The sequence below is a fragment of the Pseudomonas sp. NPDC078416 genome (assembly GCF_050268485.1).
GTDB lineage: Bacteria > Pseudomonadota > Gammaproteobacteria > Pseudomonadales > Pseudomonadaceae > Aquipseudomonas.
Map to the genome: position 1 here is coordinate 568820 of NZ_JBNNGV010000001.1, position 228290 is coordinate 797109.

Genomic DNA, 228290 nt, shown 5'->3' on the forward strand with positions numbered 1-228290 from the left:
GTTTTGAAAGGCAGCGGCAGCCTGATTGCCAACCCGGCGGGTGACCTCGCACTGGCCGACCATGGTCACCCGGCGATGGCGACCGGTGGACTGGGCGATGTGTTGTCCGGTGTCATCGGCGCGCTGATGGCGCAAAACATGAGCGCCTACGACGCCGCTTGTCTGGGCGTCTGGCTGCACGCCTTGGCCGGTGAACAATGCGGCGCCAGTGGACGAGGGCTGGCTGCCGCTGATCTGATTCCTGTTATTCGCCAGCTTCTGGAGGAGCACCAACCGTGTCTGAGCTAACCCTGGACCTCATGGGTGAAGAGGCCATGACCCACTTCGGCGCACGTATTGCCCAAGTGACTGAAAGCAATGGGATTATTTTTCTGGAGGGCGACCTGGGAGCGGGCAAGACCACGCTCTCCCGAGGGATCATTCGCGGCCTTGGCCATACGGGCGCGGTAAAAAGTCCGACGTTTACGCTGGTAGAACCTTACGAAATTGGGAGAAACCGCGCGTATCACTTTGATCTCTACCGACTTGTTGATCCAGAAGAGCTAGAATTCCTCGGCATCCGGGACTATTTCGAAGGTGATGCCCTTTGCCTCATCGAATGGCCCAATCTGGGTGCAGGCTTTTTGCCAAAGCCTGACCTGATCATTACCATAAGGCCGCTCGATGAAGGTCGAGCGTTGACGCTGAGCCCAAAAAGCTCGCGTGGCGAGATGTGGTGTGCAGCTTTGGCGCCTTCGTTTAAATAGACATTTAATAGATATGGGGTTTGGTATGCGCATGCGCGCGCTGGTTACTGTGATTGGACTGCTGCTGGCGACACTGGCTGTCGACGCGTTGGCCGCTTCACAGGTACGAAGTGTCCGCTTATGGCGTGCTCCGGATAACACTCGACTGGTTTTCGACCTGTCTGGCCCGGTCCAGCACAGCGTCTTCACGCTACAGTCCCCTGATCGTCTGGTCATCGACATCAATGGCGCCACCCTGGGCGGCGCGCTGAATGTGCCGACGGCCAATACACCGATCACCAGCATGCGCTCGGCGCAGCGCACGCCTGACGACCTGCGTGTGGTCATCGACCTGAAAAAAGCGGTGACGCCCAAGAGCTTCACCCTCGCGCCGAACCAGCAATACGGCAACCGTCTGGTGGTCGACCTGTACGACAACGCTGCCGATGCCAACCCGCCGCCGTCTGTTGCCGATACCCCGGCCACCGCCGCGCCTGCGACGCCCGCGGTGGTGCCGATCAGCCCGTCCAAGCCTGAGATCAAACTCACCCCTGTGCCCAACGGCAAGCGTGACATCGTCGTCGTTATTGATGCCGGTCACGGCGGCGAAGACCCGGGCGCATCTGGCGGCCGTGGTGAGAAAGAAAAGAACGTCGTCCTCGCGATTGCCAAGGAGCTTCAGCGCCAGATCAACGGCGAAAAGGGCTATCGCGCAGAGCTGACCCGCACCGGCGACTACTTCATCCCGCTGCGCAAGCGCACGGAAATCGCCCGCGCCAAAGGTGCTGATCTGTTCGTGTCCATTCACGCCGACGCAGCGCCTTCATCGGCGGCGTTCGGGGCTTCGGTATTTGCCTTGTCCGAGCGCGGTGCAACCTCGGAGACGGCACGCTGGCTGGCGGACAGTGAAAACCGTTCCGACTTGATCGGTGGCGCCGGGGCCGTGAGCCTCGATGACAAAGACCGCATGCTCGCTGGCGTACTGCTCGATTTGTCGATGACCGCATCGCTGACCTCAAGCCTGAACGTCGGCCAGAAGGTTCTGAGCAACATCGGCCGTGTGACCTCGCTGCACAAGTCTCGCGTTGAACAGGCCGGCTTTATGGTGCTGAAATCGCCGGACATTCCGTCGATTCTGGTCGAGACCGGCTTTATCTCCAACGCCGCGGAAGCGAACAAGTTGCAGGGCGCAAGTCACCAGCAGGCCCTGGCTCGCTCCATCACAGCGGGCGTGAAGCAGTTCTTCCAGCAGAATCCACCCCAAGGCACCTATATCGCGTGGCTGCGTGACAGCGGCAAGCTGGCCATGGGCGCCCGCGAGCATACGGTCCGCCCAGGCGAATCATTGAGCATGATCGCGGCGCGCTACGACATGACCATGCCGATGCTTCGCACTGCCAACCATCTGAGTTCTGACGAGCTGAAAGTCGGCCAGGAGCTGAGAATCCCCAGCGCAGAACTGGCAGGTGAGCCGTGACTGACCTGTTGCTCGGTGACCAGGAACTGGATGTCAGCGTAAGTCCCGATTTACCTGCGGCAGAAGCTGCGCGTATTCAGTTGCTCAGCCCACGGCTTGCCAACCAGATTGCTGCGGGCGAAGTGGTAGAACGACCGGCTTCGGTGATCAAGGAGCTGCTCGAAAACAGCCTCGATTCCGGCGCGCGCCGTATCGATGTCGACGTTGAACAGGCCGGCATCAAGCTGCTCCGTGTTCGCGATGACGGCGGCGGCATTTCTTCGGATGACCTGCCCCTGGCGCTGGCCCGACATGCCACCAGCAAGATTCGCGATCTGGAAGACCTTGAACGAGTCATGAGCCTTGGTTTCCGGGGCGAGGCGCTGGCGTCGATCAGCTCGGTTGCCCGTCTGACGTTGACGTCGCGCACCCGCGATGCCGATCAGGCCTGGCAGGTCGAGACCGAAGGCCGCGACATGGCTTCGCGCGTTCAGCCCGCTGCGCACCCTGTAGGCACTTCCGTGGAAGTTCGCGACCTGTTTTTCAATACCCCGGCGCGGCGCAAGTTTCTCAAAGCCGAAAAAACCGAATTCGATCATCTCCAGGAAGTGATCAAGCGCATGGCGCTGGCGCGGTTCGACGTGGCCTTTCATTTGCGCCACAACGGCAAGACCGTCCTGAGCCTGCACGAAGCGCGGGACGACGTAGCGCGCGCGCGGCGGGTTTCGGCCATTTGCGGCCCCGGGTTTCTGGAGCAGGCGCTGCCGATCGAGGTCGAGCGCAATGGGTTGAGGTTGTGGGGCTGGGTCGGGCTGCCGACGTTCTCGCGCAGTCAGGCCGATCTGCAATACTTTTTCGTCAATGGCCGTGCGGTGCGCGACAAGCTGGTTGCCCACGCGGTGCGTCAGGCTTATCGCGACGTGCTGTTCAACGGCCGGCATCCGACCTTCGTGCTGTTTTTCGAAGTGGATCCGGCGGTCGTCGACGTCAACGTCCATCCAACCAAGCACGAAGTGCGGTTCCGCGACGGACGCATGGTTCACGATTTCCTGTACGGCACGCTGCATCGGGCGCTCGGCGACGTGCGGCCTGAGGATCAGCTGGCTGGCACCACCTCGGTCACCGCGCTGGTGCGACCCACTGGGCCGGATGCCGGCGAGTTCGGGCCTCAGGGCGAAATGCGTCTGGCCAATAACGTGCTCGAGACGCAACAGGGTCAGGCCTGGAATACACCGGCCGGATCCGCGCCCGGCTCTGGCAGTGGCGCGGGTTATCAGTATCAGTACACACCGCGTCCTTCATCGGTGCTTCCCGCCGAAGAGGCGCGTGCCGCCTACAGCGAATTCTTTGCCCCGCTGCCCGGCGCGCAGGCTCCGGCGAGCGCAGGCAGTGTCTCGTTGCCCGAGTCCCAGGGCGATGTTCCGCCGCTGGGTTATGCCCTCGCTCAGCTCAAAGGCATCTATATCCTCGCGGAAAACGCCCACGGCCTGGTGCTGGTGGACATGCACGCGGCCCATGAGCGAATCATGTACGAGCGCTTGAAGATCGCCATGGCCAGCGAAGGCCTGAGCGGTCAGCCGTTGCTGGTGCCGGAGTCCATTGCGGTCAGCCAGCGCGAGGCCGACTGCGCCGAGGAACACATGGCGACTTTCCAGCAGCTGGGCTTCGAATTACAGCGCCTCGGCCCCGAGACTCTCGCGATCCGGCAGATCCCCGCGCTGCTCAAACAGGCTGAGGCGAATCGACTGGTCCACGACGTGCTGGGCGATCTGATGGAGTACGGCACCAGCGATCGCGTTCAAGCGCACATGAATGAACTGCTCGGCACGATGGCGTGCCACGGCGCGATTCGCGCCAATCGCCGGCTGGCCATTCCGGAAATGAACGGCCTGCTGCGTGACATGGAAAACACCGAGCGCAGCGGTCAATGCAACCATGGACGTCCCACCTGGACCCAGCTGGGTCTGGATGATCTGGACAAACTATTCCTGCGCGGTCGCTGATGAGTGCTCTTCCTCCGGCCATCTTTCTGATGGGGCCGACCGCCGCCGGCAAAACCGACCTGGCCATCGAACTGACCAAAGTGCTGCCCTGTGAGCTGATCAGCGTGGATTCCGCGCTGGTTTATCGTGGCATGGACATCGGCACTGCCAAGCCATCAAAAGCGCTGCTGAACGCGTATCCGCACCGACTCATCGATATTCTCGACCCCAGCCAGAGCTACTCTGCAGCGGATTTTCGAACCGATGCCTTGCAGGCCATGGCGGAAATTACTGCCCGGGGAAAAATTCCCCTGCTGGTGGGCGGCACGATGTTGTATTTCAAAGCTCTACTGGAAGGCTTGGCCGATATGCCTGCGGCGGATGCCGAGGTTCGTGCGCAAATTGAGGCGCAAGCGGCCAGTCAAGGTTGGCAGGCGTTGCATGATGAGCTGGCGAGCATCGATCCGGTGTCGGCAGCGAGAATTCACCCCAACGATCCCCAGCGGCTGGTTCGCGCGCTGGAAGTCTTTCGGGTCAGCGGTATGAGCATGACCGCACACCGTGAACAACAAAGTGCGCAAAGTGCTCAAGCGAGCGCTTCGGGGCGTCATCAATTGCCCTATACTGTCGCAAATCTCGCGATCGCACCAACGGATCGCAAGGTGCTCCACGACCGAATTGCTGTGCGTTTCAGGCAAATGCTTGAGGAAGGATTCGTTGAAGAAGTCGTAGCGCTACGTTCGAGGGGTGATCTGCACTCGAATTTACCGTCTATAAGAGCTGTAGGGTATCGCCAGGTCTGGGATCATCTGGACGGCAAGCTGACTCGGGACGACATGCAGGAGCGCGGCATCATTGCCACACGCCAGTTGGCCAAGAGGCAGTTCACCTGGTTACGCAGCTGGCAGGATTTGCACTGGTTGGACAGCCTGGCTTGCGACAATCTGCCACGCGCCTTGAAATACCTGGGGTCGGTCTCCATATTGAGCTGAGTCCTTGCAATAGCCGTCTATCCTTGGGGGATAGCCTTCGGGAGGTAGCGGCCCAAGCCAATGTTTTCGAATTTATTCTATTGATCCTTAAAGGAGTGCGGCACATGTCAAAAGGGCATTCGCTACAAGACCCTTACCTGAACACTTTGCGTAAAGAAAAGGTTGGGGTTTCGATCTACCTGGTAAACGGTATCAAGCTGCAAGGCACTATCGAATCTTTTGACCAGTTCGTTATTTTGCTGAAGAACACTGTCAGCCAAATGGTCTACAAACACGCCATCTCGACTGTCGTTCCCGTCCGCCCGATTCGTCTGCCTAGCGCTACCGAATCCGAGCAGGCTGACGCCGAGCCAGGTAACGCCTGATAGGAGTCTGCTTTGTTCTTTGAGCGCCACAGTGGTGGTGAGCGGGCGATCCTCGTTCACTTGGATGGTCAGGACCCTGAGGCGCGCGAAGATCCGCAGGAGTTCAGGGAACTGGCGCTGTCGGCCGGCGCCGATATTGTCTCGTTCGTCAACGTGCCAAGGCATCGGCCAACGGCCAAGTATCTGGTAGGCAGCGGCAAGGTCGAGGAATTACGCGACCTGGTCAAAACCGAAAAGTCAGATATTGTCATCTTCAATCATGTCCTCACACCCAGTCAGGAACGTAACCTCGAACGTGTTTTCGAGTGTCGCGTGCTTGACCGTACGGGCCTGATTCTCGACATCTTCGCCCAACGGGCGCGTACCCATGAAGGCAAGCTGCAGGTCGAACTGGCCCAGCTTGAGCACATGAGTACGCGGCTGGTCCGTGGCTGGACTCACCTCGAGCGTCAGGGCGGCGGTATCGGTCTGCGCGGTCCGGGTGAAACCCAGCTCGAAACGGACCGACGTCTGTTGCGTGTGCGCTTGCGTCAGATCAAGGGCCGGCTTGAAAAAGTCCGCAGTCAGCGTGATCAGGCCCGTCGTGGCCGCACCCGCGCCGACATCCCCACGGTTTCGATCGTCGGCTACACCAACGCCGGCAAGTCAACGCTGTTCAACGCGGTGACCGACTCCGATGTCTACGCGGCCGATCAACTGTTCGCGACCCTCGACCCGACCCTGCGCCGCCTTGAAGTCAAAGACCTGGGGCCGATTGTGCTGGCCGATACGGTGGGTTTCATCCGCCATTTGCCGCACAAGCTGGTCGAGGCCTTTCGGGCTACGCTCGAAGAGTCGAGCAACTCCGATCTGCTATTACATGTGATCGACGCTCACGAGCCCGACCGCCTGGAGCAGATCGAGCAGGTCATGGTGGTGCTGGGCGAGATTGGCGCCCAGGACTTGCCGATGCTCGAGGTCTATAACAAACTCGATCTGCTCGAAGGGGTTGAGCCGCAGATTCAACGCGATGCCGATGGCAAGCCGCAGCGGGTCTGGGTTTCTGCCCGTGACGGACGCGGCCTGGATTTGCTCAAGCAAGCCATCGCCGAAGTGTTGGGCAATGATCTCTTTGTGGGGACGCTGCGCCTGACGCAAGAGTTCGCCCGGTTGCGTGCGCAGTTTTTCAACCTGGGTGCGGTGCAGAGCGAAGAACACGACGAAGAAGGCCAGAGTCTTTTGGCTGTTCGGTTACCCCGAGTTGAATTCAATCGCCTGGTGAGTCGCGAAGGACTGCAGCCGCTGGAATTCATCGAGCAACACACTTTGCAATAAAAGCCTGACAAAGCGGTTGTACCGCTTTGACGGGCATTCTGTAGCATTGGTCGGCGCGCCGCGGGCGCGTCTTTGCTTTATCAGATGGAGAGCGCTATGGCTTGGAATGAGCCGGGTGGCAACTCGAATAATCAGGATCCTTGGGGTGGTAAGCGCAAGGGCGGCGACCGCAAGGGGCCACCGGATCTCGACGAGGCCTTCCGTAAGCTGCAGGAAAGCCTGAATGGGTTGTTCGGTGGTGGCAAGAAACGCAGTGGCGATGGCGGCGGCAGCGGCGGTGGATCGAGCAAGGGCGGTGGCCTCGGCCTGCTCGGCATCGGTCTGGTCGTGCTGCTCGCCATCTGGCTGTACAACGCAATCTATGTCGTCGACGAGCAGGAGCAGGCCGTTGTGCTTCGCTTCGGCAAGTACTACGAAACCGTTGGGCCGGGTCTGAATATCTATTTCCCGCCGTTCGATCGCAAGTACCTCGAAAACGTGACCCGTGAACGTGCGTACAGCAAGCAGGGCCAGATGCTCACCGAAGACGAAAACATCGTCGAGGTGCCGCTGACCGTGCAGTACAAGATCACTAACCTGCAGGATTTCGTGCTGAACGTTGATCAGCCTGAAGTCAGCCTGCAGCATGCGACTGAAAGTGCCTTGCGTCATGTGGTCGGTTCGACCGCCATGGATCAGGTGCTGACTGAAGGTCGTGAGTTGATGGCCAGCGAAATCAAGGAGCGGTTGCAGCGCTTCCTCGATACCTATCGCACCGGTATCACCGTGACTCAGGTCAACGTGCAGAGCGCTGCGGCGCCGCGCGAAGTCCAGGAAGCGTTCGATGACGTGATCCGTGCCCGTGAAGACGAGCAGCGCTCACGTAACCAGGCCGAAACTTACGCCAACGGTGTGATCCCGGAAGCGCGTGGTCAGGCTCAGCGTATCGTCGAAGACGCCAACGGCTATCGCGATGAAGTGGTGTCTCGGGCCAAGGGTGAGGCGGATCGCTTTACCAAGCTGGTGGCCGAGTACCGCAAAGCGCCGGAAGTCACGCGTGAGCGTCTGTATCTGGACACCATGCAGGAAGTCTTCAGCAACACCAGCAAGGTACTCGTGACCGGTGACAAAGGTCAGAACAACCTGCTTTACCTGCCGTTGGACAAAATGATCGATAGCAGCCGTAACGGTTCCAACCCGTCTACCGCCAGCGGCGCAGCTGCTGCACCGGCAGATCCGGGCTCACGGGCAGCGGACATGCAACAGCCACGCGACACGCGCACTAGGGAGACTCGCTGATGAGCAATAAATCTCTGGTTGCCCTGATTGTCTGCGTCGTGTTGGCCGTGGTCGCATGGAACAGCTTCTATATCGTCGCTCAGACCGAGCGCGCGGTGCTGCTGCAATTCGGTCGCGTGGTTCAAGCTGATGTTCAGCCGGGCCTGCACGTGAAGATTCCTTACGTGAACCAGGTGCGCAAGTTCGACGGCCGCCTTATGACACTCGATGCACCGACTCAGCGTTTTCTGACGCTGGAAAAGAAAGCCGTAATGGTTGATGCCTATGCCAAATGGCGCGTGAAGGACGCTGAGCGTTTCTACACTGCGACATCCGGCCTGAAGCAAATCGCCGATGAGCGTCTCTCTCGTCGTCTCGAGTCTGGTCTGCGTGACCAGTTCGGTAAGCGCACCCTGCACGAGGTGGTTTCGGGTGAGCGTGATGCGTTGATGGCTGACATCACTGCGTCGCTCAACACCATGGCTGGCAAAGAGCTGGGCATTGAAGTTGTCGATGTTCGGGTCAAGGCCATCGACCTGCCGAAGGAAGTGAACCGCAGCGTGTTTGAACGTATGAGCACCGAGCGTGAGCGTGAAGCCCGCGAGCATCGCGCCAAGGGTAACGAGCTGGCTGAAGGCATCCGTGCCGACGCCGATCGTCAGCGCCGCGTTCTGCTGGCTGAAGCGTATCGCGAGTCTGAAGAAGCGCGCGGTGACGGTGATGCCCAAGCATCAGCGATCTACTCCAAGGCCTACGGTCAGGATCAGGAGTTCTACGCGTTCTACCGTAGCCTTCGCGCCTACCGTGAAAGCTTCGCCAACAAAAGCGACGTGATGGTGCTGGACCCAGGCAGCGAGTTTTTTCGCTACCTGCAAAAATCCAAGCCGTAATCGCATCAGCACCTGATCACTCCGCCGGGCGGCAAAACTGCCCGTCGGGGTGATCGCACGACAAAACGTGTGTATGATGCGGCAGCCGGGAAATTCCCGGCTTTTTTGCGTCTGCACGATTGATTGGCCGTGGCGTGTTCCGTGCGCGGCAGTTTTTTCGAGGACGGTGTTCACGAAAGTGCGGCGCATCAGGCGGGGACATTTCCCGGCCCTGCGTCCGCAGAATGCTGTCTGCTTCACTCAAGGCTTGCCCAAGGGCCGGCCGCCCGGATCATAGGGGAAAGGCGTAATGGCAACGGTTGACCGCTGGCTGCTGCCGGATGGCATCGAAGAAGTACTGCCGCCGGAAGCTGCGCGCATTGAAGTCGCGCGTCGTCAGGTGCTGGATCTGTTTCAGAGCTGGGGCTACGAGTTTGTCGTGACCCCACACATCGAATACCTCGAATCGCTGCTCACCGGTGCGGGCCAGGATCTGGATCTGCGCACCTTCAAAGTAGTCGACCCGCAATCGGGTCGGCAGATGGGTTTCCGCGCGGACATCACGCCGCAGGTTGCCCGGATCGACGCGCATACCTTGCGTCGCGAAGGCCCAAGCCGCCTCTGCTACGCTGGCAGTGTGCTGCATGCCCAGCCGCGTGCGTTGTCTTCCTCGCGCAGCCCGATCCAGCTGGGCGCCGAGCTGTACGGCGACGCGAGCCCGAGCAGTGATGTCGAAGTCATCAGCCTGATGCTGGCGATGCTGCAACTGGCTGATGTGCCGGACGTCCATATGGACCTGGGCCACGTCGGGATTTACCGCGGTCTTGCCCGCGCTGCCGGGTTGTCCGGCGAAGTCGAACAACAGCTGTTTGATGCGCTTCAGCGCAAGGCCATCGACGAGGTCATCGCGCTGACTGAAGGTCTGCCGGCCGATCTGGCCAGCATGCTGCGCGCGCTGGTGGATCTGTGTGGCGACCGTACGGTGTTGGCGCAGGCACGGGACCGTCTGGCAAATGCGCCGGCGCCGGTCATTGAAGCGCTGGATGATCTGCAGGAAATCGCCGAACGACTGTCGGCCCGGTTTCCTGAGCTACCGTTGTATTTCGACCTCGGCGAATTGCGCGGCTACCACTACCACACCGGCGTGGTGTTTGCTGTGTTCGTCCCGGGTGTCGGTCAGTCGATCGCCCAGGGCGGTCGGTACGATGACATTGGCGCCGACTTCGGTCGTGCGCGCCCGGCAACGGGTTTTTCCACCGATTTGAAAACCCTGGTGACACGCGGCCAGGCGCAGATCGAGCTACCGTCTGGCGGTATCTGGATGCCTGACAGCACTGACTCGGCGCTGTGGCACAAGGTCTGTCAGCTGCGCGCTGAAGGTCAGCGTGTGGTTCAAGCGTTGCCAGGCCAACCGGTTTCGGCGGCGCAAGACGCCGACTGTGATCGGCAATTGATTCAGCAGGGCGAGCGTTGGCAGGTAATGCCGCTGGCCTCTTGAGTTTCCCCGCCGGCCGCTGCCGGCACCAAGTTTGCGCGAATGAGGACAAGTGTTATGGGTAAGAATGTCGTAGTCCTGGGCACCCAATGGGGTGATGAGGGCAAAGGCAAGATCGTTGATCTGCTGACCGAACATGCAACCGCGGTAGTGCGCTATCAAGGCGGCCACAACGCTGGCCACACGCTGGTGATCGACGGCGAAAAAACCGTCCTGCACCTGATTCCGTCCGGCGTCCTGCGCGAAGGCGTGCAGTGCCTGATAGGCAACGGCGTAGTTGTTGCGCCAGATGCACTCATGCGCGAAATCACCAAGCTGGAAGAGAAAGGCATTCCAGTTCGCGAGCGTCTGCGCATCAGCCCGTCCTGCCCGCTGATCCTGTCCTATCACGTGGCCCTTGATCAGGCCCGTGAAAAAGCCCGTGGCGAGCACAAGATCGGTACGACCGGTCGCGGCATCGGCCCGGCCTACGAAGACAAGGTTGCGCGTCGTGGTCTGCGCATCGGTGATCTGTTCCACCGCGAACGCTTCGCCGCCAAGCTGGGCGAGCTGCTGGATTACCACAACTTCGTTCTGGTCAATTACTACAAAGAGCCGGCGATCGACTTCCAGAAGACACTCGACGAGTGCATGGAATACGCCGAGCTGCTCAAACCGATGATGCTCGACGTGACCGCAACGCTGCACGAAATGCGTCGCGCCGGCAAAGACATCATGTTCGAAGGTGCCCAGGGTTCATTGCTGGACATCGACCACGGTACCTACCCGTACGTCACCAGCTCGAACACCACCGCGGGCGGCATTGCCACGGGTTCGGGCATGGGGCCGATGTACCTGGACTACATCCTGGGCATTACCAAGGCCTACACCACTCGCGTGGGTTCGGGGCCGTTCCCGACTGAGCTGTTTGACGACGTCGGCGCGTTCCTGGCCAAGCGTGGGCACGAGTTCGGTGCAACCACCGGTCGTGCCCGCCGCTGTGGCTGGTTCGACGCCGTTATTCTGCGTCGCGCCATCGACGTCAACAGCATCTCGGGCATCTGCCTGACCAAGCTGGACGTGCTTGACGGTCTCGAAACCATCAACATCTGCGTGGGCTACAAGAACGAGAACGGCGCAGTGATCGACGCTCCGACCGACGCCGACAGCTACATCGGCCTGGAGCCGGTGTACGAAGAAGTGCCGGGCTGGTCGGAATCGACTCTGGGTGCCAAGACCCTGGAAGAGCTTCCTGCCAACGCGCGCGCTTACATCAAGCGCCTCGAAGAGTTGGTCGGCGCGCCGATCGACATTATTTCGACGGGCCCTGACCGCAACGAAACGATCGTTCTGCGTCATCCGTTCGATTGATAAGTCGTTGAAATAAAAACAAAGGGTCGCCTCGGCGGCCCTTTGTTTTGCCCGTTCAAACCTACCTGCCACTGCGGCACGACCCTTGCTGTGATTCCACTTATAAAACGATGCCATCATTTTAATGGCGTGTGTTGTGGGGGATCTCCTGTGTCAGCTGTTACTTCTCTTCTGCGCAGCCGCCTGCTGCGGCCCGTATTCATTGCTCTCGGTATCGCCCTTCTGGTGCAGGTGCTGGTTGCCGTCGCCCTCACTCGGAGCACCGTCACTGCGCTTGAAGCTGAGCTGGCAGCGCGGCTGAGTGTAGATTCGCAACACTTGACCGGCGAACTGGAGCAGGCGAGCCGCGACGTAACGTCCAGCCTGGACAGTCTTTCGCAAAACACACGTCAGCGTCTGAGCGCCGGCCTGTCGACGCGTCTGAAAGATGAACAGAAGCAACTGCGTGCGACGCTGGAGAAAGACCTTCAGGATTCAGCGACGGACATGGCCGAGCTATTGGCGGCTGTCGCGCCACGGGCGATGTGGGATGGGGATACTCCGACGCTGTCGGAGTTCGCGCGCCGTGCGCAACGCAATCCGAACGTGCTGTTCGTGGTCTACGACGATGCTCAGGGCGAACACCTGACGCGCTACCTGAACCGTGAGAACGAATCGGTCAAGGCGCTGCTGGCGAAAGGCGAAGGCGAGCGCGCCATGGATAAGGTCCTGAACGCGGCGCGCAAAGACCCTTCGGTGTACTACGTCGAAGCGTCGATCAGCCCTAACGGTGTCGAAATCGGCAAAGTCCGCATGGGCGTATCTACCGCGTCGGTGGAAGAGAATCTGGCGGCGCTGGACAAGCGCTTCGTTGCGTTGATCGGCAGCGGTGATCAACTGGTCTCTGAAAGCCTGGGCGGCGCTGCGGCGGAGAGCTCTGCCGCGTTGCGCTCGCGTCTGCAGACGGCGCAATCGTCGGCCACCGCGATGGCAACCAATACCAGCTCCGCCGTGCAGGAGGCCGCGACCACGCTGCGCTGGAGAATCGGCGTCGGGCTGTCTCTTGTGGGGCTCGGTGTGCTGGTGGTGTTGGCCATCGTGCTGGGACGCCGCGTCGTGCTGCGCTTGCAGTTGCTCAACCGTGCGCTGGATGATCTGGCGGCAGGCGAAGGCGATCTGACCAAGCGCGTCAAACTCAATAGCAACGATGAAATAGGTGACATGGCTGCAGCCGTGAACCGCTTTGTCGACAAGCTGCAGCCGATCGTTCGAGAGGCGGGAGATGTGGCGCAGCAGACGGGCGTCGAGATTGGCGCCATGAGCAAGCGCAATGCGGGTGCTGGCGCTGCGGCCGAGTTGCAGCGCGATGAGGTGGCTGCCAGTCTTCAAGCGCTGGCGCAGATGGCTGACGAGGCGCAGGCCGAGAGCCAGGCGATGCAGGCAGCATTGCGGCAGGTGGTGGACATTCGACAGGCGACCGATGAAAACACCCGCACCTCCAATCAGGTGGGCAGCCTGATTGAGGCGCTGGCCGGGCAGGTGGAGACCGGTTCTCAGGTCATTGAGCGGCTGGCGCAGCAAAGCCAGCAGATTGAAGTGGTGCTGGAAGTGATCCATGGCATCGCCGAGCAAACCAACCTGCTTGCCCTCAACGCGGCCATTGAGGCAGCGCGTGCGGGCGAGACCGGTCGAGGTTTCGCCGTCGTCGCCGATGAAGTGCGCGCGTTGGCGAGCAAGACGCAAAGCTCAACGGGCGATATCCAGGAACACATCGCGAAGCTGCAATCCGGGGCGCGCGAAGCGGTGGCAACGATTGGTCTGGCCGGGCGTCAGGCGAAGGAAGGGCTCGCGGTATTGAAGGACAGCGCGCGGTTGCAGCAGTCAGTACAGGTGTCTGTTGAGCAGGTTCATGCGGCGATCGGCCTGGCGACTCGTGCGGCAGAGCATCAGGCTCAAGGCGCGCAGGCGGTGCGGGGGCGTGTAGAGGTTATTCATGCCCAAGCCGAGAAAGCTGCGCAAGCCGTGGTGGAAACGACCGCCAGCGGCAAAACACTGGACAGGCTCGCTGCCCAGCTTAAGGCGAGTCTTGGGCAGTTCCGGGCGTAGTTTCGCGGACGGCTGGGGGGGGGGGGGTGGCAGACCCCCAGAAAGCACAAAACCGAGCACTTGGCTCGGTTTTGTTTGTTTGGTGCCCAGAAGAAGACTCGAACTTCCACGACCTTGCGGTCACCAGCACCTGAAGCTGGCGTGTCTACCAATTTCACCATCTGGGCATGGCGCTGATTTAATTAGATTTTTCGCGGGAGTGCAACTGAATTTTTGAATTTGTTGGAGAGGCGGCGGGATGACTCATTTGCAGCGAGGGACAGGGCAGGGGAAGTGATCTACGCTGAGGGCTGTTTTGCCAGGCTTGACTTTTCAAACCGCAAAATGCACGAAACCGAGCCTAAGCTCGGTTTCGTTGAATTGGTGCCCAGAAGAAGACTCGAACTTCCACGACCTTGCGGTCACCAGCACCTGAAGCTGGCGTGTCTACCAATTTCACCATCTGGGCAGTTCGTTGATTTCATTCGATATTTCGTTTGATTTCAACTACAACTTGGCAGTGCCGTCGTTGTGGGGCGCATCTTACGGATGAGATTGAAGGCTGTAAAGGCCCCGTGCAAAAATAATTTGAAATAGCGAAAAGTCCCAGCAAACGCTGTCTTCGCGTTTCAATCTGGTATATGCCAAACTAATTACATACAGATAAGGTGAACTCATTCTAATGGCCGATTGGCAGTCCCTCGATCCCGAGGCCGCTCGTGAAGCGGAAAAATACGAAAACCCCATCCCTAGCCGTGAGCTGATTCTGGCGCACCTCTCCGAGCGCGGATCGCCCGCCGCCCGTGAGCAGTTGGTGGAAGAGTTTGGCCTGACGACTGAAGATCAGATCGAGGCCTTGCGACGTCGGCTCCGAGCCATGGAGCGCGACGCGCAACTGATTTACACCCGCCGCGGCACGTACGCGCCAGTCGACAAGCTGGACCTCATTCTGGGCCGCATAAGCGGTCACCGTGACGGCTTCGGCTTCCTGGTGCCGGATGACGGTTCCGACGACCTGTTCATGAGCCCTGCGCAAATGCGTCTGGTGTTCGACGGTGACCGTGCACTGGCGCGCGTCTCGGGTCTGGACCGTCGCGGTCGCCGCGAAGGTGTGATCGTCGAAGTCATCTCCCGCGCGCACGAAACCGTGGTGGGTCGCTACTTCGAAGAAAGCGGCATCGGTTTCGTCCAGCCGGACAACCCAAAAATCCAGCAAGAAGTGTTGATCACCCCGGGCCGTAACAACGGCGCCAAGGTCGGTCAGTTCGTCGAGGTGAAAATCACCCACTGGCCGACTCCGCGTTTCCAGCCCCAAGGCGACGTGGTTGAAGTGGTGGGTAATTACATGGCGCCCGGCATGGAGATCGATGTCGCGCTGCGTACTTACGACATCCCTCACGTCTGGCCCGAGGCGGTGCTCAAAGAAGCCGCCAAACTGAAGCCGGAAGTGGAAGAGAAGGACAAGGAAAACCGCGTCGATCTGCGTCATCTGCCATTCGTCACCATCGACGGTGAAGATGCCCGCGACTTCGACGACGCCGTTTTCTGCGAAGCCAAACCCGGCAAGCTGCGCCTGTTCTCCGGCGGCTGGAAGCTTTACGTGGCGATCGCCGACGTATCGAGCTATGTGAAGCTAGGTTCGGCGCTCGACGCTGAATCGCAGGTGCGCGGCAACTCGGTGTATTTCCCCGAGCGCGTAATCCCGATGCTGCCCGAGCAGCTGTCCAACGGCCTGTGCTCGCTGAATCCGCTGGTTGATCGTCTGGCGATGGTTTGCGAGATGACGATCTCCAAAACCGGCGAGATGACCGACTACGTTTTCTACGAAGCCGTGATCCACTCCCATGCGCGCCTGACCTACAACAAGGTCAGCTCGATGCTGGAGCATCCGAAAGCCGCCGAAGCCAAGCAGCTGCGCGAGCAATATGGCGACGTCGTGCCGCACCTGAAGCAGCTTTATGCGCTGTACAAAGTGCTGCTGGGCGCCCGGCATGTTCGCGGTGCCATCGATTTTGAAACCCAGGAAACCCGGATCATTTTCGGTACCGAGCGCAAGATCGCCGAGATCCGTCCGACCACTCGCAACGATGCGCACAAGCTGATTGAAGAATGCATGCTTGCGGCGAACGTGGCGACTGCAGCGTTTCTCAAGAAGCACGAGATCCCTGCGCTGTACCGCGTCCACGACGGTCCGCCGCCTGAGCGTCTGGAAAAGCTGCGTGCCTTCTTGGGCGAATTGGGTCTTTCCCTGCACAAGGGCAAAGACGGGCCGACGCCGAAGGATTATCAGGCGCTGCTCGAAACCATCAAGGACCGTCCGGATTACCACCTTATCCAGACCGTCATGCTGCGTTCGTTGAGTCAGGCGGTGTACAGCTCCGATAACCACGGCCACTTCGGCTTGAATTACGAGGCGTATACCCACTTTACCTCCCCGATTCGTCGCTACCCGGATTTGCTGACTCACCGCGCGATCCGCAGTGTGATCCGCTCCAAACAGGAAACCCCGCACGTTCGCCGTGCTGGTGCTCCCGTCATTCCGAAGGCGCGCATTTACCCGTACGACGAAGCGATGCTCGAGCAGTTGGGCGAGCAGTGCTCCATGAGCGAGCGCCGTGCTGACGAGGCGACCCGTGACGTCACGAACTGGCTGAAATGCGAGTTCATGAAAGACCGTGTAGGTGAGTCGTTCCCGGGCGTGATCACAGCCGTTACCGGCTTTGGTCTGTTCGTCGAGCTGACCGATATCTACGTCGAAGGCCTGGTTCACGTCACCGCATTGCCGGGTGACTACTACCACTTCGATCCGGTCCACCATCGTCTGGCCGGCGAGCGTACAGGTCGTAGCTTCCGCCTGGGCGACACCGTTGAAGTGCGCGTCATGCGCGTTGATCTTGACGAGCGCAAGATCGATTTCGAAATGTCCGAGAAGACCACCAGCGCGCCGATAGGCCGCAAGCGTCGAACGTCCGAACCTGCCGCAGCAGAGAAGGGCAAGGATTCCAAAGAGTCTTCGTCTGCTTCCAGGTCGGGTCGCCGGACCGCGAAAGAGCCTGTTGCCGAGGCCTACCGGCCAAGTGATGCGGCTGCCAAGAATGCGGAAGTACGTAAAAGCCGTGAGATGAAAAAAGCGCTGCTGACTGAAGCCAAGGGTGGTAGCAAGGCATCGTCGGGAAAGTCGACGAGTGATTCCGCTGGCGCTTCCGGTAAGTCGAGCAAACACCGCAAGGGTTCGTCGAAATCGGGCTCGGCCCCTGCTGCAAGCAGTGGTAGCGTGCGCAAACCTAAGGCGAAGTCATGAGTCAGCTTGAAAAAATCTACGGTGTTCATGCCGTAGAGGCGCTGTTGCGTCATCACCCGAAGCGGGTCAAGCAGATCTGGCTGGCTGAAGGGCGCAGTGATCCTCGGGTTCAGGTGCTGATCGAGCTTGCCGCGCAGAATCGCGTGTCGGTGGGGCAGGCCGAGCGCCGCGAGATGGATGCCTGGGTAGAAGGTGTTCATCAGGGCGTGGTGGCGGACGTCAGTCCGAGCCAGGTCTGGGGCGAAGCGATGCTTGACGAGCTGCTGGACCGTACCGAAGGTCCGCCGCTGATTCTGGTTCTGGATGGCGTCACCGATCCCCACAATCTCGGCGCTTGCTTGCGGACCGCCGACGCAGCCGGTGCTCTGGCGGTGATCGTGCCCAAGGACAAGTCCGCGACACTGACGCCGACCGTTCGCAAAGTGGCATGCGGTGCGGCGGAGGTCATTCCTCTCGTGGCCGTGACCAACCTGGCGCGCACGCTGGAAAAACTCCAGCAGCGCGGCCTGTGGGTTGTCGGTACCGCAGGTGAGGCCGAGCAAGAGTTGTATCAGCAGGATCTGACCGGCCCGACCATTCTGATCATGGGTGCTGAAGGCAAAGGCATGCGCCGCCTGACCCGCGAGCATTGCGACTATCTGGTACGCCTGCCGATGGCGGGCAGCGTCAGCAGCCTCAACGTTTCGGTCGCCACAGGCGTCTGCCTGTTCGAAGCCCTGCGCCAGCGCGCCGCTGTCAAGAAGTAGCCAGTTGAGAGCGGTAAGCCTCAAGCCTCAAGCTGCAAGCCGGTCACGCTCCGGCTTGTAGCTTGTAGCTTGTAGCTTGTAGCTTGTAGCTTGTAGCTTGTAGCTTGTAGCTTGTAGCGCATCACCATTGTTCAAATATTCACCAATCTCCTTGCGCCCCTCCCACCCCTTCTCTACAATTGCGCCCCTTGCTGTCATGGCAGGCGCTCATGTGCCTGTCCCTGTGCAAGATAAACCAGTGTTATTCACTCCTTGTCTGACCGCTTTGGCGGCAGGCTACAACCCGTAAGGAGCATTCATGCGTCATTACGAAATCATCTTTCTGGTTCACCCGGACCAGAGCGAGCAAGTCGGCGGCATGGTAGAGCGTTACACCAAGCTGATCGAAGAAGACGGCGGCAAGATCCACCGTCTGGAAGATTGGGGCCGTCGTCAACTGGCCTACGCAATCAACAATGTTCACAAGGCTCACTACGTGATGCTGAACGTTGAGTGCACCGGCAAGGCTCTGGCCGAGCTGGAAGACAACTTCCGTTACAACGATGCCGTGATCCGTAACCTTGTCATCCGTCGCGACGAAGCTGTTACTGGCCAGTCCGAAATGCTCAAGGCTGAAGAAAACCGCAGTGAGCGCCGTGAGCGTCGCGACCGTCCTGAGCACTCCGACGCCGATGGCGCCGATGGTGATGACAGCGACAACAGCGATAACGCTGACGAGTAATCCACGGACCTTTTGAGGAGCCCATTACATGGCACGTTTCTTCCGTCGTCGTAAATTCTGCCGCTTCACAGCTGAAAATGTGAAGGAGATCGATTACAAAGATCTCAACACCCTGAAAGCCTACGTATCTGAAACCGGCAAGATCGTTCCTAGCCGCATTACTGGTACCAAAGCTCGTTATCAGCGTCAGCTGGCTACCGCTATCAAGCGCGCCCGCTTCCTGGCCCTGTTGGCCTACACCGACAGCCACGGCCGCTGAGACCAGGTAGTCGACAAACGCAGTAAGGGATAGATCGCATGCGCGCCATGGCTGAATTCATCATGCGCGGCCGCATGCAGGCCACTCTCGTGGTGGTTGGATGTGCGGCATTGCCGCTGTTGTTCTGGTTGAGTGCTGCCGCAGGTTGCCTTGTGCTCCTGCGACGCGGGTTGAGTGACGCTTCAGGCGTCCTTGCCTGGGCTCTGCTGCCGGCTTTGGTCTGGTGGTATTTCGGTGAACCCCGCACCCTGATGGTGTTGCTGGGTTCCTGGGGATTGGCCGCCGTGTTGCGTGCCAGCGAGTCCTGGGTCCGCGTGCTGCTGGTCAGCGTGGCGGTTGGATTGTTGTATGCAGTGGTTCTGGGCGCGGTTTTTCGCGAGCCCATCGAAGCCATGGCGGGGGAGCTGCAAAAGCTCCTGCCCCACGTCTTCGGTGATGTCTACCAGCAGATGTCGGTAGAAGAGCGAGCGCGTCTGGGGGCACTGATTACTCCGGTCCTCAATGGCCTGATTGCAGCGTTGTTGCAGATCGTCAGCGTGGTATGCCTGCTCCTTGGGCGTTACTGGCAGGCGTTGTTGTATAACCCGGGCGGTTTCGGACGCGAATTTCGCAGCCTGAAACTCCCGCGGGCACCGATGCTGGTGCTGCTGGTGTGCATGTTGGTGGGGCCTAACTTCGGTCCTCAACTGGCGATGTTGACACCGTTGTGCAGCGTGCCGCTCATGTTCGCGGGCCTGGCCCTGATTCACGGTCTGGTGGCTGCAAAGCGCCTGACACGGTTCTGGCTGGTGGGGTTGTACGTCACGCTGTTGCTGTTCATGCAGCTGATCTATCCGTTGCTGGTGGTATTTGCCATTGTCGACAGCCTGATTGATTTTCGCGGCCGTCTGGCGTCGAAAGATGCCGATAACGGTTCTGCGAACGGTGAAGGTTAAAGTTAAGAGGTTTTACCAAATGGAACTCATCCTGCTGGAAAAAGTCGCCAACCTGGGCAACCTGGGCGATAAAGTAAACGTTAAGGCTGGCTACGGTCGTAACTTCCTGCTGCCTTTCGGCAAAGCAACCGCTGCAACCGCTGCCAACGTGGCCGCGTTTGAAGAGCGTCGTGCAGAGCTGGAAAAAGCCGCCGCCGAGAAGAAAGCTTCTGCTGAAACTCGTGCTGCTCAACTGGCTGAGCTGGAAGTGACCATCACTGCCACCGCTGGTGACGAAGGCAAGCTGTTCGGTTCGATCGGTACTCACGATATCGCTGACGCACTGACCGCTTCTGGCGTTGAAGTGGCCAAGTCTGAAGTTCGTCTGCCGAACGGCACCATCCGTAACGTTGGCGAATACGACGTAGCCGTGCACCTGCACAGCGATGTTGAAGCCACCGTTCGCGTTGTTGTTGTAGCTGCTTAAGCAGTATGGTTTCTGCGCTTCGGTGCAGAAGTCTGACCGGCTGATGACTCGCTCCTCTGTCGGTTAGCATTGGGCACGTTCCTGTTCGCAGGTCGTGCCCTTTGTCATTTCTGAGTATCCTGATTCAACCCCCTGATTTCCGTGTGGCCATGAACGACATCTCCGCTCCCGAGCAATATGACCTGCAAACCGCTGCCCTGAAGGTGCCGCCGCATTCCATCGAGGCCGAACAGGCCGTGCTCGGTGGTTTGATGCTGGACAACAACGCCTGGGAGCGCGTGCTTGATCAGGTGTCGGATGGCGACTTCTATCGTCATGACCACCGTCTGATATTCCGCGCCATCGCCAAGCTGGCCGATCAAAACCAGCCGATCGACGTCGTGACCCTCGCCGAGCAGCTCGACAAGGAAGGGCAGACCTCGCAAGTCGGTGGTCTGGGCTACCTGTCGGAGCTGGCGAAGAACATTCCGTCTGTTGCGAACATCAAGGCCTATGCCCAGATCGTTCGCCAGCGCGCGACGCTGCGCCAATTGATCGGCATCAGTACCGAAATCGCTGACAGTGCGTTCAACCCGGAAGGGCGTACCGCTGAAGAGATTCTCGACGAGGCCGAACGGCAGATCTTTCAGATTGCCGAGGCGCGGCCCAAGACGGGCGGTCCAGTCAGCGTCAACGACCTGCTGACCCGGGCGATTGACCGCATCGATACACTGTTCAATATCGGCGACGGCATCACTGGCCTTTCCACTGGTTACGCCGACCTTGATGAAAAGACCAGCGGTCTGCAGCAGTCTGACTTGATCATCGTCGCAGGCCGTCCGTCGATGGGTAAGACCACTTTCGCGATGAACCTCGTGGAAAACGCCGTGCTACGCAGCGATAAGGTGGTGCTGGTCTACTCGCTTGAGATGCCAGGCGAATCGCTGATCATGCGTATGCTCTCGTCGCTGGGTCGTATCGACCAGACCAAGGTGCGTTCCGGTCAGCTGGATGACGATGACTGGCCGCGCCTGACGTCGGCGGTCAACCTGCTCAACGACCGGAAGCTGTTCATCGACGACACGGCCGGCATCAGCCCGTCGGAGATGCGAGCGCGTACGCGGCGTCTGGTCCGTGAGCACGGTGATATCGGTCTGATCATGATCGACTACCTGCAGCTGATGCAGATTCCTGGCTCGAGCGGCGATAACCGGACGAACGAGATTTCCGAGATATCCCGTTCCCTGAAAGCGCTCGCCAAGGAATTCAATTGCCCGGTCGTCGCGCTGTCCCAGCTCAACCGCTCCCTCGAACAGCGTCCCAACAAGCGCCCGGTGAACTCCGACTTGCGGGAATCCGGAGCGATCGAGCAGGACGCCGACGTCATCATGTTCGTGTACCGGGATGAGGTGTATCACCCCGAGACCGAACACAAAGGCATCGCTGAAATCATCATCGGCAAGCAGCGGAACGGCCCGATCGGGTTTATCCGGCTGGCGTTCATCGGCAAGTACACCCGCTTCGAGAACCTCGCGCCCGGCAGTTACAACTTTGATGATGATGAATAAGTAGGGCTCTGGATCGCGACTTTGATGCCGGAAGGGTGCCAGAGTCGCGAGTCAAGCCGATCACTTATCCGACTACCGTCGTCGGATTTGATCAAAATTTGTGCTATTCTCCGCGCCCGCGAATTTCCAAGCGAAAATCGCCCCCAGACACGAACACTGGTCATCGATATGCAAGCAGCCAAGCCGTTATTTGACTATCCGAAGTACTGGGCCGAATGTTTCGGACCAGCGCCTTTCCTGCCCATGAGCCGGGAAGAAATGGATCAGCTTGGCTGGGATTCCTGCGACATCATCATTGTCACGGGTGACGCCTATGTCGATCACCCCTCGTTTGGCATGGCAATCATTGGCCGGCTGCTGGAGTCCCAGGGCTTCCGCGTCGGGATCATTGCGCAGCCTGACTGGAAGTCAAAAGACGACTTCATGAAGCTCGGCGAGCCGAACCTGTTCTTCGGCGTCGCGGCGGGCAACATGGATTCGATGATCAACCGTTACACCGCCGACAAAAAGATTCGCTCCGACGATGCTTACACGCCTGGCGGCATGGCGGGCAAGCGTCCGGACCGTGCGAGTCTGGTCTACAGCCAGCGTTGCAAGGAAGCCTACAAGAACGTGCCTATCGTTTTGGGTGGCATCGAAGCATCGCTGCGCCGCATCGCTCACTATGACTACTGGCAGGACAAGGTTCGCAACTCGATCCTGATCGACGCCTGCGCTGACATCCTGCTGTACGGCAACGCCGAGCGGGCCATCGTCGAAGTGGCCACTCGCTTGTCCTATGGCGAGACGATCGAAAGCATCACTGACGTGCGCGGCACGGCATTCATTCGCCGTGATACACCGGAAGGCTGGTACGAAGTCGACTCCACCCGTATCGACCGTCCAGGCAAGATCGACAAGATCATCAACCCGTACGTGAACACTCAAGACACTCAGGCCTGTGCCATCGAGCAGGAAAAGGGTGACGTCGAGGATCCGAACGAAGCGAAGGTTGTGCAGATTCTGGCGAGCCCGCGCATGACCCGCGACAAGACGGTCATCCGTCTGCCGTCGATGGAAAAGGTGCGCGGCGACGCGGTTCTTTATGCCCACGCCAATCGCGTCCTGCACCTGGAAACCAACCCGGGCAACGCCCGCGCGCTGGTTCAGAAGCACGGCGAAGTTGACGTCTGGTTCAATCCGCCACCCATTCCGATGACCACTGAAGAAATGGACTACGTGTTCGGCATGCCGTACGCGCGCGTTCCGCACCCGGTGTACGGGAAGGAGAAGATCCCGGCCTACGACATGATCCGTTTCTCGGTGAACATCATGCGCGGCTGCTTTGGCGGCTGTACGTTCTGCTCGATCACCGAGCACGAAGGCCGGATCATCCAGAACCGTTCCCACGATTCGATCATTCGCGAGATCGAAGAGATCCGTGACAAGGTCCCCGGCTTCACCGGCGTGATTTCCGACCTCGGCGGGCCGACGGCGAACATGTATCGCATTGCCTGCAAGAGCCCTGAAATCGAATCGGCGTGCCGCAAGCCGTCGTGCGTGTTCCCGGGTATCTGCCCGAACCTGAACACCGACCACTCGGCATTGATTCAGCTGTACCGCAGCGCCCGCGAACTGCCCGGCGTCAAGAAGATTCTGATCGCCTCCGGTCTGCGTTACGACCTGGCTGTTGAATCGCCTGAGTACGTCAAGGAACTGGTGACGCACCACGTCGGCGGTTACCTGAAGATTGCGCCTGAGCACACCGAAGAAGGTCCGCTCAACCAGATGATGAAGCCGGGCATTGGCAGCTATGACAAGTTCAAGCGCATGTTCGAGAAGTACTCCAAGGAAGCGGGCAAAGAGCAGTACCTGATTCCTTACTTCATCGCGGCCCACCCCGGCACGACCGACGAGGACATGATGAACCTCGCGTTGTGGCTCAAGGGCAACGGCTTCCGTGCGGATCAGGTGCAGGCGTTCTATCCGTCGCCGATGGCCAGTGCGACGGCCATGTACCACTCCGGCAAGAATCCGCTGCGCAAGGTCACGTACAAGAGCGACTCGGTCACCATCGTCAAGAGCGAAGAGCAGCGTCGTCTGCACAAGGCCTTCTTGCGCTACCACGATCCGAAGGGCTGGCCGATGCTGCGTGAAGCGCTGGAGCGAATGGGCCGTGCCGATCTGATCGGGCCGGGCAAGCACCAGCTGATTCCGCTGCATCAGCCGGAAACCGACACCTATCAGAGCGCGCGCCGCAAGAACTCGACGCCGGCCGGTAGCCACAAGGTCGCGAAAACCACCAAGATACTGACGCAGCACACCGGCTTGCCTCAACGTGCAAGCGATGGCAGCAAGCCCTGGGACAAGCGCGAAGAGGCCAAGGCCGCTGCGGCTGCTCGTAACAAGCAAGCAGCCAAGGATCGCTCGGATGCGGCCAAACCCGGCAAAGGCAAGAAGCCAACACGTCAGCCGGTCTTTCCACGCTAAGGCCCTCGCGCCAAAGCTTCTTCGCTCCAACAAAACGCCAGCTTTCGAGCTGGCGTTTTGCATTCCAGTGCAAATAACCCCACCCGCCTCATTTCCGTGCGACCCTTGCACCATTCGTTGAAGTGGGCGCGATTTTGGTGCCGTGCCTGGCCGAACAAGCATCCTCCACGCCGGAGGCGCCTGATTTGCCAGGGTGGCATAAGTCTTGCGCAGCTCCGTTACCGTCCAGGCTCGCAGGAGGCACGCCGTGTCGATTCACATTGCCTTGCACCACGTTACGCATTACCGCTACGAACGCGCGGTAGAGCTGGGTCCGCAGATCGTCCGCTTGCGCCCGGCGGCTCACAGCCGTACGCGGGTATTGTCGTATTCGCTGAAAGTCCTCCCCGAAAACCACTTCATTAACTGGCAGCAGGACCCGCAGGGTAATTACCTGGCGCGGTTGGTGTTCCCGGAAAAGACCAACGAGCTGCGCATCGAAGTGGACCTGGTCGCCGAAATGGCGGTGTTCAACCCCTTCGACTTCTTCCTTGAGCCGTATGCCGAGAAGATCCCGTTCACCTATGCCCGCGAAGAGCATCACGAGCTGCAGCCCTATCTTGAGAAGCTGCCGCTGACCCCAAGATTCCAGGCGTATCTGGACAGCATCGACCGCACGCCGATTCCGGCGATCGACTTTCTGGTGGGTCTCAACCAGCGTCTGGCCAATGACATCGGTTACCTGATTCGCATGGAGCCGGGCATTCAGACGCCGGAATACACCCTCGAAAACGCTTCCGGTTCCTGCCGTGATTCGGCCTGGCTGCTGGTGCAGCTGCTGCGTCACCTGGGCCTGGCTGCGCGGTTTGTGTCCGGGTATTTGATTCAGCTCAAAGCCGATGTCAAAGCGCTGGATGGACCGTCCGGTACCGACGTTGATTTCACCGACCTGCACGCCTGGTGCGAGGTGTATCTGCCGGGCGCTGGCTGGGTGGGCCTTGACGCGACGTCCGGCTTGTTTGCCGGTGAGGGGCACATTCCGCTGGCGTGCAGCCCCGAGCCGTCTTCGGCGGCGCCGATCAGTGGCATGGTCGAGCCCTGCAACACCGAGTTCACCCACGAGATGTCGGTGGAGCGTATCTGGGAGGCGCCGCGCGTCACCAAGCCCTACACCGAAGAGCAGTGGCAGGACATCCAGGCACTGGGACGCCAGATCGACAGCGACCTGATCGCCCACGACGTGCGACTGACCATGGGCGGTGAGCCGACCTTTGTGTCCATCGACGACCGTGACGGCGATGAATGGAACACCGCCGCCCTGGGTCCGAAGAAGCGCCTGCTCTCGGCCGAGTTGTACCAGCGTATGCGAGACCATTACGCGCCCCAGGGCATCGTTCATTTTGGTCAGGGCAAGTGGTACCCCGGCGAGCAACTGCCGCGCTGGTCGCTGAACTGCTTCTGGCGCAAGGACGGGCAACCGGTGTGGCGCAACAATGCGCTGGTCGCTGACGAAACCCGCGACTACGGCGCCGACAGCGAAATGGCGGGCAATTTTCTGCGCAGCGTGGCCGAGCGACTGAAGCTGCCGGCGCGCTACGTTTTCCCGGCCTACGAAGACCGTTTCTATTACCTGTGGCGTGAGGGCGCGCTGCCCAAAAACGTCAGCGCCGAAGCCTCGCGTCTTGAAGACCCGCTCGAACGCGCGCGCCTGCGCAAAGTGTTTTCCCAAGGGCTGGACACGATCATCGGCCACGTGCTGCCGCTGGCGCGAACTGCCGCCGACGATCACTGGCAGAGTGGTCGCTGGTACCTGCGCGACGAGCATTGCCGTCTGGTGCCGGGGGACTCCGCGCTGGGCTATCGCCTGCCACTGGCTTCCCAGCCTTGGGTCAAGGCGGCCGAGTATCCCTATATCCACCCGACCGACCACAATCAGGCATTTGCCGAGTTGCCCGACCGCGACGAGGTTCAGTCGCGACTGAACAGCCTGGCAGAGCAGGGTGATCCGAGCGTCGACCACGAACCCGAGATCGACGAGTCAGCCGATTGGTTGACCCGCACTGCGCTCAGCGCCGAGGCGCGGGGCGGGCGGTTGTACCTGTTCATGCCGCCGCTGCAATCCCTTGAGGCCTATCTGGAATTGGTCGCCGCCATCGAAGCAACGGCTGAGGACATGCGCTGCCCGGTGTTGCTGGAAGGTTACGAGCCGCCGAGTGATCCGCGTCTGGCGAACTTCCGCATCACCCCGGATCCAGGCGTGATCGAAGTGAACGTGCAGCCGTCTTCGACGTGGGACGAGTTGGTCGAACGCACCGAATTTCTCTACGAACAGGCGCGCCTGACCCGGCTGACCACCGAGAAATTCATGATCGACGGGCGCCACACTGGCACTGGCGGCGGTAACCATTTTGTCCTTGGCGGTGCGACGCCGGGCGACTCGCCCTTCTTGCGCCGGCCGGATCTGCTGCGCAGCCTGTTGAGCTACTGGCATAACCACCCGTCGCTGTCCTACTTGTTCTCCGGATTGTTCATCGGCCCGACCTCGCAGGCTCCCCGGGTCGACGAAGCGCGCAACGACTCGTTGTACGAACTGGAAATCGCCTTTTCGCAGATGCCCGCGCCGGGCGAGGAATGTGCGCCGTGGCTGGTAGATCGGCTGCTGCGCAACTTGCTGATCGACGTGACCGGCAACACCCACCGCGCGGAGTTCTGCATCGACAAGCTGTACTCGCCGGACGGGGCCACCGGGCGCCTGGGCCTGCTGGAACTGCGCGCGTTCGAGATGCCGCCGCACGCACGCATGAGCCTGGCGCAGCAGCTATTGCTGCGGGCACTGGTCGCGCGTTTCTGGCGCGAACCCTATGCACCGGCGAAACTGGCGCGCTGGGGCACCGAGCTGCATGACCGCTTCATGCTGCCGCACTTCATCGAGCAGGATTTCGCTGACGTTATCGCCGAACTCAACAGCGCCGGTTATCCCGTGCGCGCCGAGTGGTTCGCGGCGCATCTGGAGTTTCGTTTTCCGAAGGTCGGCGATTACACCGTCAGCGGCATCGAGCTGGAGCTGCGTCAGGCGCTGGAGCCGTGGCACGTGCTGGGCGAGGAGGGTGCAGCGGGTGGCGCGGTTCGTTATGTGGACTCATCACTTGAGCGCTTGCAGCTGAAGGTCACCGGCCTGCCTCCGCAGCGGTACATGCTCACCTGCAACGGTGTGCCGGTGCCACTGCAACCGACCGGGCGCGTGGGCGAGTTCGTTGCGGGAGTGCGTTATCGCGCCTGGCAGCCGACCAATGCCTTGCAGCCGACGATCCCGGTGCATGCGCCGCTGGTCTTCGACATCCTCGACACCTGGATGCAGCGCTCGCTGGGGGGCTGCGAGTATCATGTCGCCCATCCGGGCGGGCGCAATTACGAGACCCTGCCGGTGAACGCCAATGAAGCGGAAAGCCGACGTCTGGCGCGGTTCTTCCGTGTAGGGCACAGCCCCGGCAAACTGGAGGTTCCTGCGCTGTCCCTCAACGATGAACTGCCGATGACCCTGGACCTGCGCCTGCATCGGTAGCCGCGCCGGCGACCTGACGTGGGGTCAGGTCGCCGTGCCGCACGTCTAAACATGGAAAGCGCCCCTGCGTGTCATGTTGTCTGCGCTACTCTGAGCGCAGTTGATTCGAGTCCTTTTGTTGTCTGCCGAGCCTTCCATGCCTGACCTGCTTGACCACTATCCGCTCACCCCGGGTACCTACCACGAGATGCTGGATGCCAGTGGCGCCGTTCGGCCGCATTGGCAGCGTCTGTACGAGTATCTCCAGCGCAGTACACCATCGCAGCTCATCCAGCGTCAGGCCCTGCTCGCCCGGCAGATTCAGGAAAACGGCGTGACCTATAACGTCTACGCCGACCCCAAGGGTGCCGATCGACCCTGGGAGCTGGACATGCTGCCCCACGTGATTCCACTGGAAGAGTGGCAGCCCCTGGCGGCCGGTATCGCCCAGCGTGCCCGTCTGCTCAATGCCGTGCTGGCCGATCTCTACGGCCCGCAGGAACTGATCGCCGAAGGTCTGCTGCCGGCGGAACTGGTATTCGGGCACAACAATTTCCTCTGGCCCTGCCAAGGCGTGAAGCCGCCTGAGGGCACGTTTCTGCATGTGTACGCTGTGGACCTCGCGCGCACGCCCGATGGCCGCTGGTGGGTGACCGCCGACCGGACTCAGGCGCCGTCGGGTGCCGGTTATGCGCTGGAAAACCGCCTGATTGTGTCGCGAGCGTTTCCCGAGTTGTACCGGGATCTGCAAGTCCAGCACCTCTCGAATTTCTTTCGCTCACTGCAGGAAACACTTGCGCGCCAGGCTCCGACCAGCCACGAAGCACCGCTGGTGGTGCTGCTGACGCCCGGGCGTTTCAACGAGAGCTATTTCGAGCATCTTTATCTGGCCGGTCAGCTGGGCTATCCGCTGGTAGAAGGCAGCGACCTCACTGTGCGGGACGCCACGGTGTACCTGAAAACCCTCAGCGGCCTGCGTCGTGTTCACGCGATCATGCGCCGTCTTGACGACGACTTCTGCGATCCACTGGAACTGCGCACGGATTCGGCACTGGGCGTGCCGGGCCTGCTGCAGGCGGTGCGACAGCGCCGCGTGCTGGTGGCCAATGCCTTGGGTAGCGGCGTACTGGAGTCGCCAGGGCTACTGGGGTTTCTGCCAAAGATCAATGAACACCTGTTTGGTGAAGAGCTGCTGCTGCCGTCGATCGCCACGTGGTGGTGCGGCGAGCCACCGGTGCTGGCCCAGGCGCTGGAGAAGATGCCCGAGCTGCTCATCAAGCCTGCGTTCCCGTCCCAGAGTTTCGCCCCGGTGTTCGGCCGCGATCTCAGCGACGAAGACCGCCAGGCCCTGGCCGCGCGTATGCAGGCCCGGCCTTATGCCTATGTCGCTCAGGAACTGGCGCAGTTGTCCCACGCGCCCGTCTGGCAGGGCGAGGACAGTCAGCTGCAGCCCCGCGCCATCGGCATGCGCGTGTACGCGGTGGCGACGGCCGATGGCTATCGCGTCTTGCCGGGCGGATTGACCCGGGTGGCCGCCGATGCCGACGCCGATGTGGTGTCGATGCAGCGCGGCGGGGCGAGCAAGGACACATGGATCCTTGGCGAGCGTCCGCTGGGCAGCGAACCGTGGAAGAATCGCCATTCGCTGGGCGTGCACGACTTGGTGCGGCGCGACCCGTATCTGCCGTCGCGGGTGGTGGAAAACCTGTTCTGGTTCGGCCGTTACTGCGAGCGCTGCGACGACAGCGCGCGCCTGCTGCGGATCATGCTCACGCGCTATGTCGATGGCGATGATCCGGTCGCCCTGCAAGCGGCGGTCGAGCTGGCCGAGCGGTTGAATCTGCTGCCGCTTCAAGACGAAGAAGAACCGAGCGAGCTGCATGAACGTTTGCTCGAAGCCTTGCTGGGTGACGACTGGCCGTTCAGCCTGCGCTCCAACTTGCAGCGCTTGCAGTGGGCGGCGTCCCAGGTGCGCGGCAAGTTGTCCCGCGAGAACTGGCAGGCACTGGTGGAGTTGCAGCGAGAAGCCATGAGCCTGGAGACCGAGAGCCCTGATTTCGGCGAGCTGCTGGATTTTCTCAACCGTCTGGTGATGTCGCTGGCGGCGCTGTCCGGTTTTGCCCTGGACGACATGACCCGTGACGAGGGCTGGCGCTTCCTGATGATCGGGCGACGCATCGAGCGCTTGCAGTTTCTTTGCACGACGCTGGCGGCATTCCTGCGCAGCGACGCGGTATTTCATCAAGACGCTCTGGACGGGCTGCTTGAGCTGGGCAACAGCGGGATCACCTACCGCTCGCGCTATCTGGCCCTGCCGCAGTTGATCCCGGTGCTCGATTTGCTGGTGCTGGACGATCAGAACCCCCACGCGGTGTTGTTTCAGCTGAAGCTGGTGGCCCGCTCGGTGAAGCGCATGAACGAGGATTTCGGCGTGCCCCAGGACAACAGTCTCGCGACGCTCATCCAGCGGCTGTCGGTGTTCGATCTGGGTTGTCTGGAAGAAGGGCTGTTCGGTGAAAGCAGCGTCAAGGCGGCGCTGGATGGGTTGGCGGATTTGCTGCAGACCATTGGCGAGACCAGTGGCCACGTTTCTGACCGGCTTGCGCTGCGTCATTTCGCCCACGTGGACGACGTCAGTCAGCGCACGGTGTCGGTCTGATGAACAGCGCCCAGTATCAGGTCCTCCACGACACGCACTACAAATACGACAGCCCGGTTTCCCTGGCGCAGCAGCTTGCGCATCTGTGGCCGCGACGCAGTCCCTGGCAGCGTTGCCTGGAGCAGCATCTGGTCATCAGCCCGGCGCCGACCACGCGCCGCGATGAGCTGGACGTTTTCGGCAATCCGCTGACGCGCCTGGCATTCGAACGCCCGCACGATGAGCTGCAGGTCAACGCGCGCCTGCGCATTGAAGTGCTGGAACGGCCGCGGCTGGATTTCAGTGGGTCCGCCCCATGGGACGAGGCGCAGCATCGGCTGACCTACAGCGCATCGAGGATGGCGCCGGATATCCTGGATGCCTGCCGGTATCGCTTCGAATCGCCTTACGTGCATTTGAAGCAGACCTTCGTCGAATTCTCCGCCAGCTGCTTTCCCGCCGGACGGCCGATGCTGCTGTGCGCGCAGGCGCTAATGGAGAAGATATTCGAGGAGTTCACGTTCGATGGCGAGGCGACTCAGGTTGCGACGCCACTGGTGGAAGTGCTGGAAACCCGCCGTGGCGTCTGTCAGGACTTCGCTCATTTGATGCTGGCCTGCGTGCGCTCGCGCGGTCTGGCCGCACGGTATGTCAGCGGCTATCTGCTCACACAACCGCCGCCCGGTCAGCCACGGCTGATCGGCGCCGATGCGTCCCACGCGTGGGTTTCAGTGTTCTGTCCGGTGTTGGGGTGGGTGGATTTCGATCCGACCAACAACGTTCAGCCTGCGCTTGAGCACATCAGTCTGGCGTGGGGGAGGGATTTTTCTGACGTGTCGCCGTTGCGGGGGGTGATTCTGGGCGGCGGGAGCCATGACCCGGAGGTGCGCGTGACGGTGATGCCGATTTCGATGTGAAGAGGGGCGCATTGTAGGAGCGCGCTTGTGCGCGATAGATGAGTGTCAGTCAATGGATGGATCACGGCGAAAATCCTATCGCGAGCAAGCTCACTCCTACAGATTTTCGCGTTCATCCATCCTATTGCGCTGTATCAGATGATCACTCAGCAGGCTTTTCTTCAGCGGAGCCTTTTACGTCGGTGGCGCCATCAGCTTCGGTGGAACCTTCGGCGTTTTCGCCGTCTACGGCTGCACCTTCTCCAGCCTCTGCTTCAGCCTTCTCGGCCTGCTTGCGCTGTGCTTTTTCCTCTTTCTTTTGCTCTTTTGCCAGATCACGTTGGCGTTTGGCGAAGGAATAGTTGGGTTTGGCCATGGGCAGTCCTCGAGGCAGACGATAAGTCAGCACATTCTGCCTGAGAATGGTGCAAAACCGGCGTGGTATTTTTCCTCACCTGGTCATCAATGCCGGTCAGTCGCCCGCCATTACAGGTCTCAGCCGTTGAAAACCGCTCGTTGATAGACGCCGTAATCCTGGCTGGCGCGGTCGTAATTTCCCGATGCGCCACAGGCGTAAGCGGCGAGCAGGCTGCGGAAAATGCTGGAGAGTTGCATGGGATCGTCCTGAAGAGGGGTGACAGGGCGATCTTATGCAGCCATCGTAGCGCTGACTGTTTGATTGTCTCGATGGCCCTGATAGAGGCCGCGCAGAGATGACCGGTAATAACAGTTGCTGAGTTGTTCTAATTTAGGGCTGTCTTTGTATACGCAATCAAAGGTTACCCCACCTGGAGACGCACCATGATTCGCAAGCTTGTCGCTGCATCCGTTCTGACTTTGGCCAGTGGGCACCTGCTGGCGGCCGAATGCTCGGTCGAGGTCGATTCCACCGATCAGATGACGTTTACCACCAAGGCCATCGAAATCGATAAGAGCTGCAAGCAGTTCACCGTCAACCTGAAACACTCCGGCAGCCTGCCGAAGGCCGTCATGGGCCACAACGTGGTCATCAGCAAATACGATGACATGTCGCAGATCGCCACTGACGGCATGAGCGTTGGCATCGATAAGGATTATTTGAAGGACGGTGACACACGCGTCATTGCCCACACCAAAGTCATCGGCGGGGGAGAGTCGGACTCGGTCACCTTCGACGTCTCCAAACTGGACCCGGCCGAGAAATACGGCTTCTTCTGCTCGTTCCCGGGCCACATCGGCATGATGAAAGGCACTGTCACGCTGAAGTAACCGCTAAGCCCGCTTCGAGTCGGTCATCTTGAAGATGCCTTGGGCGTTGCTGCTGTCGAAGTTGAGATCGATCTTGCCGTTGTCAGGGTCGATCTTGCGCTGGATGAATTCAACGAATGAGCCCGGCACCTGGTGCGCCACTACGATGCCCTCGGCATTCATCAGTCCTCGGCTCACCGTGCAGGCCTTGTACGCGGTCTGCATGACCCTTCCCGAACCTGACACCTCGATGCTGTCCTTCATCGGCCGCTCGCGCCGATTCTGCTCTGCCACCGTCGCTTCCAGATCCACCACTCGATCGGTCAGGTGATTGAAGCTGTTGCCTTCGGTGGCGATCCACGCCATTTCCGCGCTTTCGCTCAGCAGTTGGCGATAGTCATCTTCCCGAACGACGCCGTGCTGGCGGTCAAACGCGCGATACAGCGCCGGTAGCAGGCGCGTGGCTTCGGCAACGCTGCAATGACGGGTGGTGCGCAGGCGATTCAGAACGCTCAGGTCTTCAGGGCTCAACGGGTCGCGGCTCGAACCGACGACACGGCTTACCGCGTCTTGAAACCCCTGGCTGAGGCGCCCGGGATGGAGTTCGGACACGAAGAACTGCGCGATGTCTTCCGGCAGGTCCATCTGGCGATAGCCCCAGCCGGTCATGTTCAGTTTGGTCAGCGGATAGGTGCGCACATCGGTGAAACCCAGCGGCTCCAGCAGACGCGAGAAGGCCTGACGCCCGCGTGGCAATTCTCCGTTGTCCGCCCAATCGACGGTGCGAATGGCGCCGTGGTCGAACACCACCTTGCGGCCGCCCTTGAATTGCTCGTCCACATAGCGAAGCCCGTCGGGCACGGCCTCTACCAGCTTGTGGAACAGGCACAGGTTCAACGCTTCGGCGAGCCAGGCCCGATGGACCGCCTCGTCAGACCACGAAAACCCGCCCAGCGCCTGGGGCACCTCAACGCGGTGTTCGAGCCACGCCGCAGCCGGCTGGCCGACGGTGGACGCAACGAGGGAAAAGAGGCCTTGGAAAGCAGTCATGGATAGCGGCTCTGGGCGGGATAGTCAGAGCGCTATGTAAGCCGTGATGGCGAGCGCCATCAAGCGAAAAGAAATAACGGGTTCATTCCGTTTATGAATGCAGCGCCGTTCGAGCCGCGCCGCGGATTGCGTGAATCAATGTAGGAGCGCGCTTGCCCGCGAATGAGTTGGGTCAGTTATGCACATGGCGACTGACAAAACGCTTTCGCGGGCAAGCGCGCTCCTACAGGATTTGCATGCGCTCAAGCGACTGGATTCACAGCCCAAAGGCGCGCTTCCGTTCCCGGAGGGATTACGGCGCGTACGGCAGATCCCGCTTGTGCTGAGTCTTGCGGTAAGTGCTGACAATAATCTCGGCGGTTTCCTGCTTCACCGGCTCGCCGTGCAGGAAGGCATCGATCTCTGCGTAGCTGATGCCGTGGGCCGCTTCGTCCGGTTTGCCGGGGACCAGTTCTTCGAGGTCGGCGGTGGGGACTTTCTCGACGAGGTTCTGCGGGGCGCCGAAGCTGCGGGCGATCGCGCGGACTTGGTTCTTCACCAGACCGCTCAACGGCGCCAGGTCGCAGGCGCCGTCGCCGAACTTGGTGTAGAAGCCCATGACCGCTTCAGCCGCGTGGTCGGTGCCGATGACCAGACCGCCCTTCACGCCGGCAATGGCGTACTGCGCGACCATCCGTGCCCGGGCCTTGATGTTGCCTTTGACGAAATCCACGGCACTGGCCGCTTGGCCTTCGAAGGCTTTGATCTGATCAACCAGCGCTTTCACCGAGGGCGCGATGTCCACCGTGTGGCGCTCGTCCGGGCCGATGAAATCCACCGATGCCGTGGCTTCGTGTTCGTCGTGCTGAATGTGATACGGCAGGCGCACGGCGATGAATGTGTACGCCTTGTCGCCGGTGCTTTCACGCAGCTCGCGGATGGCGCGTTGGGCCATCAGACCCGCTGTCAGCGAATCCACGCCACCACTGATGCCCAACACCAGCACCTTCAGGCGGGCGTTATTCAGGCAGTCCTTGATGAATTGCACGCGGCGGCTGACTTCCGCCTGCAGCGCCTCATCATTGGCAAAAGGCGGCTGGACGTTGAGCTGCCGGGCGATCTCGCGCTGTACGTCTTGCATGATTGACTCCTCGAGCAAAAAAGGAATGGCATAAAAAGGGCGGCGGTCGGTGCTCGACTCAGGCTGGCACCTTGAATACGTGACGCAGATAGGACACGAACTCCGGGTCCTTGCACTGGGTTTTGCCGGGCTCGTCGGAAATCTTTGCCACGGGCTGGCCGGCGCAGGCGGTCATTTTCAGCACGATGCTCATCGGCTGGATCCCCGGAATGTCGGCTGTCAGATTGGTACCGATCCCGAAACTGACGTTGATGCGACCCCTCAGCGCACGGAATATTTCCAGTGCCTTGGGCAGATTCAATCCGTCGGAGAACACCAGCGTCTTGCTCATCGGCTCGATGCCCAGCTTTTGATAATGACGGATGCATTTTTCGGCCCACTGCACAGGGTCGCCGGAATCGTGTCGCAGGCCGTCGAAGAGCTTGGCAAAGAACAGGTCGAAGTCACCGAGGAAGGCATCGGTGGTGATGCAGTCGGTCAGCGCAATACCCAGCAGGCCACGGTACTCACGCACCCAGCAATCGAGTGCGGCAATCTGGCTGTCGATCAGGCGCGGGCCGAGTTGCTGATGGGCCATGATCCATTCGTGGGCCATGGTGCCGAGGGGTTTGAGGTCGAATTTCCGCGCCAGATGCACGTTGCTGGTGCCAACGAACTGGCCGGGGAAATCCTTTTTCAGCACCGAAACCACGTCTTCCTGCACCGCGTAGGAGAAGCGCCGGCGCGTGCCGAAGTCAGCCACTTTCAATTCCGCCAGTTCATCGGCGGTGGCGGTCGCGTTCAGCCAGTCGAACTTGCGATACAACTGATCGCGGGCCTGGCTGAGCAGGGTTTCCGGGTTGCGATGGCGATTGCGGACCTCGCTGACGATGGCCAGGACGGGCACTTCGAAGAGGATCACGTGCAGCCAGGGGCCCGACAGGCGGATGCACAGTTCGTCGTTTTCGATGGTGGTCTGGACGTAGCGCAGGTTGAAGCGGAACAGCCCGAGGAAACGCAGGAAGTCGGGCTTCATGAAATTGATGCGTTCGAGGAAACCGGTTTCCTCAATGCTCAGCGACAGGTCGCAGAGCTGCTCGATCTGATGGCGGATCTCGGCCAGATACGGCCTGAGGTCTTCACCGTTGCGGCAGCGAAACTCCCACTCCACTTCGACGTTGGGGTAGTTGTGCAGCACGGCCTGCATCATGCTCAGCTTATAGAGGTCGGTATCGAGCAGGTTCTGCACGATGCGGTCCGCGAAAGCGCTCTCACTCATTGTGTCGCTCCAGCCAGCAGCGGGCCGCCAAGGTGCGGCCCGGGATTCAATTGGGTGTCGCATACAACCTTGCGGTAGCGCTGTGGCGGTACGTCCGGTTTGTTATTGACGATGGCCGACATAATGCCAGTCGTCGTGGAAGAGGGGCAGAAATGTTTGGGTGGACGGTGATTTCCGGTAGGAGCGTGGCTTGTCCCGCGATCTGGCGCGAAGCGGCAGTCATGCTGGTGAATGCTGTTTGTCTGACACAACCGGGGGAACGGATTACGACTGCTACGCAGCCGATCGCGGGACAAGCCACGCTCCTACAATGTTGCGGATATCCAGACTACTGAGGCGTTGGCTCGTTGAGCTGCTCGAGCATCCATTCCACAAACACGCGAATCTTCGGCACTTCGGCCGCGTGCTCCGGGTACGCCAGGTAATACGCATCCTGGCTGGGGAGAGCGTGTTGCCAGGGGATGATCAGCTTTCCGTCCGCCAGTTCTTCTTCCACCAGAAACCGGGGCAGCAGCGCGACGCCGCAGCCCACTTGCGCCGCGCGAATGCACATGTAGATCGTTTCGAAGCGCGGGCCGTGATAGCTGTGCTCGGTCTGGTAACCCTGACTTTCGAACCAGTCATGCCAGGCCTGGGGACGATGCGCGTTTTGCAGCAGGACCAGATCGGTCAGTTGCGTAGGATCGGTGAACGGCTCCTCAGGCACGCTGCCTGGAGCGCAGACCGGGACGAGTTCTTCACTGAACAGCCTCACGCTCTCTGCACCGGGTCGGGCGCCACCGCCGAAATAGAACGACAGGTCGCAGCGGCTCTGGGCCAGGTCATCGCTTTCCTGTTCGTTGACCAGATCCAGATGAATGTGCGGATGACGCAAGCGCCAGCCCTTGAGTCGCGGTACCAGCCAGCGGGCGCCGAAGGTCGAAGGCGTCGATACGCGCAGGACTTCGGTTTCGCCGCCGTAGGAACGCAGGAAGTGCGTCGACATCTCCATCTGCGTGAGCACTTTGCGCACTTCGCCCAGGTACAGCGCACCGGCTGGCGTCAGTTGCAGGCGCCGACGTACTCTCCGAAACAACAGGTGCTGCACCAATTCTTCCAGCTGGGCGACCTGCTTGCTGACGGCGCTCTGGGTGAGGTTCAGCTCTTCGGCCGCGCGGGTGAAACTCAAGTGACGGGTCACCGCTTCAAAACATTGCAGCGCGGTGACCGACGGGAGATGGCGTTTGCTCAGCATATTCGGCTCGTTCAGCGTCAGCATGAAAAAACGGAATGATATCTCGCTTAATCGTCGTTTGTTGCAGTGTCGCCGGCCAGCTATTACTAGAGGCTGACGAAATCACCAACATTTGGCATTCCGCTTTTGCGCTTACGATCAGATTCAGGAGAAACCATGCTCAACGACCTGCTTACCCGACTCGGTGTCGATGCCGCGCTTTATCAACAGGGCGACAAGCCTGTTCACACGCCGATCGATGGCAGCCAGGTGGCGTCGGTGAGCTGGGAGAGCGCCGCCGAAGTCGAGCAGCGCATCACCCGCGCCGACCACGCCTTCGAAGCGTGGCGCAAAGTGCCTGCGCCTCGTCGCGGCGAGCTGATTCGACTGTTTGGCGAAGCGCTGCGCAAGCACAAGACCGACCTGGGCGAGCTGGTGTCGTGGGAAGCCGGCAAGATCACTCAGGAAGGACTGGGCGAAGTGCAAGAAATGATCGACATCTGCGACTTCGCCGTCGGCCTGTCGCGTCAGATGTACGGCCTGACCATCGCTTCCGAGCGTCCGGGTCACCACATGCGTGAAACCTGGCATCCGCTGGGCGTTGTCGGCGTCATCAGCGCGTTCAACTTCCCTGTCGCGGTCTGGTCGTGGAACACCGCATTGGCGCTGGTCTGCGGCAACTCGGTGATCTGGAAACCGTCGGAAAAGACCCCGCTGACGGCGCTGGCCTGTCAGGCACTGTTCGATAAAGTCGCGGCTGAGTTCTCGGACGCTCCGCAGTACCTTACCCAATGTATCGTCGGCGGCCGCGAAGCCGGTGAGGCGTTGGTCGATGACGTGCGCGTCGCGTTGATCAGCGCCACTGGCAGCACGCGCATGGGCCGCGAAGTGGCGCCGAAACTCGCCGCACGTTTCGCCCGCAGCATTCTGGAGCTGGGCGGCAACAACGCGATGATCCTCACCCCGAGTGCCGACCTGGATCTGGCCGTGCGCGCGGTGCTCTTCAGTGCCGTCGGCACGGCCGGTCAACGCTGCACCACCCTGCGTCGTCTGATTGCGCACTCGTCGGTCAAGGCCGAGTTCGTCGAGCGACTGAAAGCGGCGTACGCCAAAGTGCGCATCGGGCATCCGCTGGAAGGCAATCTGGTCGGTCCGCTGATCGACAAGCAAAGCTACGAAAACATGCAGGAAGCGCTGGAGCAGGCGTTGAGCGAAGGCGGCAGGGTGTTCGGCGGCAAGCGCCAGCTGCAAGAGAAATTTCCGAACGCTTTTTACGTCTCCCCGGCCATCGTCGAGATGCCGGAGCAGAGTGAGGTCGTGCGCAGCGAAACCTTCGCGCCGATTCTGTACGTGGTCGGGTACGAGGAGTTCAGCGAGGCGGTTCGTCTGAACAACGACGTGCCCCAAGGTTTGTCGTCCTGCATCTTCACCACCGACGTGCGCGAAGCCGAGCAATTCATTTCGGCACTGGGCAGCGATTGCGGCATCGCCAACGTCAACATTGGCCCGAGTGGTGCAGAGATTGGCGGCGCGTTTGGTGGCGAGAAAGAAACCGGCGGTGGCCGCGAATCCGGCTCGGATTCCTGGAAAGGCTACATGCGTCGCCAGACCGCCACGGTGAACTACTCCCGCGAACTGCCGCTGGCTCAGGGCATTACGTTTGATTGATGGTTTGTGTAGGAGCGTGGCTTGTCCCGCGATCTGGCGCACAGCGGCAGTAAGTTTTTGAACCCGGTTTGTCTGAATCAACCGGGGAAACGCATTACGACTGCTGCGCAGCCGATCGCGGGACAAGCCACGCTCCTACAGGTTTAAGTCATCCGCGCGCGTATTCATTCCCACGCGGAGCGTGGGAACGATCATTTGAATCATCGTTGTCTCTTTCCGAGGTTTTGCGATGCCGTTACGCGAAGAATGTCTGTGGGAAACGCTGACGCCGCAAAGGCCGGAAGCGCCCGCGTTGAGCGGGGAAGTGACGGTCGATGTGTGCGTCATTGGCGCAGGCATCACGGGTTTGTCGGCGGCCCTTCATCTGCTTGAGCAAGGCAAGACGGTCGCTGTCGTCGAAGCCTATCGCACCGGGCAGGGCGGGTCCGGGCGGAACGTAGGACTGGTCAACGCCGGCCTGTGGATCCCGCCTGACGAAATTGAAGCCGGCTTCGGCGAAAAAGTCGGCAGCCAGCTCAACACCATGCTCGGCAATGCGCCGTCGCTGGTCTTCAGCCTCATCGAAAAATACGGCATCGACTGCCAGGCGACGCGCAAAGGCACGCTGCACATGGCGCACAACGGCAAGGGCGAGTTGGACTTGCGCAGCCGTGAAGAACAATGGAAACGTCGCGGCGCACCTGTGGAATTGCTCACCGGCAAAGCCTGTCAGGAAGCGACCGGCACCACCGAAATCACCTCCGCATTACTCGATCACCGCGCGGGCACCATCAACCCGATGGCCTACACCAGCGGGCTGGCGGCGGCCGTCACGCAATTGGGCGGCCAGCGTTTCGACCACTCGCCGGTCAAACGCCTTGAGCGACAAGGCTCGCGCTGGTGCGTGATCACCGAAAGCGGCGCGGTGCTTGCCGAACAGGTCGTTATCGCGTCCAACGCCTACACCGAGGGCGAGTGGACGGAGCTTCGGCGCAGCTTCTTCCCCGGCTATTACTATCAAGTGGCCTCGGCGCCACTGACCGAAGACGCGGCGCAACAGATTTTGCCGGGCGGGCAGGGCTCCTGGGACACGCGGCAAGTGCTCAGCAGCATTCGCCGCGATGCCGATGGCCGGCTGTTGTTGGGCAGTCTGGGCAATGGCAATCAGAAGCCTGGCTGGTTTCTGAAGGCATGGGCCGATCGCGTTCAACGGCATTATTTCCCGTTCCTCAAACAGGTTGAGTGGGAATGTACCTGGACCGGCTGCATCGATTTCACGCCCGATCATTTGCTGCGCATGTTCGAGCCTGCACCAGGACTGGTCGCTGTCACCGGTTACAACGGACGCGGAAACACCACAGGGACGGTGGTCGGCAAAGCATTCGCCGATTATCTGTGCAGCGGCAACGCCAGTGTTTTACCCATCCCCTTTGTGCAGATGCAGCCGCTGGCGGCCGTTGGACTGCGCAGTTCTTTGTATGAGGCTGGCTTTTCGCTATACCATGCGGGCCAGTGCCTCAGAATCGTAATCTGAGAAGAATTCTCTCTCCAAAACAACGCTTTTTCCTACATCCACTACCCTCAAATGGTGCGGCCCGTAGCGGATCCGCACCGACGGTGTGCAGTTCGGTGACGCAGGCTGTAACAACAGGGTTGTACAGGTGAGGGCGGCATGGTTGCGCGCCTGCTTGCCCAAGGTTGCTCTTTTGAAGTCGCAAGGTTGCACCTTGCGCGGTTTAGACGGTTGCACGCCCCGTGAAAAAGGGCAGAAATCAGTCGGATAGCAACAAAACGGCGAGTTTCTCAAGAATAAAAAACCGATGGCACGCCACTTGCTCGCAGCAGCTCTGTGGTCGCAGTGCTAATTAAAAAACCCAGGAGCACCAACTCATGTCGCAGACGTTCTACAGAAAAGGCTTTCTCGCACTCGCAGTGGCTACTGCCATGGGTGCGGCTACATTTGCGCAGGCAGCCGACATCAAGATCGGCGTTGCAGGCCCGATGACCGGCGCCAACGCCTCATTCGGCGAGCAATACATGAAGGGCGCTCAAGCAGCTGCCGATGCCATCAACGCTGCGGGCGGCGTCAACGGCGATAAAATCGTCCTGACTGCCTACGACGATGCGTGCGAACCGAAACAGGCCGTTGCCGTTGCCAACAAGGCTGCGTCTGATAAAGTCGCCGGCGTTGTCGGTCACTTCTGCTCCTCCTCGACCATCCCTGCGTCGGAAGTCTATGACGAAGCCGGCATCATCGCGATCACCCCTGGCTCCACCAACCCGACCGTGACCGAACGCGGCCTGAGCGCCATGTTCCGTATGTGCGGCCGTGACGATCAGCAAGGCATCGTTGCCGGCGACTACATCGTCGACGTGCTCAAGGGCAAGAAGATCGCCGTCATCAACGACAAAGACACCTACGGCAAAGGCTTGGCAGACGCCACCGCCAAGCAGCTGACTAAGCGCGGCGTGAAGCCAGTGCTGGAAGAAGGTCTGACCCGCGGCGAGAAAGACTTCAGCGCCCTGGTCACCAAGATCCGTTCCGTTGGCGCTGACGTCGTTTACTTCGGCGGCCTGCACCCGGAAGCCGGTCCACTGGTTCGCCAACTGCGTGAGCAAGGCCTGAAAGACGTGAAATTCATGTCCGACGACGGCGTTGTGACCGACGAACTGGTCACCACCGCTGGCGGCGCGCAATACGTCGATGGCGTGTACATGACCTTCGGCGCCGACCCGCGCATGCTGCCAGACAGCAAGGCCGTGGTTGAGCAGTTCCGCAAATCCGGCTACGAGCCAGAAGGCTACACCCTCTACGCCTACGCTTCGGTTCAGGCCCTGGCCGCTGGCTTCAACGGCGCCAAGTCGAACAAAGGCGAAGACGCTGCCAAGTTCCTGAAAGCCCACCCGGTCAAAACCGTCATGGGCGAGAAAGCCTGGGACACCAAGGGCGACCTGAAAGTCTCTGACTACGTGGTTTACCAGTGGGACAAGGACGGCAAATACCACCAGCTCGAAAAGCAGAAGTGAGTTAAGCGCTTAGTCGGATCGGTTGTTTTCCGGGGGAGAGCCGGGAAACAAGCTGATCCGGTAATCGGCGCTGTCTGACGGCGGCGCCGGATTTCTTCTGTTGCCACTGTGTGCGCCGCTCTATTCCTCACGAGGGACTGGTCGCCGCGCGCCAGGTTGGCCTTTCAAGTTCGTGAGCGTGCGTGATGGACGGTATTTTCCTGCAGCAAATGGTCAACGGCCTGACACTGGGCTCGGTCTATGGCCTGATTGCCATCGGTTACACGATGGTCTACGGCATCATCGGCATGATCAACTTCGCCCACGGCGACGTGTACATGATCTCCGCCTACCTCGCAGCCATCGGCCTCGCCGTACTGTCGTTCTTCGGCGTTGAGTCATTCCCCTTTCTGATTCTCGGCACACTGATCTTCACCATTGTGGTGACCGGTGTGTACGGTTTCGTCATCGAGCGAGTGGCGTACAAACCGCTGCGTAACTCGACCCGTCTGGCGCCGCTGATCAGTGCGATCGGCATCTCCCTGATTCTGCAGAACTACGCGCAGATCGCTCAGGGCCCGCGCCAGCAAGGCGTACCGACCCTGCTCGAAGGCGCCATGCGCTTCGATGTCGGCAGCGGCTTCGTACAGATCACCTACACCAAAATCTTCATCCTGATCGCTGCCTTCGTCGGCATGGGCGTACTGACCTACATCATCAAGTACACCAAGCTGGGCCGGATGTGCCGCGCCACGCAGCAGGATCGCAAGATGGCCTCGATTCTGGGCATCAACACCGACCGGGTCATTTCCTACGTGTTCGTCATCGGCGCGGCCATGGCGGCTTTGGCCGGCGTGCTGATCACCATGAACTACGGCACGTTCGACTTCTTCGCCGGCTTCGTCATCGGCATCAAGGCGTTCACCGCAGCGGTACTCGGCGGCATTGGTTCTTTACCGGGCGCCATGCTCGGCGGGCTGATCCTGGGGGTTGCCGAGTCGCAGTTCTCCGGCCTGATCAACTCCGATTACAAAGACGTGTTCAGTTTCGGCCTGCTGGTAGTGATTCTGATCTTCCGTCCCCAAGGCCTGCTGGGTCGCCCACTCGTGGCGAAGGTATAACCATGTCTGCACCTACTAAACCTATCGATATCAAACAAAGCCTGATTGACGCGGTGATCGCCGGCCTGCTGGCGCTGATCGTGTTTGGCCCGATCGTCGGCATCGTGCTGGACGGCTATGGCTTCAACCTGCAACCCGCCCGCGTCGCCGTGCTGGTGGGCGTGGTCGTTGTCGGTCGTTTCTTCATGAGCCTGTTCCTGCAGACACCAAAAGGCGTGGCCATTGCCCAAAGTTTTGAAAGCTCGGGCTCCGGCGTGCACGTGCTGCCGCCGGGTTACAAGACGCGCCTGCGCTTTATCATTCCGTTGATGATCCTGATCGCGGTGATCTTCCCGATCTTCGCTGACAAGTACGTGCTGACCGTGGTCATCCTCGGCCTGATCTACGTGCTGCTGGGCCTGGGCCTTAATATCGTGGTGGGCCTCGCCGGTCTGCTGGATCTGGGGTACGTGGCCTTCTATGCGATCGGCGCGTACGGCCTGGCGCTGGGTTATCAGTATCTGGGCCTGGGGTTCTGGTCGGCGTTGCCGCTGGCGGCGATTGCGGCGGCGCTTGCCGGTTGCATCCTCGGCTTTCCGGTGTTGCGCATGCACGGGGATTACCTGGCGATCGTGACCCTGGGGTTCGGCGAGATCATTCGTCTGGTGCTCAATAACTGGCTGTCGTTCACCGGCGGACCGAACGGAGTGGCAGTGCCTTCGCCGACCTTCTTCGGCCTGGAGTTCGGACGTCGCGCCAAAGACGGCGGCATCCCGATCCACGAGTATTTCGGCTTCGAATACAACCCGGACCTGAAATTCATCTTCATCTACACCGTGCTGTTCCTGGTCGTGCTGGCTGTGCTGTACGTCAAGCACCGCTTGACCCGCATGCCGGTCGGCCGCGCATGGGAAGCGCTGCGTGAAGACGAAATCGCCTGCCGCTCGATGGGCCTGAATCACGTACTGGTCAAGCTGTCGGCCTTCACCATCGGCGCGTCGACGGCCGGGCTGGCCGGTGTGTTCTTCGCCAGCTATCAGGGCTTCGTCAACCCGACCTCGTTCACTTTCTTCGAGTCGGCGCTGATTCTCGCCATCGTCGTGCTCGGCGGCATGGGCTCGACCGTCGGCGTGGTCATCGCGGCCTTCGTGCTGACCGTCGCACCGGAACTGCTGCGCAGCTTCGCGGAGTACCGCGTCCTGCTGTTCGGCATCCTCATGGTGCTGATGATGATCTGGCGTCCCCGTGGCCTGATTCGCATCAGCCGTACCGGCGTACAGCCACGCAAAGGCGTGCTGGCCAACGTGGAGGGCGCGTGATGAGCGACGAAATCGTTCTGTCCGTAGAAAACCTGATGATGCATTTCGGCGGCATCAAGGCCCTCAGCGACGTCAGCCTGCAAGTGCGGCGCAACTCGATCTTCGCCCTGATCGGCCCGAACGGCGCTGGCAAGACCACGGTGTTCAACTGCCTGACCGGCTTCTACAAAGCCACTGGCGGGCGCATCGAGCTCAATGCGCGGGGCAAGAAGACCAACGTCATTCAGTTGCTCGGCGAACAATTTCGCGCCGCCGACTTCGCTTCGCCGAAGCGCTTCGGCAGCCGCCTGTACTACAAAATGTTTGGCGGCACGCACCTGGTAAACCGTGCCGGGCTCGCACGAACTTTCCAGAACATTCGCCTGTTCAAGGAAATGTCCGTCGTCGAGAACCTGTTGGTCGCACAGCACATGTGGGTCAACCGCAACATGCTCGCCGGCATCCTCAACACCAAGGCCTACCGCAAGGCCGAAGACGACGCCATGAGCACCGCGTTCTACTGGCTCGAAGTGGTGGATCTGGTGGACTGCGCCAACCGTCTGGCCGGTGAGCTTTCCTACGGCCAGCAACGCCGTCTGGAGATCGCGCGGGCGATGTGCACGCGTCCGCAGGTCATCTGCCTGGACGAGCCGGCAGCTGGTTTGAACCCACAGGAAACCGAGGCGTTGAGCGGCATGATTCGCCACCTGCGCGATGACCACGACATGACCATCGTGTTGATCGAGCACGACATGGGCATGGTCATGGGCATTTCCGACGACATCGTCGTGCTCGACCACGGCAACGTGATCGCCAAGGGCAAACCGGAGCAGATTCGCAACGATCCGAAAGTGATCGCCGCGTATCTGGGCGCTGATGAAGAGGAGTTGGTATGAGTAAGCCGATCCTCGAACTGAAAGAGATCGACGTGTATTACGGGCCGATTCAGGCCCTGAAGAAAGTCTCGATGCACATTGACGAGGGCGAGACGGTCAGCCTGATCGGCTCCAACGGCGCGGGTAAGTCCACGCTGCTGATGTCGATCTTCGGCCAGCCACGTGCGGCCAGCGGCCAGATCATCTATCAGGGCACTGACATCACCCACAAGTCGTCCCACTACATCGCGTCCAACGGTATCGCTCAGTCGCCTGAAGGCCGTCGCGTGTTCCCGGACATGTCGGTGGAAGAGAACCTGATGATGGGCACCATCCCCATCGGCGACAAACACGCCGGCGAAGACATGCAGCGCATGTTCGAGATGTTCCCGCGGCTCAAGGAGCGTCGCAACCAGCGGGCGATGACCATGTCCGGCGGCGAGCAGCAAATGCTCGCCATCGCGCGCGCGTTGATGAGCCGTCCCAAGTTGCTGCTGCTGGACGAACCGAGCCTGGGGCTGGCGCCGATCATCGTTAAACAGATCTTCGCGACGCTGCGTGAGCTGGCGCAGACCGGCATGACGATCTTCCTGGTCGAGCAGAACGCCAACCACGCGCTGAAGCTGTCCGACCGTGCTTACGTGATGGTTAACGGCGAGATTCGCCTGACGGGTACGGGTAAGGAATTGCTCACCAATGAGGAGGTCAGGAACGCCTATCTCGGCGGTCACTGATTCCTTATCGCTGCTGTAAAAACAAGCCCCGGGTGGACAACTTCCGGGGCTTTTTTATGGCAAAGCCGAATTGTGGAAAACAATTTTGGGCAACTGCGAAAACGCGACATATAGCCGCTGCAAATCGCTGTTTTGTCACGCTTTTGACTTGTTCAGTTTTACTGTGGAAGTGACTGTGAATAAGTTGGGAGCAGCTGGCTGGAAGCCTTGTTTTACGTGGCTTACAGCCTGTTGATCAATATTTGACCAGTTGTTTCGGCCGGTATTTTAGTGGGATTTGTCAACGTTGTTGTGGCTGGTTTTTTATACAGTCTTTATGTAGTGCCGACCTGTGGATAAGTCTGTGTGCAACCGTTGGAAAGAGCGCCGCAGATAGCGCAATCTGTGGTCTGGGGCGTGTATTCCTGTCCACGCACCCAAGTCCTGAGAAAATTCGACGGCAGATGGCCCATGGCCGGTCAAGTAAAAACATCGTTGGAGTTACCCACACGCCCCGTATGCCGGGACTCTTGGGGTTTCGAGTTGCCCCCAAAAACTGTATGTCTGACTGTGGATAAGGTGGGTAAAAGTGCCTGCAGGCCAGAGCGCGTAAGGCTTTGCCGCGCCTGGTTGTTTTTTGTACAGCGGAATGGGTGTATGACGATGTTGGTGATGACGCTTGATCCGGCCCCGTCTGCGCGGGCATTCTCCAGAACCTTCCTACACGCAACACCGGTTGCGTGACATTTCCGCTTGGCTGGATAAGCCCTCATCGTTAGTCAGGAGAAAGAAATGACCTCTACCGTATTCATTACCGGGGCCACTTCCGGGTTTGGTGAAGCCTGCGCCCGTCGTTTTGCCGAGGCGGGCTGGTCGCTGGTGCTGACCGGTCGCCGTGAAGACCGTCTGCAGGCGCTGAGCGCCGAGTTGTCGAAGCAAACCAAGGTGCACACGCTGACGCTGGACGTGCGCGATCGCGCGGGCGTGGAGCGCGCTGTGGAAAGCCTGCCGGCTGAATTCGCGAAGATTCGCGGCCTGATCAACAACGCAGGCCTGGCGCTGGGGATCGATCCTGCACCCAAGTGCGATCTGGATGACTGGGACACCATGATCGACACCAACATCAAAGGGCTGGTCTACACGACGCGCACACTGCTTTCGCGTCTGATCGCCTACGGCCGCGGCGCCACTATCGTCAACCTCGGCTCGGTGGCGGGGAATTATCCGTACCCGGGCGGTAACGTGTATGGCGGCACCAAGGCGTTTGTCGGTCAGTTCTCGCTGAATCTGCGCAACGACCTGATTGGCACCGGCGTCCGAGTAACCAACCTTGAGCCGGGGTTGTGTGAGAGCGAGTTCTCGCTGGTGCGTTTCGGCGGCGATCAGGCCAAGTACGACGCCACCTACGCAGGCGCCGAGCCGATCCAGCCCCAGGACATCGCCGACACCATCTTCTGGATCATGAACACGCCGGCCCACGTCAACGTCAACAGCCTGGAACTGATGCCCGTCAGCCAGACCTGGGCCGGGTTTGCGATTGATCGCAGTCGTGGGGAGAAGTAAGTCAGTTTTACTGATGTGATCGTGTTGATCGTTCCCACGCTCCGCGTGGGAATGCGCTAACCGACGCTCCGCGTCGCAGGTTGCCGGGACGCGGAGCGTCCTGGGCTGCATCCCCGTGCACAACTGATCAGAGTTATGCGAAACACCGACCTGTAGGAGCCGGCTTGCTGGCGAACCGGGTGTGTCAGACGCACAAATGCCACTGATCCACCGCATTCGCCAGCAAGCCGGATCCTACAGATCCAGGGTGAGCGTCACATCGCTCAGCGTGTCTGGGCCCGTTGTGTTTCAGCCACTGAAATACTCGGCCAAGCCGATGTAGCAGGTTGCCAGGTGATACGGCGTCGTCGACGGCATGTCGCTGCGGCTGACTTGGCCCTGGCTGTCGAGGCACTCGTTCCAGCCCGTGGGGTGCAGGAACCGGGTTTGCAGCGCTTTCAATTGGCGCGCCAGCAGGCGCTCGCTATCAGGTCGTAACGTCAACGCGCGCAGGTATTCAGCCTGGGCCCAGATGCGCTGCGTGCCGTCTTTCACCGAACCGTCCACTTCCAGCATCGCCGCAACCGCGCCACTCATTTGATCGACGCCCTGTGCCTCGGCGTGGGCGAACGCAGTCTCCAGCGAACGGTACAGCGTCGTGCCTCGCAGACGCGCGGAAGACGCCAGCAAGTAGAACCACTCAAACTGATGACCCGGCTCGGACCAGTTATCCACAGCGTCCAGCGGTTTCTCCAGCATCACCCCGTGCTCGACATCGACGAAGCGTCGCTGCATGGCTTCCACCAAGGCATCCAGCGCCCCCTGCGTGTCAGCGTCATCGCGCACCGCGAGCGTGCCGAGAAACGCTTCGGCCAGATGCATCAAGGGGTTTTGCAGCGGGCCGGCGTTCAGCGAAGACCAATCTTCGGCCAGCACGGATTCGTACAAACCGTCGCCATCGGCGAAGCGCTCGGCGACCACGTTCAGCGCGGCGTTGAGCACCGACTCCACCAGCGGCTCACGGACCCTGCCCCAGTAATGCGCACAGGCAAAGACGATGAAGGCGTGGGTGTAGAGGTCCTTGCGGCGATCCAGCGGCGCACCCTGTGGATCGATGCTGTAGAACCAGCCGCCATGCTCGGCGTCGTGAAAGTGCTGCTGCAACGAACGAAACAGCGCCGCCGCGCGAGTAGCCGCGTCGGGTACGTCGGGGTGACCGATCAGGCTTGAAAACAGAAACAGCTGACGCGCACAGGCCATCGCTCGGTAGCGCTGCGGCAGCAGAGGGCGATGCTGAGCGTCGACCGCCTCGAACGGCAACGCCATCTCGGCATTCCACCCCGGCCCCTGCCACAACGGCACGACCACGCGCATGAAGTGTTGTTGCACCTCGGCGAATATGGCGGACAGTGAGGACTTGGCGGTAGAGAGGGAAGCGTCGGGCATTGGATGGCGTCACGGCAGGGGCAGATTGCGCGACATGGTAGCAGGAGGTGGGGCGGGCGGGGCAGCGGGGATCGATTGATCCCCGCCGAACCCTGTAGGAGCGTGGCTTGTCCCGCGATCTGCCGCGCAGCGGCAGCAAAGCTTACCTACCGGATCAACCAGGATGACCTCGCTGGCCTGCTTTACGACGACTTCGTCGCCGATCGCGGGACAAGCCGCGCTCCTACATTTTCGAATGTCATTCAGCCCGCGAACAACCAGACGCCGGTCGCCGCCGACAACGCGCCAGCAACCCGCACAACCGGCGCAGCCGCTGCTGGCAGAAACCGCACAACGGCATAGCCCGCCGCGTGCAGCGCCGCCGTCGCGCCGACAAACCCGAGGGCATAACCCCATGGGCTCGACATCTCCGGCAGTTCCAGACCATGGGCCACGCCGTGGAACAGCGCAAACAGCGCCGTCGCCGCCACTGCCACGAACAGCGGCGGACGCACCGCCAGCGCCACCGCCAGGCCCAGTGCAAAGACCGACGCCGCAATGCCGCTTTCCAGTGCAGGCAGTTCCAGGCCTTCAAACCCGAGCAAGCCGCCCATCAGCATGGTGCCGACAAACGTGCACGGCAGTGCCCAGCGCGCGGTGCCTTTTTGCTGTGCAGCCCAAAGGCCGACGGCGATCATCGCCAGCAGGTGATCAATGCCGCCCAGTGGATGGCTGATGCCGGCCACAAGACCGCTTTCATCATGCCCGGGGTGAGCGAAGGCCAGCGCCGGAACGAGGAGCAGCGCCAACGCGCCGAATACTTTTTTGCCGTTCATGAATGAATTCCTTGCTTCACTTGGGTGTGAGCCATTTGGGTGGATGAAATCAGGCCGCAGTCAGCAGGCCCTGGCGCTCGATGAACGCGATGATCTGTTCAAGACCGTGACCGGTTTTCTGGTTGCTGAACACGAACGGCTTGTCGCCGCGCATCTTCTTCGTGTCGCGGTCCATCATCTCCAGCGATGCACCCACCAGCGGCGCGAGGTCGATCTTGTTGATCACCAGCAGATCGGATTTGCAGATGCCGGGGCCACCCTTGCGCGGCAGCTTGTCGCCTGCTGACACGTCGATCACGTAGATGGTGAGGTCCGACAGCTCCGGACTGAACGTCGCCGACAGGTTGTCGCCACCGGATTCGACGATGATCAGGTCAAGCCCCTCGAAGCGCCGATTGAGCTGGTCGACGGCTTCCAGATTGATCGACGCGTCTTCGCGGATCGCCGTGTGCGGGCAGCCGCCGGTTTCCACGCCGATGATGCGCTCGGGCGCCAGTGCTTCGTTGCGCACCAGAAAGTCAGCGTCTTCACGGGTGTAGATATCGTTGGTGACCACCGCGAGGTTGTAGCGGTCGCGCAGGGCCAGGCACAACGCGAGGGTCAGCGCGGTCTTGCCGGAACCGACCGGACCGCCGATGCCGACGCGCAAAGGTTGGCTGTTCATTCGTTCTCTCCGTTAAGCGTGTTGTGCGGTTCGAGGTGCTGCGGTGATGGCGGCCACCTCATGATCGGAACAGGCGGCTGTACTGCCGCTCATGGTTCATGCTCGCCAGCGCCAAACCGAATGGCGCGCTGCCGATGTGTTCAGGGTTCAGTGCGGTCGCGTCCTGCTGGGCCTTCTGCAGCAGCGGCAGCAACTCGCTGGTCAGGCGCTGGGCGGCTTGCTGGCCCAGTGGCAGGGTTTTCATCAGCACCGCCAATTGGTTTTCCAGCCAGCTCCAGAGCCAGGCGGCGAGTGCGTCGTGAGGACTGATCTGCCACGCCCGTGCGGCCAGTGCCCAACCCAGCGCCAGATGGGGCTCCCCCACACGTTGTAGAACGTCTCGCGCAGGCTGATCCATTTCCGGCAGGCCGTTGAGCAGTTGTTGCAGCGAGTAGCCCATCTGCCGGCTTTCCAGGTGCAGCTCGCGCGTTTCGCGGCTGGCGCGGTGTGCTTCGCTCAATTGCAGTAGCGTCGCCCAGTCGCCTTCGGCAGCCGCTGTGCAGTGCGCCAGTAAAAGCGGCGCCTCGAAGCGCGCAAGGTTGAGCAGCAACTGGTCGCCAATCCAGCGGGCGGCGCTGGCCGAGTCGTGAACGGTCGATTGCTCGACCGCCATTTCCAGGCCCTGGGAATAGCTGTAGCCGCCGATCGGCAGTTGCGGGCTTGCCAGACGCAGCAGCGCCCAGGCCGCGTTCACGTGCGTACGCCGAATTGATGAATGCGCGGCGCGTAGTTGAAGTCTTCCTCACCGGCGCGCGAGTGGTGGTGACCGCCGCCGTACGCGCCATGTTCCGGCTGGAAGGGTGCTTCGAGGGATTCGGTGGTAGCGCCGAGTTGATCGAGCATGGCCTTGAGCACGTAGTCGTCCAGCAGTCGCAGCCAACCGTCGCCCACTTGCAGCGCAACATGGCGGTTGCCCAAGTGATACGCCGCCCGGGTCAGTTCGAACGTATTGCTGCACGTCACGTGCATCAGTTGCTCGGGGCGCGCGCAAACACGCACGATCCGGCCGTCTTCAGCCTTGAGGAAGTCGCCATCACGCAGCGGCGGCTGACCCCGCTCAAGGAACAGCCCCACATCCTCACCCTCGGCACTGAAACAGCGCAGCCGGCTTTTGCTCCGCGCCTCGAATATCAAATGCAGCTCTGCGGCCCATTCAGCCTGAGGTTCGGTCCGTTGATGAATCACCAGCATCAGAAAGCTTCCAGCAATGTGCGATGCAAGTGCTAGAGCAAGTGGCTTGCCAACAGGCGACCAGGACAGAAATTGCCTGAATACGGTGCAGATGGCTGCGATTCCAACGGCTCGATGCTCAGAGGTGGGGCGTTGCGAAGGGTTGCGCACCTGCGTGGTGCGTTCGAGTGATGACGCCACTAACTGGGACGACGCTGGAATCTTCTGCGGTGGACGCTAGGCCTTCGCGGGCAAGCGCGCTCCTACAAGGGATCGCGTTCCGAACTCAGGTTTACATTGCCTGCGACAACGACTTCAGCACCATCACCGTATCCATGTTTAGTACCGCAACCCACTGTAGGAGCGCGCTTGCCCGCGAATGGCCTTTGCAGGCGCTGAATCACTCAGTACTGCCCAACCCCTGCCAACGCTTGGCGCCGATGAAGATGAAGCGCAGCTGTTGAGTGATTTTCGCGCGGGGGGTCAAGTGTGCGGCCAATGCCGGGGGCGGCGGGTCGATCAGCTCGGGGAGCATGGCGAACACGCTCTTCACCACCAGGTCGGCCATGACCGAAAGGTCGTCGGTGTTCAGGTGCCGGAATTTGGGCATCGACGCCAGGTCGGTCGCAAGGTCGGCGATGATGCCTTCGCGCAGCGCACCGAGCGCCTGACGGACTTTCAGCGAGCCGCCGTATTGCTCGCGCGCCAGAAACAGAAACTGCGAGCGGTTGGCGGCGACGACATCCAGAAAGATGCGGATGGAGGCATCAATGATGCCGCTGTCGATATTGTGGTTGTGACGCACGCGCCGAATGGTTTCACGGAAGGTCTGGCCGACCTCGCTGACCAGCGCCAGGCCCAGGTGGTCCATGTCATCGAAATGCCGGTAGAAACCAGTGGGCACGATGCCGGCGGTTTTCGCCACTTCACGCAGGCTCAGGCTGCCGAAACCGCGTCCGCTCTCCATCAGGCCCCGTGCTGCATCGAGCAGGGCATGGCGGGTCTGCTGTTTCTGTTCGGCGCGGGGCAGCATGGGGCGTGTATCTGATGGAGGCATGGGCCGCAACTCTAGCAAATGCGTTTGCGTGGCGTCGAACCCGGTTTACGTCGGGCAATAAAAAGCCCGGCGATCAAGGCCGGGCTGTTCTCATGTTTTTTGTCGTGCCGATTTTTGGGTGATCTGACCGGCTTCTTCCCGGCTGAAGCCGGTCCTACAGGGTGCGCGTGTCTTCCGTAGGACCGGCTTTAGCCGGGAAGCTGTTGAATGCAGCGAATATCGCTCAGGAAACGCGCTGATACTGCTGAATCAGCCGGTCAGGCCCGTTGTCGGCGACGCGCTGGTATTGATTGATCAATCGATCCGGGCCGTCCTGCGCAACGGTCGGCAAACCGGAATCCTGCGTCGCCTTCGCTTCGCCGAGGATCGCTTGTTCGCTGGCGGGCATCGCGAATGCGCTCGAGGCAAGCAGGGAAAGGGTCAGGGCAATCAATTGGCGTTTCATGGAAGGATGCTCGGGTGTAAAGGGTTGTGTGAACGTGCTGGCGATTTTACCGCTGCCCGCTGCATAAAGAAGTTCAGCGGGCTGATGGTGACCATCGACGGAAATGATGCGAATCCCGACCCCTTGCCCGGCGGGCCTTTCAACGGGTTTCTGGCCAATCCCCACACCTGTCTGGACGTACGGTATCGGCGGGGTGCGGAACTTTTCTGACCCTGAATACAGATTTCATCAAACCGACGCGGCTTTTCTCAGTCGAACCGTTACGACGTACGAGACGCGCCCTGGACGGCGCGTCGGTTTTTGGGGAGACAACGCAATGACGCGAGGCCGTAAAATCTTCGCCTGGACAGCCGCAATCCTGCTGCTGTTGCTGGTGATTCTGATCATTGTGATCGCCACGTTCGACTGGAACCGGCTCAAGCCGACCATCAACGAGAAGGTGTCTGCAGAACTGCATCGCCCCTTTGCCATCAACGGTAATCTGGCCGTGAGCTGGCACCGTGAGCCCGACGAAGGCGGATGGCGCGCCTGGGTGCCATGGCCGCACATGTCGGCGGAAGACATTTCACTGGGCAACCCGGAATGGTCGAAGACGCCGCAGATGGTCACGCTCAAGCGCGTCGACCTGCGCTTGTCTCCCTTGCCGTTGCTGGCGCAACGCGTGGTCATTCCGCGTATCAACCTGACCGAGCCCAACGCGAAAATCGAGCGTCTGGCCGATGGCCGCGCCAACTGGGTGTTTGATCTGCCCAAGAGCGACCCGAACGCCAAACCGTCGAGCTGGGTGGTCGACATTGGCTCGATCGGCTTCGATAAAGGCTTCGTGAGCTACAACGACCAGAAGATCAACACGGCGGTCGATGTCGTCATCGATATGCTGGGCAAGCCGATTCCCTACAGCGACATCGTCGGCAGCAGCGAGGCGAAGAAGGTCCAGGACAAGGGGGCTTCGGCTCAGGACTATGCTTTCGGCTTTACCGCCAAAGGCCAGTACCACGGCCAGAAACTCAACGGCAGCGGCAAAGTGGGTGGACTGCTGGCATTGAAAGACGCCACGCAGCCATTCCCGGTACAGGCCGACGTTAGCGCGGGCGCTCTGCGCGTCGCAATCGCAGGCACCGTCACCGATCCGCAGAACCTCGGTGAACTGGACCTGCGCCTGAAGCTGTCCGGTGACAGCCTCAGCAACCTGTATCCCCTGACTGGCGTAACGCTGCCGGATTCTCCTCCGTACTCCACCGATGGCCGTCTGATTGCCAAACTGCATGACCCGGCGGGCGCGTCCTTCCAGTACAAGGGCTTCAACGGCAAGATCGGCGACAGCGATATTCATGGCGATCTGGGCTTTGTCGCCAGCGAGCCCCGCCCCAAGCTGACCGGCGCGCTGGTGTCCAATCAATTACTGATGGCGGACCTCAAGCCGCTGATCGGCGCTGACTCCAATGCCGAGCAGAAAACCCGGGGCGGCGCGAGCAAGCAGCCGACGGACAAAGTGCTGCCGGTCGAGGAGTTCAAGACCGACCGCTGGGCCGCCATGGACGCCGATGTGGAGTTCACGGGCAAGCGCATCGTGCAGAGCGCCGACCTGCCGTTTACCGACCTGTACACCCATGTGGTGCTCAACGATGGCGTGCTGAGTCTGGAACCGCTGCGGTTTGGTGTGGCGGGCGGCAAGCTCGACGCCGACATCAAGCTCAACGGTCACACCCAGCCGCTGGAGGGTCGCGCGAAGCTGTCGGCTCGCGGCTTCAAGCTCAAGCAACTGTTCCCGACCTTCGAACCGATGAAAACCAGCTTTGGTGAGCTCAACGGTGATGCTGACCTCAGTGGCCGTGGCAACTCCGTGGCCGCTTTGCTGGGCACGTCCAACGGTGAGCTGAAAATGCTGATCAACGACGGTGCTGTCAGCCGTGGCCTGATGGAGATCGCCGGGTTGAACGTGGGCAATTACGTGGTCGGCAAGCTGTTTGGCGACAAGGACGTGAAGATCAACTGTGCGGCCACTAATGTAGGCTTCAAGGACGGCCTGGCGAGCACCAAGGTGTTCGTGTTCGATACCGAGAACGCGATCATTTATGTTGATGGCACGGCGAACCTCAAGACCGAGCAACTGGACATGAAGATCACGCCGGAGTCTAAAGGCTTCCGGGTGTTCTCCCTGCGCTCGCCGCTGTACGTGCGCGGGCCGTTCAGCAAGCCCAGCGCGGGTGTTGAATCAGGTCCTTTGCTGCTGCGTGGCGCGGGCATGGTGCTGTTGGGCGCGGCAGTCGGGCCGGCGGCGGGATTGCTGGCGCTGGTGGCACCGAGCAGTGGCGATGCGCCTAACCAGTGCACTCCATTGCTGGAGCAGATGCGCTCGGGCAAGGCGCCGAAGACGGTGAAGTGAGTTCGGCGCAATGATTCTGCGCCCTAGTCCGCTCGTGTAGGAGTGAGCTTGCTCGCGAAGAGGCCAGTACAGCCGACATATCTCGGCGCCTGGAGCACCGCTTTCGCGAGCAAGGTTGGAGCGCCACCCCGGCCACTCCTACAGTTGGCCGCGTACAGCACATAATCCTGCGGGGTCTTCAATCCCGCACCCACAAAAAAGCCAGGGCATATGCCCTGGCTTTTTGCATTGCGTGCCGGGTATCAGAGGCCGTCGAGCAGATCGGCCATGTCGTCGGCGTGCTCTTCTTCCTGCGCCAGGATCTCTTCGAAGATGCGGCGGGTGGTCGGGTCCTGATCACCGATGTACTGAATGATCTCGCGGTAGCTGTCGATCGCGATGCGCTCGGCCACCAGGTCTTCAGTGATCATCTCTTTCAGGGTATTGCCGGCCACGTATTGCGCGTGGGAGTTCTTGCTCAGCAGGTCGGGGTTGAATTCCGGCTCACCCCCCAGCTGCACGATGCGCTCGGCCAGCTTGTCAGCGTGTTCGAGTTCTTGATTGGCGTGTTCCAGAAACTCGTCCGCCGCGGCGTGGGACTTGATGCCCTTGGCCATGAAGTAGTGGCGCTTGTAACGCAGGGTGCAGACCAGCTCAGTGGCCAGCGACGAGTTCAGCAGACGCAGGACCTCATCACGATCACCGTTGTAGCCTTCAGTGACGGCGCCGTCTTCGACGTTTTTGCGTGCGCGCTCTCGCAGGGTGGCGACGTCGGTCATTGGGTGCAGATTGATCATCAGATTTCTCCAGGGCTTTTACGGTTTTTTCCGTCGCGCTCTGTTGCGCCATGCTTGAGCAGGCGCCCGGCGAGATCGGGTCTTAAGGTGTGAGTGGTGGGCGCTGGCAAAAGTTTGATTTTTGTTCGGGGACTTTTTGACGCAGTGTCAGAGGGTCGGGTTTTGGCGGGACGAGGGTGCTGCGGAGTCAATGTGGGGTGCGCGTGCTTCACGGGAATCGCTCGCGACAGCGGCAGTGCCGGGCATCTGTGCGATGCCTCGGCGCTCGTGATCGCGAGCGGACTTACCCATTCAAACGAATGGCGTCAGATCACATGGCGCGTTCGTTGGCGTCACGCTGTTCGCACGTCATGAAGCCCTTGCTGTTGACGCGGCCATTGTTGTCGAAGGTGACGTAGTAAGCCTGCTGGTGGCCTTCGCGATTCAGCACGTAGTTGTTGCAAGTGCCTGGGTGGGCGCGACGCTGAACAGTCGTCGATGGCGTGCCGCCGATGGTCAGGACTTGTTCCTTGGTCATGCCTTCTTCGACTTGCTTGACCAGCGGCTCATTGCGATAGGTCGCGTAATCAACCGGGTTGGGCAGGGTGGTCGATGCGCAACCAGCCAATGCGGCCATGGAAATCACTACTGCCAGGGATTGCTTGAACATTCGAATCGCTCCGCGAAAAAGGGCATTGTTGGCCCGTTCCTGTTAGGAGCGTTAAAGAGGCAAAAGAGTTCGATCAAATTGATGGCGATGGGGCATTACCCTTTCCTGTTGTGTTCAAGCGCTTCACGGCGACCCTGGCCTGTTTATCGTTAAATCTTACCTGCCGAAAATTGCTCGCACGTTCGCGAAACACCGAGGTCAATCTGATGGCATGGTCGGGGAGATGCAGTCCTCACCCGGGTGAGTCATCGGTAATGACTGCCTGCCCGACCATTTCGACATCGTCAACCAGCACTTCGGGCTGGTGGGCAAGGGAGCCGATCCTTTGGGTGGTTCCTGGAACATGCCGCGCGCCTCAAAGCCGCCGGTCTTTGACTTACTTGGCTGTATTTCGTGATCAGTCGACCCGAGAGGTCGCGTAGGAAGTGATGCGATGAGCGATAAAGAGCTTTATGAAATCGAGTACACGCTGGCCGGTGAGCACCATGTCGATCTGATTGAAAACCTCGACGTGCCGATTATCGAGGTTGTGCACGAGCTGGCGCTCAAGCACAACGTGGCCGTTGAAGATGACCCCTTCGATACCGGTGAAGACACCATCGGTCTGCCCCATGTGCTGGGCATTACCGATGTGTCGATTCACGCTGCGGAGGATCACGACAAAGCCTGACTGCCGGGCTCATCCGACAGACAGGTTTAACGGATCGCGGCCTTGCGCAGCGGTGTGGTCCAGCGTTCTGCCAGGATCACCCCGCCCAGCGTCAGGGCACCGCCGATAAAGTGATACGACGCCAGTTGCTCGCCCAGCGCGAGCGCGGCAACCAGCGCCGTCAGGATCGGCACCAGGTTGAAAAACAACGTGGTACGGCTTGGGCCCAGTATCGAAATCGCTTTCATCCACAGCAACGGCGCGAGCATCGAGGTCGGGATGCACGCATAGAGCACCAACGGAATGTTGCTCGCGTTCAGGCCGGTTTTCGGTGAAATCATGAACAGCGGAAACAGCGCAATGATCGCCACCAGAATCTGCAGATAGAGCAGCTGCAACGGCGGCATGCGCAACTGCCATTTCTTCAGCAGCGTGCTGTAGGTTGCGTAGGCCAGTGTCGCGACGAGCATCATGACGTCACCGACGTTGATGCCATGGGCAACCAGCAAGCTCCAGCTCCCTTGGGACACCACCCACAACACGCCCGCAAACGACACGATTGCGCCGACCAGCGCGCCTGCAGTCAGCCGCGTGCCGAGGCTGGCGATCGACATGCCCAGGGTCATGACCGGCACCAACGACAAAATGATGCCCATGTTGGTGGCCGTGGTGATGTTCGCCGCGTAGTACGCCAGGCTCTGATAAATCGCCATGCCCAGCACGCCCAGCACCACGACTTTGCCGAGGATGGGCCTGATCTGCGCCCGATTGCGCAGCACGGGACCCAGCAGAAACGGCGTGAACAGCAAGCCCGCCAGCAACCAGCGATAGAAGCCGATTTCGGCCGGGAAAATACGCCCTGCGGCGGCCTTGGTGATGACGTTGTTGCCCGCCCAGATCATGACGGTGAGCAGTGGATAAAGGTATTGCATGACCGGACCGGCGGCTGAATGAGGCGCCATTATCGGCCTGTGAATCCACACGTCCAGCGCACGCTGCGGATTCGCCGAAATATGCAGCAACATTCTTTGGCTACACTGCTTTGAAAGCCATGCGAGTGCGTGGCGCTTCCGGAGAAAACCGATGACGATGCTGCGTATTCCTCTGCTGGTGATGGGCCTGCTGCTGAGCGCCCAGGGTTTTGCCGCCACCGCGCAACAAAACAAGATGACCACCTGCAACGCCGATGCCTCGGCCAAATCCCTCAAAGGGGACGAGCGCAAGGCGTTCATGAGCACCTGCCTGAAGGCCGCGCCTGCGCCTGTCGCGACTCAGCAGGAGAAAATGAAAACCTGCAACGCCACGGCCAGCACTCAGGCGCTCAAGGGCGATGCGCGCAAAGCGTTCATGAGCGATTGTCTTAAAAAGAAATAATTTTCCGAGCCAATGACGGGCGTCAAAACATGACGCCGGCCCCTGTACTTTCTGCGATTGCGGCCGATGATCTGGCCTGCAATCGCAGCCTCCTCACGCTTGAGCCTTCAAGGGCTTTCGCGTCGCTGGTTCTCCACTCAGAACGCTGGCAGACTGCCCATCCTTCACGCCGCTCGTTTTGAGGCTGTATGCCAACGTTTACGCCCCGTCAAGTCTATCTGGCCAGTTGCATTCTCGTGTTCGGCGGGCTGCTGCTGGTGCTGCCGCTCAACCTTCTGCCCAGTCTGCTGGCGGGTTTGCTGGTGTATGAACTGGTCGACATGCTTACGCCGCAGCTGCAACGGTTGATTGCCGGCGAGCGTGCGCGGTGGCTGGCGGTGGCGTTGCTGGGGACGCTGGTGGTGACCGTGTTGGCGTTGCTGTTTGCCGGTGCGATCAGTTTCCTGCTGCACGAGGCGGAAAACCCCGGCGCGTCCCTGGATAAATTCATGATTCTGGTGGACCGCGCCCGCGGTCAGCTGCCGCCCTTCATCGATAACTACCTGCCGGCCAGCGCCACCGAGTTTCAGGTGTCGCTCAGCGCCTGGCTGACCAAGCACCTGGGCGAGCTGCAGTTGCTAGGCAAAGGCGCGGCGCACATGTTCGTGACATTGCTGATCGGCATGGTGCTGGGCGCGATCATCGCCCTGCAGCGTATCCCCGATGTCACCAAGCGCAAGCCATTGGCGGCGGCGCTGTTCGAGCGTCTGCACCTGCTGAGTCAGGCCTTCCGCAACATCGTCTTCGCGCAGATCAAGATCTCGCTGCTGAACACGGCCTTCACCTCAATATTTCTGGCGGTGATCCTGCCGCTGTGTGGTGTGCACCTTCCGCTGACCAAAACCCTGATCGTGCTGACCTTCCTGCTGGGCCTGCTTCCGGTGGTCGGCAACCTGATGTCCAACACGCTGATTTTTATCGTCGGCATGTCGTTGTCGATCTGGGTCGCGGTGGCGGCGTTGGGTTATCTGATCGTGATCCACAAGGTCGAGTACTTCCTCAACGCACGGATCGTCGGCGGGCAGATCAGCGCCAAGTCGTGGGAATTGCTGCTGGCGATGCTGATCTTCGAAGCCGCCTTCGGCCTGCCGGGGGTGGTGGCAGGGCCGATTTATTACGCGTACCTGAAGAGCGAACTGCGCCGGGCGGAGTTGGTATAGCGACGGCGCGTCCACTCATGTTTTACGGCGGCCCGGATTTCAGGCTAGACACCGATTAGCTGTAGGAGCGCTCTTGGTCTGGGGCGCATTCGGACGAAGGCGTCGTGTCAGAAACATCAATGGCGACTGACACACCGCCTTCGCGGGCAAGCGCGCTCCTACAGGTTTTGCGGTGGGTTCGCGCTCAAGGTCGGACCCCGACTTACTGTAGGAGCCGGCTTGCTGGCGAACGCGGAGTGTCAGCTCACATTAATGTTTCTGATCTGACCCCTTCGCCAGCAAGCCGGCATCGTACAGATTCAGGTCTGGCAAGAGATTGCGGGTCGGAACGGAATCAGCCGTAGCGCTTTTTCGCTTCGATTGCCAACCCGCTGCCGATGCTGCCGAAGATGTTGCCTTCGACGTGCCGGGCCTTGGGCAGCATGGCGGCGACGCTGTTGCGCAGGGCCGGGATGCCGCTCGATCCACCGGTGAAGAACACGGTGTCGACATCGGTCACGCCCACGCCGGCGTCATTCAACAGATTGGTCACGCTGGCGCGCACGCGTTCGAGCAGCGCATCGATGGACGATTCGAACAGCTGTCGCGTGAGGTCGACGCTCAGGCCGGGTTCGACGCGGTCCATCGGCACCAGGCGGCTGTCCGCCTGAGTCAGCTGGATCTTGGTCTCTTCCACTTCCATCGCCAGCCAGTGGCCGGCGCGTTGATCGATCAGCCTGAACAGCCGATCGATGCCCTGGGTGTCTTCGATGTCATAGCGCATGCTGCCCAGCGCCAGTTGCGACTTTTGCGAATACACCGAGTTGATCGTGTGCCAGGTCGCCAGGTTCATGTGCGTGCTGGTCGGCATGTACGCGCCGCTTTTCATGCGGCTGCCGTAACCAAACAGCGGCATCACGCCCTGCAGGCTCAGCTGCTTGTCGAAGTCTGTACCGCCGATGTGTACACCGCCCGTGGCGAGGATATCACTGTGACGGTCATCGATCAGACGTCGCTCCGGCGACAGGCGCACCAGCGAGAAGTCCGACGTACCACCGCCGATGTCGACGATCAGCACCAGCTCTTCACGGTCCAGCGTCGACTCGTAGTCGAACGCCGCCGCGATAGGCTCGAACTGAAAGGAAACGTCCTTGAAACCGATCTTGCGCGCCACGTCGGCCAGCGTGTCTTCGGCCTCCTGATCGGCGGCAGCGTCGTCATCGACGAAATGCACCGGACGGCCCAGCACCACTTGCTCGAAGGAATGACCGGCAGCGGCTTCAGCACGTTTTTTAAGTTCGCCGATGAACAGCCCGAGCAGGTCCTTGAACGGCATTGCCGTACCGAGCACGCTGGTGTCGTGCTTGATCAGCTTGGAGCCCAGCAGGCTCTTGAGCGAGCGCATCAGCCGGCCTTCGTAGCCCTCGAGGTACTCGTGAAGCGCAAGGCGTCCGTAGACCGGGCGGCGCTCTTCAATGTTGAAAAACACCACCGAAGGCAGCGTGATCTTGCCGTCTTCCAGTGCGATCAGCGTTTCCACTCCGGGGCGCAGCCAGCCGACCGTGGAGTTGGACGTGCCGAAGTCGATGCCAAGGGCGCGGGCCGGGGATGGAGTGCTCATCTGCTTTGCATACCAGTCAAAAAACGGCCGCGCAGTGTATGCGAGTGCGCGCCGGATGCGTAGCGCGGAACGTCGGTTTATCGCCCGGCCGGCATCTATTTTCCGCGCGTGGCTTGAACTGCGGCCCCGAGCCCCAATCTAGCAGGCAACTCTTAATGCATTTGGCCGGTCTGGACAGCGTTTCATTTCGCGCGACTGCGTGCCGATAACATTGCAACGTTCAACGCAGCCAGCGTTCACATGTGAAACGCGCTGCGGACTGGGCTGGATATTCCAGAATTGGGTGACCGTCAGATGGACTTCAAAGACTATTACAAGATCCTTGGCGTAGAGCCGACGGCGGACGAGAAGACGATCAAGACCGCCTATCGCAAGCTCGCGCGCAAGTATCACCCCGACGTCAGCAAAGAGCCTGGCGCGGAAGACAAATTCAAAGAAGCCTCCGAAGCGTATGAAGCGCTCAGCGATCCTGAAAAACGCGCCGAATACGACGAGATTCGCAAGTACGGCAGTCAGGGCCGGTTTCAGCCGCCGCCTGGCTGGCAGGGTCGTGGCGGCGCGGGCGCGGGTCCGGGCTTTGGTGGCGGCGGCTTCGAGGACGGAGATTTTTCTGACTTCTTCAGCTCCATCTTCGGCAATCGTGGTGGTCAGCAAGGCGGTCGGGCGCAGAGCCCTGGGCGTCGAGGGCAGGACGTGGAGATGGAACTGGCGGTGTTTCTGGAGGAGACACTCTCCACCGAGTCCAAGCAGATCAGCTTCAAGGTGCCGCAACACAGCGCCAACGGCCAGCGCATGGCGGACATCACCAAGACGCTGAACGTGAAGATTCCGGCCGGCGTCACCGATGGCGAGCGCATTCGCCTCAAGGGGCAGGGCGCTCCAGGAGTGGCCGGTGGCGAGAAGGGCGATCTGTACCTGATCATCCGCCTGGCGCCGCACCCTATGTTCGACGTCGAAGGCCACGACCTGATCATCACGGTGCCGATCGCGCCGTGGGAAGCAGCGCTTGGCACCAAGGTGGCGGTACCGACGCTGACCGGCAAGATCAATCTGACCATCCGTCCGGACAGTCAGAACGGACAGCGGCTGCGGGTCAAAGGCAATGGTCTGTTGAACAAGCAGGGCCAGCGCGGCGATCTGTATGCGCAACTGAAAATCGTCATGCCCAAATCCACCGATGAGGCTACCAAAGCGCTGTGGGAGAAGCTGGCCGAGCAGGCCGCGTTCGATCCGAGGGCTCAATGGAGTAACTGATCATGCGCAACACCCTGGTCATAGACATGCAGGAGCTATGTGAGGTGGTCGACCTGCCGGCCGCCTTTGTCATCGAGATTGTCGAGCATGGCATTCTCGAGCCCCAGGGAAGAAAGCCGGACGAATGGCTGTTCGACAGTGCCGCGCTGTCGATCGTCAGGCGTGCGGTCAAATTGCATCACGAATTGCAGCTGGAATGGGACGGCGTCGCCCTGGCGCTCAACCTGCTGGAAGAGCTTGAACACGTGAGAGCGGAAAACCGTATGCTCCGGCAGCGGTTGGGGCGGTTTGTGGACTGAAGAGCTGTTGAATGGGCCGACGTCATCGCGAGCAAGCTCACTCCTACAATGGCCTGATGTCGCCCATATCATGGTCGACGTAAATCTGTAGGAGCCGGCTTGCTGGCGAACGCGGTAGGTCAGTCGAGCACGATGTCGATTGTGCCGACGTCATCGCGGGCAAGCGCGCTCCTACAATGGCCTGATGTCGCCCATATCATGGTCGACGCAAGTCTGCAGGAGCCGGCTTGCTGGCGAACGCGGTAGGTCAGTCGAGCACGATGTCGATTGTGCCGACGTCATCGCGGGCAAGCGCGCTCCTGCACAGGGCCATGTTGTTTGCCATATGTGATCGACGCAGTAGGGGATAATCGTCAATCACCCTTTCTTCGGCAATTCCACGGTAAACGTCGTGCCGTCGCCGATGTTCGAGACGACCGTGATGCCGCCGCCATGGGCGTTTACGACTTCTTTCACGATGAACAGTCCCAGGCCAAGGCTGGTGGAAGGGTTGTGAATGCCGGCCTTTTCATTGGCCGAGCGCACCAGCGGGTCGAAGATGCTGCCGATGGCTTCTTCGGCGATCGGCTCGCCGTCGTTATGCACCGACAGGCTCACATGGTTTTCGCTGCCGGTGAGCTTCACGGTGACGCGACGCGTCGCCGCGCCATGCTGCAAGGCGTTGCCAATCAGGTTTTGCAGCAACTGCGCAATGCGTGCCCGATCCCACTCACCCCGGGTGTCACCGGTGCTGGTGAACACGGCGTTGCAATCGGGCTGCCCCGCCGTGGCGGCGTCGATGGCTTCGCGGCAAGCGAGGGTCATCTCCATCGGCCTGCGCTCGACCGGCAGCGTCACGCCCAGACGGCTGCGGACGAACTCCAGCAAATCGCTGATCATCGTTCCCATCAACAGGCTGCTGCTCTTGATGCGCTTGATATACGCAAGATCGGCTTCCGTCAGCGCGGTCTTGCGCATCAGCACTTCGGACGACATGCCGATGGCCTGCAAGGGCGCGCGCAGGTCATGGCCGAGAATGGCGAGAAAGATGTCACGGGAACGCGTCACGCGATCGGCGTAGGCGGCGGTCGACTCGGCCAGGGCTTCGTCGATGGCCTCGTTGAAGCGAATCATGTCAGTGAGGTGACTGGCCTGTGGCTCTTTCTGGCTTTCTGCCCAGAAGCGCACGACCGTGGCCCGAAGGTGACGGAATTCAGACGTCATCTGCACCAGATCAAACCCGACGATATGCCGCAGCTCGCCATGACTGGAGGCGGCCTGATCGAGTGTCGGGGTTTTGCCGATGTCTTCGCCCTGAGCCTTGGCGATGCGCTCGGCTTTGGTCTGGGCGGTGTTCATGTCACGCGCCGCCGCGAGAAGAATCGCCTCAGCGTGGTCGCGCAGCTCGACTGAGCTCATCTGGGCGGCTGCGGGCGTCAGCGTGGCCGCAAACCGTTCCCACTCATCGACGATGCGATCCACATTCTGAACGATGAAGTCCGAAAGACGCATGGGGAACTACCTTGGTGGCGGGGCGCTGAATAAGAGCGCGCATAGTACCGCCATGTTGTTGCAGGAAGCATCACGGATTTTCAGGAGGGGCAATGTGGCACTGTCATTTCTGACAGTAGACGCTGTGCCAGGGTCAAGCATAGGGTTGAGACAGGCCGCTATCGGGGTTCTGCGATTTCAAGCTCAAGCCGCTAACTGCGCCCTAACTGGACTCCCAATCAAGAGCAAGGAGCTGACCATGGACGTGATGACATTAACAGACGAGAATTTTGACAACGACGTGTGGTTATCGCCCCCGGTGGACAAGGGCGGTGCTTTGTCTGTCGTACTGTTCACCAATGGAGTAAAGGCCACTGGCGAGCAGCCCAAGAAAGCAAGCGAGAAGGCAAGCGACCTCCTTGCGAAGTTGGCAACCGATTACAACAACAAGGTGGGGCTGCGTTTTTTTGAGGTCGATTATCGGAGCAATCCGCAAACCGCCCTGCGTTTCAATATTCAGTCCGCGCCGACCTTCCTCTTTCTCCAGATTGAGGAGGTCGTCGGTAGCAATACCAAGGAGTGGCTGAAGGCGAAAATCGACAAGAAGATTGAGTAGAGAGGCATCAGCCCCCTTGGTCTTCAAAACAGAAAATACCGCTGCGCCATTGGCAGCACGTCCGCCGGCTCGCACCACAACAGCACGCCGTCGGCCTTCACCTGATAGGTCTGCGGGTCGACGTCAATGTTCGGCAGGTAGTCGTTGTGGATGAGGTCGGCCTTGGTCACGCTGCGGCAGCCCTTGACCACGCCGATCTGTTTCTTCAGCCCCAGTTGCTCCGGGACCCCGGCATCAAAGGCCGCCTGGCTGATGAAAGTGAGGCTGCTGGCGTGCAGCGAACTGCCGTAGCTGGCGAACATCGGCCGGTAGTGAACCGGTTGCGGGGTCGGGATCGAGGCATTGGCGTCGCCCATCAGGCTGGCGGCAATCGAGCCACCCTTGAGGATCAGCGTCGGTTTCACGCCGAAGAAGGCCGGCCGCCAGAGCACCAGGTCCGCCCATTTACCCACTTCCACCGAGCCCACTTCGTGGCTGATGCCGTGGGTGATCGCGGGGTTGATGGTGTATTTGGCGATGTAGCGCTTGGCGCGGAAGTTGTCGTTGCCTTCGCCGTCACCGGGCAATGCCCCGCGCTGGCGTTTCATTTTGTCGGCGGTCTGCCAGGTGCGCATGATCACTTCGCCGACGCGGCCCATGGCCTGGCTGTCGGAGCTGAGCATCGAGAACGCCCCCAGATCATGAAGGATGTCTTCGGCAGCAATGGTTTCGCGGCGGATGCGGCTTTCGGCGAACGCGACGTCCTCGGCGATGCTCGGGTCCAGGTGATGGCAGACCATCAACATGTCCAGGTGCTCGTCGATGGTGTTGCGGGTGAACGGCCGGGTCGGGTTGGTCGAGCTTGGCAGCACATTGGCGAAGCCGCAGGCCTTGATGATGTCCGGCGCATGACCGCCGCCGGCGCCTTCGGTGTGGTAGGTGTGAATGGTGCGGTTCTTGAACGCCCCCAGCGTGGTTTCGACGAAGCCGGATTCGTTCAGGGTGTCGGTGTGGATTGCCACCTGAACGTCGTACTGATCGGCGACGCTCAGGCAGTTATCGATGGCCGCAGGCGTGGTGCCCCAGTCTTCGTGCAGCTTGAGGCCGATGGCGCCGGCCTTGACCTGCTCTATCAAAGGCTCGGGCAGGCTGACGTTGCCCTTGCCGGTAAAACCGATGTTCATGGGGAACGCTTCGGCGGCCTGCAGCATGCGCATCATGTGCCACTTGCCGGGCGTGACCGTGGTCGCGTTGGTGCCCGTCGCCGGGCCGGTGCCGCCGCCGATCATGGTGGTGACGCCGCTCATCAGCGCCTCTTCGATCTGCTGCGGGCAGATGAAGTGGATGTGCGTGTCGACGCCGCCGGCGGTGAGGATCATGCCTTCGCCGGCGATGACTTCGGTCGCGGCGCCGATGGCGATGGTCACGCCGGGCTGGATGTCCGGGTTGCCGGCCTTGCCGATGGCCGCGATGCGCCCGTCCTTGAGGCCGACGTCGGCTTTGACGATGCCCCAGTGATCGACGATCAGCGCGTTGGTGATCAGCGTGTCGACGACTTCGGCGGCAACGCCCTGGCCCTGGCCCATGCCGTCACGAATGACCTTGCCGCCACCGAACTTCACTTCCTCGCCATAGACAGTGAAATCCTGCTCGACCTCGATCCACAGCTCGGTGTCGGCCAGACGCACACGGTCGCCGACAGTGGGGCCGAACATGTCGGCGTAGGCTTGTCTGGAAATTTTCATGGCGATTCCTTGAATTCATGGATCGTTCCCACGCTCTGCGTGGTAATGGCTCGCTGGACGCTCGGCGTCCGATGTTTGACGCGGAGCGTCAAGGGCTGCATTCCCACGCAGAGCGTGGGAACGATCAGCCGCGATATACCTGTAGGAGCGCGCTTGCCCGCGAATGCGTCGTGTCAGACGACATTGATTTCGGCTACGAAACCGATTCGCGGGCAAGCGCGCTCCTACACAAAAGCAGCGCTACAAATCCCCCATCACCCGCCCGGCAAACCCGAAAACCCGCCGCAACCCGGCCAGGTCCACCAGTTCCACTTCCCGCGCCTGCCCCGGCTCGAAGCGCACGGCGGTGCCGGCCGGGATGTTCAGGCGCATGCCCCGGCTGGCGGCGCGGTCGAAGGTCAGGGCGTCATTCGTCTCGAAAAAATGAAAGTGCGAGCCGACCTGAATCGGCCGGTCACCGCTGTTGGCGACGCTGAGGGTGATGGTACGGCGACCGGCGTTGAGCTCGATGTCGCCCGGCTGGATCTGGTATTCACCAGGAATCATGCGGTTTTCCTCGACAGTAACTTGTAGTAGATGGCCGTGGCCTTGTATTCGCCATCGGGGTTGCAGGCGTAGTCCGGCAGCAGGCCAGACAGCTCGTAACCCAGCGCCCGATAGAAATCCTCGGCATCGGAACCGGCCAGCGTGTCCAGAAACAAAAGCCCGCGCTGATGCTGCTGCGCGGCCTGTTCCACGGCGGTCATCAACTGCGTCGCCAGCCCGCGCCGACGCGCCTGACTGAGCACCAGCAACTTCTGCACCTCGGCGCGGTTCAGGCCATTGGCCTTCTGGCATAGCGCCAGTTGCACCGTCGCCAGCACCTGGTCTTCCTCTGCCACCACCCAGAGCAGCACATTGCCCTGCTCGACTTCGGCCTTGACGCCGTCCCACCACGTGGCGGCCTCTTCAGGAGCGAGATCGGCCATGAACCCGACCGAGGCCCCTTGGCGGACGGCGTCCAGCAACAGCGCCACCAGACCTGAGCGGTAATGCGCGAAGCTTTCTGACGTGACACGGCGTAAGTAGGCGGCATTCATGGGCGAAATCCTTTCAGAATGAACATTCAGGCGACAGGCTTTATGCCGGGCGCTTGCGAGGGTGGAGCAGAGGCGCCAGGCGACAGGTCCAGCTGCATGAGGGTCAGGTCCAGCCAGCGACCGAACTTGGTGCCAACCTGCGGCATTTGCCCGGTGGTGATGAAACCCTCGCGCTCGTGCAGGTGAATGGACGCCGCGTTACCGCTCTCGATGGCCGCAACCATCATGTGCTTGTCGCAGGCGCGGGCGCGTTCGATCAGCGCCTTCATCAGCAGCGGACCCAGGCCGTTGCCCCGCTGATCGGCACGCACGTAAACCGAGTGCTCGACGGTATGGCGAAAGCCTTCGAACGGCCGCCAGTCGCCGAACGACGAATAGCCCAGCACCTGATCGTCGGCGTCGACCACCACCAGAATCGGGTACGCCTGTGCCTGGCGCGCAGCAAACCAGGTTTCGCGGTTGGCGAGATCCACCGGCTGCTCGTTCCAGATTGCCGTGGTGTTGAGGACGGCGTCGTTGTAGATGGCCAGCACGGCCGGCATGTCAGTCAGCAAAGCGTCACGAATCGAATAGGTCATGTTCGTTTCCACGGGTTCCTGTGTGGCTGTTTCGACGGGCATCTCAGGTTCAATGGGCAGTTCAGGCAATCGGCTGATGCACGGTGACCAGCTTGGTGCCGTCCGGAAAAGTGGCCTCGACCTGGATTTCCGGGATCATTTCCGGGATGCCTTCCATCACCTGTTCACGGGTCAGCAGGGTGGTGCCGTAGTGCATGAGGTCGGCAACGGTCTGGCCGTCCCGCGCACCTTCCAGCAGAGCGGCGGAAATGAAGGCCATCGCTTCCGGGTAATTGAGCTTCACACCGCGTGCCAGCCGCCGCTCGGCGACCAGGCCTGCGGTGAAGATCAGCATCTTGTCTTTTTCGCGTGGTGTCAGGTCCATGGGGCTTCCGTTTTTAAGTTCCGAATAGAAAAATCGCTGCAAACTCTGTAGGAGCGTGGCTTGTCCCGCGATCTGACGCGAAGCGGCAGTCATGCCCGTCCTTCGATCTGTCATGAGGGCCGCATTGACCCGTTTTACGACGACTTCGTCGCCGATCGCGGGACAAGCCACGCTCCTACAGATGGCCAGTGTCGTCTAGGTGCTCCAGATCCTCGGTGCCACCGCGTCACGCCCCAACAGGGCAGGGCGCAGCAGTTTCCATAATTCAATCAGCCAGGCCCGCGCGTGCAGCGCCTCGTCCGCCAGGCAACGGGCGATGATCAAACCCGGCAGCTGGCTCAGGTCGCCGCGAACGGGGGAATGTTCGGCCAGCTCGCGGCAGCGCTCCATCAATTCAGCGTCGATTTCCCCGGTCACAATCAGCGTCGCGAACACCGGTTTGCCGCACAGCCCGATGGGTGAATCCAGCAAGCCGTCATTGCCGACGATGCGCTGGCGCTCGTGCCACAACAGCTTGCCGTCGCGCCGGATATCCAGATGCGCCTGGAAGTGGCCCTGATCGAAACGCTCGCCGCTGGCCGGCCGACCCAGCGCAACCACGTCCCAATAGAGCAGCCGGGCATCGCCTTCCAGGTCGATCTGCGTGGTCAGCTCAGCCTTGGCTTCGCTGAAGACAATGCTCTCCTGTGGCAGCCACTCCAGCGTGCCGCCTGCAGCGACTTTGATGTCCAGCTGTTGATAAGCCGGACCCGCCGCGCGGTACCACTTCGCTGCGCCGGGGCTGGTCAATTGCGCCCAGGCATTGGCGCCGACGCTGGCGCTGATGTCCAGCCGATCGCCGCCGGCAATGCCGCCCGGCGGGTGAACGATGATGTGCTGGCAGACCTGCGGGCCTTCGGCGTACAGATGCTTTTGCACCCGCAACGGACCTTTGTGGCGTCGTTGCGTCGGGCGCGTGCTGTCGCCGAAACGCCCATAGGCCAGCTCCAGCTCGGCATGCCAGCTGGGGGTGAACAGGGCGGTGTGGGCGGGAAGATTCATAAGTCGACTATCGTGTTCTCGAAGGTCCGTACCTTAGCTGATCGGCGCATTAAATGGTGACCAGACCCCGGACGCCTTCGGCCTCCATGTTTTCGCCGCGGCCCTGCTGGACGATCTCGCCCCGGGACATAACGATGTACTGATCCGCCAGCTCGGCGGCAAAGTCGTAGAACTGCTCGACCAGCAGGATCGCCATGTCACCCCGGGCGGCGAGCTTTTTGATCACGGCGCCAATCTCCTTGATCACCGAGGGCTGAATGCCTTCGGTGGGCTCGTCGAGAATCAGCAGGCGAGGGCGACTGGCCAGGGCGCGACCGATCGCCAGTTGCTGTTGCTGCCCGCCGGACAGGTCACCGCCGCGACGGTGTTTCATCTGCAGCAACACGGGGAACAGCTCGTAAATGAACGGCGGGACTTCCTTGGCTTCCGAGCCCGGGAATCGCGACAGGCCCATCAACAGGTTTTCCTCAACGGTCAGTCGGCCGAAAATCTCCCGGCCCTGGGGTACGTAGGCGATGCCGGAACGCACGCGCTGGTGGGGCTTGAAACCGGTGATAGGCTTGCCTTCCCACTGCACCACGCCTTCTTTGGCAGGCAGCAGCCCCATCAGCACTTTCAACAGCGTGGTCTTGCCCACGCCGTTACGACCGAGCAGGCACGTGACCTCGCCGACGTTCACATCAAACGACAGGCCCCGGAGGATGTGGCTGCCGCCGTAGTACTGGTGGAGCTTTTCGACTTGGAGCATGGCCAGTTTCTCAAGAAATCCTATGATCGTTCCCACGCTCTGCGTGGTAACGCCGCATCAGACGCTCTGCGTCTGCCTGGTGACGCGGAGCGTCATCGGATGCATTCCCACGCGGAGCGTGGGAACGATCATCGCGAGCAAGCTCACTCCTGCAAGGGGAGCGCATTACCGCCCCAGATACACCTCAATCACCCGTTCATCCGCCTGCACGTCTTCCAGCGATCCTTCCGCCAGCACGCTGCCCTGGTGCAGGACGGTGACGTGGTCGGCGATGGTGCCGACGAACCCCATGTCGTGCTCGACCACCATCAGCGAGTGCTTGCCGGCCAGGCTTTTGAACAGCTCGGCGGTGAATTCGGTTTCGGCGTCGGTCATGCCGGCGACGGGCTCATCGAGCAGCAACAGTTGCGGGTCCTGGACCAGCAACATGCCTATCTCCAGAAACTGCTTCTGGCCGTGGGACAAGAGCCCGGCGGGGCGCGACATCGACGCCGTCAGGCGAATGGTTTCCAGCACCTCGTCGATGCGGTCGCGCTGTTCGCCGTTGAGCTTCGCGCGCAGGCTGGCCCATACCGATTTGTCGGTCTTCTGCGCCAGCTCCAGGTTTTCGAACACGCTCAGCGCTTCGAACACCGTGGGCTTCTGAAACTTGCGACCGATCCCCGCCTGGGCGATTTGCACTTCGCTCATCTTGGTCAGATCAAGGGTTTCGCCGAACCAGGCCTTGCCGTGACTGGGGCGGGTCTTGCCGGTGATCACGTCCATCAGCGTGGTCTTGCCCGCGCCGTTGGGGCCGATGATGCAGCGCAGCTCGCCGACGCGGATGTACAGATTCAGATCATTGAGAGCCTTGAAGCCGTCGAAGCTGACGCTGATGTCTTCCAGGGTCAGGATGGTGCCGTGCAGGGTGTTCAGCCCCTTGCCGGCGGCCTGTCCGAGACCGATGGCGTCGCGGCTGGTGCCGGCATCGCTGTTCGGATCGAGCACCGGATCAAATGCGGGCGTCGGAGTGCTTTTCATTGCTCGCCCCTTTTCTTGATCAGGCCGATCACGCCTTTGGGCAGGTACAGCGTCACCACGATGAACAGCGCGCCGAGGAAGAACAGCCAGTATTCAGGGAAGGCCACGGTGAACCAGCTCTTCATGCCGTTAACCACACCGGCGCCAAGCAGCGGGCCAATCAACGTGCCGCGACCGCCCAGGGCGACCCAGACGGCCGCTTCAATGGAGTTGGTCGGCGACATTTCGCTCGGGTTGATGATGCCGACTTGTGGCACATACAACGCCCCGGCCAGGCCGCACAGCACGGCGCTCAACACCCACACGAACAGCTTGAACCCGCGCGGATCGTAGCCGCAGAACATCAGGCGGTTTTCCGCATCGCGCACGGCGGTCAACACACGACCGAACTTGCTGCGCGCCAGACGCCAGCCGACAAACAGGCTGCCCGCCAGCAACACCACCGTCAGCAGAAACAACGCCGCGCGGGTGCCCTGGGAGGTGATGCTGAACCCCAGAATGCTGCGAAAGTTGGTGAAGCCGTTGTTGCCGCCAAAGCCGGTTTCGTTGCGGAAAAACAGCAGCATGCCGGCGAATGTCAGCGCCTGGGTCATGATCGAGAAGTACACGCCCTTGATCCGCGAGCGGAAGGCGAAGAAGCCGAACACCAGCGCCAGCAACCCCGGCGCCAGCACCACCAGACACATGGCCCAGAGGAAATGCTGCGTGCCGACCCAGTACCACGGCAGTTCTGTCCACGACAGAAAGGTCATGAACGCCGGCAGGCTGTCGCCCGACGCCTCGCGCATCAGGTACATGCCCATCGCATAACCGCCCAGCGCGAAGAACAGTCCGTGGCCGAGGGACAGCAGGCCGGCGTAGCCCCAGACCAGGTCCAGTGCCAGGGCGACGATCGCGTAGCAGAGAATTTTGCCCACCAGCGTCAGCGTGTAGGCCGACACCTGCAGGCCGTTACTTTCAGGCAGCAGGGACAACAACGGCAGGGCGATCAGCAGGGCAAGAATCACCACGCCAACCGCGACCGTGACTTTGGTGCCGGCGCGTTGCGCGGCAGTGACCATCAATGGCTGATTCATCAGTCGATCACCCGTCCTTTGAGTGCGAAGAGGCCTTGCGGACGTTTCTGAATGAACAGAATGATCAGCGCCAGGATCAGGATCTTGCCCAGTACGGCGCCGATCTGCGGTTCGAGGATCTTGTTGGCGATACCCAATCCGAACGCCGCCGTGACGCTGCCGGCCAGTTGACCGACACCGCCGAGCACGACCACGAGGAAGGAGTCGATGATGTAGCTCTGGCCCAGGTCAGGACCGACGTTGCCGATCTGGCTCAGCGCCACACCGCCCAGCCCGGCAATGCCGGAGCCGAGCCCGAAGGCCATCATGTCGATGCGCCCGGTGGGTACGCCGCAGCAGGCGGCCATGTTGCGGTTCTGGGTGACGGCACGCACGTTCAGGCCCAGGCGGGTTTTGTTCAGCAGCAGCCAGGTCAGCACCACGACGAACAGCGCGAAGGCGATGATGACGATCCGGTTCCAGGGCAGCACGAGGTTGGGCAGCACTTGAATGCCGCCCGACAGCCATTCCGGGTTCGCCACTTCGACGTTCTGCGCGCCGAACACCACGCGAATCAGCTGAATCAGCATCAGGCTGATGCCCCAGGTTGCCAGCAGTGTTTCCAGTGGGCGACCGTACAAATGGCGAATGACCGTGCGTTCCAGCGCCATGCCGATGCACGCGGTGACGAAAAACGCGATCGGCAGCGCCACCAGCGGATAAAACTCAAGGGCGCCGGGGGCGTAACGCTGAAACATCATCTGCACGACGTAGGTGGCGTAGGCGCCGAGCATCAGCATCTCGCCGTGGGCCATGTTAATCACGCCCAGCAGACCGAAGGTGATCGCCAGTCCCAGCGCCGCCAGCAACAGGATCGACCCCAGCGACAGCCCGGCGAAGGCTTGCCCGAGGATCTCCCCGATCATCAATTTGCGTTTGACCTGAGCCAGGCTGGTTTCCGCCGCCAGGCGCACGGTGGGGTCGGTTTCAACGTTGGGTTCGAGCAGGGTTTCCAGACGGGTGCGGGCCAGCGGATCACCGGTCTCGCCCAGCAGACGCACAGCGGCGAGCCGAACGGTGGGGCTGACGTCGACCAGTTGCAGATTGGCCAGCGCCAGGGTCAGGGCGGCGTGGACGCTGTCGTCCTGTTCGCTGGCTACTTGTTGCACCAGTAAGGGCAACTGCGCCGGACGGGCGCTTTTTTGCAGGATTTGCGCGGCGGCCAGGCGAACCTTGGGGTCGGCAGCAAGCAGTTGATGGCTGGCCAGCGCGGTGTTGATCAGGCCGCGAAGGCGGTTGTTCAGGCTGATGGCCTGTGGTGCGTCAGGGTTGGGTGCGTCGGCCAGCGCGGGAGCGTTGGGGTCAACGGCGATGAAACTGTCGCCGTTCTGGATAAACGCCCGGTTGCTGCTGTCCGCAGCGACGCGGCCATCCTGCAAGGCAACCAGCAATTCGACACGCGCCGGGTCCGGCCTGGCGGCCCAGGTTTCCAGCAATTGGGCGCGCTCGGCGGAGTCGGCCGCGACAAAGTCGCCGGCATCGCTGGCGTGGGCGGCGAAGGGCAGCCACAGGCACAGCGCGAGAATGAGGTGGTGGAAGTATCTGGGCATATCGAATCCTGGAAGCACCCGCATGACGTAACGTCATGGGTGAAACTCTGTAGGAGCGAGGCTTGTCCCGCGATCGGCGGGGGACCCGTCGTAAAACCTGCAAATGGGGTGTGACAGGTACACCACATGTGATGGATTTACTGCCGCTTCGCGTCAGATCGCGGGACAAGCCACGCTCCTACAGGGGGTGTCGGGCGCTGTGCCCGACAATGTGTCAGTTGCTCTTGACGGCGTAGTCAGGCTTCTTGTCGTTGCCCGGAATGAACGGACTCCACGGCTGGGCGCGAATCGGCTCTTTGGTCTGCCAGACCACGTTGAACTGACCGTCAGCCTTGATCTCGCCGATCATCACCGGCTTGTGCAGGTGGTGGTTAGTCTTGTCCATGGTCAGGGTGAAGCCCGACGGCGCGGCGAAGGTCTGGCCGGCCATGGCTTCGCGGACTTTATCCACATCGGTGGATTTGGCTTTCTCGACCGCTTGCGCCCACATGTGGATACCCACGTAAGTGGCTTCCATCGGGTCGTTGGTCACGGCCTTGTCGGCGTTCGGCAGGTTGTGCGCCTTGGCGTAGGCCTTCCAGTCGGCGACGAACTTGGTGTTGACCGGGTTCTTTACCGATTCGAAGTAGTTCCACGCCGCCAGGTTGCCCACCAAGGGTTTGGTGTCGACGCCGCGCAGTTCTTCTTCGCCGACCGAGAACGCCACCACGGGTACGTCGGTGGCTTTCAGGCCCTGATTGCCCAGCTCTTTGTAGAACGGCACGTTGGAGTCGCCGTTGACCGTGGAAATCACCGCCGTCTTGCCACCCGCTGCGAACTTCTTGATGTTCGACACGATGGTCTGGTAATCACTGTGCCCGAACGGGGTGTAGACCTCTTCGATGTCCTTGTCCGCGACGCCTTTGGAGTGCAGGAACGAGCGCAGAATCTTGTTCGTGGTGCGCGGGTAGACGTAATCGGTGCCCAGTAGGAAGAAGCGCTTGGCCCCGCCGCCGTCTTCGCTCATCAGGTATTCAACTGCCGGAATCGCCTGCTGATTAGGCGCGGCGCCGGTGTAGAACACGTTTGGCGACATCTCTTCGCCTTCGTACTGCACGGGGTAGAACAGCAAGCCGTTCAGCTCTTCGAAGACCGGCAGCACCGACTTGCGCGACACCGAAGTCCAGCAGCCGAACACCACGGCGACCTTGTCCTGGGTTAGCAACTGGCGACCCTTCTCCGCGAACAACGGCCAGTTCGACGCCGGGTCGACCACCACCGGCTCAAGCATCTTGCCGTTGACGCCGCCCTTGGCGTTGATTTCATCGATGGTCATCAGCGCCATGTCCTTGAGCGACGTCTCGGAGATGGCCATGGTGCCGGACAAAGAATGCAGAATGCCGACCTTGATGGTCTCGGCCGCCTGAGCGGTCCAGGTCAAACCCATCGCTGCGATCGATGCAGACAAAGTGAACGCTTTCAGCAAACTACGACGCTTCATTGGCTAGCTCCATTCCTTGATTTTTTTAGATGACGGCGGTTGGCGGTGCAGAGTTGAGTCTACTTAGGCTTTAGCAAACGCTGGGCCAAGGCTTCGCACGTCGCAAAATGGAATGAAAACGTCGCGTGCAGCGGGCGGGTCGCACCAATCTGGGATGTGGCAGGCGTGATGGTGCGTCAGGTGCGCTTATCTGGTGCGGGGTGCCGAGGAGGAAATCGAGAGTGGAAGAGGGGGGGAATGAGGGGCGAAAGCAGGTGCGGAGCCTGAAACCCGAAATGAGGAGGAATTCATCACTAAACCACCCAAAAAAGGTTCCAGGCCCCGCGAGACGCAATCTAAGCTGTTGCCGCCGTTTTGGCAAAGCGCGAACGCACTATTCGATCGAGCAGCCACACCGCCAGCATCGAAACCCCCACCAGCGGGAACGCCACACCCAGTACGATCATCACCGCAGTAGCGGTTTTCCAGCGCGGCAGGTCATGGCGCAACGGCGGAACACCGAATCCGTTATGCGGGCGACGCTTCCACCAGATCACGATGCCGCTCACCGAACTCAGCAGCACCATCAGGCAGATGAACAGAATCAGCAGCTGGTTTACCCATCCATACATCTTGCCTTCGTGCAGCATCACGCCCAGTTCGGTGGCTTTGGACACGGTGCTGTAGTCGCTGTACCGCACGTCCGCCAGTACCTTGCCGCTGTACTGATCGACATGCAGCGTGGCGTCATTGCGCGGGTCGTCGGCGAACACGGAAACGGTGAACACGCCGTCGGCGGTTTTCGGTGGGGTAACGCTGTAGCCCGGCTCGATGTTTCGCGCCTTGGCGATGTCGACCACTTGCTGCAGGGAGATGCCCGGCGCTGCGGGAGCGCTGGACATGTGCGCGTGACTCATGTGCTCGGCATGATCCCCGGATGACACCGGCATCGGCGTGTTTTCCATGGCCCACGGTACGGTTTGCACGCTGGCGCTGTTGAGAGTGCCGGCCTGTTTGTCCGACTTGGGTACGTCATTCCACATGGCCGCCGGAAAGGTGTTCCACACGTCGGCGTACATTTTTCCCCACATGCCGGTCCAGGTCATGCCGCTCAGTAACATGAACAGCAGCGCCACCGAACCCCAGAACCCGGTCACCGCGTGCAGGTCGCGCCAGAGAATGCGGCCTCGCGCGCTGATGCGCGGCCAGAGTACGCCGGCCGGCGAACGCCCTCGCGGCCACCACAGATACACGCCGGAAACCACCAGCACGATGCCCCAGCCAGCGGCCAGTTCCACCAGCCGATCACCGACGGTGCCAATCATCAGTTCGCCATGCAGCTCGCGCGCGATGGCTTGCAGGTTTTGCTTCGCGTCCTGGCTGCCGAGCACCGTGCCGCTGTACGGATCGATGAACACGTTCACGTCGCGGCCGTCGTTCTTGACCACGAACTGCGCGCTGCCCACGGCATTCAGCGGCGGCAGGTATTTGCTCACCTGCGCCTGTGGATAAGCCGTCAGCACGCGCTTTTGCAGGTCATCGGCACTGAGTGCGTGGTGTGCGGGTGTGACCGTCAGCAAGTCGCTGTACATCAGCGCGTCGAGTTGCGGCTTGAACAGATAAATAATCCCGGTGACTGCCAGCAGGATCATGAAGGGCGCGACGAACAGGCCGGCATAGAAATGCCATCGCCACGCCAGGTTGTAGAAAGACACATTCGGTTTGGACATGGTGCAACGCTCCCGTCAGGGAAAAACACGGCGCAACGCGCTGACGGCCGGAGGAGCCGTCAGCGGGTACGAGTCAAATTGTGGTGTTCAGGCGACTGACGAGAGAGGCGGGGCGCGACTGCGGGCGTTGGGGAAGACGTTGCGCTGAGCGTGGCCGAGTTGCGTGGCCTCGTTGTAGAAGTCGGCGGGTCTGGGCGGGACGGGAGCCAGGACGGCGACGGTTTTGGTCAGCGCCGGGCAACTGAATAGCAGCGTGCAATACCCGCACTTGGCCCAGATGACGTGATCGGCGCCGGCGTCCAGTTCTGCCTTGGCGTGGCCGCTGTGTTCGCCCGCGCCCATGTCCATCGACGCCGACATGTCCATTTCGCCGTGCATCGACATCGACATGGATGTCGGCGCAGGCATTGCCATGCCGCTGTGATGCTCCATCGGCATGGATTGCGAAATCAGCGGGCCGATGAAAATCATCAGCATGGCGAACAGGCTCAGCCAGGCGCCCTGCGAGTGACGAGGGGCGTGGGCTGATCGGGTGCGATTCGCGGGCGGACGGTTCAAGGGGGTGGCGTCGGAATTCGGCGGGTCAGTGGGCGTGGGCCGGGGCGGCAGCGTCGGGTGGCTGTTTCAATACCATCACCTCAACGGTCAGGTCGCCGGCTTTCTTAAAGTGCAGGGTGAGGGGGAAGCTCTGCCCGTCGATGAGTCGGGCACGGTCTTTCAGATCCAGCAGCATCACGTGATAGGCCATGGGCGCGAAGGTCACGGTGCCGCCGGCAGGGATGGCCACCGTCTCGACGTGCTGCATTTTCATCAGGCCGTCCTTGCTGATGTGCTCATGCAACTGGGCGGCACCGGCGATGGGGCTGTCGACCGCTTCCAGTCTGTCGGCGTCAGCGCCGCTATTGCTGATCACAAAATAGGCAGCGACGGTGGGCGCGTTGGGCGGCAGTGCCATGGACCATGGCTGCGCGACGCTCAGTTGGCCCTTGGTGTAATCCTGGGCTTCAACGAAACCCGCTGGCAGCGCAAGGGCAATCAGCAGGAGGATTTTGTTCAGCATCAACGCAGGTCTCCGGTTCATTCAGGTAGGCCACGGCACGATCTGTAAATCAGACCCGGGGTGATGCGTGGGGATTGCGTTCAGGCCAGTGCTGACGGGGCGGCGCGCGGAGCACCAGTACCGCGACAGGGAAACGCACCGGTTCGACAAGGGCGAACAAGCCAAAACCGATGCTGGTCGGCACTGCAACCAGTGGCATGGCGTTTGTGCAGCAGGCGCAGTGCTGCATGAACGCGATGTCGGGATGGTGGGGCGTTTGTCTGTCGATGACTTCAACGGGCGTCATGGCCAGTCGTGACGCAGTGCCGGTGCAGCCGCTTCCCCACACCAGCCGCTCACCCTCGGGGCGCGGCATGGTCGGCGTCATCGGCATCGCCAGCACGCCGAACAACAACGCAAAACAGGCCACCCAGGCAAACGCCCTGCGTCGCTTCTGCGTGATGATTTGATCTTGTTGTTTTTTCATGTCGGCCATTTAGCCTGATCGGCCGCCAGATGTAAAAAGCCCGCCCGCGACGTTACGTCGCGGGGCGGGTTTGGTTCAGCAGGGGTTCAGCAGGGGTTCAGGCGGTGGAGGCGTGGAGTTTCAGGCCAAGGGCTTTGATGACCTTCATGATGGTGGCGAATTCGGGGTTGCCGCCTCTGCCTAATGCCTTGTATAGACTTTCGCGGCCTAAACCCGTGTCGCGTGCAATCTGCGTCATCCCATATGCGCGCGCAATGTCTTTCAGGGCCCGTCGGACTAGCATGCCGTCACCGGTGTCCTCATCGAGACAGGCATCTAGATAGCCTGCCATGTCTTCAACCGTCTCCAAATATTCCGCTGCGTCGAACGGTTTGAACTCTTCTTTCATCATTGTTCCCTCGCCCTGAGGCGTTCCGCAAAACACACGGGAAGGTATACCGGAGAGCACATTTCCGATGTCAGTCAAGTCAGACGGTGAAGTCGGACCGATCCGCAACCCCGGACGATTTTTTGGCATTTCAGACCTGCGTCAGCCACCGCCCTGCAACGCCTCCAGCACCTCACCCACACTCCAGAAGGCCCGATCCACCTCCGGCAGCACCGGCCGCTTCAACACCAGCACCGGCACCCCGCGCTCCCTCGCCACTTCCAGCTTCGGCTCGGTCGCTGTGCCGCCGCTGTTCTTGCTGATAAGGACGTCGATGTTGCGACTCTCGAACAGCTCGCGTTCATCCTCCAGCCGGAAAGGGCCGCGCGCGCCGATCACTTCGCAGCGTTCGTTGCCGGGATAGACGTCCAGAGCCCGCAGCGTCCAGAACTGATGGACAGGAATCTCGTGCAGATGCTGCAAAGGTTCGCGGCCCAAGGTGAACAGGGGGCGTCGAAAGGGGGCGAGGGCGGCGATTAATTCTGCCCAGTCCGCGACTTCGCGCCAGTCATCGTCCGGACCCGCCTGCCACGCCGGTCGACGCAATGCCCAGCAGGGAACACCGGTCAGCTTTGACGCCGTGACAGCGTTCTGGCTCATCTGCGCAGCATAAGGGTGCGTCGCGTCCAGGATCAGATCGATGCCCGTTTGCTGTACGAAGTTTGCTAACCCTTCAGCGCCGCCGAACCCGCCCACACGGACTTCGCAGCGCAAGTCGGTGGGCACGCGACCCACGCCCGCCAGGCTGTAAACGTGCTGAGGCCCCAGCGTGCGAGCGATCGCCAGTGCGTCGGTCACGCCGCCGAGCAGCAGCACGCGTTTCATGGTGTGTGGTTTCAAACAAAACCTCCCGCGTGGCCGACGATCCCGCCCTGTCGGTCGATGGCAAAAACCTCCACCTGAACCTGCGCCGGCACCACACTTTGGGCGAAATTCAGCGCGTGCTGACAGACTGCATCACCTAGCGCGATGCCGACGGCGGAGGCCATGGCCAGCGCTTGCTGACTGGTGTTGGCCTCGCGAATGCTTTGCTGCAGCGTAGCGTCAGCGCCCACATCGGCCGCCCATCGCGCAAGTTGGTCCAGATCGATACTGGAGTGGCGGCTGTGCAGGTCCATGTGGCCGGCCGCCAGCTTGCTGATCTTGCCGAAACCGCCGCAGACACTGAGCCGCTCCACCGGGGTTTTACGCAGGTGCTTGAGCACAGCGCCCACAAAATCCCCCATCTCGATCAGCGCAATATCGGGGATCTGATACACACGACGCATCGTGTCTTCACTGGCGTTGCCGGTGCAGGCGGCGATGTGCTGGTAACCGTTGGTGCGCGCAACATCGATGCCCTGGTGGATCGACGCGATGTACGCTGCGCAGGAAAAGGGCCGGACGATGCCGCTGGTGCCCAGAATCGACAGCCCGCCGAGAATCCCCAGCCTCGGGTTCATGGTTTTCAATGCCAGCGCGCTGCCGTTTTCGACGCAGACCGTCACTTCAAACCCGCCGCCATAGCCGACCTCCCGGGCCAGTTGCATGAGGTGTTCGGCCATCATCCTGCGCGGCACCGGATTGATCGCCGGCTCGCCGACACCCAACACCAGACCCGGGCGGGTGACGGTGCCGACGCCTTCGCCCGCAACAAAACGTACGCCCGGCTCAGCGATCAGCCTGACCTGTGCAGACACCAGCGCGCCGTGGGTAACGTCGGGGTCATCCCCGGCATCCTTGAGCGTGCCGGCTTCGGCGCCGTTTGCAGTCAGGCGGCAGAATTCCAGGCGCATCTGCACGCACTTGCCTTTGGGCAGCGTGATTTCTATTGCATCGTTGGTTTCGCCGGCCAGCAGCAGGCGCGCGGCGGCAAGGGACGTCGCCGTGGCGCAGCTGCCAGTGGTCAAGCCGCTGCGCAACGGCGCGGGCTGTTCGGCGGTTTCGTCGCGCATCAGGGTTTGATCGCTTCGAGCAGGGTAATCGGCAGCGCCTGACGCCAGGTGTCGAACTCGCCCAGCGGCTTGGCATGGGCCAAGTGAATACGGGTCAGTTCTCCGCCGTATTGCTCGCGCCAGTTCACCAGCATCGCTTCGCTTTGCAGCGTGACGGCATTGGCGACCAGTCGCCCTCCGGGCCTCAGGTTCTGCCAGCAGGCGCGCAGCACACCTTCGCGGGTGACGCCGCCGCCGATGAAGATCGCGTCAGGTTGCTCAAGGCCCTCAAGCGCATCCGGCGCACGGCCGCGAATCAGCTGAAGGCCGGGCACGCCCAGCGCATCGCGGTTGAATTCGATCAAGTGCTGCCGGCCCTCATCGGCCTCGACCGCGATGGCGCGGCAGGTCGGGTGCGCGCGCATCCACTCGATGCCGATTGAGCCGCAGCCTGCGCCCACGTCCCACAGCAATTCACCGGGAACGGGCGCGAGACGGGCCAGCGTAATCGCGCGCACGTCGCGCTTGGTCAGCTGACCGTCATGCCGGAACGCCTCGTCAGGCAGACCGCCCAGTGGCGAGAGGCGCAGCGCATCGGGCTGTGCGCGGCATTCGATGGCGACCAGGTTCAGCGCCGCGATGCCCGTGGCATTCCACTCGCCGGCGGTGCCTTCGATCTGTCGCTCGGCGCTGCCGCCCAAGTGTTCGAGGACGATCATGCGGCTCGGGCCAAACCCGCGTTCGCGGAGCTGTGCCGCGATGGCCGCCGGGCTGGAACCGTCATTGCTCAGCACCAGCAGGCGCAGGCCGTGTTGCAGCTGGGCGTTCAATGCAGCAACCGGACGGGCGACGACCGACAGCGTGACCACGTCTTGCAACGCCCAGCCCAGACGGGCCGCCGCCAGCGAATAGGAAGACGGCGCGGGAATCACCCGCATCTCATCGAAGGGGACGTGTTTCGACAGGCTCGCGCCGACGCCGAACAACATAGGGTCGCCGCTGGCGAGTACGCAGACCGGGGCGCCGCGTTGCTCCAGCACCGGGCTCAGGGAAAACGGGCTCGGCCATGGGCGCTGCTCGGCCTGAATGCACGGCGGCAGCAATGCCAGCTGCCGCGCGCCGCCGAACACCTGCCGCGCCTGCAGCAGCGCGTGCCGAGCGTTTCGGCCCAGACCTTTATAGCCGTCCTCACCGATTCCCACGACTGTCAGCCACGGTGACATGAATTGCCCTCAACCCGATTGCGTGCAACAGGCCCGCCCGCTCGGCCTGTGAAAGTGGCCGGCATGATACCGCGCCGGCGGGCCCGGTTCGTATGGCTTTGTGAATCCGACAGAGCGTCTTTTCATGGCGACGGCCAAAGCAGGCATAATACGGCCCCTGTAACTTTTCGTTTCTCTACGCGTCCGCGCCGTTCGCACCAGGTGATCCATTGACCGAGCCGTTGTCCGCTCGCCCATCCGCTACGCCCATACGCCCCTCGGCTTGTCCGGGGTTGCTGCGTATCGTCCCGGCGCTGGACGGTGGCATCTGCCGGATCAAGCTGCCGGGCGGGGTGCTTTCAGCGGAACAGGCGTTGGCGGTGGCAGACGCCGCCGAGCGGTTCGCCGGCGGCGTGATCGAGGCGACCAATCGCGGCAATCTGCAGATTCGTGGCATTGGTGCTGACCATGACGGGCTGATTGCCAGCCTGCTTGGCGCCGGACTGGGGCCAAGCAACCCGGCCAGCGACGACGTACGCAACCTGATGCTCAGCCCGACCGCAGGACTCGATCCGCAGCAGCTGCTCGACGTGCGTCCGCTGGCCGGGCAGATTCTGCATTCCCTCGAGCACCACCCGCGTTTCCATGAGCTGTCGCCCAAATTCGCGCTGTCCTTGGACGGTGGCGAGGGACTGGCGATGCTTGAGCATCCCCATGATCTCTGGCTGTCTGCAGTGCAGGTCGATGGCCGGACGCTGCTCGGATTCGGGCTGGCAGGTTGTCCGGCCAGTGATTCGCCAGTGGCAGCCATTGCGCCGGAAGCGGCGCACGCGCTGGTCGTTGCGGTGCTGGAAACCTTTCTGGATCTCGCTCGCCCCGAACAGACGCGCATGCGTGATCTGTTGAAAGATATGCCCGTCGCCCGATTCCTCGAACACGTCGCCGCGCGTTTGCCGCAGCCATTCGTGGTTGATCAAAAAGTAACCGAGTGGCGGCGCGAGCCGATCCGGTCTTTTGCGCATATCGGCACGTACTCCCAGGCAACGGCCGGCGTCGTGGCCGTGGGCGCGGGCGTGCCGTTGGGGCGTTTGCGGCCGTCCATGTTGCGTGAAGCCGGCCGATTGGCGACTGCGTTTGGCGACGGCCAGCTGTGCATGACCCCGTGGCAAAGCGTGATGCTGCGCAATGTCCCGGCAGACAAGTCGGCGGTCGTGATGGAGGGCCTGGGGCAGGCGGGCTTGCTCGTCGATGCCGCTCAATCCCTGTCGAAGATTGTCGCTTGCACCGGCTCCGCAGCCTGCGCTAAAGGGCTGGCCGACACCAAGGCCGACGGGCTGCTTCTGGCCGCACTGTTGCAAGAAAACGCCATCAGTCGCGCGGTGCACCTGACCGGCTGCACGCGTTCGTGCGCTGCTGCGCACATGATGCCGGTGACCTTGCTGGCAGCGTCGCCCGGTCGTTACGACCTTTATTTTCGTCATGCAGAAATGTCCGGATTCGGCGATCTGCATGCACGTGACCTCACTATTGAAGCAGTCAGCGCGTTACTGAACGCCGACTCACGGAGCAACACCGATGATTGATTACATCCGCGACGGCCAGGAGATCTACCGCAACTCCTTCGCGATCATTCGTGCCGAAGCCCGGCTCGATTCCATCCCGGCCGACCTGGAAAAACTCGCCGTACGGGTGATTCATGCCTGCGGCATGGTCGATGCGGTCGAGGGCCTGCGCTTTTCGCCGGGCGCGGGCACGGCAGGTCGCCGCGCGCTGGCGGCCGGTGCACCGATCCTGTGTGACGCGCACATGGTCGCCGAAGGGGTTACGCGCACGCGCCTGCCCGCCAATAATCAGGTGATCTGCACCCTGAAGAACGAGCGTGTGCCCGAGATGGCGCGGGAGCTGGGCAACACCCGCTCGGCCGCAGCGCTGGAGCTGTGGCGCCCGCATCTGGAAGGGGCGGTCGTGGTGATCGGCAACGCGCCCACCGCGCTGTTCTATCTGCTGGAAATGCTCGACGCCGGTGCGCCGAAACCCGCGCTGATCCTGGGTTTCCCGGTGGGCTTTGTCGGCGCCGCTGAATCCAAGGACATGCTCGCTGCCGACAGTCGCGGCGTGCCTTACGTGATCATGCAGGGCCGTCGCGGCGGCAGCGCCATGGCGGCGGCGGCGGTCAACTCACTCGCCACGGAGATCGAATGATGGCACCACGCGGTCGACTGATTGGCCTGGGCGTGGGGCCGGGTGATCCGGAACTCATTACCGTCAAGGCGCTGCGCCTGCTGCGCGAGTCGCCGGTGGTCGCGTACTTCGTCGCCAAGGGCAAGAAGGGCAACGCGTTCGGCATCATTGAAGGCCATTTGCAGCAGGCTCAAACCCTGATGCCGCTGGTGTACCCGGTGACCACGGAGGCTTTGCCCGTTCACCTGTCTTACGAGCAAGTGATCAGCGATTTCTACGACCGCAGCAGCGCCGATGTGGCGGCGCACCTGGACGCGGGACGCGATGTGGCGGTGATCTGCGAAGGCGACCCGATGTTCTATGGGTCCTACATGTACCTCCACGATCGTCTGGCCGATCGCTACGAAGCCGAAGTGATTCCCGGCGTCTGTTCGATGCTCGGCGGCGCTTCGGTATTGGGTGCGCCGCTGGTGTACCGCAATCAGAGCCTGTCGGTGCTGTCCGGCGTGTTGTCCGCCGAGGAACTCAAGCGCAAGCTTGAAGACGCCGACGCTGCGGTGATCATGAAGCTGGGGCGCAACCTCCCGAAAGTGCGTCAGGTGCTGGTGGAAACCGGTCTGGCAGAGCGTGCGCTGTACGTCGAGCGCGCGACCATGGCCAACCAGAAGATCGTGCCGCTGGCCGAGGTCGACCCGATGTCGTCGCCGTATTTCTCGCTGATCATTGTCCCCGGCGAACGGTGGCAAGGCTGATGGGCACAACCAACATCAAGGCCCCGGCGATTGTCATTCTCGGCAAAGGCGCGCTGACGACGGCGCGACGCATTCAGCAGCGGTACCCCCAAGCGCTGATTTACGGGCTGGCCGAACGTGTCGATGACGTCGACCGCAGCTATTCGGAATTTGGTGCGACGCTGCGCCGGCTGTATCAGCAAGACACGCCGATCATCGCGCTGTGCGCAGCGGGTATCGTCATCCGCACGCTGGCGCCGGTGTTGCTGGAGAAGGGCGTGGAGCCGCCGGTCCTGGCTGTCGCTGAAGATGGCAGCGCAGTCGTGCCGCTGCTGGGCGGACTGGGCGGCGTCAACGTCATGGCCCGGGAAATCGCGGCCGCGCTGAACACCGCAGCGGCCATCACCACCAGCGGTGAGCTGCGATTCGGCACCTGCCTGCTTAATCCTCCCGCCGGCTATGCACTGGGCGATCTAGAGCTGGGCAAGCGCTTCGTCAGCGACTTGCTGTCGGGTGAAAGCGTGCGCGTCGAGGGCGCGGCGCCGTGGTTGGCTCAGGCGCAGTTGCCTGAAGATGATCAGGCGCAGTTGGCGATTCACGTCGGTTACGCCGAGCGCGAGCCCAGCGATCACGAGCTGCTGATCTATCCGCGCAATGTGCTGGTAGCGCTAAGCGGAGATCTGCCTGATCCCGCCGAGGCGGTAAAAAACGCGCTCCACGACTCGCGCATTGCCGTGCAGGCGCTGGGCTGTTTACTGGCCAGCAAAGCCGAGATGGCCAATCCTGCGCTGCACGCTGCAGCCGAAGCGCTGAGCGTACCGTTGCGTTTTACCGCCGCCGGTACGCCCGCCGAAATGACCCAGCAGGTATTGCCGCAACTGTTGCCACCGCTGACGCCAGCGGCGGGCGTTGCCATCGCTGTCGCGCCACAGCCTTTGGATGTTCCACAGATCGGCTGTGGACGTGGGCGGCTGGCAGTCATCGGCCTCGGCCCGGGCGCAACCGACTTCATGATCCCCGCCGTAAAAGCCGAGCTGGCGCGCGCCAACGATGTACTCGGCTATGAAACTTACGTGCGCATGGCCGGGCCTTTCCGCGCCGACCAAGTGCTGCACTGCACCGACAACCGTGAAGAAATGCTGCGCGCCCGCCATGCGTTCGAGCTGGCCACTGAAGGGCGCTCGGTGGTGGTGGTTTCCTCGGGTGATCCCGGCGTTTTTGCCATGGCCGCTGCGGTGCTGGAAGCGCTGCATGAGTCGGACAACCCCGACTGGCACCGGGTGGACTTGCACATACTGCCGGGCGTGTCGGCGTCGCTGGCAACCGCGGCGCTGGCGGGGGCGCCGTTGGGTCACGACTTCTGCGTGATGTCCCTGTCGGACAACCTCAAGCCCTGGGAGATCATCGAGAAGCGCCTCGATCTCGCCTGTCAGGCCGATCTGGCCCTGGCGTTCTACAACCCGATTTCGCGCTCCCGGCCCTGGCAGTTGGGGCGCGCGCTGGAAATCGTACGGCAGCATCGCGGCGCGGAAACCCCGGTGACCCTGGGGCGGGATGTGGGTCGGCCCGCGCAGACGTTGCGGGTCCTTACCCTCGGCGAGCTGACGCCGGAGCACGTCGACATGCGCACCATGGTGTTGGTGGGGTCGTCGTTGACCTGCGTGTTCCCGCGCGCCAATGGGCAGTCGTGGGTCTACACACCGCGCTGGTATGGCGCCAAGCCGGCGTGAGCGACTCTGCGGTTTGCGCTGTGGGATCGGTCTTATAGGTGACGCAGCCGTGTCTGCGAGTAGACGGCGACACCGGGTCATTGCCCGGCGGAAAACGTCAGGTGGCGGCCGACACCAGCTGTCGTCTACTTCCGTTGTCATGGGCGGCGGTTCTCGCAACCCACTGCTTTCCCTCAAGTTTGCGTCTCCCCCGTTCCGGGGAGTGCGCTGCCGTTCTGTAGGAATGCTTGCTCAAACGTGGCCCCGAGGTGTCCAGCCCCTCGGGTGGCACACTTCCAAATGTTCGTTAATCTCGGAGGTGTCCACGACGGACTCAACCCCTCAGTTAAAGGATTAACGAATGAAGCATGAAACAAGCATGACTATCGCCGAGCGCAGTGCATTCATCGACAACTGCCAGCTGGCCGACTGCAGCCACTCAATGATCGAGCACGTATCGGCTATGAACGCCTCTGTGCCGCGCCTGCTGGAGCAACCGAGCCAGGCCGCAGTCGCCGGCGGCAACCTGCTGGCCTTCGCTGAAGGCGTGTCGCGGCAGAACAAAGAAGACGTCATGGACTCTCTCCTCTTCGCCACGCTGGCCGCCAACAAAGATTTCAATCCGGAGACCCGGAGTCAGGATTGGTACGGCAGGTTCAACCAGGCGCTGGCGACGATGGGATGGATTTCGACCAACTGGAGCTACTCCCGTTATCGCTCTAGCCATCAACGCTTCAGCATGGAGCAGGCCGGGCTGGAAATTCTCGGTTCCGCCATTGCGGCCGCCGCGCTGCCCGGACCTGCCTCTCTCGCCATGCTGAAAGTCGCCGCTGACGCCGTTGAAGCGCTGAAGGCCAAGGACAAGCCGCTGCGCATGTTCGAGCGTCAGACCAAGACCCATAAAGGCGCGAACTTCCGCATCGGCGCCTGCATGGAGTCCGCCGACGGCACGGTCAATCTGGCCATGGGCGCGGTCAACTTCTCCGCCGATTCGGCCGTCAACAACGTGCTGTTCTGGGAATGGAACAGTACCGACGTCGAGACTTTCCGCGGCGAGGACCACTTGGTGCTGAACTCGCGGATTTACGCATCGGTGCGCAAACGGATCCAGCAGCGCCTGAGCAAAAGCGCTGAATCGGCGATCGATGAATTCGACATCTGAACGCTAGAGAGGGGGCGCGCGTCGCCTCCTCTCCCATGGAGATGTGCCATGCATCAGGGAATGATCGAAGCGCAAGTCAGCGCCGGCTGCGTGTTGTTCACGCACAGCGGCTGCTCGGCACAGCGCAAAAGCGACGCTGCCGACTGCGTTCTGTACATGCAGCTGGCGGCAACAAAAAAACACCCTCGCTTCACGGCCACTTCGGCCTGGAACGACACCTGGCTGGCAGCGTTCAACCGCTTCGGCTGGGCGCTGAAAACCCACGAGACATTAGCTTGTCCCTCCGCTGAGTTAGGGCCCGGCTCAGTCTGGGCATGGCTCAAGAAGACCCTGCCGGCTTTCATCCCGGCTGACCTGGTATTTGCGGCAGAGTCCAGCGCCTGGCAGTCGTTGTTGAGTTACCCGGATCAGCCTGCCATCGAGCGCTTTGCAAGTGAGGCGCTCGAGCCGGTTACCGTCGGAATTCCGCGCGAAGCGCAAGACGGCCAGAATGTGGTGCTGCAACTGGGGTTCCTTGACGCCAACGGCGAGCTGTCGATGGTCCTCATGACCTTCACCCACGGTTCGTTGCTGAAACACGACTTTCTGTTCGAACCCCTGCAACCGGCGAATATCATCAGCAATGTCGAGCTGAGGTTCTACTCGCTGCGGCTGATGGACCTGGTGTACTCGCCGTTGCGGTCCAAAATCAGCCAGGCGCTGGAAGATCGACGATCAGTGCTGGTCTGTGCGCTGAAGGAGGCGGGTGATGTCCACTGACGAGAGCGTGCTACAGGGCCGAAATTTTGTATCGTTTGCGCCCGGCATTTCCGCGCAGCTGCGCGCCGACATCCTCGACTGTTTGCTCTACGCGCAGTTATCCGCAGACCAGAGGTACGATCGGCACCGCAGCTGGAAGCCCTGGATAGAAAAGTACCAGCACGTCATCCACCAAAAAGGCGGCAGGCTGACCGGCAGCATTGATCCCGGGATGGTCACGATCAGGCGTTTGCGGGATTTGCGTTATCTCCCCGCCAGCGCTTTCGGCAGAGCAACGTCGCCGGAGCTGCACGCATTGATGGCGGGGTCCCTGCAGGCGTTAATGGGCAGCGAACATGCCAATACGTTCTTCAGTTCCTGGTTTTCCTCGGGTCAGTCCGAGAGCTTCCAGGTGGTGCCGTGCAGGGCGAGCGTTACCGGGGCGGTGGATGTGCTGGTGTGCGGACTGCAGATGACCACGCGTTCGGTGAAACCGGGGCTGTTGTTCTGGGACACGCTGTCCGGCGACATGATCGTGCGTACCAACGGTGCGTCATTTTCACTCACCGAACAGAGCTATGCGCCGCACCGGGAGAAGATCAGTCGCGACCTGACCGACGCCGCGAAAAAGGCCATTGCCGAGCTGTAGCGTGCGTCGTCAGGTCAGCAGATAGCCCTTGATGCCGGTGAAAATGATCTGTGCTGCCAGGGCGCAAACGAACAATCCCATCAGCCGGCTGACAATCTGCAGGCCTTGATCGCCGAGAATCCGCTCGATGCTGTTGGAAAGATAAAGAATCACGCCCACCGTCAGGCTGGCCAGCGCGATGCTGACGATGGCGGTGAGTTTATCGTCCCAGTGCGGCTGGCTGATGCCCATGACCAGCAGCGCGCCAATGGTGCCGGGGCCGACGGTGATGGGGATGGTCAGCGGCACGATTGCAACGTCCTGCTGAACGTTGTCGGTCTGCACGCCGGATTTGCCCTGGGCCATGGCCAGGGCGGAGATGAACAGCACACTGCCGGCGCCGATTCTGAAAGCGTCGGCGGTGATGCCGAAGACCCCGAAAATCACCCGCCCGAACAGGTACAGCAGTACGCTGGAAACCAGCGTCGCGAAGGCAATCTTCCACGCCAGGCGTCGGCGTTCCTTGCGCGAGTAACCGCGGCTCAGGGAAATAAAACAGGACAGGACGAAGAACGGGCTATAGAGCACCAGCATCTTCAGATAAACGCTGAACAGCACGTGAAGCATGGTTTGAGCTCATGGCAGCGGACTGGGACGGCGCCAAGTCTATCAGCCCGTCACGGCGACCTGGCGGTCAGTTTTGCTCGTAACGGTCTTCGCCACGGGTGGCGCGGTTTGCGTCGTCCCGGGCACGTTGCTCTACCCAGTACTCGACCAACTCGCGTAACTGCGACAGCTCCACCGGCTTGGACATGTGGCCGTCCATCCCGGACTGGCGCGCGCGATCCTTGTGCTCCGCCAGAATGTGCGCGGTCAACGCCACCACAGGGGTGCGAATGCGCTGGTTGCCGGTTTCCCAGGCGCGGAACTGCTGCGTCGCCGAGAACCCGTCGAGGATCGGCATTTCGCAGTCCATCAGGACCAGGTCATAGCGCCGGGTCTTCATCGCCAGCAGCGCCTCTTCGCCATTGCTGGCGGTGTCCGGCTGCAGGTTGAGCTTGCCGAGCATGCCGCGAATGACCTTGGTGGAAATGCTGTTGTCTTCGGCGACCAGAATGCGGAAGTCACTGGGCACGTCGATGTCGTCGATCAGCCCGGGCACTGCGGAGAAGGGCGCATGGCCTTTGTTGCGTTGATTGAGCTCGTCCGCCAGCGTGGTCTTCAGCGTGTACCCGGCGACCGGTTTGGCGAGGATGCGTTTGACCCCGGCATTGCGCGCGATAACCTTGCTCGGCGCGTTGCTGATGCCCGTGAGCATGATCAACAGAATGTCGTGGTTCAGGCTGGGGTCTTCCTTGATCTTGGCCGCCAGTTGCATGCCGGTCATGCCGGGCATGTTCTGGTCGAGCAAGACGATGTCGAAGTAGTCGCGCAAGTGAGCTTTTGTACGCAGCAGCGCCAGCGCCTCTTTGCCCGATGGCACGGCGCTGACATTGAGCCCCCAGGCGCTGCATTGCTGGACCAGCACCTTGCGGCAGGTGTCGTTGTCGTCGACCACCAGAACCCGCGCGCCTTTGAGCGGGCTGTCCAGATCGGCGGGCGGCTGCTCCAGTCGTTCGGCATCAAGGGGCAGACTCAGCCACAGCGTGCTGCCCTGATTGGTGCCGCTCTGGATACCGAACTCGCCGTTCATCAACAGGATCAGCTGCCGGGCGATGACCAGCCCCAGGTGACCGCCGACCTTACTGGCAGCCAGGAAATTCTTGCTGTGCAGTTCGGCGTGCAGCAGCGCGTCGCGTTCCTTGGGCGTCAGCGGCGTGCCACTGTCCTGCACGGCGATGCGCAGTCGTGGTTTGCCGCCGCGGGAGTCGAGGGCGACGACCAACAAGATCTCGCCCTCGTCGGTCTTCTTTAAGGCGTTCTCCAGCAGGCTGAGCAACGTCTGCCGCAGGCGTGTCGGGTCGCCGCTGATGACGCGCGGCACCTGGGGCTGAATGAAGCTGATCAGCTCGACACTTTGCTGCTCGGCCTTGGCGCGGAAGATGCTCAGGCAGTCCTCGATCATCGCGTTGAGATCGAACTGCACATCGTCCAGCTCGATCTGCCCGGACTCCAGCTTGGTGATGTCGAGGATTTCATTGATCAGAGTGAGCAGTTCGTTGCCGGCGCTGTGAATGGTCTGCACATAATCGCGCTGCTTGACCGACAGCGGCGTGCCCAGCAGCAGCTCGGTCATCCCCAGAACGCCGTTCATGGGGGTGCGGATCTCGTGGCTGATCTTCGCCAGAAACTCGGCCTTGGCGTTGATCTCTGCCGTGCTCGCCGCCAGTTCACGGCTGATGCTGAAGTTGTCTTCTGTGATGCTGCGATGACGCTCGCTGAGGGCGATGCTCATCAGCAGGCCGCACAGGCAAAACACCGCCAGCACCCCGATGATCAGCGTCTGCGCGGGAATGCTCGTCAGCCAGAGCATGGCCGGCAGCACCACCAGATTGCCGAGGTTGAACGCGATCATGGCGATCACGAACGGCCGGGCAGGGGAGTAACCCTTCTGCAGGTGGTAGATCGACACCAGGGTGATGCTGACCGTGGTCAATGCCACGAGCAGGAATGTCATGATGTTCAGCGGCAGCGTTTCGACGAACAGCACCAGCAACGCGCCAAAGCCGACCACCAGCAGCACGCCCATCAGCAGCCGGTCGAGCATCTCGACACCGCGCTGAATGAAGAAACAGTACGTGTACATTAGCCCCGTCGCGGCCGCGAGGAGCAGGGCGAGGTGAGCGCTTGGCGTCTGCTCCAGGTGCCAGCGCGGCAGCCACGGCGCCTGAAGGTTGAGCAGCAACAGCGCGCTCAACCCCAGAAACGCCTCGCACGCCGCCAGCCACAAGCTGCTGACCGAGCGGGACTGGGCGAAGCGCGTAAGGTTCTGCACGATCAGCATGGCCAGCGAACCGAAGAACAGACCGAACAGCAGCGGTCGGCGCTCGTCGGCGGCACTGGCGACCGCTGACTGCAGCGTGATGTTCGGGCGCAGTTCCTGCTCGGACTTGAGGCGCAGATACAGGTCGAGCGGCTTGTCGCTCTGGGGCACCGGCAGCAGGAAGTCCAGTGACGGCAGGGGTTGGGCTTCCCGTGGCACCCGGTTACCGGAGCGCGAATGATCGATCAGGCTGTCGCCGTCGAGCACGTACATATCGACCGTCGCCAGGTCGGGGGCGAAGATCCGCACCAGCTGTTCATGGGTGGTCGGGGGCAGGCGGTAGTGCAGCCACAGTGCTGCGTCGCGGTTGGTCGCGCGCACCTTGTCGAGTTCGACCGGGCTGAATTGGGACTCGTAGTGGGGGGAGCGAATGTCGCTGAGGTTCAGGTTCGCCTGATCGTCGACAAGGGTTGACCAGCCTGCACTGACCTCGGCGTTGGCCGAGGATATACAGAGCAGGGTCAGCAACGTGACGGTCAAACGAGTGGCAATCCTGAGCCAGCGCACGGCGAAATCCCTTCGTGAATGAAGCCTGTTAACTCTGGGGCACCGGATGACCGATCAGCGACTCAACGAGGAGTCGCCGATCGGGCCGAGGCTCACGCCAGATCTTCGCCGCGTTCCCGGGCAATGGCGCGATAGCCAATGTCCTTGCGGTAGAAACAACCTTTCCAGTCAATCTTTGCAGCCAGTTCGTACGCTTGTTTCTGCGCATCCCCAACAGTATCGCCCAGGGCTGTCGCGCACAGCACGCGGCCACCGGAAGTCACGATGCGGCCGTCCTGCAGCGCGGTGCCCGCGTGAAACACTTTACCCGGCAACGCGGCCGCAGCGTCCAGGCCTTGAATCTCGTCGCCCTTGGCGTAGTCGGCCGGGTAACCGCCGGCGGCCAGCACGATGCCCAGACTCGGGCGCGGGTCCCACTGAGCATCCACCGTATCCAGCGTTTGCGCCAGAGCGGCTTCGACCAGCGACACCAGGCTCGACTGCAGACGCAGCATGACCGGCTGGGTTTCCGGATCGCCAAAGCGGCAGTTGAATTCGATGACCTTCGGGTTGCCGGCCTTGTCGATCATCAGACCAGCATAGAGGAAACCGGTGTAAATGTTGCCCTCGGCGGCCATGCCCCTGACGGTCGGCCATATGACCTGATCCATCACGCGCTGGTGAACCTCGGCGGTAACCACCGGGGCCGGGGAATACGCACCCATGCCGCCGGTGTTCGGGCCGCTGTCGCCGTCGCCGACGCGTTTGTGGTCCTGGCTGGTGGCCATGGGCAGCACGTTCTTGCCGTCGACCATGACGATGAAGCTGGCTTCTTCGCCGTCGAGGAATTCCTCGATCACCACGCGCGAACCGGCGTCGCCGAAGGCATTGCCGGCCAGCATGTCACGCACGGCGTCTTCCGCTTCGGCGAGGGTCATGGCGACGATCACGCCTTTGCCCGCCGCCAGGCCGTCGGCCTTGATGACGATTGGCGCGCCCTTTTCTTGCAGGTACGCCAACGCCGGTTCGATTTCGGTGAAATTCTGGTAGTCGGCAGAGGGAATGTTGTGGCGCGCCAGGAAATCCTTGGTGAATGCCTTGGAGCCTTCCAGCTGTGCGGCGCCCCTGGTCGGGCCGAAGCACTTCAGGCCGCGAGCGCGGAACAGGTCGACGACACCGGCCACCAGCGGCACTTCCGGACCGACGATGGTCAGCGCGACGTTCTTCTCGGCGAAGTCGGCCAGTTGCTCCAGCGCCAGCACGTCGATGGCGACGTTTTCGCATTTGGCTTCAGTGGCAGTGCCGGCATTGCCGGGGGCAACGAAGACTTTCTCGACACGAGCGTCCTGCGCGACCTTCCAGGCCAGAGCGTGTTCACGGCCACCGCTGCCAATGATTAAAACATTCATTTCCAAAACCTCAATAACGCTGAATCTATGGGGCTGATCGTTCCCATGCTTCGCGTGGGAATGCCTTGGTGGACGCTCTGCGTCCAGGGGACGCGGAGCGTCCCTGGCTGCGTGCCCACGCAGAGCGTGGGTACGATCAACAGCGTAAACCGTATCAGTGACGGAAATGGCGCATGCCGGTGAATACCATCGCGATACCCGCTTCGTCCGCTGCCGCAATCACTTCGGCGTCACGCATCGAGCCGCCTGGCTGGATCACTGCCGTGATGCCGACCTTGGCAGCGTTGTCGATGCCGTCGCGGAACGGGAAGAACGCATCGGAGGCCATGACCGCGCCCTGCACCTGCAAGCCGGCGTGTTCGGCCTTGATCGCAGCAATGCGGGCGGAGTTCACGCGGCTCATCTGGCCTGCGCCGACGCCGATGGTCTGGCGGTTCTTGGCGTAGACGATGGCGTTGGATTTCACGTACTTGGCGACTTTCCAGGCGAAGATCAGGTCGTGGATCTCTTGCTCGGTCGGCGCGCGCTGGGTGACCACTTTCAGGTCGTCGGCGCCGATCATGCCGATGTCACGGCTCTGTACCAGCAAGCCCCCGTTGACCCGTTTGTAATCCCAGGCCGGCGCGCGTTCTGCGTCCCACTGGCCGCTGGTCAACAGGCGCACGTTGGCTTTACTGGCAATGATGGCCTGAGCGTCGGCGCTGACGCTCGGGGCGATGATCACTTCGACGAACTGACGCTCGACGATGGCCTTGGCCGTCTCGGCATCCAGTTCACGGTTGAAGGCGATGATGCCGCCGAACGCCGATTCGCTGTCGGTGGCATAGGCCAGCTCGTAGGCCTGACGAATGCCGCCTTCTGTATCCAGGCTTACCGCCACGCCGCACGGGTTGGCGTGCTTGACGATGACGCAGGCGGGTTTGACGAAGCTCTTCACGCACTCAAGCGCCGCATCGGTATCGGCCACATTATTGTAGGAAAGCTCTTTGCCTTGCAGCTGGGTCGCGGTGGCAATGCCGACTTCGGCAGGCTTGGCCTCGACGTAGAACGCTGCGCTCTGGTGCGGGTTCTCGCCGTAGCGCATTTCCTGCGCCTTGACGAACTGAGCGTTGAAGGTGCGCGGGAATTCGCTGCGGCCTTCGGTGCTCAGGGTTTCAGCGGACTGGTCAACGCTGCCCAGGTAGTTGGCGATCATGCCGTCGTAGGCCGCGGTGTGCTCGAAGGCCTTGAGCATCAGGTCGAAGCGCTGCGCGTAGGTCAGGCCGCCGGCCTCGAGGCTTTCCAGCACGTGCGCGTAGTCGCTGGCGTTGACGACGATGGCGACGTCTTTGTGGTTTTTAGCAGCGGAGCGAACCATGGTCGGGCCGCCGATATCGATGTTCTCGATGGCCGTCGGCAGATCGCAGCCCGGTTTGGAAACCGTGGCTTCGAACGGATACAGATTCACGGCCACCAGATCGATCGGCTTGATGCCGTGTTCGTTCATGATGGCGTCGTCGATGCCGCGACGGCCCAGGATGCCGCCGTGGATTTTCGGGTGCAGGGTTTTGACCCGGCCATCCATCATTTCCGCGAAGCCGGTGTAGTCGGCGACTTCTACCGCGGCAACGCCGTTGTCCTTGAGCAGCTTGAACGTACCGCCAGTGGAGAGGATCTCGACACCGAGGGCTTGGAGTTCACGCGCGAATTCAAGAATACCGGTCTTGTCGGATACGCTGATCAAGGCGCGGCGGATCGGCAGGCGGGTCGTCTGGTCGGTCATCTCAACTTCCATCAAAAGCAAAAGAATTTTGCAAAAAAAACGACCGCATTGAAGTGAGGTCGCTTGTTTTTCGGATGCTTACAGCAGGTCGTACTGCTTGAGTTTCTTGCGCAGGGTGCCGCGATTCAGCCCCAGCAGTTCGGAGGCCTTGGTCTGGTTGCCCTTGACGTAGTTCATCACGCACTCGAGCAACGGCGCCTCGACTTCCGAGAGCACCAGGTTGTAGACATCAGTGACGGCCGCACCTTCCAGATGAGCGAAGTAGTTGTGCAACGCCTTCTCGACGCTTCCGCGCAGGGTTTGACCCTCTTCGCTCGGCGTATTGAGGTGTTGTTTCAAATTGACGTTGTCGCTCACGGGTGTTGTTCCACTCACTAAAGTCTCAGTCATCATCGTCATGCGGCCACCTCTTCTTCGTTCCCTGCTGGGCGGGATTTATCGCGCTGGGAAAAGAACTCCCGAACGTTGGCGCACTGTGCTTCTGTATCGTCCAAACGGTTGAAAAGGGCGCGAAACTCCCTGGCGCCCGGCAACGTTGCGAGGTACCAGCCGACGTGTTTGCGAGCGATTCGCACGCCCATCACGTCGCCATAGAACGTGTGAAGCGCAGCCAGATGCTCTAGCAGAATGCGTTCCACTTCACCGACAGGCAGGCCCGGAAGTTTTTCCCCGGTCTGCAGGTAGTGTTCTATCTCGCGAAAAATCCATGGGCGCCCTTGAGCGGCCCGGCCTATCAACAGCCCGTCGGCGCCGGTCGCGTCGAGGACGTAGCGGGCCTTTTCCGGTGAATCGATGTCGCCGTTGGCAAATACCGGGATAGACACCGCCTGCTTGATGGCGGCGATGGTGTCGTACTCGGCTTCACCGGTATAGAGATCGGCACGGGTTCGCCCGTGCACCGCCAGCGCCTGAATGCCGGCTTGTTCGGCAATTCTGGCGACGGTCAGGCCATTTTTGTTCGCCCGGTCCCAGCCGGTGCGAATCTTCAGCGTGACCGGTACCTCGACTGCCGCGACCACTGCGTGCAGGATTTCGGTCACTAACTGTTCATCTTTCAACAGCGCGGAGCCGGCGGCCTTGTTGCAGACCTTTTTGGCCGGGCAACCCATGTTGATGTCGATGATCTGCGCGCCGAGTTCGACGTTGGCACGTGCTGCGTCCGCAAGCATCTGCGGGTCCCCGCCAGCGATCTGTACCGAGCGTGGCTCGGGATCGCCTTCGTGAATCATGCGCAACCGCGACTTGCGGCTGTTCCAGAGGCTCATGTCACTGGTGACCATTTCCGAGACCACCAGGCCTGCGCCGAGCTGGCGACAGAGTTGTCGGAAAGGCTGGTCGGTGACACCCGCCATCGGGGCGAGAATCAAGCCGTTTTGCAATGTGTAAGGGCCGATGCGTACCGCCGACATAGGGTGACCTGTTGTGGGGCCGAATCACGAGGTCTGGTCCGAAAAGTGCTTCAGCGCCAATTCAGACGGGACCCAGAGTATGAAAAAGGGTGGGCATGATACCCGCTCTCGATGACTGGATAAAGGCTGAATTGGATAAAATCTGAACAGTTGCGTTCTTAACGCGAACGGTTAGGTTTTGGCCGCTATTGTCATAAAAGTGTCGTCGGATTTCGGGCATCCCGTCTTGCGCAGGTGCCGCATTTCGGTGCGGACAAACCCGCCGAGCACCGGGTTTTACTCCGGCGAGCGAAAGCTCAGGCTGTAGTTCGCCGCCTTGGGGCCCGGGTCGAGGATGTCCAGCGCGATATGGATCGGCGTCTGTGGCGGCATTTCGTCCTTGCCTGCCAGCTCGCCGCTCAGGTACTCGCCCGGTTTGAATCGACGGCTGGCGATCAACTGACCCGTCGCATCGGCAAAGCGTAGTTCGAGCAGCGGGAAAGGCTGGGAAAAGGATGCGCGGTTATAGATGATCGCGTCGACGACCAGCGCGCCCTGAAATTCCGGGTGGCTACGCACGACGAGGTTGCTGCTCTTGAGCAGTTTGATATCGACCTTGGACGGGACCTTGCAGCCGAGTGCCGGGCACAGATCCTGGAAGAGGGGGCGGTACTGATCCTGTCGCGCCAGCTCCTCGAAGTGGTAGGCAATGTACTGGCCGGCCAGCGCGCCCAGCGCAATCAGGATCAACAGCATCCACAGCAGGCGCCGACCCCAGCGCGGTTTGGGTTTCTGCCAGGACAACTGCAGCGGGTCATCCGTCAGGTCGACCAGCGCTCTGTCCCGCAGGCCCGGTTCGTTGCGGCTGCCGCGTTTACTGTCGGCAGACGCACGCGGGACCTCATCGTCCTCATCATCGTGTCGGGCGCTGAGGCGATCCTGATCGTCGTGTGTGTCCAGGGCAGAGAAGCGTTCCGACGACGGCTGATCGTCAGCTTCAGATTCAGCTTGAGGCTTCAGGGTATGGGGGCGAGCGGGCTCGTCTTCCAGATCGTCGGGGGTCAGCGAGAATGACGGCTCGGTGCGATGACGTTCCTGCTGGTTGATCGGCTCGTCCAGCGGGCCTTCGTCTATCGTGTGGTCGGTATGCGCTTCGTGTTCCTCGACGACTTCGGCGCGCAGTTCGGGCAGCCGGTCGACATCGTCGTGACTCATGCCGTGGGCCCACGACTCCTGCGCGACATCAGGCTCGTCGCGTCGGGCGCTGAAGGATTCGACTTCGTCGTGGTCGCGCGCCTTGCTGACCCGCCCGAAGGACTCGGGTAGCTGAATCTCGCGCTGTTCGAGACGGGCCAATTCCACGTCGAGATCGTCCAGATCCAGGCTGTCCAGATCGACTTCACGCTCTTCACGCTTGACCGGCAGCGGCGCTGGCTGGCTCACGACGAGTGACTGCGGGGCAAGGACCTCCGGCTTTTTCTCAACGCTTTCGACGTTTGGCGCGTAGGGCACCGGCGTTTCCGGGGTTGTCCCGCCGCGTTGTTCCAGCAGCTGTTTCGCGGCGTTGAACACCTGCAGGCATGAGCCACAGCGCACCATGCCTCGGGCCACGCTCAACTGAGCGTGACTGACGCGGAAACTGGTCTGGCAATGCGGGCACTGAGTGACGAAACTGTCGGTCATGCGGGTATCCGGGGTTAAAGAGCGCCTGATGGTTGGATCTTAGGGCAACTGGCTGTCAGCGGCGACGACCGGTGATCCGTACCCAGCCCTCGCGGTTGGCGATCGTGTCCAGCTCGAAGGTATCAGCGTAGGCGGCAGCGACTTCATCGCCTTGCTCGGCAAGGATGCCGGACAGCGCCAGACGGCCACCGGGTTTGACCAGGCTTGCCAACTGCGGCGCCAGAGAAACCAGCGGGCCCGCGAGGATATTGGCCACCAGTACGTCGGCCGGCACCTGGGGCAGGTCTTCGGGCAAGTACAACGGGAATTTCTCGGCCGGGACGTTGTTGCGGCCGGCGTTGTCGCGGGACGCCTCAAGGGCCTGGACATCGATGTCGGTGCCGACGGCCTGTTCAGCACCCAGCAACAGCGCGGCGATGGCGAGGATGCCGGAGCCGCAGCCGAAATCCAGCACATTGCAGCCGGCGAGGTCCTGGCCGTCGAGCCACTCAAGGCACAGCGCGGTGGTCGGGTGGGTACCCGTGCCGAACGCCAGGCCCGGGTCGAGCAACAGATTGACCGCATCGGGCTGCGGCGCGGCGTGCCAGCTCGGCACGATCCACAGCCGCTGGCCGAAGCGCATCGGATTGAAGTTGTCCATCCAGCTGCGTTCCCAGTCCTGATCTTCGATCACTTCATGGGTGTGTTCCGGCAGCTCGGCGTCGGTGAGCAATCTCAGGTGCGCGAGCACGTGATCGGCATCGGTGTCGGCTTCGAACAGCGCCAGCAGGTGCGTGTGCGACCACAGTGGCGTGGTGTTCAGCTCTGGCTCGAAGATCGGCTGGTCTTCAGCGTCCATGAACGTCACCGATACGGCGCCGACTTCGAGCAGGGCGTCTTCGTAGGCTTCGGCTTGTTCTGGGCTAATGGCGAGACGGACTTGCAGCCAAGGCATGGCGGATGACCTTCGAGTTGAAAAATTGAAAGGCGGCCGACGGCCACGAAAGACCGGGAAGTTTACGGGGTTCGCGGGCAAACAACAAAGCGGGTGTGGCAGTGACGCGGTCCCACTAAAAACAACAAAGCCGCTCGAGGGCGGCTTTGTTGGTCTGCAGCACGTTACTGGCGGATCAATGCTTTTCAGCGGCCAGCTTGTGTTCCAGGTAGTGGATATTGACGCCGCCTTCGCAGAAGCCTTCATCGCGGGTCAGATCACGGTGCAGCGGGATGTTGGTCTTGATCCCGTCGACCACGATTTCATCCAGGGCGTTACGCATGCGCGCCATGGCTTCGTCGCGGGTTGCGCCCCAGGTGATCAGCTTGCCGATCAACGAGTCGTAGTTGGACGGAACCTTGTAGCCGCTGTACAGGTGCGAATCCACACGCACGCCGTTACCGCCTGGCGCGTGGAAATGCTTGACCAGGCCCGGGCTCGGGACGAAGGTCTTCGGATCTTCGGCGTTGATCCGGCACTCCAGCGAATGCCCGTGAATGACGACGTCATCCTGGGTAAACGACAGCTTGTTGCCGGCGGCGATGCTGAGCATCTCCTTGACGATGTCGATACCGGTGACCATCTCCGAAACCGGGTGCTCCACCTGAACACGGGTGTTCATTTCGATGAAGTAGAAACGGCCGTTCTCGTACAGGAACTCGAACGTGCCGGCGCCACGATAGCCAATGTCGATGCAGGCTTTGACACAGGCCGCGAACACGTCCTTGCGGGCTTGTTCGTCGATGAAGGGTGCCGGTGCTTCTTCCAGAACCTTCTGGTGGCGGCGCTGCAGGGAGCAATCACGATCGCCCAGATGAATTGCCTGGCCCTGACCGTCGGAAATCACCTGCACTTCCACGTGGCGTGGGTTGGTCAGGTACTTCTCCAGGTACACCATCGGGTTGCTGAACCAGGCAGCCGCTTCGGCGCGGGTCTGCTTGGCCGCTTCGATCAGGTCTTCTTCCTTGTGCACTACGCGCATGCCGCGACCACCGCCGCCGCCAGCGGCCTTGATGATCACCGGATAACCGACTTCACGGCCGATGCGCAACGCGGTTTCTTCGTCTTCCGGCAACGGGCCGTCGGAACCGGGAACGGTTGGCACCTTGGCGAGCTTCATGGCGTCCTTGGCGGACACCTTGTCGCCCATCAGGCGAATGGTTTCGGCTTTTGGGCCAATGAACGCGAAGCCGGATTTCTCGACCTGCTCGGCAAAGTCTGCGTTTTCCGCGAGGAAACCGTAGCCCGGGTGAATCGCCGTGGCGCCGGTCAGCTCAGCAGCCGAAATAATGGCCGGAATGTTCAGGTACGACAGATTGGCTGGCGCCGGGCCGATACAGACGGTTTCGTCTGCCAGGCCAAGGTGCATCAGCTCACGGTCTGCCGTGGAATGGACCGCGACGGTCTTGATGCCCAGTTCTTTACAGGCACGCAAGATGCGCAAGGCGATTTCGCCGCGGTTGGCGATCAGGACTTTTTCCAACATCGCAGGCTCTCCCCGGTTCAAACGATGGTGAACAGCGGCTGGTCATACTCAACCGGCTGACCGTTTTCTACCAGGATGGATTCGATCGTGCCGCTGACTTCGGCTTCGATGTGGTTCATCATTTTCATCGCTTCAACGATGCAGATGGTGTCGCCTTTCTTGACGGTCTTGCCGACTTCAACGAACGCTGGCGAGCCAGGCGCCGGGGTGCGGTAGAACGTACCGACCATTGGCGACTTGATGACGTTGCCGGCGTGCTGTGGAGCAGGAGGGGCTTCAGCGGCAGCCGCCACTGGCGCTGCAACCGGGGCAGGTGCTGGAGCGGCAACCGGGGCAGGCGCGTAATACTGCTGTGCTGGAGTCTTGCTGTGACGGCTGATCCGTACGGATTCTTCGCCTTCACGGATTTCCAGTTCGTCGATGCCGGACTCTTCCAGCAATTCGATCAGTTTCTTGACTTTACGGATATCCATTAATCATCAACTCCCAAGGGACGGTCAGGGGGATTTGGTAGCCGGTTCCGGCGGTCAGGCTCAGTACGGGACTGTGCCGTTCACGCTTTCGAACTCTTGGCCAATTGTTCCAGGGCGGCCTCCAGGGCCAGTCGGTAACCGCTGGCGCCAAGGCCGCAGATCACACCTACAGCAACATCTGAAAAGTAGGAGTGATGGCGGAAAGGTTCGCGCTTGTGCACGTTTGACAGGTGCACTTCGATGAATGGGATGCTCACTCCCAGCAGCGCGTCACGTATCGCAACGCTTGTGTGCGTAAAAGCAGCCGGATTGATCAGGATGAAATCCACGCCTTCATCGCGTGCAGCGTGGATGCGATCGATCAGCTCGTATTCAGCGTTGCTCTGCAGGTACATCAGGTGGTGACCGGCTTCGCGCGCGCGCTGTTCCAGATCCTGGTTGATATCGGCCAACGTGATCGAGCCATAGATCCCGGGTTCCCGGGTTCCCAGCAGGTTCAGGTTAGGTCCGTGAAGAACCAGAAAAGTCGCCATCGAGTGTTCCTTGTTGTTCGCGTTTTCGACGCTCACGTACAGAGTGAGCCGCTGATGGGCAGCGACTATGCCGGAAACTACGATGGACTGTCCAGTTACCCACAATATTCAGCACGATGCCCGATGTTCGCGCGAAGTTTGTGACCATGACGCTAAATTTGGTCATTTGCTCTAGAAAGCCGCTCTGCGAACGCTTCAAGGTCGATTTCGCCGACGACACGCACGTTTTCCAGCTCGTTGCCGTTTTTTCCGAAAAACAGCAGCGCGGGAGGGCCGAACAGTTTGTAGCGATCCAGCAAGGCGCGTTGCTCGGCGTTGCTGTCCGTCATGTCGAAACGGATCAGCCTGAAAGCGCCCAACTGACTGACGATTTTCGGATCCGGCAAAACCTCACGCTCGATGACCTTGCAGCTGATGCACCAGTCGGCGTACCAGTCCACCAGCACCGGTTGGCCCGCGCTTCTGGACGCCTCAAGGATCCGGTCCAGCTCGCTGGCCTGGCTCACGGTCTGCCAGCGGCTTTCTGAGGTCGGTTGAGCCGTGCCCGAAACGATCCCGGACTGACCCAGCGGGCGCAGCGGGTCGGTCTGACCACTCAGCGCGCCGTACCAGCATGCGAGGGCGTAGACCAGCAAGAACAGGCCAAGCAATTGAGCAAGGCGGCGCCGCGTGGTCTTTTGCCCGAACTCCAACGCACCCAGAAAGATCGCAACGCCGGCCCCTAACAGCCCGATCAACAGCAACGTGGCCTGCCCCGGAATCACCCGGCTCAGCAAGCCGATGGCCAGGGCCAGCAACAGCACGCCAATGGCATTCTTGACCGCGACCAGCCACGGCCCGCTTTTAGGCAGCCACGCTGCGCCGCCCGTTGCCACCAGCACCAGCGGCGCACCCATGCCCAGGCCCAGAACGAACAGCTTCAAGGCCCCGCCCAGCGCATCGCCGCTGGCGCTTATATAAAGCAGTGCGCCGGCCAAGGGAGCCGAGACGCAAGGCGAGACCAGCAGGCTGGAAACCACGCCCAGAACGGCCGCGCCCCACAAGGAGCCGCCCTGCGTATTGCCGGCGATCCGGTCCAGTCGGTCATTGAGCGCGCGGGGCAGGCGCAGCTCGAACGCGCCGAACATGGCGACGGCAAACAGCGCAAAGAACCCGGCGAACGGCACGAGCACCCACGCCGATTGCAGTCGCGCCTGCAGATTCAGGCTGGCGCCAAACATCCCCATCACTGCGCCGAGGATGGCAAAGCAGATCGCCATCGGCAGCACGTAGGCCAACGACAACGAGAAACCGCGCAGCCCGCCGATCTGCCCGCGCAGGACGACCCCGGAGAGGATCGGCAGCATCGGCAATACGCACGGCGTGAAGGTCAGGCCGACGCCGGCGAGGAAAAACAGCGCCAGCTGTTTCCAGCTGAAGGACGGGACCTGTTGCTCGTTGCCTGATGGCGCCGCAGTAGATGCGTCGGCTGCTGAGGTCGCGCCGCTGCCGATGCTTAAGCGCTCGGTTTCCGGCGGGTAGCAGAGCCCTTTGTCAGCGCAGCCCTGATAGGTGACGACAAGGGTGAAGGGCCGCGTATCTCCGGCTTTGCGGGGTAGGGTGACGTCGAGAATGCCGTGATAGACCTCGACGTCGCCAAAGTACTCGTCGTGTTTCTTTTCGCCGTCCGGCAGTTGCGCGGCGCCGAGGCCTATGTCAGCGGGCTCGGTGCGAAACTGAAAGCGATGGCGATACAGGTAGTAGCCTTCGGTGGCGACAAACTGCAGCTTGATGGAGTCAGGGGTGGTGTCGCTCAGATTCAACTGAAACGCCTGGCGAACCGGCAGGAAATCCTTGCTGTTGTCGACTGCTGCGGCGCCTAGCGTGGGGCTCGATCTGTTCTCCAGAAAGCTCGCGCCGACGGCGGGCAGGGCACAGATCAGCAGTAACAGACAAAGCAGGCGGCGCATGGCGGTCTCGCATCACAGAAGTCCGCGCATGATAGCGGAGTGGCCGCGGGCGTGCAGGGAGGGCTGTGATTCTTCGGTGTGAGCTTCGGTCTGAAAATGTTGTAGGACGCAGGGGTCAAACAGTGTCCGGCTGGGTGTGTTTGTTCAGGCGCGACACTGCAACGCGCTCCTCGAGCCCGTGCACCTGATTGCGGCCTGCCTTTTTTGCGCGGTACAGCGCTTCGTCCGCTTGCGAAGCCATCATCAGGGCGTCGTCGTCCTCGGCAATTTCGACCACCCCGGCGCTAAACGTGCAGAACAAATCCACAGGCTGCGCGGGGTAATGAATCTCGGCGAAGCGCTGGCGGATTTCGTCGAGCACCCCGTGGGCCGCCTCGAGGTCAGTGTCCGGCATGACCACGGCGAACTCCTCACCGCCATAGCGACCGATGTAGTCGGTCTTGCGCAGGCGTTGCTTGAGGAACAGCGCCAGGCTCTTGATCACACGGTCGCCCATGGGGTGACCGTGGCTGTCGTTGACCTTCTTGAAGTGGTCGATGTCCAGCATGGCGAAGCTCAGCGGCTTGTTCTCTCGCCGCGAGCGGAAGCTGCAATCTTCCAGCAGTTGCAGGATGTGCGTGTGGTTGTACAGGCCGGTCAGGCTGTCGCGGACCATGCGTGCTTTAAGGTTGCGCGCCCGCGCCGCGCGATTGCGCACGGTGGTGATCAAGTGACGAGGCTTGATCGGTTTGGTGAGGAAGTCGTCGCCGCCTTCGCTCATCGCATCCAGCTGTTTGTCCAGGTCGTCTTCAGCGGAGAGGTAGATGATCGGCACGCTGACATAGCGGTCATTGTGGCGGATCACCTTGGCCAGCTCGGTGCCGGTGCAGCCGGGCATGTACATGTCGAGGATGATCAGGTCAGGCTGAAATTCGGCCAGCTCCGACATGGTCTTGATTGGGTCGAAAAGGGTCCGGGTGACGATGCCTGCTCCGTTGAGCAAGCGCTCTGTGTGCGTGGCCTGGGCGCGTGAATCGTCGATGATCAGCACCTTGTAGGGTTCGTACTGCGCGACCCGGGTCAGAATTTCGATTTTTTCCAGCAGGCTTGAGGCCTCCAGCGTGCCGGTCAGAAATTCTTCACCGCCGGCGCGCACGGCGGCGAGGCGCGTGGGCGTGTCTGTCTCGTGATGGCTGAAAAACAGCAGCGGCAGTTTTTGCTCGAGTCCTTCCTGCATCTGGGTGGCGAGCTTCAGGCCCTGGCCCGGGCCACCAAAATCCACGTCCATGACGACGGCGGCGGGCAAGCGCTCGGCCATGGTCATGTGGAACGTGTCGACGCTGCCGAGGGACTGGGCGCTCAGGCCGAAGAATTCCAGTTGCTTGGCCAGACGCTCGCCGCGTTCATGATCCTCCAGCACGATGTAAATCGGCTTGCGCAGGGGCGGCAGGGCGGTTTGCTCAAGTCGGTCGCCGTGCCTGAGGCCGGTTCGGGACAGGCGTTGCATCAGGCGATTGAGATCGGTAATGAGGGCGCTGCTCAAACGGCCGCGGTTTGCCTCGACGTCAAGCAATGCCAGGTTGAGGGCGGTGGCGAGTTGCGTGTGCTCGGCCTGCTCGAAACGTTCAGCGAATCGCAGCAGGCGCTGGTTGGCCTCGGTGAGTTCAGCCATGTCCGTTGCCGACCACTCACTTCGCTGAAGGCGCTGCCACACCTCAAGAATCTGACGAGCCTGATGGATAACCCGCTGGGCAAAATGGTGTTTGAGCCGGTCGCGGCTCGGATCGTCTGCTTCGGTCATGTCCTGACTTCTTTATAAAGAAACCCCGGTATAGATGATGGCGCTATGCTAGCACTACTTTTCCCAAGTCAGGGCGCCGCAAGTCATTTTCTCGTCATTTTTGACGGTTTTATCCGTCAAATTTCTATCTTTAAACGCGTTTGAGTGTTCGAACCAGTTGGTTCAATCCAGGGCAGCGCGATCAGCCGGGAATGCCTCGGAAAACACAATGCGGCGTTCAGGATCTGCTGGACTCAGTTGCTAAACAATTGCACCTGCCACCACATTCCCTGCCAAACGCACCTTGCTGTAAGGTTGCGGTCAGAAGCACTGAATTCCGTGATTGAAAGGACAAGGCCATGCTGGATTGGAAGAAGCGCTCGGGCAGCGCGGGAACTGAACGCGTTGACGCAAAGCCGATGGGCAAGGCGCCTCGCGGTTATTGGGGCGGCCTGTTGTTCAGTCGCGCCGTCGGGGTCGTGGTGGGTATTTATCTGGTCGTCACCGTGGTGCTCGGCATCTGGTGGAGCAGCGAACCGCCCCTGTTTCCGGTCCAGCAGCAAGCCCAGGCCGCCGCGCAAAGCGAAGGCAAGCAGATGGTGCTGGGCTACACCACCGTCGAAACCCTCAAGACCGTCGCGTCCACTTTGCTGGATAAACCGGGCGGTTACATTTCCAACGATCGCTCCCCGCCCGGCCTGTGGATGGATAACATGCCGAGCTGGGAATATGGCGTGCTGGTCCAGGTCCGTGATCTGAGCCGCGCATTGCGCAAAGACTTCGCCCGCTCGCAGTCGCAGTCTGCCGAAGACGGCGATCTGGCGCGCGCCGAGCCGCTGTTCAACTTCGACAACAAAAGCTGGGTGCTGCCTTCGAGCGAGTCTCAATACCGCGATGGTATTGCTGCGCTGAGCCGCTATCAGGCGCGCCTGTCTGACCCGAATCAAAAGGGCGCACTGTTCTACACCCGCGCTGACAACCTGAACAACTGGCTGGGCGACGTCGGTACGCGACTGGGTTCTCTGTCCCAGCGGCTGTCCGCCAGCGTGGGTCGGGTCAAGCTGAACAGCACCCTGAAAACCGAGGCGCAGTCCACGGTCACGGTCAAGCCGGGCGAAGTGCCGCAGGTTGACGAAGAAATTGTTGAAACCCCATGGATGCAGATCGACAACGTTTTCTATGAAGCACGCGGTCAGGCCTGGGCGCTGTCGCACCTGCTGCGCGCAATCGAAGTCGATTTCGCCGATGTTTTGGCGAAGAAGAATGCAACTGTGAGCGTGCGTCAGATCATTCGTGAACTGGAGGCCTCGCAAGAGCCGGTCTGGAGCCCGATGATCCTCAACGGCAGCCCGTTCGGCATCTTCGCCAACCACTCACTGGTCATGGCCAACTACCTGTCCCGTGCCAACGCGGCGGTGATTGACCTGCGTCAGCTGCTGTCCCAAGGCTGATCGATGAGTGTTTCCGATCAAGAGGCTGCCCACCGTGCGGCCTCCGACGCCGAGCTGATTGCCTGGGTTGATCGTCACGATCAATCCCTCGGCGCGCTGCCCCGGGCAGAGCTGCGCGAGCGCGGTCTCATCGGACGCGGCACCTACATCCTGCTGTTCAATTCGGCTGGCGAGCTGTGTGTGCATCGACGCACGCTGAGCAAGGCGATTTATCCCGGCTATTGGGATGTGGCGGCGGGCGGGATGGTCCAGGCCGATGAAAGCTACGAGTTGTCAGCAGCGCGTGAGCTGGAGGAAGAGCTGGGCGTCTCCGGCGTGCCGCTTACGGCTCACGAACGTTTCTTCTTCGATCAGCCGGACAACCGGCTGTGGTGCGCGGTGTTCTCGGCGGTTTGGGACGGGCCGCTTGAACTGCAGCCGGAAGAAGTACTGGAAGCCCGCTTTCTCAGCATCGACCAAGTGCTGCGCGAAACCACTGAAAAGCCTTACTGCCCGGACTCGTTGGCCGCCTTCAAGCGCTATTTGGAAGGCGTCGCAAATGTTCCGTAAATTGGCGCATATTTGCACTTAGCATCGGCGCCTTTTGCCGTTACACTGCGCGACTTTTCACGCCGGACCGTCCTTGCGATCCGGTAGCGCCGCCCCTGCCTGAGTGGGGCTTCGCGGTCGGCTCCCGTCGGCCAGACTTCGCTCCTCAACAAGAGGATTGCCGGTGGCCAAAAAAGCCGCATCCTTCGCCGCCCTCGGTGGCCTGGTATTTTCAACCGATGCCGGTCGACATTGTCCCGACTGCCGTCAGCCCGTCGACGCCTGCACCTGCAAAAGCACGCTCATCCCGCAAGGTGATGGCATCGCCCGCGTGCGCCGCGAAAGCAAAGGCCGCGGCGGCAAGACCGTGACGACCGTCACCGGCGTTCCGCTGGCCGAGGACGCGCTCAAGGACCTGGCAAAAACCCTCAAGCAACGTTGTGGAACCGGCGGCGCGCTGAAGGATGGCGTGATCGAGATCCAGGGTGACCACGTCGAAACGCTGTTGGCCGAGTTGGTCAAGCAGGGTTTCAAGGCGAAAAAGTCGGGCGGTTGAGCCGTCGGTTTCAAGCCCGTTTATTTTTGTCGTCGGTCTGGCCGCAGTCACCATGCAAACTCTGCTGCGCAACGCGGGTCTATTACCCCACAGCGAGCAGGCGCCAAACCGTCATTTCCACGCTCTACACTGCGCCCAGCCGGTCAGGCCGGGGCTTTATGACTTTTCTATAGGGGACTTTGATGTCCGTACGACGCACACGCAAAGACGATGGCAGCCAATGGACCGTGGCAGACAGCCGCAGTGTCTACGGGATCCGTCATTGGGGGGCCGGTTATTTCGCAATCAATGAAGCCGGCCGCGTTGAAGTTCGCCCCAACGGGCCGACCAGCTCGCCCATCGATCTTTACGAGCAGGTCGATCAGCTGCGCAAGAGCGGCTTGTCCCTGCCATTGCTGGTGCGCTTCCCTGACATTCTGCAGGACCGTGTGCGTCAGTTGACCGGTGCGTTCGACGAGAACATCGCCCGTCTGGAATACCAGAGCAAATACACCGCGCTGTACCCGATCAAGGTCAACCAGCAGGAAGCGGTGGTGGAAAACATCATCGCCACGCAAAACGTTTCCATTGGTCTCGAAGCCGGTTCCAAGCCTGAGCTGATGGCCGTGCTGGCCCTGGCACCGAAGGGCGGCACCATTGTCTGCAACGGCTACAAGGACCGCGAATTCATTCGTCTGGCCTTGATGGGGCAGAAGCTGGGCCACAACGTCTTTATCGTCATCGAGAAAGAATCCGAAGTCGAACTGGTCATCGAAGAAGCCGCCGAGCTGAAGGTCGCGCCGCAAGTGGGGCTGCGTGTGCGCCTGTCGTCCCTGGCGTCCAGCAAGTGGGCCGACACCGGTGGCGAGAAGTCCAAGTTCGGGCTGTCCGCCGCGCAGCTGCTGTCGGTCGTCGACCGCTTCACCAAGGCAGGGCTGGATCAGGGCATTCGTCTGCTGCACTTTCACATGGGTTCGCAGATTGCCAACCTGGCTGACTACCAACACGGTTTCAAGGAAGCGATTCGTTACTACGGCGAGCTGCGCAACCTCGGCCTGCCGGTGGACCACATCGATGTGGGCGGCGGTCTGGGTGTGGACTACGACGGCACGCATTCGCGCAACGCCAGTTCGATCAACTACGACATGGACGATTACGCCGGTGTCGTGGTCGGGATGCTCAAGGAGTTCTGCGACGCGCAGGGCCTGCCGCATCCGCACATCTTTTCGGAAAGCGGCCGCTCGCTGACCGCGCACCACGCCATGCTGGTGATCCAGGTGACAGACGTCGAGCGTCACAACGACGAAGTGCCGGAGATCACCGACAAGGAAAACCTGCCGGAAACCCTGCAGTGGCTGATCGATCTGCTCGGCCCGACCGACATCGAAATGGTCACCGAGACCTACTGGCGCGCCACGCACTACATGAGCGACATCGCGTCCCAGTATTCCGACGGCAAGATCACTCTGGCGCAGAAAGCCTTGGGCGAACAGTGCTATTTCGCGGTGTGCCGTCGTTTGCACAACTCGCTGAAAGCCCGCCAGCGTTCCCATCGTCAGGTGCTCGACGAACTCAACGACAAGCTGGCCGACAAGTACATCTGCAACTTCTCGGTGTTCCAGAGCCTGCCGGACACATGGGCGATCGATCAGGTGCTGCCGATCATTCCGCTGCATCGTCTGGATGAAGAGCCGCTGCGTCGTGCCGTGCTGCAAGACCTGACCTGCGACTCCGACGGCAAGATCAATCAGTACGTCGACGAGCAGAGCATCGAGACCAGCCTGCCGGTTCACTCGTTGAACGAGGGTGAGGATTACTTGCTGGGCGTGTTCCTGGTCGGCGCGTATCAGGAAATTCTGGGCGACATGCACAACCTGTTTGGTGACACCGATTCGGTGAACATCTACCAGAATCAGGATGGCAGTGCGTATTCGGCCGGGATCGAAACCCACGACACCATCGAAGACATGCTGCGTTATGTGCACTTGTCGCCGGAAGAGCTGATGACCCATTACCGGGACAAAGTGGCCAGCGCCAAGATCACCCCGCGTGAACGCACCCAGTTTCTGGATGCCTTGCGCCTGGGCCTGACGCGGTCTTCCTACCTGTCGTCGTGATGATGTAGCGACTCAAAAAAACGGGCCCTTGTGGCCCGTTTTCGTTGGCTGCACAGTAAGGCGTCCTTCACTGTTTAGGGAGCACGAACGATGATCAAGCTGGCGCTCAAAGCTGTGTTCACCGCCTGGCTGATAACCTTGTTGATGGCCTGTTCGCCGTTGAAGGTGCTCAACGCGTTTACCCCGAGCAGCACGTTCAGCAGAACGTCCGACCTGGCGTACGGCCCGGACCCGCGCAATAAACTCGATATCTACACGCCTAAAGATGCAGTGCCGGACGCGCCGGTCGTCGTGTTCTTTTATGGCGGCAGCTGGACCAGCGGATCGCGGGGCGACTACGCGTTCGTCGGGGAGGCGCTCGCGTCCCGTGGCATCGTTGCCGTGCTCGCCGATTACCGGTTGTACCCGCAAGTGCATTATCAGGAGCTGCTGCGGGACAGCGCCCAGGCAGTGGCCTGGACCCGCGCGCACATTCGTCAGTTCGGCGGGGATCCGGCAAAGTTGTATGTAATGGGCCACAGTGCCGGGGCCTACAACGCCGCGATGCTCGCTCTGGACCCGCAATGGCTGGCGGCAGCGGGCACGACGCCTTCCATCATCAAGGGTTGGATCGGTCTGGCCGGGCCCTATGATTTTCTGCCCATCGAAGACGCGGAGGTGAAGCCGGTGTTTTACTTCCCGAATTCGCCACCTGACTCCCAGCCGATCAACCATGTCAGCGCAACTTCACCGCCGGCGCTGCTGATCGCTTCCGCCGACGATACGGAGGTGAACCCGCAACGCAACACGGGGGGCATGGCCAGTCGTTTGCGCGCACAGGGCGTGTCAGTGCGCGAGGTGTATTTTTCCCGCACCAGCCACCGCACGTTGGTGGGCGCATTGGCCAGGCCGTTGCGCAGCCTCGCGCCGGTGCTGGAGGAGGTCGCAGCATTTATCCACGCTCAGGATCAGGCGCAGGTGTCGAGCGCCTCGGTCAGCCGTTGAACCATCCGCCGCTGCGATTCAAGCGTCTGGCCAGATACCCCAGTGTCAGCGCTCTCAATGCCATGAACAGCAGGAACACCAGCCACAGCCCGTGATTGCCGAACCCGCTTGCCAGCCAGGCGAACGGTGCGGTGATCAAGGCCGTGACGATCATCGCGTTGCGCATCTCGCGGGCGCGTGTGGCGCCGATGAACAGGCCGTCGAGCAAATAGCTCCAGACCGCGATAAAGGGCAGCACGGCGAGATAGGGCAGATAGACGAAAGCGATGTCACGCACGGCGGTGATGTCGGTCTGCATCTCGATGAACAGGTGCCCGCCCAGCAGAAAAAGCCCCACAAACGCGACGCTGCAGATCAGTGACCAGCCTCCAGAGACATTCAAAGAGCGTCGCAAGGCGTCGCGGTCCCGTGCGCCGATGGCGTGACCGCAGAGGGCTTCAACGGCGTGGGCCAGGCCGTCGAGCGCGTGCGCCATGAGCAACAGCCCATTGAGCAGCAGCGCATTGGCGGCCACGGTGGCATCGCCCAATCGCGCACCTTGCACGGTGATCAAAAAGAACACCGATTGCAGGATCAGGCTGCGAATGAAGATATCGCGGTTGACTGTGAGTAGCGGCCGCCAGCTCTGCCAGCGCTTGAGCGCGGACACTGCCAACTGCCCCGGATAGGCGCGCAGGCCTTTGTGGGTGAGGGCGAGGCCGAGGAGGGCGCCGGTCCATTCGGCGATGACCGACGCCCGTGCGCTGCCGACCACGCCCCAGTCCAGGCCCATGACGAACCACAGGTTCAGCCCAATGTTGACCAGGTTGGTGGTCAGCAGAATCGCCAGCGGCGCCCGGGCGTTTTGCAGCCCGAGGAACCAGCCCACCAGCGCGTAGCTCGCCAGCGCTGCCGGCAATCCAAATAGCCGCGTATGGAAGAAATCGCGGGTCAGCTCGTTGAGATCGTCCGAGGGCTGCATCATTTCCAGCGCCAGGTGCTGGAACGGCAAGCCGATCAGCCCCAGCAGCACAGAAAACCCCATCGCCAGCAGCAAGCCCTGCAACAGCACCTGGCGCAATGCCGCGCCGTCGTTGCGCCCGGCGGCCTGGGCGGCAAAGCCGGTCGTGCCCATGCGCAGAAAACCCATCGCCCAGGCGAGAAAGCTGTACAGCGTGCCGCCGACCGCCACAGCGCCGAGCTGGTGGGCGTGGGGCAGATGACCGATGACCGTGCTGTCGACCAGCGAGACCAGCGGCACGGAGATATTCGACAGAATCATCGGCGCCGCCAGCGCCCACACCTGCCGATGCGTGGCGCGCTGACGCCAGTCGTTGAAGAAGTTGGACATGAAGGCTCCCGGGCAAGCGCGCGAGTGTAGCGAGAACAAACGCACAAACCCACGGTCTATCTGCGCGCCGCGCTTTACGATTGCCAAAGCGGTGCTATAACTTCTGCTCCCTCATCGCTGTCGTCCAAATGAGTGCCTCATGCTAAACAAAGGATTGTTCCTGGCCTGCGCGCTGGTACTGCTCAGTGCCTGCGATTCCTCTTCGTCCGACAAGCCCGCGGCTGTCCCCGCCCCACCTGCTGCGGCAGTTGCGCAACCGGGACCCGCCGATGCCAAGCCCAAGCCTGCGGTGGATATTCCCGCGCTGAGCAAGCGGTACGCCGGGCGCGAGTTGACGGTGGTGGACGTCTCCGAAGTTCAGCTCGATGGCGCCAGCACGCTGTCGTTGAGCTTCTCGGTGCCGCTGAATCCCGATCAGAAATTCGCTGAAAAAGTGCACTTGGTCGACAGCAAGGACGGCAAGGTCGATGGCGCCTGGGAGCTGTCGGACAACCTCATGGAGCTGCGCCTGCGTCACCTTGAGCCCAAGCGCAAGCTGGTGCTGACCATCGATCCGGGCCTGGTGGCGGTGAACAACAACACCCTGGCGGCCGAGTATTCCGCGCGGCTGGAAACGGCTGATCTGCAAGCGACGGTGGGCTTCGCCAGTCGCGGCAGTCTGCTGCCAACCCGGCTCGCTGAGGGGCTGCCGGTCATTGCCCTCAACGTCGATAAAGTGGACGTCGAATTCTTCCGTATCAAGCCTGAGTCGCTGCCTGCGTTTCTGGGCTCGTGGGAAGGCTCGTCCAGCCTTGAGAGTTACCAGTCCAAAGAACTGCTGCCCCTGGCTGATCTGGTCTACAGCGGCCGTTTCGACCTGAACCCTGCGCGCAACACCCGCGAAACCGTGTTGCTGCCGATTTCGGGGCTCAAGCCACTGCAACAGCCGGGCGTTTACCTGGCTGTGATGCGCGCTTCGGGGACCTACAACTACACGCAACCGGCCACGCTGTTCACCCTCAGCGACATTGGTCTGTCGGCGCACCGTTACGCCAACCGCCTGGACGTGTTCACCCAGGCACTGGAAGGCGGCAAAGCCCTGAGTGGCGTTGACGTCGAGCTGTATGACGAGAAAGGCCGTGTGATCGGCCAGGGCAAGACCGACAACGCCGGCCACGCCGAGCTGCCATTGCCGGCGAAGGCCGAAGTGCTGCTGGCCCATCAAGGCGAGCAGACCAGCATGCTGCGCCTGAACAGCGCCGCTTTGGATCTGGCGGAATTCGACATCACTGGCCCTAAGGCGCACCCGCTGCAGTTCTTCATCTTCGGCCCGCGCGATCTCTATCGCCCGGGCGAAGTGGTGCTGCTCAATGGCTTGCTGCGTGACAGCGACGGCAAGAGCGTGAAACCTCAGCCGATCACCGTGGAAGTGCGTCGCCCGGATGAGCAGGTCAGCCGCAAGTTCGTGTGGGACGCTGACGCCACCGGGCTGTATCAATATCAATTGCAGCTGTCGGAAGAAGCGCCGACAGGTCGCTGGCAACTGGTGTTTGATCTGGGTGACGGCAAGCCGCAATTGTATGAATTCCAGGTCGAGGATTTCCTGCCAGAGCGCATGGCGCTGGAGCTCAAGGGCAGCGACACCCCGCTGGCGCCTGACGCGCCGTTCGATGTGGCGATCACCGGTCGATACCTCTACGGCGCGCCGGCGTCGGGCAATCGCCTGAACGGTCAGCTGTATGTGCGTCCTCTGCGTGAAGCGGTTCCCGGTCTGCCGGGTTACCAGTTTGGTTCGGTGACCGAGGAAGACCTCAAGCAGGACCTGGAAATCGAAGACAGCACGCTGGATGCCAACGGCAAGCTTGACCTGAGTATCGACAGCCAGTGGGCCAAGGCCCGTTCGCCGCTGGAGCTGGTGTTGCAGGCCAGTTTGCAGGAGTCGGGTGGACGTCCGATCACACGGCGACTGACCCAGCCGGTCTGGCCAGCTGACGCAATGCCAGGCCTGCGTGGTTTGTTCGATGGCGAAGCCACCGACGGCGACGGCCCGGTTGAGTTCGAAGTGCTGATGGCCGACGCCCAGGGCCACAAACTGGCCGCCGACAACCTCAAGGTGCGGCTGGTCCGCGAGCGCCGCGATTACTACTGGAACTACTCTGACAGCGATGGCTGGAGCTATCACTTCAACGAGAAGTTTCTCAACCTGTCCGAAGAAACCCTCAGCGTGAAGAAAGACTCGACGGCGAAGATCAGCTTCCCGGTGGAGTGGGGCCCGTACCGCGTCGAAGTCGAGGATCCGGCCACCGGCCTGATCAGCAGTGTGCGTTTCTGGGCCGGTTACCGCTGGCAGGACAACGCCGAAGGCGGCGCCGTGCGTCCCGATCAGGTCAAGCTGGCGCTGGACAAACCGGCCTATGCCGACGGCGACACCGCGAAAGTGACGGTCACGCCACCGTCGGCGGGCAAGGGCTATCTGTTGGTGGAGTCCAGCGAAGGGCCGCTGTGGTGGCAAGAGATTGACGTGCCCGCTGAAGGCAAAACTTACGACATCCCGATGGACAAGAAATGGGCGCGTCATGACCTCTATGTCAGCGCGCTGGTGATTCGTCCGGGTGAGCGCAAAGCCAACGTCACGCCGAAACGCGCCGTGGGCGTCCTGCACCTGCCGCTGGACCGTTCGCAGCGCAAGCTGGCGCTGACCGTCACGGCACCCGAGAAGATGCGGCCCAAGCAGCCGCTCAAACTGAAGGTCAATGCGAAGAACGCCGACGGCACGATCCCCAAGAGCGTGCATGTGCTGGTCGCTGCGGTGGACGTGGGTATTCTCAACATCACCGAGTACGCCACGCCCGATCCGTTTGCGGCGATGTTCGGGCGCAAGGAATACGGCGCCGACCAACTGGACATCTACGGGCAGTTGATCGAGGCCGGGCGTAATCGTCTTGCCAGCCTGGCTTTCGGCGGTGACGCGGCACTGGCCAAAGGCGGCAAGCGCCCGGAAACCAGCGTCACCATCGTCGCCCTGCAAAGCGCGCCGGTGACCCTGAACGAGCAGGGCGACGCGGAAGTCAGCGTCGACATCCCGGATTTCAACGGCGAGCTGCGCATCATGGCCCAGGCCTGGACTGACGAGCGCTACGGCATGGCCGAAGCCAAAACCGTGGTGGCGGCGCCGCTGATTGCCGAGCTGTCGGCACCCCGATTCCTGGCGGGCGGCGACCAGACCAAGGTGGCGCTGGACCTGTCGAACCTGTCCGGTAGAGCGCAGAAGCTCAACGTGCAGGTCGTGGCGGAAGGGCAGTTGAGTCTGGCTGAGGGCGACAGCGCCAAAGCCGTCAGCCTGAATCAGGGGCAACGCACCACGTTGCAGATTCCGGTCAAGGCGCTGGGCGGTTTCGGTCAGGGCGTTATTCGGGTGACGGTCAACGGTCTGGACCTGCCGGGTGAGAACCTGCCGGCCTTCAGTCGCGAGTGGACCATCGGCGTACGCCCTGCGTACCCGGCGATGCTCAAGCAATACCGCGCAGTGCTCAAGGATCAGGCATGGAGCCTGCCGGACGGCGCCCTCGAGGCGTTCGAGCCGGCAGGGCGCGAGGCGTTGCTGTCGGTGTCGAGCCGTCCGCCGCTGAACCTCGGCGAACAGATTCGCGCGCTCAAAGCCTATCCCTACGGTTGCCTGGAGCAGACCACCAGCGGCTTGTACCCGTCGCTGTATGCCGACGCCGCGACGCTCAAGCGTCTTGGCCTGCAAGGTGAATCCGATACCGACCGCAAGCGCAAGATCGAGCTGGGCATCGAGCGACTGATCGGTATGCAGCGCTACAACGGCAGCTTCGGCCTGTGGGCGGCGGACGGCGAAGAGGAATACTGGCTGACGGCGTACGTCACCGACTTCCTGCTGCGTGCTCGCGATCAAGGCTTTGCCGTGCCACCGGACGCGCTGAAGAAAGCCAATGAGCGGCTGTTGCGTTACTTGCAGGAGCGCAATCAGATCGAGGTGAATTACAGCGAAAACGCCGACCACACCCGCTTCGCCGTGCAGGCCTACGCCGGTCTGGTGTTGTCGCGCAGTCAGCAGGCGCCGTTGGGTGCGCTGCGCAGCTTGTTTGACCGCCGCAGCGATGCGCGATCGGGCCTGCCGCTGGTGCAGTTGTCCATCGCGCTGGAAAAAATGGGCGACAAACCACGCGCCGATCAGGCCTTGCTCGCCGGGCTGGCGGCCGGGCGCAAGGCCAACGACTGGCTCGCCGATTACGGCAGTCCGTTGCGTGATCAGGCGTTGATTCTGTCACTGCTGGAAGAAAACAAACTGGCACCGGAGAAAGTCGAGGAGCGGCTGTTTGCGCTGTCCGATCAGGTCGCGGCGAACCGCTATCTGTCGACTCAGGAGCGCAACTCGCTGTTCCTCGCCGGTCGCGATCTGCTCGGCAAGCCAGAAGCCAAATGGGCGGCGACGCTGACCAGCGGTAGCAATAACCGCGAGCTGAGCAACGACCAGCCGGGGGTCAAGCTCGACAGTTCAGTGCTGGCGGCGCCGTTGACGGTGCAGAACACCGGCGGCGACACGCTGTATCAGCAGATGACGATTTCTGGTTATCCGTCGCAGCCGCCTGCGGCCGGGGGCGAGAACCTGTCCATCAGTCGCGACTACCTGGGCATGGACGGCGCGGCGCTGAACCTCAATGCCTTGAAGAGCGGCGAACTGGTCCTGGTGCACCTTGAGATCAAGGCCAAGGAGCGTGTGCCCGATGCGTTGGTGGTGGACCTGCTGCCGGCCGGTCTGGAGATCGAAAACCAGAATCTGGCGCAGAGCTCAGCCAGTCTGGAGGACGCCAGCGAGTCGGTGAAGCAATGGCGCGAATCGATGGAAAACGCCGGCGTGAAGCATCAGGAATTCCGCGGCGATCGCTATGTGGCTGCGGTGGACCTGGAGGGCTTCAATACCGTTCACCTGCTGTATCTGGCGCGGGCTGTGACGCCGGGCGTGTACCGCGTGCCGCCGCCGCAAGTTGAGTCGATGTATCGGCCGAACTGGCAGGCATTGGGCGAAGCGCCGGCGCAGTTGGTGGTGAAGGGGAAGAAGTAGGGGAAAGGTGATCGCGCTTGGGCCGGATTGCTCCCACGCTCTGCGTGGTAGCACCTCGGTCGACGCTCTGCGTCAGATGACGCGGAGCGTCTTGGGCTGCATCGGCATTACCACGCGGAGCGTGGGAACGATCAGCGCCGCTCGGGAACGATCAAAATCAAACCGATCAATGAATAATCCAGCTCAACAGCCATAACCCCAGAAACAGCCAGATGATCCCCATGATGATCGAGGCGCGCATGAAGGCGCGGATCGCTGAATACAGCAGCATCAACCCGACGACCAGGGCCACGATGCTGACGATTGAAGTGTCCATGCCCAGCGTGCGCGACAGGCCGTCAACGAAATTGCCGCCCGCGTGAGTGAACATGTTGAACAACCAGCTTAAGCCGTCGACGACGAAGCGGATCACGGCGCCAATCACTTGGCCGAGCCATTCGAAAACGCTTTCTACCTGCATATCTGCTTCCTGATGGGGGACGTGGACCAAAAACGGCGTTGCTCGCTTTGGCTGTCGATTGTCCGGGCGAGTTCCCTGTCGGGTAAAGGCTTTCTGTGAAGATCACGCGATTATCGCTGCGACAGATCCGCTCGGGGATATGGGAGCGAGCCTGTTTGCGAATGGGGCGACGCTGTGCTCGCGCTGTCGCCTGGCTCATCGGCAGCCTGCTTATTGTGTGTCTGCTGCTCTGGCTCGCCGATCGGATCTGGCCGCTGCCCTTGCCCAAGGACGACTTGGCCCGCGTGGTTCTCGCCGAAGACGGCACGCCGTTGTGGCGATTCGCCGATGCCAATGGCGTCTGGCGCTACCCGGTGACGGTCGATCAGGTGTCGCCGTATTACCTTGAAGCGCTGCTGACCTACGAAGATCGCTGGTTCTATCAGCATCCCGGCGTGAACCCCATGGCGCTGGCACGCGCGGCCTGGCAAAACCTCAGCGGTGGCCATGTGGTGTCCGGCGGCAGCACCCTGTCGATGCAGGTGGCCCGCTTGCTCGATCCACACTCGCGCACACTGGCTGGCAAGCTTCGACAGCTATGGCGAACCGCGCAGCTGGAATGGCACCTGTCCAAACAGGACATTCTGGTGCTGTACCTCAATCGCGCGCCGTTTGGCGGCACGTTGCAAGGCGTCGCCGCCGCCAGTTGGGCGTACCTGGGCAAGTCCCCGCAACAACTGACCCGTGCCGACGCGGCGCTGCTGGCGGTACTGCCTCAGGCGCCGAGTCGTCTGCGTCCGGATCGCCATTCGCAGCGTGCTCAGGCGGCCCGGGACAAAGTGCTGCGGCGTCTGGCCGAGTTCGGCACCTGGCCGCAAGGGGCCGTCGACGAAGCGCTGGAAGAACCGCTGCTGCTCGCGCCTCGTCAGGAGCCGAGCCTTGCGCCCTTGTTGGCCCGGCGCCTCAATCGTCCGAACAGCCCGCCGCTGATCCGCACCACGCTGGACGCCGGTCTGCAGCGTCGTCTCGAAGACCTGCTGCTGGGCTGGCGCGCGCGTCTGCCCGAGCGCACGTCCGCCGCGATTCTGGTGGTGGAAGCGCAGAACATGGCGGTGCGCGCCTACGTCGGCTCGGTGGACATCGGCGACGTCAAACGTTTCGGTCACGTCGACATGGTCAGCGCGTTGCGCTCGCCCGGCTCGACCCTCAAACCCTTTCTCTACGGCAAGGCCATCGACGCTGGGCTGATCCATTCCGAATCGTTGCTGCAAGACGTGCCTCGGCGCTATGGCGATTACCGGCCGGGCAATTTCTCGTCGGGCTTCAACGGTGCAGTGGCGGCGAGCTCCGCGCTGTCGATGTCGCTCAACCTGCCGGCGGTGCAACTGCTGGAAGCCTACGGCCCAAAACGCTTCGCCGCGGAACTGCGCAATGGCGGCGTGCCGCTGACCTTGCCGCCGCTGGCCGAGCCCAATCTGGCGTTGATTCTCGGTGGTGCAGGCAGTCGGCTGGAAGATCTGGTGGGCGGTTACAGCGCTTTCGCGCGGGGCGGGCGCAGCGCGGACATTCGCCTGCAGCCCGATGATCGCCTGCGTGACCGGCCGATGATGTCGCCCGGCGCGGCGTGGATCATTCGGCGGATTCTCAGCGGCCAGTCACGGCCCGACCTCGACCCCCACGCGGAACTGGTGCAGCGCCCGCAACTGGCCTGGAAAACCGGCACCAGTTACGGGTTTCGAGATGCGTGGTCGATTGGCGTCGGGCCGAGGTTTCTGATTGGCGTGTGGATCGGCCGGCCAGACGGGACCCCGGTGCCCGGACAGTTCGGGCTGGCCTCGGCAGCGCCTTTGATGCTGCAGGTTCATGACTTGTTGGTGAACCGCGACGCCCAGCGCAACATTCTGCCGCCCGTATTGCCGGTGCCGCTCAACGTGGGTGTTGCGGCGATCTGCTGGCCACTGGGGCAGCCGATGAGCAAAAGCGACCCGAACTGCCGTCGCCAACGTTTCGCCTGGACCCTTGACGGCACGACGCCGCCGACCTTGCAGGCGACCGATCAGCCGCTGGGGTTGGGGCTCACGGAGAAAGTCTGGCTGAACGACAAAGGCCTGCGCGTCGCGGCAAGTTGTCCACAGGCTCAGCCAAAAGACATCGCCCTCTGGCCGGCGCCGCTTGAACCCTGGCTGCCGAAGAGCGAGCGGCGCGAGGCGCGTCTCCCTGACGTTGACCCATCATGCCCGCCTCAAGGGCTGAGCCTTGCCCCACCATTGTCAGTGGTGGGCGTCCGGGAGGGCGATCAGTTGCGCTTGCCGGCCGGGAGTCAGCAGCTGTTGCGGCTCACGCTGTCGGCGCTGGGCGGCAGTGGCCGGCGCTGGTGGTTCATCGACGGCACGCCGGTCGGCGACACCGCCAGTCAGGACAGCTACACCCACACCTTCACACGCTTGGGCCGATATCAGCTGAGCGTGCTGGATGAAAGCGGGCAGACCGCCCGTGTGGAATTCAGTGTGGTGGATTGAAACGTCGGGGCCGGGCGTGCGTGAAACCCATGGTCAGAGGTGCCGCCGATCCACTGTAGGAGCCGGCTTGCTGGCGAACGCTGTTGTTCAGACGTCGCGAGGGTGAATGACAGATCGGGTTCGCCAGCAAGCCGGCTCCTACAGATTCGCGTCGATCACACATTGTGTGGACGAGATCAGGCCGTTGTAGGAGCGCGCTTGCCCGCGATGACGTCCGCACAGTCAACATCGTGCGCGACTGACCCGCCGTTTTCGCGAGCAAGCTCACTCCTACATGGACCTCACAGGCTGACAACCGGATCAGCGCTCAATGCGGCGGGTATTGCTGCAGGATGTTCTGCACCGTCTGGCGCAGGGCCTGCTCGCGCGCAGCAGGGTTGGCGTTGCCGTCACTGAGCATCTGCTCGGTGCTGCCACGCCAGACCAGCTTGCCGTCCTTGCCGTCGAGCATGTCGATCTGCAGCGTCGAGACTTTGTAATCGACGTTGCGCGTCTCGGTGCCGATCGGGCCGCCCCAGTAGCCGCCCCACGGGTTGCCCCAATAACCGCCACCGCCGCCATAGTTGGTGGTGACCGTCTGCTGGCGGTTTTCCACGATCAGCCACGCCTGCAGTTGCACGTCCGCTTTAACGCCGGGCGCTGCCATGCGCAAGCCGCGCTGCTCCAGTTGCTCGCCGACCGCCTGGCGAATGCGCTGCTCGGTCAGATCACTTTTGATGCGCGGATCGTTGGGCTGATATTGCAAACCAGGCTCCTTCCACGCCCATGACCGGTAAGCGCCGAAATCGCGCTGGGCGTCGAAGTCGCGGTTGACCCGATCGGTCTGGCAGGCGCCCAGCAGCAGGGCGACACAAAGGACAGCAATGCGGCGATACATGGGTTTTCTCCAGCGTGTAATCAAACGCCAAGGGGCGTGAAATCAGGACGGCGGGTAAGCCGTCAGGGCTTGTTGTACGGCCTGGCGCAGGGCTTTGGCACGCGTCGACTGGTCGCCACCGCTGGCGGTTTCGGCGCTGGCGCTCCACACCGGCTGGCCGCTGCGGGCATCGAACAGACTGATGCGCACCACAACCACCTGCTCTTGATAGGTGCGCACGATCGGGACGCTGGCATAACCGCCGTAACCGTTGCGGTAGCCATTGCCACCGTAATAGCCCACCCCTGAACCGCCGTAGTACGGATCGTAATAGTCATCGCGCACCTGACGAATCCGGGTCTCAGCATGGGCATCGGCGGCCACGCGCAGGTCTGCCGCCTGGGGGTTCTGCGAAGGCCGCAGACCGCGTTGATCCAGCCCGTTGCTGACGGCTTCGGCCAGTTGAGCCGAGTCTGCCCAGAGGGTGCCCGGCGGCAACTGGCCGTTGAGCCAGGCCCAGTTGCGATAGCGGCCATAATCACGCGGCGCCGCAGGGTAAGCGCTCATGTCGATGGCGTTGGCGGCGTGAGGCGGCGCCGGTGGAATAGCCGCAGACACGGCGCGATAAGGGTTGGGGCTCTGGCAGGCGGCGAGGCCCAGGCAGAGGGAAAGCAAAGCGAGACGGCGTTTCATGAGGGTCTCCGCAGCGAGTGTTAAGCAGCGTGTGTCAACCAGCGTGGGTCAAACAGCCCGGCACATCCAGTGCAAGTAGCGTCCCAGTCCGGCGAAGGCCGGGTGGCGACGATGGGCGAGCTCCATTTCCAGCAGGTCCGCAAGGTCGACTTTGGCCTGGAACTCGACCGGCATGTAATCGTGAAAAACCCGAATGCCACTCTGGGTTTCGACTCGCCACAGGGTGCCAAGTTGCGCCGCCAGTTCGCGGGGATCAAGCGGCTCCTGGGGCGTCAGGCTCTGTTTTTCGCCGGCCAGGGTGTTCTTGCGCATTTTGCGGAAGTGGCCTTTGAGCAGGTTGCGGTAAATCAGTGCGTCGCGGTTGTAGAACGCCAATGACAGCCAGCCGTCGGGCTCGGTCAACTGATGCAGGACCGGCAGAATCGTGAACGGCTCGTCCAGCCATTCCAGCACTGCATGGCAGATCACCAGGTCATAACGCTCGGTCAGGATATCGGGCAGTGCTTGCCACGGCGCCTGAATGAAGTTCGCCGTCTGCCCCGCGTCGGTAAAGCGCTGACGGGCGCCTTCGAGCATGGGGGCGGCGGGTTCGGCCAGCGTCACGTCATGCCCGCGCTCGGCCAGCCACAACGACATGTGCCCAAGCCCGGCGCCGATGTCCAGCACGCGCAACGGACGGTCCGGCAGGCTTTCGATAAGGTCAGCCTGTAGCACCGCCAACCGGATCGCCCCCTTGGCGCCGCCGTAGATTTTTTCAGCGAAGCGCGTCGCCAGTTGATCGAAATGACGGTCGCTCATTGGCTGAACCGCCGTTCGCCGTCCGCCAGTTTTGCTCGCACCACTTCATCCATGTCCAGGCCCAGCTCGCTGCACAACAGCAGCAGGTAAAGCACGATGTCCCCGACTTCCTGCCCGGCGTGGGCCAGTTCATCCGCCGGTAACTGACGGGACTGATCCTCGGTCTTCCACTGGAAGATCTCCACCAGCTCAGCCATTTCCACACTGGCGGCCATGGCCAGGTTTTTCGGGCTGTGAAATTGCCGCCAGTCGTTGTTATCGCGGATGCGATGCAGGCGTTGGGTGAGTTCGTCGAGGTTCATGGGGGTCTCCTGAAGGTGCGTAGCTTCAGGGGGATAGGCGATTGACGCAAGGGGGCGCGATGCTCCGGGACGCAGGTTTAATACCCGCTACGGCGGTGCGCCGATTCCCGGCTGAAGCCGGTCCCACTAAACAGCCTGCGCCCTCAGCTTGACTGACACGCCTCACGCTCTTAGTGGGACCGGCTTTAGCCGGGAAGGAGTCAGATGTCACACCGCAAAACTACGGGCGCACGATAGGCGCAGCCATCACTCCGTGGCAGGCCGCCAGCTCCCCAGCATATGCACGATCCCTTCCGCGCCTTCCAGCTTGAACTGCCCATGGGACCCCGCCGCGCTGGCAGACAACGTCACCCCGCTGGGCAGCCGCACCGGTTTGTGAAATTCCACCGATATCTCCACATTCGACGCCGGCAGATGATCTTCAAGCGCAGCCAAGGCACGGCTTTTTATCCACAGCCCGTGGGCAATCGCCTTGGGAAAACCGAACAGTTTGGCGCTGCTGTCACTCAGGTGAATCGGGTTGTAGTCGCCACTGACCTTGGCGTACTGGCGACCTATGTCAGACGGCGCTGACCACGTCGCCAGCTCCGTCATCGGCAGTGGCGCCGGTTCGTAATCGCCTTCGATCTCGCCGTCCACGTGGACGTCACGGCACAGCATCGTGCTCTCTTCCTCCCACAGCAGGCCCAACGCATCCTCGATCTGCGTGATCACGCTGAACGTCGCGCCCTTTGCATGGGGTTTGAGATGGCCAACGTGCACGCTGAGCTGCACCTTGATCACGCTGCCGAGGGGCCGACGAATACTGATCCGGTTGTGCAAGTGGACCAGCCCGAGGAGCGGGAAGGGGAAGTCCTTGTCGGTAAGGAGCTTCATTTGCAACGGGAAGGCCAGCACATGGGGATAGGTCGGCGGCAGCAGACTGCCCGGGACAAAGCCGCAGACGTGGGCGAACGCTTTAACCTTGTCCGGATCCACTGACATCCAGCACCGCAGCCCTTGATCCGGTAGTTTTGTGCCGCTGACCTTGCGCCGCAACGCCGCTTGCATGAACAGGCCGGGCAGGGCCGGGGGCGTGTCCAGATACCGCCAGTGCGCACTCATCGAGGTTCTCCTGTGGTCATGCTGCAGATCAGGCACGCCTCGGATCGACGGGGCGGCTATTCAATCCATCCTTGACTCAACTCAGGCTCAGGCGCCGAGCACGCTCTGGCCGCACACGCGAAGCACCTGGCCGCTCATTGCGCCGGAACCCGGTTGACCCAGCCAGGCCACCGATTCGGCCACGTCCTGCGGCTGACCGCCCTGGCCCAACGAACTCATGCGTCTGCCCGCTTCACGCAAGGCAAATGGCATATGCGCCGTCATGCTCGTTTCGATAAAACCCGGCGCCACGGCGTTGATGCTGATGCCCCGCGCTTTGAGGGTCGGCGCCATCGCCCGGGCATAGCCGATCAGCCCGGCCTTGCTCGTGGTGTAGTTGGTTTGCCCGCGATTGCCCGCCAGCCCGCTGATCGACGCCAGCAGAATCACGCTGCCATTCTCGCGCAGCACGCCGCTGTCGATCAGCGCCTGGGTCAGCACCTGCGGTGCGTTGAGATTCACGTCCAGCACCGAGTCCCAGAAGTCCGACGGCATATTCGCCAGCGTCTTGTCCCGGGTGATGCCGGCGTTGTGCACGACGATATCGAGTCCGCCGGGCAAGTGTTCAATCAACTGAGCGGCAGCGTCCGGTGCGCAGATGTCCAGGACCAGCGCCTGCCCACCAAGACGCGCCGCCAGCGCATCGAGATCGGATTTGGCCTGGGGCACATCCAGCAACACCACCTCCGCACCGTCGCGAGCCAGGGTTTCCGCGATGGCCGCGCCGATGCCTCGGGCTGCCCCTGTCACCAGCGCTTTACGTCCTGCCAACGGGCGGGTCCAGTCCTGAACCTGCTGCCCGCAGGCACTCAGGCGAATGACCTGACCAGAGATGAACGCGCTCTTCGGCGACAGAAAGAATCGCAGCGCGCCTTCGAGCTGATCTTCCGCGCCGTCCTCTACTTGCAGCAGTTGAACCGTGCCACCGTTGCGCATTTCCTTGGCCAGCGAGCGGCTGAAACCTTCGATGGCCTGCTGGGTGCTGGCGGCCAGCGGATCGGATTGAGCATCCGGTGCGCGGGCAAGAATGACGACGTGGGCGCTGTTGTCCAGATGACGGAGGATCGGCTGAAAGAACTCACGCAACTGACTCAGCTGGGAGGTGTGCAGCAGCGTGCTGGCGTCGAACACCACGGCTTTGATCTTCGCGCTTTGCTCGGCAGTCCAGGGGTGGGCGCCATTGACTTCGCCGCCATTACTGAACAGCACATCGGTCAGGCGCGGCGCGAAGGTGCTGACTCGCTCGGCCAATGGCCCCGTGCTCAGCAACAGCGCGCCCTCCACCGGACGCAGACGCCCCGCCTGCCAGCGCTCCAGACGTGCGGGCGCAGGCAAACCGACGGCGCCGACCAGCTTGCGGCCGAGGTCGGAGTTGACGAAGTCAATGTAGCGATCGGATGCCATGGAACACTCTCCTTGCGTCTGGGTTCAAATCAGTGGACCGCGTGGTTGGGTAATAGGTCCTACGCTGTCAGGCAGCGCTTCTCAAACGATAGACGCATTCAGGGCAGGGAGATTTTGATGATTCAGACACGACGCGTGGCCATTGTCGGCGGCAATCGCATTCCGTTCGCACGCTCCAACGGCGCGTATGCCACCGCCAGCAATCAGGACATGCTGACCGCTGCGCTGGAAGGTCTGATCGAGCGCTTCAACCTGCATGGGCTGCGCATGGGCGAAGTCGCTGCCGGCGCGGTGCTCAAGCACTCCCGTGATTTCAACCTCACCCGTGAGTGCGTGCTCGGCTCAAGGCTGTCGCCGCAAACGCCGGCCTACGACATTCAACAAGCCTGCGGCACCGGTCTCGAAGCGGCGCTGCTGGTGGCGAACAAGATCGCCCTCGGCCAGATCGAGTGCGGCATTGCCGGCGGCGTCGACACCACCTCCGACGCGCCCATCGGCGTCAACGAAGACCTGCGGCAGATCCTGTTGCAGGTCAATCGCAGCAAGACAACGGCCGACAAACTTAAGGCGCTGATGCAATTGCGCCTGCATAACCTCAAGCCAGAGCTGCCGCGTAACGGCGAACCGCGCACCGGTTTGTCGATGGGTCAGCACTGCGAACTGATGGCGCAAACCTGGGGCATCCCCCGCGAGGCCCAGGACCAACTGACGCTGGAAAGTCATCAAAAAATGGCCGCTGCGTACGCGCAAGGCTGGCAGGACGACCTGCTCACGCCATTCCTCGGCCTGACCCGCGACAACAACCTGCGCACTGATGCGAGCCTGGAAAAACTTGCCTCGCTCAAGCCCGCCTACGAGCGCAGCGCAAAAGGCACGCTGACGGCGGGCAACTCGACGCCACTGACTGACGGCGCGTCGCTGGTGTTGCTCGCCAGTGAAGACTGGGCACGTGATCGGGGATTGCCTGTTCTGGCCTACTGGCGGGATGGCGAGGCCGCCGCCGTGGATTTCGTGCGCGGCAACGAAGGTCTGCTCATGGCCCCGGTCTACGCCGTCCCTCGTCTGCTGGCGCGCAACGGCCTCACGCTGCAAGACTTCGACTATTACGAAATCCACGAAGCCTTCGCGGCGCAGGTGCTGTGTACGTTGAAGGCGTGGGAAGACCCCGAATACTGCAAAACCCGCTTGGGGTTGGATGCACCGCTAGGCTCGATTGATCGCAGTAAGCTCAATGTCAAAGGCAGCTCGCTGGCGGCCGGGCATCCGTTTGCCGCAACCGGTGGCCGCATCGTCGCCAACCTGGCCAAATTGTTAAGCGTGGCGGGGCAGGGCCGCGGACTCATCTCCCTATGCGCAGCGGGCGGGCAGGGCGTTACGGCGATACTTGAGCGCTGAGTGGGTGAGCAGATGGCTGCTTCGGTTATAGGCTATCTCCCTGCGATCCAGATCGATGTCTGTCGTGGTTAATACGGTTGTCAGGACGCCTGTAGTGGATGAGTCGGTTCAGTTTCGGTCTAGCCAGCACCCACCTCAAGCGTCAGCAGGCATTGGTCAATCCAGAGTGGATCGTATGCACCGCTCAGAAAATCAATAGAAGTGATATTGCCCTGTGTAAAAGTCACTGTCTGCCAATCAGCCAACCTATTAATCACCTTGTCCTCAATCTGACCGTTGCCATAATGACAACGCCATGTCCCGTTGTTCTGATACAAAAAAGATAGGGTGATGGCCCGCAAGGCCTCGCTCATTTTTAGAGTCGCCGATAAGGTGATCCCTAAGACGCGAGTGTGTTCATCTTGTTCAGATATGAGAAATTCATAGCCTTTGGCAGTCGAAAAAACGATGTGGTCGGTGCTGAATCTGAATCCATAGATGCCCAGGGCATAATTCTTGAAGTCTTGCACAACGTCTATATTGCTCGTTTGCGAAATGCTGTAAGGGGGTGAGGTTTCATCTACTTTTGCCCTAAGTTCGTGATTTCCCTTCGCAAGAGTGAGTTGACAGGTCCATGTACCATCGATGGAGTCAACTGATGTGATGACTTTGTCGTTGTCGCTGATTTCGACAGAAGTGGTGTGAGTGTCTAGAGGTGTCATCTTCGGATCCTGAGGTTATTCCGCGTAGGTGTTTTTATTCACAGGGTTAGTGAATAAGTTAGCTGAAATCGAAGTTATCTATTATTTCCCTGTACGCGCCACCCGTAACGTCGATTTCGATCAAGCTGATCGGAGTGGTACTGCTGAACTCAACTTTCTCGGCATTAGTCGAGAGAATCTCGCCAATGAAGTAACCACTGTTGTCATAGTAGGTGATGCGGACGTTATTGCTGGATTCAGAGAATCGGAGGTGGGCAACAGACATTGCCGCAGAAGCTGGAGCTATTTCGACCTTGGCCCCCGGATCTAGAAAGAGGCAGTTTCGGTGCGTTGAATAAAGCGAAATTTGTGCAGCACCCTTCCGCAGTGTGATTGCAGTCGACGTCTTAGGGTTTGTTACGGTTACATCTCGCACAAGCTTGCCAACGGGTATGTCTTCGAAGTCTTCCTTAATGGGTAGCTCCGACGCGCCTCCTACGACAGTATACGTTTCTGATGTGTTACCGCCGGCTCGCGCGGTGAAACTATGAATGCCTTCACTGAAGGGAGACACAGTGTAAGTCCAGGAGCCGTTTGCCTCTGTGGGTGCAGTGCCTATAAGTTTTTCTCCGTCGAGAACTTCTACTTCGACGGAGCGGGCTTCATGAGTTGACATTCGCAAGTCCTTTTGATGGTTAGTTTCAGGTGTCCTGTCTCTGTATAGATCCGCGCTTCGTTTCTCGCAAATTCTGCTCAGACCCATTGGCGATAAACGCACTCATGGCTATCGCGGTTAAGAAACCGGCGAGCTCAAGTGCATTCGTGAGGTCACAAGCACGCGGGTTAGTGGCAGGCCGCATTCATGACCCGCGTAAGTGTGTGCGAACCCTCCTGAGTTTCCTGAACTCGCATGAGGCAAACAGTCGATTAATCTGCGGCGAATGCGCGCCCCGTTCTAAATAAACTCAATCCCCGACTCCACGCTCAATTCGGCTTCCGCCACTGGCAAAAGTCTGGAACAGGCGCGTAGACTTCTGTCTCCCGACACATGGCACGCATATGCCGAACAACGGACACCGCCCATCGCGCAACGCCGAAACTCGGCGCTTGATTCCAACGCTGAACGACTTGCCTCGCCCGCTATACGCCAGAGCGGAAAGCCTGAGCGCGGGCTCGTGGACGCCTACTCATCGCCACGACTGGGTGCAGTTTTCCTACGCCATCAGTGGTGTGCTTGGGGTCCATACCCCGCACGGCAGTTTCTTTGCGCCGCCGCAGTGGGGCGTCTGGATTCCTGCCGGGCTCGATCATGAAGTCGTCACGTCAACTCGTGCCGAGATGCGCAGCCTCTACGTGCGCAAGGAAGACTGCACGTGGTCGCCGGACCGCTGCCGGGTGCTTGAAGTCACGCCACTCGCCAGGGAGTTGATAAAGACGTTCTGCCAGCTGCCGGCAGATTACCCGGAGGTCGATAGCGCCGAGTCTCGTCTCGTTCAGGTACTGCTCGATCAATTGGCGAATTTGCCCGAGGTGGGTTTCTCGCTCCCACTGCCTCGGCATCCACGCTTGCTGGGACTGTGTGATGAACTGATCGAAGCACCGGATCAAGCGGCTACCCTTTATGACTGGGCGGCGCGTTTGAACATGTCGGAAAAAACCCTGACGCGATTGTTTCAGCGCGAAACCGGCTTGAGCTTCCGAGGCTGGCGGCAGAGGGCGCGCCTGCTGTCGTCACTCAATGCGCTGGAGGAAGGGGTGAGCGTGACGAGCACCGCGCTTAACTGCGGTTACGATTCGACGTCGGCTTTTATTGCTGCTTTCAAAGGGCTTTTCGGGAGGACCCCTGGCGAGCTGTTTCGCGGACCATGAGCGAAGATTGTCTAGTCGCGTTATTGCCGCTCTTTGATAAACACTGCCATACAGACGACAGAGGGTCGGAATTGTGCGTCGGCACGAATGCTGCTTGGCCATGTGGCGGGGATGTCGTGAGACAACTGGCATACGGTCAATCGAGCTGACCCCCTACTCGCTGGCAGAAGATTGCCGTATAACGAGCAACAATCGCGTGTTTGGCAACGAAGGACCCCCAATAAAAGCTGATGAAGACTCCTAAACGCATTGAACCCCTGATCGAAGACGGTCTGGTGGACGAGGTGCTGCGCCCGCTTATGAGCGGTAAAGAGGCAGCTGTTTATGTGGTGCGCTGCGGCAAAGAGCTACGCTGCGCGAAGGTTTACAAGGAGGCAAACAAACGAAGTTTCCGCCAGGCTGCGGAGTATCAGGAGGGCCGCAAGGTCCGCAATAGCCGTGATGCCCGCGCCATGGCGAAGGGCTCTAAGTTTGGACGCAAAGAAACCGAGGACGCCTGGCAGAACGCCGAGGTCGCGGCGTTGTTCCGACTCGCGAGCGCGGGTGTCAGGGTGCCCAAGCCGTTCGACTTCCTCGAAGGCGTGCTGCTGATGGAGATGATTTGTGACGAATACGGAGACGCGGCGCCGCGCCTGAACGACGTCACGCTGGAGCCGGATCAGGCACGGGAATATCACGCGTTCCTGATCCAGCAAATCGTCCTGATGTTGTGTACCGGTCTGGTGCACGGTGACCTGTCGGAGTTCAACGTGCTGTTGACGCCGACCGGGCCTGTCATCATCGACCTGCCGCAAGCGGTGGACGCGGCGGGCAACAATCACGCATTCAGCATGCTGGAGCGCGACGTCGGCAACATGGCTTCGTATTTCGGTCGTTTCGCACCTGAACTGAAGCAGACGCGCTACGCCCGCGAGATGTGGTCGTATTTTGAGGCAGGCACGTTGTCGCCGGCGACCGTCCTGACCGGGGTATTCGCTGATCCGGATGAGATTGCCGACGTAGGCAGTGTCTTGCGTGAGATCGAAGCGGCGCGGCTGGATGAAGACCGTCGCCAGGCGGGGCGTGCGGCGGACGATGCGCCGCCGGGGAAAACCGAAGAACCGCCGCCGCCCTGGATGCAATAATCGACAAAGAAAAACCCGGCTCAGGCCGGGTTTTTTCGTTGGCGGCTAGTAATTCAAATCCGCCTTCTTCAAATACATCCCGTTGGGCCCGGACGCGATGCGGTATTTCAGAACGTCACCTGCATTGATGTGCAGGCGCGTGTTGTTCTGCGCCTCAATGCCCGGCGAGCAGCCCGGCGTCTGGCCCGGCAGCACACGCAAGCGCACCGACAGGTCGCCAGCTGGCAAATTGAATGAGCGTGACTCTTCCTGATACAGGCGGCCGACGAGTTGGTCCTGCATGAATATTCCGATTTCGCAGGAGGTGGAGACCTCCAGGCGCTCGCGGGAAATGATCAGCACGCCATAGTCCTGATCGGCATGGGCCCAGGATGCGCACGCCAACAGGCCGGCGAAACCTGCAATACGAAAGGCTGACCAGCGCATGGCTGATTCTCCTGATATGACGGTTGTAGGCGCACTCTGGCGCAGAGTGCAGATGAAAGCCAGCCCGGCAGACCTCTCGGAAACTTGACCTTGCCCCGACGGGAAGGTCTTAGATGGCGTTATCACACGTTTTCGATGAGAAGAGGAGGCAGCACATGCAGGTATTCAAGGTTCAAGGCATGACCTGCGCACATTGCGTGCGCGCCGTCACCACCGCCATTCAGGGGCAAGACCCGACGGCGCAAGTGCAGGTTGATCTCGACAAGGGTGAAGTGAAAGTCCAGAGCCTGCTTGGCGCCAAGCAGGTGGTGGGATTAATCGAAGAAGAAGGCTATACCGCAACAGCAGCCTGACGCGGGTCTTGTAGGAGCGCGCTTGCCCGCGAATTGCGGTGTGTCATCCCCAGGTCATGTGTCTGGAAAACGCATTCGCGGGCAAGCGCGCTCCTACCGTCCTGCACAGCTCAATAGTGATACCACTTCAGCTCCAGCATCACTTCATTCACCGGCGAGGTCAGTTGGCTGAAATCCCGTTGCGCACTGAGCCGCAGGCCGAGGTTGCGCGACAGCTCCCATTGCTGATTGAGGCTGATATTCCGCCGCACTTCGCCATTGGTGAAGTAATCGCCTTTGGTTTCCAGGCTGAAGTTACCCAGTAGATTGCGCCACAGCACACCGGTGTTGAACCCCGCGGCTGGCGAAACTAGGGCTGAGAAATCGTTATTGTGCTCAATCCGCACCGTTCCCATGGCGAAGCCCAGCACGTCGTCCCCCAGTTTCCACGTGCCGCCGGCGCCGCCGTTGACATGGCTGACCAGGTTCTCGTCGCCGTGCTTGCCCAGTACGCGCTCAAGGCCGCCTGCCACTTGCCATGACCACGGTTGCAACAGCTCGTTGCGCGGTGTCAGCGAGCGAATGGTCGCCAGATCAAGCCGCTGCACTTGCCAACGGTTGTCTTCGTATTGGCGCAGCTTGAGCTGCAGGATTTCGATCTGCGCGCCCAGCGGGAAGCCGTACGCGTTGTCGTTCAAGTCGTGGTACGCCATGCGCAAGCCGTATTCGGCGAACGCCTTGTCATCCCGGGTGCCGGCACCCAGTTGCCATGTGCGCGACTCATGCCCGTCCTCTGGCAGTCCCGGCCGCTCAATCTCCAGCGCAGGTGGCGGATTGGTACTGATGGCGCGCAGCAGGTCGTAGCTGCGTTGAGCGCTTGTAGGGTCACGCTCCTGGCCGTTGGCGCGATACCGCTCCAGCCTGTAGGCCGCGTCCTGAATCAACGCGCGACGTTCCTTCGGCAGGACGATGTAATCGGCACTCTGCATTTGCTTCTGGTCCGCACTGACTTTCAAGACCCATTGCTGCTCGTCGTGATTCAACGGCTCGGCGCGGCTCAGCAGCTCGCGCTCCCGGGACGGGCGATAGTCGATCTTCTCGACAAGTCCTGCTTCTTTCACAGCACGCACGGTGTCAGTGGGAATGGCTGTCAGACGAAACTGCGGCGTCAGGTCCAGGCTCGGGCGAGCCACCTGAAGCAGTTCCAGCAAACGGTAGGAGCAGTTTTCGTCGAAGAAGAAATAGCCGAAGCGAATCTGTTTGAGTTCCCACACGTGCTCGACCATGCGCCGGGTTTCTTCCGGCGTCAGATTGAGGCGGTATTCCCACAGATCACGGTTCTCCAGGCTGCGGTACTCGGAGAGTTTTTCCTGATAAGGCACCAGCGCGAACAGACCCGGATAGCCTCCCGCCAGGCCCTTCCACGCGTACAGAATGCTATTGTCGGAACCCTCGATGTAGGCGCCGAAATTGATCGCGTAGCTGAGCAAGGCGGTCTTGTTGGCTTGCACGTCCGCCTGATCGATGCGCAGCAACGTGTGGCCGAACATGGACGACGGGCTGTTGAGGTACGCCGCCGGGAAAATCAGCACGGTGCTGTCCGGGGCGACATCGGAAAACCATTTGTTGAATTCTTTGCAGTCGACCGCAGGCAGATCGGTCAGCTTCAATTCGTCTCGCAAGAATCGCGTTCGAGAGGGGTAAACGCATTGCGGATGGGCGTTTTCCTGGCCTTGGGTGACGGGACGGTAGATCGCTTCAAAGGTCGCGGCCAATTCGGCTTTGGGGTCATGGGCGCCGTTCTGGGCGAGGAAGAATTTCGGGTCATCGACATAGCTGCGCCAGCCACCCAGCTTGCCGGCTTCGTAGTGACCAATAGAGATCCAGAATCTGGAATTGGCCAGTTGCTGCAAACGATCATTGTCGACGTGAGGCGCGGCGTACAGCGGGGCGCAGACACAGAGCACCAGCCAGGCAAGGCGTTTGAGCATAGATTGGCAACTAGTCAGAAGTGGCAGGGCGGAGAACCTGCCTTCCAGGGAGGAAGGCAGGCGGCACGACTTTAAGCTTGGGTCGCGTATTTAGCCAGAGTCGGATCGTTCTTCAGCACGTCGATGGTGTTGGTGTGAACATCTTCAGCAGTGGCGTCGGCCTTGGTGAAGATCTGCTGATAGTGCTCGTGGGTGACTGCGGCGAAATGCGCACGGTCTTCCGGTGCAACGCCCAACACGACCGCGTAGGTGGTCAGTGCTTCGCCTTGGCCCATGGCCATGTCCTTGGAAAGCTCGTCCATCATGCCGTTCATGGCAATCCAGGATTTGCCGCCGTAGGTCAGCGCGCTGTTGGTGGAGCAGCCGTTGGTGCCCGAGGTCATGCCGAAGGTGGCGTTGCCCGAAGTACCGTTGGTGGTGGAAGCGAGGAAGTGAGCGGGAGTACCGCGTTGACCTTCAAACAGCATGTTGCCCCAACCGCAGTCCGGACCGCCAGGCGCTTGAGCCATGGCGTTGATGGACACAGCGGCGAAGAGAGTACCAAGAAGAATCCGTTTCATAGCTTTAGTCTCTGTTGTTTCAACCAAGGGTCGGATTCCTGGCCGATAGGGCGCCAGGGCGGACCGGTTATTTAAATTGTTACCAGTCGCGCAAGTTGGAGTTTAGGCACGATATGAACGTTCCGTCAGCTATTGCAGATTGTTACGTGTAATCCGCCTCCATCAGCTGTGTAGGACGGTTCCTCATATGGAAAAGCGATCAGGTGGTTCATGCCTTGCCAGTGCGGTGCGGCGAGCGCCAGAATGCGCCCATCTGCCCCGCCTGATGTAAGGATGTCCGATGCCCGATTCTGTTGCTGCCAGCTTGCGACTTGCGCCTGAAGCGCTGACCCGTCCCTTTTCCGCTGAACAGTTCAGCTTCACGACAACCAACGATCTGGAACCCTTTCGCGGCGTGCTCGGTCAGGAACGAGCGGTCGAAGCCCTGCAATTCGGCGTCGCCATGCCGCGCCCCGGCTACAACGTGTTCGTCATGGGCGAGCCCGGCACTGGCCGGTTCTCCTTCGTCAAGCGCTACCTCAAGGCCGAAGCCAAGCGTATGCAGACGCCGTCGGACTGGGTGTACGTCAACAATTTCGACGACGCCCGTGAGCCGCGCGCGCTGGAATTGCCGCCCGGCAGCGCGAGCGCTTTCATTGCCGACATCAACGGACTGATCGACAACCTGCTGTCGACCTTTCCTGCGGTGTTCGAGCATCCGTCCTACCAGCAAAAGAAAAGCTCGATCGACCGTGCCTTCAATCAGCGCTACGACCGCGCCCTCGATGTCATCGAGCGTCTGGCGCTGGAAAAGGACATCGCGCTGTACCGCGACAACACCAACATTGCGTTCACCCCGATGCTCGAAGGCAAGGCGCTGGACGAGGCCGAGTTTTCGCAATTGCCGGAAGCCGAGCGCGAGCGTTTTCACACCGATATTTCGACGCTGGAAGAGCGTCTGAATGAAGAACTCGCCAGCCTGCCGCAGTGGAAGCGCGAGTCCAACAATCAGATGCGTGAACTCAATGAAGAGACCATCATCCTGGCGCTTCAGCCGCTGCTTGCACCGTTGTCCGAGCAGTACGCCGAAAACGCTGCGGTGTGCGCCTACCTTCAGGCGGTGCAGGTCAACCTGCTTAAAACCGTGGTCGAGCAACTGGTCGACGACAGCAAAACCGATGCCCAGGCGCGCAAGCTGCTCGAAGAGCAATACTGCCCAAGCCTGATGGTCGGCCATTCCGCCAGCGGTGGCGCGCCGGTGGTGTTCGAGCCGCACCCGACCTACGACAACCTCTTTGGCCGCATCGAATACAGCACCGATCAGGGCGCGCTTTACACCACCTATCGTCAGCTGCGACCCGGCGCGTTTCACCGCGCCAACGGCGGTTTTCTGGTGCTCGAAGCCGAGAAAATGCTCAGCGAGCCGTTCGTGTGGGATGCCCTCAAGCGCTCCCTGCAATCGCGCAAGCTGAAGATGGAAGCGCCGCTGGGTGAGCTGGGGCGTCTTGCCACCGTGACCCTGACCCCGCAGACCATTCCGCTGCAGGTCAAAGTCATCATCATCGGCGCGCGGTCGTTGTACTACACGCTGCAGGACCTTGATCCGGACTTCCAGGAGATGTTCCGGGTGCTGGTGGATTTCGACGAAGACATTCCCATGGTCGATGAAAGCCTGGAGCAGTTCGCCCAGTTGCTCAAGACACGGACCTCGGAGGAGGGCATGGCGCCTCTGACGGCGGACGCGGTTGCACGCCTCGCCACGTACAGCGCGCGTCTCGCCGAGCACCAGGGGCGCTTGTCAGCGCGCATCGGCGATCTGTTTCAACTGGTCAGCGAGGCGGATTTCATCCGCAGCGTCGCCGGTGACGAACGCACTGACGCCGGCCACATCGAGCGCGCCTTGAAGGCCAAGGCCACCCGTACCGGTCGAGTGTCGGCGCGGATCCTCGACGACATGCTCGCGGGCATCATCCTGATCGACACCCATGGTGCGGCGGTCGGCAAGTGCAATGGCCTGACGGTGCTGGAAGTGGGCGATTCGGCGTTCGGTGTGCCGGCGCGGATCTCGGCGACGGTTTACCCGGGCGGCAGCGGTATTGTCGACATCGAGCGTGAGGTCAATCTGGGCCAGCCGATTCACTCCAAAGGCGTGATGATCCTCACCGGTTATCTGGGCAGCCGTTATGCCCAGGAATTCCCGCTGGCCATTTCCGCGAGCATCGCACTGGAACAGTCCTACGGCTACGTCGATGGCGACAGCGCTTCCCTCGGCGAGGTCTGCACGCTGATTTCGGCACTGTCGAAAACCCCGCTCAAGCAGTGCTTCGCCATCACCGGTTCGATCAACCAGTTCGGCGAGGTTCAGGCGGTCGGCGGCGTCAACGAGAAGATCGAAGGATTCTTCCGACTCTGCGAAGCCCGAGGTCTTACGGGTGACCAAGGCGCGATCATTCCCCATGCCAACGTCGCCACGCTGATGCTCGACGAGCGCGTGCTGCAAGCCGTGCGCGCCGGGCAGTTCCATGTGTACGCGGTGCGTCAGGTGGATGAGGCGCTCAGCCTGTTGGTGGGCATGCCGGTCGGTGAAGCGGACGAAGACGGTCAGTTCCCCGATGACTCGGTGAACGGCAGGGTAGTGGACCGCCTGCGCGACATCGCCGAAATGCTCAGCGACGACGACCTCAAAGAGCTCGAAAAGGAGGCGCCACAATTACAGCCCGAGCTGAAAAGCTAGGCCTTTGACGTCAATGAAACGGGGCGCTTGATGGCAAAATGACCATTCGGCGCCCTTTTCATTTTCGCGCTTTTCCAACGGGGTATTTGTTCGATATTGTCGGGTTGCAGCAGTTGTCAAAGGGACTGACGCGTTTCCCTCGTTATGCGAAGGAAATGAATACTGCAATCAATGAGGAGCTCGCCATGCCGCGCAGCCTCTGTCTTACTCGCCAATGCCTGGGTCTGGTGACCCGAATCGAATGTGTCGTTCGCCCGCTGTCAGGCGATAAAGGAATGTGGACCTTGTTGTTCGCTGCCGGGATGTCTGGCGAGCAGCCCTCCGCACTCAAGGCTCAGGGGCCTTTTCATGGGCCGGTTGCTGCCGAATCGGTGCTTGATGCCATTGCTGAAAGCCTTGTGATGCATGGCTATCAAACGGCAGAGGAAATCCCGATATGGGGGCTTCACCTGCAGGGGGAGCTGCGAAGAATCAACAGCGACGCCGCCCAGGTGCAGCGGACATCTCCCGCCAACTGACCCCCGCGCTTCGACGAGTCTCGCATTTGTTTGCTGCTGTCTGCAGATGCGGATTTGTCGAGCGTCCCCCACGCCTGATCTGGCGTTATTGTTTCAACTCTTTTCGTGGTGGGTTGTGCTAATCGGCCTTCGCCCTATACTCGCGAGCTTTTAAATAATCTGTGAGCTTCAATGGAACGGTTTATCGAAAATGCCATGTACGCATCGCGCTGGTTGCAGGCGCCGATCTACTTTGGTTTGTCTCTGGGACTGTTGGCGCTGGCGCTGAAGTTTTTCCAGGAAATCTTCCACATCATCCCTAACGTGTTCGCGCTGGCGGAATCGGATCTGATCCTGGTGCTGCTGTCGTTGATCGACATGGCGCTGGTCGGCGGTTTGCTGGTTATGGTGATGATCTCCGGCTACGAGAACTTCGTGTCCCAGCTGGATATCGATGAAGGCAAGGAAAAGCTCAACTGGCTGGGCAAGATGGATTCTTCATCGCTGAAGATGAAAGTCGCCGCGTCCATCGTCGCGATTTCTTCCATTCACCTGTTGCGGGTGTTCATGGACGCCAAGAACATCGAGCCGCAATACCTGATGTGGTACGTGATCATCCACATGACCTTTGTGGTCTCGGCCTTCGCGATGGGCTATCTGGACAAGCTGACCAAGCACTGATTGGCTGCGTCTGCGGTTGGCACGGATGGCGTCCCCTGAGCAAATATGACCAGCGGCATCGCTGGTTTCTTGCGCTCAGGCCTCCATCAGCGAGACTCAGTGTTCGCGTATTCCGCAGTGACCAAGAGGCTTAGCCATGAACTTGCAGGAACTCACCTCACACGCCGGCGCCGGCCGCATCGACGAACTCAACCTCATTTCCATCGAAGGCGGCATCTATCTGCTGGAAGCACGGATGCAGGGCGTCGCACATCGTCTGGTCGACACTCATAACAAGGCATTGCACCTGCGTTCCGTCGAGCATGCGCGCGAGCTGTTGCAGTCGGTGCCGCCGTTGCCGTTCAGTCTGGTCCACGCCGTGGTTCACGATGAAATGTGCGGCGTACACGATGACCTGGATCAGAACGTCAAGATTCCTCTGTCCATTCGCTCGGCGTGGTAGAGGTTACGGGTATTACGCTTTGTGCTAGGCTGCCCGGCCTTTAAATACGGGCGCCCGAGGGCGCTCTTCAGCGGAGCAGTCTCATGTCCGAAGTCAATCTGTCCACAGACGAAACCCGCGTCAGCTACGGCATTGGCCGTCAGCTGGGCGACCAACTGCGTGACAACCCGCCACCGGGCGTCGACCTGGACGCTATCCTGGCCGGCCTGACCGACGCCTTCGCCGGCAAGCCGAGCCGCGTGGGTCAGGAAGAAATGGGCGCGAGCTTCAAAGTCATCCGCGAAATCATGCAAGCCGAAGCAGCTGCCAAAGCTGAAGCAGCGGCGGGCGCCGGCAAGGAATACCTGACCGAAAACGCCAAGCGTGATGGCGTGACCACTCTGGCCTCCGGTCTGCAATATGAAGTGATCACTGCAGGCGAAGGCGCTCAGCCGACCCGCGAAAGCAACGTGCGCACTCATTACCACGGCATGCTGATCGACGGCACTGTGTTTGACAGCTCCTACGATCGTGGCGAGCCGGCGGAATTCCCGGTTGGCGGCGTGATTCCAGGCTGGACCGAAGCCCTTCAATTGATGAAGGCCGGCAGCAAATGGCGTCTGTATGTTCCTAGCGAACTGGCTTACGGCGCTCAAGGCGTTGGCAGCATTCCGCCGCACAGCGTTCTGGTCTTCGACGTCGAGCTGCTCGACGTTCTGTAAGGTTATGTAGCGACCGCTTCACGCTCGACAGATGCCGAGTCAGCCCGCGCTGGCTCGGCATTGTCGTTTTATCTGTCTTCATCAATGCAGTTCACTGGCCGGGCGCAATGCCTGCGCATAACAGAACAGAAACAGACTTCGCACCATCTCCTTCTGAACGCAGGGTTCGCTCGAGCTCAAACTGCTGACATCCAGATCCCCCTGATCGCGCAATTCATCGAGCGCCTCTTCCTCCAGCACCGCACACACTTTTCCCGTCTCGCGATCCAGAATGCGCAGGTAGGGCTGTGGTCGATCAAGCCAGGCATCAATCAGATAAGTCATGTGATTCTCCTTGAGTGGTTCAATGAGAATAATTCTTATCTGAGGAATAGCAAGGATCTATTTGAGATTAATTCGCATTGGCTGGCTGGGGTGGGCTTTGTTCGCGGCCTTGAATCGCGCACAACAAAAAGCCCGTCACGTGGACGGGCTTTCAGTGGGGCAGGGCAGCGGTCAGTGTGTGCGCGCGACCGCAAATTCACTCAGCTCGACGAGGGCGTCGCGATAGACGCTCGGCGGCAGCACATCCAGGCAGGCAATGGCGCGAGCAATGTAGTCGCGTGCCAGTTGGGCGGTGTACTCAAGGGCGCCTGACTTTTCCACGGCATCGCGGATACTTTCGAGATCTTCCAGGCCGCCCTTTTGAATGGCCTGGCGAACCAGCGCGGCTTGTTCAGGTGTGCCTTCGCGCATGGTGTAGATCAGCGGCAGGGTAGGCTTGCCTTCGGCGAGGTCATCACCGACGTTCTTGCCGAGGGTTTCCGCATCGCCGCGATAGTCCAGCAGGTCGTCGACCAGTTGGAAGGCGACACCCAGATGATCACCGAAGGTGCGCAGCGCTTCACTCTGCTCCGGGCCGGCATTGGCCAGGGCTGCGGCGCTGTGTGTCGACGCTTCGAAGAGCATCGCGGTTTTGCCGCGGATGACTTCCATGTAGGTTTCTTCGGTGGTGCTGGCGTCGCGCACCTTGGACAGTTGCAGTACTTCACCTTCAGCAATGATCCGCGTGGCCTTCGACAGGATCTGCATGACCGGCATCGAGCCGAGTTCGACCATCATCTCGAACGAGCGCGAATACAGAAAGTCACCCACCAGAACGCTCGGCGCGTTGCCCCACATCGCGTTGGCAGTCGAGCGGCCACGGCGCATGCCGGACATGTCGACGACGTCGTCATGGAGCAGGGTAGCGGTGTGCAGGAATTCGATGGTCGCTGCCAGCAGACGCAGGTCATCACCGCCAGAGCCCAGCGCTTTGCCGCACAACAGAACGAGCAACGGACGCAGGCGTTTACCGCCAGCAGAGGTGATGTAGTCGCCGATTTTGGAGACCAGCGGCACGCGCGATGTCAGCTGCTTCTTGATAATGTGGTCGACGGCTGTAAAGTCGTCCGCCACAGCGGTGTAGAAGGCTTGGGGTTGCATCAGCGAGACGTGCTCCAGAAGGGTTGCGCGGCATGCTAGGTTGCAGGCCCCACCCTGTCAAGGCGTGACATAACGCAGCTTGCAAGGCGTTGATCGCTTGCGTACAATCGCGCACCCTAACTTCCTGGGCAGCACCTGCCTTACGCAATTGCATGTCGGCCTTCCAGCCTTGTGCAGCCATGCCAGCCAATACCTCTTCCTATAAAGAGCTGGGTGAGCAGGATTATCGGAGATACACCATGTCTTATGCAGTAATCGTTACTGGCGGCAAGCAATACAAGGTCGCCCCAGGTGAATACCTGAAGATTGAAAAACTGGAAATCGCTACCGGCGAATCCGTTACTTTTGATCGCGTTCTGTTGGTTGCCAATGGCGACGACGTGAACATCGGCGCTCCAGTTGTTGCAGGCGCTACCGTTGTGGCTGAAGTGATCTCCCAAGGTCGTCACGATAAAGTCCGCATCATCAAGTTCCGTCGTCGTAAGCACCACATGAAGCGTATGGGCCACCGCCAGTGGTACACCGAGATCAAAATCACCGGTATTCAGGCTTAATTTCAGCCTAATCCTCACTAGGAGAATTGACTCATGGCACACAAAAAAGCTGGTGGTAGTACCCGTAACGGTCGCGACTCAGAAGCCAAGCGCCTTGGCGTGAAGATGTATGGCGGCCAGGTTATCGTTCCGGGCAACATCATCGTGCGTCAGCGCGGCACCCAATTCCACGCTGGCTACGGCGTTGGCATGGGCAAAGATCACACCCTGTTCGCTAAAGTCGAAGGCGTGATCAAGTTCCAGGTTAAAGGCGCCTTCGGTCGTCGCTATGTAAGCATCGTGCCAAAGACTGAAGTCGCGGCATAATCTTGCGTTCAGGGGGTGTGAGGGCCTGACCTTCGCGCCTCCTGAGCTGAAAAGCCCTGTCGATGACAGGGCTTTTTCGTTTGTAGAAGGTCCTGTTTCTGGTGAGTCTCTTGCAAAGCTGTTTGTGTGGGCCGTTGTGGTGTGAAGTCGCTGGTTTTTGATCGGTATCGCAACGCTCATCTTTGCAAGAGCCTTATGAATCTATGTTGTTTGCTCGTCTTTGTGACGGGAGGCGTGCGCTATGAAATTTGTTGATGAAGTATCCATTCGAGTAAAGGCCGGTGACGGCGGTAACGGTTGCATGAGCTTCCGCCGCGAAAAATTCATCGAGAACGGTGGTCCTAACGGTGGTGATGGCGGTGACGGCGGCTCGATCTATATGATCGCTGACGAAAACCTCAACACCCTGGTCGACTACCGCTACACCCGCCATTTCGACGCCGAGCGCGGTTCGAATGGCGGCAGCACCGACTGCACCGGTCGCAAGGGTGAAGAGCTGGTATTGCGTGTGCCAGTCGGCACCACCGTGATCGACGCCGGTACCCAGGAAGTCATCGGCGACCTGACCAAAGCCGGGCAGCGTCTGCTGGTGGCCCATGGTGGCTGGCACGGTCTGGGCAACACGCGTTTCAAATCCAGTACCAACCGGGCACCGCGTCAAACCACGCCGGGCAAGCCGGGTGAGCAACGTGACCTCAAGCTGGAGCTGAAAGTACTGGCTGACGTCGGTCTGCTCGGTTTGCCGAATGCTGGCAAGAGCACGTTCATTCGTTCGGTGTCCGCCGCCAAGCCAAAGGTCGCTGATTACCCGTTCACCACGCTCGTGCCGAACCTGGGTGTCGTCAGCGTTGATCGCTGGAAGAGCTTTGTCATTGCCGATATTCCCGGCTTGATCGAAGGCGCTTCCCACGGTGCGGGTCTGGGGATTCGCTTCCTCAAGCACCTGGCGCGTACGCGTCTGTTGCTGCACCTCGTCGACATGGCGCCGCTGGATGAGAGCAGTGCGCCGGATGCCGCTGAAGTCATCGTCAACGAGCTGGTCAAGTTCAGCCCTGCGCTGGCTGATCGTGATCGCTGGCTGGTGCTGAACAAGTGCGACCAGATCCTCGAAGAAGAGCATGAGGCCCGCAAGCAGGAGATCATCGATCGCCTGGAGTGGACCGGCCCTGTCTACGTGATTTCGGCCATCGCCAAAGAAGGCACCGATCGCCTGACCCACGACATCATGCGCTATCTCGAAGATCGCGCTGATCGCCTGGCTAATGACCCGGCCTACGCGGCCGAGCTGGCTGAGCTGGATCAACGCATCGAAGACGAAGCTCGTGCCCAGTTGCAGGCACTGGATGATCAGCGTGCCTTGCGCCGTAGCGGCGTGAAGAGCGTGCATGACATCGGCGATGACGATTGGGATGAGGAAGACGTGGAAGACGAAGATGGTCCGGAAATCATTTACGTCCGCGACTGATCGACTGAAGTAAACTACGACGCCGCTCTTGAAGCGGCGTTTTAGTATCTAGAATTCGGACTCTCTGGCTTAAGGTTGAAAGATCATGCGGAGCAAGGTGACAGGTGCCCAGCGTTGGGTGGTGAAGATCGGAAGTGCGCTGCTGACAGCGGACGGCAAAGGTCTGGATCGCAACGCGATGGGTGTTTGGGTCGAGCAGATGGTGGCCCTGCATGAGGCGGGTGTCGAACTGGTCCTGGTGTCGTCCGGCGCGGTAGCGGCCGGTATGAGCCGTCTGGGCTGGACTGCGCGACCAAGTGCCATGCATGAGCTTCAGGCCGCTGCAGCAATCGGTCAGATGGGGTTGGTGCAGGCGTGGGAATCCAGCTTCGCAGAGCATCAGCGGCACACCGCACAGATTCTGCTCACCCACGACGACCTGTCCGACCGCAAGCGCTACCTGAACGCCCGAAGCACGTTGCGTACGTTGGTTGAGCTGGGAGTCATCCCTGTGATCAACGAAAACGACACCGTCGTCACCGACGAGATCCGTTTCGGCGACAACGACACGCTGGCGGCGTTGGTGGCCAACCTGGTTGAAGCCGATCTCCTGGTTATTCTGACTGACCGTGACGGCATGTTCGACGCCGATCCTCGCAATAATCCCGAGGCGCAGCTCATTTATGAAGCGCGCGCCGATGACCCTGCCCTTGATGCAGTGGCGGGCGGCACCGGCGGTGCGCTGGGTCGTGGCGGCATGCAGACCAAATTGCGTGCAGCGCGACTTGCCGCCCGTTCCGGCGCGCACACTGTGATTGTGGGTGGTCGCATAGAGCGCGTTCTGGCGCGTTTGAAGGCCGGTGAGCGCTTGGGCACGTTGCTGTCACCTGAGCGCGAAATGCTCGCGGCTCGTAAGCAGTGGCTGGCCGGGCATCTGCAAACCCGTGGCACGCTGGTGCTGGACGAGGGCGCGGTGAAAGCGCTCACCCAGAGCCACAAGAGTCTGTTGCCGGTCGGCGTCAAGCTGGTGCAGGGTAGCTTTCGCCGCGGCGAGATGGTGGTATGCGTGGCGGCTGACGGTCGCGAGATCGCCCGCGGTCTCAGCAATTACAGCGCACTCGAGGCGCAGAAGATCATTGGTCTGCCCTCTGACGCCATCGTCAAAGAGCTGGGCTACATGGCTGAGCCTGAGCTCGTTCACCGTGACAACCTGATTCTGGTCTGAAGTGCATCATCAACAAGAAGGAAGCATAAATGCGAGTCATGAAAGGGCTGGTAGGCGCGTTGCTGATGTTGCCGTTGCTGGCATCGGCTGAAGAAATCGGCCAGGTATCAACGGTGTTCAAGATGGTGGGGCCGAACGATCGGATCGTGGTCGAAGCATTCGACGATCCCAAGGTCGACGGCGTGACGTGCTATCTGTCCCGCGCGAAAACCGGTGGGGTGAAGGGTGGTCTGGGTCTCGCTGAAGACCGCGCTGAAGCGTCCATCGCTTGCCGGCAGGTCGGCCCCATTCACTTCAAAGAGCAATTGAAGGATGGCGACGAGGTGTTCAAGGAGCGGACCTCGCTGGTGTTCAAGACCATGCAGGTCGTGCGATTCCTCGACAAGAAGCGCAACACGCTGGTGTACCTCGTCTACAGCGACAAGGTGATCGAAGGTAGCCCGCAGAACGCCGTGACCGCGATCCCGATACTGCCATGGGCGCCTGCTCCTGCGCCTTGATGCTGGAGCGTCAAATCGAAGGCAATAAAAAACCGACCCTGGGGTCGGTTTTTTAACAAGCGAATCGCTTAGGCTGCAGCAGCAAGGTTCAGAGCCTTGATGTGGCCATTCAAGCGACCTTTATGGCGAGCAGCTTTGTTCTTGTGGATGATGCCTTTATCGGCCATACGGTCGATAACTGGCACAGCCAGAACATAGGCAGCTTGCGCTTTTTCAGCGTCTTTAGCGTCGATGGCTTTAACTACATTCTTGATGTAGGTACGAACCATGGAACGCATGCTGGCGTTGTGGCTGCGACGCTTCTCAGCCTGTTTTGCACGTTTTTTGGCGGAAGGTGTGTTGGCCACCGTCGAGCTCCTCGAAAGACTTGGGAAATAGCTAACAAAATAGGCCGCGAATCATGCCGATGAGTTTGACGCTTGTCAAGGGCGGTTGATGCGTTCCGCTGAGTGGTCGCAGTGTGGTGCCGAGGTGATTTCTTTCCGGCGTGCGACCTGTAAACTCGCGGGCTTTGGCTCTGAGCTGTTTTGCGGCGCGGAGTATCGCATATATGGAACGCGCTTTGGCGCTTCCTTTGGTCAGGCGTACAACCTTTCGATGAATCTACTCAAATCGCTTGCCGCCGTTAGCTCTATTACGATGCTTTCGCGGGTGCTGGGCTTTGTCCGCGATACCATCATCGCGCGCGCATTCGGCGCCGGCATGGCCACTGACGCCTTCTTTATTGCCTTCAAGCTGCCCAACCTGCTGCGCCGGATCTTTGCCGAAGGCGCCTTCTCCCAAGCGTTTGTGCCGATCCTCGCTGAATACAAAAGCCAGCAGGGCGAAGAGGCGACCCGCACATTCGTCGCCTACGTCACCGGCCTGCTGACCCTCGCCCTGGCGATTGTCACGGTGCTGGGCGTCGTGTTCGCCCCGTGGGTCATCTGGGCGACTGCGCCGGGGTTTGCCGACACGCCGGAGAAATTCCAGCTCACCTCAGACCTGTTGCGGGTGACCTTTCCTTATATATTGCTCATCTCGCTGTCATCTCTGGCCGGCGCGATCCTCAACACGTGGAATCGCTTCTCCGTTCCGGCGTTCGTGCCGACGCTGCTCAATCTGGCGATGATTTTCTTCGCGCTGTTCCTTACGCCGTATTTCCACCCGCCGGTGATGGCGCTGGGCTGGGCGGTGCTGGCGGGAGGGCTGCTGCAGCTTCTTTATCAACTGCCGCACCTGAAAAAGATCGGCATGCTGGTGCTCCCGCGCCTGAACCTGCGCGACACCGGTGTCTGGCGAGTGATGAAGCAGATGCTGCCGGCCATGCTCGGCGTTTCCGTCAGTCAGATTTCGCTGATCATTAACACCATATTCGCCTCGTTCCTTGTTGCCGGATCGGTGTCCTGGATGTACTACGCCGACCGTCTGATGGAGTTGCCTTCCGGTGTGCTGGGCGTGGCGTTGGGGACTATTCTTCTGCCCATCCTCTCGAAAACCTACGCCAGTCGGGATCGCCACGAATACTCGCGCATCCTCGACTGGGGCCTGCGCCTGTGTTTCCTCCTGGTGCTGCCATGCACCCTGGCGCTCGGGCTGCTCGCCGAGCCGCTGACCGTTTCGCTGTTTCAGTACGGCAAGTTTGACGCCGTAGATGCTGCGATGACCCAACGTGCGCTGGTCGCGTATTCGGTCGGGCTGCTGGGCATCATCGTGATCAAGGTGCTCGCCCCGGGCTTTTATGCTCAACAAAATATCCGCACGCCGGTGAAAATCGCGATCTTCACCCTCATAGTGACTCAGCTGTTCAACCTGCTTTTCGTCTACGTCATCCACCTTGCACATGCCGGTCTTGCGCTGGCCATCAGCGTGGGGGCGTGCCTGAACGCCTTGCTGTTGTTCTGGCAGCTGCGCAAGCAGGACCTGTTTCAGCCACAGCCGGGGTGGCCGGTGTTCCTGGGCAAGCTGATTATCGCTGTGGCGGTGATGTCCGCCGTGCTGCTGGGCCTGATGCATGTGATGCCCGCCTGGTCAGACGGTGAAATGCTGCAGCGATTCCTGCGCCTGGGCGCGCTGGTGCTGGCGGGTGTCGCGGCGTATTTCGGCACCTTGCTGGTGCTGGGTTTCCGGGTCAGGCATTTCGCTCGCAAGGCGATCCTGTAGGATCAGTCGTCGTTTTCTGCCGGTTAACGTCGATTGTTGTGGTTTGCCCGGATGTGTCGCCTGTCGTTGACGGCGGTGTGTGGTTATAATCGGCCACTTTATGAGCAAGAAGCGCGTTATGCAGCTGGTTCGAGGCCTTCACAATCTGCGCCCGCAGCACCGGGGCTGCGTCGCCACTATTGGCAATTTCGACGGTGTACACCGGGGTCACCAGGCCATCCTGGCGAGACTGCGTGAGCGTGCCGTCGAGCTGGGCTTGCCCAGTTGTGTGGTGATCTTCGAACCGCAACCGCGCGAGTTCTTCGCTCCAGATACGGCTCCGGCCCGTCTGGCCCGACTGCGCGACAAGCTCGATCTGCTCGCCGGTGAAGGTGTTGATCTGGTGCTGTGTCTGGCATTCAACCAGCGCTTCAGCAAGCTCAGTGCATCTGAGTTTGTCGACACCGTGCTGATCGATGGTTTGGGTGTGAAGCACCTGGAGGTCGGCGACGACTTCCGCTTTGGTTGTGACCGTGTGGGCGATTTCGATTTCCTGCAAAAAGTCGGCGCCGACCAGGGCTTCACCGTCGAAGCGGCACAGACGGTCGAGATCGACGGTTTCCGCGTCAGCAGCACCAAGGTGCGCACCGCGCTGGCCGCCGCCGACTTCAAACTGGCGGAGCATTTGCTGGGCCGCCCGTTCGAGATATCCGGCCGGGTGCTGCATGGCCAGAAGCTGGCGCGTCAGTTGGGTACGCCTACCGCCAATGTGCAGCTCAAACGTCGTCGCGTGCCATTGACCGGTGTCTATCTGGTCAGCGCGCGGATTGACGGCAAGGAATGGCCGGGCGTCGCCAACATTGGCGTGCGTCCCAGTGTGGCGGGCGATGGACGTCCTCACCTGGAGATTCACCTCCTGGATTTTACCGGCGATATCTATGGCCGGCGTTTGACGGTGGTATTTCACCGTAAGCTGCGTGATGAGCAGCGCTTTGCCTCCCTTGAGGCGCTCAAGACGGCGATCGATGCGGATGTCGCTGCCGCTCGTGCCCACTGGCACGACCAACCGCTAAACTTTAGAGCCTGAAATGACCGACTACAAAGCCACGCTTAATCTTCCGGACACCGCCTTCCCGATGAAGGCCGGCCTGCCCCAGCGCGAGCCGCAAACTCTGCAGCGCTGGGACAGCATTGGCCTGTACCAGAAGCTGCGCGAAATCGGCAAGGATCGGCCCAAGTTCGTGCTGCACGACGGGCCTCCGTACGCCAACGGCAATATCCACATCGGTCATGCGGTCAACAAGATTCTCAAGGACATGATCGTTCGCTCGAAGACCTTGTCGGGCTTCGACGCGCCTTACGTTCCAGGCTGGGATTGCCACGGTCTGCCAATTGAGCACAAGGTCGAAGTCACCCACGGCAAAAACCTGCCTGCGGACAAGACCCGCGAACTGTGCCGTGCCTACGCGGCCGAGCAGATCGAGGGGCAGAAAGCCGAGTTTATCCGTCTCGGCGTACTGGGCGACTGGGCTAACCCCTACCGCACCATGGACTTCGCCAACGAAGCCGGGGAAATCCGCGCGCTGGCTGAAATGGTCAAGAACGGCTTCGTCTTCAAGGGCCTGAAGCCGGTCAACTGGTGTTTCGATTGCGGCTCTGCACTGGCTGAAGCGGAAGTCGAATACCAGGACAAGAAATCGTCCACCATCGACGTCGCCTTTCCGGTGGCCGATGCCGACAAGCTGGCTGCCGCCTTCGGTCTGCCAAGCCTGGGCAAAGCTGCTGCCATCGTGATCTGGACCACCACCCCGTGGACCATCCCGGCAAACCAGGCACTCAACGTTCACCCGGAATTCACCTACGCGCTGGTCGATACCGGCGAGCGCCTGCTGGTGCTGGCTGAGGAATTGGTCGAGTCCTGCCTCAAGCGCTGGAACCTCGAAGGTTCGGTGCTGGCGACGGCCGAGGGTTCGGCGCTTGAGCTGATCAATTTCCGCCATCCGTTCTACGATCGTTTGTCGCCCATCTATCTGGCCGACTACGTTGAGCTGGGCGCGGGTACCGGTGTCGTTCACTGCTCGCCTGCCTATGGCGTCGATGACTTTGTGATCTGCAAAGCCTATGGCCTGACCAACGACGACATCATCAGCCCGGTGCAAAGCAACGGCGTGTACAGCCCGTCGCTGGAGTTCTTTGGCGGGCAGTTCATCTTCAAGGCCAACCAGCCCATCATCGACAAGCTGATCGAAGTCGGCGCGTTGCTGCACACCGAAACCATCACCCACAGCTACATGCACTGCTGGCGCCACAAGACGCCGCTGATCTACCGCGCCACCGCGCAGTGGTTCGTCGGCATGGACAAGCAGCCGACGTCGGGTGACACCCTGCGCAACCGCGCCGTGAAAGCCATCGAAGAAACCAAATTCGTCCCGGCATGGGGGCAGGCGCGCCTGCACTCGATGATTGCCAACCGCCCTGACTGGTGCATCTCCCGTCAGCGCAACTGGGGCGTGCCGATCCCGTTTTTCCTGAACAAGGAAAGCGGCGAGCTGCACCCGCGCACTGTCGAGCTGATGGAAGAAGTCGCTCAGCGCGTCGAGCAGGAAGGCATCGAAGCCTGGTTCAAGATGGACGCTGCCGAGCTGCTGGGTGACGAAGCGCCGCACTACGACAAGATCTCCGACACCCTGGACGTCTGGTTCGACTCCGGCACCACCCACTGGCACGTCCTGCGTGGCTCGCACCCGATGGGCCACGAAAGCGGTCCGCGCGCCGACCTGTACCTGGAAGGTTCCGACCAGCACCGCGGCTGGTTCCACTCGTCGCTGCTGACCGGTTGCGCCATCGACAATCACGCGCCGTACCGTGAATTGCTCACCCATGGTTTCACCGTGGACGAGAACGGCCGCAAGATGTCCAAGTCGCTGGGTAACGTCATTGCCCCGCAGACCGTCAACGACACGCTGGGCGCCGACATCATGCGCCTGTGGGTTTCGGCGACCGACTATTCCGGCGAAATGGCCGTCTCCAACACCATCCTGCAGCGCAGCGCCGATGCGTATCGACGCATCCGCAACACCGCGCGCTTCCTGCTCTCGAACCTGACCGGCTTCAACCCGGCCACCGACTTGCTGCCCGCCGAAGACATGCTGGCGCTGGATCGCTGGGCGGTGGATCGCGCGCTGCTGCTGCAACGTGAGCTGGAAGAGCACTACGGCGAGTATCGGTTCTGGAACGTCTACTCGAAGGTGCATAACTTCTGCGTGCAGGAGTTGGGTGGCTTCTATCTGGACATCATCAAGGATCGCCAGTACACCACCGGCGCCAACAGCAAGGCGCGTCGTTCGTGCCAGACCGCACTGTTCCACATCTCCGAAGCGCTGGTTCGCTGGATCGCACCGATCCTGGCGTTTACCGCCGATGAGCTGTGGCAGTACCTGCCGGGCGAGCGTAACGAGTCGGTGATGCTCAACACCTGGTACCAGGACCTGAGCGAGCTGCCGGAAGGCTTCGAGCTGGACCGCGCCTATTGGGAGCGGATCATGGCGGTGAAGGTGGCGGTCAACAAGGAAATGGAAAATCTGCGCGCGGCCAAGGCCATCGGCGGCAACTTGCAGGCCGAGGTCACGCTGTACGCCGAAGACGCGCTGGTAGCGGATCTGTCCAAGCTGAGCAACGAGCTGCGTTTCGTGCTGATCACCTCAACGGCCAGCGTCGCGCCTTTCGTCAGCGCGCCTGCCGATGCCGTGGTTACCGAAGTCGCCGGGCTGAAACTCAAGGTCGTCAAATCCGGCCACGCCAAGTGCGCGCGCTGCTGGCATCACCGCGAGGACGTCGGGGTCAATCCCGAGCATCCGGAGATCTGCGGCCGTTGCGTCGACAACATCAGCGGCGCAGGCGAGGTTCGTCACTATGCCTAATGCATCGGCTGGCCGTATGGGCCGACTGGGTTGGTTGTGGCTGAGCGTGCTGGTGGTGGTCATTGACCAGGCCAGCAAGTTCTACTTCGAAAACCGCTTGGAGTTGTACGAGCAGATCGTCATCCTTCCTGACTACTTCAGCTGGATGCTGGCCTACAACACTGGCGCTGCGTTCAGCTTCCTGGCCGACAGCTCCGGCTGGCAGCGCTGGCTGTTTGCGTTGATTGCGGTCGTGGTGAGTGGGGTGCTGGTGGTCTGGCTCAAGCGGCTCGGACGCGACGAAACCTGGCTGGCGATTGCCCTTGCGCTGATATTGGGCGGGGCGCTCGGCAATCTGTATGACCGAATCTTCATCGGCCATGTCATAGACTTCATATTCGTGCATTGGAAAGAACACGGCTTCCCGGCCTTCAATGTCGCGGACAGCGCCATTACCGTTGGCGCGATCATGCTGGCTCTGGACATGTTCAAGAGCAAGAAAACCGGAGAAACCGTCAATGACTGATCAGTTGGTGACCGAACAAGCTACCCAGGAAACACGCATCGGTCAGAACACGGAAGTCACCCTGCATTTCGCGCTGCACCTGGAGAACGGTGACACCGTCGACAGTACGTTCGACAAGACGCCAGCCACTTTCAAGGTCGGTGATGGCAGCCTGCTGCCGGGCTTTGAAGCGCTGATCTTCGGTTTCAAAGCCGGGGACAAGCGTACCCTTCAGGTGCCGCCGGAAAACGCTTTCGGTCAGCCGAACCCGCAAAACCTGCAGGTCATGCCGCGCTCGCAGTTCCAGAACATGGAGCTGTCGGAAGGGCTGCTGGTGATCTTCAACGATGCGGCGAATACCGAGCTGCCGGGTGTGGTGAAGGCGATTGACGATGATCAGGTCACCGTCGATTTCAACCACCCGCTGGCGGGCAAGACGTTGACCTTCGAAGTGGAAATCTTCGAGGTCAAGGCACTCTGAGCATCGCCGGAGCGCTTGGCCCCGGCACTGTTCGGGGCCTTTTCGTTTATATGTTTCATTGCGCGTAGACACGAGGCACATCATGCAAATCAAACTCGCCAACCCACGTGGCTTCTGCGCCGGGGTGGACCGTGCGATCGAAATCGTCAATCGCGCGCTGGAAGTGTTTGGCCCGCCGATCTACGTGCGCCATGAAGTGGTTCATAACAAATTCGTCGTCGAAGACCTGCGCAGCCGTGGCGCGATCTTCGTCGAAGAGCTCGAGCAGGTGCCGGACGACGTCATCGTGATCTTTAGTGCCCACGGCGTATCGCAGGCGGTGCGCACCGAGGCGGCAGGTCGCGGTTTGAAGGTGTTCGATGCCACGTGTCCGCTGGTGACCAAGGTGCATATCGAAGTGGCGCGCTACAGCCGTGACGGCCGCGAGTGCATCCTGATCGGTCACGCCGGCCACCCTGAGGTCGAGGGCACGATGGGGCAGTACGATGCCAGTAACGGCGGCGCGATCTATCTGGTCGAAGACGAAGCGGACGTCGCCAATCTTCAGGTGAGCAATCCCGAGAACCTTGCCTTCGTGACCCAGACGACACTGTCGATGGACGACACCAGCCGTGTGATCGACGCCCTGCGCACACGATTCCCGGCCATTGGCGGCCCGCGCAAGGACGACATCTGCTACGCCACGCAAAATCGTCAGGATGCGGTCAAGGTCCTGGCCGATGAGTGCGACGTGGTGCTGGTGGTGGGCAGCCCGAACAGCTCCAACTCCAATCGCCTGCGTGAACTGGCTGAACGCATGTCCACCCCGGCCTATCTGATCGACGGCGCCGAAGACATGCAGCGCAGCTGGTTCGACGGCGTTGGACGCATCGGCATCACCGCCGGTGCCTCGGCGCCTGAAGTCCTGGTACGTGGCGTGATCCAGCAACTGCATGCCTGGGGCGCGACCGGTGAAGACGAATTGGCCGGGCGCGAGGAAAACATCACCTTCTCGATGCCGAAGGAATTGCGCGTCAAATCGCTGCTGTAACCCAATCATCCTCTAACAGCGTCATGCACAGGGCTCGCTGCCGAATCCGTCGGATCGCAGCGTGACCCTGCCGGTCACAGCAATCGCCAACTGATAGCGACTGGCGGGTGAGTCTTTGAGGCACACCGCCAGTGTCCCGTTGGCGTTGTTCAGCAGCCTCCCCGTGTTATCAAAACCGATGCGCATGGCCACCTTGCTATTGCCGACTACCCTGACATTCCGGTGGCTGGCGAATTCGGCCAGTGACAGCTCGCCCTCGTCCCTGAGCTGATTTCGGTTGCTGTCCACGAACACGGTCCAACCTCGGCTCCAGTCATTTTCCAGCGCCTGCATCACCACCGGCTGACTGCGCAGAATCGCCTCCGTGCGAGCCATTCGCAGCCCGCTCGCCAGTTGCTGAGCCGTGTCCTGACGGCGTTGAGAATCGATCAGTTGCCCGAAGGCGGGAATCGCCAGCGTGGCGACGATGCCGACAATCACCAACCCTGCCAGCAGTTCCATCAGCGTCAATCCTTGCTGTTTCACGAGCGTCGTCCGTTGAGTGCGGCGCTCAAGCAAACACCCGCTCGGATGCGCTGACAACCCGGTCGATTGTCAGCCGGTATGTCCGCAAGCCGCCGTTACACATCCTCCAGGCAAACCGCCGCGCATCGTCTTCAATGGCGTCTGCATGGAATGGTCGAGGTGGATGATGGGAAGGAAGACGATGCAATCAGGGATGACATTGATCGAAGTGCTGGTCGCGTTGCTGATCTTCAGCGTTGGCATTTTGGGTGTGGCGATGCTCCAGCTCAACGCGCTGAAATACACCGACAGCTCGATGCGCAGCCTGCACGTCAGTTTCATCGCCCATGATCTTTTCGAGCGCGTCCGCGCCAATCCGGGCACCAGTTACGCGCTGGCGTCGCTGAGTCAGGCGCCAACGTCCGGCAGTCTCGCAGTCCCTCGCCAGCAAGATCTGTACGACTTTGCGACGCAATTGAAACGCGCGGTCGGCGACGACGCCGAGGCATCGATTGCGGTAGCGGGATCGAGCGTGACCCTCACATTGACGTGGGACGATTCCCGTGCCAGCCAGGAGGCCGCGCAGAAGCAAACGCTCACGCTGACCGCCGATGTCTCTGCCGAGCGGGGCGCACGGCCATGAACGCATCGGTGAAAGGCTTTGGCCTCGTCGAGGTTTTGTTGGCGCTGGTGCTGGGATTGGTGATGTCGCTGGCCTTGGCGCAGATATTCATCAGCTCAAAGAGCAGCTATGCCAGTCAGACATCGTCCGCCAGCCTGCAGGAAGACGCGCGATTCGTGCTCAGCAAAATGGTCCAGGAAGTGCGGTTGGTGGGCATGTTCGGCTGCCTGGGGAAAGTCGGGGACGCCAGCGTCGGCAAAGGCTTTTCCAAGGCGTTTGAAGAGCCGATCCACTGGGATGCCAGCTCTCAGACACTGACCCTCGCCACGGCCGGGACCGGAGAGGGCGGCGGCTGGTCGACCTGGGTCATTCACACTGACTGCGTGTCGTCCGCCAGCGCGTACACCAACGGCCGGGCGCCCCGACTTGCCCCCAATGAGACTGCGATGCCAGTGCACCGGCAGGTCTATCGCTTCAACAAGGCGCGCAATGAACTGTCGCTGAACGGCCAGCCGTTGGTCAGCAACGTGCGCGCGTTCAGCGTGTTGTTCGGCGTCGCCGGATCGATCAATGATCGCTCCATCTCGCGGTACGCCGGCACTGCCGACCCCTCGCTGATCCGCAGCGTGCGCTTGACCCTGACCCTGTTCGACCCTGCAGACCGGGTGCAGGAGCAAACCGTTGATGTCGTCGCCGCCATCCGTAATCGGCTGGGATGAGGGCATGAACATGAATGCACAGCGTGGTGCGGTGTTGATCGTCAGCCTGGTGTTCCTGTTGCTGCTAACCCTGTTGGCCACATCGTCGATGCAGAACGCCACGCTCCAGGAAAAAGTGGCCGGCACGCTCAACCGGCGTGTTGCCTCGTTTCAGTCTGCCGAGACAGCCCTGCGCATGGCGGAAGCGAAAATTGTCTCACCGGGGTTTTCCCAGTCGCCCTGTTCGTCTCCAGCGGAATGTTTGCCACCCCCTGAAGCGCTGACCCTTTCCAGCAGCGGACCGGGCGGTGTCTCGGGTGTGGATTGGGTCGCGACGCGGGGTGGTTTCTACGGCATTCAGCATGTTGGCCAAACCGACCAACCGGCCGGTGGTGCAGGCGGTCGATCCTGGACCTTGTACCGCGTGACGGCCATCGGCATTGCGGGCGATTCACGCACTGTGCTCGAAAGCATTCACACCGAGGAGCGTCGCGTGATGTGGCGGCAGCGGCAATGAACAGAACCCGCACAGGCTTCACCTTGATCGAACTGCTGATTGCCATCGCCATCGTCGCGATTCTCGCCGCCGTCGCGTATCCGCAATACAGCGAATACACCCGGAAAACCCGCCGCTCCGAGATCGCAGGAGTGCTGGTTGAAGAGGCGCAGAAGCTTGAGCGGTTTCACTCGCGGGCAGGACAATACTCGGACGTCAGCGGGCCGCCGGCTTTCAGTCATGAGGTATCGAAGGGGAATGCGTTTTATCGGATAGGGGCAGAGCGCAAGGAGCGGACATTTACGCTGACCGCATCGCCCATTGGCGGAGGGATTATGGGCGGGGATGCCTGTGGCAGCTTTGTGCTGGAAAACACCGGCAGGCGCGACAATCTCGGGATGTCGGGGGCTGCCAGTGTGTTGGGGTGTTGGGGGCGGTGAGATGACCTAGGTCTGCTACGGCACCGCGCGTCAGGGCGTTCGTCTGCCGAAAACAGCCACACATCCCCCCGGCAAATATTGAAACAACCGGTTGCTATATAGTTTCTCCATTAAGGAGAGATTAAATGGCTAAAGGGTGTCGGGGCTTTACGCTGGTCGAGTTGCTGGTGACCATCACGTTGGTCGGCATCCTCGCCGCGATCGCCGTTCCGAGTTTCAGCACGGCGATTCAAAACACCAAGGCAGATACGGAGGTCAGCGACTTTCAGCGTTTCCTTAATTACGCCCGCCAACAAGCCATCAACAGTGGCACTGTCATTCGTATTACGCCATCGGTGGCGGGTGCTGCCTGGAATACTCAGCTGAGTGCCATTGATCCAGCGGCAACGGCGCCGATTCCCATTCTGCGAGTTTTGCCAGCGATGGACTCTGCATCAGTGCTTACAGTGAGCGGAAATCCTACTGCGATTGACTTCAACAACTTGGGGGGGTTGGCCGCCCCGGTACCGACGGCGGCTGCTGCCGTCAGCGTTACCTACACACGCGGTACCATTACCCGAGTGATTAACATATGCCTGAGCGGTCGTATCGCATTGGGCGCTTGCATATGAGCGCCAAAATTGATCACAGGCAACAAGGCACGACGCTCATTGAAGTATTGGTCGCCCTGCTCGTTTTGGCCATTGGACTGTTGGGCGCAGCGGCGCTCCAGTTGAATGCGTTGAAGTACACCGACAGCTCAAGAACGAGCAGTCAGGCCAGCTTTATTGCGTACGACATGATGGACCGGATCCGGGCCAATCCGGATGCTGACTATAGGCTGGCTGCTCTGGCAGCAGCGCCTCCTGCTGGCGATTTGAATACTCCGCGCACGCAGGACCTCTACGATTTCAAGACCAATATTCAAACTCTCGACCCCGTTACCGGCGATGGGAAGATTACGGTGGATGCGGCGAATAAGCGGCTGGTCACCATTACTGTGAGCTGGAGCGATGCCCGGGCTGCCAACACGGCAGCTTTTTTGCAGACCTTTACCGTGAAGAGTCGTGTGGCGATAGACGCGAAGGTGGCGCAATGAAGTACCGGGCCAAAGGCTTCGGCCTGATCGAGATCATGATCTCGCTGTTGCTGGGCCTGCTCATAGTGGCGGGCGTCATTCAGATTTTTATTTCAGCGAAGAATACCTATCTGTCGCAGAACGCCTCGGCAGTCATGCAAGAGGATGCGCGATTCATCCTGACGAAAATGGCCCAGGAGATACGCATGGTGGGCATGTTCGGCTGTCTGGCCACGGTGAAAGACTCAAGCACCAACAGTGATTTTGCCGCTGCGCAGCTGACGCCAGTCCGGTGGGATAACGCAGCGTCGAAATTGACGTTGGTAACATCCGATGTGGGAAACAACGGCGGTACTCCGACCTGGACCGTTGTCTCCGATTGCAAGTCGGGAGCGACCGCTACAACCGGGGCGGCTACACCCGCTGCTAATCAGTTAGCGTTTCCGATACGTCAGCTCGTCTATCAGTTTACGAATAACCAGATACTTCTAGGGGGCGCTCCCATCGTCAGTAACGTGAAAAATTTCGCGGTTATGTTTGGTACTGCCAATACGGCCTCGGACACAACTGTTACGGGTTACACCGCAACGCCTGCCAGCACGAACCTGATACGCAGTGTGCGACTGACCCTGGAGATGACAGACGCGACCGGTCGGGTTAAAAACCAGACGTTCAGCGTTCTCACCGCTTTACGTAACCGTCTCTACTAGGTGCTGCCATCGTGAAAGTAACCAGGCGAAGAGCTGTTCAACGTATTCGGTTTCGCGAGCGCGGAATGGCGCTGCTCGTCAGTCTGGTGTTTCTCTTGCTGCTGACGTTGATCGGGATCTCATCGATGCAGAACGCGACGCTTCAGGAGAAGATGTCGAGCAGCGTCAAGCTCCGCAACGAGTCCTTTCAAATCGCGGAAGCGGCTGCGCGTATGGGGGAGTCTGCAGTTCAGGCCAATGATTACAAACTGGCGACGTGCACAAAGTGCGCTCCGCCTCCGGAAGCCGCAAGCGTACTCGTACCGGGCGCGAACAGTACCTCGGGCGTGATCTGGTTCGCGGCGACAGACATAGCGGGAGGTTTTTGGGCTGTGCAGAAAATTGCGACAACGAAGGACCCGGTAAACGTCAATTTTGTCGGGGAGGATGAAAGTAACTCTTGGACGCTGTATCGCATCACCGGCGTAGGCGTGTCGGGTAACTCACGCACTGTAGTGGAAAGTATTTATGCCAAACGTTGAGTGGTGCCGCAAAGCAAGGCTTTATTTGGGCAGGCTGTTGATGGGTGCTTTGCTTGGGCTTTATGGCTCGGCGACTGCCTACGCTGCTTTTGTGCCGTCAGATTCGCCTTTGTTAACGGTAGGCTCAGTGACTCCGAACGTGATGCTGTTGGTGGATGATTCCGGGAGTATGAACAGCATTATATGGGCCTCAGGGTTCGATCCGAATGCGAAACCGGTGCAAGTGTATAACTGCAGTTCGGACACTAACTGCCTCTTCATCAATGCCCTGGATATGACTGACACCAACTTTTTTGTAGGAAACCTGCGCGCTGGGGGATGTGCTTTTGGATACGACGGCTTCTATAAAGCCTCAACTGGCAGCGTCGTTTGTCTCAAACTGCCCGACCCCGTGGGAAACGGGAATACTCGGTACACAACTGCCTACATCAGCTACTTGCTTTACGCCACGTCGCTGCCAAAAAAAGACTACACAACAGATGATTCGATTCCCGATGATTATCGAATCAACGTTGCTCGCAATGTGTCAGCGGCGCTGGTGGCCAGCAACCGAAATCTGCGCATAGGCCTGGCTACATTCAACCCACCTACGAGCAGGGATTCCGGGCCTGGCGGCAACATCGTAAGGCCGATCAGCGACTTATCTCAGACGACCTCAACCACCGCCGCCCAGGCGACCAAAAACTACAGTTTGTTGATTGATTCAATCAACGGTCCAACCAACGGTCTATCGGCGATCGCCAATACTCCACTGGCTGAAACGTATTACGAGGTTACCCGCTACTTTCGTGGGCTGGCGCCGTACTACAACTCGACGCCAGCAACCTACACCAGTCCGATTCAATACCGTTGCCAGCGCAACTATGGTGTCGTTATCACCGACGGTCTGCCAACTTACGACCGCACGTTCCCCACCAACGATCCCCAAGGCGGCACTAACTTGCCTAACTGGGATCCCACTGACGATGACGGTGACAACCTCAACGGCGATGGTGAGGGTGACACGCTGTATTTGGACGATATCGCGAAATTTGCTTACGACATTGATATGCGCATTGGCGGCACCGATGCTGCCGGCAAGAGTTGGGATGCGACCGACTTCACAAAGCAAAACATGTTCACGTATACCGTCGGCTTCACAGCGGCCAACGCTATGCTCTCCAAAGCGGCCGTCAATGGTAAGGGTATCTATTATCAAGCGACGGACAGCGCAGGTCTGAATACTGCGCTGTCTGCGGCGCTGAACGACATCACATCCCGCGCAGGGACTGGGGGCGGTGCGGCAGCGAACTCTTCTACTCTGTCCAGCAACTCTGTGTTTTATCAGACTCAATACGACCCTACGGACTGGCGAGGGACGATCAAGGCCTTGTCCATCGGTGCGGATGGGGTTGTCAACACGGCTGCACCTAAATGGTCTACAGATACACGGATCGTTCCTGGTATTACGTCGACATACGAGTCTTGGAATACGCTAACCAATAGCGTCATTCCGCTGTCCTTTCCCAACTTCTCATTGCCGCAACAGCTCGTGCTCAGCGCCAACCTGCCACTGGGTATCTCCGGACTTGACTTGGTGCAATGGAGCAAGGGCATCAACAAGACAGGATTGAAGACACGCACGGTGTTACTCGGTGATGTGATCAACTCACCCTTGGCCTATGCCTCGCCCACAGATAACCCAGCGTCAGATCCCGCATCTGACAATAGCTACTCTACGTATCTGGACATCAAAACTAACTCGATGAATCCCAACTTGGTAGTGAATGCCAACGATGGGTTGGTAAACGTAATTGACCCGTCGACGGGCGACAGGCGTTATGCATACATGCCGTCAACGGTCCTCGCTAATCTTCATTACGTCGCGGACCCAAACTATATAAGCGGCGTGTCTCACAAATTTCTCGTGGACGGCCAGATTTCAATCGTAGACGTTCAGTTCGCCTCGTCGTGGAAAACGCTCGCCATTGGCGGGAGCGGCTCGGGTGGCAAGGGGTTTTATGCGTTGCAGTTGTTCAACGCCGGTGCCTCGAACACAGTGAAGGCGCTGTGGGACATCAACAGTGCCTCTGCTGGATTTACCAATATGGGGTACGCGTATGCCAAGCCGGTGGTTGCGCAATTGCCGGATGGTCGGTGGGCGGCGTTCATCTCTAACGGTTATGGCAGCACCAACGGCGTGGCGTCACTCTTCGTTGTTGATGCCAGCAGTGGGGCGCTCATAAGGGAGATAACCGTTGATACTTCAGGCAATAACGGACTGTCTTCTGTGAAATTGCGCGTCAATGCCCAGAGTGTCGTGCAATACGCCTATGGCGGTGATTTGAAAGGGCAGATGTGGAAGTTTGACTTCACAGGGCAGACAGCCGCCTCTTGGAAAGTCGGACTCGGCGGCAGTCCTTTGTTCACCGCCGCCGGAGGAGCGAATCAACCGATCACCGCTCAGCCGGTGGTGGGAAATAACCCGAACGGCGGGAAGATGGTGTATTTCGGGACAGGGAAGTTGCTCGAAACGGCGGACAAAACAACGACTGCAACTCAAGCGTTCTATGCGGTCTGGGACAACGACGGGACGAGTGCCAACTATCACGAGAGTGACCTCGTGGCCCAGGCGATCAATGGCGTTTACAGTGCATCCTCCGGGCAGTTTTTTACCACCACTCAGAACGACGTAAATTACGCAGCCAAGAAGGGCTTTTACCTTCCGCTGATTTACAACAACATGGCGACGGGGGAGCGCGTCATCTACGCAGCAGTACTCGCTTACGGCCGGGTACGATTTACCACTGCGATTGTCGACACCGGTGATCCATGTTCCAGTTCGGGATCGGGTAGGTTTGTCGATTTAGACGCCTTGAACGGACGAATGCTCAGCTATCCCGTTCTGGATACCAATGGTGATGGACTGATTAACAGCGCTGACAGCAAATCAAGCGGTTTTCTGGTGAGCGGCGGGGTGCCTTATTTTGCGGCAGCACTTGATAAAGGCGATGGCACCCAGGCTCTTTTCTTGGGAGGGACATCGAATGACCCACCTGACGGTTTGGCCGTAGTGTCAAACCGACGCATCATGTGGCGACAGATCAGATGAGGAAAGAAAAAATGTTGGACAGTAAAACGAAGGGATTCACCCTCATAGAACTGATGATCGTGGTGGCCATTGTGGGTATTCTCGCGGCGATCGCGTACCCCAGTTACACCGAGTACGTGCGGCGCACTCACCGTACCGAGATTGCCGGGTTGCTCATGGAGCAGAGCCAGATTCTGGAACGCGCTTTTACCAAAACCGGCAATTATCTGAACGTGCCAGTCATTGGCAATGCTTGGTACAACGTTGCCTATGTGTCTTCGACGCCCGCTGGTATGGATTTCACGCTGACAGCAACACCCGTCCCCACCGCTATGATGAACGGCGACAAGTGCGGAAATTTCCAGATCACCAATACTGGCATCCGCACTAACTCCACCGGGCTGTCGAACAAGGACTGTTGGGGCCGTTGAATCCATGCAGATGAAAAAGTCGTGGCCGTCGTGCTAAATCAAAACATAGTCATCATCGGCGGAGGCGTCATCGGTCTCCTGACCGCCTTCAACCTCGCCTCAAAAGTCCGAAGCGTAACGCTGGTCGACCGGGCGGAAGTCGGCCAGGAATCCTCATGGGCCGGCGGCGGCATTGTGTCGCCGCTTTACCCGTGGCGCTACAGCCCCGCCGTAACGGCACTTTCGCACTGGTCGCAGGATTTTTATCCACAGCTTGCCGAGCGCTTGCTGGCAATCACTGCCATCGATCCCCAAGTGCACAAAACCGGCCTGTATTGGCTGGACCTGGATGACGAAGCCGAGGCGCTCGAGTGGGCGGCGCGCGTGAATCGTCCGCTGACCTCAGTGGATATTTCCGCGGTGTACGACGCCGTGCCGGTTATGGGGGGCGGCTATTCACGTGCAGTGCACATGCCCGACGTCGCCAACGTGCGCAACCCGCGTCTGGTCAAGTCGCTGAAGGCTGCGTTATTGGCGTTGCCCAATGTGGTGATTCGTGAGCACTGCCAGGTCATCGACTTCTTGCGCGAGGGTGATCGCGTACGGGGAGTCACGACAGACGAGGGCGATGTGCTGGGCGACAGCGTGGTCTTGGCGGCGGGTGCATGGAGCGGCGATCTGCTCGGCAAATTGGGGCTGGCGCTGCCTGTTGAGCCGGTCAAAGGTCAGATGATTCTCTACAAGTGCGATGCCGACTTCCTACCGAGCATGATCCTCGCCAAAGGCCGTTACGCCATCCCTCGGCGCGACGGACATATCCTCATCGGCAGCACGCTGGAGCACGAAGGTTTTGATAAGACGCCTACCGAAAATGCCCTGGAAAGCCTGAAAGCCTCGGCGATCGAATTGATCTCCGCGCTGGCAGACGCTCAGGTGGTCGGGCATTGGGCAGGGCTGCGGCCGGGCTCACCTGACGGCATTCCTTTCATCGGCCCCGTGCCGGATCATCAAGGCTTGTGGCTCAACTGCGGCCACTACCGCAACGGCCTGGTGCTGGCGCCGGCTTCGTGTCAGTTGTTGACGGATTTGCTGGTGGGGGATGAGCCCATTATCGATGAGGCGCCGTATACGCCTGCGGGAAGGCTTAACGCTTGAGGGTGTCAGCCGGATAACAGGTCCCAGAAAGGGAACGATCGGTCCCGTTTTGGGACCTGTCCGGCGTCGCGAAACCCATCACTCCAGCCCCAATTTCTTCAACCGATAGCGCATCGACCTGAACGTCAAATTCAGGCGTTGCGCCGCTGCCGTGCGATTCCAGCGGGTTTCCTCCAGCGCTTGCAGAATGAGTTTTCGCTCGATGCTTTCCAGGTAGTCTTCCAGATTATCGATGTCGGCCAGGCTCGGGCCGTCTTGCTCGGCGGTGCGTGACGGCTCGGCCAGGCGCAGGTCTGCGGTGCTGATCTGATCGTCTTCGCACAGCGTGTACGCTCGTTCGAGCATGTTCTCCAGCTCGCGCACGTTGCCGGGAAAGCGATAGCCCTTTAACGCCGCCAGCGCGTGGGGCGGGAGGAGGGTGGCGGGTTCGCCGGCGGATTCAGTCAGGCGGCGCAGCACGCTGTTGGCGATCTCTTCGATGTCCTCGCGGCGTTCGCGCAGGGGCGGGACCCGCAGTTCGATGACGTTCAGCCGATAATACAAATCCTGCCGAAAGCGCCCGGCTGCCACTTCCTGATTAAGGTCCTTGTGAGTCGCGCACAGCACGCGAACGTCCACGACTTGCTCCTGCTGGCCGCCAATCGCGCGAACGGATTTTTCCTGGATCGCGCGGAGCAGTTTCACCTGCATCGCCAGCGGCAGATCAGCCACTTCATCAAGAAACAACGTTCCGCCATTGGCGACCTGAAACAGCCCGGGTTTATCTTCGTGGGCACCGGTGAAGCTGCCTTTGCGGTGCCCGAAGAATTCGCTTTCCATGAGCTCTGACGGGATCGCGCCACAGTTGACCGGCACGAACGGCTGCTCGGCACGCGGGCCTTGCTCATGAATCAACCGAGCAACCAGTTCCTTGCCGCTGCCCGATTCGCCACTGATGTAAATCGGCGCCTGGCTGCGGGCCAGTTTGGCGATCTGCTTGCGCAGCGCCTGCATCGGTGGAGAGCTGCCGAGCAGGCGATGGTCGATGCTATTGTCTTCAGCAGGCGCGACGCGCAGGCGCAAGGCGCTGGCGACCAATTCTCGCAAACGCGTCAGGTCAACCGGCTTGGTCAGAAAGTCGAACGCGCCGGCCTTCAGTGCATGGATCGCCGTGTCGAGGCTGCCGTGGGCGGTGATCATCGCCACCGGCATCTGGTTGTGGCGCTTCTGAATGTGTTGCACCAGTTCCAGGCCATTGCCATCGGGCAGTCGCATGTCGGTCAGGCACAGGTCGAACGCCTCGCGCGCCAGCCACTCCTGGGCTTCCTTCACGTTTCGCGCACTGCGGGTATCGAGCTTCATCCGTCCGAGCGTGATTTCCAGCAACTCACGAATGTCCGGCTCATCGTCGACGATCAGGATCTTTTGCCGTTGGCTCATGTTCAGCTCAGCTTGAACGGATGGGCGAAGGTAATTCGCATGCAGCTTCCGCCACCTTCCCGTGGTGTGTAATTGAGGCTTGCCTGATTGCTTTCGCACAGCTCGCGCGACAGGTACAAGCCCAGGCCGGTTCCTTTGCTTTCGGTGGTGAAGAAGGGCTCGAAGATTTTTCCAAGATGCTCTTCGGCAACCCCCGGGCCGTCGTCGAGAACCTCCAGTGTAGGCAGTTCGCTGAACGGGGCTTGAAACAACCTTAGCCACACTTGTGCGTGTTCGTGCAGCTGGCCGCTGTAGCGCAAAGCGTTTTGCACCAGATTGCTCATCACTTGCTGCAATTGCTCAGCGTCCATCTGTGTGGAGAGCACGCCCGGAAGGATGTCCAGATGCACGCTTTGACCGGCCTGCAGCTCATCGCCAAGGTTACGGACGAACGCCTCGATCCACTGTTTGAGATCGAGCAGATGGGGTTCGGTCTGACGTCGACGAGACAACTGCAGAACGTTCTCGATCACCAGATTCATCCGCCGCGATTGATCGTGAATGATTTGACTGAGACGTCGGTCCGGCGCGGTCAGTTCCTCGGATTCGAGCAGCAGTTGCGCGGCATGACTGATGGCGCCCAGCGGGTTGCGGATCTCATGGGCGATACCGGCGGTCAGTCTGCCCAGCGCGGCCAGTTTGAGCTGCTGGGCCTGTTGGGAAATCTGGGAAAGGTCATCGAGAAACACTAGGGTGTGGCGGTGACTGCCACGCGCCAGTGCGATGAACCCCGGGCGCAGCACCGGACCAATGGCCGAGGTGGTGATGCTGCGCGGTGCCATCGACGGGTTGGTCAGCCATTGACCCAGGCGCTCGACCAGTTGCGGCGAATAGGCGTCGACGATCTCGCCCAGCAAGCGCTCGTGCCCCAGCAGATTCAACGCGCTCTGGTTGGCGAGCAGTACTTTGTGATCCTCATCGAGGACCAGAATGCCGGTCCGCATGCGTTGCAGGATCAGCGCGTTGAGCTCTTCAAGGTTGTCGACGTCAGCGGCGCGACGTTCGGCGATGTCTTCACTGAGCTGCAGTCGGCGTGCCAGGGCCTGAACCAGCAGTGCTGCCGCGAAGCACAGGGCGCCCAGCGAGCCGGCCTGCACGAAATGATTGGCCGCAGATGGCTTGTGATAGCTGATGTAGAACGTCAGATAGATGATGCCGATGGCCGAGAGCGCGGCAATCAGCAGGCCGGTTCGCTTGCGCAGCAGCACATTGCTGATCGCCACCGAGGCAATGATCAGATTGCCAATGCCGCTCGGCGCGCCACCTCCGGCATAGAACAGCGCCGCCAGCATCAGCGTGTCGGCCATGGCCAGGGAGAACAGTTGCCCCTGTCGGCTCGGGCGCTCAAGCAGCACGACAACGAGGATGTTGAACACCAGATACAGCCAGCAGCCGATTCGGAACAGCTCGATATCGGCCAGCTCCAGCAATTCGGCATCCAGGCTGCTGGAGATCAGCAGCACCAGCAGCACGCCAATGCTCAGACGGTACAGGTGATACAGCCGCAATATGCGCTGGGCCTGGGGCGTCGTCAGCGACAGGCTGTCAGCGGTCACGTGCAGCGGGGCCCTGCAAACGGTGCGCTTCGGTGCAATACCACTGCTGGTTCTGGCTCAGCGCGCGGTCGCGAGGGACATGCACGCCACATTGCGCGCAACGCACCATGGGCGCAGCGTCGAGTTCCGACGTTGCGGGTTTCGGCCGTGGGGCAGGGCCTTTGGTCAGGCGTTTAAAAAACCAGACGACCGCCACAATCAGGGCGAGCCACATAATCAAGCGAATCATGTCTGTCAGCTTATGAAGTGAAGAGCGCGCAGTGTAGCCAAGCGGGTGTCGGGCGCACAGTCATCTACATCGCCGGATGCTGTCGGAAAACGGTCAGGCATGAAAAAAGGCCCCGAAGGGCCTCTTTTAGCTGACGTTTGGCAGGGACTGAATCAGTCGAACAGGCCGAAGGTCATGTAGCTGAAGATCGAGCGGCTTTTCGGCGTGCCGTCGTCATCATCGTTTTTCTTCTCGTCGTCAGCCGACTGGTTCTCAGGCAACAGGTCGGCAGGGATGGCTTCCTTGGCGTCCTGATACTGCTTGATTACGTCCTGGTTGGCGCGGGTTTGTCCTGGCGGCAGCGGCGGACGGCTTTCGATCAGGCCCAACGTCGCCTTGGACAGCCACGAGCGGTTGTCGGCTTCTGCCGTGCGCGCTTCGAACTTGCCGTCTACCAGTTGCGGGTGATCCGGGTAGTTGGTTTTCAGGACTTGCAGGCTGGTGTCAGCCAGGTCGTCCAGGTGCAGACGCTGATAGGCCTCCACCATGACCGCCAGGCCGTCACCGACCGATGGGGTTTCCTGGAAGTTTTCAACCACGTAACGACCGCGGTTGGCCGCTGCCACGTAGGCCTGACGGGTCAGGTAGTAGTCGGCAACGTGAATTTCGTAGGCCGCCAGCAGGTTACGCAGGTAGATCATGCGCTGCTTGGCGTCAGGCGCGTAGCGGCTGTTCGGGTAGCGGCTGGTCAGCTGAGCGAACTCGTTATACGAATCGCGAGCAGCGCCCGGGTCACGCTTGGTCTGATCCAGCGGCAGGAAGCGGGCGATGATGCCGACGTCCTGGTCGAACGAGGTCAGGCCCTTGAGGTAATAGGCGTAGTCGACGTTCGGGTGTTGCGGGTGCAGACGAATGAAACGCTCGGCCGCCGACTTGGCAGCTTCTGGCTCGCCATTTTTGTAGTTGGCGTAGATCAGCTCGAGTTGCGCCTGGTCAGCATAGCGACCGAACGGATAACGCGACTCCAGCGCCTTGAGCTTCTCGGTGGCGCTGTTGTAGCTGTTGTTGTCCAGATCGGCCTGCGCCTGCTGGTACAGCTCGACTTCACTGAGGTTTTCGTCGATGACTTCTTTCTTCGAAGAACAGGCAACAGTAAGTCCGAGGATGGCTATCAGCAGCAGGTGTTTCACTTGCATGGCGGCTTGCGTCCCTATAACGGCCTGCTGTCTTGCGCAGGACCGTCCTGTTATGATGGGCGCCCCGTGGAACCCCCGGGACAAAAGACGCCGTATTTAACCACAAGCGCACAGCCGAAACCAAAGGCCAGTGCCACCTCCTAGTTTGAGCATGTCTGAGATCATAGAACTCCGCGCAGAGGTGCCGTCCGAATTGGGCGGTCAACGCCTCGACCAAGTCGCCGCCCAACTATTCGCAGAGCACTCGCGCTCGCGCCTTTCCGCCTGGATCAAAGACGGCCGCCTGACTGTGGACGGAGGCGCTTTGCGCCCGCGTGACATCGTGCATGGCGGCGCCGTTCTGCTCCTCAAAGCCGAGCAGGAAGCCCAGGGCGAGTGGATCGCGCAGGACATCGAGCTCGATATCGTCTACGAAGACGACCAGATCCTGGTGATCAACAAGCCGTCCGGTCTGGTTGTGCATCCGGCAGCGGGTCACGCCGACGGCACACTGCTCAATGCCTTGTTGCACCACGTGCCGGACATCATCAATGTCCCGCGTGCCGGCATCGTGCACCGCCTCGACAAGGACACCACTGGCCTGATGGTGGTCGCCAAGACCATTCAGGCGCAGACGCAACTGGTCACCCAGTTGCAGAATCGCAGCGTCAGCCGCATTTATGAGTGCATCGTCATCGGCGTGGTGACCTCGGGTGGCAAGATCAACGCACCGATCGGTCGTCATGGTCAGCAGCGTCAGCGCATGGCGGTCATGGAAGGCGGCAAGCCTGCCGTCAGTCATTACCGGGTTCTGGAGCGTTTCCGTTCGCACACCCACGTGCGGGTCAAGCTGGAAACCGGGCGTACCCACCAGATCCGTGTGCACATGGCCCACATCAACTTCCCGCTGGTCGGCGACCCTGCCTACGGCGGTCGTTTCCGTATTCCGCCTGCGGCCAGTGTCACCATGGTCGAGTCGCTGAAACATTTCCCGCGTCAGGCGCTGCACGCGCGTTTCCTTGAACTGGATCATCCGACGACCGGTAAGCGCATGAGCTGGGAATCGCCGCTGCCGGACGACTTTGTCTGGCTGCTGACCCTGCTCAAGCAAGACCGCGAAGCGTTCATCGGATGACTGAGGGCGCGGCGGACTGGCTGATTCCCGACTGGCCTGCGCCGGTGGGTGTCAAAGCGTGCGTCACAACGCGCTCGGGCGGTGTCAGTGTGGCGCCGTTCGACAGCTTCAATCTGGGCGATCACGTTGACGACGATCCCGTAGCCGTCGCGAACAACCGTTCCTCACTGACCTCGCGCCTGCGCATTCAGCCTGCATGGCTGAAGCAGGTTCATGGCATCAACGTCGTCGAGGCCGAGCCGGCAGCAGTGCTTGAGGCTGATGCCAGCTGGAGCAAGACGCCCGGTGTGGCCTGCACCATCATGACGGCCGATTGTTTGCCCGCGCTGTTCTGCAATAAAGCGGGCACTCAGGTTGCCGCTGCCCATGCGGGCTGGCGCGGTCTTGCGGCGGGTGTGCTTGAGGCGGCTGTGGACAGCTTTGCCGATGCGCGCTCCGACATCCTTGTCTGGCTCGGCCCTGCCATCGGGCCGCAGGCGTTCGAAGTGGGGCCTGAAGTGCGCGAGGCCTTTATGGCCACGCACCCCGAGGCAGCCGATGCATTCGTGCCAGGCGCCAACCCCGGCAAGTTCATGGCCGACATCTACCAGTTGGCGCGTCTGCGTCTCGCCGCCCACGGTGTCACGGCTGTCTACGGCGGCGGTTTTTCGACATACAACGATGAGCGATTCTTCTCCTATCGCCGTGGCGCACGTACCGGACGGTTCGCGTCTCTCATCTGGATCGAAGCCCGGTAGCGCTTCCCCGAGCTCCCGCACTCATTCCCCCGAAAGCCTTCCTTCAAGCTAATGTTGATCCATGTCAACCCGTCAGCGCTTGAATCCTGCCTAATCGGCCGCATGTAAAGAACCATCTGGCAGGTTTTCTTTATTAGGTGTGTTCATTACTCCGGCCTGCCCTTATAGGAAGGTAAATCATGCGTATTGACCGTTTAACCAGCAAATTACAACTCGCTCTCTCGGATTCTCAATCACTGGCGGTGGGCCTGGACCATCCGGCCATTGAGCCTGCGCACTTGATGCAGGCACTGCTTGAGCAGCAGGGCGGTTCGATCAAGCCCTTGCTGCTGCAAGTGGGCTTCGATATCAACAGCCTTCGCACCGCGCTGACCAAAGAACTCGATCAACTGCCGAAGATCCAGAACCCCACTGGCGACGTCAACATGTCCCAAGATCTGGCGCGCCTGTTGAATCAGGCCGATCGCCTGGCTCAGCAGAAGGGTGATCAGTTCATTTCCAGCGAGCTGGTGCTGCTCGCCGCCATGGACGAGAGCAGCAAGCTCGGCAAGCTGCTGCTCGGTCAGGGCGTCAGCAAGAAAGCCCTGGAAAACGCCATCAGTAACCTGCGTGGCGGCGATGCCGTCAACGACCCGAACGCGGAAGAGTCCCGTCAGGCGCTGGACAAGTACACCGTTGACCTGACCAAGCGTGCCGAGGAAGGCAAGCTCGACCCGGTGATCGGCCGCGACGACGAGATCCGTCGGACCATTCAGGTGCTCCAGCGCCGGACCAAGAACAACCCGGTACTGATCGGTGAGCCTGGCGTGGGTAAAACCGCCATCGCCGAAGGCCTTGCCCAGCGCATCATCAACGGCGAAGTGCCGGACGGCCTGCGTGGCAAGCGTCTCCTGTCGCTGGACATGGGGGCGCTGATCGCGGGTGCCAAGTTCCGTGGTGAGTTCGAAGAGCGCCTGAAAGGCCTGCTCAATGAACTGTCCAAGCAGGAAGGTCAGATCATTCTGTTCATCGACGAACTGCACACCATGGTCGGTGCCGGCAAGGCCGAGGGCTCGATGGACGCCGGCAATATGCTCAAGCCGGCGCTGGCCCGTGGCGAGCTGCATTGCGTGGGCGCTACGACGCTCAATGAGTACCGCCAATATATAGAGAAGGACGCCGCTCTCGAACGTCGCTTCCAGAAAGTGCTGGTGGATGAACCGAGCGAAGAAGACACCATCGCCATCCTGCGCGGATTGAAAGAGCGCTATGAGGTTCACCACAAGGTGGCGATCACTGACGGCGCGATCATTGCGGCGGCCAAGCTCAGTCATCGGTACATCACCGATCGGCAGCTGCCGGATAAAGCGATCGACCTGATCGACGAAGCGGCCAGCCGCATCCGCATGGAAATCGACTCGAAGCCGGAAGTGCTCGACCGTCTTGAACGTCGCCTGATCCAGCTGAAGGTAGAAGCGCAGGCGCTGAAGAAGGAAGACGACGAGGCCGCGATCAAGCGCCTGGAAAAACTCCAGGAAGAGATTCAGCGTCTTGAGCGGGAATATGCCGACCTCGAAGAAATCTGGACCTCCGAGAAAGCGGAAGTGACCGGCTCTGCGCAGATTCAGCAGAAGATCGAGCAGTCCCGTCAGGAGCTGGAAGCCGCGCGGCGTAAGGGCGACCTTAACCGCATGGCTGAATTGCAGTACGGGGTCATCCCCGATCTGGAACGCAGCCTGCAAATGGTCGACCAGCACGGCAAGCCGGAAAACCAGTTGCTGCGCAGCAAGGTGACCGAGGAAGAGATTGCCGAAGTCGTGTCCAAATGGACCGGCATTCCGGTCTCGAAGATGCTCGAAGGCGAGCGTGACAAGCTGCTGAAGATGGAAGAGTTGCTGCATCAGCGCGTTATCGGCCAGAACGAAGCGGTCGTCGCGGTGGCCAACGCGGTGCGCCGGTCGCGTGCCGGGTTGTCGGATCCGAATCGCCCCAGCGGCTCGTTCATGTTCCTCGGCCCAACCGGTGTAGGTAAGACCGAGCTGTGCAAGGCGCTGGCGGAATTCCTGTTCGACACTGAAGAGGCCATGGTGCGGATCGACATGTCCGAATTCATGGAGAAACATTCCGTGGCTCGTCTGATCGGTGCGCCGCCCGGCTATGTCGGTTACGAAGAGGGTGGTTACCTGACCGAAGCGGTACGCCGCAAGCCTTACTCGGTCATTCTGCTGGACGAAGTCGAGAAAGCGCACCCGGACGTGTTCAACGTCCTGCTGCAGGTGCTCGAGGATGGGCGTCTGACCGACAGTCACGGGCGTACGGTTGATTTCCGTAATACCGTGATCGTCATGACCTCCAACCTGGGCTCGGCTCGCATCCAGGAGCTGGTGGGTGATCGGGAAGGGCAGCGCGCGGCGGTCATGGATGCGCTCACCACTCACTTCCGTCCGGAGTTCATCAATCGGGTGGACGAAGTCGTGATCTTCGAACCGCTGGCGCGCGACCAGATCGCAGGCATCACCGAGATCCAGCTGGGGCGTCTGCGCCAGCGTCTGGCGGAGCGCGATCTGCGCCTGGAGCTGTCCAGCGAGGCGATGGACAAGCTGATCGCCGTCGGCTACGACCCTGTGTACGGCGCGCGGCCGCTCAAACGAGCGATTCAGCGCTGGATCGAAAACCCGCTGGCGCAGTTGATCCTGTCGGGTGGCTTCATGCCTGGCACCAGCATCAGAGGCACGGTGCAGGACGACGAGATCGTCTTCGGCTGATCCGCGCTTCTATATAGAAGATAGAGGTGCAGAGGGGCTCTCCTGGTGAGAGCCCTTTTTTATGCGCGTTGATTTATTGCCGGAGCCACAGAAATTTCGGGGGCTTGAGGGCTATCCGCAAAAAATTCGCAAATCATTGTCTTGAAAGCAATTTAGAGGGTTGACAGGTGTTTCTGGAAATGTAGAATAGCGCGCCTCAGAGACGTGAACGCAGCGATGCGAACAGGTCGAAGAGGCTGAAAATGCGGTAGGTTCAGTGAGGTAAGTGCCAGATTCATCTGGTGAAGATTTACTGAATTTGTTGTGTTGAAGCGCGTCAAACGCTGCATCTGAAATTGATAGATTTGAAAAAATCGTTCCGTGATAGCTCAGTCGGTAGAGCAAATGACTGTTAATCATTGGGTCCCAGGTTCGAGTCCTGGTCACGGAGCCAATTTCAAGAGGTAGTACCGTCGGGGTATAGCGCAGTCCGGTAGCGCGCCTGCTTTGGGAGCAGGATGTCAGGAGTTCGAATCCCCTTACCCCGACCATTATTTGGGTCGTTAGCTCAGTTGGTAGAGCAGTTGGCTTTTAACCAATTGGTCGTAGGTTCGAATCCCACACGACCCACCATTTTTGACCTGGCTTCATCGGGTTGGATCATAGGGAGTGACGCCATTTGCGTCACCCGCTCTGGAAATGCTGTAATGTGTTTCCTTGTTTCACCGGGGTATAGCGCAGTCCGGTAGCGCGCCTGCTTTGGGAGCAGGATGTCAGGAGTTCGAATCCCCTTACCCCGACCATTTTCGCCCCGGTTGTATCTGGGCAGAAAATACCGCTTCAGCGCCATTCGCGCTGAAGCTACAAAAAAGCGTCCTTCGGGACGCTTTTTTCGTTTCTGGCATTCATTGAGCCTTGGGCGGGTCAGCCCAATACGCCTCGATCTGATTTTTCAGATCGTCAGGGATCGGTGCGAAGTCCAGCGAGCGTGCGTGTTCCTGCCCGCTCTCCAGCGTCCAGCGGAAGAAATCCTGAACGGTCTTCTGACGATCAGCGTCTTTGGGCTGTTTGTACATCACGATGAACGTCGCGGCGGTTATCGGATAAGCTTTTTCCCCCGGTGCGTCGAGCATCGACAGATCAAAATCCTTCGCGTTTTTCCAGTCGGCGGTAGCGGCTGCCGCCTGAAAGCTCTCAGTGCTAGGCGTCACGAAGGTGCCAGCAGCGTTCTGCAACAGCCCATAATTCAACTTCTGCTGTTTGACGTAGGCGTACTCGACGTAGCCGATCGAGTTGGGCACCTGCTTCACGTACGTCGCCACGCCTTCGCTGCCTTTGCTGCCCATGCCCACTGGCCAGTGGACCGACGCGCCTGCGCCGACCTGGCTCTTCCATTGCGGGCTGACCTTCGCCAGATAACTGACCCAATTGAACGTGGTGCCGGAATCATCCGAGCGATACACCACGCTGATTTTCGCGTCAGGCAATTTCGCGCCAGGGTTGAGGGCGGCGAGGGCCGGGTCATTCCATTTGCTGATTTTGCCCAGATAGATGTCGGCCAGCACCGGGCCTGTGAATTTCAGGGTGCCCGGTTTGACCGAGGCGACGTTGATGACCGGGACGATACCGCCGATCACCGAAGGAAACTGCTGCAGTCCGAGGGTTTGAAGGTCTGCCGAGCTCATCGGGCGGTCGGTGGCGCCGAAATCCACAGCGCCTTCCTTGATCATTGCGATGCCCGCGCCAGAGCCGATGTACTGGTAATTGACCTTGATGTGGTTCTTCTGGTTGTAGTCAGTGGCCCACTTGTACAGCACCGGATAAATGAACGTGGAGCCGGCACCCGTGACCTCGGACGCTGCGCCTGCCGTGGCGGCCATGGATAGATTGAGCGTAATGCCGAGGCCTGCGGCCAGCATCAGTCGGGAGAGCTGCAACATGGATGACTTCCTGTAATCGAGCGACATCGGGGTGAGATGCGTTGATGGGACCACAGCAAACAGCACGTTTTTATGACAAGGCGTGACAGATTTTCTTCATCGCCTGGTTGATCGATCGCAACGGCAAGGCCGGTTATTTACACGGTGTTCCGGTGCGGATTCATGAGGCCCGGTATAGACTTCAGGCAGTCTTTTCAGGATCGGCCGTTATATGAAGTCGCCAACGCCTTCACTCGAGCAACAGCGACTTGAAGCGCTGCACGTTCTCGAAATACTCGACACGCCACCCGAGGTCGCGCTAGACCGGATCACCCGTCTGGTGGCACAAGTGCTGAACGTGCCGATCGCCCTGATATCGCTGGTGGATCAGGACCGCCAGTGGTTCAAGTCCCGAGTGGGGCTTGAAGCGGTAGAGCTGCCGCGGGAGGTCGCGTTCTGTGCGCACGCCATCCTTGAAGCCACCGAGCTTGTGGTGCCCGACGCCATCGAAGACTCGCGGTTCTGCGACAACCTGCTGGTCACCGGTGATCCCCATGTCCGTTTTTATGCTGGCGTACCCATACGCACCCGGCAGGGCTTCGCCGTGGGCACGCTTTGCGCCATAGACGCGCGGCCCAGAATCCTCACCCCGGACGAGTTGGGCATCCTTCACGATTTGGCCGAAATAGTTAGCCGTGAAATGCAGCTGCGGGAAAACCTGATGTTGGCGCGGATTCAGAAGAATCGCTCCGAAGCGATGTTCCAGGCCACCGAGGCAGGCTATCGCTCGATGTTCGAGCTGGCCTCGGTGGGCATTGCGCTGGTCGCGCCGGACGGTGGCTGGATAAGCGTCAACGCCGCGCTGTGCGATGTCCTTGGCTACGCGCCCGATGAGCTCAAGCACCTGACGTTTCAGGACATCACTCATCCCGACGATCTGGACAGCGATCTTGAGATGCTGCATCAGCTGAGTGTCGGTGAAATCAACAGCTACCAGATGGAAAAGCGTTACCTGCGCAAAAATGGCAGCGCGGTCTGGGTCAACCTGAGCGTCACCAAGAAGCTGTCCGAAGCAGGAGAGCTTGAATATTTCATTTCGATCATCCAGAACATTCAGGCGCGCAAGGAGCTTGAGCAGGAAGCACGGCATGATTCCCTGACCGGCCTGCACAATCGCCGCGCGCTGGACTCGCTGCTGCCTATCGCTCAGGCGCGGGCGGATCGCTCCAGATTGCAAATGGCGCTGATGTTCATTGACCTGGATGGATTCAAAGTCATCAATGACAGCTACGGGCACGATGCCGGCGATGATCTGCTGCGCGCTATTGCTACCCGCTTGCAGAGCTGCATCCGCAGGACTGACAGCCTGGTTCGGCTGGCCGGCGACGAGTTCATCGTGATTCTGGAGGGCATCACGCCCGGTGTGGATGAAGCGCGGGAAGTGGCCCAGAAACTCCTCGTCGCGATTGCCCAGCCCCTCACGATCAAAGGCGATGTCATTCGCAGCAACGCCAGCATCGGCTTCTCCATGTACGAACCCGGTTCCGGCAAAGCCCCTGACGAGCTCATGCGCGAAGCCGACCGCTGGATGTACAAGGCCAAACATCTGGGCAAAGGGCGGGTGATGCCGTAGCGGGCTGTCGCTCAGCGCGGTAACTCAAGCGCGCTCCTGCGCCTTCGGCAGAAGCAGGGCGGGTTAGGTGTGAAAGTTGGGGCGTTGACTCTGGCCGGATGCCGTAGGAGCGCGGCTTGTCCCGCGATCTGCCGGGAACCGCAGTCAACCAGAGGCACTGTTCCATCGGGTACACAGCATTGGCCGGTTTGCTGCCGCTACGCGCCAGATCGCGGGACAAGCCTCGCTCCTACCCAACTTGCATGCGCCGGACGTCCAGCGCCTGGCACAGATTATTGTAGGAGCGCGCTTGCCCGCGAAGACTTACGGAAAACCGATAGAGATGCGCCGGATGTATCAACGCTTTCGCGGGCAAGCGCGCTCCTACGCCTTCGGCAGAAGCAGGGCGGGGTATGCCTGAACTCTGGTGTTTTGACTCTGGCCGGATGCCGTAGGAGCGCGGCTTGTCCCGCGATCTGCCGGGAACCGCAGTCAACCAGAGGCAACTGTTCCATCGGGTACACAGCATTGGCCGGTTTGCTGCCGCTACGCGCCAGATCGCGGGACAAGCCTCGCTCCTACCCAACTTGCATGCGCCGGACGTCCAGCGCCTGGCACAGATCATTGTAGGAGCGCGCTTGCCCGCGAAGACTTACGTACACTCGATATAGATGCGCCGGATGTATCAACGCTTTCGCGGGCAAGCGCGCTCCTACGCCTTTGGCAGAAGCAGGGCGGGTTAGGCGTGAAAGTAGGGGCGTTGACTCTGGCCGGATGCCGTAGGAGCGCGGTTTGTCCCGCGATCTGCCGGGAACCGCAGTCAACCAGAGGCACTGTTCCATCGGGTACACAGCATTGGCCGGTTTGCTGCCGCTATGCGCCAGATCGCGGGACAAGCCTCGCTCCTACCCAACTTGCATGCGCCGGACGTCCAGCGCCTGGCACAGATTATTGTAGGAGCGCGCTTGCCCGCGAAGACTGGGGTACAGCCGATAGAGATGTGTGGGGTGTACCAAATCTTTCGCGGGCAAGCGCGCTCCTACGCCTTCGGCAGAAGCGGGGCGAGATATGCCTGAGAAGGTTATTTAAAGCCAGGCCCGCCGCATTGGCGCGGCGGACATGCAGGACTCTCAGCCTTAGTGCAGCTTCATCCGTGGCTCGGTGCCGCGACCGATTCGGCTGCCCAACATGAGCATCAGCGTGCGGAACATGCCGTAGAGCGCCATCTGGTGCATGCGGTACAGCGAGACGTAGAACATCCGCGCCAACCAGCCTTCGAGCATGACGCTGCCCGTCAGGTTGCCCATCAAATTGCCGACCGCCGAGAACTTCGACAGCGAAATCAGCGAGCCGTAATCCTGATAGCGATACTCCGGCAGCGTGCCGCCCTCGATGCGCAGCTTCAGCGACTTCACCAGCAACGACGCCTGCTGATGCGCTGCTTGCGCGCGGGGCGGAACATTGCGGTCAGTGCCTTTTTGCGGGCAGGCCGCGCAGTCACCAAAGGCGAAGATATTGTCGTCGCGGGTGGTCTGCAGCGTCGGGCGCACTTGCAGCTGGTTGATGCGGTTAGTCTCAAGACCGGCGATGCCTTCCAGAAATGCCGGCGCGCGGATGCCTGCCGCCCAGACTTTCAGCGTCGCAGGAATCACCTGACCGGTCGCCGTCACCAGGCTGTCAGCCGTCACTTCACTGACCGCTGAATTGGTCAGCACCGTGACGCCGAGTTTCTCCAGCGTCTTGTGTACCGGGCCGCCAATGCGTTCCGGCAGCGCCGGCAGCACGCGCGGCCCAGCCTCGATCACCGTGATGCGCAAGTTCTCCGGCTTGATCTGGCCCAGTCCGTAAGCCGCCAGTTCGTGGGCCGCGTTGTGCAGTTCCGCTGCCAGTTCGACACCAGTCGCACCGGCGCCGACGATGGCGACGTTGATCTCTTCGGCCACATCAGTCTGGCTGGCGTGGGCGCGCAGGTATCGATTGAGCAATTGCTGATGGAAACGCTCGGCCTGCTTGCGCGTGTCGAGGAACAGGCAGTGCTCGGCTGCGCCTTTGGTACCGAAATCATTGGTCGTGCTGCCCACGGCAATCACCAGCGAGTCGTAATCCAGGCTGCGCGCCGGGACCAGCTCATTGCCGTTTTCGTCGAGGGTTTCGGCCAGATGGATCTGCTTGTTCTCCCGATCCAGACCGGTCATGCGACCCATCTGGAACTGAAAGTGGTTCCACTTGGCTTGGGCCACGTAGTTCAGCTCATCCTCATAAGAGTTGAGCGAGCCGGCGGCTACTTCGTGCAGCAGCGGTTTCCAGATGTGGGTCAGGTTGGCGTCGACCAGCGTGACGCTGGCGGTGCCTTTCTTGCCCAGGGTTTTACCCAGACGGGTAGCCAGCTCCAGACCGCCAGCGCCTCCGCCGACAATCACAATACGATGGGTCATGGGGATATCTCATAAGGCTTAAGGAATTCTGTGTCAGCGCGATCCGCGCGAGCGCAAGGCAGCTCTTAGCGTCAGATCGGTCGGTAAACGGCTCAAATGGCCCGGTCCGAGCACCACCACAAGGAGCAGCCAAAGCCAAAAAGGCTGGCGCTCGACCTGAGCTGGGGACTCGAAGGTACTGTTCGACACGCGCGGTGTCGGCAGGTTTCAGGCGGCTGATCATTTGAGGCTCTTTATCACTATTGATCCGGATCAGGAGAGGGCGCTGCTGGCTGCGTTAAAGTCCTGGACGCTCGGCTCGATCGGCTCGATACACAAAACGTCGTCCAGCCGCACGATGCCGCTTTGTATCACCCGCGCGGTGATTCCGCCATGGCCGCGAACGGCCTGAAAAATGCCGTGGCCGAGACGTTGCTCAAGGCGCGCGCAGGGTTGGCACCAGCCGGTGGTTTCGAAGATCGCCTGGCCGATGCGGAAGTGTCGGTTCTTCAGGCTGAACAGGTTGATGCCGCTGATCACGATGTTGCGCCGCAGATCCTGTGGCAACACCGGGTTGTCCTCCGCCCGCCCCATCAGCGAGCTGACCACGGCGAAATGCTCCCACTGGATCAGCGTCACCTGTCGAGCGTTGCGCGGCCCCGGCCGTGCATGATCTCCCGTCAGGCCTGCTTCGCGGCGGGCTTCCACGGCTTCCAGTTCAACCATCTCGCCTCGGGATTCCGGGCGCACGCCGATCCAGCGCACGCGTCCGCGCTGGGGTACATCGGCGATCAATTCCTGCAACGGACTCATAAACTGATTCCCACATCAAACACCACGCTGCGGCCTAGATTGGTCCGCAGGAAATCCGGGGCATCCGGATGGGCGAACAATACCCGGGCGAAGGTCGGTCCGACCAGCGAGAGTGATCGCCATCCTTGACGCAAATATTCGGTGGGCGGCGGAAAGTGGCTGTTCAGGTCCAGCACCTCGCGCTTGAGGCTGGCGAAGGCAATGATGTCCAGCTCGCCCAAATCCAGCCCGCGCTCCGTGTAGTTGTGGGCTTTCTTGCGCAGGGTTGGCGCCAGGCGCCGGAGCAATTCGGCGGCGGGAATTCGCTTGGGTTTGGCTTCACGCCGTACCAATTGGCTGAGGGAAAACGCGCTGCGCCGACGTTGCAGTTCTTCGCGCCATTCATCGTTGAGCCGACGACCTTCGTCCAGAACAAAGAACACTTCAAAACACGCATCGCGAAACAGTACGTCCGGCGGTTCTTGCCCGGCAGGCAGGAAGTCGTCGGCGCGATGGGGAATGTTCAGGCCCTGCAGCAACCGTTCGCACACCCAACGTTCGCGCTCCCACTTGCGCGCATTGGACAGAAACGCATTGGCTTGCTCGGCCTGGCTCGTCAAGAGACGCAGGTAATCGGAGTCATCCATGGGGCCAAGCTTAATCCATCTTGTAAGAGCCGGCTCGCTGGCGAACACGATTCATCCCTCACTGCTGCGTCATCTGACCCCATGCCTTCGCCAGCAACGCGGCGCCTACAGGTTGATCCAACGCAGAGCCCTCGCCGCCGCACGTCACGTGTAGGAGCGCGCTTGCCCGCGATTGCGGTGGGTCTGCACCGATGGTGTTCCAGGCAAATTCGAGCTGCTACAGGCGCCGGCTCCTACGCAGAGTGCCGCGTTGATCACTGCTATAAATCCCGCTGCTTTCTGAACTGCCCCGGCGGCATGCCGTGGGCGTGGCGGAAGCGTCGCGAGAAGTACGCCTCATCGGCAAAACCACAAAGGCGCGCCACTTCCCCCACCGGTTTGCTGCCGTTGAGCAACAGCGTGCGCGCCAGGTGCATGCGCCGTTCCAGTACCAGTTCGCTGAAGGTCTTGCCGACTTCCTTGCGCAGCCAGTGGGTCAGGTAGTTGGGCGACAGAAACGCGGCCGAGGCGGCTTTTTTCAGGCTCAGGTCCGGATCGTCGAGGTTCTTGCGCACGTACTCCGACATCCGCGCCAGTGCGTCGCGGCGGCTGCGCTCGGCGGCGTTGTCATCGGCCAGCAACTTGATCGGCTCGGCGTAGAGCTGGCAGACCGTGCCGATCAGTTGCAGCAGGCACCCTTTGAGAACCTCCCGCGTGCCGAACTGCCGGTTCGCATCCAGCTGGCGCATGCGGCCCAGCAAATGCTCGATCTCGGCGAAGTCCTCGGCGTCCAGCGTGAAATCCAGATGCTCCTGGAATCGAAACGGCGACAACTCCGGGGCGAGGGCGATGGCCACGTCTTCGAGGTCCAGCGGGTCGCATTGCAGTTGGGGCAGGAGGAAATTCTGGGCAAAATTGATCAGCAGGAAATTGCCTTCCGGTGGATGCGGAATGAGGTGCAATTTATGCGGGAGGATGAACGCCAGCGTGTTGCGCGGGAAGGGCCGTACCACACCGCCGATGTGCTGCACGGTGTCGCCGCCGAAGTTGATCTGAATCTGAAAATACTCGTGGCGATGGGGCGCGGTTTCTGCCTTGCCCTCGGTCTTGTCGCGGATGTAAAAATCCGGCCGCTCACTGCGCTGCTGCATGCCGTAGGTGGGGACGCGATTGATGGAATCCATCGAGTGCTCCTCGTCTCGTGTTTTTTATTGTCGGTCGTCGTATGACTAAATCCAAACTTTTGCTTATGGAGGTGGCGAGTCAATTTGTCCAAGAATCTTTTTACCACTCGCCTTTAGCGGACTGCTCTAGCGCAGGCGTTTGCGCGCGCATTCGATTGCTCGGTGCTGTTTTAACACGCGGGCAGTTTTTTGGACAATTCATTACGGGCGCCTGTTGAAATCCAAAAACGTTCTAAGCATCGGCTTGTTTAAAACCGGTCGTACGATAAGTTGGGGGCGCGCTTTATCACTCGATACCAATAAAAACAATGAGGAATTCTCATGTCGAGCAACCCTGATATTCAGGCGATGGATGCTGTCGTGGCCGCTCCAGTCACCGCCGCTCCCGCCCGCCCGATGACCCACCGCCGCTGGTTCATGCTGTCGCTGCTGCTGATCGCCACGATCATCAACTACGTCGACCGCGTGAACATCTCCATCGCTGCACCTTTCATGGCCAAGGACCTCGGTCTGGACAAGGTCGAAATGGGCCTGATCTTCTCCGCCTTCGCCTGGACATACGCCTTCGCCCTGGTGCCCGCCGGTTTCATCGCCGACCGGTTCGGTTCGCGCTTCACCTACGGCGCTTCACTTATCTCGTGGTCCGCGGTAACGGTATGCCAGGGCATGGCAGGCGGTTTCGCTTCGTTGTTCGGCTTGCGTCTGGCCATTGGCGCAATGGAAGCGCCGGCCTTTCCGGCCAACAGCCGCGCAGTCACGGTCTGGTTTCCGGCGCGGGAACGCGGCATGGCCAGCAGCATCTACGTGTGCGGGCAGTATCTGGGCACGGCGCTGTTCACCGGTTTGTTGCTGTGGCTCGCCACGACCTATGACTGGCGCCACGTGTTTTACAGCACCGGCATCATCGGCATCGTCTTCGGGATTGCCTGGCTGTACCTGTATCGCGACCCGATGAACTGCAAGAAAGTCAGCAAGGAAGAACTGGCTTACATCGAAGACGGCGGCGGCCTGGTCAAAAGCAGTCAGGAACGAAACAAATTCAAGTGGGCGCAAATTGCCGAGCTGCTGAAATACCGTCAGGTCTGGGCCATCTGCCTGGGCAAGTTCGCCAGCACCTCGGCGCTGTACTTTTTCCTGACCTGGTTCCCGACCTATCTGATTGAAGAGCGGCATCTGACCATGGTCAAAGTCGGCATTTTCGCAGTGCTGCCGTTCATTGGTGCCACGGTGGGTGTGCTGCTGGCGGGCTTCATCGCCGACTGGATGATCCGTCGCGGGTACTCGCTGTCTTTCTCCCGCAAGCTGCCGTTGGTGGTGGGTTCGGCGCTCGGCATGTCGATCATGCTGGTCAACTTCACCGACTCCAATGAAGTCTGCATCGCACTCCTCACAATCGCCTTTTTCGCTCAAGGCATCGCGTCATCGTCCTGGGCGGCCGTATCGGAAATCGCACCCAAGGAACTGATCGGCCTGACTGGAGGCATCACCAGTCTGGCGGCCAATATCGGCGGCATCGTCACACCGATTGTCATCGGGCAGATCCTGCACGTCACCGGCAACTTCGCGTGGGCGTTCTGGTTCATCGGCGGGGTCGCGTGTATCGGCACGCTCTCTTATTCACTGTTGCTTGGCCGCATTTATCGCATCGAGCTAAAGGCCCGGTAACCGCTCAAGAATCTGTGTGTGAACTTATGCCGTACTGGGCAGAGGCGTATGCGAATACGCCTTTTTTAATGCCCGCGGTATTGAGTTTTTTAGTCCAGCGCAAACACGGTTTTGTCCAACTTTCCCGTCGGTTGATCCCGTAGTCTGAACTGCATCTGGCGGAATTGAGCGTCTTTCGGTGATAAGGAATTTCATGAGCAACTTTGTATTTGAACCGCCCCGAGTCAGCAGCCTCCCGGTGCATGGCAGCGAGGCGCGGTTCCCCGTCGGCCGGGTGTTTTGCCTGGGCCGCAATTACCTGTGGGGCGATGCTGCCACCGCTGAGCGCGAGGTTCCGGCGTTCTTCATGAAACCGGCGACATCGGTGGTGGACGCAGTGGGTGAGATCGCGTTTCCGACCCAGACCGACCAGTTTTGCCACGAGATCGAACTGGTCGTTGCCATCGGTAAGGACGGTTTCGAGATAGACGCCGAACATGCGCTGGACCACGTCTGGGGATACGCCGCCGGACTCGACCTGACCCGCCGCGATCTGCAAATGGCGGCCAAAGCGGTGGGCAATCCGTGGGAGCCGGCGAAGGCGTTCGACGGCTCGGCGCCGATCACGCCCATCCGCCCGGCAGGCCGTGACGGCCATGCGCAACATGGCGCCATCTGGCTGAGCGTCAACGGCGTCGAGCGTCAGCGTTCCGACCTTGAGGGCCAGATCTGGTCGGTGAGCGAGGTCATCAGCCAGCTTTCCCACTCCGTCACGTTGCGCGCCGGCGACCTGATCATGACCGGCACACCGCCCGGCGTTGCTGCGCTCGAAGCGGGCGACGTGATCAATGGCGGCATCGACGGCGTCGGCGAATTTGAAGTGAGGGTGGGTGAGCGCCGCTGAGCAATTCATCCAGAACAGCCGCATTTTTGATGAGCAACAAGGAGAACAATAATGACTGATCAATCCGTTTCGAAAATTGCCCTGGTCACCGGCGCGGGCAGTGGCATCGGCCGCTCCGTCGCGTTCGGACTGCTTGAGGACGGCTACAAAGTGGTGGTCACCGGGCGTCGTCTGGAACCGCTCGAAGCTCTGGTGGCTCAAGCGCGGGAGCAGGGAAAGGAAGCGTTGGCGGTGTCGTGCGACGTGCGTGATCCGGCGAGTGTTGACCACCTGTTCGCCACCATCGAGGAGGTGTATGGCCGCCTCGACCTGGTGTTCAACAATGCTGGCGTCAACGCCCCTGCTGTGCCGATGGACGAACTGCCCATCGAGAAGTGGCTGAGCGTGATCGACACCAACGTGACGGGTGTTTTCCTGTGCAGCCGGGGCGCGTTTGGCCTGATGCGCAAACAGTCGCCCCAGGGTGGCCGGATCATTAACAACGGTTCGATCTCCGCCCATGTGCCACGGCCGTTCACCGGGCCCTACACCGCCAGCAAGCACGCCGTGCTGGGGCTGACCAAAAGCCTGGCGCTGGACGGTCGCGAATTCAACATCGCTTGCAGCCAGATCGACATCGGCAACGCGCTGACCGAGCTGTCGGTACGCATGACCAAGGGTGTGCGTCAGGCCAATGGTTCAACCGCCGTCGAGCCGATGATCGACGTCAAGCACATCGCCGACGCGGTGCGTTACATCGCCGGGCTGCCGCTGTCCGCCAACGTGCTGAACATGACCGTCATGGCCACCAACATGCCCTTCGTGGGCCGTGGTTGATCCGTCCGAATTCGAGATAAGCGAGATACCGATGAAACCTGAAATCCTCCAGCTGAGCCCGATCCTGATCCCTGAAATCAACGCGCGCCTGAACGAGCTGTACACCGTTCGCCCGTACTTCCAGCAGGCCGACAAGGTTGCTTATCTGCGCGAGCACGGCGCCAACATTCGCGGCGTGGTGACTGGCGGCCACACCGGCATCACACGCGAAGTGATGGAGCAATTGCCGAATGTGGAAGTCATCGCGGTCAACGGCGTCGGCACCGACGCGATTGATCTGGCCTACGCGCGGGACCGTGGCATTCGTGTCTCGGCGACCATCGGTGCGCTGACCGAAGACGTCGCCGACCTCGCCATCGGCCTGCTGATTTCAGCCTGTCGCGGGCTGTGCACGGGCGACCGCTATGTGCGCTCCGGCGCATGGACCAAGACCGTGACGCCGCTGGTGCCGCTGCCACTGGCGCGTCAATTCAGCGGCATGCGCATCGGCATCGTCGGCATGGGCCGGGTAGGGCGGGCCGTCGCCACGCGTGCTGCTGCGTTCGGCTGCCCGATCAGCTACACCGACCTCAACGCCATGGGCGACGTGCCTTACACCTTTGTCAGTGATCTGGTCGAATTAGCGGCGCAGAGTGACGCGCTGATCATCGCTGCAGCCGCCGACAAAGCCAAAGGCATCATCAACGCCAAGGTGCTGGAAGCGCTGGGCGCGCAGGGGTTTTTGATTAACGTGGCGCGCGGCAGTCTGGTCAATGAGCCGGACCTTGTCGCAGCGCTGGAAGCGGGCTCGATTGCCGGCGCGGGGCTGGATGTGTTTGCTGACGAACCCCATGTGCCGGATGCCTTGTTCGCTCTGGAAACGGTAGTCCTGCAACCCCACCGCGCCAGCGCCACCGTTCAAACTCGAACGCGAATGGGTGAGATGGTATTGGCAAGTCTAGCGGATGGCCTGGCAGGGAAAGTACCGGTAGGGAGTGTGGTTTGAAGGACCTGACACCGCCGTAATTGTAGGAACGCGCTTGCTCGCGATGACGTGCGTACCAACGATAGAGATCTGGCGAATGTACGACCGTCATCGCGGGCAAGCGCGCTCCTACACGTGGCCCGCGTCGTTTACAGATGTCCTGGCGAACCAAGGTCTGTGGGCGCCGGCTTGCTGGCGAATGCGGTGAGTCAGTGCCCTTGATGAAGCTGACAGATTGGGTTCGCCAGCAAGCCGGCTCCTACGGATCGAAGTCAACGTTAATGCCAAGGGATCCTCTTAAAACGCCCCGGACTCAACCGACAGCTCAGCCACCAGAAAATCAATAAACGCCCGCGTCTTCATTGGCACTCGCCGGGACGAGGGGTACACCGCGTTGACCGTAATCGCCGGCGCTTCCCAATCACACAGCACCGGCACCAGCCTCCCATCCGCCACCGCGCGCTCGACGATAAAGTTGGGCAGCAGCGCAATGCCCATTCCCGCCACGGCAGCCTGCGCCAGGATGTCACCGTTGTTGGCATGCAACGGCCCGCTCACCGTCACGCGCTGGGTTTCCTTGCCGTTGCACAACTGCAGGCTCACGCCGCTCTGCAGATAGCCGTAGCTCAGGCACTTATGGTGTGCCAGATCCTTGGGCGTCTGCGGCGTGCCTTCGCGCGCCAGGTAATCAGGCGATGCCACCATGATCCTCGGCGCCGGGGCCAGTGAGCGCGCGATCATCGACGAATCCGGCAGGCTGGCAATCCGAATCGTCACGTCGAAACCTCCCTTGACCGGATCCACCTGCTGATCGCTCAGCACGACCTGCAACTCGACGTTCGGGTGCAACTCATTGAAGCGCGGAATCAGCGGCCCCAGACGACTCAAACCAAACGACATCGGCGCGTTGACCCGTAACACGCCGCGTATCTCACCCATCCCGGTCCGCGCCCGTTGTTCGGCCTCGTCCAACGAAGCGATGACATCCCTACACGCGTCGTAGTACTCGGCGCCTGCTTCCGTCAGATGCAGGCTGCGCGTGGTGCGCTGAAGCAGCTGCACGCCGATGGCTTCTTCCAGCGCTTGAATCTGCTTGCTGACTTTCGAGCGCGGTACATCCAGCGCGCGGGCCGCAGCGGCGAAGCCGTTGGCGCCCACTGTGGCGACGAAAGCGCGCATGCATTCGATACGATCCATGACCGTTCCTGAATTGGAAACAATGAGTCCCGATTCTATGGGATTGTTCCTTTGTCGGCCAGTCCGTAAATTCACTCCCAAGCCAGCCAACACGCTTAACGAGCGCAGCGGCTAACCCATATCGAACTCACTGCTGACCATTAAGGAATCTACCCATGTCCATTCGCGAACTGCTGAACCCAACCAACGCTGCGCTGATCCTGATCGACCACCAGCCGCAAATGGCTTTCGGCGTTCAGTCGATCGACCGCCAGACGCTGAAGAACAACACCGTCGGGCTGGCCAAAGCCGCCAAGATCTTCAACGTGCCGACGATCTACACCTCGGTCGAAACCAAAAGCTTCAGCGGTTTCATCTGGCCTGAACTGCTGGCGGTGTTCCCGGATCAGCAGCCGATCGAGCGCACCTCGATGAACTCGTGGGAAGACAAGAAACTGGTGGAAGCGGTCAAGGCGACCGGCCGCAAGAAGCTGATCATCGCCGCGCTGTGGACCGAGGTCTGCCTGAACTTCCCGACGCTGGACGCGCTGGCTGAAGGCTACGAGGTGTACATCGTCACTGACGCTTCCGGCGGCACGACCAAAGAAGCCCACGACATGTCGGTGCAGCGAATGATTCAGGCAGGCGCCGTGCCGGTGACCTGGCAGCAGGTGTTGCTCGAATTCCAGCGCGACTGGGCACACAAGGACACCTACGAAGCGGTGATGGAACTGGTCCTGGAACACAGCGGTGCTTATGGCATGGGCGTCGACTACGCCTACACCATGGTTCACGGCGCGCCGCAGCGTAAATTGGGCTAAAACCCTCGGTCACAAAAAAAGCTTCGCGATTAAGGCCGCGAAGCTTTTTTGGTTTCCGGGGGTTGTCTCGTTCATGTGGGAGTGAGCTTGCTCACGAAGACGGCATTAGAACTGCTGGATATCTAGCGGATGTACCGGCTTCTTCGCGAGCAAGCTCGCTCCCACAAACTGTTGTCGATCTCGGCGCTCATTCTTGTCGACGGGATACGTTCGGCTTTGGGAGATGTGCGTTGTTCGCCCAGTGTGGCTGCCAAGTTTGATCAGTGCTGACGAGGGTCGAGGTCACCTGAAAACAGCTCGTCTTCAGCATCCGGCGCAACCGGAATCGCATGCTCTTCCGACGCCCAGGCACCCAGGTCGATCAGCTTGCAACGGTCCGAGCAGAACGGCCGGAATTTACTCTCCGGTGTCCATTCCACGGGCGCTCCGCAGGTTGGGCAATCGACGGTCATTGGTTGGCTCATCATTGGCCTCCACGCAAAGTTAAATAAAAGTGATGCAGACGCTCGACTTCGCTTTTCAGCCAGGCCGGGTCACGGTCATTGACGATCACATCATCGGCCCGACTCAAGCGCTCATCGCGACTGGCCTGCGCTTTGAGAATCGCCCGCACCTGTTCCTCGTTGGTCTTGTCGCGCAACACCGTGCGCTCGATCTGCACCGATTCCGGCACATCAATGACCAACACCCGCTGCACCATCTGGTGCTGAGAAGTCTCCAGCAACAGTGGCGACACCAGAATCGCGTAAGCCGATTCGGCGCGCGCCAGATACTGCCGGATTTCCTCGCGGATCAGCGGATGCAGCAGGCTTTCGAGCCAGACCCGCTGTTGCGGATCCTTGAAAATCAGCTCGCGCAACGCCGAGCGATTCAGCGTGCCATCGGCCTGCAGCACACTCGCACCGAAGTGCTCGGCGATCTGCGCCAAGGCAGGACGCCCGGGTTCGACCACCCAGCGGGCGGCGTGATCGGCGTCCACTAAGTGCACGCCTAGATCGACGAAGCACTGAGCGGCCGCACTCTTGCCGCTGCCGATGCCACCGGTGAGGCCCAGAATCCAGGGTTTTGACGCAGGAGAAGTCATCTGAAGCCGGCGATCTGCAAATACGAAGTGGTTATTTGATCACCCCAGAGCAATGCGATCCACCCCGCGAGCGCCAGATAAGGACCGAAGGGGATCGGCGTGCTGGTCTCGACATTGCGCAAGCGCAACAGAATCAGGCCCAACACCGCCCCGACAATCGACGACAGCAGAATCGTCAGCGGCAGAATCTGCCACCCGCCCCACGCGCCGAGCATCGCCAGCAATTTGAAATCGCCATAACCCATGCCTTCCTTGCCCGTGATCAGCTTGAACAGCCAGAACACACACCACAACACCAGATACCCCGCGACCGCGCCCCACAGCGCATCGGTCAGGGACGTGTACAGCCCGAACGCGTTGACGATCAGGCCCAGCCACAGCAGCGGCAACACAATCGCGTCCGGCAGAAGCTGGTGGTCGGCGTCGATTAGACTCATCGACAACAACCCCCACGTCAGCACCAGCATCGCTGCTGCCTGCCAACCGAAACCGAAATGCCAGGCGATGAAGGCCGACAGCAAGCCGCACGCTAATTCAACCAGCGGGTAGCGCTTGCTGATTGGGGCTTTGCACTGTGAGCATTTGCCGCCGAGGAACAGATAACTCACGACCGGAATGTTCTCCCACGCACGGATTTTGTGTGAGCAGTGCGGGCAGCGGGAGTGGGGGAGGATGAGGTTGAAGGTTTCTGGTTGCGGCTCTGGGGGGAGGTCGAGCATTTCCCGGGATTGGGTTTTCCAGTCGCGGATCATCATTTTTGGCAGGCGGTAGATGACGACGTTTAGGAAACTGCCGACGAGCAGGCCCAAGACGAGCGTGCATAGAATAAAGGCCAGCGGGAAGCTGGCCAGGAGGTCGAGGAGGGGCATGGTTAGACGACGTTTCCGAGCTGGAAGATTGGGAGGTACATCGCGATGACTAACCCGCCGACAATGACACCCAAGAAGGCCATGATCATCGGCTCCATTAGTGCGGTAAGACCATCGACCATGTTGTCGACTTCATCCTCGTAGTAGGTCGCGACTTTATCGAGCATCGAGTCCAGCGCGCCGGATTCCTCGCCGATGGCTGTCATTTGGATAGCCAGCATGGGGAAGACGCCGGTGCTGCGCATGGAGAAGTTTAGTTGCATGCCGGTTGAGACGTCTTGTTTGACCTTATTGACGGCGTTTCTGAACACGACGTTGCCAGTTGCACCTGCTACCGAGTCGAGTGCTTCTACAAGCGGAACTCCGGCTGCAAATGTCGTGGACAAAGTGCGGGCATAACGGGCTACTGCAGATTTGTATAACAGAGGTCCAATTACCGGAACCTTCAGAAGCGCCCGATCCAACCCATTCCGGAATTTCTCTGAATTTCTATAGGCGCGCCGAAACAGAAAGATTCCCAATACGATCCCGGCGAGCAATATCCACCAATAGTCTTGAACGATTTGGGACAACCCGATCACCATCAGGGTGAAAGTAGGAAGCTTTGCACCGAAGCCGTCAAAAATACTCTGGAACTGCGGCACCACCTTGAGGAGAAGGATCCCCGTCACGATAAAAGCGACGGCCACTACAGCAACGGGGTAAGTCATCGCCTTTTTGATCTTCGCCTTCAGCGATTCCGTTTTTTCCTTATAAGTCGCAACACGATCCAGCAGCGCCTCAAGCGCACCGGCCTGTTCGCCTGCATCTACTAGATTGCAGAAAAGATCATCAAAATACAGGGGCTTTTGCCGCAATGCGGTCGCAAAGCTATGCCCAGCAGCGACCTCCTGCTTGAGGTCGTCCACGAGCTTCCGCATGTTAGGGTTTTCATGACCCTCGCTGATGATGTCAAACGATTGCAGCAGCGGAACACCCGCTTTCATCATGGTCGCCATCTGGCGGCTGAAGAAGGCGATGTCCAGCGGTTTGATCTTCTTACCCTTACCGAAAATCGAAACCGATTTTTTACGGACCTTAGTCGGGTTAATTCCTTGCTTACGCAGCTGAGCTTTCACCAGCGCGGGATTGTGCCCATTGATTTCGCCAGTGACTTTCGTCCCTTTCTTGTCGAGGCCTTCCCAAGCATAGACGCTGACTTTTACCGCTTTGGTCGCCATGCTTAATCCTTGGTCACCCTGTTTATTTCTTCAAGACTCGTCAAACCCTGCATAGCCTTCATCAGCCCCGAGGTGCGCAAATCATTGAATCCGTCTCTGCGCATCTGTTCGGAAATCTGGATCGAGTTACCTTCCTCCATGATGATGCGCTCCAGCGCCGGTGTGCTTTTCACCACCTCGTAGATACCTACCCGGCCCTTGTAACCACCGTTGCAGTGCTCGCAGCCTACTGGAGAGTAAAGCTTGAATGAGCCGATTTGCGACTCGGGGAAACCTTCAGCAATCAAAGTCTCCCGAGGGATTTCGACTTCCTTTTTGCAATGCGGGCACAACTTTCGCGCAAGACGTTGAGCGATGATCAGGTTGATGGCCGTTGCAATATTAAAAGCCGCGACGCCCATGTGATGCAGGCGGGTGAGCGTTTCAGCCGCGCTGTTGGTGTGCAGCGTGGACAAAACCATATGGCCGGTTTGCGAAGCCTTGATTGCGATTTCGGCTGTTTCCAGATCTCGAATTTCACCCACCATGATCACGTCAGGATCCTGACGTAGGAACGCTCGCAGCGCCTGAGAGAAGTCCATTCCCTGACGCGGGTTGACGTTGACCTGGTTGATGCCTTCGAGATTGATTTCGACCGGGTCCTCTGCCGTCGAGATATTGATATCGACAGTGTTGAGGATATTCAATCCCGTATAAAGCGACACCGTTTTACCCGAGCCGGTAGGGCCGGTCACAAGGATCATGCCCTGGGGTTGGCGAAGGGCTTCAAGGTAGAGCGCTTTCTGCTCCGGCTCGTACCCCAGCGCATCGATGCCCATCTGCGCAGTAGTAGGGTCCAAAATCCGCATCACGATTTTTTCGCCCCACAGTGTGGGTAGCGTGTTGACCCGAAAGTCGATGGCCCGGTTTTTAGAAATTCGGAGTTTGATGCGGCCATCTTGCGGTTTTCGACGCTCCGAAATATCGAGACTTGCCATGACCTTCAGACGTGCAGCGATCCGCCCAGCAAGGTGAATGGGCGGCTTCGCCACCTCATGAAGAATGCCATCGGTGCGGAGTCTAACCCGGAAAATTTTTTCGTAGGGCTCGAAATGCAGATCAGACGACCCCAGGCGGATGGCATCCATCAGCATCTTATTAACGAAGCGTACAACTGGGGCGTCGTCAGCGTCTTGCCCCCCGATCGCCGATTCCTTGCTTTCGTCGACAGTTTCAACCTCAAGCCCCAGATCGACGTCTGCAAGGTCGCCCATGCCCGAATGGCTATCAAAAAACTTGTCGATGGCGCTTGTTAGCTTGTCATCCTCGACCAAAATCGCTTCAGTCGTCAGGCCGGTGCTGAACTGAATGTCAGTAATTGCTTGATGATTGGTAGGATCGGAGATGCCCACAAAAAGCTTGTTGCCACGCCGCCACAGCGGAAGCGCATAGTGTTGACGAATGAGCTTCTCGCTTACCAAGCCTTTCGGCTGACTTTCTTTTTCAAGCGTACTGAGGTCCAGAAACGGTATGCCGAACTGTTCCGACGCTACTTCCGCGACTGTAATGCTTTTTAAAAGCTTGCTCTCGACGAGATGATGAACAAGCGAGACCTTGTCACGCCGCGCTTGTTCGTAGGCCTTCTGAGCCGTTTGTTCAGTTATCAGCTCGGCAACAACGAGTTGTTTGGCCAAACCAGTTAGGACGACATCAGTCATTGTAGCCACCAGACACGGACATTGGACCGTTATAGCGTAGTCGAGCGGTGCTGCCAAATGGACAGGGCTGTAGTGACGAAAATTGTCACTTAGTGCGGATATGAAGTGGTTTCGGGCGGCACTCGCATCAACGTAGTGCTTTTAGGCAGAGCAGTTCCAGAACTGGCACGTACTATGCATCGTGTCGTCCGAGCAACACCTAATTGACACCTGGAGTAGTAGCGATGAAGTCACAAAAAGGTTTCACCTTGATTGAGCTGATGATCGTTGTCGCGATTATTGGCATTTTGGCTGCCGTTGCGCTGCCGGCTTATCAAAACTACATAAAAAAAGCGGCTTACACTGAAGTGATTAACGGCATGACCTCTGTAAAGGCTGCGATTGGGGTTTGCGTAGCTCAAGAATCGGCACTTGCCTCTTGCGATACTGATGCGAAGATCCAGCAGCCTCTACCAAGTGGCCTGTCGACCGGCGCATTGAATAAAATTGAGCTGACAGCAAAAACAGCGGAAATTGTTGCAACGCCAAACGCTTATAAAGGTATTGTCGCTACAGATACCTGTTCCTTGAAACCTACCTTGGCCAGTGGCGTACTTACATGGCAGTACAGCGGTAAGTGCGTCGACAATAACTATGTGAAGAACTAAGTCTAGTCAATAGCGGTTTGCCGAAATAGCTCAGTCGGTAGAGCAGCGCACTCGTAACGCGAAGGTCGTAGGTTCGATTCCTATTTTCGGCACCAGAAACGCATAGAGCCCGGTCATCAAGACCGGGCTTTTCGTACCCAACATCCGCATCATCCCGCCAATCAACAAATCCCAGGCGGAATCCCGTCCTTATTGAAATCCTTCAACCGCTCCTTCTCCTCCTCAGTCGAGTGAGCCGGAACGTCTTCTTCAGGTTCGACAGGTTGCTTCTCGTCAGCCATCGTCATTTCCTCATTGGTCTAATCAACAATCCGATCTCAAGGACATCAAGCCCATAACAAGCAGAGCCCGGTCTACCGTCGCAGTTCAACCTTTAAGGCGTCGGGACGCTCTCAGATACTCAATCGCATCGACAAATCCACCGCCTTCACGTCTTTAGTCAGCGTCCCAATGGAGATGTAATCAACGCCGGTTTCAGCAATGGTCCTCAGGGTAGCGTCAGTCACACCCCCGCTGGCCTCTAGCTTGGCGCGGCCGGAGGTGAGGCGGACGGCTTCGCGCATGTCGTCCAGGCTCAGCTCATCAAGCATGATGATGTCGGCACCGCCGTCGAGGGCTTGCCTCAGTTCGTCGAGGCTTTCCACTTCGATTTCCACCGGCTTGCCCGGCGCGATTTTGTGCGCGGCGGTGATGGCTTCGGCGATACCGCCACATGCAGCGATGTGGTTTTCCTTGATCAGGAACGCGTCGAACAAGCCGATGCGGTGGTTATGGCAGCCGCCGCAGGTGACAGCGTATTTCTGCGCCATTCTCAGGCCGGGCAGGGTTTTGCGGGTGTCGAGCAGTTTCACCTGAGTGTCGGCAACCATGTCGGCATAGTGCCGTGCGCGGGTGGCAACGCCTGACAGCAGCTGCAGAAAGTTGAGCGCGCTGCGTTCGCCTGTCAGTAAGGAGCGGGCGGGGCCTTCCAGGTGGAACAGTGCTTGATTGGGCTGTACGCGATCGCCGTCAACGATCTGCCAGTGCACGGCGACGCGCGGGTCAAGTTGACGGAATACAGCGTCCACCCACGCCGTGCCGGCAATCACCGCTGCGTCTCGGGAGATCACAGTGGCCTTGGCCAGCCGCTCCGCCGGAATCAGTTGCGCGGTGATGTCGCCACTGCCCACATCCTCCAGCAACGCACGGCGCACGTTGGCTTCGATTTCGGCAGTGAGGGCGTCTAGACGTAGGTTTGGCATATCAGGCTCCGCGGACTAAGTGCGCCGAGTATATGGCAGACGGGTGTACCAACCTAAGTCGGTCACGTGTCCAGTCGGGTGCATAACCTGCACTTTGTCGGTTTTTTCCTCGGTTATGCGACAGATTGTGATTTTGATGGTCTATCGCTGCACATATCGCTCCGCCGCCTCCTATTATTCCAACAAAGGCGAAGTGTCCGCTGGCGAGCGGCCCTGATTTCCCCGATACTTTCGCCTTGTATTTGACGTCATAGCGTTGACGTTAGCCTGCCACATCCCCAGGGATAAATTTTTAGATCCGTCCGAATGGAGTCGAGTCTTCATTCGCTGCGGAGTGCGGCTGTTGTTGGAGCAGTTGTGTCGACGGTGTGAAGGAGTCCTTGATGCAGAACGACAGTAACAAAGTGGTGCCCTTGAAGGCAGGTGCGGATCATCCGGGATCCTCGCCTGTCGCTCGGCTGCCCGTCGTTTTGCTCCAGGTCCGTGACCGGGCCGCGCAGCAGTTGAAGGAAAGCCTGCAAACGCTGTTCGACAACGCTGACGACACGCTTTTCGAAATGGCCGACCGTGCTCACAATAACGCTGAGCAGAACATCTTTTTCGAAGCCATGCGCGACTTGCGCCTGAAGCGCAAAAGTATCGAGCGTAACTTTCTCGACAAATTCTTTGAAGCGTTCCTGCGGCTGGGTCAGTACGAAGTGGCTGAGCCCCCGATTCCCGAGCCCGTTTCCTACGACAAGCTCGCGCTGGTTCACAACGACGATCTTGAGCGCACCGTGGCGGTAGACGCCATGGTGGTCAAGGTCATGAGCCGCGACGGTATTGCCCTTGGGCAATTGACCACGCGTTTGAACGTACTCATCCCCCAGCCGTTGACCGACGAGACCAATCCGTTGGGTCCGACGCTGCTGTGCGACTATTTCCTGCAGGCCGGGCGCAGTCTCGGCGTTGAAATCAAGGTAAAGCTGATCATTCTCAAGCTGTTTGAGAAGTACGCCTTGAGCAACGCCGATCAGCTTTATGAGGAAGCCAACCAGTTGTTAATTTCCGCAGGTGTATTGCCGGAACTGAAGGCGTTGCCGTCCCGTCGCTCGACTGATCGTATTGCCAGCGTGCCGCCTTCGAGCGAGGCCGTGCGTGCCGACAACGCCGCCATCCTTCAGGCCACGGAAAGTCTCGATAAAAGCGTGCAGGATGTGTTTTCTGCCCTGCAGGAATTGCTGGTTCACGTGCGTGGCCACCTGACGCCGCGCCCCGAGTCGGTGACCGATGCGCGCCCGATTTCCAGTCAGGACCTGCTGCGTCTGTTGTCCCACTTACAACAGTACGTGCCGAAAGCCGAAGAGAGCGACGACTTCGACCTGCGCGCCCAGCTTGAGCAGTTGATCAGTCGGGTCAGCGCGAGAAGCGGCAAGTTTCGCGTCGTGGGCACGATGGATGAGGACGTCATCAACCTCATCTCGATGCTGTTTGAATTTATTCTCGATGACCGCAACCTGCCCAGTTCGCTGCGCGCGCTTATCGGCCGTTTGCAGATTCCGATGCTCAAGGTCGCCGTCATCGACAAGAGTTTCTTCAGCCGTGGCAGCCACCCTGCGCGCCGGCTACTGAACGAAATCGCTTCGGCCGCGCTTGGCTGGGGTGGTCGCGACGATACCCAGCGTGACACGCTTTATGCCCGCATTGAGCAAATCGTCCAGCGCCTGCTTCATGATTTTGTCGATGACCCGGCAATCTTCACCGAGCTGCTGGTGGATTTTCTGGCGTTCACCAGCGACGAGCGTCGTCGCAGTGAATTGCTTGAACAGCGTACCCGTGACGCCGAACAAGGCCGCGCGTTGGCCGAGCTGGCTCGTCAGCGGGTGCAGCAGGCGCTGAATGATCGCCTGCTCGGCAAGACCCTGCCGCAGGTGGTTGTTCGCTTGTTGCAGGAGGCATGGAGCAAGGTGCTGTTGCTCACGTGCCTCAAGCACGGTGATCAGTCGGTGGAGTGGACGTCAGGTCTTCAAGCCATGGACGATCTGATCTGGAGCGTCGAGCCCCATGATGAGCCGGAAGCCCGGCAGCGTTTGCTTGAGCTGGTGCCCGGGCTGCTGAAGTCCCTGCGCGACGGCTTGAGCAGTGCTGCCTTTGACCCGTTTGCCACCAGCGAATTCTTCAGTCAGCTCGAAGTGCTTCACGTCCAGGCGTTCAGCCATGTGGCGCGGACGCCAAGAGGCGATGCGGAGGGCGACCAGCCTCAGTCTGCCAACGGCCCCACGATGATGGCGGTAGTTGAGGAGATCGTGTTGGTTGGCCCGGGCGAGCAGATTCAGACTGAGCCGTCGATGCAGTTGCCTGCCGACGACGAAGGTCTGATGCAAGTCGAAAAGCTGCGTCTGGGCAGTTGGGTCGAGATTCACGAAGACGAATCCCACAAGCTGCGCTGCAAGCTGGCCGCTATCGTCGAGCCCAGCGGGCGCTATGTGTTCGTCAATCGCACTGGCATGAAGGTGCTTGAGAAAACCCGCATGGGCCTGGCGGTGGAATTCCGTCGCGGCACCATCCGTGTGCTCGACGACGCCTTGCTGTTCGACCGGGCACTGGAGTCCGTACTGGGCAATCTGCGCAAGCTCAAGGGCTAAGGCCAGATCGTCTACGGCGTTTAACTGCCAATCTGTGCGACCTCAGTGCAGATTCGCCATCCACATCTTTTCCTGTCGCGGGCATACTGCGCGCTGTCGTTTCACGCCCTAAGGACTTCCCATGCATCTGGACCCTGCCACCGGCTGGTGCCATGGCGCGCAGCATTGCCCTTCACCCAATTTCAATGCCCGCCCGGAAAACGAAATTTCGTTACTGGTGATTCACAACATCAGTCTGCCGCCGGCGCAGTTCAAGACCGGCAAGGTCCAGGCGTTTTTCCAGAATCGGCTGGACGTCACAGAACACCCTTACTTTGAAGGCATCGCCGAGCTGCGGGTGTCTGCGCATTTTCTGATCGAGCGAGACGGAGAGGTGACTCAATTCGTGTCCTGCCTCGATCGTGCCTGGCACGCAGGTGTCTCGGTATTTGACGGTCGCGAGACGTGCAATGACTTTTCCGTTGGCATCGAGCTTGAAGGCACGGATGATCAGCCTTTCACCGACGCGCAATATGAGGCGCTGATCGAGTTGACCCGCCAGTTGCAAGCGGCGTGGCCGGCCATCACGGCGCAACGCATCTGCGGTCACAGCGACATTGCGCCGGGACGCAAGACCGATCCGGGTCCGTGTTTTGACTGGGCGCGGTTTCGTGCCGCCCTGGACGTTTGAAGTGAGGAACAGCGAATGAGTTTTCTGGTTTTGCTGCTGGCGGTGTGGATCGAGAAGTTCTCGGCCCTGCGTCAGCGTATTCAGCGCGACGGGCCATGGCTCAATCAACTGAGCCGGCTGGAATCCAACCCGCGTTCAGCCAAGCGGCCGTGGTGGATTTTGATGGTCACGGTTGTGTTGCCTCTGGTGGTTCTGGCCCTGGTGTTGGTGATTGTCGGCTCGGTGGCCTATGGCTGGCTCGCGCTGCCGATCCATGTGCTGGTGCTGATTTACAGCCTGGGCCGTGGCGATGTCAAAGCCACGCTTGGCTCGTTTCGAGACGCCTGCCGGCGGGGTGATCAGGAAGCGGCAGTGCTGGTGGCTGAACGTGACCTGGGTGTCCAGGCCGAGAATGAAGAACAGCTGTTGGGCGGCGCTCAAACGTACTTGCTGTGGGAGATATACCAAGGCTTTTTCGCGGTGATTTTCTGGTACTTCGTGCTTGGCCCGGTTGCTGCGTTGGCGTACCGCTTGCTGGCCCTCGCTTCGGAGCACGGCAAAACACCGGCGCTGGTCGAACGTGCGACCCAGGCCAGGCATGCATTTGACTGGGTGCCCGTGCGCTTGCTTGCAGCCAGCTTTGCGCTAGTAGGGAATTTCGTCGCGGTCAGCCGCGTGATGCTCAGCGAGCTGCTCAACTGGAACATCAGCGCCTCGCGCCTGATCAGCAAAGTCGGCTGCGTCGCCGGCGAGGTCCCCGCGCCAGTGGTGGGCGTTGAAGGCGTCAACAGCCTGGACGTGCTGTGGGAGTTGCTCATCCGCTCGGCCATCGTCTGGTACGTCGGCTTTGCGCTGATCACGTTGTTTGTTTGAATCGTCGGGAGTCGGCAAGCCGGCTCCCGCATGTTCAGCCTTGGCTTCGCTTTGCCCAGATGTCCTCCCTTAAGTACCCGTGTTGCTGCTTCGCTAACTCGCCGCTGATTGATGTAGATCAATACCCCACCGGTTCCTGACGCTATCCTCTTTTGCCTTCGGCTAGACGCCGTCATCCCTCTGAACTGACAGTTCTTCTCCACGTTATTCACTCTTCATAAAACATTACTAGCCCAAGTAAAGATGGCTTGTCGCCGCAACTGGCGGTCGGCTGGATTCTTGATTAACAAGACGCTGCGTTCTTGATTAACAAGAATCCTTTGCTATAGCTAAACCCTCTCACCTTTTGCAAACAGGGCAACGGAATGGCAGTCGCTAAGAAAATGAGCGTGGGCCAGCTCACAATGTTGACTGCGGTCAACATGCTGGGGTCCGGCATTGTGTTGTTACCTACCAAGCTCGCCGAAGTCGGCGGCATTTCCATCCTGTCCTGGCTGATCACGGCCACTGGCTCGCTGGCTCTGGCCTACGCCTTTGCACGGTGCGGCATGCTCAGTCGCAAGACCGGCGGCATGGGCGGTTACGCGGAATACACCTTCGGCAAGTCGGGCAACTACATCACCAACTACACGTACGGTTTGTCATTGCTGATTGCAAACGTGGCCATCAGTATCACCGCAGTTGGATATATTCAGACGCTGTTCGATATCAAATTGGGTTCGCTTGAAGTCGGTCTCGCCACCATCGCGCTGTTATGGATTACCACGTTCGCCAACTTCGGCGGCGCGAGTATTACCGGCAAGATTGGCGCAGTGACCGTATGGGGCGTTATTGCTCCCGTGGTGCTGGTTTCGACCATTGGCTGGTTCTGGTTTGACAGCAGCACCTATGCCGCAGGATGGAATCCCCACGACAAAACCTGGTACGAAGCCGCGGGCGCTTCGGTGGCGATTACCTTGTGGGCATTCCTCGGGCTGGAGTCGGCGTGCGCCAACGGCGATGCAGTGGAAAACCCCGAGAAGAACGTGCCTATCGCAGTGCTCGGCGGCACCCTCGGTGCAGCGGTGATCTACATCGTGTCGACCAACGTCATCGCCGGCATCGTCGACAACGCGGAACTGGTTTCTTCAACCGCGCCGTTCGGGCTGGTGTTCGCCAAGATGTTCAATCCCATGATTGGCGACATCATCATGGGCCTCATGGTGCTGGCCTGCATCGGCTCGTTGCTGGGCTGGCAGTTCACGGTGGCGCAGGTGTTCAAAAGCTCGGCGGACACTGGCTACTTTTTGCCGATCTTCGCCAAGGCCAACAAGCACGGGGTGCCGATCATCAGCATGCTGATCCTGCTGGCGATCCAGACCGCCCTGGCGTTACTGACCATTAGCCCCGACCTGGCCAAGCAGTTCGACACACTGGTCAATCTCGCGGTGGTTACCAACCTGGTGCCGTACATCCTGTCGATGGCGACACTGATGACGCTGCAAAAGGTTTCCAACGTGCCACCGCAAAAGGCGCTCATCACCAACATCGTGGCCGGCATCGCGACCGCGTACAGCTATCTGGCGCTGTACAGCTCCGGCGCTGAAGCGTTGATGCTCGGCGGGGTGGCGACCATCGTCGGCTACACCCTGTTCGGCTTCGTCAACACTCGCCTGATCAAGCTTGAAGCGCTGAACAACAGCGTGCCGACCCAGACTGTCGCGGCGCAGCACATCGTCGGCGAGTCGATCCCTGTCAATAACCTGAACCTGGCCACCCTGGAGACTCGACCATGAGCGACAACAGACACCTGCTCGGCATGCTGGCGTTGCTGGTCAGCAGCCAGCCCGACAAACGCAGCGTGTTCGGCCGGGCCCTGATCCAGCTGATCAGCGACGTGGAAGACCGATCCATCAGCGTACTGACCTCCGAAAGCCTGAGCGACGCGAAATCGATCCTCAGCTCTGATCCCGCTATCCAATGTGTGCTGCTGAGTTGGGAGATGGACGACAGCCAGGACCATCATGAATGCATCGATCTGCTCACCACGCTGCGTGAGCGCAACACGCGGGTGCCGGTGTTTTTGATCAGCGATCGCAGCACGGCGTCGAGTGTGCCGTTGATTGTCATGCAGCACGCCGATGACTTCATCTGGCTGCCGGAAGACACCAGCCGCTTCCTCAGCGGTCGCATCATGGCGGCCATCGAGCGCTATCGTCAGGCGGTGTTGCCACCCATGTTCGGCGCGCTGCTGAAGTTTGCCCGCAGCTACGAATATTCCTGGCACACTCCGGGCCACGCCGGCGGCACAGCCTTTCTGAAAAGCACCGCAGGCCGCGCGTTCTACGAGTTCTTCGGCGAAAACCTGCTGCGTTCCGACCTGTCGATTTCCGTCGGCGAACTGGGGTCGTTGCTCGACCACAGCGGCCCGATCGGCCAGGGCGAGCGCTATGCGGCCAAGGTGTTTGGCGCCCATCGCACGTACTACGTGACCAACGGTTCGTCGATGTCCAATCGGGTGATCCTGATGGCCAGCGTGACCCGTGACCAGATCGCCCTGTGCGACCGCAACTGTCACAAGTCCGTCGAGCACGCGATGACGCTGTCCGGCGCCATCCCGACCTACCTGGTGCCGACGCGCAACCGCTTCGGCATCATCGGCCCGATCCTGCCGCAGACCTTGAGCGCCGAGAGCGTCAAAGCCGCCATTGCTAGCAACCCGCTGGTCAAAAGCCACATAGACCCGACACCGGTGCACGCCATCGTCACCAACTCCACTTACGACGGCCTGACCTACAACGTCACCCGCGTCGAAGAGCTATTGGGGCAGAGCGTTGACCGGCTGCATTTCGACGAAGCCTGGTACGGCTATGCGCGGTTCAATCCGCTGTACAAAGACCGCTTCGCCATGCACGGCAGCCCGGATGATCATGATCCGTCCAAGCCAACGGTGTTCTCCACGCAGTCGACCCACAAGCTGCTCGCGGCGCTGTCCCAGGCCTCGATGATTCATGTCCGTAATGGCCGCAACCCGATTCCTCACGGGCGGTTCAACGAGTCCTACATGATGCACGCGTCGACATCGCCCAATTACGCGATCATGGCGTCGTGCGATGTCAGCTCGGCGATGATGGAGGCGCCTAGTGGGCAAATTCTGACCAACGAATCCATCGAAGAAGCGGTGGCGTTCCGTCAGGTCATCTCGCGTATGCAGACCGACATGCTGAGCCGCGACGACTGGTTTTTCTCCTGCTGGCAGCCGCCTTCAGTGCAGGTCGGTGCGACGGCGATTGCGTTTCACGAAGTCGATCCGGTCCGTCTCAAGACCGATCCGAATTGCTGGGTCTTGCACCCCAACGAGGTGTGGCACGGCTTCGGCGACATCGAAGACGGCTACTGCATGCTCGACCCGATCAAAGTGTCCATCCTCAGCCCAGGCATGGGCGATGACGGCAACCTGCTGGACTTCGGCATTCCCGCCTGTGTGCTCAGTGCCTATCTGGACCACCAGGGGATCATCGTTGAAAAGACCACCGACTTCACCATCCTCTTCCTGTTTTCCATCGGCATCACCAAGGGCAAGTGGGGCACGCTGGTCAACGCGTTGCTCGACTTCAAGCGCGACTTCGACACCAACCTGGAACTGGAGCTTTGCTTGCCCGAGTTGCTGACGGCGAATCAGCAGCGTTATGCCGGCATGGGGCTGAAGGATCTGGCGGAAGACATCTTTGCCGCGATGAAGGAGACCAAGACCACGGCGGCCATGTCGAAGGCGTTCGGCACCCTGCCCAAGGCGGAATTCAGCCCGGTGGAGGCCTACGAGAAGTTGGTCAAGAACGAGGTGGAGCAGGTCACCCTGGAAGAGGCCGCTGGGCGCATTGCCGCGACCGGCATCGTGCCTTATCCGCCGGGCATCCCGCTGCTGATGCCGGGGGAAAACGCCGGGCCTGCGGATGGGCCGTTGCTGGCCTACCTTCGGGCGCTGGAAAGCTTTGATCGGTCGTTCCCCGGCTTCACCCACGACACCCACGGGATTGAAAGCGAAGCGGGGGTTTATCGGATGCTGGTGTTGAAATAGCTGCAGCGCTGGAAGAGGTGGGCCGTCTGGCGCCCCTCTGGCTCAGTTGCTTTGAGCCTTTTGCAGCGCCTGCTGCGTCAGCGCTACACATTCACGCCCACCGTCATCGTTGTGCCGCGCCAAGGCCGCTTCGGCGCGGTGCACGGTCGTGTCGATATCGCTTTTGACCGCGTCGCTGAGATTGGGATTGGCAACTTTCGCGTCACGAACCTTGCTCAGGTTCATCTGGCACTGGTTGTTGTCGTCGTTGGCATTTGCCGCGAAGGGCAGGGCACATGCAGTCAGGAGCAAGCCGGCGAGCAGGGCGTGTTTCATGTGGGTTTCCGCAGAAGTAGAGGTGTGGCTCGTTATCGGTACGAGCTTTCCGCATCAGACCTCAGATTCCGGATTTCTGCCAGTGGGGGGGCTCAAGCAAACGCGAATATCGCTGGCTGACTCAGCCTCCCGAGCGGGGGCCGGGGATTCGAGAAACGCACGCAAAAGAAAGCCACCCCTGTGGCCAAAGTCGGGGTTACCTGGCTGCAGGGGTGGTAATGGGCAAAAACTCTATTTACAAGCTGCGCGACTGAACTGACTGTCGAGTTCGACGTGCAGGTCGTGCCTCTTCAACTTCCAGCAAGTGCATGGCCAATACATCAGTCAAAAACCGGAACTGATCGTTGAAGCCCACCACCTCATTACTGAAGTGATTTTCCGCCGAGGGCATCATGAAGGCGCCGAAGCGATTGTCTTCAACGAGACCGTGGCTGTTCTTGCGGGCGATGACATGTTGTGAGTAATAGTTCTTTCCAAATATCGGAAAGCTAACGTGCAAAGTGACGTCTCGGGTCATGTCGATTGCTCCGCATTTAACAGAAGTTGAAAGCGCGAAAGGTGCTGATAAGTGTCAGCTACTTGGCCTTAATTGGCCGGTGCCACAACACGACTGTCCTCATCGTCCGCGGTCATGACGACCGATCCCGGATCGAAGAGTTTGAGGGCGACGACGTAGCTGGTGAGCGCTGCGAGCGTCAAGCAAGTAAGGAGATGAACGATCATTTTCCTGCCCTCGGTTCGTGTTTGGGTGTGAGGGCGATGGTACGCCCATCAGTTTTGAGCGGAAGGCATTCGCGGGAATGTTGGTTATCGATGGGAATGATGGATCGCGAATCCTACTGTAGGAGCGCGCTTGTAGCAGCGCGCTTGCCCGCGAATGCGCCCAGTCAGGCGCATCAGGCTTCCTGACTCAAGGTGGATTCGCGGGCAAACGCGCGTCTACAACAGGGTGTGCGTCTGCCTGCTCTCCTGCAGGCTTTCGCCACTCACGCTCGAATGGTTTCGCCATAGCGATGCGTCGCCAGGCACGCCAGCAGCAGACCACTGATCGCCACCATTCCGCCGACCAGACCGATGTTGGCCACGCCGAGCTGGCTGATGACCACGCTGCCGAGCAGCGCGCCGCCGCCGATGCCGATGTTGTAGATGCCCGAATGCAGCGCCATCGCCACGTCCGTCGCATCCGGCGCCATGGCCAGCACCTTTGACTGCATCACCAGACCAAAGCACATGATCGCCATGCCCCAGACCACGCTCAGCGTACCCATCGACGAAGCACTGCCGGACAGCGGCAGCAACAGAATCAGACACGCCGCCAGCGCGCCGATCGCGGTGATCAGCAGGCCCCGCGGGTAACGGTTGTTGTAGCGGCTGAAGATCACCGACCCTACGATCCCGGCGCCGCCGAACAGCAACAGGATAATGGTGGTCATGTCGCCATTCATCTTCGCCACGATCTGTGCGAACGGTTCGATGTAGCTGTAGGCCGTGAACTGCGCCGTGACCACCAAAGCCGTCAGCAGATAGAGCGACATCAGCGCCGGGCGCTTGAACAGCATCGGCAGGCTTTGCAACGAACCCGAGTTCTGGCTCGGCAGCAGCGGCAACGACTTCATCAACACCAGCACAGTGAGGCCCGAGGCAATGGCAATCGCCAGGAAGGTTGAACGCCACCCCAGCGCTTCGCCCAGCACGCGCCCCAGCGGAATGCCAAGCACCATCGCCAGCGCGGTGCCGGTTGCCAGGAGACCCAGGGCTTGTACCTGCTTGCCCTCTGGCGCCACTCGCACGGCCAGCGATGCCGTGACCGACCAGAACACGGCGTGGGCCACGGCGATACCGACGCGACTGACCAGCAGCATGCCGAAGCTCGACGACAGGCTCGACATCACGTGGGCGGCGATGAATGTCAGAAACACAAACAACAGCAACTTGCGCCGCTCGATGTTGCGGGTTAGCAGCATCATCGGCAGAGAGGTCAGCGACACGATCCACGCATAGACCGTCAGCATCAGGCCGACCTGGGCAGTGGTCATGTCGAAGCTATGCCCGATGGCGCTCAACAAACCCACCGGCACGAATTCGGTGGTGTTGAAGATGAAGGCTGCGAGGGCGAGCGCGATGACGCTCAGCCAACTTCCAGTGTGTGCGCTAGTGGTATTCATTGAAAACGAATGCCCTCCTGAAGAATTCGGTTGGCCGCGTCCCCGATAAAAACGCCGGCAAGCAAAAATACCGCTCGAGGCGTTTGCCTGGGCGGTGCATGCGGTCAGCTGAATATTATGAGTATGGGGAGATGCGACGAGATGTTGCGGATTCTACGCCGTTGTAATCGTTGTCACAACGCAGGTCCGGGTTGTGAGGGGGCGTTCATTTGTCGCAGGCGTGCTGCTGCGCTTGCTTTGAGCCGCGGCGGTAGAGGAGGGCGTGATGAGGTCATCGTTCACCGTGAGGCGCTGCGGACGAAACCGCCCGTCTAATCCGGGGCACTTGGCGTGCTCATAGGATTCTCATGGTCATGGTGCGGATAACTCGCACGTAAACGAGGAGATCGATTTCATGGCTAATGACACTTCGCTTACAGGGACCACCGCGCAGACGGACTCGGATAAGGATCTTGGGTTTAATGAAGAATCACCCGATGTTTCCGATCCGCAGGTTGACCCGACCGAGCCCGCGCGTACCGAGAATGACCCGGTGACTGACGAGCCAACCACTCGCCGCGGTAATGATGAACCGCTGCCGGGTAAGGGCGGGGTTTGATCGACTCGCGCTGAGCCCAAAAGCCCTGCTGATTGGAGCGGGGCTTTTTTTATGAATACGGCGGTGTTCTACGGCAGTGCGGTGTTTTAGGGTAACGAGCATTGGCGGTAGGTCACCGCTCTCAGTGGGACCGGCTTTAGCCGGGAAGGGGCCGGTGTGAGCGCCATCACTTCTTTAATGCTGACCCACGTGTTTTGAGTGTCTTCCTGCCCATCTCTCGCGCCTTACCGGCCGGAAGTGAACAAGATGAGTACAAGCGCTGTTCCGATCGGAGTGGCGATCTGATTTCTCGATCCGCACCGAAACGAATGCTGGTTTGGCGCCTGACCTGCGTGCCAAGATCGAGTAACCGTGTAACACCAATTTCGAAGTCGATATTTACAAGGATTCATCGTGCGCAAGACGCTTTGTGTCCTCATTGCCCTGCTGTTGGGAGGCTGCGCTTCGAAAGTGGTGGAGTATGCCGCAGCCCCGATCAACGACGAGCAGGCAAAGTCTGTGATTGAGCAGGTGCTCATGGAGCAGCCCCAAAAGACCAGACCCGAGCAGGTCATCATTACCTCGGAATACATCGCTTACGGCAACGGCGTAGTTTCCGAGACAAATGGATTCGCGAGTGCGATGCCGTTGGGCAACGGCGCTTTCGCTGCGGGCACGTCGAGAACCAATTCGAAATCGCTAGTCACGCGAATTTATTTCAACTCAATTGGCGACGTGAAGCTCTATTCCAAACGAGGACGGTGGGTAGTCATCACCCGCAGTCAGGCGGGTTCTGTTTTGAACAATGTGCTGGTGGACAATCAGGCAAAAGCTCAACGATATGTGGATTCGTTGGTGCACTTTAGAAAGGGATTGTGACGCCTTGGCTTGCGCCGGCGCGGTGTCCAACACATCAAAATCCAGGCACAAAAAAAGACGTCCGGGGACGTCTTCTTTTTTGGATTTGGTGGGCCGGGGTAATCTGAACTGCACGCATAAGTATTTGAATTATAACCAATTGATCAGCTGAATTTTAGCGCTGGAATACTGTTTGGAATACCATTCTGCTACCTGTGCCGAGAGGCTAGATTCGGTTGTTTCAATGGGTGCGCTGGCTAAGGAGTTTCGCTTTAAGCAGTTTTCACTTACGTAGTCATCCATCTCTTTCTTATGATCATGCGGCCTACCAATCCCACCGATCCCGCCGCACAGGTGCATGACGTCGGCCTATCAATAGCTTACATGCCAAAAAAATTAGCCCGGTCCTGCTCCCTCCGGTTTTGGCTGTCGTGGGTGCTCGTGAGGTTGGCGATCAAAGCGGCCATTATCGCGACACATACTACCGCGGCTGCGAAGTTGATCTTCACGATGATGAGAAGCGTAGCTGAATACAAAGCAATGATGACGGTAAGCAGCGCACACGCAATTTTAAGTTTGACCATCAGATTGATTCTCCTAGGGCAGTGATGACTTATGAGTCCCGGCCCAGCAGGGGCTGTGACCGGGTGACAATCTACTCGCCTGTGCGTGTCACGCGATCAAGTCCAGTGCTCGATGCAGAGCCCGTTGCTTTAAAGCTGCTCCTTGGCCGAACCAGGCTGAGTCCATTCGATAGTCTGCTGACTTGGCCCGCTTTTCATGATCCACAAACTCTGTAACCGCGTTTAGAAGTCCCCAGGCAGTTCCGTTTGCTGATGCTAGGCTAGCGCCTTTGCCCCTGCCCTCAAACAAGCCGTTGGCTTTCGCAATCGCATGGCGGTTGGTTTGCTGGCCCTGGGCGGTAACGCTTGTGGATGTCACGGTGAGCACTTGGTTGAAAAAGTGCTCAGCTTCTTTGTTCGATACCTTCCGCTCGGCGAGAGCCCGCATTTGGTACATGAACTCATCCCACCGAGAGACTGCAATACCCAACTGTTTCTTAAGGACACTTGGGTCGAATCGAGTGCTGTGAGGCACCTTTATACTGCTAGTAGCGCCATTGAGTGATAAGGCCAAGGTGTTGTTGCACACCACCCGGACACTCGTGGGCGTGGCGGTGGTGGCCAAGGTGCCGTCGCAGGACGTAGCCAGCAATAGATATCCGCCCACCTCGTCACCTCCTTTCAACGTGACGGATTGCCCCGTTCTTGCAAGCGCCCAGAACTTTCGGCCACCTTTGAGTACTCCTGCAGTTTCCAATTCATAGCCTGAGGATTCTGTAAGGTCTCTGTAGAATTCAAGGACCTCATTCGGCTGGACCACTTGATAGCGGCACGATACAACTGATAATGGTTCGAGGGTATCCGAACGAAACAGAACTTTTTGGTCCGCGAAAGTGCGAATCTCCGGCATCCCACTCCCACTAAATGATTCGTAGTGCACAGGGCTATGCTTAATCTGCCAATCCATTCCGGCCTCCCGTTGCCAAACCTCCAGCGGCTCTCCGCGCACTAGCTTGCTGCCCAGTCCGTGCCAGGGGGTGGAGCCGACGTAAGCCATGTTCTGAATTTCGTGTGCCATATTAAATTCCTTTCAGTTGATTGAATGGGGGCGTCCAAATAGACGGCCGCATCGCATGCAGACATGGGTTAGCGCTTGGGTTATTTCTGGCTCTTGATATTTGATTTTTAGAGCTATATCGAGCGTATCGAATAAACGCCTAGCCAGTTCCTCAAGCGCAGCAAGTACCACGGGGTTCTTGCTTAAGTTTGGATGGGAAGAGAGGCGCCGAATTATTAGCCGATTTACTGCTTTCGCACTGAGGGCAATGCGTCGCGCCGAGCTAATACAAAGAATTTTGCTGCTATGACAAAAGGGGCAAGTGAAAAACATAAGAGAAGACTCTAATGGGGTATTCTCTTCGGTTATATAGATCTAAAAACTGTTGGGATCAAAGCTGAAATCAGTCACCGACCCGATCAGTCACCTGTCTTGGTGTAGCAGCTATTTCTGCTATTCGTAGCGACGTAGCGAGATACTGAGCCCTGATGCACTGCTAATTCGCCTGTAATGAGTGTGTAATGGCCCGTAATCATTCCCAATACGCCGGCGCCGCGTTTCGGAATGATATTTTCTCCTATCAGCCATTTTCGGCTGGTCGGAGGCCACATGTATCAATCGTATTTCTACCCCATTTTACCAATCCCTGGTGCGACATACCCCGCTCCATCAGTAGCGCATCCCTGTTTCAATGCAGCGATTTCGGAAGCTTCCAAAAATCTGAAGCTTCCTGCTCCATTCCTCTGTCTCACGGCGTTGAGTGCTATCGCGGCTGTGCTGCAAGAACTGGTAGATATTGAAATGCCCTCCGGTAACGTGTTGCCGGTGTCAGTGAACACGTTGATCACTGTTCCTTCTGGCGGAGGAAAAAATAGGACGATAAATCTCTTTAAAAAATCAATCGAAGAGTTTGAGGCCCAGCAGGTATTGGCGAGTGAGAGGGAGATGGTAGCTTATAAGACCAAATACGAAATATGGTCTCACGAACGTAAGGACGTGTTGAAAAAACAGCGCGAGTCACTGTCGATGGATGAGTTGGTCGAGGTGCTGATGGCTCACGACCAAAAAGCACCTGTACCTCCAAAACCATTTAGGATGGTGTTTGAGGATACTACCCCTGAGGCTCTGCTGGCATCTCTAGGCGACGGTGGCCACGGTGCATGGCTGGTAACTAGTGAGGGAGGCATCATTCTCTCGCAACACTCTATGAAAAATATGCCCGCGCTCAATCAGCTTTGGAGTGGTGACCGGGTCACCGTCGACCGCAAAACCACGGGTAGTTTTGTATTGGCGGATGTGAGGATCTCGGTATTGATAATGAGTCAACCTGGCATCTTCGAAGACTTCATCAGCCGGTACGGCGGTTTGGCACGAGAGTCTGGTTTTTTTGCACGATGCTTGGTATTGGCTGTGCCCGCGAGTGTTGTCGGTCAGTATGAAGACGACCAAGTGCTTAACTGGCAAAGCCTTGAACAATTTCACGTGGTCTTGCGTCGCTTCTTGAGCATGAGCGTGAGCGGCATAGGTCGCTCTGCGGTCAGGTTCTCTCCTGAAGCCCGCAGAGGATGAATCTCTATCAAAAACGCAGTGGTTGAGGAATCACGAATGGGCGGTCGATTCACTGATTTTCCCGATTTGGCTGCGAGGACACCTGAAAATATCGCACGGGTATCTGCGTTACTTCATTTCTTTGAAGGACGAAGCGGGGACATTTCTGTCGAGACGTTAGACTATGCCTGCCGACTTTGCTTCTGGCACGTTGATCAGTTCGTGCAGATGTTCTCCGAACGATCTACTGGCGAGGAGGATGCACAGCTGTTATATAAATGGTTTTTAAAGCGATATAACGATTCTGCCCAGTATGCTTACCCTAAGAACTCCGTGCGACAAACTTGTCCCAATGTTCTACGAAAAAACGGAAGGTTTGAAACTGCATTTGGTTTACTAGCTTCAAGAGGCTATCTGTCCACTCAAGTTTTTGGTAAGGCTACGCAGGGTGTAATCTTCAGTCCCAGCGGATATGCCCATGGTTACCGGTGAGTAGCGATCGCCTCATCATTGATGATTATTTTGAGGTGGGCAGCAACACCGGCTTTGAAACGCAATTTCACTAGCTGTTGCCGCTTACAGGGAACCATCCCTTGGCTGAATGGAGACTGTTGCTGCTGATGAGTATTTGACCCATCTGCCAGGATTTCAATGACCCAGACTGCCGTGCTCTGGGCCATACCGGTACTGGCTTTTAAGTGGTTCTGGCTGGATCAGCGTGGCATCAGCAGATGGATCAACTCGCATCAGCGGCAACGGCTTCGATGCTGCATTTGAACTCCTCGCGGTCCTGAGATTAGCTATCCATGTTTCTGGGAAGAGGGGCTCAAGGGGTGGCTTTCTATCCCGGAGGGTATCGTAATGCATAAGCATGTCATAGTTTATTTAGTACCACTCTTAAGTTGACGTTCGCCCGAGTTTTGAAGCCGAACCGCTCTAACCTTTCCCCGCGTTCGGATGCAGAACTATTTCTTCTCGATGGAGTAGGTGGTTCTGCAATATTCGCTTCATTCAGACGCTTAAGAGTATCTGAATAAATGTCCGGGTGTTCTGCACTAATTGAAACTTCGGGTAGAGGGTCTACGAGTATACTTTTATCGTTAACCAGTACTTTGATGCAGTATTCCAGTGTGTCAGCGCTTTCCGACTTGATATTCTCTCTGACGTAATTGACCATTTTGGATGTTTCTTTGTTCTCTTTCCAGTAGCGTTCTGGATCTTTTATGGCTCCTATATCAATTTGGAATAACCTGGCCGCATTGTTCAAAATGTCTAGATCTTTTGATGCTTCCGGTGTTTGGCAGGGCAGTGCTTGGAGTGAGAACTGCAGGTCATAGATTTGCGATGGCAAAAAGAAAATGTTGGTTCTGTCTACCCAGATAGGAATCGGCCCCCTTTCAGATGAGGGCAGGGAGTCCGAGATGGAAAACCAAAAAAACTCCATTTGGATGTCTTGCTGCAGGTCTGTCTCCAGTTCCTTGATAGTGCTGGAGTGAGTCGCAGTTAAGCGCTGCGACTGCATCCCCCAAGATAATGCGCTCGGACTTGAGGGTAAGAATAAATCTTGTCGGAATGGAGATGGAGGAGTTGCCGGGCTAGGCAGCGTAATGCCGAACCACTTTTCACGACTACGGGGGCCAGTATAAAGGTCATAGAACGCTTTGATGCGTTCGTTTCTCCTAGCCGTGGTTAGAAACGGACTATCATTGTATTCAACAAAGCAATTATGAATGGACTCATGAATTTCGTCAGTAGATATAGACTTCCCAGTTGCTGATATTGTAGCGTCAAAGCGAGATATTTTCTGTCTTCCACCTAGTGCGATGCTCTTGAGCGTCACGCTCGGTGTTCGTAGAAATTTTGCTTGATGCTCGCGTTCGTGTGCTTGATAGTTTTGGGGATTGAACGAAAAATTTTCGTTCTCATAATACATCCTTACAGTTCGATCATGCGGAATTGCCACGATTGTTGAGACGTTCCCCCATGTCACGAAGTCGACGAACTCGGCGATTGAAAGATCCAGCTCGCATAGCGCTTCCTCTAAGGAGAACGGCACTCGATTTTTTCTCAGATCGTCATTCATGCTTCGCCTCTGCTGATGTGCCGCCTAGTCATTCCATCCTATCAGGCCAAGCACTCAATGTGCTGCGCAGCTTACGCATGATGGTGAGGACGCCCTCGACATGATGACGCGTACTCATGGATTGATGCTACCGCTGCACTATCTATCAGCGCCATAAGTCATCGTGGGTATCGCCTGGAGGCCAGCCTGCCGAGCCTTAGCATCAGTGACAAGTGGCGCAAGGCTGTGATGCGCGTGCTTCGAATCTGGACGTACCGCCGAGGGTCCCCAAGCTGGGTTGAGTGCTTATTGCCAGCCCATCAGGGATACGCGCAGAAGGGTGACAGATCTGTTTGCAACACGCTGCGAAGCCCGACCCGGTTTGTAAAGCCGCTGCTTTAAACTGAAGACGCGAATCTATCTCTCAATGTAATAGCGTTGTAATGATACGTAATGGTTCCAAAATTATCTTTCGCGAATATCGATCATGTATTGTCACTCCATCAAGTCCAACGGAGCGTTATATGAGCCAGTCTAATTCAACTACGTTAGCTGTAGTCGCGTGTGTCCTGCGCCTAAAGGTCGTCATGAGGCGCACAGGGCTTTCTAGGTCCACGCTTTATAGTCTGATGAACCCCAGTTCTATGTATTACGATCCTGCCTTCCCAAAACGGATTCTGTTGACCGGCAGGATTGGAGGAGCGGTAGGCTTTATAGAGAGTGAGCTCAATCAGTGGATTGAGTCTAGGGAAGCTGCATAGCGTTCTATAAATTATAAATTAACTCGGTAGGACCTTTCGGTGGAATAAATTGAATATTGCGCAATGAAAGCGAGGCTTGCGCGGCGACAGTATTGGCTGGATACGTCGGCTTGTAACGGTCCCCCATAATAGGTGTTGTAACACCTCTCCTGATGGGTGTTAAAGCAGCTTGCTTCAACAGCGTGACAAGCACTCGTCAATATAACGAGACTAGCGATGGCGTATCAGTCAGCAAGCAAGCTTATCAGTGCGCCACCCACAGGTCATAACCTGAAGTAGGCACTGCTACGCCTTGCCACTAGTGCTTCCCCAATACGTATCCAGCCCATCTTAATGATGGGATGGGTGATCGATTCATAATGAATGAGGTACCTATATGAGTAATCCCGTCAGTCTTAATATCTTTTCTTACTTCGAGATCATTGATGGCGTACTCCGGTACGCCATGAAAGATTATCGTAGGTTGCTTGTCGTACGACTAGAGCTACGTTTTCCTAAGGCAATGCCTGCAGGCGAGATACCTGATAATAGAGTACTGGACAAGTTTACTCAGTCATTAAGGTCTAAGGTCAAGTATCAGCGTGCCAGAGCCGGTAGGGACGGTAAGAGAGCACATCCCACCGATGTGCGTCTGGTATGGGTCAGGGAGTTCGGTCCTGTCAGTAAAAGACCTCACTATCATCTCATGATCGTCGTTAACCGAGATGCTTATCGCGGGTTAGGCAACTTCAATTCTGATGACGATAACCTAGCGCGCTGCATCCAAGGGGCTTGGGCAAGCGCCTTGAAGCTGAACGCTGAGGTCTACAGGGGCCTTGTCAATTTCTCTCGTGGGGGGCAGTACAAAATCATCAACGGTCATGGGTATCGGCAGGTGCTTGAAGCGATGCAGTACCTGTCTAAAGAATATTCTAAGGTGCGAGATGGAGCTCGGAACATTGGGTATAGCCTTGCACGTAAGGATCTAACGACCCACGGATGTAGCATCCAGTGTCATTACTAGGTCTGAAGATTACGTTACGACACTGCCGGTACACACGATAGCGGCGCTTAGAGAAGCTCTACAGGCCTAGAACTGAACGTCTGACGCAAATGCTGTTCGCAACCCTTCGTTAGGTAGGAATGCAGGTCATGTTGGCCAATTGACCTGCTCAGGCGGGTCCGCAGCCCACGTGAGCATGGGAAGGTCTTAAGTAGGCAGAAGTTTTTGCCCCGCCCGCGCTTTCAAGGTGCGGAAAACGCCTACTTTAATCAAAAACTTGACCTTTCATTCGATCACTGCCCGCTTTCTCGGCGAACGAGCGCTTTTCAGCGCTCACTGTCCGCATTACAGGCGCACCTATCCTGCATTCAGTAATCGTTTTCGCATCATCCATAGGTTGGACAGAGCAAACAGCGTGGTCTGTTGCGCGGTGTTTTTAACAAGGCCCCGAAAGCGCACTTTCGTATAACCAAACTGGCGCTTGATCAGTCGAAACGGATGCTCAACCTTGGCGCGCACTTGAGCTTTCGCGTGTTCGATTTTGCGACGCATGCGACCGATCAAACTCGTTTTACCGTTTTTTATAGCTGCTGGGCCGTGCAGCAATCGACCAGATCATTTGGCGTTCTGGATGCTCCGCACGCTTCTCGACACCGGTGTAACCGGCGTCACCAGAGACGTAAGTTTCCTCGCCATGCAGTAACTGATCGACCTGGGTGACGTCCGCCACATTGGCCGCCGTGCCCACCACGCTTTGCACCAAACCCGATCCGGCATCGACACCGATGTGCGCTTTCATCCCGAAGAAACATTGATTTCCTTTCTTCGTCTGGTGCATTTCGGGGTCGCGCTTGCCGTCCTTGTTCTTGGTCAAACTCGGCGCATGATAGCTGACGCCTGATGCTGTGCTCCCGATTTCCTTCAGGAGCCAGCTTCATGATGCGACCCGACGCCAAAGTCGAAAGGGTATACCTTCTACCCCAAACCGGTAAACTTTCGAAAATCCATTGATGGCTTTGCTGCGCTGGGGACGATGGCCGCATTGCCCTGCCGAGGTAAACGGATGGCAGTACAAACTTGCGCGCTGATTTATGACTGAATTTGGTAATGTGTTTTACACAGCTCACATGGTTAGGAGCTAGGTTGGAAGCCCATCCCGGGGCTCTTCAATCACCACTTTTTAGACCCAGAGCGCTAGACATGGCCTGCGGGTTGGTACGGTCTAATTAAGCTATGTGCAAGAGGAGCAGCATGGAAGACATTACCTTTGAGATTCTTCAATCCAAAAAAACTGGACTGAACAGCCCAGAAAGCTACGTTGTTGTCAGAGAAGAGACAGGTTTTCTAAGAATTCTTGGGGATGATCCTCAGTGGGAGCTTATGACTGCCACTGCAAGCGAGGATCATGGGCGCGTCAAGGTATGCGCCAACCAGCTCCGCTTGATTGAATCTGCGTTACGACTAGGAGCCGAGCTTGAGACATCTCCATCGGTAGAAAGGGATTGGGCTGGAAGAGAATACGTAAAAATATGCGTCATCACTCAGCACAGGAATCAAAACGACAAAGATTTCAACAGCGAGCTCGCCGCCGCGTTCAGCAGATTTTTTGAGATCTACGAGTCATACACAGACGTAAGATATCGCGCCAGAGAAGAAATGGTTGAACTCTACAATGATCTTTCAACTGGTGATCTGAGTGACGAAGTTTATCTTAGTGATGGCGTTTGGCTTGGTAGCGACGGCTCACTGTTTGACCGAGGCCGATAGCACATGACAACTCATTCAAGCCGATGCCGCTTCGTGGCGTGGGTTAATTCAGGCGTTGGTCCTATTCTTCATCAAGAAAGAAGCTCAGTAAATTCAGACGTTGAGGACCGCTACTTCCTGCCGACACCGGCTGCTCCTGGCTGATGGCTGCTGGCTGCTGGCTGCTCATGGTGAGAGGTAGCGTATGGCCGGCTGCGGCCAGTCACAATGACGTTCATCCTCAAGCCTCTCAAGATGGAGGCTATGACATGAACGCACCCCGCGGCTCTACACACCAGGTCTGGAATAAGGCAAATTGGTTGGGCAAAAAGCATCGCTGCGCCTGCGCGACATCTGGGGCATCAGGGTCAGACTGAAGCTTGCCCGAAACGTTAGAAATCTAGCGCTGTTCGATTCAGCAATCGACAGTTCTAAAGGGAGAAGCATCAGATAGCCCATCCGGAAGGTATCCTGGGGCTTAGAAACGCCATGACAGCCAAGCGTGGTTCCAGCGTAAGGTGGCGCTGTATTTGCTTAGGCTGTGAAGTGTTAAGCCCTAGAGATCTGTCAGCCCCCGCCTGCAATATGTGCCGGATAGTGGCAATAAACTCGTCATAAGCAACAGGCTCTTGCCGATCCGCGGTATCAAGTGCCGTCAGGTAACAGTTGATGCTCGATTCGATTTCTTCCATGCGCCGCTTCAGTTTGGCGCAGGTGAAGCTACGGTCGCGGTTGTTGACGGTTTTGAATTAGCTGCCATCGATGGCGACGAGATTTTCACCGAACAATCCCAACTGCTGACACAGCACTACGAACTGGCGACAGACGCCGTGGATGGCCTTGCTGTTATCTTTTCGGAAGTTGGCGATAGCCTTAAAATCCGGCATTAAACGCCCCGTCAACCATCACCTTAACGTTGCGTTTAGCTTCTCGCTCGAAGCGTCGGCTTGATTGGATTCGGTTGAGATAGCCATAGATATTGATCTTCAGCAAGACTTCAGAGTGGTAAGCAGGTCGGCCTGTGTCAGCAGGAATAGCACCCTCGAAACCCAAATTGATCAGGTGAAGGCGTGTTTACATACTCTGGGCCAAGAGCGGACGTTGAGAAGCGGGATTTATGTTAATCGCAGCAGTTCCAGGTTGGCTTGCCGCGGGCTTGTGCGCAGGCTGTTCGGCCAAAAATGACCATCACGAACAAGCGTTTCTACTACTTCTACAGTCGTGTGTTGGCTGCTTTCGCGCATGCCTTGCAAGCTTCGAAACCCAACGATTTTAGAAAGCTCTCCTCCTGAGAGTGATCATGACTTTTCCGGTAATACTGGCTTAGCATGGATTTCAATAGGTGCTTGTAGACGTTATGCCACTCCCTATCAAGGTCAGTTGCCTGCGGGCTGTCGATCACACGCCTTGGTGCGAAGGTTCGCTTTCTGACTTCAGGGTTCGCCTCGTGAAATTCCTTAGCAGCCCGAAGGTGTGACTGGATTGCCTGCTCCATTTCCTCCACGGTAAGCAGACTGAATTCATTTTGACCGGAATTATTGTATTCAATTCTTTGCGGTCTGGTCTTCAGCAAGAATCGGGCTTCTAATGCGGTCAGAAATCTTTCCTGATCGTCCTGCAGCAAGTGCTTGTTTGCCTCAGCGAATACCCGGAATTTTTCGATCTCGTCGGGGCCTTTTAGCTTTATTTCCGGCGGAATACTAAAGTTCAAATAATCCGAATTCAGGTAGCCGCAGGAGCTATCGAAGTGGTACTTCAGTGGTCCATTGGTTCTGAATAGATGCAGGCCATCGTTTCGTTGGGCCTTGGTGCCAGAGATCCTAAATTTTTCGATACCGGACGCTACCAGCAGCTCGGCATACAGCGATTTCAACTCAACCACTGATAGTATCCAGGCCAAGTCTTCCCTGTAGACCGCTGTCCTAACGTGCTCATCCACTTCGTTGACCGATTCAAAATAGAGGTTTTTCAATTTACCCATGCTGCTTTTAGTCAGGTAAACCTGTGCTTCGTTGACGTCCATGGGCCCTCCTTGAATATGCCAATCCATTACGTTATTCCTGTGATCGATGGTTTATTAACAGCGCTGGACGTTTGTTCTGCAGCCCGGTTTGTATGGTGATCACGTTCGCCTTTGCCAACAGGTCCAACGCGCACCCAGGTTGGAACATGCAATCCTGCTTGAGTGCCTGTTCAGCGGCATCCATGATCGAATCGGCATGCGCGAAGGCGGAGGCCGCATAGGCCTGGAGACGTGCTGAGAGGACTTCTGCAACAAGCCCAGTGGCGCTTTTCCCGGACAGTTCAGCGACTAGGTCCAGCATGGCGGAGACCTTCTCGCCGGGTCGTACATTGACCATGGCGTGTTGCTCTGCTCGTGCTTCTATCTGGGCTTCGCCAATAGCTTGGATCACCGTCGAAAGAATACCGATGCTCATTTTTTTACCCCTGCCAACTTTTCTTTTATTCCAATGAATGTATCGCTGTTGTAGGCATCTTCAGGCGCGCTGGGATCCGGCATCATTTCATACGGCGCGTTGAACGCCAGGATGTTCTCCAGCAGATGCTGACACTCAGAACCGATGGCATCGAATACCCAAGGTCTGGACAACACATCGTAAGCAGCGCGCTCATCGGCGGTTTTGGCCAACAGCGCCCGAGCGTCTCGATCAGGAATGCTCATCAACTCATCAAGCAACACGTCATGCAGGAGCTTATTAATCAGCACTGAACGTGATACGCCTTCGTGCTCTGCTAAGGCATCGAGCAGATACAGGTCGTGTTGCTTGATGCGTACATTGTATTTGCGCTCGCTTTTTACCCGTTGAAGTGGCTCGGAACTGGCCGTATCGGCAAAGGCTTCGGGGTGTATGTCGAGGGTGTAATCACCATCGAGGATCGACCGTCTACTTACCGAAAAGCTTCTGGCGTTTTCAGGACTCATAAATGTGTTCTCTTAGAATTGGAGTAGACGGTGATCAAGGCCTCGCCCTCGATAACGAGCGATGCACCACCGCGTCGTGCCAGCCGCTCGAGCATTTTTAGTTCTACACGTTTCTGTTGTAGCAAGGGGGTAATGGCGCGTTCTGGGAGTACAAGTTTGTCTCCTCGGGCGTTCCAGTCACCAAGGGTGAGAATCGCCCCAATCATGGCCTCTGAAATGCCGCGTTGCCTCATTCGATCCTGCAGATGCCCGGTGTGCATGTCGTCATCACTCATGTTGTGTGGATGGTTCGCAATATAGCCAAGTTATGGATTTATTAAAAGCCATATTATGGCTTTTTTATCGCTGGTGATTTTTTGGTCGGTACGGGCAATGCAATGGTTGGTAAGACGAAAAAAAGCGGCACTGAAGATCAGAGCCGCTGCACTGCTGAGCAGTAAGCTGGGCACGCCCAGCGAGACGAGAGGGGGGTATTGCCGCCCCACCCCAGGCGGTGACTACCACAGTGCCGGTGAGATCACGTCTTGCTATCAAAGCGCGCTCGCGGACTCAGTTCATGATGCCTTTGCTGCGCAGGGTGGCCAGCTTGGCCAGGATCCGTACCTTGGCCATATCCAGCACGGCAGCATTGGTCTTGCTCGACAGCTGTTCGCGAGCCTTGCTGCCGAGGAAATAGCTGATGCGTTCCGCGTTGGCTCCCGAAGGGTGCGGCAGTCCATCCAGCAGTTGTTCTGGTTTTAGCAGGCCTTTGGCTTGCAGGTGCTGGAAGATTTCGGCGACCTTGGGCCCGAGCGGCACGTAGAGACACTGCGGGCCCAGTGCCCGAATTTCCTCTGCCAGGTGCGTTTCTACCTGGTGCCGCAGGGTGCTGCGACTGAGCATGCTGGGGCTGCCGCTTTAATCCTTACCATTCACAAACACCGGATAGCGCAGTGCCGACGTGGAGTGCAACAAGTGCCGGTGGGTGTCGAACAGACAGGCACAGCTGTCAATGTTCAACAGGGTATGGACTCCAACCTGATCCAGCACCCTCACCAGGTTGCTGCGCAAGGGGCCGGCGAAACTAGCGGTTTCCTTGGCGGCCTGATCGGCGTGTTGAACCGAGGCGCCAAGGCGCAGCTGCTTAGCGGCCTCGGTTAGAGCAAGGCGGGTTTGTTGCGAGCCGGGTGTAATACCGCACACCACGATTCGAGCACTGGCATTGATGTGATCGAACGGGGAATAGAAGGTCTGTAGATCACCTTCGGAGGCCAGCAGCAACTCCGCCGGCAGTGGGTGAGCAAAGGTGTGGTTGGAGGCGGAAAGCAGGGCGCTGAACTGTTCAAGGCTCATTGTGATGTCCTTTGGTGATAGGCAATTGTTGGGTTAGCTGGCGTTAATCCGCACGGGTAGCAATGAAGCCCCGGCGACCTTTCAACCAGCGCAACGCCTCTTCGGAGTCGACCACCGTCTGGCTTTTTTCCTTGCGCGTTTGCAGTTGATCCGCCGCCGTGGGTTGCGCTGCATTGCGCACGGCGCGCTCGGACATCTGTCCCAAGACCGCGATTTCTTTTAGCGTCAGGTAGCCGCAGTTGTCCTCACCCGACAAGAACATGGGCACCGCCTTGTCATCTTCAAATTTCGGGTGGGTATCCAAGTCAAGGCGGGCTCTGACCAGCGCCTGGAAAAGCAGGTGCTCGAGTCCTTTCGGTAAAACCATCTCGTGTCCACCGATTTGAGGTGAGAACACCTCAATATCGGGCCGGGCGGAGAGCACTAGCGTTGCCAGCCGAGCCCAGTTGTCATTCATTCTCGTTTCTTCCTCCCCATCTTTGGCGAGGCTGAGTCGGCCATTGATTGCGTAGTCGTAGCAATCCTGGGCCGCTGTCCGCACCGCGCTTTCACCGTTGTAGAGCTGATCCAGACTGTTGAGCTTGGTCGGGTCAATTTCGCCGTTAAATTTCATCAGCGACGCCCCTAACGACCCCCAATAGGCGTCGTGTGCCTCCTGAATAATCTCGTCCAGGCCGAGCTTTGTCTCCGCAGCGACGAAGGTTTTCTCGAGTTGGTTACGCCAGAAGCTGCGCATCGTCTTCCTCTCAGTCAGTAGGTATGGGCATAGACTAGCAGTAAATGTTATATTTGCAATGATTGTTTTATGATTAAAATGATGATTATTTTCTGGCTGGATTTCGCCGTGCTGTGTGGGCCATTAGCTGCTCTTTTTGAGTTTCCTCTGAGTACAAATAATGGACGGGATAACCCGCAATTGGACGCACACCCGGAGACCCAGACCGGGTTGCTTCTAGAAGATGTGTCCCTCGAAGACATTGAAAACCGCTCCACAGCCTCATTATCGAGCCGACGTTTCGTCACTTGATCTAGGTTGGATCGCGTAGTTGTAGAGGCCGGTCGGCCTCTTTTGTTTGCTCAACAAGAAACGGGCAGATCGTGCGGCAAGGTATTCAGGAAGAGACGCTGCGCACCATGCTTGAGGCTAGCGCGTCGAAGGCGGCGAAAACCGTGCTGTCTGCTGCGTTGCAGGCGCCCGGGCGGCGCGCAGTGCGGCGCAAGGACCGATGCACACGCAATGTCTGGTTGACGTGATGGTTGTCGCGTTCAAGTCAGTGGCGCGTCTTGATAGTTTGGTAATCCATGAGATTGACTCTTCTGAAGAGATGTAATGGTTTGTGCCCATGCCATGCCATGCCATGACGCTGACGGTTGCACCTGCTTATGCTGAAGCCTTACCCCAAGCGGGACCTGTAGTAAGGCTTCCCGGTCAGATCAGGAAAACCACTGTTTCAGTGTTTCCTTCGCCTTGGTCACGTGTTCTGCCTTGATATGAGTAGCGGTCGCTGCCAACGCTGCGCACAACACTCCGATGTCGTCGGTGTAGCCCACGATTGGCGTGATGTCGGGGATGACGTCGATCGGAGAGATTAAATAGCCGAGCGCACCATAAATGGTGGTTTTTGCCCAGGTGGGCGTGTCTGAGTCGGTTGCGGCGTAGTACATCTTCAGTGCGGGTTCTAGTGCCGCCTCGCCAGCGGATTTCGCATGGTTTTTAACTTTGTCCCAGAACGAGTCGTCTGAGTAATCCTTTTCAAATGCGTTGTCTGACATGGGTTTCTCTCTACGGTCATTGGTTTTGACGAGGGTTGTGTGATCAAGATGGACGGTGAAGTGGTTTTCGCCAAAGCCGCCTCTATACCTCTGTTTCGGGCACTTCCGCAGTCAGCCGGACGGCATCGCTGAAGTCCTCGAACAGACGTCGTGACTCCTTGAGCCAGCGCTCCAATGGTGCTGTATCCAGTTTGCTGTCGAGTTTGTTGATGGGGCCGAGCATTCGCTCATAAACATCCTTGCCACCAATTTCCAAGCTGTCGAGCCGAAGTCCGTTAATGGCTGTTTTTTGCGCGCGTATCGTGGCGATATCCGCCTGGATGGCGTCGTCATACATCGAGAAAACCTCTTGCAGACGCCCATCCAGATGCTGCCGCGCATCGCCCTGCTGGTTGATCTGGGAAAAAAACTCCAGAAGTGGCACGTCTCGATAAGCCACTTCGTTGCGCAGGGTGGAGCTGTACGCACTGATCCCGACAACTGCCATTCCCTCGGATTGCAGGATGTCCTGGACCTCATCCATGACGTACTCGATGTCGTCTTCGGACTTGAGGTCGGCCTTGGTCAGAACGACATAGACCGACCGCTGCTCGACGCCAATCTGTTGGATAAAGTCCAGGTCTGAGTCAGGCACCGTGCCGTTGGCGTCGAGCCCGATCAGCCAGATGATCGCGTCGGACTGCTGCGCAAACTGGATGGCAGTGCGTTTGTCACCCTGACTGTGTTCGGCCGCCGTCGCCGGTGGGTTGTAGCCGGGCGTGTCGATGAAGCAAATGTTGCTGAAGTAGTCAGGGTTCATCTGAACACCCACGCACATGAACGGCATCAGGCTCTTCAAGTCGAAACTGAACGAGTTGATGAAGGCATGGGAGATGCTTTTGTAGAAGTCCACATCCAGTTTGATATGGCCACCGTTCGTGGAGTACCCGCGAATCATCCGTTCATCAGTCGCCAGCACGTAGCTGGGGATAGCGGTGACTGGCTGCATACCGACCGCCAAGCGCACCTCGGGGTCACGGATGAAACTGTTGATGAACTCGGACTTGCCGCTGCTGAAGCCACCGACAATGCCGACGATGGTGCGCTCATGAACGTCTGGAAAGCCTACGAGCAAGGCCAGTTCCTGCTGGATCGACTGCAACATTATGAGGGCCTTGGCTTCGGCGGCCAGGGACGATTCATTGTCTGCGAACACCATGTAATCGTTCGCCAACAACTCTCTGAAACGGGCCAGGCCAGCGCTTTCCCGAGGGCGAGCCGCGAGCAGCCGGGAGATGAGCTGGAAGCGCGTCCAGGTGTCCCCGTGGCGTTGATTCAACGCCTGAAATTCGTCCGCCAACTGAGCGTGCTGTTGTTGTTCCTCTTCATGGATCTGTTGTAGTGTTTCGCGCGCCTTGAGGCTTGCTCGCAGCTCCAGGCGCATCTCTTCCAGCGTCTGCTCAAGAGCCTGGCGTTGCGTCTCTACGGTGTTGCGTTCCTGTTCGAGTCGGGCATGTTGCATCAACAGGTTGTCGAAGCGCTCGCGCGCCTGTTCCTGATCGCGCTGATGCTGGTCAATGGCCTCTTCCAGCGACTGCTGCAGACCTTCGAGTGTCTGCCGGGTGTTGGTCAGCTCGGCAGCGGTGCTGGTCTGGCGCTCGGTCAGTTGTCCATGTTCCGCTGTCAGTGTTTTAAGGCGCTCCAGGGTGTTCTGCTGCTCTTGGGTCAGTACCTCGTGACGCTTATCTGCCGCCTTGAGCGCTTCGGCACCGGCTTGCAGTTCAAGGCGCGCTTGCTCGAGGTTTTGTTCGAGGACCTGGCGAGCGTTCTCAATGCTGTTACGTTCCTGCACCAGTTGCGCCTGCCGCGTCGACAAGGTGTCGAAGCGCAGCCGCGCCGTCTGCAGCGCGTGCATATGCTGAGTATTGGCCTGCTCCAGCGACTGCTGCACCCCGTGCAAGGCTTGCCGGGTGTCGGTCAGCTCGGCGGCGGTGCTGGCCTGGCGCTCGGTCAGTTGCCCATGGTCGGCAGTCAGTGCCTCAAGACGCGCCACTGTGCCCTGATATTCGCGTGTCAACGCATCGTGTTGATCATCCGCAACCTTGAGTGTTTCGACCACACCGTCGCGCAGCAGCTTGCGACGCCGGATGAACAATTGGCCGAGTTTATCAAGTTGGGTCATCAGCACAGGAGGAAACAGTTCAGTCTTCATACCGCCTCCAGTTCCTTGGCCATGCGTTGCAGGCGGTCGAGGGTCAGAAGTGCATTGCCGACCTGTTCTTCCAGCTGTTCCATGCGCGCATCCATATCCTGGAAAAAAGCATTGCCGTAGGAGGATGGAAGCTTTTCAGTAACGTCACTCTTCAAATGACGGATCTGTTGTTTGGCCTGTCCCTTGAGGGCCTCCAGAAGATGTCGGGCATCGTCAAGAAACTTGCGTGCCTCCTCGCCCAGCAGATGACTTCCGGTACCTTTCAGCTTGCGCAAGTCGGAGCTGTTGAGCTCAAAGACGGGAAGCTCCAGACGTGCCACCAGGCCTTGGTTGGTCCGTATGATCAATGCAGCGTCCAGATCGTCGCCAAGATGACGTCTGGCGACCTTGGTCGACTCCTTGATGAGTTCTTCGCGGAATTGTTCGGTCAGCGATTTACTAGCGATTTTAAGGGTGCCTGCCAAGCCTTCGGCGAACTCCTCCAGCTCGTTGTGTACCTTGCGCCAGAACAACTTGAATACGGTGTAGTGACGGGTTTCAAGACCACCACCCCAAAGCCAGTTGGCAGTTTTTGCAGCGAAGCTGTCGCGGACTTCCTCCCTTTTCTCGGTTTTTTCGTCGATCGAAGATTCTACTGCCGTCTGGGCGGAGCCGTAGGCTTTCTCAAGTTTTTTGGAAAGAACATCATCTAACTGTGTGCGAAACTCTGCGACACATTTGTTCAGTACTCCATCGAGCTCAAATGTGCCCACTGCCATGATGCTGTCCAGCTTGCGCCTCTGAGCCTTCAGCTCCTCAATATCGGCATTGCGGACTTCCTGATATTTGGCCTGGGTAAAGTTCAGTAAGTCGGCCCGGAACGCTTCAAGCGCCGAGGATTTGGCGCGAATGAGTTCTTCTCGGCGATCTTCGATAATGCGGTCCTTCTGCACGCGGACACTGTCCAGCACCGCCCGCAGAGCGTCGGTATTGGCCAGTAAGTCGAGATTGTCACGGCAGCGCTCGGCATGCTCTGGCGTGAAGAAGTCCGGGTAATTCACTTGAAGGTTTTCCCACGCCTTCTGCTCGCCACTGTCCCATTCGTTCTGTTGGTCAAAACGTACCGAAAGGCTGTGGCACATGCCTGAGGTATGCAGGACCTTGCCGGCGCCTTTATCAATTAAGTTGTCGAAAGTCGCACCGATCTCCGGATGCTGGACCTTCAAGCGTTGCAGGGTATCGACCATGTGCACGCTGAGCGTCTGGGTGATCTTGCCCAGCGATCCCTGAAGCGTGGGTTGGCGCGTGTCGCTGCCATACAGCTGGTTATCGACCTGGCTGGCGATCAACACCAGTTCCTGGATACCCTCTTTCTGGGTGATCCGGCTCATCATCTCGATGTCCTGCTCACTGAGAAACTGGCCGGCAGGGCTGACGATAAAGACCACATCGCAATTCTTGAGCAAGGCTGTCGTACGTTCTTCGCGGGACTGCACAGGGTCATTCAGGCCCGGGGTGTCAATGATGCGCACGTTACGCAACGAGTCCAGCGGCAGGAAGATATCGACGCTTTTGGTCAACGGCATGTAGTTGCCGCCGACGCCGACATAGTCCAGCAGCTTGTCGGCCAATGACTGAGCATCAGTTGCCTGCAGGCGACCCAGGCTGTCGAGGGATCTGAAATCGACATTGGAGCTCCGAATGCTCTGCCACTGGTCATGGGCAGCCGCCAGCGCATGTTCCCCTTGCAGGGCTCGCCGGGCAGTTTTCTCGACGTCCGTATGGAACTGCCCGTCTTCTATGTGTCGGCCACTGCGCTGACGACGCTGGCTCAGCGTTTCGTAGGCGCGAGACCTTTCTTCGCGAATTCGTTGCTCGTAACGCAGGGCGTTTTGCTCGATATTTTCCCGATCAGCCGCGCTGTAGAACTGAACCTCGGCCCCGAAGGTGTCGCCATGGGTCAGGGTGGTCAGCGCAGCGGTCATCGGGGTGGCAGCCCTTGGCAGAATCGCATGACCGTCGAAGATCAGAGCGTTGAGCAATGAAGACTTGCCGGCCTTAACTCGACCCACGACGCCGATCTGCAGCAAACGATTCTCTTCGACTAATTGGCTGAAGGCTTTGTCCAGGTCTTCGGTGCTGTCTATGGCGTGCTTGCGCAGCCATTGAGCGATGTCTTTTTCCAGCTCAGGGTTGTACTTTTCCATCCATTGATGGAGGCGTTGGTTCAGATCCAGGACGTGCTGTGCGTTCATTGCTGCGACTCGTAGAGGGCTTGTTTGGCGAGTTGTTGCAGTTGTTCTCTGGCGCGGGTCAGCAGCGCGATCTGATGTTCGGCCGCCTCGGTATCGTGATTGCGGCTGGCGACCAGTTCATCAATGAGCTTCTGCTTTTCACCGATTTCGCGCTCGAACTCCACGCTGACTTGGGTTACCAGCACTTCCATCTGTTCGGCGAGCAGGACCGGCAGTCGATCCCGCAACTCGCGTTTAACCGAAGGAATGATTTCATTGGTCACTTTCTGGCGGAGTTGGTCACGCTGACGCCCCTCATTAAGGAAGGACAGAATCTGCGGAAGAAAGATGATGGCCAGTTCGATCAGTGGATTGACTACCGATGTTGTGACTGCCAGCACGGTGGCCAGGCCTTGATAGCTCACTTTGGGTAGCGGGTTTCCGTCCTTCCAGCCACTTTCTTGTTTCAGTCTTTTCAGTTCGTTTGTATTGCGCGTGGCCAGCGATTCGCTCCAGTTGCCCAGGGCCTCTCCGGTTTTTTGCAGGGTTCGGTTGATCCTGTCAGTGATCTGGTCCAGCCAGTTGGGATCATTGCTGAACTGGCCCATGCTCTTGCCAAGGTCACCCACGGCTTGCGCAAAGTCGGTGACAACGGAGCGACTGAGAATGTCCATCTGCTCCTTAATGGTGCGGGTCATCGAGCTTCGGACTACTTCGGATACGATCCGCGAAAAAGCTTCCTGATTACCCGCCAGACCGGCGCTGACCAGTTCCGACTGTGCGTTATCAAGCTCACGGCCGACCGCGTTGAGGCAGCTGTCGACGGCACGGTCCAGTTGCTTGTCGCGCAGGTCTTCAAGAATACCGTCGCGTTTGCGCTCGATCTGCCGAATGCCATTGGCCAGTTCGCTCAAGGCATATTCATTTTCGGCTTGGTTCTTTTTCAGCGAGGTTAGCGCAAGGTTGATCTGGTTAAGCAGTGAATGGGTCAGGTCCTTCAGTCGATCCTCAAACACCTGGCGAACGATTTGTTCGGGTTGCAGACGCTCAAGCACTTCGCCCAATTGGACATCACCGTCGAGTCCCACCTTGACCAGGGGACGCGTGTCGACAAAGTTGATCCGGATCTGCTCGTCGACCAGTTCCGCCACTTCCTGTACTTGCTCGTCCGAGCGCAAGTTGACCTTGTTCAGCAGGAAGGTGAAATCACGCCCATAGGTCTGCAGGTCATCCAGTTGACGCAACATCGACTGAGTGATGTTGCCGTCTTCTACGCTAGTTACCACGATGAAGTGCACGCCACGGGGCAGGTAATACGCGATCGCTTTGTTATGGTTGGCCAATGAGGAGCCGAACCCCGGCATGTCAACCAGCACCAGTGAGGGCGAAGCTTTGAGTCGCGGGTTATCCAGGTACAACTGAAGGTGAGTGAATTCGTTGGCGCGAGTCTTGATACCGGCAAGAGCGCTGACGTCCAGGCGTTCACTGCTACCATCCAGGCGAATGGCCAGGAGATGCGGGTCATTGCTGTAGCGCAACTCAGTGGCCAACTCGGTTTCGGGAGTCAGGCCAATACCTAGGACGTTTTCGCCAAGGAAAGCGTTCAGCAAGCTGCTCTTGCCGGCGCTGAACGCACCAATGACGGGGACGAGCAGTTCGGTATGTTCGATATCGTTCTGCAGCCGCGTCACCTCATCGGGCTGGATCGAGGTTTCTACAATGAGCGGCAGGATGGATTTCAGATAGTTGAGGTAGGTGCTTTGGGTTTTCAACATGATCAGTACGAATCCTTGCGTATATCAAAAACGTTTATGGGCATTGTTGTGGGTGAGGGGCTCCGGTCGCTTCACAGCTTGAACTCCCTCCATTCATAGCCGTTGTACTTCTCCCAGACTGCGCCGTTCTCAAAGTGCAGGTACACCTGCCACTCATCCGGATTGACCTGGATTTCTCCACCAATACGGGCGCAGTTACCGAACTCTGAGCGTAGAAAACTCTCCAGTTGCTGAAAAAACGCATCGGGCAACCTGGAGTTGCCGGAGACGTAGCGAGACGATCCATTGGCGAAAAGGCTGCAGGGTTGAACGCTTGACCACAGCGTTGCTGTTGCCTGGTCCGGATATTTCTTGCTCCAGTCCAGAGCGAACCTGCGAAGCAGGACATGCCAGTTTCCGTCGGCGTACTCACCTTCAATCCCCCACATGTCGATGGCCAGGAACACGGTGGGCTGCTTCGAGCGTTTCTGCGACGGATAGAAGGACTCATGCATGGGAATATCTCTCGCTGGTTCAGATGTAAAACAAGACGAGTAAATGTCGAACATGCCCGCGACATATTGTGTCGCGCGCGACATCTGGATCGTATAAGCAGCGGTGTGTAGCACTCACCGCGAAGTCAGCCGGGTTGTGGCCAGTCGTTCAGCGGCAGGGCAGCGGGGTACAAGAAGAGAGATGAGGCGTGGATAAATCAGAATGGCCACAGACATTCGCAACTTCCTTGTGCGTGCAGGCGTGAGTGCCTGCGAGTGAGATCTACTACACGATATCGGCATGGGGCAGACATGCTTTAGTTGGGACTTGTAATGTCGATCATGGAGATCCCTCCGAAGCGACATGGACGAGATTGTGGCATTTTGCTACCGTGGTTGGCGATGCGCCAGCTCAAATGCTGACTCGCTGCAAACGCAAAGGAAGCCTTTTATGAGCATGACCTGGGGACTCTCTGGTCCTGAACAATTGGACGGCGAGATACGCACCCG

206 protein-coding genes, 7 tRNA genes and 5 pseudogenes (2 of these 218 running past the window's edge) are annotated in these 228290 nt (G+C 59.8%); 114 read left to right on the forward strand and 104 right to left on the reverse strand.

Annotation, left to right across the window (positions count from 1 at the left end; genetic code table 11):
* The 12 genes from ACQKEN_RS02505 to ACQKEN_RS02560 all read left to right on the forward strand — a co-directional run.
* Positions 1-288, forward strand: the end of a protein-coding gene (locus ACQKEN_RS02505) for an NAD(P)H-hydrate dehydratase (RefSeq protein WP_427683419.1). Its footprint begins 1209 nt before the window's first position; only the last 288 of its 1497 coding nucleotides appear in the window; the start codon falls outside the window, past its left edge; the stop codon is at positions 286-288.
* Positions 276-746 (forward strand): tRNA (adenosine(37)-N6)-threonylcarbamoyltransferase complex ATPase subunit type 1 TsaE, encoded by a 471-nt coding sequence (tsaE, locus tag ACQKEN_RS02510; RefSeq protein ID WP_427683421.1) that lies wholly within the window; start codon positions 276-278, stop codon positions 744-746. Before ACQKEN_RS02505 ends, tsaE begins: the two co-directional genes overlap by 13 nt.
* A gap of 13 nt (positions 747-759) precedes the next feature.
* Positions 760-2202 carry an N-acetylmuramoyl-L-alanine amidase gene (locus tag ACQKEN_RS02515; protein ID WP_427683423.1) on the forward strand — a complete coding sequence of 481 codons (1443 nt, stop codon included), beginning with the start codon at positions 760-762 and terminating at the stop codon, positions 2200-2202.
* Positions 2203-2228: 26 nt separating this feature from the next.
* The gene (gene mutL, locus ACQKEN_RS02520) at positions 2229-4184 is read left to right on the forward strand and encodes a DNA mismatch repair endonuclease MutL (RefSeq protein ID WP_427683799.1); all 1956 of its coding nucleotides are present in this window, start codon (positions 2229-2231) and stop codon (positions 4182-4184) included.
* Positions 4184-5155, forward strand: a complete 972-nt coding sequence (gene miaA, locus ACQKEN_RS02525) for a tRNA (adenosine(37)-N6)-dimethylallyltransferase MiaA (protein ID WP_427683425.1) — start codon at positions 4184-4186, stop codon at positions 5153-5155. Before mutL ends, miaA begins: the two co-directional genes overlap by 1 nt.
* A 104-nt stretch (positions 5156-5259) precedes the next feature.
* Positions 5260-5520 carry an RNA chaperone Hfq gene (gene hfq / locus ACQKEN_RS02530; RefSeq protein WP_019691505.1) on the forward strand — a complete coding sequence of 87 codons (261 nt, stop codon included), beginning with the start codon at positions 5260-5262 and terminating at the stop codon, positions 5518-5520.
* A 12-nt stretch (positions 5521-5532) separates the two neighbouring features.
* Entirely contained in the window at positions 5533-6834 is a 1302-nt protein-coding gene (hflX, locus tag ACQKEN_RS02535) for a ribosome rescue GTPase HflX (RefSeq protein ID WP_074891424.1), read from the forward strand.
* 96 nt (positions 6835-6930) lie between these two features.
* Positions 6931-8112 carry an FtsH protease activity modulator HflK gene (hflK, locus tag ACQKEN_RS02540; protein ID WP_427683428.1) on the forward strand — a complete coding sequence of 394 codons (1182 nt, stop codon included), beginning with the start codon at positions 6931-6933 and terminating at the stop codon, positions 8110-8112.
* Positions 8112-8981, forward strand: a complete 870-nt coding sequence (gene hflC, locus ACQKEN_RS02545) for a protease modulator HflC (RefSeq protein WP_427683430.1) — start codon at positions 8112-8114, stop codon at positions 8979-8981. Before hflK ends, hflC begins: the two co-directional genes overlap by 1 nt.
* Before the next feature lie 289 nt (positions 8982-9270).
* Positions 9271-10458 carry an ATP phosphoribosyltransferase regulatory subunit gene (locus ACQKEN_RS02550; protein ID WP_133774539.1) on the forward strand — a complete coding sequence of 396 codons (1188 nt, stop codon included), beginning with the start codon at positions 9271-9273 and terminating at the stop codon, positions 10456-10458.
* A gap of 54 nt (positions 10459-10512) precedes the next feature.
* Positions 10513-11805 carry an adenylosuccinate synthase gene (locus tag ACQKEN_RS02555; RefSeq protein ID WP_122533816.1) on the forward strand — a complete coding sequence of 431 codons (1293 nt, stop codon included), beginning with the start codon at positions 10513-10515 and terminating at the stop codon, positions 11803-11805.
* Positions 11806-11955: 150 nt separating this feature from the next.
* Complete coding sequence (locus ACQKEN_RS02560) at positions 11956-13890, forward strand: methyl-accepting chemotaxis protein (protein ID WP_427683433.1); 1935 nt, start codon at positions 11956-11958, stop codon at positions 13888-13890.
* An 80-nt stretch (positions 13891-13970) separates the two neighbouring features.
* On the opposite strand, the gene ACQKEN_RS02565 is transcribed toward ACQKEN_RS02560, so the two are convergent.
* A tRNA-Leu gene (locus ACQKEN_RS02565) sits at positions 13971-14057 on the reverse strand.
* A gap of 194 nt (positions 14058-14251) precedes the next feature.
* Positions 14252-14338: transfer RNA gene (locus tag ACQKEN_RS02570), tRNA-Leu, on the reverse strand.
* Positions 14339-14551: 213 nt separating this feature from the next.
* On the opposite strand from ACQKEN_RS02570, the gene rnr reads away from it, so the two are divergent.
* The 11 genes from rnr (at position 14552) to ACQKEN_RS02625 (ending at position 31388) form a co-directional block, all read left to right on the forward strand.
* Positions 14552-17170 (forward strand): ribonuclease R, encoded by a 2619-nt coding sequence (gene rnr / locus ACQKEN_RS02575; protein ID WP_427683435.1) that lies wholly within the window; start codon positions 14552-14554, stop codon positions 17168-17170.
* Entirely contained in the window at positions 17167-17916 is a 750-nt protein-coding gene (rlmB, locus tag ACQKEN_RS02580) for a 23S rRNA (guanosine(2251)-2'-O)-methyltransferase RlmB (protein WP_427683437.1), read from the forward strand. The genes rnr and rlmB overlap by 4 nt, the downstream gene beginning before the upstream one ends.
* 298 nt (positions 17917-18214) lie before the next feature.
* Positions 18215-18637 (forward strand): 30S ribosomal protein S6, encoded by a 423-nt coding sequence (rpsF, locus tag ACQKEN_RS02585; protein ID WP_065987796.1) that lies wholly within the window; start codon positions 18215-18217, stop codon positions 18635-18637.
* A gap of 28 nt (positions 18638-18665) precedes the next feature.
* Positions 18666-18896 (forward strand): 30S ribosomal protein S18, encoded by a 231-nt coding sequence (gene rpsR / locus ACQKEN_RS02590; protein ID WP_037015707.1) that lies wholly within the window; start codon positions 18666-18668, stop codon positions 18894-18896.
* A gap of 38 nt (positions 18897-18934) precedes the next feature.
* Positions 18935-19831: a hypothetical protein gene (locus tag ACQKEN_RS02595; RefSeq protein WP_427683440.1), complete on the forward strand. Its 897-nt coding sequence runs from the start codon at positions 18935-18937 to the stop codon at positions 19829-19831.
* Positions 19832-19850: 19 nt separating this feature from the next.
* Positions 19851-20297, forward strand: a complete 447-nt coding sequence (gene rplI, locus ACQKEN_RS02600) for a 50S ribosomal protein L9 (RefSeq protein ID WP_122533812.1) — start codon at positions 19851-19853, stop codon at positions 20295-20297.
* Positions 20298-20446: 149 nt separating this feature from the next.
* Positions 20447-21844 (forward strand): replicative DNA helicase, encoded by a 1398-nt coding sequence (gene dnaB / locus ACQKEN_RS02605; RefSeq protein ID WP_065987793.1) that lies wholly within the window; start codon positions 20447-20449, stop codon positions 21842-21844.
* 168 nt (positions 21845-22012) lie between these two features.
* Positions 22013-24313, forward strand: a complete 2301-nt coding sequence (locus ACQKEN_RS02610) for a YgiQ family radical SAM protein (protein ID WP_427683442.1) — start codon at positions 22013-22015, stop codon at positions 24311-24313.
* A gap of 247 nt (positions 24314-24560) precedes the next feature.
* Entirely contained in the window at positions 24561-27854 is a 3294-nt protein-coding gene (locus ACQKEN_RS02615) for a DUF2126 domain-containing protein (RefSeq protein WP_427683444.1), read from the forward strand.
* Positions 27855-27990: 136 nt separating this feature from the next.
* A complete protein-coding gene (locus tag ACQKEN_RS02620; protein WP_427683446.1) occupies positions 27991-30492 on the forward strand; it encodes a circularly permuted type 2 ATP-grasp protein in 2502 nt (833 codons plus the stop codon).
* On the forward strand, positions 30492-31388 hold the full coding sequence (locus tag ACQKEN_RS02625) for a transglutaminase family protein (protein ID WP_427683448.1): 897 nt from the start codon (positions 30492-30494) through the stop codon (positions 31386-31388). Before ACQKEN_RS02620 ends, ACQKEN_RS02625 begins: the two co-directional genes overlap by 1 nt.
* 142 nt (positions 31389-31530) lie before the next feature.
* Here the strand turns inward: ACQKEN_RS02625 and ACQKEN_RS02630 are convergent, their stop codons facing one another.
* The gene (locus ACQKEN_RS02630; protein ID WP_427683449.1) at positions 31531-31743 is read right to left on the reverse strand and encodes a hypothetical protein; all 213 of its coding nucleotides are present in this window, start codon (positions 31741-31743) and stop codon (positions 31531-31533) included.
* 425 nt (positions 31744-32168) lie between these two features.
* On the opposite strand from ACQKEN_RS02630, the gene azu reads away from it, so the two are divergent.
* On the forward strand, positions 32169-32615 hold the full coding sequence (azu, locus tag ACQKEN_RS02635; protein WP_122533806.1) for an azurin: 447 nt from the start codon (positions 32169-32171) through the stop codon (positions 32613-32615).
* 3 nt (positions 32616-32618) lie between these two features.
* On the opposite strand, the gene ACQKEN_RS02640 is transcribed toward azu, so the two are convergent.
* The 4 genes from ACQKEN_RS02640 to ACQKEN_RS02655 all read right to left on the reverse strand — a co-directional run bounded on the left by ACQKEN_RS02640 (position 32619) and on the right by ACQKEN_RS02655 (position 37256).
* Entirely contained in the window at positions 32619-33644 is a 1026-nt protein-coding gene (locus ACQKEN_RS02640) for a DUF1338 domain-containing protein (protein WP_427683451.1), read from the reverse strand.
* 292 nt (positions 33645-33936) lie between these two features.
* On the reverse strand, positions 33937-34764 hold the full coding sequence (gene nadE, locus ACQKEN_RS02645) for an ammonia-dependent NAD(+) synthetase (RefSeq protein WP_427683453.1): 828 nt from the start codon (positions 34762-34764) through the stop codon (positions 33937-33939).
* 58 nt (positions 34765-34822) lie between these two features.
* Complete coding sequence (gene pncB, locus ACQKEN_RS02650; RefSeq protein ID WP_427683455.1) at positions 34823-36022, reverse strand: nicotinate phosphoribosyltransferase; 1200 nt, start codon at positions 36020-36022, stop codon at positions 34823-34825.
* A gap of 328 nt (positions 36023-36350) precedes the next feature.
* Positions 36351-37256 (reverse strand): LysR family transcriptional regulator, encoded by a 906-nt coding sequence (locus tag ACQKEN_RS02655; RefSeq protein WP_108119156.1) that lies wholly within the window; start codon positions 37254-37256, stop codon positions 36351-36353.
* Positions 37257-37412: 156 nt separating this feature from the next.
* Between ACQKEN_RS02655 and amaB the strand changes: the two genes are divergently transcribed.
* The 8 genes from amaB to ACQKEN_RS02695 all read left to right on the forward strand — a co-directional run bounded on the left by amaB (position 37413) and on the right by ACQKEN_RS02695 (position 47437).
* Positions 37413-38903 carry an L-piperidine-6-carboxylate dehydrogenase gene (gene amaB, locus ACQKEN_RS02660; protein ID WP_427683458.1) on the forward strand — a complete coding sequence of 497 codons (1491 nt, stop codon included), beginning with the start codon at positions 37413-37415 and terminating at the stop codon, positions 38901-38903.
* A 229-nt stretch (positions 38904-39132) separates the two neighbouring features.
* On the forward strand, positions 39133-40416 hold the full coding sequence (gene amaA / locus ACQKEN_RS02665; RefSeq protein WP_427683459.1) for an L-pipecolate oxidase: 1284 nt from the start codon (positions 39133-39135) through the stop codon (positions 40414-40416).
* Positions 40417-40772: 356 nt separating this feature from the next.
* Positions 40773-41909: an ABC transporter substrate-binding protein gene (locus ACQKEN_RS02670; RefSeq protein WP_427683460.1), complete on the forward strand. Its 1137-nt coding sequence runs from the start codon at positions 40773-40775 to the stop codon at positions 41907-41909.
* Between the two features lie 185 nt (positions 41910-42094).
* The gene (locus ACQKEN_RS02675) at positions 42095-43009 is read left to right on the forward strand and encodes an ABC transporter permease subunit (RefSeq protein WP_037015668.1); all 915 of its coding nucleotides are present in this window, start codon (positions 42095-42097) and stop codon (positions 43007-43009) included.
* 2 nt (positions 43010-43011) lie between these two features.
* Entirely contained in the window at positions 43012-44307 is a 1296-nt protein-coding gene (gene livM, locus ACQKEN_RS02680) for a high-affinity branched-chain amino acid ABC transporter permease LivM (protein ID WP_427683462.1), read from the forward strand.
* A complete protein-coding gene (locus ACQKEN_RS02685; RefSeq protein WP_122533798.1) occupies positions 44307-45182 on the forward strand; it encodes an ABC transporter ATP-binding protein in 876 nt (291 codons plus the stop codon). The genes livM and ACQKEN_RS02685 overlap by 1 nt, the downstream gene beginning before the upstream one ends.
* Positions 45179-45895, forward strand: coding sequence for an ABC transporter ATP-binding protein (locus ACQKEN_RS02690; RefSeq protein WP_074891389.1), 717 nt, complete (start codon positions 45179-45181; stop codon positions 45893-45895). The genes ACQKEN_RS02685 and ACQKEN_RS02690 overlap by 4 nt, the downstream gene beginning before the upstream one ends.
* Positions 45896-46666: 771 nt before the next feature.
* Complete coding sequence (locus ACQKEN_RS02695; RefSeq protein WP_427683465.1) at positions 46667-47437, forward strand: SDR family oxidoreductase; 771 nt, start codon at positions 46667-46669, stop codon at positions 47435-47437.
* A 288-nt stretch (positions 47438-47725) separates the two neighbouring features.
* Here the strand turns inward: ACQKEN_RS02695 and ACQKEN_RS02700 are convergent, their stop codons facing one another.
* The 7 genes from ACQKEN_RS02700 to ACQKEN_RS02730 all read right to left on the reverse strand — a co-directional run bounded on the left by ACQKEN_RS02700 (position 47726) and on the right by ACQKEN_RS02730 (position 53052).
* On the reverse strand, positions 47726-48862 hold the full coding sequence (locus ACQKEN_RS02700) for an AGE family epimerase/isomerase (RefSeq protein WP_427683467.1): 1137 nt from the start codon (positions 48860-48862) through the stop codon (positions 47726-47728).
* Between the two features lie 242 nt (positions 48863-49104).
* Positions 49105-49677, reverse strand: a complete 573-nt coding sequence (locus tag ACQKEN_RS02705) for a HupE/UreJ family protein (RefSeq protein ID WP_427683469.1) — start codon at positions 49675-49677, stop codon at positions 49105-49107.
* A 49-nt stretch (positions 49678-49726) separates the two neighbouring features.
* On the reverse strand, positions 49727-50341 hold the full coding sequence (ureG, locus tag ACQKEN_RS02710; RefSeq protein WP_074891382.1) for an urease accessory protein UreG: 615 nt from the start codon (positions 50339-50341) through the stop codon (positions 49727-49729).
* Positions 50342-50399: 58 nt separating this feature from the next.
* Positions 50400-51074 (reverse strand): urease accessory protein UreF, encoded by a 675-nt coding sequence (locus ACQKEN_RS02715; RefSeq protein ID WP_427683471.1) that lies wholly within the window; start codon positions 51072-51074, stop codon positions 50400-50402.
* A complete protein-coding gene (gene ureE, locus ACQKEN_RS02720) occupies positions 51071-51571 on the reverse strand; it encodes an urease accessory protein UreE (protein WP_074891379.1) in 501 nt (166 codons plus the stop codon). Before ureE ends, ACQKEN_RS02715 begins: the two co-directional genes overlap by 4 nt.
* Before the next feature lie 379 nt (positions 51572-51950).
* The gene (locus ACQKEN_RS02725) at positions 51951-52583 is read right to left on the reverse strand and encodes a TetR family transcriptional regulator (protein ID WP_108119037.1); all 633 of its coding nucleotides are present in this window, start codon (positions 52581-52583) and stop codon (positions 51951-51953) included.
* Between the two features lie 247 nt (positions 52584-52830).
* Positions 52831-53052, reverse strand: coding sequence for a hypothetical protein (locus ACQKEN_RS02730; RefSeq protein WP_427683473.1), 222 nt, complete (start codon positions 53050-53052; stop codon positions 52831-52833).
* Between the two features lie 316 nt (positions 53053-53368).
* On the opposite strand from ACQKEN_RS02730, the gene ACQKEN_RS02735 reads away from it, so the two are divergent.
* Positions 53369-55438: an AsmA family protein gene (locus ACQKEN_RS02735; protein WP_427683475.1), complete on the forward strand. Its 2070-nt coding sequence runs from the start codon at positions 53369-53371 to the stop codon at positions 55436-55438.
* 242 nt (positions 55439-55680) lie between these two features.
* Here the strand turns inward: ACQKEN_RS02735 and ACQKEN_RS02740 are convergent, their stop codons facing one another.
* Positions 55681-56214: a ferritin-like domain-containing protein gene (locus ACQKEN_RS02740; protein ID WP_065987767.1), complete on the reverse strand. Its 534-nt coding sequence runs from the start codon at positions 56212-56214 to the stop codon at positions 55681-55683.
* A 310-nt stretch (positions 56215-56524) separates the two neighbouring features.
* Positions 56525-56863, reverse strand: coding sequence for an osmotically-inducible lipoprotein OsmE (gene osmE, locus ACQKEN_RS02745; protein ID WP_133774484.1), 339 nt, complete (start codon positions 56861-56863; stop codon positions 56525-56527).
* A 172-nt stretch (positions 56864-57035) separates the two neighbouring features.
* Between osmE and ACQKEN_RS02750 the strand changes: the two are divergent.
* Together ACQKEN_RS02750 and ACQKEN_RS02755 are read left to right on the forward strand one after the other, a co-directional pair.
* Positions 57036-57238: pseudogene (locus ACQKEN_RS02750) on the forward strand (triacylglycerol lipase); the annotation flags it as partial.
* A gap of 58 nt (positions 57239-57296) precedes the next feature.
* Positions 57297-57533 (forward strand): hypothetical protein, encoded by a 237-nt coding sequence (locus tag ACQKEN_RS02755; RefSeq protein WP_037015625.1) that lies wholly within the window; start codon positions 57297-57299, stop codon positions 57531-57533.
* Positions 57534-57559: 26 nt separating this feature from the next.
* Here ACQKEN_RS02755 and ACQKEN_RS02760 read toward each other — a convergent pair whose 3' ends face one another.
* Positions 57560-58444 (reverse strand): DMT family transporter, encoded by an 885-nt coding sequence (locus ACQKEN_RS02760; protein WP_427683478.1) that lies wholly within the window; start codon positions 58442-58444, stop codon positions 57560-57562.
* Positions 58445-58595: 151 nt separating this feature from the next.
* Here ACQKEN_RS02760 and ACQKEN_RS02765 point away from each other — a divergent pair, with 151 nt between their 5' ends.
* Both ACQKEN_RS02765 and ACQKEN_RS02770 read left to right on the forward strand, forming a co-directional pair.
* Positions 58596-58886: a PsiF family protein gene (locus ACQKEN_RS02765; RefSeq protein ID WP_427683480.1), complete on the forward strand. Its 291-nt coding sequence runs from the start codon at positions 58596-58598 to the stop codon at positions 58884-58886.
* Positions 58887-59074: 188 nt separating this feature from the next.
* Positions 59075-60085, forward strand: a complete 1011-nt coding sequence (locus tag ACQKEN_RS02770) for an AI-2E family transporter (protein WP_122533783.1) — start codon at positions 59075-59077, stop codon at positions 60083-60085.
* Positions 60086-60419: 334 nt separating this feature from the next.
* Here the strand turns inward: ACQKEN_RS02770 and ACQKEN_RS02775 are convergent, their stop codons facing one another.
* The gene (locus tag ACQKEN_RS02775) at positions 60420-61685 is read right to left on the reverse strand and encodes an Hsp70 family protein (protein WP_427683482.1); all 1266 of its coding nucleotides are present in this window, start codon (positions 61683-61685) and stop codon (positions 60420-60422) included.
* Positions 61686-61979: 294 nt separating this feature from the next.
* Here ACQKEN_RS02775 and cbpA point away from each other — a divergent pair, with 294 nt between their 5' ends.
* Both cbpA and ACQKEN_RS02785 read left to right on the forward strand, forming a co-directional pair.
* Positions 61980-62939: a curved DNA-binding protein gene (gene cbpA, locus ACQKEN_RS02780; RefSeq protein ID WP_172610563.1), complete on the forward strand. Its 960-nt coding sequence runs from the start codon at positions 61980-61982 to the stop codon at positions 62937-62939.
* 2 nt (positions 62940-62941) lie between these two features.
* Positions 62942-63238 (forward strand): chaperone modulator CbpM, encoded by a 297-nt coding sequence (locus ACQKEN_RS02785; RefSeq protein WP_427683483.1) that lies wholly within the window; start codon positions 62942-62944, stop codon positions 63236-63238.
* A gap of 357 nt (positions 63239-63595) precedes the next feature.
* On the opposite strand, the gene ACQKEN_RS02790 is transcribed toward ACQKEN_RS02785, so the two are convergent.
* Positions 63596-64729 carry a sensor histidine kinase gene (locus ACQKEN_RS02790; protein ID WP_427683485.1) on the reverse strand — a complete coding sequence of 378 codons (1134 nt, stop codon included), beginning with the start codon at positions 64727-64729 and terminating at the stop codon, positions 63596-63598.
* 238 nt (positions 64730-64967) lie between these two features.
* On the opposite strand from ACQKEN_RS02790, the gene ACQKEN_RS02795 reads away from it, so the two are divergent.
* Complete coding sequence (locus tag ACQKEN_RS02795) at positions 64968-65324, forward strand: thioredoxin family protein (RefSeq protein WP_427683487.1); 357 nt, start codon at positions 64968-64970, stop codon at positions 65322-65324.
* A gap of 23 nt (positions 65325-65347) precedes the next feature.
* Here ACQKEN_RS02795 and ureC read toward each other — a convergent pair whose 3' ends face one another.
* The 19 genes from ureC to cbiE form a co-directional block, all read right to left on the reverse strand.
* A complete protein-coding gene (ureC, locus tag ACQKEN_RS02800; protein ID WP_427683489.1) occupies positions 65348-67048 on the reverse strand; it encodes an urease subunit alpha in 1701 nt (566 codons plus the stop codon).
* 240 nt (positions 67049-67288) lie between these two features.
* On the reverse strand, positions 67289-67594 hold the full coding sequence (locus ACQKEN_RS02805) for an urease subunit beta (RefSeq protein WP_282367808.1): 306 nt from the start codon (positions 67592-67594) through the stop codon (positions 67289-67291).
* The gene (locus ACQKEN_RS02810) at positions 67591-68127 is read right to left on the reverse strand and encodes an N-acetyltransferase family protein (RefSeq protein WP_427683492.1); all 537 of its coding nucleotides are present in this window, start codon (positions 68125-68127) and stop codon (positions 67591-67593) included. Before ACQKEN_RS02810 ends, ACQKEN_RS02805 begins: the two co-directional genes overlap by 4 nt.
* A gap of 26 nt (positions 68128-68153) precedes the next feature.
* A complete protein-coding gene (locus tag ACQKEN_RS02815) occupies positions 68154-68705 on the reverse strand; it encodes an N-acetyltransferase family protein (RefSeq protein ID WP_427683494.1) in 552 nt (183 codons plus the stop codon).
* A gap of 61 nt (positions 68706-68766) precedes the next feature.
* The gene (locus tag ACQKEN_RS02820; protein WP_020293711.1) at positions 68767-69069 is read right to left on the reverse strand and encodes an urease subunit gamma; all 303 of its coding nucleotides are present in this window, start codon (positions 69067-69069) and stop codon (positions 68767-68769) included.
* Positions 69070-69264: 195 nt separating this feature from the next.
* Complete coding sequence (locus ACQKEN_RS02825; RefSeq protein WP_427683496.1) at positions 69265-70110, reverse strand: urease accessory protein UreD; 846 nt, start codon at positions 70108-70110, stop codon at positions 69265-69267.
* Between the two features lie 49 nt (positions 70111-70159).
* Positions 70160-70858: an urea ABC transporter ATP-binding subunit UrtE gene (gene urtE, locus ACQKEN_RS02830; RefSeq protein ID WP_427683498.1), complete on the reverse strand. Its 699-nt coding sequence runs from the start codon at positions 70856-70858 to the stop codon at positions 70160-70162.
* 165 nt (positions 70859-71023) lie between these two features.
* Positions 71024-71878, reverse strand: a complete 855-nt coding sequence (urtD, locus tag ACQKEN_RS02835; protein ID WP_427683500.1) for an urea ABC transporter ATP-binding protein UrtD — start codon at positions 71876-71878, stop codon at positions 71024-71026.
* Positions 71875-72954, reverse strand: coding sequence for an urea ABC transporter permease subunit UrtC (gene urtC, locus ACQKEN_RS02840; RefSeq protein WP_427683502.1), 1080 nt, complete (start codon positions 72952-72954; stop codon positions 71875-71877). Before urtC ends, urtD begins: the two co-directional genes overlap by 4 nt.
* Positions 72954-74543 (reverse strand): urea ABC transporter permease subunit UrtB, encoded by a 1590-nt coding sequence (urtB, locus tag ACQKEN_RS02845; protein ID WP_427683504.1) that lies wholly within the window; start codon positions 74541-74543, stop codon positions 72954-72956. Before urtB ends, urtC begins: the two co-directional genes overlap by 1 nt.
* 214 nt (positions 74544-74757) lie before the next feature.
* The gene (gene urtA / locus ACQKEN_RS02850) at positions 74758-76023 is read right to left on the reverse strand and encodes an urea ABC transporter substrate-binding protein (protein ID WP_074890415.1); all 1266 of its coding nucleotides are present in this window, start codon (positions 76021-76023) and stop codon (positions 74758-74760) included.
* 335 nt (positions 76024-76358) lie between these two features.
* Complete coding sequence (locus tag ACQKEN_RS02855) at positions 76359-77732, reverse strand: PepSY-associated TM helix domain-containing protein (protein ID WP_427683506.1); 1374 nt, start codon at positions 77730-77732, stop codon at positions 76359-76361.
* Positions 77733-77819: 87 nt separating this feature from the next.
* Positions 77820-78290, reverse strand: a complete 471-nt coding sequence (locus ACQKEN_RS02860) for a DUF2946 domain-containing protein (protein WP_427683508.1) — start codon at positions 78288-78290, stop codon at positions 77820-77822.
* Positions 78291-78315: 25 nt separating this feature from the next.
* On the reverse strand, positions 78316-78792 hold the full coding sequence (locus ACQKEN_RS02865; protein ID WP_427683510.1) for a copper chaperone PCu(A)C: 477 nt from the start codon (positions 78790-78792) through the stop codon (positions 78316-78318).
* Between the two features lie 49 nt (positions 78793-78841).
* Positions 78842-79258 (reverse strand): DUF2946 domain-containing protein, encoded by a 417-nt coding sequence (locus tag ACQKEN_RS02870; RefSeq protein WP_427683511.1) that lies wholly within the window; start codon positions 79256-79258, stop codon positions 78842-78844.
* A gap of 97 nt (positions 79259-79355) precedes the next feature.
* Positions 79356-79646, reverse strand: coding sequence for an addiction module antidote protein (locus ACQKEN_RS02875; protein ID WP_427683512.1), 291 nt, complete (start codon positions 79644-79646; stop codon positions 79356-79358).
* A 141-nt stretch (positions 79647-79787) separates the two neighbouring features.
* Positions 79788-80510 (reverse strand): cobalt-precorrin-6A reductase, encoded by a 723-nt coding sequence (locus tag ACQKEN_RS02880; RefSeq protein ID WP_427683802.1) that lies wholly within the window; start codon positions 80508-80510, stop codon positions 79788-79790.
* Between the two features lie 11 nt (positions 80511-80521).
* Positions 80522-81619, reverse strand: coding sequence for a cobalt-precorrin-5B (C(1))-methyltransferase (locus ACQKEN_RS02885; protein WP_427683513.1), 1098 nt, complete (start codon positions 81617-81619; stop codon positions 80522-80524).
* Positions 81619-82821, reverse strand: coding sequence for a precorrin-6y C5,15-methyltransferase (decarboxylating) subunit CbiE (gene cbiE, locus ACQKEN_RS02890; protein ID WP_427683514.1), 1203 nt, complete (start codon positions 82819-82821; stop codon positions 81619-81621). Before cbiE ends, ACQKEN_RS02885 begins: the two co-directional genes overlap by 1 nt.
* Positions 82822-83030: 209 nt before the next feature.
* Between cbiE and cobG the strand changes: the two genes are divergently transcribed.
* The 7 genes from cobG (at position 83031) to ACQKEN_RS02925 (ending at position 89970) form a co-directional block, all read left to right on the forward strand.
* On the forward strand, positions 83031-84383 hold the full coding sequence (gene cobG / locus ACQKEN_RS02895; protein WP_427683515.1) for a precorrin-3B synthase: 1353 nt from the start codon (positions 83031-83033) through the stop codon (positions 84381-84383).
* On the forward strand, positions 84376-85002 hold the full coding sequence (locus tag ACQKEN_RS02900) for a precorrin-8X methylmutase (RefSeq protein WP_108119017.1): 627 nt from the start codon (positions 84376-84378) through the stop codon (positions 85000-85002). Before cobG ends, ACQKEN_RS02900 begins: the two co-directional genes overlap by 8 nt.
* Complete coding sequence (locus tag ACQKEN_RS02905) at positions 85002-85733, forward strand: precorrin-2 C(20)-methyltransferase (RefSeq protein WP_427683804.1); 732 nt, start codon at positions 85002-85004, stop codon at positions 85731-85733. The genes ACQKEN_RS02900 and ACQKEN_RS02905 overlap by 1 nt, the downstream gene beginning before the upstream one ends.
* The gene (cobJ, locus tag ACQKEN_RS02910; RefSeq protein WP_427683517.1) at positions 85733-87442 is read left to right on the forward strand and encodes a precorrin-3B C(17)-methyltransferase; all 1710 of its coding nucleotides are present in this window, start codon (positions 85733-85735) and stop codon (positions 87440-87442) included. The genes ACQKEN_RS02905 and cobJ overlap by 1 nt, the downstream gene beginning before the upstream one ends.
* A gap of 340 nt (positions 87443-87782) precedes the next feature.
* Positions 87783-88583: a hypothetical protein gene (locus ACQKEN_RS02915; protein WP_427683519.1), complete on the forward strand. Its 801-nt coding sequence runs from the start codon at positions 87783-87785 to the stop codon at positions 88581-88583.
* Positions 88584-88631: 48 nt separating this feature from the next.
* The gene (locus ACQKEN_RS02920) at positions 88632-89342 is read left to right on the forward strand and encodes a hypothetical protein (protein WP_427683521.1); all 711 of its coding nucleotides are present in this window, start codon (positions 88632-88634) and stop codon (positions 89340-89342) included.
* A complete protein-coding gene (locus tag ACQKEN_RS02925; RefSeq protein ID WP_427683522.1) occupies positions 89332-89970 on the forward strand; it encodes a hypothetical protein in 639 nt (212 codons plus the stop codon). Before ACQKEN_RS02920 ends, ACQKEN_RS02925 begins: the two co-directional genes overlap by 11 nt.
* Positions 89971-89979: 9 nt before the next feature.
* Here ACQKEN_RS02925 and ACQKEN_RS02930 read toward each other — a convergent pair whose 3' ends face one another.
* From ACQKEN_RS02930 to ACQKEN_RS02990, 13 genes are all read right to left on the reverse strand, one after another.
* Positions 89980-90576: a MarC family protein gene (locus ACQKEN_RS02930; RefSeq protein ID WP_065987735.1), complete on the reverse strand. Its 597-nt coding sequence runs from the start codon at positions 90574-90576 to the stop codon at positions 89980-89982.
* Between the two features lie 67 nt (positions 90577-90643).
* Positions 90644-93439 carry a response regulator gene (locus ACQKEN_RS02935; protein ID WP_427683524.1) on the reverse strand — a complete coding sequence of 932 codons (2796 nt, stop codon included), beginning with the start codon at positions 93437-93439 and terminating at the stop codon, positions 90644-90646.
* A gap of 92 nt (positions 93440-93531) precedes the next feature.
* Positions 93532-94827, reverse strand: a complete 1296-nt coding sequence (purD, locus tag ACQKEN_RS02940) for a phosphoribosylamine--glycine ligase (protein WP_427683525.1) — start codon at positions 94825-94827, stop codon at positions 93532-93534.
* Between the two features lie 154 nt (positions 94828-94981).
* Positions 94982-96589, reverse strand: coding sequence for a bifunctional phosphoribosylaminoimidazolecarboxamide formyltransferase/IMP cyclohydrolase (gene purH / locus ACQKEN_RS02945; protein WP_427683526.1), 1608 nt, complete (start codon positions 96587-96589; stop codon positions 94982-94984).
* A gap of 78 nt (positions 96590-96667) precedes the next feature.
* A complete protein-coding gene (gene fis / locus ACQKEN_RS02950) occupies positions 96668-96988 on the reverse strand; it encodes a DNA-binding transcriptional regulator Fis (RefSeq protein WP_007907419.1) in 321 nt (106 codons plus the stop codon).
* On the reverse strand, positions 96985-97998 hold the full coding sequence (gene dusB, locus ACQKEN_RS02955) for a tRNA dihydrouridine synthase DusB (protein WP_122533752.1): 1014 nt from the start codon (positions 97996-97998) through the stop codon (positions 96985-96987). The genes fis and dusB overlap by 4 nt, the downstream gene beginning before the upstream one ends.
* A gap of 276 nt (positions 97999-98274) precedes the next feature.
* The gene (locus tag ACQKEN_RS02960) at positions 98275-99660 is read right to left on the reverse strand and encodes a DUF3426 domain-containing protein (protein ID WP_427683527.1); all 1386 of its coding nucleotides are present in this window, start codon (positions 99658-99660) and stop codon (positions 98275-98277) included.
* 55 nt (positions 99661-99715) lie between these two features.
* Positions 99716-100594: a 50S ribosomal protein L11 methyltransferase gene (gene prmA, locus ACQKEN_RS02965; RefSeq protein WP_427683528.1), complete on the reverse strand. Its 879-nt coding sequence runs from the start codon at positions 100592-100594 to the stop codon at positions 99716-99718.
* A gap of 175 nt (positions 100595-100769) precedes the next feature.
* On the reverse strand, positions 100770-102119 hold the full coding sequence (accC, locus tag ACQKEN_RS02970; protein WP_427683529.1) for an acetyl-CoA carboxylase biotin carboxylase subunit: 1350 nt from the start codon (positions 102117-102119) through the stop codon (positions 100770-100772).
* A gap of 17 nt (positions 102120-102136) precedes the next feature.
* Positions 102137-102592, reverse strand: coding sequence for an acetyl-CoA carboxylase biotin carboxyl carrier protein (gene accB, locus ACQKEN_RS02975; RefSeq protein ID WP_427683530.1), 456 nt, complete (start codon positions 102590-102592; stop codon positions 102137-102139).
* Between the two features lie 80 nt (positions 102593-102672).
* Complete coding sequence (gene aroQ, locus ACQKEN_RS02980; RefSeq protein WP_074890452.1) at positions 102673-103125, reverse strand: type II 3-dehydroquinate dehydratase; 453 nt, start codon at positions 103123-103125, stop codon at positions 102673-102675.
* A 152-nt stretch (positions 103126-103277) separates the two neighbouring features.
* Complete coding sequence (locus ACQKEN_RS02985; RefSeq protein WP_427683532.1) at positions 103278-105074, reverse strand: protein-disulfide reductase DsbD; 1797 nt, start codon at positions 105072-105074, stop codon at positions 103278-103280.
* Between the two features lie 115 nt (positions 105075-105189).
* Entirely contained in the window at positions 105190-106854 is a 1665-nt protein-coding gene (locus ACQKEN_RS02990; RefSeq protein ID WP_427683534.1) for a diguanylate cyclase, read from the reverse strand.
* A 338-nt stretch (positions 106855-107192) separates the two neighbouring features.
* On the opposite strand from ACQKEN_RS02990, the gene ACQKEN_RS02995 reads away from it, so the two are divergent.
* The 5 genes from ACQKEN_RS02995 (at position 107193) to ACQKEN_RS03015 (ending at position 112448) form a co-directional block, all read left to right on the forward strand.
* Positions 107193-108284 carry a DUF2333 family protein gene (locus ACQKEN_RS02995; RefSeq protein ID WP_427683536.1) on the forward strand — a complete coding sequence of 364 codons (1092 nt, stop codon included), beginning with the start codon at positions 107193-107195 and terminating at the stop codon, positions 108282-108284.
* Positions 108285-108287: 3 nt separating this feature from the next.
* Complete coding sequence (locus ACQKEN_RS03000; RefSeq protein ID WP_427683537.1) at positions 108288-108833, forward strand: NUDIX hydrolase; 546 nt, start codon at positions 108288-108290, stop codon at positions 108831-108833.
* 163 nt (positions 108834-108996) lie between these two features.
* The gene (locus tag ACQKEN_RS03005) at positions 108997-109368 is read left to right on the forward strand and encodes a translation initiation factor Sui1 (RefSeq protein ID WP_346626794.1); all 372 of its coding nucleotides are present in this window, start codon (positions 108997-108999) and stop codon (positions 109366-109368) included.
* 182 nt (positions 109369-109550) lie between these two features.
* Positions 109551-111464 carry an arginine decarboxylase gene (gene speA, locus ACQKEN_RS03010; RefSeq protein WP_427683540.1) on the forward strand — a complete coding sequence of 638 codons (1914 nt, stop codon included), beginning with the start codon at positions 109551-109553 and terminating at the stop codon, positions 111462-111464.
* A gap of 90 nt (positions 111465-111554) precedes the next feature.
* Positions 111555-112448 (forward strand): alpha/beta hydrolase, encoded by an 894-nt coding sequence (locus ACQKEN_RS03015; RefSeq protein ID WP_427683542.1) that lies wholly within the window; start codon positions 111555-111557, stop codon positions 112446-112448.
* Here the strand turns inward: ACQKEN_RS03015 and ACQKEN_RS03020 are convergent.
* Complete coding sequence (locus ACQKEN_RS03020) at positions 112438-113778, reverse strand: MATE family efflux transporter (RefSeq protein WP_427683544.1); 1341 nt, start codon at positions 113776-113778, stop codon at positions 112438-112440. The genes ACQKEN_RS03015 and ACQKEN_RS03020 overlap by 11 nt on opposite strands.
* Before the next feature lie 139 nt (positions 113779-113917).
* Between ACQKEN_RS03020 and ACQKEN_RS03025 the strand changes: the two genes are divergently transcribed.
* Entirely contained in the window at positions 113918-118843 is a 4926-nt protein-coding gene (locus ACQKEN_RS03025) for an alpha-2-macroglobulin family protein (protein WP_427683546.1), read from the forward strand.
* 166 nt (positions 118844-119009) lie between these two features.
* Here ACQKEN_RS03025 and ACQKEN_RS03030 read toward each other — a convergent pair whose 3' ends face one another.
* Positions 119010-119303, reverse strand: coding sequence for a hypothetical protein (locus ACQKEN_RS03030; protein WP_122535324.1), 294 nt, complete (start codon positions 119301-119303; stop codon positions 119010-119012).
* 161 nt (positions 119304-119464) lie between these two features.
* Between ACQKEN_RS03030 and pbpC the strand changes: the two genes are divergently transcribed.
* A complete protein-coding gene (gene pbpC, locus ACQKEN_RS03035) occupies positions 119465-121801 on the forward strand; it encodes a peptidoglycan glycosyltransferase PbpC (RefSeq protein WP_427683548.1) in 2337 nt (778 codons plus the stop codon).
* A 307-nt stretch (positions 121802-122108) separates the two neighbouring features.
* Here pbpC and ACQKEN_RS03040 read toward each other — a convergent pair whose 3' ends face one another.
* The 6 genes from ACQKEN_RS03040 to ACQKEN_RS03065 form a co-directional block, all read right to left on the reverse strand.
* Entirely contained in the window at positions 122109-122678 is a 570-nt protein-coding gene (locus ACQKEN_RS03040; RefSeq protein ID WP_427683550.1) for a DUF4136 domain-containing protein, read from the reverse strand.
* Positions 122679-122720: 42 nt separating this feature from the next.
* On the reverse strand, positions 122721-123350 hold the full coding sequence (locus ACQKEN_RS03045) for a DUF4136 domain-containing protein (RefSeq protein ID WP_427683551.1): 630 nt from the start codon (positions 123348-123350) through the stop codon (positions 122721-122723).
* 48 nt (positions 123351-123398) lie between these two features.
* Positions 123399-124148 (reverse strand): methyltransferase domain-containing protein, encoded by a 750-nt coding sequence (locus ACQKEN_RS03050; RefSeq protein ID WP_427683552.1) that lies wholly within the window; start codon positions 124146-124148, stop codon positions 123399-123401.
* Entirely contained in the window at positions 124145-124450 is a 306-nt protein-coding gene (locus tag ACQKEN_RS03055) for a MazG-like family protein (RefSeq protein WP_108118998.1), read from the reverse strand. The genes ACQKEN_RS03050 and ACQKEN_RS03055 overlap by 4 nt, the downstream gene beginning before the upstream one ends.
* Positions 124451-124696: 246 nt before the next feature.
* On the reverse strand, positions 124697-125554 hold the full coding sequence (locus ACQKEN_RS03060; RefSeq protein WP_427683554.1) for a MaoC family dehydratase: 858 nt from the start codon (positions 125552-125554) through the stop codon (positions 124697-124699).
* Between the two features lie 87 nt (positions 125555-125641).
* The gene (locus ACQKEN_RS03065; protein ID WP_427683556.1) at positions 125642-126997 is read right to left on the reverse strand and encodes a 3-oxoacyl-ACP reductase; all 1356 of its coding nucleotides are present in this window, start codon (positions 126995-126997) and stop codon (positions 125642-125644) included.
* Between the two features lie 117 nt (positions 126998-127114).
* Here ACQKEN_RS03065 and ACQKEN_RS03070 point away from each other — a divergent pair, with 117 nt between their 5' ends.
* Positions 127115-128392, forward strand: coding sequence for an acetyl-CoA C-acetyltransferase (locus ACQKEN_RS03070; RefSeq protein ID WP_427683558.1), 1278 nt, complete (start codon positions 127115-127117; stop codon positions 128390-128392).
* Positions 128393-128511: 119 nt separating this feature from the next.
* Here ACQKEN_RS03070 and ACQKEN_RS03075 read toward each other — a convergent pair whose 3' ends face one another.
* The gene (locus ACQKEN_RS03075; protein WP_427683559.1) at positions 128512-129093 is read right to left on the reverse strand and encodes a hypothetical protein; all 582 of its coding nucleotides are present in this window, start codon (positions 129091-129093) and stop codon (positions 128512-128514) included.
* A gap of 58 nt (positions 129094-129151) precedes the next feature.
* On the reverse strand, positions 129152-129748 hold the full coding sequence (locus tag ACQKEN_RS03080; protein ID WP_427683561.1) for a hypothetical protein: 597 nt from the start codon (positions 129746-129748) through the stop codon (positions 129152-129154).
* A 383-nt stretch (positions 129749-130131) separates the two neighbouring features.
* On the opposite strand from ACQKEN_RS03080, the gene ACQKEN_RS03085 reads away from it, so the two are divergent.
* Positions 130132-130941 (forward strand): AraC family transcriptional regulator, encoded by an 810-nt coding sequence (locus tag ACQKEN_RS03085; RefSeq protein WP_427683563.1) that lies wholly within the window; start codon positions 130132-130134, stop codon positions 130939-130941.
* A 230-nt stretch (positions 130942-131171) separates the two neighbouring features.
* Positions 131172-132065, forward strand: coding sequence for a PA4780 family RIO1-like protein kinase (locus ACQKEN_RS03090; protein WP_074890490.1), 894 nt, complete (start codon positions 131172-131174; stop codon positions 132063-132065).
* 45 nt (positions 132066-132110) lie between these two features.
* Here ACQKEN_RS03090 and ACQKEN_RS03095 read toward each other — a convergent pair whose 3' ends face one another.
* Positions 132111-132491: a hypothetical protein gene (locus ACQKEN_RS03095; RefSeq protein WP_205484840.1), complete on the reverse strand. Its 381-nt coding sequence runs from the start codon at positions 132489-132491 to the stop codon at positions 132111-132113.
* Positions 132492-132646: 155 nt separating this feature from the next.
* Between ACQKEN_RS03095 and ACQKEN_RS03100 the strand changes: the two genes are divergently transcribed.
* Positions 132647-132844 (forward strand): heavy-metal-associated domain-containing protein, encoded by a 198-nt coding sequence (locus ACQKEN_RS03100; protein ID WP_427683566.1) that lies wholly within the window; start codon positions 132647-132649, stop codon positions 132842-132844.
* A gap of 110 nt (positions 132845-132954) precedes the next feature.
* Here the strand turns inward: ACQKEN_RS03100 and ACQKEN_RS03105 are convergent, their stop codons facing one another.
* Both ACQKEN_RS03105 and ACQKEN_RS03110 read right to left on the reverse strand, forming a co-directional pair.
* On the reverse strand, positions 132955-134814 hold the full coding sequence (locus ACQKEN_RS03105) for a DUF4105 domain-containing protein (RefSeq protein WP_427683568.1): 1860 nt from the start codon (positions 134812-134814) through the stop codon (positions 132955-132957).
* A gap of 71 nt (positions 134815-134885) precedes the next feature.
* Positions 134886-135374: a DUF3015 domain-containing protein gene (locus ACQKEN_RS03110; protein ID WP_122535346.1), complete on the reverse strand. Its 489-nt coding sequence runs from the start codon at positions 135372-135374 to the stop codon at positions 134886-134888.
* Positions 135375-135654: 280 nt separating this feature from the next.
* Here ACQKEN_RS03110 and ACQKEN_RS03115 point away from each other — a divergent pair, with 280 nt between their 5' ends.
* From ACQKEN_RS03115 to ACQKEN_RS03135, 5 genes are all read left to right on the forward strand, one after another.
* Positions 135655-138087: a Lon protease family protein gene (locus ACQKEN_RS03115; RefSeq protein ID WP_427683570.1), complete on the forward strand. Its 2433-nt coding sequence runs from the start codon at positions 135655-135657 to the stop codon at positions 138085-138087.
* Positions 138088-138272: 185 nt separating this feature from the next.
* Complete coding sequence (locus ACQKEN_RS03120; protein WP_427683806.1) at positions 138273-138605, forward strand: hypothetical protein; 333 nt, start codon at positions 138273-138275, stop codon at positions 138603-138605.
* Positions 138606-138776: 171 nt separating this feature from the next.
* A complete protein-coding gene (locus ACQKEN_RS03125) occupies positions 138777-139265 on the forward strand; it encodes a TIGR00645 family protein (protein WP_427683572.1) in 489 nt (162 codons plus the stop codon).
* Positions 139266-139401: 136 nt separating this feature from the next.
* A complete protein-coding gene (locus ACQKEN_RS03130; RefSeq protein ID WP_427683573.1) occupies positions 139402-139707 on the forward strand; it encodes a DUF6482 family protein in 306 nt (101 codons plus the stop codon).
* Between the two features lie 83 nt (positions 139708-139790).
* Positions 139791-140408, forward strand: a complete 618-nt coding sequence (locus ACQKEN_RS03135) for an FKBP-type peptidyl-prolyl cis-trans isomerase (RefSeq protein ID WP_122535350.1) — start codon at positions 139791-139793, stop codon at positions 140406-140408.
* Between the two features lie 81 nt (positions 140409-140489).
* On the opposite strand, the gene ACQKEN_RS03140 is transcribed toward ACQKEN_RS03135, so the two are convergent.
* Both ACQKEN_RS03140 and ACQKEN_RS03145 read right to left on the reverse strand, forming a co-directional pair.
* Entirely contained in the window at positions 140490-140732 is a 243-nt protein-coding gene (locus ACQKEN_RS03140) for a hypothetical protein (protein WP_427683574.1), read from the reverse strand.
* Positions 140733-140903: 171 nt separating this feature from the next.
* Positions 140904-141872: a polyprenyl synthetase family protein gene (locus ACQKEN_RS03145; protein WP_237251972.1), complete on the reverse strand. Its 969-nt coding sequence runs from the start codon at positions 141870-141872 to the stop codon at positions 140904-140906.
* A gap of 239 nt (positions 141873-142111) precedes the next feature.
* Here ACQKEN_RS03145 and rplU point away from each other — a divergent pair, with 239 nt between their 5' ends.
* The 5 genes from rplU to ACQKEN_RS03170 all read left to right on the forward strand — a co-directional run bounded on the left by rplU (position 142112) and on the right by ACQKEN_RS03170 (position 145901).
* Positions 142112-142426: a 50S ribosomal protein L21 gene (gene rplU / locus ACQKEN_RS03150; RefSeq protein WP_003176051.1), complete on the forward strand. Its 315-nt coding sequence runs from the start codon at positions 142112-142114 to the stop codon at positions 142424-142426.
* A 33-nt stretch (positions 142427-142459) separates the two neighbouring features.
* A complete protein-coding gene (gene rpmA, locus ACQKEN_RS03155; RefSeq protein ID WP_037015434.1) occupies positions 142460-142732 on the forward strand; it encodes a 50S ribosomal protein L27 in 273 nt (90 codons plus the stop codon).
* Between the two features lie 241 nt (positions 142733-142973).
* The gene (gene cgtA / locus ACQKEN_RS03160) at positions 142974-144197 is read left to right on the forward strand and encodes an Obg family GTPase CgtA (protein ID WP_282367114.1); all 1224 of its coding nucleotides are present in this window, start codon (positions 142974-142976) and stop codon (positions 144195-144197) included.
* Positions 144198-144282: 85 nt separating this feature from the next.
* Entirely contained in the window at positions 144283-145401 is a 1119-nt protein-coding gene (proB, locus tag ACQKEN_RS03165; RefSeq protein WP_074890509.1) for a glutamate 5-kinase, read from the forward strand.
* Between the two features lie 29 nt (positions 145402-145430).
* Entirely contained in the window at positions 145431-145901 is a 471-nt protein-coding gene (locus ACQKEN_RS03170; protein WP_192133166.1) for a CreA family protein, read from the forward strand.
* Positions 145902-145969: 68 nt separating this feature from the next.
* On the opposite strand, the gene rpsT is transcribed toward ACQKEN_RS03170, so the two are convergent.
* Positions 145970-146248 carry a 30S ribosomal protein S20 gene (rpsT, locus tag ACQKEN_RS03175; protein ID WP_037015424.1) on the reverse strand — a complete coding sequence of 93 codons (279 nt, stop codon included), beginning with the start codon at positions 146246-146248 and terminating at the stop codon, positions 145970-145972.
* A 250-nt stretch (positions 146249-146498) separates the two neighbouring features.
* Here rpsT and murJ point away from each other — a divergent pair, with 250 nt between their 5' ends.
* The 6 genes from murJ (at position 146499) to ispH (ending at position 153937) form a co-directional block, all read left to right on the forward strand.
* Complete coding sequence (gene murJ / locus ACQKEN_RS03180) at positions 146499-148043, forward strand: murein biosynthesis integral membrane protein MurJ (RefSeq protein ID WP_427683578.1); 1545 nt, start codon at positions 146499-146501, stop codon at positions 148041-148043.
* 118 nt (positions 148044-148161) lie between these two features.
* Positions 148162-149109, forward strand: coding sequence for a bifunctional riboflavin kinase/FAD synthetase (gene ribF, locus ACQKEN_RS03185; protein WP_427683580.1), 948 nt, complete (start codon positions 148162-148164; stop codon positions 149107-149109).
* A gap of 1 nt (position 149110) precedes the next feature.
* Positions 149111-151942 (forward strand): isoleucine--tRNA ligase, encoded by a 2832-nt coding sequence (ileS, locus tag ACQKEN_RS03190; protein ID WP_427683582.1) that lies wholly within the window; start codon positions 149111-149113, stop codon positions 151940-151942.
* Positions 151935-152447, forward strand: a complete 513-nt coding sequence (gene lspA / locus ACQKEN_RS03195) for a signal peptidase II (RefSeq protein ID WP_065987672.1) — start codon at positions 151935-151937, stop codon at positions 152445-152447. Before ileS ends, lspA begins: the two co-directional genes overlap by 8 nt.
* Positions 152440-152907 (forward strand): FKBP-type peptidyl-prolyl cis-trans isomerase, encoded by a 468-nt coding sequence (gene fkpB, locus ACQKEN_RS03200; RefSeq protein WP_427683584.1) that lies wholly within the window; start codon positions 152440-152442, stop codon positions 152905-152907. The genes lspA and fkpB overlap by 8 nt, the downstream gene beginning before the upstream one ends.
* An 82-nt stretch (positions 152908-152989) precedes the next feature.
* Complete coding sequence (gene ispH / locus ACQKEN_RS03205; RefSeq protein ID WP_122535361.1) at positions 152990-153937, forward strand: 4-hydroxy-3-methylbut-2-enyl diphosphate reductase; 948 nt, start codon at positions 152990-152992, stop codon at positions 153935-153937.
* Between the two features lie 21 nt (positions 153938-153958).
* Here the strand turns inward: ispH and ACQKEN_RS03210 are convergent, their stop codons facing one another.
* Positions 153959-154462 carry a GspH/FimT family pseudopilin gene (locus ACQKEN_RS03210; protein WP_427683586.1) on the reverse strand — a complete coding sequence of 168 codons (504 nt, stop codon included), beginning with the start codon at positions 154460-154462 and terminating at the stop codon, positions 153959-153961.
* Between the two features lie 181 nt (positions 154463-154643).
* Here ACQKEN_RS03210 and pilV (ACQKEN_RS03215) point away from each other — a divergent pair, with 181 nt between their 5' ends.
* The 11 genes from pilV (ACQKEN_RS03215) (at position 154644) to thiO (ending at position 163620) form a co-directional block, all read left to right on the forward strand.
* Positions 154644-155084 (forward strand): type IV pilus modification protein PilV, encoded by a 441-nt coding sequence (gene pilV / locus ACQKEN_RS03215; protein WP_427683588.1) that lies wholly within the window; start codon positions 154644-154646, stop codon positions 155082-155084.
* On the forward strand, positions 155081-155782 hold the full coding sequence (locus ACQKEN_RS03220; protein WP_427683590.1) for a PilW family protein: 702 nt from the start codon (positions 155081-155083) through the stop codon (positions 155780-155782). The genes pilV (ACQKEN_RS03215) and ACQKEN_RS03220 overlap by 4 nt, the downstream gene beginning before the upstream one ends.
* Positions 155783-155786: 4 nt before the next feature.
* Positions 155787-156278, forward strand: coding sequence for a pilus assembly PilX family protein (locus ACQKEN_RS03225; protein WP_427683592.1), 492 nt, complete (start codon positions 155787-155789; stop codon positions 156276-156278).
* Positions 156275-156697: a type IV pilin protein gene (locus ACQKEN_RS03230; RefSeq protein ID WP_427683594.1), complete on the forward strand. Its 423-nt coding sequence runs from the start codon at positions 156275-156277 to the stop codon at positions 156695-156697. The genes ACQKEN_RS03225 and ACQKEN_RS03230 overlap by 4 nt, the downstream gene beginning before the upstream one ends.
* A gap of 125 nt (positions 156698-156822) precedes the next feature.
* Positions 156823-157308 carry a GspH/FimT family pseudopilin gene (locus tag ACQKEN_RS03235; protein WP_427683596.1) on the forward strand — a complete coding sequence of 162 codons (486 nt, stop codon included), beginning with the start codon at positions 156823-156825 and terminating at the stop codon, positions 157306-157308.
* Positions 157305-157775, forward strand: coding sequence for a type IV pilus modification protein PilV (gene pilV, locus ACQKEN_RS03240; RefSeq protein ID WP_427683598.1), 471 nt, complete (start codon positions 157305-157307; stop codon positions 157773-157775). The genes ACQKEN_RS03235 and pilV (ACQKEN_RS03240) overlap by 4 nt, the downstream gene beginning before the upstream one ends.
* Positions 157772-158464 carry a PilW family protein gene (locus ACQKEN_RS03245; protein WP_427683600.1) on the forward strand — a complete coding sequence of 231 codons (693 nt, stop codon included), beginning with the start codon at positions 157772-157774 and terminating at the stop codon, positions 158462-158464. The genes pilV (ACQKEN_RS03240) and ACQKEN_RS03245 overlap by 4 nt, the downstream gene beginning before the upstream one ends.
* A gap of 65 nt (positions 158465-158529) precedes the next feature.
* Entirely contained in the window at positions 158530-158985 is a 456-nt protein-coding gene (locus ACQKEN_RS03250) for a pilus assembly PilX family protein (protein ID WP_427683602.1), read from the forward strand.
* Entirely contained in the window at positions 158972-162076 is a 3105-nt protein-coding gene (locus tag ACQKEN_RS03255) for a pilus assembly protein (protein WP_272632722.1), read from the forward strand. Before ACQKEN_RS03250 ends, ACQKEN_RS03255 begins: the two co-directional genes overlap by 14 nt.
* Positions 162077-162090: 14 nt before the next feature.
* Entirely contained in the window at positions 162091-162486 is a 396-nt protein-coding gene (locus tag ACQKEN_RS03260; RefSeq protein WP_272632806.1) for a type IV pilin protein, read from the forward strand.
* 30 nt (positions 162487-162516) lie between these two features.
* Positions 162517-163620: a glycine oxidase ThiO gene (gene thiO, locus ACQKEN_RS03265; RefSeq protein WP_427683808.1), complete on the forward strand. Its 1104-nt coding sequence runs from the start codon at positions 162517-162519 to the stop codon at positions 163618-163620.
* 78 nt (positions 163621-163698) lie between these two features.
* Here the strand turns inward: thiO and ACQKEN_RS03270 are convergent, their stop codons facing one another.
* The 4 genes from ACQKEN_RS03270 to ACQKEN_RS03285 all read right to left on the reverse strand — a co-directional run bounded on the left by ACQKEN_RS03270 (position 163699) and on the right by ACQKEN_RS03285 (position 168038).
* Entirely contained in the window at positions 163699-165039 is a 1341-nt protein-coding gene (locus ACQKEN_RS03270) for a sigma-54-dependent transcriptional regulator (RefSeq protein WP_427683605.1), read from the reverse strand.
* 2 nt (positions 165040-165041) lie between these two features.
* The gene (locus ACQKEN_RS03275; RefSeq protein ID WP_427683607.1) at positions 165042-166634 is read right to left on the reverse strand and encodes a sensor histidine kinase; all 1593 of its coding nucleotides are present in this window, start codon (positions 166632-166634) and stop codon (positions 165042-165044) included.
* Complete coding sequence (locus ACQKEN_RS03280; RefSeq protein ID WP_427683608.1) at positions 166624-166863, reverse strand: PP0621 family protein; 240 nt, start codon at positions 166861-166863, stop codon at positions 166624-166626. Before ACQKEN_RS03280 ends, ACQKEN_RS03275 begins: the two co-directional genes overlap by 11 nt.
* Before the next feature lie 152 nt (positions 166864-167015).
* On the reverse strand, positions 167016-168038 hold the full coding sequence (locus ACQKEN_RS03285; protein ID WP_272632713.1) for an outer membrane protein assembly factor BamD: 1023 nt from the start codon (positions 168036-168038) through the stop codon (positions 167016-167018).
* 151 nt (positions 168039-168189) lie between these two features.
* Here ACQKEN_RS03285 and rluD point away from each other — a divergent pair, with 151 nt between their 5' ends.
* From rluD to ACQKEN_RS03320, 7 genes are all read left to right on the forward strand, one after another.
* Entirely contained in the window at positions 168190-169152 is a 963-nt protein-coding gene (gene rluD, locus ACQKEN_RS03290; protein WP_065987655.1) for a 23S rRNA pseudouridine(1911/1915/1917) synthase RluD, read from the forward strand.
* On the forward strand, positions 169149-169889 hold the full coding sequence (gene pgeF / locus ACQKEN_RS03295; protein WP_427683611.1) for a peptidoglycan editing factor PgeF: 741 nt from the start codon (positions 169149-169151) through the stop codon (positions 169887-169889). The genes rluD and pgeF overlap by 4 nt, the downstream gene beginning before the upstream one ends.
* Before the next feature lie 179 nt (positions 169890-170068).
* Complete coding sequence (clpB, locus tag ACQKEN_RS03300; protein ID WP_427683612.1) at positions 170069-172633, forward strand: ATP-dependent chaperone ClpB; 2565 nt, start codon at positions 170069-170071, stop codon at positions 172631-172633.
* A gap of 357 nt (positions 172634-172990) precedes the next feature.
* Positions 172991-173066, forward strand: a tRNA-Asn gene (locus ACQKEN_RS03305).
* 20 nt (positions 173067-173086) lie between these two features.
* A tRNA-Pro gene (locus ACQKEN_RS03310) sits at positions 173087-173163 on the forward strand.
* 6 nt (positions 173164-173169) lie between these two features.
* Positions 173170-173245 (forward strand) — tRNA-Lys (locus ACQKEN_RS03315).
* A gap of 93 nt (positions 173246-173338) precedes the next feature.
* Positions 173339-173415, forward strand: a tRNA-Pro gene (locus tag ACQKEN_RS03320).
* A gap of 102 nt (positions 173416-173517) precedes the next feature.
* On the opposite strand, the gene pstS is transcribed toward ACQKEN_RS03320, so the two are convergent.
* Entirely contained in the window at positions 173518-174552 is a 1035-nt protein-coding gene (pstS, locus tag ACQKEN_RS03325) for a phosphate ABC transporter substrate-binding protein PstS (RefSeq protein ID WP_427683614.1), read from the reverse strand.
* A 211-nt stretch (positions 174553-174763) separates the two neighbouring features.
* Here pstS and ACQKEN_RS03330 point away from each other — a divergent pair, with 211 nt between their 5' ends.
* Positions 174764-176164, forward strand: a complete 1401-nt coding sequence (locus tag ACQKEN_RS03330) for a diguanylate cyclase domain-containing protein (protein ID WP_427683616.1) — start codon at positions 174764-174766, stop codon at positions 176162-176164.
* Between the two features lie 1115 nt (positions 176165-177279).
* On the opposite strand, the gene ACQKEN_RS03335 is transcribed toward ACQKEN_RS03330, so the two are convergent.
* The 4 genes from ACQKEN_RS03335 to ACQKEN_RS03350 form a co-directional block, all read right to left on the reverse strand.
* Positions 177280-178578 carry an NAD(P)/FAD-dependent oxidoreductase gene (locus ACQKEN_RS03335; RefSeq protein ID WP_427683618.1) on the reverse strand — a complete coding sequence of 433 codons (1299 nt, stop codon included), beginning with the start codon at positions 178576-178578 and terminating at the stop codon, positions 177280-177282.
* Between the two features lie 252 nt (positions 178579-178830).
* Positions 178831-179370, reverse strand: a complete 540-nt coding sequence (locus ACQKEN_RS03340) for an MOSC domain-containing protein (RefSeq protein ID WP_427683620.1) — start codon at positions 179368-179370, stop codon at positions 178831-178833.
* Positions 179367-179996: a DUF1780 domain-containing protein gene (locus ACQKEN_RS03345; protein ID WP_427683622.1), complete on the reverse strand. Its 630-nt coding sequence runs from the start codon at positions 179994-179996 to the stop codon at positions 179367-179369. Before ACQKEN_RS03345 ends, ACQKEN_RS03340 begins: the two co-directional genes overlap by 4 nt.
* 260 nt (positions 179997-180256) lie before the next feature.
* A complete protein-coding gene (locus ACQKEN_RS03350) occupies positions 180257-181159 on the reverse strand; it encodes a helix-turn-helix transcriptional regulator (RefSeq protein ID WP_427683624.1) in 903 nt (300 codons plus the stop codon).
* A gap of 348 nt (positions 181160-181507) precedes the next feature.
* Between ACQKEN_RS03350 and ACQKEN_RS03355 the strand changes: the two genes are divergently transcribed.
* The 4 genes from ACQKEN_RS03355 to ACQKEN_RS03370 all read left to right on the forward strand — a co-directional run bounded on the left by ACQKEN_RS03355 (position 181508) and on the right by ACQKEN_RS03370 (position 185508).
* On the forward strand, positions 181508-182824 hold the full coding sequence (locus ACQKEN_RS03355; protein WP_240356921.1) for an MFS transporter: 1317 nt from the start codon (positions 181508-181510) through the stop codon (positions 182822-182824).
* A 193-nt stretch (positions 182825-183017) separates the two neighbouring features.
* Positions 183018-183707: a fumarylacetoacetate hydrolase family protein gene (locus ACQKEN_RS03360; protein WP_108118962.1), complete on the forward strand. Its 690-nt coding sequence runs from the start codon at positions 183018-183020 to the stop codon at positions 183705-183707.
* A 51-nt stretch (positions 183708-183758) separates the two neighbouring features.
* Positions 183759-184523, forward strand: a complete 765-nt coding sequence (locus ACQKEN_RS03365; protein ID WP_108118961.1) for an SDR family oxidoreductase — start codon at positions 183759-183761, stop codon at positions 184521-184523.
* A gap of 31 nt (positions 184524-184554) precedes the next feature.
* Positions 184555-185508: a 2-hydroxyacid dehydrogenase gene (locus tag ACQKEN_RS03370; protein WP_427683627.1), complete on the forward strand. Its 954-nt coding sequence runs from the start codon at positions 184555-184557 to the stop codon at positions 185506-185508.
* A 276-nt stretch (positions 185509-185784) separates the two neighbouring features.
* On the opposite strand, the gene ACQKEN_RS03375 is transcribed toward ACQKEN_RS03370, so the two are convergent.
* Complete coding sequence (locus tag ACQKEN_RS03375) at positions 185785-186684, reverse strand: LysR substrate-binding domain-containing protein (protein WP_108118959.1); 900 nt, start codon at positions 186682-186684, stop codon at positions 185785-185787.
* Between the two features lie 155 nt (positions 186685-186839).
* On the opposite strand from ACQKEN_RS03375, the gene ACQKEN_RS03380 reads away from it, so the two are divergent.
* The gene (locus ACQKEN_RS03380) at positions 186840-187484 is read left to right on the forward strand and encodes a hydrolase (protein ID WP_108118958.1); all 645 of its coding nucleotides are present in this window, start codon (positions 186840-186842) and stop codon (positions 187482-187484) included.
* Positions 187485-187744: 260 nt separating this feature from the next.
* Here ACQKEN_RS03380 and yacG read toward each other — a convergent pair whose 3' ends face one another.
* From yacG to pilB, 5 genes are read right to left on the reverse strand one after another with little or no spacing between them, the layout of a single operon-like run.
* Positions 187745-187948: a DNA gyrase inhibitor YacG gene (yacG, locus tag ACQKEN_RS03385; RefSeq protein ID WP_074888353.1), complete on the reverse strand. Its 204-nt coding sequence runs from the start codon at positions 187946-187948 to the stop codon at positions 187745-187747.
* Entirely contained in the window at positions 187948-188568 is a 621-nt protein-coding gene (gene coaE, locus ACQKEN_RS03390) for a dephospho-CoA kinase (protein WP_108118957.1), read from the reverse strand. The genes yacG and coaE overlap by 1 nt, the downstream gene beginning before the upstream one ends.
* Positions 188565-189437 carry a prepilin peptidase gene (locus tag ACQKEN_RS03395; RefSeq protein WP_427683630.1) on the reverse strand — a complete coding sequence of 291 codons (873 nt, stop codon included), beginning with the start codon at positions 189435-189437 and terminating at the stop codon, positions 188565-188567. The genes coaE and ACQKEN_RS03395 overlap by 4 nt, the downstream gene beginning before the upstream one ends.
* 2 nt (positions 189438-189439) lie before the next feature.
* Entirely contained in the window at positions 189440-190657 is a 1218-nt protein-coding gene (locus ACQKEN_RS03400) for a type II secretion system F family protein (RefSeq protein WP_427683632.1), read from the reverse strand.
* Between the two features lie 2 nt (positions 190658-190659).
* Positions 190660-192354 (reverse strand): type IV-A pilus assembly ATPase PilB, encoded by a 1695-nt coding sequence (gene pilB, locus ACQKEN_RS03405; protein ID WP_427683634.1) that lies wholly within the window; start codon positions 192352-192354, stop codon positions 190660-190662.
* A 224-nt stretch (positions 192355-192578) separates the two neighbouring features.
* Between pilB and ACQKEN_RS03410 the strand changes: the two genes are divergently transcribed.
* A complete protein-coding gene (locus tag ACQKEN_RS03410) occupies positions 192579-193001 on the forward strand; it encodes a pilin (protein ID WP_427683636.1) in 423 nt (140 codons plus the stop codon).
* 19 nt (positions 193002-193020) lie between these two features.
* A tRNA-Thr gene (locus tag ACQKEN_RS03415) sits at positions 193021-193096 on the forward strand.
* A gap of 297 nt (positions 193097-193393) precedes the next feature.
* On the opposite strand, the gene nadC is transcribed toward ACQKEN_RS03415, so the two are convergent.
* Positions 193394-194242 carry a carboxylating nicotinate-nucleotide diphosphorylase gene (gene nadC, locus ACQKEN_RS03420; RefSeq protein WP_427683638.1) on the reverse strand — a complete coding sequence of 283 codons (849 nt, stop codon included), beginning with the start codon at positions 194240-194242 and terminating at the stop codon, positions 193394-193396.
* A 383-nt stretch (positions 194243-194625) separates the two neighbouring features.
* Here nadC and ACQKEN_RS03425 point away from each other — a divergent pair, with 383 nt between their 5' ends.
* From ACQKEN_RS03425 to ACQKEN_RS03445, 5 genes are all read left to right on the forward strand, one after another.
* Positions 194626-196866, forward strand: a complete 2241-nt coding sequence (locus ACQKEN_RS03425) for a DUF1631 domain-containing protein (protein ID WP_427683640.1) — start codon at positions 194626-194628, stop codon at positions 196864-196866.
* A gap of 121 nt (positions 196867-196987) precedes the next feature.
* Positions 196988-197536 carry a 1,6-anhydro-N-acetylmuramyl-L-alanine amidase AmpD gene (gene ampD, locus ACQKEN_RS03430; RefSeq protein WP_427683642.1) on the forward strand — a complete coding sequence of 183 codons (549 nt, stop codon included), beginning with the start codon at positions 196988-196990 and terminating at the stop codon, positions 197534-197536.
* Between the two features lie 15 nt (positions 197537-197551).
* Positions 197552-198388 (forward strand): regulatory signaling modulator protein AmpE, encoded by an 837-nt coding sequence (gene ampE / locus ACQKEN_RS03435; protein WP_427683644.1) that lies wholly within the window; start codon positions 197552-197554, stop codon positions 198386-198388.
* Between the two features lie 365 nt (positions 198389-198753).
* Complete coding sequence (potE, locus tag ACQKEN_RS03440) at positions 198754-200163, forward strand: putrescine-ornithine antiporter (protein ID WP_427683645.1); 1410 nt, start codon at positions 198754-198756, stop codon at positions 200161-200163.
* Entirely contained in the window at positions 200160-202445 is a 2286-nt protein-coding gene (locus ACQKEN_RS03445; protein ID WP_427683647.1) for an Orn/Lys/Arg decarboxylase N-terminal domain-containing protein, read from the forward strand. The genes potE and ACQKEN_RS03445 overlap by 4 nt, the downstream gene beginning before the upstream one ends.
* A 42-nt stretch (positions 202446-202487) precedes the next feature.
* Here ACQKEN_RS03445 and ACQKEN_RS03450 read toward each other — a convergent pair whose 3' ends face one another.
* The 3 genes from ACQKEN_RS03450 to ACQKEN_RS03460 all read right to left on the reverse strand — a co-directional run bounded on the left by ACQKEN_RS03450 (position 202488) and on the right by ACQKEN_RS03460 (position 204925).
* On the reverse strand, positions 202488-202760 hold the full coding sequence (locus tag ACQKEN_RS03450; protein WP_074888396.1) for a hypothetical protein: 273 nt from the start codon (positions 202758-202760) through the stop codon (positions 202488-202490).
* A 235-nt stretch (positions 202761-202995) separates the two neighbouring features.
* Positions 202996-203277, reverse strand: coding sequence for a hypothetical protein (locus ACQKEN_RS03455; protein ID WP_427683649.1), 282 nt, complete (start codon positions 203275-203277; stop codon positions 202996-202998).
* A 469-nt stretch (positions 203278-203746) separates the two neighbouring features.
* Positions 203747-204925 (reverse strand): sugar transporter, encoded by a 1179-nt coding sequence (locus ACQKEN_RS03460; protein ID WP_427683651.1) that lies wholly within the window; start codon positions 204923-204925, stop codon positions 203747-203749.
* Between the two features lie 394 nt (positions 204926-205319).
* Here ACQKEN_RS03460 and ACQKEN_RS03465 point away from each other — a divergent pair, with 394 nt between their 5' ends.
* Positions 205320-205523, forward strand: coding sequence for a DUF6021 family protein (locus tag ACQKEN_RS03465; protein ID WP_427683653.1), 204 nt, complete (start codon positions 205320-205322; stop codon positions 205521-205523).
* Between the two features lie 393 nt (positions 205524-205916).
* Entirely contained in the window at positions 205917-206381 is a 465-nt protein-coding gene (locus tag ACQKEN_RS03470) for a hypothetical protein (protein WP_122622765.1), read from the forward strand.
* Between the two features lie 359 nt (positions 206382-206740).
* Here ACQKEN_RS03470 and ACQKEN_RS03475 read toward each other — a convergent pair whose 3' ends face one another.
* Positions 206741-206944: a hypothetical protein gene (locus ACQKEN_RS03475; RefSeq protein WP_427683656.1), complete on the reverse strand. Its 204-nt coding sequence runs from the start codon at positions 206942-206944 to the stop codon at positions 206741-206743.
* An 88-nt stretch (positions 206945-207032) separates the two neighbouring features.
* Positions 207033-208001, reverse strand: a complete 969-nt coding sequence (locus ACQKEN_RS03480; RefSeq protein ID WP_427683658.1) for a DUF932 domain-containing protein — start codon at positions 207999-208001, stop codon at positions 207033-207035.
* 588 nt (positions 208002-208589) lie between these two features.
* On the opposite strand from ACQKEN_RS03480, the pseudogene ACQKEN_RS03485 reads away from it, so the two are divergent.
* Positions 208590-210020: pseudogene (locus tag ACQKEN_RS03485) on the forward strand (YfjI family protein).
* A 382-nt stretch (positions 210021-210402) separates the two neighbouring features.
* On the opposite strand, the gene ACQKEN_RS03490 reads toward ACQKEN_RS03485, so the two are convergent.
* Positions 210403-211611: a hypothetical protein gene (locus ACQKEN_RS03490; RefSeq protein ID WP_427683660.1), complete on the reverse strand. Its 1209-nt coding sequence runs from the start codon at positions 211609-211611 to the stop codon at positions 210403-210405.
* A 503-nt stretch (positions 211612-212114) separates the two neighbouring features.
* On the opposite strand from ACQKEN_RS03490, the gene ACQKEN_RS03495 reads away from it, so the two are divergent.
* Positions 212115-212351, forward strand: a complete 237-nt coding sequence (locus tag ACQKEN_RS03495; protein ID WP_427683662.1) for a helix-turn-helix transcriptional regulator — start codon at positions 212115-212117, stop codon at positions 212349-212351.
* Positions 212352-212796: 445 nt separating this feature from the next.
* Positions 212797-213354, forward strand: coding sequence for an inovirus Gp2 family protein (locus ACQKEN_RS03500; RefSeq protein ID WP_427683811.1), 558 nt, complete (start codon positions 212797-212799; stop codon positions 213352-213354).
* Between the two features lie 336 nt (positions 213355-213690).
* On the opposite strand, the pseudogene ACQKEN_RS03505 reads toward ACQKEN_RS03500, so the two are convergent.
* Positions 213691-214222, reverse strand: a pseudogene (locus ACQKEN_RS03505) (IS5 family transposase); the annotation flags it as partial.
* A gap of 362 nt (positions 214223-214584) precedes the next feature.
* Here ACQKEN_RS03505 and ACQKEN_RS03510 point away from each other — a divergent pair.
* Together ACQKEN_RS03510 and ACQKEN_RS03515 are read left to right on the forward strand one after the other, a co-directional pair.
* Positions 214585-215100, forward strand: coding sequence for a hypothetical protein (locus ACQKEN_RS03510; RefSeq protein WP_427683663.1), 516 nt, complete (start codon positions 214585-214587; stop codon positions 215098-215100).
* Positions 215101-215348: 248 nt separating this feature from the next.
* A pseudogene (locus ACQKEN_RS03515) lies at positions 215349-215509 on the forward strand (integrase); the annotation flags it as partial.
* A gap of 193 nt (positions 215510-215702) precedes the next feature.
* On the opposite strand, the pseudogene ACQKEN_RS03520 reads toward ACQKEN_RS03515, so the two are convergent.
* The 8 genes and pseudogenes from ACQKEN_RS03520 to ACQKEN_RS03555 form a co-directional block, all read right to left on the reverse strand.
* A pseudogene (locus tag ACQKEN_RS03520) lies at positions 215703-216147 on the reverse strand (transposase); the annotation flags it as partial.
* 145 nt (positions 216148-216292) lie between these two features.
* Positions 216293-217102 carry a hypothetical protein gene (locus ACQKEN_RS03525; protein ID WP_427683665.1) on the reverse strand — a complete coding sequence of 270 codons (810 nt, stop codon included), beginning with the start codon at positions 217100-217102 and terminating at the stop codon, positions 216293-216295.
* A gap of 31 nt (positions 217103-217133) precedes the next feature.
* A complete protein-coding gene (locus tag ACQKEN_RS03530; RefSeq protein WP_427683667.1) occupies positions 217134-217517 on the reverse strand; it encodes a hypothetical protein in 384 nt (127 codons plus the stop codon).
* Complete coding sequence (locus tag ACQKEN_RS03535) at positions 217514-218023, reverse strand: hypothetical protein (protein ID WP_427683669.1); 510 nt, start codon at positions 218021-218023, stop codon at positions 217514-217516. Before ACQKEN_RS03535 ends, ACQKEN_RS03530 begins: the two co-directional genes overlap by 4 nt.
* Entirely contained in the window at positions 218020-218298 is a 279-nt protein-coding gene (locus ACQKEN_RS03540) for a hypothetical protein (RefSeq protein WP_427683670.1), read from the reverse strand. The genes ACQKEN_RS03535 and ACQKEN_RS03540 overlap by 4 nt, the downstream gene beginning before the upstream one ends.
* Before the next feature lie 274 nt (positions 218299-218572).
* Complete coding sequence (locus tag ACQKEN_RS03545; protein ID WP_427683672.1) at positions 218573-218905, reverse strand: hypothetical protein; 333 nt, start codon at positions 218903-218905, stop codon at positions 218573-218575.
* Positions 218906-218920: 15 nt separating this feature from the next.
* Positions 218921-219355, reverse strand: coding sequence for a hypothetical protein (locus ACQKEN_RS03550; protein ID WP_427683674.1), 435 nt, complete (start codon positions 219353-219355; stop codon positions 218921-218923).
* 43 nt (positions 219356-219398) lie between these two features.
* Entirely contained in the window at positions 219399-220091 is a 693-nt protein-coding gene (locus tag ACQKEN_RS03555) for a hypothetical protein (RefSeq protein ID WP_427683675.1), read from the reverse strand.
* Positions 220092-220160: 69 nt separating this feature from the next.
* On the opposite strand from ACQKEN_RS03555, the gene ACQKEN_RS03560 reads away from it, so the two are divergent.
* The gene (locus tag ACQKEN_RS03560) at positions 220161-220382 is read left to right on the forward strand and encodes a hypothetical protein (protein ID WP_427683677.1); all 222 of its coding nucleotides are present in this window, start codon (positions 220161-220163) and stop codon (positions 220380-220382) included.
* 407 nt (positions 220383-220789) lie between these two features.
* On the opposite strand, the gene ACQKEN_RS03565 is transcribed toward ACQKEN_RS03560, so the two are convergent.
* The 5 genes from ACQKEN_RS03565 to ACQKEN_RS03585 form a co-directional block, all read right to left on the reverse strand.
* Positions 220790-221128, reverse strand: a complete 339-nt coding sequence (locus tag ACQKEN_RS03565; protein ID WP_427683678.1) for a YkvA family protein — start codon at positions 221126-221128, stop codon at positions 220790-220792.
* Positions 221129-221210: 82 nt separating this feature from the next.
* Positions 221211-223319, reverse strand: a complete 2109-nt coding sequence (locus tag ACQKEN_RS03570; RefSeq protein ID WP_427683680.1) for a dynamin family protein — start codon at positions 223317-223319, stop codon at positions 221211-221213.
* Positions 223316-225553, reverse strand: a complete 2238-nt coding sequence (locus ACQKEN_RS03575; protein ID WP_427683682.1) for a dynamin family protein — start codon at positions 225551-225553, stop codon at positions 223316-223318. The genes ACQKEN_RS03570 and ACQKEN_RS03575 overlap by 4 nt, the downstream gene beginning before the upstream one ends.
* Positions 225550-227307 carry a dynamin family protein gene (locus ACQKEN_RS03580; protein WP_427683683.1) on the reverse strand — a complete coding sequence of 586 codons (1758 nt, stop codon included), beginning with the start codon at positions 227305-227307 and terminating at the stop codon, positions 225550-225552. The genes ACQKEN_RS03575 and ACQKEN_RS03580 overlap by 4 nt, the downstream gene beginning before the upstream one ends.
* Before the next feature lie 71 nt (positions 227308-227378).
* Positions 227379-227801, reverse strand: a complete 423-nt coding sequence (locus tag ACQKEN_RS03585) for a hypothetical protein (protein ID WP_427683685.1) — start codon at positions 227799-227801, stop codon at positions 227379-227381.
* A gap of 430 nt (positions 227802-228231) precedes the next feature.
* Here ACQKEN_RS03585 and ACQKEN_RS03590 point away from each other — a divergent pair, with 430 nt between their 5' ends.
* Positions 228232-228290 carry the start of a hypothetical protein gene (locus tag ACQKEN_RS03590; protein ID WP_427683686.1) on the forward strand. The gene runs 1243 nt beyond the window's last position, so the window shows 59 of its 1302 coding nt (coding positions 1-59); its start codon is at positions 228232-228234; the stop codon falls past the right edge of the window.

Bases quoted from the DNA above. Each gene is read 5' to 3' on its own strand.
- ACQKEN_RS02515 (WP_427683423.1), top strand. From the start codon at position 760: ATGGGGTTTGGTATGCGCATGCGCGCGCTGGTTACTGTGATTGGACTG.
- miaA (WP_427683425.1), top strand. From the start codon at position 4,184: ATGAGTGCTCTTCCTCCGGCCATCTTTCTGATGGGGCCGACCGCCGCC.
- hfq (WP_019691505.1), top strand. From the start codon at position 5,260: ATGTCAAAAGGGCATTCGCTACAAGACCCTTACCTGAACACTTTGCGT.
- hflK (WP_427683428.1), top strand. From the start codon at position 6,931: ATGGCTTGGAATGAGCCGGGTGGCAACTCGAATAATCAGGATCCTTGG.
- hflC (WP_427683430.1), top strand. From the start codon at position 8,112: ATGAGCAATAAATCTCTGGTTGCCCTGATTGTCTGCGTCGTGTTGGCC.
- ACQKEN_RS02550 (WP_133774539.1), top strand. From the start codon at position 9,271: ATGGCAACGGTTGACCGCTGGCTGCTGCCGGATGGCATCGAAGAAGTA.
- ACQKEN_RS02555 (WP_122533816.1), top strand. From the start codon at position 10,513: ATGGGTAAGAATGTCGTAGTCCTGGGCACCCAATGGGGTGATGAGGGC.
- rnr (WP_427683435.1), top strand. From the start codon at position 14,552: ATGGCCGATTGGCAGTCCCTCGATCCCGAGGCCGCTCGTGAAGCGGAA.
- rlmB (WP_427683437.1), top strand. From the start codon at position 17,167: ATGAGTCAGCTTGAAAAAATCTACGGTGTTCATGCCGTAGAGGCGCTG.
- rpsF (WP_065987796.1), top strand. From the start codon at position 18,215: ATGCGTCATTACGAAATCATCTTTCTGGTTCACCCGGACCAGAGCGAG.
- rpsR (WP_037015707.1), top strand. From the start codon at position 18,666: ATGGCACGTTTCTTCCGTCGTCGTAAATTCTGCCGCTTCACAGCTGAA.
- ACQKEN_RS02595 (WP_427683440.1), top strand. From the start codon at position 18,935: ATGCGCGCCATGGCTGAATTCATCATGCGCGGCCGCATGCAGGCCACT.
- rplI (WP_122533812.1), top strand. From the start codon at position 19,851: ATGGAACTCATCCTGCTGGAAAAAGTCGCCAACCTGGGCAACCTGGGC.
- dnaB (WP_065987793.1), top strand. From the start codon at position 20,447: ATGAACGACATCTCCGCTCCCGAGCAATATGACCTGCAAACCGCTGCC.
- ACQKEN_RS02610 (WP_427683442.1), top strand. From the start codon at position 22,013: ATGCAAGCAGCCAAGCCGTTATTTGACTATCCGAAGTACTGGGCCGAA.
- ACQKEN_RS02620 (WP_427683446.1), top strand. From the start codon at position 27,991: ATGCCTGACCTGCTTGACCACTATCCGCTCACCCCGGGTACCTACCAC.
- ACQKEN_RS02625 (WP_427683448.1), top strand. From the start codon at position 30,492: ATGAACAGCGCCCAGTATCAGGTCCTCCACGACACGCACTACAAATAC.
- ACQKEN_RS02630 (WP_427683449.1), bottom strand. From the start codon at position 31,743: ATGGCCAAACCCAACTATTCCTTCGCCAAACGCCAACGTGATCTGGCA.
- azu (WP_122533806.1), top strand. From the start codon at position 32,169: ATGATTCGCAAGCTTGTCGCTGCATCCGTTCTGACTTTGGCCAGTGGG.
- ACQKEN_RS02640 (WP_427683451.1), bottom strand. From the start codon at position 33,644: ATGACTGCTTTCCAAGGCCTCTTTTCCCTCGTTGCGTCCACCGTCGGC.
- nadE (WP_427683453.1), bottom strand. From the start codon at position 34,764: ATGCAAGACGTACAGCGCGAGATCGCCCGGCAGCTCAACGTCCAGCCG.
- pncB (WP_427683455.1), bottom strand. From the start codon at position 36,022: ATGAGTGAGAGCGCTTTCGCGGACCGCATCGTGCAGAACCTGCTCGAT.
- ACQKEN_RS02655 (WP_108119156.1), bottom strand. From the start codon at position 37,256: ATGCTGAGCAAACGCCATCTCCCGTCGGTCACCGCGCTGCAATGTTTT.
- amaB (WP_427683458.1), top strand. From the start codon at position 37,413: ATGCTCAACGACCTGCTTACCCGACTCGGTGTCGATGCCGCGCTTTAT.
- amaA (WP_427683459.1), top strand. From the start codon at position 39,133: ATGCCGTTACGCGAAGAATGTCTGTGGGAAACGCTGACGCCGCAAAGG.
- ACQKEN_RS02670 (WP_427683460.1), top strand. From the start codon at position 40,773: ATGTCGCAGACGTTCTACAGAAAAGGCTTTCTCGCACTCGCAGTGGCT.
- ACQKEN_RS02675 (WP_037015668.1), top strand. From the start codon at position 42,095: ATGGACGGTATTTTCCTGCAGCAAATGGTCAACGGCCTGACACTGGGC.
- livM (WP_427683462.1), top strand. From the start codon at position 43,012: ATGTCTGCACCTACTAAACCTATCGATATCAAACAAAGCCTGATTGAC.
- ACQKEN_RS02685 (WP_122533798.1), top strand. From the start codon at position 44,307: ATGAGCGACGAAATCGTTCTGTCCGTAGAAAACCTGATGATGCATTTC.
- ACQKEN_RS02690 (WP_074891389.1), top strand. From the start codon at position 45,179: ATGAGTAAGCCGATCCTCGAACTGAAAGAGATCGACGTGTATTACGGG.
- ACQKEN_RS02695 (WP_427683465.1), top strand. From the start codon at position 46,667: ATGACCTCTACCGTATTCATTACCGGGGCCACTTCCGGGTTTGGTGAA.
- ACQKEN_RS02700 (WP_427683467.1), bottom strand. From the start codon at position 48,862: ATGCCCGACGCTTCCCTCTCTACCGCCAAGTCCTCACTGTCCGCCATA.
- ACQKEN_RS02705 (WP_427683469.1), bottom strand. From the start codon at position 49,677: ATGAACGGCAAAAAAGTATTCGGCGCGTTGGCGCTGCTCCTCGTTCCG.
- ureG (WP_074891382.1), bottom strand. From the start codon at position 50,341: ATGAACAGCCAACCTTTGCGCGTCGGCATCGGCGGTCCGGTCGGTTCC.
- ureE (WP_074891379.1), bottom strand. From the start codon at position 51,571: ATGCTGGTGATTCATCAACGGACCGAACCTCAGGCTGAATGGGCCGCA.
- ACQKEN_RS02725 (WP_108119037.1), bottom strand. From the start codon at position 52,583: ATGCTGCCCCGCGCCGAACAGAAACAGCAGACCCGCCATGCCCTGCTC.
- ACQKEN_RS02730 (WP_427683473.1), bottom strand. From the start codon at position 53,052: ATGAAACGCCAATTGATTGCCCTGACCCTTTCCCTGCTTGCCTCGAGC.
- ACQKEN_RS02735 (WP_427683475.1), top strand. From the start codon at position 53,369: ATGACGCGAGGCCGTAAAATCTTCGCCTGGACAGCCGCAATCCTGCTG.
- ACQKEN_RS02740 (WP_065987767.1), bottom strand. From the start codon at position 56,214: ATGATCAATCTGCACCCAATGACCGACGTCGCCACCCTGCGAGAGCGC.
- osmE (WP_133774484.1), bottom strand. From the start codon at position 56,863: ATGTTCAAGCAATCCCTGGCAGTAGTGATTTCCATGGCCGCATTGGCT.
- ACQKEN_RS02755 (WP_037015625.1), top strand. From the start codon at position 57,297: ATGAGCGATAAAGAGCTTTATGAAATCGAGTACACGCTGGCCGGTGAG.
- ACQKEN_RS02760 (WP_427683478.1), bottom strand. From the start codon at position 58,444: ATGCAATACCTTTATCCACTGCTCACCGTCATGATCTGGGCGGGCAAC.
- ACQKEN_RS02765 (WP_427683480.1), top strand. From the start codon at position 58,596: ATGACGATGCTGCGTATTCCTCTGCTGGTGATGGGCCTGCTGCTGAGC.
- ACQKEN_RS02770 (WP_122533783.1), top strand. From the start codon at position 59,075: ATGCCAACGTTTACGCCCCGTCAAGTCTATCTGGCCAGTTGCATTCTC.
- ACQKEN_RS02775 (WP_427683482.1), bottom strand. From the start codon at position 61,685: ATGAGCACTCCATCCCCGGCCCGCGCCCTTGGCATCGACTTCGGCACG.
- cbpA (WP_172610563.1), top strand. From the start codon at position 61,980: ATGGACTTCAAAGACTATTACAAGATCCTTGGCGTAGAGCCGACGGCG.
- ACQKEN_RS02785 (WP_427683483.1), top strand. From the start codon at position 62,942: ATGCGCAACACCCTGGTCATAGACATGCAGGAGCTATGTGAGGTGGTC.
- ACQKEN_RS02790 (WP_427683485.1), bottom strand. From the start codon at position 64,729: ATGCGTCTTTCGGACTTCATCGTTCAGAATGTGGATCGCATCGTCGAT.
- ACQKEN_RS02795 (WP_427683487.1), top strand. From the start codon at position 64,968: ATGGACGTGATGACATTAACAGACGAGAATTTTGACAACGACGTGTGG.
- ureC (WP_427683489.1), bottom strand. From the start codon at position 67,048: ATGAAAATTTCCAGACAAGCCTACGCCGACATGTTCGGCCCCACTGTC.
- ACQKEN_RS02805 (WP_282367808.1), bottom strand. From the start codon at position 67,594: ATGATTCCTGGTGAATACCAGATCCAGCCGGGCGACATCGAGCTCAAC.
- ACQKEN_RS02810 (WP_427683492.1), bottom strand. From the start codon at position 68,127: ATGAATGCCGCCTACTTACGCCGTGTCACGTCAGAAAGCTTCGCGCAT.
- ACQKEN_RS02815 (WP_427683494.1), bottom strand. From the start codon at position 68,705: ATGACCTATTCGATTCGTGACGCTTTGCTGACTGACATGCCGGCCGTG.
- ACQKEN_RS02820 (WP_020293711.1), bottom strand. From the start codon at position 69,069: ATGGACCTGACACCACGCGAAAAAGACAAGATGCTGATCTTCACCGCA.
- ACQKEN_RS02825 (WP_427683496.1), bottom strand. From the start codon at position 70,110: ATGAATCTTCCCGCCCACACCGCCCTGTTCACCCCCAGCTGGCATGCC.
- urtE (WP_427683498.1), bottom strand. From the start codon at position 70,858: ATGCTCCAAGTCGAAAAGCTCCACCAGTACTACGGCGGCAGCCACATC.
- urtD (WP_427683500.1), bottom strand. From the start codon at position 71,878: ATGAAAAGCACTCCGACGCCCGCATTTGATCCGGTGCTCGATCCGAAC.
- urtC (WP_427683502.1), bottom strand. From the start codon at position 72,954: ATGAATCAGCCATTGATGGTCACTGCCGCGCAACGCGCCGGCACCAAA.
- urtB (WP_427683504.1), bottom strand. From the start codon at position 74,543: ATGCCCAGATACTTCCACCACCTCATTCTCGCGCTGTGCCTGTGGCTG.
- urtA (WP_074890415.1), bottom strand. From the start codon at position 76,023: ATGAAGCGTCGTAGTTTGCTGAAAGCGTTCACTTTGTCTGCATCGATC.
- ACQKEN_RS02855 (WP_427683506.1), bottom strand. From the start codon at position 77,732: ATGTCCAAACCGAATGTGTCTTTCTACAACCTGGCGTGGCGATGGCAT.
- ACQKEN_RS02865 (WP_427683510.1), bottom strand. From the start codon at position 78,792: ATGCTGAACAAAATCCTCCTGCTGATTGCCCTTGCGCTGCCAGCGGGT.
- ACQKEN_RS02870 (WP_427683511.1), bottom strand. From the start codon at position 79,258: ATGAAAAAACAACAAGATCAAATCATCACGCAGAAGCGACGCAGGGCG.
- ACQKEN_RS02875 (WP_427683512.1), bottom strand. From the start codon at position 79,646: ATGAAAGAAGAGTTCAAACCGTTCGACGCAGCGGAATATTTGGAGACG.
- ACQKEN_RS02880 (WP_427683802.1), bottom strand. From the start codon at position 80,510: ATGAAACGCGTGCTGCTGCTCGGCGGCGTGACCGACGCACTGGCGATC.
- ACQKEN_RS02885 (WP_427683513.1), bottom strand. From the start codon at position 81,619: ATGCGCGACGAAACCGCCGAACAGCCCGCGCCGTTGCGCAGCGGCTTG.
- cbiE (WP_427683514.1), bottom strand. From the start codon at position 82,821: ATGTCACCGTGGCTGACAGTCGTGGGAATCGGTGAGGACGGCTATAAA.
- ACQKEN_RS02900 (WP_108119017.1), top strand. From the start codon at position 84,376: ATGATTGATTACATCCGCGACGGCCAGGAGATCTACCGCAACTCCTTC.
- ACQKEN_RS02905 (WP_427683804.1), top strand. From the start codon at position 85,002: ATGGCACCACGCGGTCGACTGATTGGCCTGGGCGTGGGGCCGGGTGAT.
- cobJ (WP_427683517.1), top strand. From the start codon at position 85,733: ATGGGCACAACCAACATCAAGGCCCCGGCGATTGTCATTCTCGGCAAA.
- ACQKEN_RS02915 (WP_427683519.1), top strand. From the start codon at position 87,783: ATGAAGCATGAAACAAGCATGACTATCGCCGAGCGCAGTGCATTCATC.
- ACQKEN_RS02920 (WP_427683521.1), top strand. From the start codon at position 88,632: ATGCATCAGGGAATGATCGAAGCGCAAGTCAGCGCCGGCTGCGTGTTG.
- ACQKEN_RS02925 (WP_427683522.1), top strand. From the start codon at position 89,332: ATGTCCACTGACGAGAGCGTGCTACAGGGCCGAAATTTTGTATCGTTT.
- ACQKEN_RS02930 (WP_065987735.1), bottom strand. From the start codon at position 90,576: ATGCTTCACGTGCTGTTCAGCGTTTATCTGAAGATGCTGGTGCTCTAT.
- purD (WP_427683525.1), bottom strand. From the start codon at position 94,827: ATGAATGTTTTAATCATTGGCAGCGGTGGCCGTGAACACGCTCTGGCC.
- purH (WP_427683526.1), bottom strand. From the start codon at position 96,589: ATGACCGACCAGACGACCCGCCTGCCGATCCGCCGCGCCTTGATCAGC.
- fis (WP_007907419.1), bottom strand. From the start codon at position 96,988: ATGACGATGATGACTGAGACTTTAGTGAGTGGAACAACACCCGTGAGC.
- dusB (WP_122533752.1), bottom strand. From the start codon at position 97,998: ATGTCGGCGGTACGCATCGGCCCTTACACATTGCAAAACGGCTTGATT.
- ACQKEN_RS02960 (WP_427683527.1), bottom strand. From the start codon at position 99,660: ATGACCGACAGTTTCGTCACTCAGTGCCCGCATTGCCAGACCAGTTTC.
- prmA (WP_427683528.1), bottom strand. From the start codon at position 100,594: ATGCCTTGGCTGCAAGTCCGTCTCGCCATTAGCCCAGAACAAGCCGAA.
- accC (WP_427683529.1), bottom strand. From the start codon at position 102,119: ATGTTGGAAAAAGTCCTGATCGCCAACCGCGGCGAAATCGCCTTGCGC.
- accB (WP_427683530.1), bottom strand. From the start codon at position 102,592: ATGGATATCCGTAAAGTCAAGAAACTGATCGAATTGCTGGAAGAGTCC.
- aroQ (WP_074890452.1), bottom strand. From the start codon at position 103,125: ATGGCGACTTTTCTGGTTCTTCACGGACCTAACCTGAACCTGCTGGGA.
- ACQKEN_RS02985 (WP_427683532.1), bottom strand. From the start codon at position 105,074: ATGCGCCGCCTGCTTTGTCTGTTACTGCTGATCTGTGCCCTGCCCGCC.
- ACQKEN_RS02990 (WP_427683534.1), bottom strand. From the start codon at position 106,854: ATGACCGAAGCAGACGATCCGAGCCGCGACCGGCTCAAACACCATTTT.
- ACQKEN_RS02995 (WP_427683536.1), top strand. From the start codon at position 107,193: ATGCTGGATTGGAAGAAGCGCTCGGGCAGCGCGGGAACTGAACGCGTT.
- ACQKEN_RS03000 (WP_427683537.1), top strand. From the start codon at position 108,288: ATGAGTGTTTCCGATCAAGAGGCTGCCCACCGTGCGGCCTCCGACGCC.
- speA (WP_427683540.1), top strand. From the start codon at position 109,551: ATGTCCGTACGACGCACACGCAAAGACGATGGCAGCCAATGGACCGTG.
- ACQKEN_RS03015 (WP_427683542.1), top strand. From the start codon at position 111,555: ATGATCAAGCTGGCGCTCAAAGCTGTGTTCACCGCCTGGCTGATAACC.
- ACQKEN_RS03020 (WP_427683544.1), bottom strand. From the start codon at position 113,778: ATGTCCAACTTCTTCAACGACTGGCGTCAGCGCGCCACGCATCGGCAG.
- ACQKEN_RS03025 (WP_427683546.1), top strand. From the start codon at position 113,918: ATGCTAAACAAAGGATTGTTCCTGGCCTGCGCGCTGGTACTGCTCAGT.
- ACQKEN_RS03030 (WP_122535324.1), bottom strand. From the start codon at position 119,303: ATGCAGGTAGAAAGCGTTTTCGAATGGCTCGGCCAAGTGATTGGCGCC.
- pbpC (WP_427683548.1), top strand. From the start codon at position 119,465: ATGGGGCGACGCTGTGCTCGCGCTGTCGCCTGGCTCATCGGCAGCCTG.
- ACQKEN_RS03040 (WP_427683550.1), bottom strand. From the start codon at position 122,678: ATGTATCGCCGCATTGCTGTCCTTTGTGTCGCCCTGCTGCTGGGCGCC.
- ACQKEN_RS03045 (WP_427683551.1), bottom strand. From the start codon at position 123,350: ATGAAACGCCGTCTCGCTTTGCTTTCCCTCTGCCTGGGCCTCGCCGCC.
- ACQKEN_RS03050 (WP_427683552.1), bottom strand. From the start codon at position 124,148: ATGAGCGACCGTCATTTCGATCAACTGGCGACGCGCTTCGCTGAAAAA.
- ACQKEN_RS03055 (WP_108118998.1), bottom strand. From the start codon at position 124,450: ATGAACCTCGACGAACTCACCCAACGCCTGCATCGCATCCGCGATAAC.
- ACQKEN_RS03060 (WP_427683554.1), bottom strand. From the start codon at position 125,554: ATGAGTGCGCACTGGCGGTATCTGGACACGCCCCCGGCCCTGCCCGGC.
- ACQKEN_RS03065 (WP_427683556.1), bottom strand. From the start codon at position 126,997: ATGGCATCCGATCGCTACATTGACTTCGTCAACTCCGACCTCGGCCGC.
- ACQKEN_RS03070 (WP_427683558.1), top strand. From the start codon at position 127,115: ATGATTCAGACACGACGCGTGGCCATTGTCGGCGGCAATCGCATTCCG.
- ACQKEN_RS03075 (WP_427683559.1), bottom strand. From the start codon at position 129,093: ATGACACCTCTAGACACTCACACCACTTCTGTCGAAATCAGCGACAAC.
- ACQKEN_RS03080 (WP_427683561.1), bottom strand. From the start codon at position 129,748: ATGTCAACTCATGAAGCCCGCTCCGTCGAAGTAGAAGTTCTCGACGGA.
- ACQKEN_RS03085 (WP_427683563.1), top strand. From the start codon at position 130,132: ATGCCGAACAACGGACACCGCCCATCGCGCAACGCCGAAACTCGGCGC.
- ACQKEN_RS03090 (WP_074890490.1), top strand. From the start codon at position 131,172: ATGAAGACTCCTAAACGCATTGAACCCCTGATCGAAGACGGTCTGGTG.
- ACQKEN_RS03095 (WP_205484840.1), bottom strand. From the start codon at position 132,491: ATGCGCTGGTCAGCCTTTCGTATTGCAGGTTTCGCCGGCCTGTTGGCG.
- ACQKEN_RS03100 (WP_427683566.1), top strand. From the start codon at position 132,647: ATGCAGGTATTCAAGGTTCAAGGCATGACCTGCGCACATTGCGTGCGC.
- ACQKEN_RS03105 (WP_427683568.1), bottom strand. From the start codon at position 134,814: ATGCTCAAACGCCTTGCCTGGCTGGTGCTCTGTGTCTGCGCCCCGCTG.
- ACQKEN_RS03110 (WP_122535346.1), bottom strand. From the start codon at position 135,374: ATGAAACGGATTCTTCTTGGTACTCTCTTCGCCGCTGTGTCCATCAAC.
- ACQKEN_RS03115 (WP_427683570.1), top strand. From the start codon at position 135,655: ATGCCCGATTCTGTTGCTGCCAGCTTGCGACTTGCGCCTGAAGCGCTG.
- ACQKEN_RS03120 (WP_427683806.1), top strand. From the start codon at position 138,273: ATGCCGCGCAGCCTCTGTCTTACTCGCCAATGCCTGGGTCTGGTGACC.
- ACQKEN_RS03125 (WP_427683572.1), top strand. From the start codon at position 138,777: ATGGAACGGTTTATCGAAAATGCCATGTACGCATCGCGCTGGTTGCAG.
- ACQKEN_RS03130 (WP_427683573.1), top strand. From the start codon at position 139,402: ATGAACTTGCAGGAACTCACCTCACACGCCGGCGCCGGCCGCATCGAC.
- ACQKEN_RS03135 (WP_122535350.1), top strand. From the start codon at position 139,791: ATGTCCGAAGTCAATCTGTCCACAGACGAAACCCGCGTCAGCTACGGC.
- ACQKEN_RS03140 (WP_427683574.1), bottom strand. From the start codon at position 140,732: ATGACTTATCTGATTGATGCCTGGCTTGATCGACCACAGCCCTACCTG.
- ACQKEN_RS03145 (WP_237251972.1), bottom strand. From the start codon at position 141,872: ATGCAACCCCAAGCCTTCTACACCGCTGTGGCGGACGACTTTACAGCC.
- rplU (WP_003176051.1), top strand. From the start codon at position 142,112: ATGTCTTATGCAGTAATCGTTACTGGCGGCAAGCAATACAAGGTCGCC.
- rpmA (WP_037015434.1), top strand. From the start codon at position 142,460: ATGGCACACAAAAAAGCTGGTGGTAGTACCCGTAACGGTCGCGACTCA.
- cgtA (WP_282367114.1), top strand. From the start codon at position 142,974: ATGAAATTTGTTGATGAAGTATCCATTCGAGTAAAGGCCGGTGACGGC.
- proB (WP_074890509.1), top strand. From the start codon at position 144,283: ATGCGGAGCAAGGTGACAGGTGCCCAGCGTTGGGTGGTGAAGATCGGA.
- ACQKEN_RS03170 (WP_192133166.1), top strand. From the start codon at position 145,431: ATGCGAGTCATGAAAGGGCTGGTAGGCGCGTTGCTGATGTTGCCGTTG.
- murJ (WP_427683578.1), top strand. From the start codon at position 146,499: ATGAATCTACTCAAATCGCTTGCCGCCGTTAGCTCTATTACGATGCTT.
- ribF (WP_427683580.1), top strand. From the start codon at position 148,162: ATGCAGCTGGTTCGAGGCCTTCACAATCTGCGCCCGCAGCACCGGGGC.
- ileS (WP_427683582.1), top strand. From the start codon at position 149,111: ATGACCGACTACAAAGCCACGCTTAATCTTCCGGACACCGCCTTCCCG.
- lspA (WP_065987672.1), top strand. From the start codon at position 151,935: ATGCCTAATGCATCGGCTGGCCGTATGGGCCGACTGGGTTGGTTGTGG.
- fkpB (WP_427683584.1), top strand. From the start codon at position 152,440: ATGACTGATCAGTTGGTGACCGAACAAGCTACCCAGGAAACACGCATC.
- ispH (WP_122535361.1), top strand. From the start codon at position 152,990: ATGCAAATCAAACTCGCCAACCCACGTGGCTTCTGCGCCGGGGTGGAC.
- pilV (WP_427683588.1), top strand. From the start codon at position 154,644: ATGCAATCAGGGATGACATTGATCGAAGTGCTGGTCGCGTTGCTGATC.
- ACQKEN_RS03220 (WP_427683590.1), top strand. From the start codon at position 155,081: ATGAACGCATCGGTGAAAGGCTTTGGCCTCGTCGAGGTTTTGTTGGCG.
- ACQKEN_RS03225 (WP_427683592.1), top strand. From the start codon at position 155,787: ATGAACATGAATGCACAGCGTGGTGCGGTGTTGATCGTCAGCCTGGTG.
- ACQKEN_RS03230 (WP_427683594.1), top strand. From the start codon at position 156,275: ATGAACAGAACCCGCACAGGCTTCACCTTGATCGAACTGCTGATTGCC.
- ACQKEN_RS03235 (WP_427683596.1), top strand. From the start codon at position 156,823: ATGGCTAAAGGGTGTCGGGGCTTTACGCTGGTCGAGTTGCTGGTGACC.
- pilV (WP_427683598.1), top strand. From the start codon at position 157,305: ATGAGCGCCAAAATTGATCACAGGCAACAAGGCACGACGCTCATTGAA.
- ACQKEN_RS03245 (WP_427683600.1), top strand. From the start codon at position 157,772: ATGAAGTACCGGGCCAAAGGCTTCGGCCTGATCGAGATCATGATCTCG.
- ACQKEN_RS03250 (WP_427683602.1), top strand. From the start codon at position 158,530: ATGGCGCTGCTCGTCAGTCTGGTGTTTCTCTTGCTGCTGACGTTGATC.
- ACQKEN_RS03255 (WP_272632722.1), top strand. From the start codon at position 158,972: ATGCCAAACGTTGAGTGGTGCCGCAAAGCAAGGCTTTATTTGGGCAGG.
- ACQKEN_RS03270 (WP_427683605.1), bottom strand. From the start codon at position 165,039: ATGAGCCAACGGCAAAAGATCCTGATCGTCGACGATGAGCCGGACATT.
- ACQKEN_RS03280 (WP_427683608.1), bottom strand. From the start codon at position 166,863: ATGATTCGCTTGATTATGTGGCTCGCCCTGATTGTGGCGGTCGTCTGG.
- ACQKEN_RS03285 (WP_272632713.1), bottom strand. From the start codon at position 168,038: ATGCAAGTGAAACACCTGCTGCTGATAGCCATCCTCGGACTTACTGTT.
- rluD (WP_065987655.1), top strand. From the start codon at position 168,190: ATGTCTGAGATCATAGAACTCCGCGCAGAGGTGCCGTCCGAATTGGGC.
- pgeF (WP_427683611.1), top strand. From the start codon at position 169,149: ATGACTGAGGGCGCGGCGGACTGGCTGATTCCCGACTGGCCTGCGCCG.
- clpB (WP_427683612.1), top strand. From the start codon at position 170,069: ATGCGTATTGACCGTTTAACCAGCAAATTACAACTCGCTCTCTCGGAT.
- pstS (WP_427683614.1), bottom strand. From the start codon at position 174,552: ATGTTGCAGCTCTCCCGACTGATGCTGGCCGCAGGCCTCGGCATTACG.
- ACQKEN_RS03330 (WP_427683616.1), top strand. From the start codon at position 174,764: ATGAAGTCGCCAACGCCTTCACTCGAGCAACAGCGACTTGAAGCGCTG.
- ACQKEN_RS03335 (WP_427683618.1), bottom strand. From the start codon at position 178,578: ATGACCCATCGTATTGTGATTGTCGGCGGAGGCGCTGGCGGTCTGGAG.
- ACQKEN_RS03340 (WP_427683620.1), bottom strand. From the start codon at position 179,370: ATGAGTCCGTTGCAGGAATTGATCGCCGATGTACCCCAGCGCGGACGC.
- ACQKEN_RS03345 (WP_427683622.1), bottom strand. From the start codon at position 179,996: ATGGATGACTCCGATTACCTGCGTCTCTTGACGAGCCAGGCCGAGCAA.
- ACQKEN_RS03350 (WP_427683624.1), bottom strand. From the start codon at position 181,159: ATGGATTCCATCAATCGCGTCCCCACCTACGGCATGCAGCAGCGCAGT.
- ACQKEN_RS03355 (WP_240356921.1), top strand. From the start codon at position 181,508: ATGGATGCTGTCGTGGCCGCTCCAGTCACCGCCGCTCCCGCCCGCCCG.
- ACQKEN_RS03360 (WP_108118962.1), top strand. From the start codon at position 183,018: ATGAGCAACTTTGTATTTGAACCGCCCCGAGTCAGCAGCCTCCCGGTG.
- ACQKEN_RS03365 (WP_108118961.1), top strand. From the start codon at position 183,759: ATGACTGATCAATCCGTTTCGAAAATTGCCCTGGTCACCGGCGCGGGC.
- ACQKEN_RS03370 (WP_427683627.1), top strand. From the start codon at position 184,555: ATGAAACCTGAAATCCTCCAGCTGAGCCCGATCCTGATCCCTGAAATC.
- ACQKEN_RS03375 (WP_108118959.1), bottom strand. From the start codon at position 186,684: ATGGATCGTATCGAATGCATGCGCGCTTTCGTCGCCACAGTGGGCGCC.
- ACQKEN_RS03380 (WP_108118958.1), top strand. From the start codon at position 186,840: ATGTCCATTCGCGAACTGCTGAACCCAACCAACGCTGCGCTGATCCTG.
- yacG (WP_074888353.1), bottom strand. From the start codon at position 187,948: ATGAGCCAACCAATGACCGTCGATTGCCCAACCTGCGGAGCGCCCGTG.
- coaE (WP_108118957.1), bottom strand. From the start codon at position 188,568: ATGACTTCTCCTGCGTCAAAACCCTGGATTCTGGGCCTCACCGGTGGC.
- ACQKEN_RS03395 (WP_427683630.1), bottom strand. From the start codon at position 189,437: ATGCCCCTCCTCGACCTCCTGGCCAGCTTCCCGCTGGCCTTTATTCTA.
- ACQKEN_RS03400 (WP_427683632.1), bottom strand. From the start codon at position 190,657: ATGGCGACCAAAGCGGTAAAAGTCAGCGTCTATGCTTGGGAAGGCCTC.
- pilB (WP_427683634.1), bottom strand. From the start codon at position 192,354: ATGACTGATGTCGTCCTAACTGGTTTGGCCAAACAACTCGTTGTTGCC.
- ACQKEN_RS03410 (WP_427683636.1), top strand. From the start codon at position 192,579: ATGAAGTCACAAAAAGGTTTCACCTTGATTGAGCTGATGATCGTTGTC.
- nadC (WP_427683638.1), bottom strand. From the start codon at position 194,242: ATGCCAAACCTACGTCTAGACGCCCTCACTGCCGAAATCGAAGCCAAC.
- ACQKEN_RS03425 (WP_427683640.1), top strand. From the start codon at position 194,626: ATGCAGAACGACAGTAACAAAGTGGTGCCCTTGAAGGCAGGTGCGGAT.
- ampD (WP_427683642.1), top strand. From the start codon at position 196,988: ATGCATCTGGACCCTGCCACCGGCTGGTGCCATGGCGCGCAGCATTGC.
- ampE (WP_427683644.1), top strand. From the start codon at position 197,552: ATGAGTTTTCTGGTTTTGCTGCTGGCGGTGTGGATCGAGAAGTTCTCG.
- potE (WP_427683645.1), top strand. From the start codon at position 198,754: ATGGCAGTCGCTAAGAAAATGAGCGTGGGCCAGCTCACAATGTTGACT.
- ACQKEN_RS03445 (WP_427683647.1), top strand. From the start codon at position 200,160: ATGAGCGACAACAGACACCTGCTCGGCATGCTGGCGTTGCTGGTCAGC.
- ACQKEN_RS03450 (WP_074888396.1), bottom strand. From the start codon at position 202,760: ATGAAACACGCCCTGCTCGCCGGCTTGCTCCTGACTGCATGTGCCCTG.
- ACQKEN_RS03455 (WP_427683649.1), bottom strand. From the start codon at position 203,277: ATGACCCGAGACGTCACTTTGCACGTTAGCTTTCCGATATTTGGAAAG.
- ACQKEN_RS03460 (WP_427683651.1), bottom strand. From the start codon at position 204,925: ATGAATACCACTAGCGCACACACTGGAAGTTGGCTGAGCGTCATCGCG.
- ACQKEN_RS03465 (WP_427683653.1), top strand. From the start codon at position 205,320: ATGGCTAATGACACTTCGCTTACAGGGACCACCGCGCAGACGGACTCG.
- ACQKEN_RS03475 (WP_427683656.1), bottom strand. From the start codon at position 206,944: ATGGTCAAACTTAAAATTGCGTGTGCGCTGCTTACCGTCATCATTGCT.
- ACQKEN_RS03480 (WP_427683658.1), bottom strand. From the start codon at position 208,001: ATGGCACACGAAATTCAGAACATGGCTTACGTCGGCTCCACCCCCTGG.
- ACQKEN_RS03490 (WP_427683660.1), bottom strand. From the start codon at position 211,611: ATGAATGACGATCTGAGAAAAAATCGAGTGCCGTTCTCCTTAGAGGAA.
- ACQKEN_RS03495 (WP_427683662.1), top strand. From the start codon at position 212,115: ATGAGCCAGTCTAATTCAACTACGTTAGCTGTAGTCGCGTGTGTCCTG.
- ACQKEN_RS03500 (WP_427683811.1), top strand. From the start codon at position 212,797: ATGAAAGATTATCGTAGGTTGCTTGTCGTACGACTAGAGCTACGTTTT.
- ACQKEN_RS03510 (WP_427683663.1), top strand. From the start codon at position 214,585: ATGGAAGACATTACCTTTGAGATTCTTCAATCCAAAAAAACTGGACTG.
- ACQKEN_RS03525 (WP_427683665.1), bottom strand. From the start codon at position 217,102: ATGGACGTCAACGAAGCACAGGTTTACCTGACTAAAAGCAGCATGGGT.
- ACQKEN_RS03530 (WP_427683667.1), bottom strand. From the start codon at position 217,517: ATGAGCATCGGTATTCTTTCGACGGTGATCCAAGCTATTGGCGAAGCC.
- ACQKEN_RS03535 (WP_427683669.1), bottom strand. From the start codon at position 218,023: ATGAGTCCTGAAAACGCCAGAAGCTTTTCGGTAAGTAGACGGTCGATC.
- ACQKEN_RS03540 (WP_427683670.1), bottom strand. From the start codon at position 218,298: ATGAGTGATGACGACATGCACACCGGGCATCTGCAGGATCGAATGAGG.
- ACQKEN_RS03545 (WP_427683672.1), bottom strand. From the start codon at position 218,905: ATGCTCAGTCGCAGCACCCTGCGGCACCAGGTAGAAACGCACCTGGCA.
- ACQKEN_RS03550 (WP_427683674.1), bottom strand. From the start codon at position 219,355: ATGAGCCTTGAACAGTTCAGCGCCCTGCTTTCCGCCTCCAACCACACC.
- ACQKEN_RS03555 (WP_427683675.1), bottom strand. From the start codon at position 220,091: ATGCGCAGCTTCTGGCGTAACCAACTCGAGAAAACCTTCGTCGCTGCG.
- ACQKEN_RS03560 (WP_427683677.1), top strand. From the start codon at position 220,161: ATGATTAAAATGATGATTATTTTCTGGCTGGATTTCGCCGTGCTGTGT.
- ACQKEN_RS03565 (WP_427683678.1), bottom strand. From the start codon at position 221,128: ATGTCAGACAACGCATTTGAAAAGGATTACTCAGACGACTCGTTCTGG.
- ACQKEN_RS03570 (WP_427683680.1), bottom strand. From the start codon at position 223,319: ATGAAGACTGAACTGTTTCCTCCTGTGCTGATGACCCAACTTGATAAA.
- ACQKEN_RS03575 (WP_427683682.1), bottom strand. From the start codon at position 225,553: ATGAACGCACAGCACGTCCTGGATCTGAACCAACGCCTCCATCAATGG.
- ACQKEN_RS03580 (WP_427683683.1), bottom strand. From the start codon at position 227,307: ATGTTGAAAACCCAAAGCACCTACCTCAACTATCTGAAATCCATCCTG.
- ACQKEN_RS03585 (WP_427683685.1), bottom strand. From the start codon at position 227,801: ATGCATGAGTCCTTCTATCCGTCGCAGAAACGCTCGAAGCAGCCCACC.